The 230,686-nt window shown below is 42.3% G+C and carries 198 protein-coding genes and 1 tRNA gene (2 of these 199 only partly in view); 65 read left to right on the top strand and 134 right to left on the bottom strand.

The window, feature by feature from the left end; all coding sequences use genetic code 11:
• The 6 genes in view from BMX56_RS12160 to BMX56_RS12135 are tightly spaced (at most 27 nt apart) and all read right to left on the bottom strand, a layout consistent with a single transcriptional unit that may run on beyond the window.
• Positions 1 to 357, bottom strand: partial view of a glycoside hydrolase family protein gene (locus BMX56_RS12160; RefSeq protein ID WP_090647216.1) — the start only. 714 nt of this gene lie to the left of the window's left edge; only the first 357 of its 1,071 coding nucleotides appear in the window; it begins with the start codon at positions 355 to 357; its stop codon lies beyond the left edge, outside the window.
• A gap of 27 nt (positions 358 to 384) precedes the next feature.
• A complete protein-coding gene (locus BMX56_RS12155) occupies positions 385 to 1,191 on the bottom strand; it encodes a rhamnogalacturonan acetylesterase (protein WP_090647212.1) in 807 nt (268 codons plus the stop codon).
• 13 nt (positions 1,192 to 1,204) lie between these two features.
• Positions 1,205 to 1,975 carry a rhamnogalacturonan acetylesterase gene (locus BMX56_RS12150; protein WP_090647208.1) on the bottom strand — a complete coding sequence of 257 codons (771 nt, stop codon included), beginning with the start codon at positions 1,973 to 1,975 and terminating at the stop codon, positions 1,205 to 1,207.
• A gap of 7 nt (positions 1,976 to 1,982) precedes the next feature.
• Positions 1,983 to 4,841: a glycosyl hydrolase gene (locus BMX56_RS12145; RefSeq protein ID WP_090647205.1), complete on the bottom strand. Its 2,859-nt coding sequence runs from the start codon at positions 4,839 to 4,841 to the stop codon at positions 1,983 to 1,985.
• Between the two features lie 9 nt (positions 4,842 to 4,850).
• A complete protein-coding gene (locus BMX56_RS12140) occupies positions 4,851 to 6,080 on the bottom strand; it encodes an oligogalacturonate lyase family protein (RefSeq protein WP_255369825.1) in 1,230 nt (409 codons plus the stop codon).
• Positions 6,081 to 6,094: 14 nt separating this feature from the next.
• Positions 6,095 to 7,441, bottom strand: a complete 1,347-nt coding sequence (locus BMX56_RS12135; RefSeq protein WP_090647196.1) for a rhamnogalacturonan acetylesterase — start codon at positions 7,439 to 7,441, stop codon at positions 6,095 to 6,097.
• Between the two features lie 252 nt (positions 7,442 to 7,693).
• Between BMX56_RS12135 and BMX56_RS12130 the strand changes: the two genes are divergently transcribed.
• The gene (locus BMX56_RS12130; RefSeq protein ID WP_090647191.1) at positions 7,694 to 9,139 is read left to right on the top strand and encodes an MFS transporter; all 1,446 of its coding nucleotides are present in this window, start codon (positions 7,694 to 7,696) and stop codon (positions 9,137 to 9,139) included.
• A gap of 32 nt (positions 9,140 to 9,171) precedes the next feature.
• The gene (locus tag BMX56_RS12125) at positions 9,172 to 9,741 is read left to right on the top strand and encodes a Crp/Fnr family transcriptional regulator (protein ID WP_090648007.1); all 570 of its coding nucleotides are present in this window, start codon (positions 9,172 to 9,174) and stop codon (positions 9,739 to 9,741) included.
• Positions 9,742 to 9,843: 102 nt separating this feature from the next.
• On the opposite strand, the gene rhaM is transcribed toward BMX56_RS12125, so the two are convergent.
• Complete coding sequence (gene rhaM / locus BMX56_RS12120; protein WP_090647188.1) at positions 9,844 to 10,158, bottom strand: L-rhamnose mutarotase; 315 nt, start codon at positions 10,156 to 10,158, stop codon at positions 9,844 to 9,846.
• 223 nt (positions 10,159 to 10,381) lie between these two features.
• On the opposite strand from rhaM, the gene BMX56_RS12115 reads away from it, so the two are divergent.
• On the top strand, positions 10,382 to 11,413 hold the full coding sequence (locus BMX56_RS12115) for a GntR family transcriptional regulator (protein WP_090647184.1): 1,032 nt from the start codon (positions 10,382 to 10,384) through the stop codon (positions 11,411 to 11,413).
• A 19-nt stretch (positions 11,414 to 11,432) separates the two neighbouring features.
• Here BMX56_RS12115 and BMX56_RS12110 read toward each other — a convergent pair whose 3' ends face one another.
• Positions 11,433 to 12,440 carry a GntR family transcriptional regulator gene (locus BMX56_RS12110; protein ID WP_090647179.1) on the bottom strand — a complete coding sequence of 336 codons (1,008 nt, stop codon included), beginning with the start codon at positions 12,438 to 12,440 and terminating at the stop codon, positions 11,433 to 11,435.
• Between the two features lie 199 nt (positions 12,441 to 12,639).
• Between BMX56_RS12110 and BMX56_RS12105 the strand changes: the two genes are divergently transcribed.
• The 8 genes from BMX56_RS12105 to BMX56_RS12070 all read left to right on the top strand — a co-directional run bounded on the left by BMX56_RS12105 (position 12,640) and on the right by BMX56_RS12070 (position 19,861).
• A complete protein-coding gene (locus BMX56_RS12105; protein WP_177183788.1) occupies positions 12,640 to 12,903 on the top strand; it encodes a CHC2 zinc finger domain-containing protein in 264 nt (87 codons plus the stop codon).
• Between the two features lie 573 nt (positions 12,904 to 13,476).
• Positions 13,477 to 14,124: an N-acetyltransferase gene (locus BMX56_RS12100; protein ID WP_090647169.1), complete on the top strand. Its 648-nt coding sequence runs from the start codon at positions 13,477 to 13,479 to the stop codon at positions 14,122 to 14,124.
• 69 nt (positions 14,125 to 14,193) lie between these two features.
• Positions 14,194 to 15,420, top strand: a complete 1,227-nt coding sequence (gene argG, locus BMX56_RS12095) for an argininosuccinate synthase (RefSeq protein ID WP_090647165.1) — start codon at positions 14,194 to 14,196, stop codon at positions 15,418 to 15,420.
• Between the two features lie 2 nt (positions 15,421 to 15,422).
• Positions 15,423 to 15,827: a cupin domain-containing protein gene (locus BMX56_RS12090; RefSeq protein ID WP_090647161.1), complete on the top strand. Its 405-nt coding sequence runs from the start codon at positions 15,423 to 15,425 to the stop codon at positions 15,825 to 15,827.
• Positions 15,828 to 15,857: 30 nt separating this feature from the next.
• Complete coding sequence (gene argC / locus BMX56_RS12085; RefSeq protein ID WP_090647156.1) at positions 15,858 to 16,895, top strand: N-acetyl-gamma-glutamyl-phosphate reductase; 1,038 nt, start codon at positions 15,858 to 15,860, stop codon at positions 16,893 to 16,895.
• A gap of 155 nt (positions 16,896 to 17,050) precedes the next feature.
• The gene (locus tag BMX56_RS12080; protein ID WP_090647152.1) at positions 17,051 to 18,178 is read left to right on the top strand and encodes an aspartate aminotransferase family protein; all 1,128 of its coding nucleotides are present in this window, start codon (positions 17,051 to 17,053) and stop codon (positions 18,176 to 18,178) included.
• Between the two features lie 69 nt (positions 18,179 to 18,247).
• On the top strand, positions 18,248 to 19,195 hold the full coding sequence (locus BMX56_RS12075) for an N-acetylornithine carbamoyltransferase (protein WP_090647148.1): 948 nt from the start codon (positions 18,248 to 18,250) through the stop codon (positions 19,193 to 19,195).
• A gap of 57 nt (positions 19,196 to 19,252) precedes the next feature.
• Entirely contained in the window at positions 19,253 to 19,861 is a 609-nt protein-coding gene (locus BMX56_RS12070; RefSeq protein ID WP_090647144.1) for an FMN-binding negative transcriptional regulator, read from the top strand.
• Positions 19,862 to 19,864: 3 nt separating this feature from the next.
• Here BMX56_RS12070 and BMX56_RS12065 read toward each other — a convergent pair whose 3' ends face one another.
• Positions 19,865 to 21,109 (bottom strand): cation:proton antiporter, encoded by a 1,245-nt coding sequence (locus tag BMX56_RS12065; RefSeq protein ID WP_090647141.1) that lies wholly within the window; start codon positions 21,107 to 21,109, stop codon positions 19,865 to 19,867.
• A 549-nt stretch (positions 21,110 to 21,658) separates the two neighbouring features.
• Here BMX56_RS12065 and BMX56_RS12060 point away from each other — a divergent pair.
• Entirely contained in the window at positions 21,659 to 22,375 is a 717-nt protein-coding gene (locus BMX56_RS12060; protein WP_090647138.1) for a hypothetical protein, read from the top strand.
• A gap of 123 nt (positions 22,376 to 22,498) precedes the next feature.
• Here the strand turns inward: BMX56_RS12060 and BMX56_RS12055 are convergent, their stop codons facing one another.
• Positions 22,499 to 23,797, bottom strand: a complete 1,299-nt coding sequence (locus BMX56_RS12055; protein WP_090647134.1) for an NAD(P)/FAD-dependent oxidoreductase — start codon at positions 23,795 to 23,797, stop codon at positions 22,499 to 22,501.
• Positions 23,798 to 24,000: 203 nt separating this feature from the next.
• On the opposite strand from BMX56_RS12055, the gene argB reads away from it, so the two are divergent.
• The 3 genes from argB (at position 24,001) to BMX56_RS12040 (ending at position 27,263) form a co-directional block, all read left to right on the top strand.
• Complete coding sequence (argB, locus tag BMX56_RS12050; RefSeq protein WP_090647129.1) at positions 24,001 to 24,846, top strand: acetylglutamate kinase; 846 nt, start codon at positions 24,001 to 24,003, stop codon at positions 24,844 to 24,846.
• Positions 24,843 to 25,664 carry a pyrroline-5-carboxylate reductase gene (proC, locus tag BMX56_RS12045; protein WP_090647124.1) on the top strand — a complete coding sequence of 274 codons (822 nt, stop codon included), beginning with the start codon at positions 24,843 to 24,845 and terminating at the stop codon, positions 25,662 to 25,664. The genes argB and proC overlap by 4 nt, the downstream gene beginning before the upstream one ends.
• A gap of 222 nt (positions 25,665 to 25,886) precedes the next feature.
• On the top strand, positions 25,887 to 27,263 hold the full coding sequence (locus BMX56_RS12040; RefSeq protein WP_090647120.1) for an aspartate kinase: 1,377 nt from the start codon (positions 25,887 to 25,889) through the stop codon (positions 27,261 to 27,263).
• Positions 27,264 to 27,266: 3 nt separating this feature from the next.
• Here the strand turns inward: BMX56_RS12040 and BMX56_RS12035 are convergent, their stop codons facing one another.
• Positions 27,267 to 27,602 carry a hypothetical protein gene (locus BMX56_RS12035; protein ID WP_143065434.1) on the bottom strand — a complete coding sequence of 112 codons (336 nt, stop codon included), beginning with the start codon at positions 27,600 to 27,602 and terminating at the stop codon, positions 27,267 to 27,269.
• A 386-nt stretch (positions 27,603 to 27,988) separates the two neighbouring features.
• Here BMX56_RS12035 and BMX56_RS12030 point away from each other — a divergent pair, with 386 nt between their 5' ends.
• Entirely contained in the window at positions 27,989 to 30,721 is a 2,733-nt protein-coding gene (locus BMX56_RS12030) for a S9 family peptidase (RefSeq protein WP_255369824.1), read from the top strand.
• A gap of 438 nt (positions 30,722 to 31,159) precedes the next feature.
• On the opposite strand, the gene BMX56_RS12025 is transcribed toward BMX56_RS12030, so the two are convergent.
• Genes BMX56_RS12025 through BMX56_RS12015 form a run of 3 tightly spaced genes read right to left on the bottom strand, consistent with a single transcriptional unit; the run spans position 31,160 to position 36,952 of the window.
• Positions 31,160 to 32,806: a dihydrolipoamide acetyltransferase family protein gene (locus tag BMX56_RS12025; protein WP_090647112.1), complete on the bottom strand. Its 1,647-nt coding sequence runs from the start codon at positions 32,804 to 32,806 to the stop codon at positions 31,160 to 31,162.
• A gap of 43 nt (positions 32,807 to 32,849) precedes the next feature.
• Positions 32,850 to 34,097, bottom strand: a complete 1,248-nt coding sequence (locus BMX56_RS12020; RefSeq protein WP_090647107.1) for a competence/damage-inducible protein A — start codon at positions 34,095 to 34,097, stop codon at positions 32,850 to 32,852.
• A gap of 5 nt (positions 34,098 to 34,102) precedes the next feature.
• On the bottom strand, positions 34,103 to 36,952 hold the full coding sequence (locus BMX56_RS12015) for a putative LPS assembly protein LptD (protein ID WP_090647102.1): 2,850 nt from the start codon (positions 36,950 to 36,952) through the stop codon (positions 34,103 to 34,105).
• Between the two features lie 52 nt (positions 36,953 to 37,004).
• Between BMX56_RS12015 and BMX56_RS12010 the strand changes: the two genes are divergently transcribed.
• A complete protein-coding gene (locus tag BMX56_RS12010; protein ID WP_090647098.1) occupies positions 37,005 to 37,907 on the top strand; it encodes an N-acetylmuramoyl-L-alanine amidase family protein in 903 nt (300 codons plus the stop codon).
• Positions 37,908 to 38,179: 272 nt separating this feature from the next.
• Entirely contained in the window at positions 38,180 to 39,124 is a 945-nt protein-coding gene (locus BMX56_RS12005; protein ID WP_090647093.1) for an MlaD family protein, read from the top strand.
• Between the two features lie 351 nt (positions 39,125 to 39,475).
• Here BMX56_RS12005 and BMX56_RS12000 read toward each other — a convergent pair whose 3' ends face one another.
• The 7 genes from BMX56_RS12000 to BMX56_RS11970 all read right to left on the bottom strand — a co-directional run bounded on the left by BMX56_RS12000 (position 39,476) and on the right by BMX56_RS11970 (position 47,488).
• Entirely contained in the window at positions 39,476 to 40,429 is a 954-nt protein-coding gene (locus BMX56_RS12000) for a D-2-hydroxyacid dehydrogenase (RefSeq protein ID WP_177183787.1), read from the bottom strand.
• 84 nt (positions 40,430 to 40,513) lie between these two features.
• The gene (gene serC, locus BMX56_RS11995) at positions 40,514 to 41,581 is read right to left on the bottom strand and encodes a 3-phosphoserine/phosphohydroxythreonine transaminase (RefSeq protein ID WP_090647089.1); all 1,068 of its coding nucleotides are present in this window, start codon (positions 41,579 to 41,581) and stop codon (positions 40,514 to 40,516) included.
• Positions 41,582 to 41,783: 202 nt separating this feature from the next.
• On the bottom strand, positions 41,784 to 42,434 hold the full coding sequence (gene rpe / locus BMX56_RS11990; RefSeq protein WP_090647085.1) for a ribulose-phosphate 3-epimerase: 651 nt from the start codon (positions 42,432 to 42,434) through the stop codon (positions 41,784 to 41,786).
• Between the two features lie 106 nt (positions 42,435 to 42,540).
• Complete coding sequence (locus tag BMX56_RS11985) at positions 42,541 to 42,813, bottom strand: hypothetical protein (protein ID WP_090647080.1); 273 nt, start codon at positions 42,811 to 42,813, stop codon at positions 42,541 to 42,543.
• A 168-nt stretch (positions 42,814 to 42,981) separates the two neighbouring features.
• A complete protein-coding gene (pnp, locus tag BMX56_RS11980; RefSeq protein ID WP_090647077.1) occupies positions 42,982 to 45,117 on the bottom strand; it encodes a polyribonucleotide nucleotidyltransferase in 2,136 nt (711 codons plus the stop codon).
• A gap of 129 nt (positions 45,118 to 45,246) precedes the next feature.
• Positions 45,247 to 45,525 carry a 30S ribosomal protein S15 gene (gene rpsO / locus BMX56_RS11975; protein WP_090647072.1) on the bottom strand — a complete coding sequence of 93 codons (279 nt, stop codon included), beginning with the start codon at positions 45,523 to 45,525 and terminating at the stop codon, positions 45,247 to 45,249.
• Positions 45,526 to 45,682: 157 nt separating this feature from the next.
• A complete protein-coding gene (locus BMX56_RS11970) occupies positions 45,683 to 47,488 on the bottom strand; it encodes a M61 family metallopeptidase (RefSeq protein WP_090647068.1) in 1,806 nt (601 codons plus the stop codon).
• 170 nt (positions 47,489 to 47,658) lie between these two features.
• On the opposite strand from BMX56_RS11970, the gene BMX56_RS11965 reads away from it, so the two are divergent.
• Positions 47,659 to 48,078, top strand: a complete 420-nt coding sequence (locus BMX56_RS11965; protein ID WP_090647065.1) for an acyl-CoA thioesterase — start codon at positions 47,659 to 47,661, stop codon at positions 48,076 to 48,078.
• A gap of 240 nt (positions 48,079 to 48,318) precedes the next feature.
• Here the strand turns inward: BMX56_RS11965 and xerD are convergent, their stop codons facing one another.
• Positions 48,319 to 49,218: a site-specific tyrosine recombinase XerD gene (xerD, locus tag BMX56_RS11960; protein WP_090647060.1), complete on the bottom strand. Its 900-nt coding sequence runs from the start codon at positions 49,216 to 49,218 to the stop codon at positions 48,319 to 48,321.
• A gap of 192 nt (positions 49,219 to 49,410) precedes the next feature.
• Here xerD and aroQ point away from each other — a divergent pair, with 192 nt between their 5' ends.
• Both aroQ and BMX56_RS11950 read left to right on the top strand, forming a co-directional pair.
• A complete protein-coding gene (gene aroQ / locus BMX56_RS11955) occupies positions 49,411 to 49,830 on the top strand; it encodes a type II 3-dehydroquinate dehydratase (RefSeq protein ID WP_090647054.1) in 420 nt (139 codons plus the stop codon).
• A 51-nt stretch (positions 49,831 to 49,881) separates the two neighbouring features.
• Complete coding sequence (locus BMX56_RS11950; RefSeq protein ID WP_090647051.1) at positions 49,882 to 50,523, top strand: hypothetical protein; 642 nt, start codon at positions 49,882 to 49,884, stop codon at positions 50,521 to 50,523.
• Between the two features lie 201 nt (positions 50,524 to 50,724).
• Here the strand turns inward: BMX56_RS11950 and BMX56_RS11945 are convergent, their stop codons facing one another.
• Together BMX56_RS11945 and BMX56_RS11940 are read right to left on the bottom strand one after the other, a co-directional pair.
• On the bottom strand, positions 50,725 to 51,774 hold the full coding sequence (locus BMX56_RS11945) for a glycosyltransferase family 2 protein (protein ID WP_090647046.1): 1,050 nt from the start codon (positions 51,772 to 51,774) through the stop codon (positions 50,725 to 50,727).
• Positions 51,771 to 52,655, bottom strand: coding sequence for a lysophospholipid acyltransferase family protein (locus tag BMX56_RS11940; protein WP_090647041.1), 885 nt, complete (start codon positions 52,653 to 52,655; stop codon positions 51,771 to 51,773). Before BMX56_RS11940 ends, BMX56_RS11945 begins: the two co-directional genes overlap by 4 nt.
• Positions 52,656 to 52,669: 14 nt before the next feature.
• Between BMX56_RS11940 and BMX56_RS11935 the strand changes: the two genes are divergently transcribed.
• Positions 52,670 to 53,308 (top strand): WbqC family protein, encoded by a 639-nt coding sequence (locus BMX56_RS11935; RefSeq protein ID WP_369829637.1) that lies wholly within the window; start codon positions 52,670 to 52,672, stop codon positions 53,306 to 53,308.
• A complete protein-coding gene (corA, locus tag BMX56_RS11930; protein WP_090647035.1) occupies positions 53,309 to 54,433 on the top strand; it encodes a magnesium/cobalt transporter CorA in 1,125 nt (374 codons plus the stop codon).
• Between the two features lie 546 nt (positions 54,434 to 54,979).
• Here the strand turns inward: corA and msrA are convergent.
• Both msrA and BMX56_RS11920 read right to left on the bottom strand, forming a co-directional pair.
• Positions 54,980 to 55,630, bottom strand: a complete 651-nt coding sequence (msrA, locus tag BMX56_RS11925) for a peptide-methionine (S)-S-oxide reductase MsrA (RefSeq protein WP_090647031.1) — start codon at positions 55,628 to 55,630, stop codon at positions 54,980 to 54,982.
• Between the two features lie 194 nt (positions 55,631 to 55,824).
• Positions 55,825 to 56,088, bottom strand: coding sequence for a DUF3820 family protein (locus tag BMX56_RS11920; RefSeq protein ID WP_090647026.1), 264 nt, complete (start codon positions 56,086 to 56,088; stop codon positions 55,825 to 55,827).
• A gap of 103 nt (positions 56,089 to 56,191) precedes the next feature.
• Here BMX56_RS11920 and BMX56_RS11915 point away from each other — a divergent pair, with 103 nt between their 5' ends.
• The gene (locus BMX56_RS11915; RefSeq protein WP_090647023.1) at positions 56,192 to 56,419 is read left to right on the top strand and encodes a hypothetical protein; all 228 of its coding nucleotides are present in this window, start codon (positions 56,192 to 56,194) and stop codon (positions 56,417 to 56,419) included.
• A gap of 66 nt (positions 56,420 to 56,485) precedes the next feature.
• Here the strand turns inward: BMX56_RS11915 and BMX56_RS11910 are convergent, their stop codons facing one another.
• The 8 genes from BMX56_RS11910 to BMX56_RS11875 all read right to left on the bottom strand — a co-directional run bounded on the left by BMX56_RS11910 (position 56,486) and on the right by BMX56_RS11875 (position 67,486).
• Positions 56,486 to 57,793, bottom strand: a complete 1,308-nt coding sequence (locus tag BMX56_RS11910) for an MFS transporter (protein WP_090647019.1) — start codon at positions 57,791 to 57,793, stop codon at positions 56,486 to 56,488.
• Positions 57,794 to 57,862: 69 nt separating this feature from the next.
• Positions 57,863 to 58,522, bottom strand: a complete 660-nt coding sequence (locus tag BMX56_RS11905) for a bifunctional 4-hydroxy-2-oxoglutarate aldolase/2-dehydro-3-deoxy-phosphogluconate aldolase (protein WP_090647014.1) — start codon at positions 58,520 to 58,522, stop codon at positions 57,863 to 57,865.
• A 116-nt stretch (positions 58,523 to 58,638) separates the two neighbouring features.
• Positions 58,639 to 59,685, bottom strand: a complete 1,047-nt coding sequence (locus BMX56_RS11900) for a sugar kinase (protein WP_090647011.1) — start codon at positions 59,683 to 59,685, stop codon at positions 58,639 to 58,641.
• Entirely contained in the window at positions 59,682 to 61,094 is a 1,413-nt protein-coding gene (gene uxaC / locus BMX56_RS11895; protein WP_090647007.1) for a glucuronate isomerase, read from the bottom strand. Before uxaC ends, BMX56_RS11900 begins: the two co-directional genes overlap by 4 nt.
• Before the next feature lie 10 nt (positions 61,095 to 61,104).
• Entirely contained in the window at positions 61,105 to 62,304 is a 1,200-nt protein-coding gene (gene uxuA / locus BMX56_RS11890) for a mannonate dehydratase (protein ID WP_090647000.1), read from the bottom strand.
• A gap of 494 nt (positions 62,305 to 62,798) precedes the next feature.
• Positions 62,799 to 64,499: a sodium/sugar symporter gene (locus BMX56_RS11885; protein ID WP_369829639.1), complete on the bottom strand. Its 1,701-nt coding sequence runs from the start codon at positions 64,497 to 64,499 to the stop codon at positions 62,799 to 62,801.
• Between the two features lie 52 nt (positions 64,500 to 64,551).
• Positions 64,552 to 65,880, bottom strand: a complete 1,329-nt coding sequence (gene xylA / locus BMX56_RS11880; RefSeq protein WP_090646990.1) for a xylose isomerase — start codon at positions 65,878 to 65,880, stop codon at positions 64,552 to 64,554.
• A 127-nt stretch (positions 65,881 to 66,007) separates the two neighbouring features.
• Complete coding sequence (locus BMX56_RS11875; protein ID WP_090647993.1) at positions 66,008 to 67,486, bottom strand: xylulokinase; 1,479 nt, start codon at positions 67,484 to 67,486, stop codon at positions 66,008 to 66,010.
• Between the two features lie 131 nt (positions 67,487 to 67,617).
• Here BMX56_RS11875 and BMX56_RS11870 point away from each other — a divergent pair, with 131 nt between their 5' ends.
• Positions 67,618 to 68,655 (top strand): LacI family DNA-binding transcriptional regulator, encoded by a 1,038-nt coding sequence (locus BMX56_RS11870; RefSeq protein ID WP_090646986.1) that lies wholly within the window; start codon positions 67,618 to 67,620, stop codon positions 68,653 to 68,655.
• 132 nt (positions 68,656 to 68,787) lie between these two features.
• Complete coding sequence (locus tag BMX56_RS11865; RefSeq protein WP_090646982.1) at positions 68,788 to 69,297, top strand: hypothetical protein; 510 nt, start codon at positions 68,788 to 68,790, stop codon at positions 69,295 to 69,297.
• A 128-nt stretch (positions 69,298 to 69,425) separates the two neighbouring features.
• Here BMX56_RS11865 and BMX56_RS11860 read toward each other — a convergent pair whose 3' ends face one another.
• A complete protein-coding gene (locus tag BMX56_RS11860) occupies positions 69,426 to 69,800 on the bottom strand; it encodes a VOC family protein (protein ID WP_177183786.1) in 375 nt (124 codons plus the stop codon).
• A 250-nt stretch (positions 69,801 to 70,050) separates the two neighbouring features.
• Positions 70,051 to 73,347 (bottom strand): glycosyl hydrolase, encoded by a 3,297-nt coding sequence (locus tag BMX56_RS11855; RefSeq protein ID WP_090646973.1) that lies wholly within the window; start codon positions 73,345 to 73,347, stop codon positions 70,051 to 70,053.
• A 316-nt stretch (positions 73,348 to 73,663) separates the two neighbouring features.
• Between BMX56_RS11855 and BMX56_RS11850 the strand changes: the two genes are divergently transcribed.
• From BMX56_RS11850 to BMX56_RS11840, 3 genes are all read left to right on the top strand, one after another.
• On the top strand, positions 73,664 to 74,971 hold the full coding sequence (locus BMX56_RS11850; protein ID WP_090646969.1) for a cytochrome ubiquinol oxidase subunit I: 1,308 nt from the start codon (positions 73,664 to 73,666) through the stop codon (positions 74,969 to 74,971).
• A gap of 12 nt (positions 74,972 to 74,983) precedes the next feature.
• Positions 74,984 to 75,997 (top strand): cytochrome d ubiquinol oxidase subunit II, encoded by a 1,014-nt coding sequence (locus tag BMX56_RS11845; RefSeq protein ID WP_090646965.1) that lies wholly within the window; start codon positions 74,984 to 74,986, stop codon positions 75,995 to 75,997.
• A gap of 74 nt (positions 75,998 to 76,071) precedes the next feature.
• Positions 76,072 to 77,100: a GntR family transcriptional regulator gene (locus BMX56_RS11840; RefSeq protein ID WP_090646961.1), complete on the top strand. Its 1,029-nt coding sequence runs from the start codon at positions 76,072 to 76,074 to the stop codon at positions 77,098 to 77,100.
• A gap of 88 nt (positions 77,101 to 77,188) precedes the next feature.
• On the opposite strand, the gene prmA is transcribed toward BMX56_RS11840, so the two are convergent.
• From prmA to mce, 6 genes are all read right to left on the bottom strand, one after another.
• Positions 77,189 to 78,025, bottom strand: coding sequence for a 50S ribosomal protein L11 methyltransferase (prmA, locus tag BMX56_RS11835; RefSeq protein ID WP_090646957.1), 837 nt, complete (start codon positions 78,023 to 78,025; stop codon positions 77,189 to 77,191).
• A gap of 235 nt (positions 78,026 to 78,260) precedes the next feature.
• Positions 78,261 to 78,722: a hypothetical protein gene (locus tag BMX56_RS11830; RefSeq protein ID WP_143065433.1), complete on the bottom strand. Its 462-nt coding sequence runs from the start codon at positions 78,720 to 78,722 to the stop codon at positions 78,261 to 78,263.
• A gap of 133 nt (positions 78,723 to 78,855) precedes the next feature.
• A complete protein-coding gene (gene tpiA / locus BMX56_RS11825) occupies positions 78,856 to 79,620 on the bottom strand; it encodes a triose-phosphate isomerase (protein WP_090646949.1) in 765 nt (254 codons plus the stop codon).
• A 203-nt stretch (positions 79,621 to 79,823) separates the two neighbouring features.
• Positions 79,824 to 81,008: a putative sugar nucleotidyl transferase gene (locus BMX56_RS11820; RefSeq protein ID WP_090646944.1), complete on the bottom strand. Its 1,185-nt coding sequence runs from the start codon at positions 81,006 to 81,008 to the stop codon at positions 79,824 to 79,826.
• 66 nt (positions 81,009 to 81,074) lie between these two features.
• Positions 81,075 to 81,323, bottom strand: a complete 249-nt coding sequence (locus BMX56_RS11815) for a type B 50S ribosomal protein L31 (RefSeq protein WP_090646940.1) — start codon at positions 81,321 to 81,323, stop codon at positions 81,075 to 81,077.
• Between the two features lie 228 nt (positions 81,324 to 81,551).
• Positions 81,552 to 82,388, bottom strand: a complete 837-nt coding sequence (mce, locus tag BMX56_RS11810; RefSeq protein ID WP_090646935.1) for a methylmalonyl-CoA epimerase — start codon at positions 82,386 to 82,388, stop codon at positions 81,552 to 81,554.
• 106 nt (positions 82,389 to 82,494) lie between these two features.
• Here mce and BMX56_RS11805 point away from each other — a divergent pair, with 106 nt between their 5' ends.
• The 5 genes from BMX56_RS11805 (at position 82,495) to BMX56_RS11785 (ending at position 86,067) form a co-directional block, all read left to right on the top strand.
• On the top strand, positions 82,495 to 83,706 hold the full coding sequence (locus tag BMX56_RS11805; protein WP_090646931.1) for an IscS subfamily cysteine desulfurase: 1,212 nt from the start codon (positions 82,495 to 82,497) through the stop codon (positions 83,704 to 83,706).
• A gap of 113 nt (positions 83,707 to 83,819) precedes the next feature.
• Positions 83,820 to 84,233, top strand: coding sequence for a Fe-S cluster assembly scaffold IscU (gene iscU / locus BMX56_RS11800; RefSeq protein WP_090646927.1), 414 nt, complete (start codon positions 83,820 to 83,822; stop codon positions 84,231 to 84,233).
• 152 nt (positions 84,234 to 84,385) lie between these two features.
• Positions 84,386 to 84,712: a HesB/IscA family protein gene (locus tag BMX56_RS11795; RefSeq protein ID WP_090646922.1), complete on the top strand. Its 327-nt coding sequence runs from the start codon at positions 84,386 to 84,388 to the stop codon at positions 84,710 to 84,712.
• Between the two features lie 550 nt (positions 84,713 to 85,262).
• On the top strand, positions 85,263 to 85,709 hold the full coding sequence (locus BMX56_RS11790) for a YybH family protein (protein ID WP_090646918.1): 447 nt from the start codon (positions 85,263 to 85,265) through the stop codon (positions 85,707 to 85,709).
• A gap of 1 nt (position 85,710) precedes the next feature.
• Positions 85,711 to 86,067: a hypothetical protein gene (locus tag BMX56_RS11785; protein ID WP_090646913.1), complete on the top strand. Its 357-nt coding sequence runs from the start codon at positions 85,711 to 85,713 to the stop codon at positions 86,065 to 86,067.
• A gap of 157 nt (positions 86,068 to 86,224) precedes the next feature.
• Here the strand turns inward: BMX56_RS11785 and BMX56_RS11780 are convergent, their stop codons facing one another.
• The 4 genes from BMX56_RS11780 to BMX56_RS11765 are packed head-to-tail and all read right to left on the bottom strand — an operon-like array spanning position 86,225 to position 92,004.
• A complete protein-coding gene (locus tag BMX56_RS11780) occupies positions 86,225 to 87,370 on the bottom strand; it encodes a hypothetical protein (RefSeq protein ID WP_090646909.1) in 1,146 nt (381 codons plus the stop codon).
• On the bottom strand, positions 87,351 to 89,300 hold the full coding sequence (locus BMX56_RS11775; RefSeq protein WP_090646905.1) for an AAA family ATPase: 1,950 nt from the start codon (positions 89,298 to 89,300) through the stop codon (positions 87,351 to 87,353). Before BMX56_RS11775 ends, BMX56_RS11780 begins: the two co-directional genes overlap by 20 nt.
• A 56-nt stretch (positions 89,301 to 89,356) precedes the next feature.
• Positions 89,357 to 91,813 carry an AAA family ATPase gene (locus BMX56_RS11770; RefSeq protein ID WP_090646900.1) on the bottom strand — a complete coding sequence of 819 codons (2,457 nt, stop codon included), beginning with the start codon at positions 91,811 to 91,813 and terminating at the stop codon, positions 89,357 to 89,359.
• Positions 91,810 to 92,004, bottom strand: a complete 195-nt coding sequence (locus BMX56_RS11765) for a hypothetical protein (RefSeq protein WP_090646894.1) — start codon at positions 92,002 to 92,004, stop codon at positions 91,810 to 91,812. The genes BMX56_RS11770 and BMX56_RS11765 overlap by 4 nt, the downstream gene beginning before the upstream one ends.
• A gap of 456 nt (positions 92,005 to 92,460) precedes the next feature.
• Between BMX56_RS11765 and BMX56_RS11760 the strand changes: the two genes are divergently transcribed.
• Positions 92,461 to 93,357 (top strand): flavin reductase family protein, encoded by an 897-nt coding sequence (locus BMX56_RS11760; protein ID WP_090646891.1) that lies wholly within the window; start codon positions 92,461 to 92,463, stop codon positions 93,355 to 93,357.
• A gap of 996 nt (positions 93,358 to 94,353) precedes the next feature.
• Here the strand turns inward: BMX56_RS11760 and BMX56_RS11755 are convergent.
• On the bottom strand, positions 94,354 to 95,187 hold the full coding sequence (locus BMX56_RS11755) for a nuclear transport factor 2 family protein (protein ID WP_090646888.1): 834 nt from the start codon (positions 95,185 to 95,187) through the stop codon (positions 94,354 to 94,356).
• Positions 95,188 to 95,431: 244 nt separating this feature from the next.
• Complete coding sequence (locus BMX56_RS11750) at positions 95,432 to 96,895, bottom strand: ATP-dependent DNA helicase (RefSeq protein WP_090646885.1); 1,464 nt, start codon at positions 96,893 to 96,895, stop codon at positions 95,432 to 95,434.
• 36 nt (positions 96,896 to 96,931) lie between these two features.
• Between BMX56_RS11750 and BMX56_RS11745 the strand changes: the two genes are divergently transcribed.
• The 3 genes from BMX56_RS11745 (at position 96,932) to rsmD (ending at position 99,200) form a co-directional block, all read left to right on the top strand.
• A complete protein-coding gene (locus BMX56_RS11745; protein WP_090646882.1) occupies positions 96,932 to 97,402 on the top strand; it encodes a hypothetical protein in 471 nt (156 codons plus the stop codon).
• A 458-nt stretch (positions 97,403 to 97,860) separates the two neighbouring features.
• Positions 97,861 to 98,673 carry a DUF3822 family protein gene (locus BMX56_RS11735; RefSeq protein ID WP_090646877.1) on the top strand — a complete coding sequence of 271 codons (813 nt, stop codon included), beginning with the start codon at positions 97,861 to 97,863 and terminating at the stop codon, positions 98,671 to 98,673.
• Complete coding sequence (gene rsmD, locus BMX56_RS11730) at positions 98,649 to 99,200, top strand: 16S rRNA (guanine(966)-N(2))-methyltransferase RsmD (RefSeq protein WP_090646874.1); 552 nt, start codon at positions 98,649 to 98,651, stop codon at positions 99,198 to 99,200. Before BMX56_RS11735 ends, rsmD begins: the two co-directional genes overlap by 25 nt.
• On the opposite strand, the gene BMX56_RS11725 is transcribed toward rsmD, so the two are convergent.
• Complete coding sequence (locus BMX56_RS11725) at positions 99,197 to 99,946, bottom strand: DeoR/GlpR family DNA-binding transcription regulator (RefSeq protein ID WP_090646872.1); 750 nt, start codon at positions 99,944 to 99,946, stop codon at positions 99,197 to 99,199. The two genes, rsmD and BMX56_RS11725, sit on opposite strands and share 4 nt — an antisense overlap.
• A 58-nt stretch (positions 99,947 to 100,004) precedes the next feature.
• On the opposite strand from BMX56_RS11725, the gene nudK reads away from it, so the two are divergent.
• From nudK to coaD, 3 genes are all read left to right on the top strand, one after another.
• A complete protein-coding gene (gene nudK, locus BMX56_RS11720) occupies positions 100,005 to 100,583 on the top strand; it encodes a GDP-mannose pyrophosphatase NudK (RefSeq protein ID WP_090646867.1) in 579 nt (192 codons plus the stop codon).
• Positions 100,580 to 100,948: a DUF4406 domain-containing protein gene (locus BMX56_RS11715; RefSeq protein WP_090646863.1), complete on the top strand. Its 369-nt coding sequence runs from the start codon at positions 100,580 to 100,582 to the stop codon at positions 100,946 to 100,948. Before nudK ends, BMX56_RS11715 begins: the two co-directional genes overlap by 4 nt.
• A 67-nt stretch (positions 100,949 to 101,015) precedes the next feature.
• A complete protein-coding gene (coaD, locus tag BMX56_RS11710) occupies positions 101,016 to 101,477 on the top strand; it encodes a pantetheine-phosphate adenylyltransferase (RefSeq protein WP_090646857.1) in 462 nt (153 codons plus the stop codon).
• Here coaD and BMX56_RS11705 read toward each other — a convergent pair.
• Positions 101,446 to 102,084 carry an NUDIX hydrolase gene (locus tag BMX56_RS11705; RefSeq protein WP_090646854.1) on the bottom strand — a complete coding sequence of 213 codons (639 nt, stop codon included), beginning with the start codon at positions 102,082 to 102,084 and terminating at the stop codon, positions 101,446 to 101,448. The genes coaD and BMX56_RS11705 overlap by 32 nt on opposite strands.
• Between BMX56_RS11705 and pyrE the strand changes: the two genes are divergently transcribed.
• From pyrE to BMX56_RS11685, 4 genes are all read left to right on the top strand, one after another.
• Complete coding sequence (gene pyrE / locus BMX56_RS11700; protein WP_090646850.1) at positions 102,083 to 102,742, top strand: orotate phosphoribosyltransferase; 660 nt, start codon at positions 102,083 to 102,085, stop codon at positions 102,740 to 102,742. The two genes, BMX56_RS11705 and pyrE, sit on opposite strands and share 2 nt — an antisense overlap.
• Before the next feature lie 88 nt (positions 102,743 to 102,830).
• Positions 102,831 to 103,226, top strand: coding sequence for an SRPBCC family protein (locus BMX56_RS11695; RefSeq protein ID WP_090646845.1), 396 nt, complete (start codon positions 102,831 to 102,833; stop codon positions 103,224 to 103,226).
• A 380-nt stretch (positions 103,227 to 103,606) separates the two neighbouring features.
• The gene (locus BMX56_RS11690; RefSeq protein ID WP_090646838.1) at positions 103,607 to 105,235 is read left to right on the top strand and encodes an ABC-F family ATP-binding cassette domain-containing protein; all 1,629 of its coding nucleotides are present in this window, start codon (positions 103,607 to 103,609) and stop codon (positions 105,233 to 105,235) included.
• 131 nt (positions 105,236 to 105,366) lie between these two features.
• A tRNA-Lys gene (locus BMX56_RS11685) sits at positions 105,367 to 105,439 on the top strand.
• On the opposite strand, the gene BMX56_RS11680 is transcribed toward BMX56_RS11685, so the two are convergent.
• Positions 105,405 to 106,952 carry a recombinase family protein gene (locus BMX56_RS11680; RefSeq protein WP_090647988.1) on the bottom strand — a complete coding sequence of 516 codons (1,548 nt, stop codon included), beginning with the start codon at positions 106,950 to 106,952 and terminating at the stop codon, positions 105,405 to 105,407. The genes BMX56_RS11685 and BMX56_RS11680 overlap by 35 nt on opposite strands.
• Positions 106,949 to 107,110, bottom strand: a complete 162-nt coding sequence (locus BMX56_RS30150) for a hypothetical protein (RefSeq protein ID WP_177183785.1) — start codon at positions 107,108 to 107,110, stop codon at positions 106,949 to 106,951. The genes BMX56_RS11680 and BMX56_RS30150 overlap by 4 nt, the downstream gene beginning before the upstream one ends.
• A 189-nt stretch (positions 107,111 to 107,299) precedes the next feature.
• On the opposite strand from BMX56_RS30150, the gene BMX56_RS11675 reads away from it, so the two are divergent.
• Complete coding sequence (locus BMX56_RS11675) at positions 107,300 to 107,479, top strand: histone H1 (RefSeq protein ID WP_090646834.1); 180 nt, start codon at positions 107,300 to 107,302, stop codon at positions 107,477 to 107,479.
• Positions 107,480 to 107,549: 70 nt separating this feature from the next.
• On the opposite strand, the gene BMX56_RS11670 is transcribed toward BMX56_RS11675, so the two are convergent.
• The 35 genes from BMX56_RS11670 to BMX56_RS11495 form a co-directional block, all read right to left on the bottom strand.
• Positions 107,550 to 107,783 (bottom strand): hypothetical protein, encoded by a 234-nt coding sequence (locus BMX56_RS11670; RefSeq protein ID WP_090646831.1) that lies wholly within the window; start codon positions 107,781 to 107,783, stop codon positions 107,550 to 107,552.
• A 197-nt stretch (positions 107,784 to 107,980) separates the two neighbouring features.
• Positions 107,981 to 108,208 (bottom strand): hypothetical protein, encoded by a 228-nt coding sequence (locus BMX56_RS11665; RefSeq protein WP_090646827.1) that lies wholly within the window; start codon positions 108,206 to 108,208, stop codon positions 107,981 to 107,983.
• A 65-nt stretch (positions 108,209 to 108,273) separates the two neighbouring features.
• Positions 108,274 to 108,744, bottom strand: a complete 471-nt coding sequence (locus tag BMX56_RS11660) for a PH domain-containing protein (RefSeq protein WP_090646823.1) — start codon at positions 108,742 to 108,744, stop codon at positions 108,274 to 108,276.
• 5 nt (positions 108,745 to 108,749) lie between these two features.
• Complete coding sequence (locus tag BMX56_RS11655) at positions 108,750 to 109,361, bottom strand: hypothetical protein (protein WP_143065432.1); 612 nt, start codon at positions 109,359 to 109,361, stop codon at positions 108,750 to 108,752.
• Positions 109,362 to 109,375: 14 nt separating this feature from the next.
• Positions 109,376 to 110,170: a DUF4099 domain-containing protein gene (locus tag BMX56_RS11650; RefSeq protein ID WP_090646814.1), complete on the bottom strand. Its 795-nt coding sequence runs from the start codon at positions 110,168 to 110,170 to the stop codon at positions 109,376 to 109,378.
• A gap of 10 nt (positions 110,171 to 110,180) precedes the next feature.
• Positions 110,181 to 111,383, bottom strand: coding sequence for an ArdC family protein (locus BMX56_RS11645; protein ID WP_090646810.1), 1,203 nt, complete (start codon positions 111,381 to 111,383; stop codon positions 110,181 to 110,183).
• Entirely contained in the window at positions 111,370 to 111,819 is a 450-nt protein-coding gene (locus tag BMX56_RS11640) for a M23 family metallopeptidase (RefSeq protein ID WP_090646805.1), read from the bottom strand. Before BMX56_RS11640 ends, BMX56_RS11645 begins: the two co-directional genes overlap by 14 nt.
• Positions 111,820 to 111,823: 4 nt before the next feature.
• Positions 111,824 to 112,261: a hypothetical protein gene (locus tag BMX56_RS11635; protein ID WP_090646802.1), complete on the bottom strand. Its 438-nt coding sequence runs from the start codon at positions 112,259 to 112,261 to the stop codon at positions 111,824 to 111,826.
• Positions 112,262 to 112,304: 43 nt separating this feature from the next.
• Positions 112,305 to 114,317: a type IV secretion system DNA-binding domain-containing protein gene (locus BMX56_RS11630; RefSeq protein WP_090646798.1), complete on the bottom strand. Its 2,013-nt coding sequence runs from the start codon at positions 114,315 to 114,317 to the stop codon at positions 112,305 to 112,307.
• Positions 114,318 to 114,376: 59 nt separating this feature from the next.
• Complete coding sequence (gene traN / locus BMX56_RS11625) at positions 114,377 to 115,234, bottom strand: conjugative transposon protein TraN (RefSeq protein ID WP_090647984.1); 858 nt, start codon at positions 115,232 to 115,234, stop codon at positions 114,377 to 114,379.
• 4 nt (positions 115,235 to 115,238) lie between these two features.
• Positions 115,239 to 116,432: a conjugative transposon protein TraM gene (traM, locus tag BMX56_RS11620; protein ID WP_090646794.1), complete on the bottom strand. Its 1,194-nt coding sequence runs from the start codon at positions 116,430 to 116,432 to the stop codon at positions 115,239 to 115,241.
• A 3-nt stretch (positions 116,433 to 116,435) separates the two neighbouring features.
• Complete coding sequence (locus BMX56_RS11615; RefSeq protein WP_090646790.1) at positions 116,436 to 116,858, bottom strand: hypothetical protein; 423 nt, start codon at positions 116,856 to 116,858, stop codon at positions 116,436 to 116,438.
• Positions 116,836 to 117,450 carry a conjugative transposon protein TraK gene (traK, locus tag BMX56_RS11610; RefSeq protein WP_090646785.1) on the bottom strand — a complete coding sequence of 205 codons (615 nt, stop codon included), beginning with the start codon at positions 117,448 to 117,450 and terminating at the stop codon, positions 116,836 to 116,838. Before traK ends, BMX56_RS11615 begins: the two co-directional genes overlap by 23 nt.
• 19 nt (positions 117,451 to 117,469) lie before the next feature.
• Entirely contained in the window at positions 117,470 to 118,624 is a 1,155-nt protein-coding gene (locus tag BMX56_RS11605; protein WP_090646781.1) for a plasmid transfer protein, read from the bottom strand.
• A 90-nt stretch (positions 118,625 to 118,714) separates the two neighbouring features.
• Positions 118,715 to 119,008: a type II toxin-antitoxin system RelE/ParE family toxin gene (locus BMX56_RS11600; protein WP_090646778.1), complete on the bottom strand. Its 294-nt coding sequence runs from the start codon at positions 119,006 to 119,008 to the stop codon at positions 118,715 to 118,717.
• Positions 119,008 to 119,214, bottom strand: a complete 207-nt coding sequence (locus BMX56_RS11595) for a DUF2683 family protein (protein WP_143065431.1) — start codon at positions 119,212 to 119,214, stop codon at positions 119,008 to 119,010. Before BMX56_RS11595 ends, BMX56_RS11600 begins: the two co-directional genes overlap by 1 nt.
• A 43-nt stretch (positions 119,215 to 119,257) precedes the next feature.
• Positions 119,258 to 120,043, bottom strand: coding sequence for a hypothetical protein (locus tag BMX56_RS11590; protein WP_090646771.1), 786 nt, complete (start codon positions 120,041 to 120,043; stop codon positions 119,258 to 119,260).
• Complete coding sequence (locus BMX56_RS11585) at positions 120,040 to 120,738, bottom strand: hypothetical protein (RefSeq protein WP_255369823.1); 699 nt, start codon at positions 120,736 to 120,738, stop codon at positions 120,040 to 120,042. The genes BMX56_RS11590 and BMX56_RS11585 overlap by 4 nt, the downstream gene beginning before the upstream one ends.
• Positions 120,735 to 121,409 carry a hypothetical protein gene (locus BMX56_RS11580; RefSeq protein ID WP_090646763.1) on the bottom strand — a complete coding sequence of 225 codons (675 nt, stop codon included), beginning with the start codon at positions 121,407 to 121,409 and terminating at the stop codon, positions 120,735 to 120,737. Before BMX56_RS11580 ends, BMX56_RS11585 begins: the two co-directional genes overlap by 4 nt.
• Positions 121,406 to 122,068: a hypothetical protein gene (locus tag BMX56_RS11575; RefSeq protein ID WP_090646758.1), complete on the bottom strand. Its 663-nt coding sequence runs from the start codon at positions 122,066 to 122,068 to the stop codon at positions 121,406 to 121,408. The genes BMX56_RS11580 and BMX56_RS11575 overlap by 4 nt, the downstream gene beginning before the upstream one ends.
• A gap of 18 nt (positions 122,069 to 122,086) precedes the next feature.
• Positions 122,087 to 124,528 (bottom strand): TraG family conjugative transposon ATPase, encoded by a 2,442-nt coding sequence (locus BMX56_RS11570; RefSeq protein ID WP_090646755.1) that lies wholly within the window; start codon positions 124,526 to 124,528, stop codon positions 122,087 to 122,089.
• Positions 124,506 to 124,802, bottom strand: coding sequence for a plasmid transfer protein (locus BMX56_RS11565; protein ID WP_090646751.1), 297 nt, complete (start codon positions 124,800 to 124,802; stop codon positions 124,506 to 124,508). The genes BMX56_RS11570 and BMX56_RS11565 overlap by 23 nt, the downstream gene beginning before the upstream one ends.
• The gene (locus BMX56_RS11560; RefSeq protein WP_090646747.1) at positions 124,802 to 125,104 is read right to left on the bottom strand and encodes a DUF4134 domain-containing protein; all 303 of its coding nucleotides are present in this window, start codon (positions 125,102 to 125,104) and stop codon (positions 124,802 to 124,804) included. The genes BMX56_RS11565 and BMX56_RS11560 overlap by 1 nt, the downstream gene beginning before the upstream one ends.
• Before the next feature lie 95 nt (positions 125,105 to 125,199).
• Positions 125,200 to 125,496: a DUF4134 family protein gene (locus tag BMX56_RS11555; RefSeq protein WP_090646742.1), complete on the bottom strand. Its 297-nt coding sequence runs from the start codon at positions 125,494 to 125,496 to the stop codon at positions 125,200 to 125,202.
• 2 nt (positions 125,497 to 125,498) lie between these two features.
• On the bottom strand, positions 125,499 to 125,819 hold the full coding sequence (locus BMX56_RS11550; protein ID WP_090646740.1) for a hypothetical protein: 321 nt from the start codon (positions 125,817 to 125,819) through the stop codon (positions 125,499 to 125,501).
• Positions 125,816 to 126,151, bottom strand: coding sequence for a hypothetical protein (locus BMX56_RS11545; protein WP_090646737.1), 336 nt, complete (start codon positions 126,149 to 126,151; stop codon positions 125,816 to 125,818). The genes BMX56_RS11550 and BMX56_RS11545 overlap by 4 nt, the downstream gene beginning before the upstream one ends.
• Positions 126,151 to 126,777: a ParA family protein gene (locus BMX56_RS11540; protein ID WP_090646733.1), complete on the bottom strand. Its 627-nt coding sequence runs from the start codon at positions 126,775 to 126,777 to the stop codon at positions 126,151 to 126,153. Before BMX56_RS11540 ends, BMX56_RS11545 begins: the two co-directional genes overlap by 1 nt.
• 15 nt (positions 126,778 to 126,792) lie before the next feature.
• Positions 126,793 to 128,148, bottom strand: a complete 1,356-nt coding sequence (locus tag BMX56_RS11535) for a relaxase/mobilization nuclease domain-containing protein (protein ID WP_090646728.1) — start codon at positions 128,146 to 128,148, stop codon at positions 126,793 to 126,795.
• Between the two features lie 329 nt (positions 128,149 to 128,477).
• Positions 128,478 to 128,762 (bottom strand): hypothetical protein, encoded by a 285-nt coding sequence (locus tag BMX56_RS11530; RefSeq protein WP_090646725.1) that lies wholly within the window; start codon positions 128,760 to 128,762, stop codon positions 128,478 to 128,480.
• Positions 128,763 to 128,783: 21 nt separating this feature from the next.
• On the bottom strand, positions 128,784 to 129,194 hold the full coding sequence (gene mobC, locus BMX56_RS11525; RefSeq protein WP_090647981.1) for a plasmid mobilization protein: 411 nt from the start codon (positions 129,192 to 129,194) through the stop codon (positions 128,784 to 128,786).
• Positions 129,195 to 129,381: 187 nt separating this feature from the next.
• On the bottom strand, positions 129,382 to 130,302 hold the full coding sequence (locus BMX56_RS11520) for a toprim domain-containing protein (RefSeq protein WP_090646721.1): 921 nt from the start codon (positions 130,300 to 130,302) through the stop codon (positions 129,382 to 129,384).
• Positions 130,303 to 130,601: 299 nt separating this feature from the next.
• Positions 130,602 to 131,678, bottom strand: a complete 1,077-nt coding sequence (locus BMX56_RS11515; protein WP_090646718.1) for a hypothetical protein — start codon at positions 131,676 to 131,678, stop codon at positions 130,602 to 130,604.
• Between the two features lie 570 nt (positions 131,679 to 132,248).
• Positions 132,249 to 133,190, bottom strand: coding sequence for an RteC domain-containing protein (locus tag BMX56_RS11505; RefSeq protein WP_090646711.1), 942 nt, complete (start codon positions 133,188 to 133,190; stop codon positions 132,249 to 132,251).
• Between the two features lie 164 nt (positions 133,191 to 133,354).
• The gene (locus BMX56_RS11500) at positions 133,355 to 134,719 is read right to left on the bottom strand and encodes a cysteine peptidase family C39 domain-containing protein (protein ID WP_090646705.1); all 1,365 of its coding nucleotides are present in this window, start codon (positions 134,717 to 134,719) and stop codon (positions 133,355 to 133,357) included.
• A 52-nt stretch (positions 134,720 to 134,771) separates the two neighbouring features.
• On the bottom strand, positions 134,772 to 135,413 hold the full coding sequence (locus BMX56_RS11495; RefSeq protein WP_090646700.1) for a hypothetical protein: 642 nt from the start codon (positions 135,411 to 135,413) through the stop codon (positions 134,772 to 134,774).
• Positions 135,414 to 135,517: 104 nt separating this feature from the next.
• On the opposite strand from BMX56_RS11495, the gene BMX56_RS11490 reads away from it, so the two are divergent.
• Positions 135,518 to 136,135, top strand: a complete 618-nt coding sequence (locus BMX56_RS11490) for a rhomboid family intramembrane serine protease (protein WP_090646697.1) — start codon at positions 135,518 to 135,520, stop codon at positions 136,133 to 136,135.
• A gap of 25 nt (positions 136,136 to 136,160) precedes the next feature.
• Here BMX56_RS11490 and BMX56_RS30145 read toward each other — a convergent pair whose 3' ends face one another.
• On the bottom strand, positions 136,161 to 136,358 hold the full coding sequence (locus BMX56_RS30145; RefSeq protein ID WP_090646692.1) for a hypothetical protein: 198 nt from the start codon (positions 136,356 to 136,358) through the stop codon (positions 136,161 to 136,163).
• A gap of 107 nt (positions 136,359 to 136,465) precedes the next feature.
• Between BMX56_RS30145 and BMX56_RS11480 the strand changes: the two genes are divergently transcribed.
• From BMX56_RS11480 to BMX56_RS11465, 4 genes are all read left to right on the top strand, one after another.
• The gene (locus tag BMX56_RS11480) at positions 136,466 to 136,792 is read left to right on the top strand and encodes a helix-turn-helix domain-containing protein (RefSeq protein WP_090646687.1); all 327 of its coding nucleotides are present in this window, start codon (positions 136,466 to 136,468) and stop codon (positions 136,790 to 136,792) included.
• An 88-nt stretch (positions 136,793 to 136,880) separates the two neighbouring features.
• Positions 136,881 to 137,087, top strand: a complete 207-nt coding sequence (locus BMX56_RS30675; protein ID WP_090646684.1) for an HTH domain-containing protein — start codon at positions 136,881 to 136,883, stop codon at positions 137,085 to 137,087.
• Positions 137,088 to 137,123: 36 nt separating this feature from the next.
• The gene (locus tag BMX56_RS11470; RefSeq protein ID WP_090646680.1) at positions 137,124 to 137,570 is read left to right on the top strand and encodes a MauE/DoxX family redox-associated membrane protein; all 447 of its coding nucleotides are present in this window, start codon (positions 137,124 to 137,126) and stop codon (positions 137,568 to 137,570) included.
• A gap of 115 nt (positions 137,571 to 137,685) precedes the next feature.
• Positions 137,686 to 137,979 carry a hypothetical protein gene (locus tag BMX56_RS11465; RefSeq protein WP_090646676.1) on the top strand — a complete coding sequence of 98 codons (294 nt, stop codon included), beginning with the start codon at positions 137,686 to 137,688 and terminating at the stop codon, positions 137,977 to 137,979.
• A gap of 45 nt (positions 137,980 to 138,024) precedes the next feature.
• On the opposite strand, the gene BMX56_RS11460 is transcribed toward BMX56_RS11465, so the two are convergent.
• From BMX56_RS11460 to BMX56_RS11450, 3 genes are read right to left on the bottom strand one after another with little or no spacing between them, the layout of a single operon-like run.
• A complete protein-coding gene (locus BMX56_RS11460) occupies positions 138,025 to 139,371 on the bottom strand; it encodes a RagB/SusD family nutrient uptake outer membrane protein (protein WP_090646672.1) in 1,347 nt (448 codons plus the stop codon).
• Between the two features lie 20 nt (positions 139,372 to 139,391).
• On the bottom strand, positions 139,392 to 142,586 hold the full coding sequence (locus BMX56_RS11455) for a SusC/RagA family TonB-linked outer membrane protein (protein WP_090646668.1): 3,195 nt from the start codon (positions 142,584 to 142,586) through the stop codon (positions 139,392 to 139,394).
• Between the two features lie 22 nt (positions 142,587 to 142,608).
• On the bottom strand, positions 142,609 to 144,024 hold the full coding sequence (locus BMX56_RS11450; RefSeq protein ID WP_090646664.1) for a TlpA family protein disulfide reductase: 1,416 nt from the start codon (positions 144,022 to 144,024) through the stop codon (positions 142,609 to 142,611).
• 530 nt (positions 144,025 to 144,554) lie between these two features.
• Here BMX56_RS11450 and BMX56_RS11445 point away from each other — a divergent pair.
• Positions 144,555 to 144,776, top strand: a complete 222-nt coding sequence (locus BMX56_RS11445; protein ID WP_090646661.1) for a helix-turn-helix domain-containing protein — start codon at positions 144,555 to 144,557, stop codon at positions 144,774 to 144,776.
• Positions 144,777 to 144,789: 13 nt separating this feature from the next.
• Here BMX56_RS11445 and BMX56_RS11440 read toward each other — a convergent pair whose 3' ends face one another.
• A complete protein-coding gene (locus BMX56_RS11440; RefSeq protein WP_090646657.1) occupies positions 144,790 to 145,356 on the bottom strand; it encodes a hypothetical protein in 567 nt (188 codons plus the stop codon).
• A gap of 486 nt (positions 145,357 to 145,842) precedes the next feature.
• Here BMX56_RS11440 and BMX56_RS11435 point away from each other — a divergent pair, with 486 nt between their 5' ends.
• The 4 genes from BMX56_RS11435 (at position 145,843) to BMX56_RS11420 (ending at position 155,308) form a co-directional block, all read left to right on the top strand.
• Entirely contained in the window at positions 145,843 to 146,517 is a 675-nt protein-coding gene (locus BMX56_RS11435) for a hypothetical protein (protein ID WP_143065430.1), read from the top strand.
• A gap of 426 nt (positions 146,518 to 146,943) precedes the next feature.
• On the top strand, positions 146,944 to 147,600 hold the full coding sequence (locus tag BMX56_RS11430) for a hypothetical protein (protein ID WP_090646650.1): 657 nt from the start codon (positions 146,944 to 146,946) through the stop codon (positions 147,598 to 147,600).
• Positions 147,601 to 147,674: 74 nt separating this feature from the next.
• Positions 147,675 to 149,429, top strand: coding sequence for a hypothetical protein (locus BMX56_RS11425; protein ID WP_090646646.1), 1,755 nt, complete (start codon positions 147,675 to 147,677; stop codon positions 149,427 to 149,429).
• Positions 149,430 to 149,956: 527 nt separating this feature from the next.
• The gene (locus BMX56_RS11420) at positions 149,957 to 155,308 is read left to right on the top strand and encodes an NACHT domain-containing protein (RefSeq protein WP_090646642.1); all 5,352 of its coding nucleotides are present in this window, start codon (positions 149,957 to 149,959) and stop codon (positions 155,306 to 155,308) included.
• Positions 155,309 to 155,723: 415 nt separating this feature from the next.
• On the opposite strand, the gene BMX56_RS11415 is transcribed toward BMX56_RS11420, so the two are convergent.
• The 15 genes from BMX56_RS11415 to BMX56_RS11335 form a co-directional block, all read right to left on the bottom strand.
• Positions 155,724 to 157,367: a helix-turn-helix domain-containing protein gene (locus tag BMX56_RS11415; protein WP_090646637.1), complete on the bottom strand. Its 1,644-nt coding sequence runs from the start codon at positions 157,365 to 157,367 to the stop codon at positions 155,724 to 155,726.
• Positions 157,368 to 157,391: 24 nt separating this feature from the next.
• Positions 157,392 to 158,615 carry an FAD-dependent oxidoreductase gene (locus BMX56_RS11410; RefSeq protein WP_090646632.1) on the bottom strand — a complete coding sequence of 408 codons (1,224 nt, stop codon included), beginning with the start codon at positions 158,613 to 158,615 and terminating at the stop codon, positions 157,392 to 157,394.
• A 712-nt stretch (positions 158,616 to 159,327) separates the two neighbouring features.
• A complete protein-coding gene (locus BMX56_RS11405) occupies positions 159,328 to 161,688 on the bottom strand; it encodes a hypothetical protein (RefSeq protein WP_090646628.1) in 2,361 nt (786 codons plus the stop codon).
• Between the two features lie 52 nt (positions 161,689 to 161,740).
• A complete protein-coding gene (locus BMX56_RS11400; RefSeq protein ID WP_090646624.1) occupies positions 161,741 to 163,888 on the bottom strand; it encodes a DUF262 domain-containing protein in 2,148 nt (715 codons plus the stop codon).
• Complete coding sequence (locus BMX56_RS11395) at positions 163,885 to 165,693, bottom strand: DUF262 domain-containing protein (protein ID WP_090646620.1); 1,809 nt, start codon at positions 165,691 to 165,693, stop codon at positions 163,885 to 163,887. Before BMX56_RS11395 ends, BMX56_RS11400 begins: the two co-directional genes overlap by 4 nt.
• Positions 165,694 to 166,155: 462 nt before the next feature.
• On the bottom strand, positions 166,156 to 170,499 hold the full coding sequence (locus BMX56_RS11390; protein WP_090646617.1) for a caspase family protein: 4,344 nt from the start codon (positions 170,497 to 170,499) through the stop codon (positions 166,156 to 166,158).
• A gap of 361 nt (positions 170,500 to 170,860) precedes the next feature.
• Positions 170,861 to 171,313 (bottom strand): macro domain-containing protein, encoded by a 453-nt coding sequence (locus BMX56_RS11385; RefSeq protein WP_090646613.1) that lies wholly within the window; start codon positions 171,311 to 171,313, stop codon positions 170,861 to 170,863.
• On the bottom strand, positions 171,310 to 171,501 hold the full coding sequence (locus tag BMX56_RS11380) for a hypothetical protein (protein ID WP_090646609.1): 192 nt from the start codon (positions 171,499 to 171,501) through the stop codon (positions 171,310 to 171,312). The genes BMX56_RS11385 and BMX56_RS11380 overlap by 4 nt, the downstream gene beginning before the upstream one ends.
• 11 nt (positions 171,502 to 171,512) lie before the next feature.
• Positions 171,513 to 172,334 carry a PRTRC system ThiF family protein gene (locus tag BMX56_RS11375; protein ID WP_090646604.1) on the bottom strand — a complete coding sequence of 274 codons (822 nt, stop codon included), beginning with the start codon at positions 172,332 to 172,334 and terminating at the stop codon, positions 171,513 to 171,515.
• Entirely contained in the window at positions 172,331 to 173,080 is a 750-nt protein-coding gene (locus BMX56_RS11370) for a hypothetical protein (RefSeq protein ID WP_090646599.1), read from the bottom strand. Before BMX56_RS11370 ends, BMX56_RS11375 begins: the two co-directional genes overlap by 4 nt.
• Positions 173,055 to 174,173: a hypothetical protein gene (locus BMX56_RS11365; protein WP_143065429.1), complete on the bottom strand. Its 1,119-nt coding sequence runs from the start codon at positions 174,171 to 174,173 to the stop codon at positions 173,055 to 173,057. The genes BMX56_RS11370 and BMX56_RS11365 overlap by 26 nt, the downstream gene beginning before the upstream one ends.
• A gap of 52 nt (positions 174,174 to 174,225) precedes the next feature.
• The gene (locus BMX56_RS11355) at positions 174,226 to 174,441 is read right to left on the bottom strand and encodes a PRTRC system protein C (protein ID WP_090646586.1); all 216 of its coding nucleotides are present in this window, start codon (positions 174,439 to 174,441) and stop codon (positions 174,226 to 174,228) included.
• An 18-nt stretch (positions 174,442 to 174,459) separates the two neighbouring features.
• The gene (locus BMX56_RS11350) at positions 174,460 to 175,071 is read right to left on the bottom strand and encodes a PRTRC system protein E (protein WP_090646583.1); all 612 of its coding nucleotides are present in this window, start codon (positions 175,069 to 175,071) and stop codon (positions 174,460 to 174,462) included.
• Between the two features lie 264 nt (positions 175,072 to 175,335).
• The gene (locus tag BMX56_RS11340) at positions 175,336 to 175,827 is read right to left on the bottom strand and encodes a DUF1281 family ferredoxin-like fold protein (RefSeq protein WP_090646575.1); all 492 of its coding nucleotides are present in this window, start codon (positions 175,825 to 175,827) and stop codon (positions 175,336 to 175,338) included.
• Positions 175,828 to 175,890: 63 nt separating this feature from the next.
• Complete coding sequence (locus BMX56_RS11335; protein WP_090646570.1) at positions 175,891 to 176,295, bottom strand: single-stranded DNA-binding protein; 405 nt, start codon at positions 176,293 to 176,295, stop codon at positions 175,891 to 175,893.
• Between the two features lie 654 nt (positions 176,296 to 176,949).
• Between BMX56_RS11335 and BMX56_RS11330 the strand changes: the two genes are divergently transcribed.
• Positions 176,950 to 178,830, top strand: coding sequence for an SIR2 family NAD-dependent protein deacylase (locus BMX56_RS11330; protein ID WP_090646567.1), 1,881 nt, complete (start codon positions 176,950 to 176,952; stop codon positions 178,828 to 178,830).
• Between the two features lie 149 nt (positions 178,831 to 178,979).
• On the opposite strand, the gene BMX56_RS11325 is transcribed toward BMX56_RS11330, so the two are convergent.
• Positions 178,980 to 179,486 carry a hypothetical protein gene (locus tag BMX56_RS11325; protein ID WP_090646562.1) on the bottom strand — a complete coding sequence of 169 codons (507 nt, stop codon included), beginning with the start codon at positions 179,484 to 179,486 and terminating at the stop codon, positions 178,980 to 178,982.
• 93 nt (positions 179,487 to 179,579) lie between these two features.
• Here BMX56_RS11325 and BMX56_RS11320 point away from each other — a divergent pair, with 93 nt between their 5' ends.
• The gene (locus tag BMX56_RS11320; protein WP_090646555.1) at positions 179,580 to 180,155 is read left to right on the top strand and encodes a GNAT family N-acetyltransferase; all 576 of its coding nucleotides are present in this window, start codon (positions 179,580 to 179,582) and stop codon (positions 180,153 to 180,155) included.
• 216 nt (positions 180,156 to 180,371) lie between these two features.
• On the opposite strand, the gene BMX56_RS11315 is transcribed toward BMX56_RS11320, so the two are convergent.
• The 11 genes from BMX56_RS11315 to BMX56_RS11260 all read right to left on the bottom strand — a co-directional run bounded on the left by BMX56_RS11315 (position 180,372) and on the right by BMX56_RS11260 (position 199,575).
• Complete coding sequence (locus BMX56_RS11315) at positions 180,372 to 181,238, bottom strand: hypothetical protein (RefSeq protein WP_090646550.1); 867 nt, start codon at positions 181,236 to 181,238, stop codon at positions 180,372 to 180,374.
• Between the two features lie 67 nt (positions 181,239 to 181,305).
• Entirely contained in the window at positions 181,306 to 183,210 is a 1,905-nt protein-coding gene (locus BMX56_RS11310; RefSeq protein ID WP_090646546.1) for an alpha amylase C-terminal domain-containing protein, read from the bottom strand.
• Between the two features lie 345 nt (positions 183,211 to 183,555).
• Positions 183,556 to 185,040 carry a glycoside hydrolase family 30 protein gene (locus BMX56_RS11305; RefSeq protein ID WP_090646542.1) on the bottom strand — a complete coding sequence of 495 codons (1,485 nt, stop codon included), beginning with the start codon at positions 185,038 to 185,040 and terminating at the stop codon, positions 183,556 to 183,558.
• A 30-nt stretch (positions 185,041 to 185,070) separates the two neighbouring features.
• Positions 185,071 to 187,521, bottom strand: coding sequence for a glycoside hydrolase family 95 protein (locus tag BMX56_RS11300; RefSeq protein ID WP_177183783.1), 2,451 nt, complete (start codon positions 187,519 to 187,521; stop codon positions 185,071 to 185,073).
• A 383-nt stretch (positions 187,522 to 187,904) separates the two neighbouring features.
• The gene (locus tag BMX56_RS11290; protein ID WP_090646534.1) at positions 187,905 to 189,599 is read right to left on the bottom strand and encodes a RagB/SusD family nutrient uptake outer membrane protein; all 1,695 of its coding nucleotides are present in this window, start codon (positions 189,597 to 189,599) and stop codon (positions 187,905 to 187,907) included.
• A gap of 11 nt (positions 189,600 to 189,610) precedes the next feature.
• Positions 189,611 to 192,937: a TonB-dependent receptor gene (locus BMX56_RS11285; protein WP_090647977.1), complete on the bottom strand. Its 3,327-nt coding sequence runs from the start codon at positions 192,935 to 192,937 to the stop codon at positions 189,611 to 189,613.
• Positions 192,938 to 193,272: 335 nt separating this feature from the next.
• Positions 193,273 to 194,502, bottom strand: coding sequence for a FecR family protein (locus tag BMX56_RS11280; protein ID WP_090646530.1), 1,230 nt, complete (start codon positions 194,500 to 194,502; stop codon positions 193,273 to 193,275).
• Positions 194,503 to 194,878: 376 nt separating this feature from the next.
• Positions 194,879 to 195,469 (bottom strand): RNA polymerase sigma-70 factor, encoded by a 591-nt coding sequence (locus tag BMX56_RS11275; protein ID WP_090646525.1) that lies wholly within the window; start codon positions 195,467 to 195,469, stop codon positions 194,879 to 194,881.
• A 558-nt stretch (positions 195,470 to 196,027) separates the two neighbouring features.
• Positions 196,028 to 197,704 (bottom strand): protein-disulfide reductase DsbD family protein, encoded by a 1,677-nt coding sequence (locus BMX56_RS11270; RefSeq protein ID WP_090646520.1) that lies wholly within the window; start codon positions 197,702 to 197,704, stop codon positions 196,028 to 196,030.
• A gap of 379 nt (positions 197,705 to 198,083) precedes the next feature.
• Positions 198,084 to 198,533: a protein-disulfide reductase DsbD domain-containing protein gene (locus tag BMX56_RS11265; RefSeq protein ID WP_090646516.1), complete on the bottom strand. Its 450-nt coding sequence runs from the start codon at positions 198,531 to 198,533 to the stop codon at positions 198,084 to 198,086.
• Between the two features lie 19 nt (positions 198,534 to 198,552).
• Positions 198,553 to 199,575, bottom strand: a complete 1,023-nt coding sequence (locus tag BMX56_RS11260) for a PLP-dependent cysteine synthase family protein (RefSeq protein WP_369829636.1) — start codon at positions 199,573 to 199,575, stop codon at positions 198,553 to 198,555.
• 214 nt (positions 199,576 to 199,789) lie between these two features.
• Here BMX56_RS11260 and BMX56_RS11255 point away from each other — a divergent pair, with 214 nt between their 5' ends.
• A complete protein-coding gene (locus BMX56_RS11255) occupies positions 199,790 to 200,251 on the top strand; it encodes an Lrp/AsnC family transcriptional regulator (protein ID WP_090646507.1) in 462 nt (153 codons plus the stop codon).
• 105 nt (positions 200,252 to 200,356) lie between these two features.
• On the opposite strand, the gene BMX56_RS11250 is transcribed toward BMX56_RS11255, so the two are convergent.
• The 7 genes from BMX56_RS11250 to BMX56_RS11225 all read right to left on the bottom strand — a co-directional run bounded on the left by BMX56_RS11250 (position 200,357) and on the right by BMX56_RS11225 (position 212,760).
• Positions 200,357 to 203,308: a M16 family metallopeptidase gene (locus BMX56_RS11250; RefSeq protein WP_090647973.1), complete on the bottom strand. Its 2,952-nt coding sequence runs from the start codon at positions 203,306 to 203,308 to the stop codon at positions 200,357 to 200,359.
• 350 nt (positions 203,309 to 203,658) lie between these two features.
• Positions 203,659 to 205,149 carry a TlpA disulfide reductase family protein gene (locus BMX56_RS11245; protein ID WP_177183782.1) on the bottom strand — a complete coding sequence of 497 codons (1,491 nt, stop codon included), beginning with the start codon at positions 205,147 to 205,149 and terminating at the stop codon, positions 203,659 to 203,661.
• A gap of 507 nt (positions 205,150 to 205,656) precedes the next feature.
• The gene (locus BMX56_RS30140; RefSeq protein ID WP_177183781.1) at positions 205,657 to 205,824 is read right to left on the bottom strand and encodes a hypothetical protein; all 168 of its coding nucleotides are present in this window, start codon (positions 205,822 to 205,824) and stop codon (positions 205,657 to 205,659) included.
• A gap of 210 nt (positions 205,825 to 206,034) precedes the next feature.
• The gene (locus BMX56_RS11240; RefSeq protein ID WP_090646497.1) at positions 206,035 to 207,441 is read right to left on the bottom strand and encodes a RagB/SusD family nutrient uptake outer membrane protein; all 1,407 of its coding nucleotides are present in this window, start codon (positions 207,439 to 207,441) and stop codon (positions 206,035 to 206,037) included.
• Positions 207,442 to 207,455: 14 nt separating this feature from the next.
• On the bottom strand, positions 207,456 to 210,797 hold the full coding sequence (locus tag BMX56_RS11235; RefSeq protein ID WP_090646493.1) for a SusC/RagA family TonB-linked outer membrane protein: 3,342 nt from the start codon (positions 210,795 to 210,797) through the stop codon (positions 207,456 to 207,458).
• 130 nt (positions 210,798 to 210,927) lie between these two features.
• Positions 210,928 to 212,025 carry a FecR family protein gene (locus tag BMX56_RS11230; protein ID WP_090646490.1) on the bottom strand — a complete coding sequence of 366 codons (1,098 nt, stop codon included), beginning with the start codon at positions 212,023 to 212,025 and terminating at the stop codon, positions 210,928 to 210,930.
• Between the two features lie 105 nt (positions 212,026 to 212,130).
• Entirely contained in the window at positions 212,131 to 212,760 is a 630-nt protein-coding gene (locus BMX56_RS11225) for an RNA polymerase sigma factor (protein ID WP_090646486.1), read from the bottom strand.
• A gap of 591 nt (positions 212,761 to 213,351) precedes the next feature.
• Here BMX56_RS11225 and BMX56_RS11220 point away from each other — a divergent pair.
• From BMX56_RS11220 to BMX56_RS11195, 6 genes are all read left to right on the top strand, one after another.
• On the top strand, positions 213,352 to 213,915 hold the full coding sequence (locus BMX56_RS11220; RefSeq protein WP_090646480.1) for an ester cyclase: 564 nt from the start codon (positions 213,352 to 213,354) through the stop codon (positions 213,913 to 213,915).
• A gap of 51 nt (positions 213,916 to 213,966) precedes the next feature.
• A complete protein-coding gene (gene ygiD, locus BMX56_RS11215; RefSeq protein WP_090646477.1) occupies positions 213,967 to 214,791 on the top strand; it encodes a 4,5-DOPA-extradiol-dioxygenase in 825 nt (274 codons plus the stop codon).
• Between the two features lie 23 nt (positions 214,792 to 214,814).
• Positions 214,815 to 215,495: an alpha/beta hydrolase gene (locus tag BMX56_RS11210; protein ID WP_177183780.1), complete on the top strand. Its 681-nt coding sequence runs from the start codon at positions 214,815 to 214,817 to the stop codon at positions 215,493 to 215,495.
• 194 nt (positions 215,496 to 215,689) lie between these two features.
• On the top strand, positions 215,690 to 217,303 hold the full coding sequence (locus BMX56_RS11205) for a pyrroloquinoline quinone-dependent dehydrogenase (protein WP_090646468.1): 1,614 nt from the start codon (positions 215,690 to 215,692) through the stop codon (positions 217,301 to 217,303).
• Between the two features lie 117 nt (positions 217,304 to 217,420).
• Entirely contained in the window at positions 217,421 to 219,799 is a 2,379-nt protein-coding gene (locus BMX56_RS11200) for a TonB-dependent receptor (protein ID WP_090646465.1), read from the top strand.
• Between the two features lie 249 nt (positions 219,800 to 220,048).
• Complete coding sequence (locus tag BMX56_RS11195; protein ID WP_090646453.1) at positions 220,049 to 220,627, top strand: Crp/Fnr family transcriptional regulator; 579 nt, start codon at positions 220,049 to 220,051, stop codon at positions 220,625 to 220,627.
• Between the two features lie 29 nt (positions 220,628 to 220,656).
• Here the strand turns inward: BMX56_RS11195 and BMX56_RS11190 are convergent, their stop codons facing one another.
• The 8 genes from BMX56_RS11190 to BMX56_RS11155 all read right to left on the bottom strand — a co-directional run.
• A complete protein-coding gene (locus BMX56_RS11190; RefSeq protein ID WP_090646451.1) occupies positions 220,657 to 221,034 on the bottom strand; it encodes a response regulator in 378 nt (125 codons plus the stop codon).
• 171 nt (positions 221,035 to 221,205) lie between these two features.
• Positions 221,206 to 224,334, bottom strand: coding sequence for an efflux RND transporter permease subunit (locus BMX56_RS11185; protein ID WP_090646450.1), 3,129 nt, complete (start codon positions 224,332 to 224,334; stop codon positions 221,206 to 221,208).
• Positions 224,335 to 224,481: 147 nt separating this feature from the next.
• Positions 224,482 to 225,540, bottom strand: coding sequence for an efflux RND transporter periplasmic adaptor subunit (locus BMX56_RS11180; RefSeq protein WP_090646445.1), 1,059 nt, complete (start codon positions 225,538 to 225,540; stop codon positions 224,482 to 224,484).
• Positions 225,530 to 226,885, bottom strand: a complete 1,356-nt coding sequence (locus BMX56_RS11175; protein ID WP_090646443.1) for a TolC family protein — start codon at positions 226,883 to 226,885, stop codon at positions 225,530 to 225,532. The genes BMX56_RS11180 and BMX56_RS11175 overlap by 11 nt, the downstream gene beginning before the upstream one ends.
• A gap of 44 nt (positions 226,886 to 226,929) precedes the next feature.
• Entirely contained in the window at positions 226,930 to 227,919 is a 990-nt protein-coding gene (locus tag BMX56_RS11170; protein WP_090646442.1) for a DUF6268 family outer membrane beta-barrel protein, read from the bottom strand.
• Between the two features lie 2 nt (positions 227,920 to 227,921).
• Entirely contained in the window at positions 227,922 to 228,374 is a 453-nt protein-coding gene (locus BMX56_RS11165; RefSeq protein WP_090646440.1) for a hypothetical protein, read from the bottom strand.
• Positions 228,375 to 228,845: 471 nt separating this feature from the next.
• Positions 228,846 to 229,640 (bottom strand): DUF4249 domain-containing protein, encoded by a 795-nt coding sequence (locus tag BMX56_RS11160; protein WP_090646439.1) that lies wholly within the window; start codon positions 229,638 to 229,640, stop codon positions 228,846 to 228,848.
• A gap of 21 nt (positions 229,641 to 229,661) precedes the next feature.
• Positions 229,662 to 230,686, bottom strand: the end of a protein-coding gene (locus tag BMX56_RS11155; RefSeq protein WP_090646438.1) for a TonB-dependent receptor. It continues 1,300 nt past the right edge of the window; 1,025 of the gene's 2,325 nt are visible here — the last part of the coding sequence; its start codon lies off the right edge, out of view — the gene reads right to left on this strand; the stop codon is at positions 229,662 to 229,664.

The following is a 230,686-nucleotide window of genomic DNA, read 5'->3' as shown; positions in this document are numbered from 1 at the left end:
GCAGGTGGTTGCATCCCAATACCCCGGGCCGCGCGGGGCAAGGATGGTTCCCGTAAATTTAAATTCGCTTTCGGGTGTGTCGGCTACAGCATGGCATATTTCGGAACCATTGATCCATCCACCCATTTTTTTTGTTGCCGTCCACCTGGAAAAAAACACATGAATTCTGCCGTCCGGCCCTTCAATGGGGCTGTTGCACCAAACGTAATAGCCCTCCATTTCCAGCGCACGACCAACCGGTTTCAGTTTTTTGGCAAAAGAAGAAACATGGCCTTCCGGTGCGCCAAATGCCAGGCCCGGCAATAATGCCATCGCCGAAGCTAAGCCTAAGTGCCCAATAAAATCCCTTCTTTTCATCGCTTAAATCCCACTTTACGAGCGCTGTTACTTTAAATACTTATTAAGGGCCAGTGTATTAAATGACCTTATCCCCTGGATCACAATTTTTGCATTTAACTGAGCGCCCGGCTCAAACGTGTGGGTGGCATCGGTACCAAAATAGGTAGCCTTCACTCTTGCCTCGCCCTCTGCCTCATAATCATCAGCTATCATTTTATTCAAATCGACAAAATAAGTACCGGTTTCCTCGCCTAATTCCCTGGCCCATTGGCCGTAGCTATCCTGGTTCCTGCGGCCGGCAAACTTGCCCTCCTTCCAAAAATTGCGTGGTATTGGCGAACAAATAATTGGCGTTGCGCCCCTGGCCTTTATATCGGCAATGTATTTACGCATGTACCAGCCATAAGTATGTACCACCTCCTGTACTTTCCTAATCGGGTTGTATATTTCCTGCTGTTCGTTACCAATACCTTTAATGGTTCCACGTGCCCGTGCAGTATCATCCAGTGCACCGGCATCGTTATGGCCAAATTGCATAATTACAAAGTCGCCGGGCTTTACTTTCGCCAGTACTTTATCCCATAACCCCAGCGTTTGAAAAGTGCGGCTGCTGGTTCCGCCCAGGGCATCGTTTTCAACTGATATCCGGGTTGTATCAAAATATTGAGCTATAAAGTCGCCCCAGCCCCACAAACCACCATCACCCCTGCCTTTACCATTTTTAACCGTTGAATCGCCGATCACATAAAATGTTGGCTTATCAGCTGGTTTTATCAGCATAAAAGACGATAGCAATATCATGCCTATCAGCATTAAGCTTAAACCTGCATTTTTACACATAATTTTTTTCATAATAGCTTATCAATTAATTTTTTAGATATTTATTTAAAGGATTCTTCGGATTGGCCCGGATGCCTTCGGCAACAGATTCGGCATTTACCGTTGCGCCTGCTTTATTGGTATGGGTATGATCGCCGGGAAAGAATTTTTTTACCGAATCGGCGCCCCATTGGTCATATTTATCAGCGGTAAGCCGGTTCATATCAATGAAAATAGCCCCTTCCTGCTGCGCTACCTCCCGTGCCCATTTGCCATAATCATTATCAGCACGAATCACTTTACCATCACGAAACTCATTACGCGGAATCATCGACAAGACCATTGGCGTAGCGCCTTTAGCTTTGGTTTCCCTTATAAATTTGCGAAAATACCAGCCGTAGGTGTGTACTGTTTCTTTTATCCCATTTGGCCAGGTAAGCTCTACTGTTTCCTCGCCTGTACCTTTTAATACGCCGCGATATCCTTTTTTTGTAGTATCGGGTTGGCTGCCTTCATTATGGCCAAATACCATCATCACATAATCGCCGGGTTTTAACAGGGAATCTACCTTGTTCCACCTGCCCTCTTTTATAAAAGTACGTGTGCTGCGGCCGGCCATTGCATGGTTCTCGATATTGATCTTCGACAGGTTAAAATAGTTTGGAATGATACTGCCCCAACCCCACGTTTCCTTATCGCTGTTGTGGGTTGTAGAGTCCCCGATGAGGTACAATGTTGGTTTTTGCTGATTAACAAACGCCAGGCCTGCGAAAGCTATCATTAACAAGATAAAAAGGGATTTTAATGCTTTTACCATGATATAACTATTTAATTTGCAAATATTTAACCGGCCTAAGGGTAACCGGCCCAACCAAACCAGATGGCTTTGGCTGCCAGTTTATTGCGGTAAAAAGCCCATCCTGGCCTTTGGACCCGGAGCTATGTGACTGAAAATTAGTATTATAGAAGATCCTGTAGGGGATATTCTTTTTATCCATATCTATAATGCGGTTCACCATCAGGTTGGCTACTTTTACCTGTAACTGATTGATCAACCTTAACTGTCCTGAAGAAATGGTAATTATATATGGCGCACCTATCAGCGTTGCCAACTTTTTGCCGTTAAGGTAAACTTCGGCACTTTCATGTACCTTACCTAAATCCAGCTGCCAGGCTACCGCATTTTGTGCAGGTTTTTTGAATGTGATTGAATAACTCCCTGTTCCCGAAAACGCCTTAAATTCATCCCCCCCTAAAGCCGTCCATGATTTAAGGTCACCGGTTTTTACTGGTCGCGGCAAGGTTGGGCCGCCCTGGGTAAATGTGAGCGCCCATATGCCATTTACATTTACCGGTTTACCGGCAAGCTGGTAATATTTATAATTTGCGATATTAACTTTTGAAGGTAACATTTGCAAAATGCAGCTTTGCCCGGGCTGTAGTTGCAGGTAAACACCGGTTTGGCCTTTGCCTTGTTTCCGGTTGCTGGCCAGGCCGTAACTTTTGGTCATCGGATCAAATACCACTACCGACGCTGCACTAACTGATAACCTTACCCAGCCATCAATCGCTTTATCGCTATTATTGGCGATAAAATAGCTGTTGCCGTTTTTGTAGGTTCTGCGTACAAATTGAAGTCCATCATCGGTCATACTTTCCCTGTTAATTCCCGCGGCATCCAGCAAAGGGGGGATATCATCGGCAATTAAAAACCTGCCTTTGCCTATCGTAGCTATTTTAACACCATTGGCCCCCGGGGTAAAGTTTAACCCGGTCAGTAAATCCTTAAATGCTTTTTCCCGCTCATTTAAACGGGCATATCCAGGCACATCTGATGGCAGGTTCTTATACACTACCACTGTTGCTCCTGCCTTTGCCAGATCTATTATTTTATGGAATGTTTCCAGCGGGATATACCTGCAATCGGGCAGCAAAATGGTTTTGTAACTGATTCCACCAGTGGCTATGAGAGCGCCGGTGGCTTGCAGCGCCATTATCTGTTTATCTGATATAAAATCAAAAGTATAACCCTTTTTCAGCATCTCCTGGGTTGAGTTTTCAAAACCGGTACCGCTAAAATCGGGTTTCATGGCATCATAATGCTTAAGCAACCCTTTTTCGCCTGGCTCCGAAAAACTATCAAACAAGGGATAATAAACCAGCACATCATTATCAGGCTTGCCCTGTTGCAAAAACGACTGGCAATTGGTTATGTATTGGTTAAGGGTCGAAAAGTCGTTCCAGAACGGATTGGTCTGGTTAAAATGTACTTCGGCATAAAACAACCAACCCGGCCAGGGGGCATCCTTTGGTGAATAGCTGATACCATGATAAAAAATATGGTTAACACCGCCTACAAAATATTTATCAATAGCCTGTTTAATATCGCCTAATGACGACAAAAAATGATCATTAAGCCAGGTTGCCGACTCGGATGAAGCCAGCGGTTTACCTGTAACGTGTGCCGCCGAGGTAGCAAACTTGAATCGCAAAATATCATTCCCCTCGGTTTCAGGAATATCAATAGCTGCGTACAGATCCAGTATGTTGGATGGCGAACCGTGCGATTGATTACGGATTAAAGCGCCTTTTGATTTACCCCATTCGTGCCAGGGTTTGGTAAAATTATCAAGCAACAAATCGGATATGGTTTCACGGTAATCGCACAATATCCTGTTATCGTTCTCTTTGTCGCCACTGCCGAATAAGGCCGGTAAATGATCCCGAAGATCGTAGCCACAGCGCTTAATAAACTCGTCAAAAAACTGTGGGGTAAAATTTGATTGCCCGCGGGCGTCGTCAACCTCGTACGAGTCGTTAAAAAACGCGCGGATAGCACTTACATCCTGGCCTTTGAATGCCTGGTTAAACTTATCCAGGTAATGATCAAGCGCCGGTTTCGAAAAATGGTCAATCACATAGCCCTCGCCACCCGGGGCGGCCCGCTCCACCATTTTACCGTGCCAACCCATAAAAAGCGCATATAGCTTCCAGTTACCGGCGGGTGCGGTCCAGTTAAGTTTGCCATCGGCCTCAACTTTATCGGTCAGGTTAAGGGCCTGTCCTTTGCCATCATAGGCCATTAAAACGGTGAGTGGTATGCGTTTTTCAAACCGCACCTGGTCAAGCGCCATCAATTGCAGGTTTTTATTAGCGCTGATGGGCTCAACCAGGTCGGTGATCTTTGGCGCCTGGCCGTCTGCGCGTACCAGGGGTTGTTGTACAAACACCACAGGTTCATTTAATTTATCCCCGCCCTTCAGGTCATAATTTTTCCAGAAGAGTTCCTTACTCGCATCCCGATCTGTTACCCAGGGGCCTCCAAAGGGCCAGCCTGTGGCGTTAGCCAGGTCAATACCCATATCCAAACGTTCAGCCTCCTGCAGTGTATATTTCAGCATATCAACCCATTGGGGCGACAAATACGGTATAAACTCACGCTCGTGTCCTTTAACGCCGTAAATGGGTGTTATTTCCATTCCGCCTAAACCGGCGTCATGGTAGCTTTGCATATTCCAGGCCAGGTCCTTTTTATTTACAGCGCTGCCTTGCCACCACCAGCGGGCCCAGGGTTTGGTTTGCCTGGTAATAACAGGCCACGTTACCTGGGCTGTTGCCTCCTCGGCACTTATTAAAAGCACTAAAACGGCAGCTATTTTGAAGTTTTTGTTGAATACCGACATGTAGATTTTTTATTTGTGTTTGGCAATTTCAACCGCATAAACGCCCTCATGACCTTCAAAATTGGCCCGGAAGATAACCCATTTTTCATCGGGCGAAAAATGCACATTAGGTTCCAGGTGATAGTTGTGATTTTTCATATTAACCAGTTTCTCCGATTTAAAACGATCTCCATTGGGTTTAAAAAGGTAAATCCACATGCCATCGGGCGCTTTGGCTACCTGCCCGGCATTACCGCCATCACCTGCAAATGTTTGCTCATCCCTGGTAACGTTGAAATGGATTGACCATTCGTTACGGTCCATCTGGTAAACGCGGTCTTCCTTACCCGTATTCATGTTGATGCCCGCCAGGAAAAATGTTTGCCCTTTAGGTTTTTGCAGATCAAACCACTCGGTATTACCAAGCGGCGAAAAAAACTCATGCCCTGCAATTTCATTTACCATGGTACGCTTATGCAATAGTTTATTTTCGCCGGTTTTTATATTGATGTTCCAAATCCTGTCTACCTTCTCCCATGGCCCTTCATGACAGTACGACAAATTATCGGGATCTGTGGGCGAGAAAAGCAGGTGATTAGTCCATTCGTTCTCCTGGTGTATTTGTTTTAATAATTTGTGCTTAACATCAAGCACATATAGCGTACGCTGGATATGCGCATCATAAATCCGGTTAAAAAAATCATGTTTTTCGGGATATTTGGCCAGTATCTCACGCTCCTGCTCACCGGTGGCTTGAACACAGGCCATAAAAGTTCCATCGGCATTTACGGTTCCTACCCTGCCTTTAAAGTCTGGGGCAAAAGCATAAATAAACCCGGTTTTATGAGTATTTACATTTACGGCAAATATACTGTCGCCGCTTTGGTAAAATGCCTCACGGGTTTTAGCGCAAACCATCTCGCCCGATACCTTTTCGCGGCTGGTTAACTGGTCGGTCTTTAACGTTTTCAGGTTGACGGTAAACAGTTGCTGACCCTTATCCGTTTTGCCGTAAAACACCATCAAATCACCTTCGTTCTTTTCCTGGAGAACAAAGGGATTATTGTTAAAATAAAAACTCCCGTTATCATTTTCGCGGTTTACCAGCCGAACAACCTTATGCCCGGTTTCTTTATCAATCCATTGGGCCGGCATGGGTTTTACGCCCCCTGTTTCTATTAAATCCTGGGCTTTTAGGGTAAAAAAGCTTACCTGTAAAAGGGCAAAAGTCATCAAAGCCAGTTTTTTGCTTATCATCATTATTAAGATTTTAATTAGTTTCCGTCGGGTTTTATGGTGCTGTTTTGGGGGCTGGCTGGCAGGTTGAAAGTATCGGCAGGGTCAGGATGCGATGGATCATAAGGCGGTGCGTCAATAATATACTTCTCAATACCCAGGTGATTGCCCTTGATCCCCTCGATAACACATTTGGCAATTTCATAAGCTCCATAGCTGTTAAAGTGGGTATTATCTGCCAGGTCTTTAGGCTGGTTGGGGAACGAGTTGGCCGGATACCACACAAAAGCCTTTTTAGAACCTTCATTGCCCAACGCCTCATAAAGTTTAGCCGTCATGACATTAAGATCTATCAGCGGTACATTTTGCGCTTTGGCAACTTTCCTTGCAGCATCCGGATAATCGCCCAGCGTATTCACAACTTTACTGCTATCATTAAAAGCGCGGCGACTGGTAGAAGTTACAATAACCGGGATGGCATTTTTATCCCGTATTTTACTAATGAACAGCTTAAGGCGATCTGTATATGATTTATAGGCGCCATCTTCGGGACCTTTTTCTTTCTGATCATTATGCCCAAACTCGATAAAAAGATAATCCCCGGGCTTAATGATACTCAATATTTTATCCAAACGGTGGCTGTTTAAAAAGCTGCCCAGGGTAAGTCCCGATTCGGCATGATCGGCAATGGCTACCCCAGGTTTAAAAAACCTGGTGATCATTTGCCCCCAAGAGCACCAGGGCTCATCATCCTGGTCAACCACGGTGGAGTTTCCAGCCAGGTAAACAGTTACCTGGTCATCCACCTTTTCTATTTCAAGCGCATCAATACATGGCAGGGTATCATTAAATTCAAGGCTGAGTTTATCATCCCAGTCATATTTTCCAAATTCGCGGGGTTTAAGGGATACTTTACCGCCTGTGCCGATATCCGGTTTACGTATATTTACTATGAAGCTTACCCGTTTTATGTTGCCTTTACTGGTTTTAACTTTCTCCAGCATCAGCCTGCGCGATTCTGCACGTACGGTTGTATTGCTGTTACCCTTAATGTCGCCCAATAGCAGTGTTACTTTATAATTGCCTTCGGGTACATTTACCGAAAAATAAAAGGGCTTATCGCTGGTTACGTAATCACCTGTAAGCAATTTCCGGGGATTGCGGACCACTGCTGTTACTTTTGAGTCAAAATCAAACCCATAACCTTTATTGTCATCAAATTGAACATCCGGGCCTATCTTTTGATAGCCATCGGCTGCCTTGCCGCTGCCAAAATCAAATTTAAAACTGGTTTTAGCTGCCTGTGCCAAAAGTGTTGCAGGTAAGGTAAACCACAGCAAAAAACAAAAGCAGGGCAATAAGATCTTGCGAGTCGACTTGATCATGACGAATGTTAATTTACCTGGTTATCTGGTTGCCCAAAATTGGGGCATGGTTTATAATAGATAAAGTTATACCATGGATACACAAACAGCGTCCTGCACTGTCCTGAATGAAGATACTGTTTGTGTAACAAATTCATTGCCTGTTCAAACTCATTAAGAATGATTCAAATGCTTTATGTACCGATTGGATAACCCTTTCATTTTTTAACACACATCAATGCTTATTTATTTTCTGTTGCCCAATTTTGGGGCATGAAAACAGAAACATTAGCGTATTTACCCGGAACTGACGTTGCAGAAAATTATACCGGCAATTTTTCCGAACTAAAAATTGCTATTGCCGGTATTTCTATAAGCCTGTTTATGATGAACCTCGACACAAGTATTGTGAGCGTAGGATTGCCAACAATGATTAAAAGCTTAAAAACCACTTTCGCTTCGGCACAATGGTTTGTGCTGGCTTACCTGCTTGTACTTACCGCTTTAATTACGGCCGCAGGACGGCTTGGCGACATTATAGGTAAAAAGAAATTATACCTGGCGGGTATTGTTATATTTACCGTAGCATCTTTGCTCTGCGGTATATCTAATAGTGCAGCATTATTTATCTTATTCCGAGGGTTACAAGGTTTGGGGGCCGCCTTAATATTGGCTTTGAGTATGGCCATAGCAACGGAACTCACACCTAAAAAAATGTTGGGCAAAACAATGGGGGTTTTATCAACCATAACAGCCCTGGGCATTGCAGGCGGACCAACAATTGGCGGCATATTGCTTTCAACTTTCGGGTGGCAATCTATGTTTTTGGTAAACATACCTTTTGGAATTGTGGCTTATGGATTGGGCTATAAATACATAAACAGCCCTACTATTAAAAAACGTATGCCTATTGATAAGGTTGGAATAATTTTATTGGCAGCAACCTTATCATCCTACTGTTTTGGCATGACCATGATTGAAAAAAGCTATTTTGGCAATCCTATTGTTTTAACGTTATTGGCAGTTACTATTATTGGTTTAGTTGTATTTATTCGGTTTGAGAAAAGAATAGCGCATCCTTTAATAAACGTCGCCATTTTTAAAAACAGGCTTATTAGCAAAAACCTGTTTACTACAGTGCTTGTTTATACCGTAATTATTACAACAGTAATATTGCCACCGTTTTACCTTTTAAAAGCAGCTAATTACAGCCTGGTACAGGTTGGGCTAATTATGTCATTCGGCCCTTTATTAACTGTTGCACTTAGTATTTACGCAGGCAAAATTGCCGACGGGTATGGTGCAAAAAATGTGATGTTTTGCGCAGTAATTACCATAGCCATTGGATGCTTTTGCATGAGCACAATTACCCCGGCCGATAATATTGTAGGTTATCTTTGGCGGATAGGAATTATTGCGCTGGGATTGAATTTTTTTAAAACCCCTAACAACACAGTTGTAATGGAAATAGCACCAGCAGACCAACGCGGGCTACTAAGTGGCTTTTTATCGCTGTCGCGGATTTTAGGGCAAATAACCGGAACAACAGTAATGGGCGTTATCTTCGCGGTTTTGTCGGGAGTGTCCGGCACTTCAAAAATTGGCAGCTCGCCGCAGGCAATAACCTATGGCTTTCATGTAGTGTTTTTGATAAACGCATTTATAGCATCGTTTGCGGCATTATTGATCTATCCGAAGTTCTTGAAACAAAATGCATAATTTTAATAAGTAATAAATTCGATTGAATGTTTATGAAAGAAACCTTAGCCAGGTACATCCAGAAAAAAGTTAAAATTAGTGATGAAGATTTGCAATTTATTCTTTCGCATTTTAAGCCCCGTACGGTTAAAAAGAAAGAAATTTTATTGCATGAAGGAGACTTGTCAAACAGGATGTATTTTGTTGTGAAAGGCTGTCTGCGAATCTATTTTATTAAAGACGTTGGCACAGAAGTTACCCGGAGAATCATATTTGAAAATGATGCATCATCGTCAATGGTGTCTTTTATCACCCAAAATAGATCAAAGGAATACATTGAAGCAGTAATGGACTCCGAACTGTTATATATGGATAGAAAGGATTTTTACCACCTGGTAGAAACTTTGCCTATATGGGAAAAATTTTATCGCCATCAGCTGGAATACGCTTATGTAATTAACACCAACAGGTTAATGAGTTTTATTACTAACGATGCTACCGAACGCTATTTATTATTGCTCAAAGAAAACCCCGAAATAATAAAACGGTTACCCAACAGGCTGGTGGCTAACTATTTGAATATTACACAAGAAGGATTAAGCAGGTTAAAATCAAAATTATAGAATGGCCCGGGCAACAAGCTGGTTAAAAAAGCTACCCTTTCACAGAGCAGTTTACAGCCTTAATGGTACAATCACCAGCCCTATGGTCCTTTATTAAAATAATTATGGCAAATAAAAAACCTCTTTTAGGGGGGTACTTACCGGTGAATTATCGGGATTGCTTTCCATAATATCGCCCATATAAGCCCACCATTTTTGCATAACGGCTTCTGCTGGTAAATTATCCAGTAATTTCTTGTCGGCTACTTTTAAAACGCCAATCAGGCTGTTGGTTTCCTCATCCAGGAAGATAACATAATCGCTTATTCCCGTATCTTTTAACAGCGCCGATAACTCGGGCCATATTGCATCATGCCGTTTTTTGTACTCCTGTTCAAAGCCCGGAAAAAGCTTCATTTTAAATGCTACGCGATCCATAGGTAAATATTAAAAGGTTAAATACGGCAAATGGTTACTGATATTTGATTCGTCCAAAAATCGCATATATATTTAAACGACTCTGTATGTTTTGCCAAAATAACATTTCTTTTCTCAGTGAGCAATCCTGTGGCATCCTGATTATCTTGACAGAATATTTTAACTTTGACCCGGTAAAGCCGCTTTTAAATTTATAACCAGGTACAGGATTTAATAATGAGATATGAAGTCTTCGCGTTTACTGGAATACATATTTATTGACTATTATTCATCCACACCCAAATACATACAATTAGCCAATTGCATTATTAAAAGTGTACGCGAAGGCAAACTGGTTATTAATGAAACACTACCCTCCATTAACGAGCTGAACCTCAATTTTGAAATATCGCGGGATACTGCCGAAAAAGCCTATAAACATTTAAAATCAATTGGCTTGCTTGGCTCCGTACCGGGTAAGGGATATTATATAAAAAACACCGAGGCCGGCCAGCAATACAAAGTGTTTTTAATATTCAATAAGTTAAGCACCCATAAAAAGCTGGTATATGATGCCATTGTTGATGGTCTTGGTCATGAGGCCGCTATCGACTTTTATATATACAATAACGATTTTGAGTTTTTTAAAAAGCTAATCCAAAACAATAGTAATGATTATACGCACTACGTAATTTTACCGCACTTTATGGATGGTGGCGAAAATGTACATGATATCATCAATACCTTACCCAAAGACAAGCTGATAATACTCGACAAACTTGTGCCAGGTGTAAAAGGCGACTTCGCCGCGGTATACGAAAATTTTGAAAAAGATATTTTTCATGCCCTGGAGCAGGCGTTGCCGCAGCTAAGCAAGTACCATACGTTAAAGATCATATTTCCCGAATACACCTATTTTCCGGGTGAGATATTAAAAGGTTTCTTTACCTTCTGTATCCAGTACGCCTTTACCTATAAAGTTGTTCATGATATACATGGAGAGCCTATAAACGAAGGCGAGGTTTTTATAAACCTGATGGAGAATGACCTGGTTGTTTTGATTGAACGGATGCTATCGACAAAATTGCAGATAGGTAAAGATGTTGGTGTGATATCGTATAACGAAACCCCGCTAAAAAAAATTATACTAAACGGCTTAACCACCATATCAACAGATTTTGAAAAAATGGGAGAAATGACTGCCGACATTATAAAAAACGGGTATACAGGCAGGTATGAGGTGCCATTTTATTTAACCTTAAGATCATCATTATAAGCCTGTACCACGACAAGTATTATAATGATTTCCGGATAATGATCTTAAATTCATTTTTGATAACAGCTGCTTTATTTTGGAGCATGAGCTCTGCAGTTTTCCGGCCCATTTCTTCAAAGTCGGTAGATATTACGGTGATATCCAGCAGTTCTTTAAATACAGTTTCGTTGAATGATATAATGCCTATATCTTTCCTTAATTTGTTGCCGGTGATCCTGACAGCCTTAATCAGGTCGGCTAAATCATCCTCGGCAAGTACAATATATACAGTGCCTTTTTTTAGCTCATCCAGTTTAACTGACGAAACAACTTCAAATTTCTTTTGGTTCTCTTCACAAAACTGGGCGATACCATCTTTTATCTCAGGCGGATGGTGGCGGTTGAAAGGGAAAATAACTGCTACTCGTTCATATTTTGCTAAATGATAGGTAACTTCATTTAACGCACCATAAATATCATTTCTGAAGTCCTGGAATACTGCAGAAACATTGTTTAATTGGGGGAGGTACTTATCTACCAATATCAGTTGGCCGGCCGGAATTCTTTTTAAAATATTTAAGTATTCCAGCTCGTTAGCATTGTCAAAAAAGTGCGGCATCACCAGGTAGTAATGGTAATTGCCCAAATTAGCTTCTATACTCTCTTCAAGCAAAGCAGGATTGTAGTGGTGAATATGAAGATCGACCCTGCCTTTGTCGCCCAGGGTTTGCACTATAGCATCATACACGTTTTTTTTATAAGAGCTCAGTTTGTTGAACAACAACAAAACCTTCATCCTTACATCGGGCTTACCAATTACAAAATACCCTTTTCCCGAAACTGAATGGATATATCCCTCCTGTTTTAGAATGATATAGGCTTTTTCAATAGTATCCCTTGATACGCCATATTGTTTGCTATAAATGTTTATGGATAACAGTTGTTCATTTTTTCGGTAAACGCCTTTATCTATATCTTTTTTAATGGAATTGGCCGTTTGTTGCACCAGGGACTTTACCCTATAATTATTTATTTGTTTTGTTCCCATTAGGTTTAGCTGATACCAGGTTAATGATTTACAACAATAGGAAAATTAAATCATACCTCATCACTCCGCGGTAAACCCTATATCGTGGTATTTTCAGGTTAAGGCCATTTGTTGTGATAGTGCAAGGTAAAGCAACGTTTTTTTGTTCACCGCTTTAACCACGCGTATTAATTCTTATTTTCGCCCATCTTATATGTCTATGTCAGAATCTATCTCCACCCCTGTCCAACCCAACCTCGTAGAAATCGTCTCCAAATACATCCTGCTCGAAGTAAGCCGAAAAGCGCTTAAAGGTAAGTGCCCCTTCCACAAAGACCAGGCTACATCATTAATGGTTTACGAAGAAAAAAATATGTTTCAATGTTTCGGCTGTGGCAAAGGCGGCGGCCCGATAGAATTTGTGATGGCAATTGAAAATAAATCGCGCGAAGACGCAATCGGGCTTATCGCCCAGGCAAAATAAAGACGTACGGCACCGGGGGCTATCGTCAAAATCTTCGATTTATCACCAATTGCGTAAACGTGTTAATTAGTTGCACAAAAATTGAAACTAATTGAACTTTTTTGCCGTCTTTTTGACTTAATTTTGAGTGTTTGTGTACCGTTTTCGTGGCAATTTCGTGGCACACCAAAATTAAATGGCGGCAATTTATTTTACCGTCTTTTCACCGGGATAATAACGGGCGGGTTATCTCATTTCCATTTAAATGTTATAATGTAAGTTTTTTCTTGGATAAGTAAAAATTTATGGCCTAATTTGCACCCAAATTAAAAACACAGTAATACCTCAACAAAAATGAATCAACCAAGCTTAAATAAGCCCGCAACAAGAGCAACATTTGCTCCCATTGCCGCTGCTTTGGGTTCGACTGTTTTTTTATCCTGCCCTTCCCGACGAAGGCCCTATATGCCAAGGGTTTGAATTAATTTCCCGTACTAAACCCCGCAAAAGAGTTGTTAAACTTCTTTGTAAAAAAGCCATCTAATTATTAAGGCGATCAAAAGCCAATTAATTTAACGGTAATTATCTATTTAAATGACCATACAAGATTTTGATATTCAGGTTGCTACAGCACAGCATGTAGATTATGCCACAATGATTTGCGATGAAATGGCCGAATCGGCCAAGGCACGCGGAACGGGTATTGCGCAACGGTCGCCAGAATATGTTGCCAACAAAATGCTGGAAGGCAAAGCAGTTATCGCCTTGCATAAAGACGGTACCTGGGCCGGCTTCTGCTACATTGAAACCTGGAGCCATGGCGATTTTGTTGCCAACTCGGGCCTTATCGTCAACCCAAACTTCCGTAAAGTGGGTTTGGCAAAGGCAATTAAACATGCCATTTTCCAGCTTTCGCGTAAAAAGTATCCGGAAGCCAAGATATTCGGACTAACCACTGGTCTGGCGGTAATGAAGATAAACTCAGAAATTGGATACGAACCAGTAACCTACTCTGAGCTTACGCAGGACGAAAACTTTTGGGCAGGCTGCAAAAGCTGCGTTAATTACGACATCCTGATGAGCAAAGGCCGCAAAAACTGCATGTGCACCGCCATGCTGTTCGATCCCGCCGAAAAAATGAAGCAGGACGAAGAAAAAATGAAACGCATTACGCATAAGGCCACATTATTGGAGAGGATAGAAAATGCCATAAAAAAACGCATTGGCCACATAGAAAGTTAAATAATAAAAATCACCCAAATAACACATAAAAGCTTTGAGCCTTCCGCTTTCAGCTTTAAGCCTCAAAAAATGAAAAAGAAAGTAGTATTAGCATACAGCGGCGGATTAGACACCTCATTTTGCTGTATATATTTAACACAGGATCTTGGTTATGAAGTTCATTCGGTAATTGTAAATACCGGCGGTTTTAGCGACGAAGAGTTAAAAGGGGTTGAAGAACGCGCTTATAAAATGGGCGTAACATCGCACCATGTGGTTGATGAAACCAAAAACTTTTACGATACCTGTGTTCGTTTTTTGATTTATGGTAATGTATTGAAAAACAACACTTACCCGCTTTCGGTAAGTGCCGAGCGTGTGAGCCAGGCTACTGCCATTGCTAACTACGCCAAAGAAATTGGCGCCGAGTTTGTTGCCCACGGCAGCACCGGTGCCGGTAATGACCAGGTACGTTTCGATATGATTTTCAATATCCTGGTTCCCGAAGTTAAGATCATCACTCCTATCCGCGATTTAAAATTAAGCCGCGAAGAGGAAATTCAATACCTGAAAGATCATGGAGTGGAAATGAACTTCGAGAAAGCCAAGTATTCAATTAACAAAGGCATTTGGGGAACATCTGTAGGTGGTAAAGAAACTTTAACATCTAACTTAGGTTTACCAGAAGAAGCATGGCCAACCCAGGTAACCGAATCTGAGGTAAAGGATCTTGTTCTTACCTTCGACAAAGGTGAATTAGTTGGTATTAACGATGAAAAATATGATCATCCAACCAAAGCAATCCAGGCTTTGCAGGCCATAGCTCAGCCATATGGCATTGGCAGGGATATTCACGTAGGTGATACCATTATTGGTATTAAAGGCCGGGTAGGCTTTGAGGCTGCAGCACCAATGGTAATTATAAAGGCTCACCATACTTTAGAGAAACACGTGCTAACCAAATGGCAGCTGTCCTGGAAAGATCAGCTTTCTGCTTTCTATGGTAACTGGCTGCATGAAGGCCAGTTCCATGACCCCATTATGCGTAACATGGAGGCCTTTTTAAGTGATACCCAGGCAAACGTAAGCGGTAAAGTATTTGTTCAATTACATCCATACCGTTTCCAGGTTGTAGGTATTGAATCGGATCATGATTTGATGTCGAATAAATTTGGTAGCTATGGCGAAATGAATAACTCCTGGAGCGGCGAAGACGTTAAAGGTTTCTCGAAAATATTTGGTAACCAGGTAATGATCTATCACAAAGTAAATGCCCCCCAGCCCCCTGAAGGGGGAGCGAAAATTGCTCAAGACTAATCATGGGAGATAAAGAAAATACCAACGCTATTCCTACTCCCCCTTTAGGGGGCAGGGGGGCTCCTTTTTCAAAAGGAGAATGCCTGAAGCATTATAACTGGGGAGATGATTGCCACGGCTGGACTTTTATTGATACCGAGGCATTATCTGTAAAACAGGAGCTAATGCCGCCAGACACGGCTGAACAATTACATTACCATGAAAAGGCAACTCAATTGTTCTTTATTTTGAAAGGGCGGGCAACTTTCTCCATTGATGGAGAAACAACCGTTTTAAAGCCGGAACAAGGCATCGAAATATTACCGGGGCAAAAACATTTCATCAGTAATAACGACCGGAGTGACCTGGAGTTTATTTTATATTCATATCCATCAACAAATAATGACAGGATCAATGTTGCCCCCTAACCCCCTGAAGGGGGAATAATAATTGATATTATGACTGATAATTTAAAAGATATAACAAGTAGTTCAACTCCCCCTTCAGGGGGTCGGGGGGCTATACGTGCAGGCATTATTGGCGGCGCGGGATATACCGGCGGCGAAATGCTGCGTATCCTCATTAACCACCCTAACGTTGATATTGCATTTGTACATAGCAACAGCAATGCCGGCAATTATATCTACGAGGTACATACCGATTTGTTTGGCGATTCCGACCTGAAATTCGCAGCGGAGTTTAATACTGATATTGATGTATTATTCCTTTGTGTAGGCCATGGCGATGCTAAAAAGTTTTTGGATGCGAATGAGATTCCAGACGAAGTAAAGATTATTGACCTTAGCCAGGACTTTCGTTTAAATCAAAATTCAAAAGTAAAAAGTAAAAACTTCACATACGGTTTGCCTGAGTTAAACAGGGAAACCATTAAAACGGCAGAAAACATAGCCAACCCGGGTTGTTTTGCTACTTGTTTGCAATTGGGATTATTGCCCCTTGCATCAAAAGGATTGTTAAACAACGAAGTACACATTACCGCAACTACCGGTTCAACAGGCGCAGGCCAAAGCCTGGCTGCCACTTCGCACTTTACGTGGCGGAATGATAACTTATCTGTTTACAAGGTGTTTAATCATCAGCATTTGAATGAGATAGGGCAATCGTTAAAGCAACTACAATCTGGTTTCGATAAAGCCATCAACTTTGTGCCTTACCGCGGCGACTTTACACGTGGTATTATCGCATCGATATACACAGAAAGCGACTTAAGCGAGGATGAAGCTTTAGCGCTATATCAAAACTATTACGATGGTCATCCATTTACCCACGTTACCAACAGGAACATCGATTTAAAGCAAATTGTAAACACCAACAAATGCTTTATTCAGGTACAAAAACATGGCAATAAAATATTCATTGTCAGCATTATGGATAATTTACTCAAGGGTGCCTCGGGCCAGGCAGTACAAAACATGAACCTAATGTTCGGACTGGACGAGCGCGCAGGGCTACGACTTAAGGCGACTGCTTTTTGAGCTTAGGGCTAAAGGCAGTTGCCGACGATAACCAAGATTTGTTTCAGCAAACAAATAAGTCAACTAACAAAGTTAAAGCCATGCTGATTGGCCTTATCAAACGCTAAGAAAATAAAGGCTTTCTGCCTTAAGCTTTTAGCTTTAAGCTTAAAAAAATGAAATTATTCGACGTATATCCTATCAATCCAATAAATATAGTAAGAGGCCAGGGCAGCCTTGTATATGATGCCCAGGACAACGAATACCTTGACATGTACGGCGGTCACGCTGTAATATCTATCGGGCACACACATCCCCACTATGTGAAGCGCTTAGAAGATCAATTGCACAAACTGGGTTTTTATTCCAACTCCATCGAAATCCCTATCCAAAAAGAACTGGCCACCAAATTAGGCAAAGTATCAGGCAAAGAAGATTATCAACTATTCCTTTGCAACTCCGGTGCCGAAGCAAACGAAAATGCTTTAAAGCTGGCATCGTTTTATAATGGCAAAAAGAAGGTTATCGCATTTACCAAGGCATTTCATGGCCGTACATCTTTAGCAGTTGCGGTTACCGATAACCCAAAGATTGTTGCCCCTATTAACGAAACCGACAATGTAATATTTTTACCCTGGGCTGATGAGGCTGCTTTGGCACAGGCTTTTGCCGATAACGAAATATCCTCTGTAATTATCGAGGGCATCCAGGGCGTTGGCGGTATCCAGGTAGCACCAGAAAGTTTTCTGCAAAAAACCCGGTCATTGTGCGATGAGTATAACGCTGTTTTTATAGCTGATTCTGTTCAATGTGGTTATGGGCGTACCGGTAAATTCTTCTCGCAGGATTTTGCAGGAGTTGATGCCGATATATACAGCATGGCCAAAGGAATGGGCAATGGTTTCCCGGTTGGTGGTATCATTATTTCGCCAAAAATACAGCCGGCTTATGGCATGCTGGGCACTACGTTTGGTGGCAACCATTTGGCCTGCGCCGCCGGATTAGCCGTGTTGGAAGTAATGGAACAGGATAACCTGATGCAAAATGCTGCCACAGTTGGCGAGTACCTGATAAAGGAACTTAAAAAACTGGAGCAGGTAAAAGAAGTAAGGGGCCGCGGTTTGATGATCGGGATTGAATTGCCCGAAGAGTTATCTCATGCCCGTAAAGAACTTTTATTTAAACACCATATTTTTACAGGCGAGGCTAAACCTAACGTAGTAAGGTTATTACCTGCTTTGAACTTAACCAGGGCTCATGCGGATAGGTTCCTGGAAGCCTTTGTAGATGTTTTAAATCAATAAGCGGCCCCTCTAAATCTCCCCTAAAGGGGAGACTATAAAAGTATTTGTTATATCTATATTAATAGACTTATGAAACTATTTTCTTCTGTAAACGACGTTACCGATATTGATGCCCTTGTAAAAGAGGCATTGGCGCTTAAGCAAAACCCTTATGCCAACCAGGAATTGGGCAAAAATAAAACCCTTGCATTGGTGTTTTTAAACCCAAGCCTGCGTACACGCATGAGCACGCAAAAAGCGGCCCTTAACCTGGGCATGAATGTGATGGTGCTTAACATCGATAAAGAAGGATGGGCGTTGGAGCTACGCGATGGCGTTGTAATGGACGGCACAACTGTTGAGCATATCCGTGAAGCGGCGGGCGTTATGGGGCAGTATGCCGATATTATTGGCGTACGTTCATTCCCCGGCTTGCGTAACCGCGAGGAAGATTATAGCGAAATGATATTTAACAAGTTTGTAGAGTTTTGCAAAGTACCGGTGGTGAGCCTGGAATCGGCTACCCGCCACCCTTTGCAAAGCCTTGCAGATTTGGTTACCATAACTGAATTAAAAACCACGGCGCGCCCTAAAGTTGTATTAACCTGGGCGCCGCATATTAAGCCGCTGCCACAAGCCGTACCGAATTCATTTTCCGAGTGGATGTGCAAGGCTGACGTTGATTTTACCATCGTACAGCCCAAAGGATATGAGCTTTGTGCCGATTTCATTCAAGGTGCAACTATCAGTTATAACCAGGATGAGGCATTGGCAGGCGCCGATTTTATCTACGTAAAAAACTGGTCGGCCTATGAGCCGTACGGTAACATATTAGGCAAAAATGAGGAATGGATGCTGACCAATGAAAAATTGAAATTAACCAATAATGCTAAGGTGATGCATTGCCTACCTGTTCGCCGTAACTTAGAGTTGTCTGACGAAATTTTGGACGGGCCTAACAGCATTGTTGTACACGAAGCCGGTAACCGCGTTTGGGCGGCCCAGGCAGTGCTAAAGCAAATGCTGGAAAGCTTGTAGTTAGCTTTTATAGATGCACATATTTAGCAAAAACTTAACTCTTGATTCTCGAGAACTATGTACATACCAGCTTTCAATAAGTTTCCCGACCAGCAAGAGGCCGTAAGTTTTATGCAACGCTACAGCTTTGCCACTATAATTACTGCCGATCATGATGTGCCGGTTGCTACCCACCTCCCCTTTTTGATTGAGCAGCATGATGATAAACTGGTGCTGTTATCTCATTTTGCCAAAGCAAACCCACAGGCATCGGCCATAATTAATAAACCTGTATTGGTGATATTTACCGAACCACATGCTTACATATCGCCCAGCAATTACGAAAAGGAAACCAATGTACCTACCTGGAATTACTTAGCTGTACACGCCTACGGAAAAGCAAGTTTATTAGCCGAGGGAAATGAAACTGCCGGTCTGTTAGCCAAAATGATAAACAATTATGAAGCCGGTTATCTGCAACAATGGAACAACCTACCTGATGATTACAAGCAAAGGATGATGAAAGGCATCGTGGCATTTGAAATCGTCGTCGACGATTTGCAAGGCAAACAAAAGCTAAGCCAGAACAGATCAGTACTTGAGCGTGAAAACATCATCAACACGCTAAGTAAAAGCGAAGATTCCGCTGAAAGCGAGATCGCCAAATATATGTCGAAATTAAAATAGCATTTATTCGATATACTTAGATGCCCTGTTTATCATAGCATTAAGTGTAAGTCCCTGAACTATTACCGAGAATATCACTATAAAATAACTTCCAGAGAGAATAAGATGACGGTAAGGCGTATTTGGCAGAGTTAGCGCCAGTGCTATGGAGATACCTCCCCTTAATCCAGCCCAGGTCATCACGTTAATATTGCTGTAATTTACCTTTAATGATCGCCTTAAAAAAGTAAGCGGCAACATAATACTCAGCCAGCGCGCTATCAAGATAAACACAATAGATATGCTCCCGGTAACCCAATAGTTGTTGACGAATGGTAAATTGATAAGCTGTAACCCGATCATTACAAACAAAATAGTATTCAGCATTTCATCAACCAATTGCCAAAATTTTTCCAGCGATTCATGCGACCGCTCTTTATTATCCTGGTTGATGGAATGGCTCCCGGCAAACAGACCTGCGGTCACCACTGCTAACGGTATCGAAAATTCAAAAATGGTGGCCAATACCGATAAGCCCATCACCAATGCCAGCGAGATAAGCACAATGGTTTGAAAATCCTTTACCGATTTCATCAGTCGTTGCGCAAGGTACCCAAAAACAGCTCCTGCTATAATCCCCAGCAAAACTTCCTTTAAAATGAGTACAACTACTTTCGAAGCCTCTATGTTTTTTTCGCCTACATTGGTTATTTCAAGTAAAATCACAAATAACACCAAACCTACGCCATCGTTAAATAGCGATTCGCCCGAAATAATGGTTTCCAGGTGCGCAGGCAATTTTGAATTTTTAACAATTGCCGAAACCGCCACCGGGTCGGTTGGCGATACTAAAGCCCCAAACAGCAGGCAATAAATAAGTGGCATATGAATATGAAAAAATGGAGCCAGGTAATACAACAGCGAGCCGAAAATGGCAGTAGATAATATTACCCCTAAGGTACTTAGCACCAGCACAGGCCGCATTTCTTTTTTAAGTTTTTTTCCATCGAGGTTAAACGCGCTGGAAAACAGCAGGAAACCCAGCATAATATTGAGCACCACCTTCGAGAAATCGATATTCTTGGCAAGGGTTGTTAAATACCCGGCTGTTGCGGGATCCAGTTTATCAACAACTAATATAACAATAGAAACTATGGTGGCTATCAAAACAATACCGATGGTACCCGGAAGTTTTATAAAGCGCGCATTTAGGTAGGAAAAAAATGCGCTTACGATAACCAATAAAGCAATAACAACAAACAGATCCATAGGCGTTTACTTTTTAACTAATAAAATAAACGCCGCAATGTTTTAAAACTAATAGCTTTTTATTTCCACCCAATGCCTGTTATCAGAATGACATACCAAAATTTTCAATTAAAAAGCCATCACGCCATGGCAAAATAATTAATGGCCCGGCTAACACCTATGATGCTTTTACAAACAACGTCAACTAACGAAAACAGGGGCTTTATTTTTCTTTATAATTAATAAAATTCAGGATATCTCCTTCCCTTTACATATAAAATATTTTAATTTAATATATAGCTCACATACCCATAACCGCTTAAGCAGTTTTTCATTTATGCTAATTTATTGCCCAGGTTGAAGTTTTTTTATTAAATATTATTAATTAATATCATACCTGCAATATAATACTAACTTTATATCATTATAAACTTAAAACAATATCAACCATGAGCTAAAACCCTATCACTTAACGCTTCCTTAAGCAAAGTGCCAAAAGAAGTAATTTCCAATTATTTAAAATCTAAAGCAGAACTACTATTTCAATCATCAACTATTAAAAACTTAAACATGAACAAGATAATCAATGTAAAATTATTGTTTGTTGCGATGACGCTTATGGCTATTGTTAGCAGCTGCCAAAAAGATGCAGGCGTCAAATCATTAGCACCATCGACACCAGCTTCGGGAAACAATTTCTCCTCCAGTATAGGTAATATTGCAGAAATCGATGTGTCGCATGGCGATAGTGTTTATTATTGGTCAAAATCAGGCACGGTAAGTTCAGGAACATTTACAAATTCTACAGCATACCGCGGACCTATCGCTTATACATTACCTGCCGGTAAAACACCAAATGATGTGGTTGCAATAGCTATTGCAAGCAACAACCATTGCTATTATTGGTATTCTGATGGAACCGTTTCTGTAGGCTATTCAAATAATGCTACCGCATACAGTGCTCCTGTAAGCTATACTTGCGCACCGGGTCAAACACCGACCACTATTTTGGCTATTTCCATAGCCAAAACTTCCAATAATGTATACACCTGGTATAAAAACGGAACTGCAACTGTGGGCTCGGCAACTAACCTTGCATCAATAAGGTCGGCTTATACTTATACACCGGCTTCGGGCAAATTAATTAGTGACATAGTTGGCATTGGAATAGCCGGAAGTAATGACCATACATGGGCATGGTATAATGACGGAACAACCAAGGCTGTTTCTTCAGGCTATACTAATATTTTGGATGCATATTCAGGTGCCACCGCTGCTTCCTTTTAATTAAATGCTATAAAAAACATTAGAGACCGCTGCCTCGGGCGGTTTCTAATATTAATCCTTGTTAAGTTCACTGCTGGCAAAACCGTTACGGAGTTGTTACTGAAAGCTAAGCAATTTGTTGCCTTACCTGTTTTCCGGATCCGTCATCCGGGTTTCCGTATCAAAATAACGTACAATCAGGCGGTTGTCGCTGTTTTTATTAAAATAATTAATAGCCCAGCTAAAAAATATAATTCCCTTATTGGTAAAACCGGCTAACGACATTAAATGCACAAAGCCCCACAATAACCAGGCAAAAAATCCCTGGAAATGCAGCCTGCCCAAATCGGCCACGGCTTTGTTACGACCTATTGTAGCTAACGATCCTTTGTCTTTATATTTAAACGGAACTGTAGCCTGGTTATTCAATATCCTCACCAGGTTTTTGGCAAGCCACTCTCCCTGCTGAATAGCCGCAGGTGCCACTCCCGGATGCCCATTTGGTGTTTCGGGTGTTATCATGGCCGATACATCGCCAATAGCGAAAATATTACTATAACCGTTTACTTTATTAATTTCATCAACCTGTATGCGGTTGCCCCTGGTAATATTAGTCTCGGGTAAGCCGGCAGGCACCTCGCCTTTTACGCCAGCTGCCCATAAAACATTGCGGGTAAGTATGGTAGTACCGTCATCTATTTTAAGCAAAACGCCATCGTAGCTTTGCACGTGCACACTATTGTAAATGGTGACGTCCATGTCTTCCAAAAACTTTTTTGCTTTTGCCGATGCTGCCTGCGAGAAGGCGCCAAGTACAACATCCTTACCCTCAACCAGGTAAACTTTCATATTATGTTTACGTAAGCCGTGATAATCCTTCATCAGAATTAACTGGCGCATTTCGGCAAGTGCGCCGGATAACTCCACACCGGTTGGCCCTCCGCCTACTACAACAAAAGTCATCAAAGCTGCTTTCTCTTCCGGGTCTTTGGTAACCAACGACATTTCGAGGTTTTGCAATATCAAACTACGCAGGTTTAATGCCTCGGGGATATTCTTCATCGGCATAGCAAAATGCTCAATTTCTTTGTTACCAAAAAAGTTAGTATTCGATCCTGTTGCAATAATCAGGTAATCATAATATACAGTGCCAATATTAGTGGTGAGTGTATTAGTTTCAGGATGTATCTGTTCAACTTCTGCGAGTGCAAACCTGAAATTATCTTGCTTTGTAAAAATCCTCCGTATTGGAAAACCAATAGAATCGGCAGCGATGGAACCGGCAGCTACCTGGTAAAGCAACGGTTGAAATGTATGGTAATTATGTTTATCAAGCAGCAGTACGTCTACCGGTGCATTTTTAAGGTTTTTAGCTAATTCCAGTCCGCCAAAACCGCCGCCAATGATCACTACACGTGGCTTTGTACCTTTCTTTTTATCCATAGGGAAAATTTACAGCAAGTTTAATGCCTTAAACTGAAGTATACTAATTATTTCATAATCAAATTGTAAACTTACAATACTGTAACCAGATAATCATTTTTGAATGATTTTTATAAGAAATAGACTATAATTTCTTATTTTTAACAGATTTTTCTTAAAAACAGAGTCAAATTGATAAGTGCCGTGTTAAATTACTGTGAAGAATGAACAAAAGTGATACAGTTTCTATTAAATCGACTGAAATAGCGGCCAAAAAAAGTCTGCATGTTATCAAAATCGGCGGAAATGTAATAGATAACTCCGAAAACTTATATCATTTCCTGAAAGATTTTGAAACGCTGGATGGCTTTAAAATATTGGTACATGGCGGTGGTAAGGTAGCAACACAAATAGCGGGAGATTTGGGCATTGAAGCAAAGCTTGTTGATGGCCGGCGCATAACCGATATAGAAACGTTAAAAGTGGTTACCATGGTATACGGTGGCCTCATTAATAAAAACATAGTAGCTCAGTTACAACGCTTTGGCAATAACGCCATAGGGCTTACCGGCGCAGACGGTAATTTTATTAAAGCAAAAAAACGCCCGGTAAAAACTATTGATTATGGTTTTGTGGGCGATATAGACGAAAACTCTATCAACCCGGGTAATATAAGCAAATTGATGGAAGCGGGATTTACCCCCGTTTTTTGCGCGATAACGCACGATGGAGAAGGGCAGTTGCTAAATACTAATGCCGATACTATTGCATCGGCGTTAGCGGTGAACCTGGCATCGTTGTATGATACAACCCTGATTTATTGCTTTGAAAAAAAGGGGGTTTTACAAGACATTGATGATGAGGATTCATTAATACGCGAGATAAACCCGGAGCACTACGAAGAATTAAAAAAAGAGAGAATTATACACAGCGGTATGCTGCCTAAACTCGATAATGCATTTACGGCGATAGCCTGCGGCGTAAAAGCAGTAATAATTGGCAAAAGCGACGATTTAGGAAATATAAAGAATAACAAACCATTTGGAACTCGTTTAAGTAAAACCACATGAACGCATCACAGCAAATAGCCATTTTGGGCTCTGGAAACATCGGGCTTTCATTAGCCAAAGGGTTAGTTAAAGCAGGTATTTGCAAACCTCAGCAAATAACACTTACACGCAGAAATGTAGGTGCACTGGCAGATTACGCCGCTTTAGGCTATCATACCACCGATAACAATTTAAAAGCCGTTAAAAAATCGGATATTATAGTTTTGGCAGTTTTGCCACAGCAATTGAATAAGTTACTTGACGAGATAAGGCCTGCGATTAAGCCCGAAAAACAACTCCTAATATCAGTAATATCCGGCGTTAGTTGCAGCGACATTCGCCAGCAGCTGGAATTAAACGTGCAGGTGGTGCGTGCCATGCCTAATACAGCCATAGCAATTGGCCACTCCATGACTTGTATTGCCACCGATAACGGTACCAATAAAAACATCAACCTGGTAAAATCACTTTTTGACACCGTTGGCGTAAGCATCCAGATTAATGAAGAATTAATGACATCGGCTACCGCACTTTGTGCCTGCGGTATTGCTTTCTTTTTACGCTCTATCCGTGCTGCATCGCAAGGCGGCACCGAGATTGGTTTCCACGCCGGCGACGCCTTGAAGATGGCTGCGCAAACGGCCAAAGGCGCTGCCGATTTGTTATTGCAGCTATCATCGCACCCCGAACAGGAAATTGATAAGGTAACATCGCCAAGCGGTTGTACCATTGCCGGGCTTAACGAGATGGAACACAATGGCTTTAGTTCGGCCATGATAAAGGGCATTAAGTTATCTGCCGAAAAGGCCGGCGACCTTTATAAAAAGGAAGAGCATTAATATTGACACACAAATTGTCACAGATTTTTTCTAATTACACGAATTAGATTGGTTCAAGACAATGCTGCAATACACTAATTAGTGCCAGTTTTTTCGAATTTTACGAGTTTGATTGGCGTAAAGGCAGTTATATCATATAAAGTTTTCATATCTAAATAGACAAAAATTTGTTTTTTATTCGTGTAATTCGACAAAATTCGTGTCTATTCGTGTTTTAAAATAATGTTAACAGTAGAAAAAATCGGCGGTACATCCATGACCGCATTAGGTGATGTGATCAAAAACATTATCCTGTTTGAGCGCAGCGGCGACCAGCTTTACAACCGCATCTTTGTAGTATCGGCATTTTCGGGGGTAACCAACCTTTTGCTTGAAAATAAGAAAACCAAGGCCCCTGGTGTTTATCATCGTTTGGCAACTTATAAGGATTTTCATAAGCCACTTAAAGAACTTATTGTTAAACTAAAGCAACTCAATAAAAACTACGAAGGCCTTGGCTTAAACCTTACCCAGGCCGATGCCTTTATTGAGCAACGTCTTAAAGACGCACAAACTTACCTGGAAAATATTGCCAATATACTCGCCTCTGGCTATGTAAATAAAGCTGACGTCTTGCTGGCTGCACGCGAAATCCTGGCATCGATAGGCGAAAGTCATTCGGCGTTTGTATTTGCCAATGTATTGCAAAATATGGGCATCAACGCCACTTTTGTTGATTTGAGCGGCTTCCATGATCACCGTTCGTTAACTATCGATCAACGCATCAGGAAAGATCTGCAGCATATAGATTTTGCCGGCACCATTACTATTGTAACCGGTTACGCCAAAGGCACCGAAGGTATTATGCGCGAGTTTGATCGCGGCTACTCTGAAGTTACTTTTAGTAAAATAGCCGTTGAAGTAAAACCGCAGGAAGCCATCATCCATAAAGAATACCATTTGTGCACTGCCGACCCGCAATTGGTAGGCGTTGAAAATTGTTTCCCGGTAGGCAATACCAACTACGATGTGGCCGACCAATTGGCTGATGTGGGCATGGAAGCTATCCATCCAAAAGCATCCAAACCATTAGAGATCAATGATATTGACCTGAGAATAAAAAATACTTTCCAACCCGAACATCCCGGCACACTAATCACACGCGAGTACATATGTGATAAAAAAAGGGTTGAAGTAATTACCGGTACCGAGCAAGTAATGATGATTGATATATACGACCCATCGATGGTGGGCAACGTAGGTACCGATTTTCATATCATGCAGCTGTTTTATAAATATGGCGTAAGCTATACTTTTAAGGCCACAAGCGCCAACAGTATCTCGATTGTGATATGGGATAAGGATTTCAATAAAAAGCTTATACAGGAGCTTGAAGATGACTATGAGAAAGTAACTGTAGAAAAAATGGCCATGGTATGCCTCATCGGTTCTAATATGGATCAGCCAGGCTTATTAGCCAAATCGGCAACGGCGCTTGCACAAAAAGGTATCAATATTAAAAGCTGTGGCTTTGCCCTGCGCAAGGTAAACATCCAGTTTTTGGTTGCAAGAGAAGATTTTGCCGAAGCTATTAAAGCATTGAATAAGGCGATGATATAGCCATTATATTTTCGCTTGCTGAATTTCAATAGCCCTTATACTAAAATCATCAAGCGTATTTACAAGTTCTTTACGAGTCGACTTAACACAATCTAAGTCAATCCTAAAGGCCTTTTTCTTTTTAGAATAAATGCGGAATCGCTTTATAGCACTTGTTTTTGCTACATAGCCTTGGGGTTGGTACATTGACAAAAGAAGTATATCGTCAATTGCGGTTACTTCCTCAATATCATCCCAACAATATTTCATGTTATTTACCCTATCATAAATGCAGGTCTCATCAACCTCTAAAACTGCCTGTTTGGTTAGTGCAACTTTGATTAAATTATAATTTCTCATAACGATCAAGAATGTCATTATCACCCAAAAGGCACCAATCCATAAATAAAAGTGCCCATGTTCGCTACTTCGCGGCCAAAATACATGAATACAACAGATAGTTAACCAGACTAACACGTTAAACGTGTTGTATTTTAATCTTTTTCCGAATTTAAAATAATATTTCATCCTTCATCAAATCTAGCAAATTGCCCCAAATAACTCTTTTCGGATTAGTTCTCTCTCTTTCCCTTTACATTGTAACTTTCCCGTGGTTAATTTTTATAAGCGGGCTATTTTGAGCATATTTAATGGTTAACAAAGTTGATATGCGTAAACTTTTACTAATAACCCTTTTGTCGGCTATCTACGTCAGCCTATCCGCTCAAACAATCTCAAAAAAACCTTTGGATCACGCTGTTTTTGACGGATGGCAAAGCATAACCGGCCAGCGGATAAGTAATGATGGTAAATGGATTATGTATGTGGTGAAACCGCAGGAGGGCGATGCCCAACTGGTGATAACTGATACAAAAAACACAACCAAAGTTCAGATACCACGTGCCGATACGGCGCGTTTCAGCAGCGATGGTAAATTTGCGGTATTCCAGATCAGGCCGTTTTTTAAAGATACCAGGCAAGCTAAGATCAAGAAGAAAAAACAATCGGAATTCCCAAAAGATACTTTAGGATTTATTTCGCTTTCGACACAAAATATCGTCAAAATACCGTCAGTCAGAAACTTTAAAATAGCCGAGAGCGCCAACGTAATTGCCTATCTGTCTGCTGCTGATACTATAAAAAAACCTTCGCCTGGCGATACCTCCAAAAAAGCTATTAAAGAAACTACCGCACCGTCAACACAAGACGGTGCCGACCTTACGGTAAAACAACTGGCAGGTACAATAACCCATACCTTTAAATACGTCACCGATTACCAGGTAAGCAAAAATGGTAAGCTGGTGGCTTTTGCGGTTACCGCGCCGGCAAAGCAAAAACAATTTACTTCTGGCCTGTACGTTTTTGATGTGGATAAGAACGCAGTAAAAGCTATCAGCAAAGGCCGGGGCAATTACCACAATATTGCCATTGATGACGCCGGCAAGCAAGTTGCTTTTGCTGCTGAGAAAAACCCCGAGAAAGCCCTCGTAAAACCATTTAAGCTTTATTATTACAACCTAACCCGCGACAGTGCTACCGTGATAGCCGCTGAAGGATTAGAAACCATGCCCGATAAATGGGCCGTGAGCGGCGATGGTAAAATATATTTCAGCAAGAGTGGCACAAACTTGTTTTTTGGCACCGCCCCTATCCCCAAACCGGCCGATACGACTATTGTTGATTTTGAAGTAGCCCGGCTTGATATCTGGAACTATAAAGATGATTACTTGCAGCCCCAACAGCTCAAAAACCTGCAAAAGGAACTCAAAAGGAACTATTTGGCTGTAATCAGGCCCGAAGATCCAACGTCTAAACAGGTGCAATTGGGCAGCAAGGCTATTCCCGAAGTTTTTGTGGCCGAGAATAAGGACGCGCGTTATGTTTTGGCACTAACAGATACCGGCGCACGCGTACAATCCCAATGGGAAGGCGACACCAAACAGCAAGCCATTTTAATTGATACTAAAAGCGGCAACAAACGGCTGATAAACCAAGGTGTAAAAGCGAGTTATCGCATCTCGCCGGACGGGCAGTACGTGATATGGTTCAATTTTGCCGATCAGCAGTGGTACAGCTACCAGATCATGACCGGCGCAAAAACCAACCTGACAAAATCAATCGGCACAAAAATGGGCGACGAACTGAATGATGTACCTAACTACGCCCAGGATTACGGCTTAGCAGGCTGGACAAAAGACGATAAGGCCGTATTAATTTACGACCGGTACGATATCTGGAGCATTGATCCCGCAACGGGCGAAGCCACCAACTTTACCAACGGTATAGGGCGCAAAAACAAACGCATTATCAGGTACGACATAACCGATCCCGAACAAAAGTTTATTCCCACAAAACAGCCTATGTGGTTGCTGGCACAGGACGAAGAAACAAAGCAATGGGGATATTTTGTAAAAAAGCCCGAGAGTAAATCCTCGCCTGAAAAGGTAACCTGGGGCAAATACAGCTATGGCGATTTAACCAAGGCAAAAAAGGCAGCAATTTACATTTACACCAAAGCCAATTATGAATCTTCTCCGGATTTATACGTATCAACCGACCTGAAGAAAGAGACCAAACTTAGCAGTATCAACCTTCAACAGGCCCAATACAACTGGGGAACAGCCGAACTGGTGCACTGGACTACGCCTAAAGGCTATAAGTCGACCGGTATTTTATATAAGCCGGAGGATTTCGACGTCAACAAAAAATACCCCATGGTAGTATATTTTTACGAAAAACTATCCGAAGGATTATATAATTACCTGCCCCCCGCGCCTACCCCGTCGCGCCTGCCCATTTCATTTTTTGTAAGTAACGGCTATCTGGTTTTTGCACCTGATATTAGCTATGAAACGGGTCATCCCGGCGCTTCGGCGGTTGAATTCATCAACTCGGGAGTTGAATCATTGAAAAAGAATTCGTGGGTTGACGGCGCTCATATAGGCATCCAGGGACAAAGCTGGGGCGGCTATCAGGTGGCTTACCTGGTTACCCAAACCAATATGTATGCCGCGGCCTGGGCCGGCGCTCCGGTTGCCAACATGACTTCGGCATACGGCGGTATTCGCTGGGAGTCGGGTGTTAACAGGCAGTTTCAATATGAGAAAACGCAAAGCCGCATTGGCGCAACATTATGGGAAAAGCCAGAGTTGTATATCGAGAATTCGCCGTTGTTTCAACTTCCCAAAGTACAAACCCCTGTAATGATCATGAGTAACGATGCTGACGGCGCGGTGCCCTGGTACCAGGGGATAGAAATGTTTACAGCCCTGCGCCGCCTGGGCAAACCGGTTTGGCTGCTGCAATATAACGGCGAAGCACATAACCTGGTTCAGCGGCAAAACCGCAAGGATATTACCATACGCGAGCAACAATATTTTGACCACTTTTTGAAAGGCGCACCAATGCCTGTTTGGATGGCCAAAGGTGTACCCGCTGTGGATAAGGGTAAAGACTGGGGCTTTGAGTTGGTAAAATAGGCGAGCCGCTTTAAATCTCCCCAGGGTAAACGCATCCAAATAGCTAATGGAATGAGTTTATGGCGTCGGTAAGATATAAGCATCAAACTACACTTTGTTTTTATTGGCTGATCCTGGTTAAATGATCCGGCTACCGAAGGGACTTGTATTGGCCAACAACATGCACAAGTATTTGGACGCGCCTAAATTGCGCACTCAGTTTAGTGTTAACCATGATAAAATACAAAATATTGATTATCAAATATTTATAAATATTTTATCTAAAATGTGTTAAGTTATGTTAACCCAATTAGATCGGTTTGCCCTGTAAATCTCCCCTAAGGTGGAGACTTTTTATTTTATCAAACGCCCCTTCCTGTTTCCAAAAAAAGGAAGTTCGGAAACAACAAAGCCGGATTATCAATTAGTCCGGCTTTGTTGTTTTATATGAAGAGTTGTTTATATCTCTCTGTTTGCGTCCCATTTTTCAAGGTAATCGGCTACCCGGCGTACAAACGAGCCCCCTAAGGCGCCATCAACAACCCTGTGGTCATATGACAACGACAGGAACATCATGTGGCGGATGGCTATTACATCTCCCTGCGGGGTTTCAATTACAGCCGGCTTTTTCTTGATGGCGCCAACTGCCAGTATGGCTACCTGTGGCTGATTAATAATTGGCGTGCCCATCACATTGCCAAACGAACCCACGTTAGTTATTGTAAATGTACCATCTCTTACATCGTCAGGTAATAATTTACCGGTACGGGCACGGCTGGCCAGGTCATTAACTGCCTTGGTAATTCCCAGCAGGTTTAACTCATCGGCTTTTTTAATCACCGGCACTATCAGGTTACCACTTGGCAGGGCGGTTGCCATGCTGATATTGATAGCTGCCTTCTTTATAATTTGCGTACCATTAACCGTTACATTGATCATCGGGAAATCTTTGATCGCCTTAACTACGGCCTCAATAAATATCGGGGTAAAGGTTATTTTTTCGTTCTCACGTTTTTCAAAGCTGCCTTTCACCTTTTCGCGCCATAAAACCAGCCCGGTTACATCAGCCTCAACAAATGAGGTAACATGCGGCGAGGTTTGCTTGCTCATCACCATATGATCGGCAATCAGGCGGCGCATCCTGTCCATCTCGATGACCTCATCGACACCAGATACCGAACCCGCAGCTGATGCAGGCTGTGCAGGTGGAACTTCGGCCTGTGGTGCAGACACCCTTTCCGGCCCGGGTACAGGTTGTGGCTCCGGAACCATTGTTGGTTCTTTCACTTGCTCAGGCTCAAACGCAGCCGCCGGCTTCTCGGTTACCGGGCTTTCTACCGGCGCGGCAGCACTTGTTGGCTCAACAGTTTGCGATACTGCAGCAAAGGGCGGTGCAGGTACTGCCTCTTTTTGAGCGGCAACCGGCGAATTTTTATATTGAATATAACTTAACAGATCATCTTTGGTCAAACGGCCTTCAGATCCGGTACCGGGAATACGGTCGAGTTCATCAATGCTGATATTTTCCTGGCTGGCTATATTACGTACCAACGGCGAGTAAAACCGTCCCTCACCTTTAAAATTCTGATCGTAAGGCGATGGCGCCTGGGGTTCAAGCTGTGCAATGCCCGGTATATCTACAGGCGCTACAACATCGGGTTGATATTCTGCAACCTCGTGATTTTCAACTACAGGGGGTTGTGCATCGTACCTAACCTCATTAAACGGGGTGTATTCCTTAAAATCATCCTGATTTTCTTCAACCGGTGCAGATTCTGCTATGTAAGGTACTTCAATGGCAGGAATTGTTGTTTCAACTTCCGGCATAGGCTTAGCCTCAGATCCGGCAGTTGCATGTTCCGGCTCATCGGTTTCAATAATGGCAATTATCGCCCCTACCTGCACTACATCATTCTCCTGGTATAATTGCTCTATTAACCTACCGGCAACGGGTGACGGCACATCTGAATCAACTTTATCAGTCGCAATCTCCATTACTGCTTCGTCGGCATCAACGCGATCTCCTGGATTTTTGTTCCATTTAATTACGGTTGCCTCCGCAACGCTTTCACCCATTTTTGGCAATAATAGTTGATATTTGGCCATAGATACAAATTATGCTTTCGCACAAAATTATACATTTTGCAGCTTAATCTACAACATCTGTTAGTAAAGTATTCAACATGGCTAATGCCGTTACAGCACTCCTTTCGATGTTTTGCTGCCTTTTATTGCCAAATGTGTATTTCTTTACTAACAACTTACCCCTGCCTGCAACGGCAATCCACACAGTACCAACGGGTTTATCATCGGTGGCCCCATCGGGGCCTGCTATCCCCGTTATGGATATGGCAAAATCCGACCTGAAATTTAACAACGCTCCCTCTACCATTTCTTTCACAGTTTGCTCACTTACCGCTCCAAAAGTCAACAAGGTTTCTGGTTTTACCCCAAGAATATGCTCCTTCAACTCGTACGAATACACAATTCCACCTCCAAAAAACACTTTCGATGAGCCGGCATGCTGGGTAAAAAGATGAGAAAGATATCCGCCCGTACAGCTTTCGGCCACTGATAAGGTTAGCCCTTTTTCGGCCATTTTATTAAGTATCGCTTTTTCTAAAGGAATATCTTCGGCAACAACAAAAACACGGCCTATGCGCTCAATTATTTTTCCGGCAAATTCATCAACACCATTTTGCATCAGTGCAATATCATCGCCAAAAGCACTCAGCCGCAACCTAACCTGACCTAGTTTGGGTAAATAAGCCAACTTAATATATGATGGCAATGCATCTTCAATATCCGCTATCCTTTCGGCCAAAAAAGACTCCCCTTCGCCAACCGTTAAAAGTGTTTTGTGAATGATTGAAGGCAATTTCAACGTAGCCTTTAACTTTGGTATTACACCATCTTCCATCATATACATCATCTCGAAGGGAACACCCGGCATCGATACATATATCACCCCATCATGGTTAAACCACATACCAGGCGCGGTACCATTTTTGTTTAATATGATCTCACAGTTTGATGGCACCTGAGCCTGTAGCCGGTTAATTTCAAGCAGAGGGCGGTTATATTTGGCAAAAATACGCTCCACATTTTCCAATGCTTGCTTATTTTCTACCATATCGGCCTTAAAATACTCCGCCAATGTTTTTTTGGTGATGTCATCTTTCGTTGGACCTAATCCTCCGGTAATAAAAATAACTTTAGCCCTGCCTGCGGCCTCAGCCAATGCTTTAAGTATATGTTCCTTATCGTCAGATACCGACGAGATCTGTTTTACTCTTATTCCTATTTTATTAAGCTCCTTAGCCATCCAGGCCGAATTGGTATCAACAATTTGTCCTATCAGTATTTCGTCGCCAATGGTTATGATCTCTGCCAGCATAATAATTAATAAAAAGTCCTGTTACTTGAGTAGTCGTTTCTTTTACTCAGCTTCAAGTCCTGCAAAATAGTAGATTTTACCTTTAATGTAACATTATATGATTTTAAATAACCAAAAGGCACCCATTGAAACGAAAGGTCCCAGCAATGCAAATCGCGATAAATAGAAAAAGAGGTAGCGCTGGCCAGTTTCATGGCCTTAAAATCGTAGTTGGTTGAGTATTGAATTTTCCATTTTTGGGTGATGCTAACATCGCCGCTTATCATAAGGGTATTGCTGGTAGATACCTGGTTAAGATAATTACTGTAGCTATAACTGTAGTTTAAGGATATATTCCAGGGTACGTTAAAATCGACATATGAATTTGGATCGCTGTTTACCAGCGCCAGACGTTGTAATTGCGGGGAACCTGCCCCTTGCAAGGTATTCACATTAGGTGTACCCGGCGCCCTGGCCGAAGTGGAATTTAAGCTGCCACTCATTGATATACTCAACTGGTTGAGCAAAGGAAACTGGCCATTTGACCACCTGAACTTATTGACCCGCTGGCTCACCCTGCGAATGGTATTATCTGATATGGAATCGTGCACAACTGTAACATAAGGATCAAATGAGCCGCTGAAACTAATATTTACTTTTTGCTTAAAAATAGCGGTATGACCCGAAAACTGAATATTGGCCAATTTCATGGAGTCGGCGGCAAAATTGTAAAAACTTGAAAATGATAAGCCCTGTAAAAGGGTAATCTTTCTATCGGTGCCTGATGTATCGGTGCTTTTGGCTTTTAACTTGGCCTCGATTGTGTTATCAAGCGCGAAGCTGATGCCTGCCTGTTTACCCGACGATGGATAGCCGTATACGCCGTTTTCGAAAATTGAATACTTTTGATATGTGTAAGGGTATGGCACGCTTGCCTGGCTTACCGCGGTTTTATAATACCCGTAGCTTGGGTCGCTAAAATCAGGAGTATAACCAAACCCGATAGATGGGGTCATTACGTGCCTTATAGCTTTTAAATTCCCTTTAAAGTTTAAGGTACCATACAATTTAGTTGACAGGCCGGTGCTTAGGCTGTAATTGCCCGCCCGCTTAAAACCTTGCACCGTATCAACCAGTAATTGATCTGAATTGCTAATACTTCCGCGTTCAAAATGTTTGTTTACAGTTTGAAAATACCAGCGCTCGGTATAATTTACGCTGCTGTTAAACTGAAAATATTTAAGCACATTTAAACCGAGGCTAACCGGTATCTGGTGCTGAAAACCATTTTGCAACCGTTTGGTAACTGTGCTTTTAAACAACTCAGACTCGGGAATGTTGTTTACTTTGTTGGTAGCATTCATGTTATAACTCACCGTTATTTTTTGATACCATTTTTGCTCGCCAACCCTGTCTTTCGAGTCAAACGGGTTAATTGACGACATACCAAAAGCAATAGTTGGCAACTCTATAGTGATTGTTTTGTTGGCTATATCCTGGCTGTGGCCAATACCAACACTTAGGTTAAAGGGTGTACCCGCCCACGTTTTTCCATAGGATATACTTGAACGTAAGCTACTTTGCGCCGCGGTAACTACGTTATAATTTGACGTTGACGGATTGCGCGAAAAGTAACCCGACGTACCCGCGTTTACCGATGCACTGAATGTTGATCCCGGATTAGCGCTCGGATCCTGCGAGTGTGTCCAATCTATGTGGATATCTTTTACGGCAGGGTCGCCAGGAAGGCCGTAATTATGCGATCCGTAACTTAAGGACAGGTTGCCGGTATATTTATAACGCACAAGATACCGCGCGGTAGAATTTACTTCATATGACCCCTTGGAGTAGATGGTACCAGTGGTAGTTAAATCCATATAATCGCTTAAGCCCAGGTAATAACCAAAGCCAGACAGTTTAAAGCCCAGTTTTGCATCCTCGCCAAAAGTTGGCAGGATAACTCCGGATGTTCGCGTATTGGGCTTCGGAAAAAAGCCAAACGGGATAGCAAGGGGCAGCGGTATCCCTTCAATTTCCAAATAAGCGGGGCCGGATATGATCCTGTTTTTTTCGCCGATACCTTTGGTAATCACAATACCAAAATGTGTATCCGGATAAGGCAAATCGCAGGTACTAAATATAACATTACGGTAGGCTACTTCGGTTTCGTTAAGTTTTTTTGCCTGTCCTCCTGATATAAAATTACCTTCCTGTTCAGATGCAGGGTTATAAAGCTTTCCTTTTTTGGTGGTGTAATTAAACAACAGCGAGTCGGATGCTATCGGTTTTTCATTTTTTGATTTAGACAAAGGCCGCCCAACATAACGCCTGGTACGCGGATCAATACTCCCGCTGGCGAAAATGAGGTGGTTTTTTTGGTCGACCCTGATATAGTCTGCATCCAGCTCAAAATCCTCGTAAGTTACCCTTGCACGACCGTACAAGTATAAAATATTATGTTCGTTATCAACAATTGTCGAATCTTCGGCCACAGCCTTAACTTCCGATTGGATGCCCTCTTTCTTTTTTGTTGTATCAGTTTCAGGCAATTTGGTTTGGGGCTTACCCGGTATTGTTGGCTTACCCTGGCTGTTTTTGTTTTTATTGGTATCCGCCTTAATAACGGTATCTACAGCAGGAGTGATGTTAAAAGTATTGCTTACACCATGCCCATCTGCATTTAGATTTGGCTTAGTTTGCTTAGATTTCTTAACTTTAAGGAGTTTTCTATCTTTTGCCTTAGTAGTGTCGAGTTTAATAATCGTATCTGCAACGGCCTTGCGGCTATACCTGTTATATGTACCTTTGCTTTCGGCAACCAGTACATTTACCGTTAAAATAATTGCAAGCAGAAAAAAAAGAGTTATGAATTTCAAAATTGATTATGAATAGTATTTTTGCAGATATAGTTAACAGCGTTCAAAAATAATGAAAAATAGGGCATTGAAAAGATTGATTTATAGTTTATCGGTATTGTTGTTACTCCTTTCATCGTTCCCACTTATTTCTTACGGCCTCATCAAAACAGATACGGTTGTTAATTCGGGTTTCAAAATAAAAACTATTATCGTTGATGCTGGTCATGGCGGCAAGCCCACCGGGACGGGGCATTTCTCGCATGGAGCATCAGGAAGTTTTTCTTCGGAAAGAAATGTAACGCTTGCTATTGCTTTAAAATTGCAGGCTGCAATAGAAAAAGATATGGCTGGGGTAAAGGCCGTTTTAACCCGGTCGACAGAAGACGATGTATCATTTGAACGCCGCGCCGAAATAGCAAACGAAAACAAAGGCAATATTTTTGTATCTATACACTGCAACTCACTATCTGACAGGCATGTGCGCGAGCAGGTTGGCACAAAACGCCATAAGCCGGTTTACCGTACGGTAAGTGTACCAGACCGCTCCGGCAAAGGAGTATTATTGTTGGTTTACGGTTTACACCGGTCAAAAGAAGAGGAAAGGACCATCGTTCACAACCAGGTTGAGGAAGATTCGGGAATGGACGCCGGATTAGATCCCGACGATCCCATTACTATTATTTTAACCAACGAGTATAAAAGAAAATTCAGGCAGCAAAGCATCAAACTGGCAACTTTAATTAATAATGAATTTGTTGAAACCGATGGGCGGCCAAGCGAAGGTTTACGGGAACAAGGTATTTACGTACTTTGCCATACCGCAATGCCATCCGTTTTGGTTGAAACAGGCTATATTAATAACCCAAGCGATGAAGCGTACCTAAACTCGGAAGATGGACAAAATGAAATTGTGAGTTCAATTGTGCGTGCGCTGTTAAATTATAAAAACGAAGTGGAGCATGTATCGCAATAATTCACATACGAATTTGTTACTAATTATATCGAATTTCACGAATTATAAAAGTTGAATATAAACATGATAAGAGACACTAATTTTCAATGATTAAAATGAATTGCAAGAATCATAAAATTAATATAGATACGAGCCATTCTTCAATTCGATACAATTTGCGATAATTAGTGTGTATAAAAACTTAATCAGTTGTTCAAACGTATATTGCTTATAACATCACCTGTGCCGCGGGCATTGCCAGCAAAAACATTTAAACATAATCACACTACTTAATGAAAATTTCAAACGAAACAAAAATAGGCGCCCTTACGGTTATTGCTATCACTATACTCGTTTTAGGATACAGCTTTTTAAGGGGTAACGATGTATTTTCGGGATCAAATAAGTTTTACGCCGTATACAACAGTGTTGAAGGCCTGGGCGTATCAAAACCTGTACTGGTAAATGGTTTCCAGATTGGCCGTATTTCAAAAATGGAGCTTCAGCCAGATGGCCGCACCATAGTTGAGTTTAAGATTGAGGAAAAATACGATGTCCCGAACAACACCCTGGCTAAGCTGGAAAGCACCGATCTTTTAGGTAGCAAAGCCATCGTTTTTGAATTAGGCAATAGCAAAATACTTGCTGAAAACAAAGACACTTTGAAGGCCGACATACAGGGAAGCCTGGCCGAAAGCCTGCAGCCGATACAAAAAAAAGCCGAAATGCTAATTACCAAGCTCGACTCATCTTTAGCCGCCATCAACAAGATCCTGAACCCAAACTTTCAGAAGAATGTTGATCGCAGTTTTATGAGCATTGCCAACTCCCTGCAAACACTGGAAGGTGTTACCAAAAAAATAGATAACCTGGTTGGAACCCAAACCAAACACATTGATGTAATACTGTCGAATGCCGAAGTAGTATCATCTAACCTGAAGACGAGCACCGTGCATATAAACGGCATGGCTACTAATTTTGAAAAAATAAGTAACGATATAGCTGCATCGAACATCAAAAACACCTTGGATAACGCCAACAAGGCCATGGCCGATTTACAGGCAACTATCGCCAATATCAATTCGACCAAAGGAACTTTGGGCTTGCTGATGAACGACGATAAGGTTTACAAAAACATGGATGCCGCCACCAACAGCCTAAACAACCTGTTGCTCGATTTAAAAGCTCACCCTAAACGTTACGTGAGCTTCTCGGTATTTGGCGGTAAAAAAGATTAAAAAAAAGAATTAAGAGTTTAAAGCACAAAAGCCGGGTAAATGAAATTTATCCGGCTTTTGTGTGTAGGCAGGTATTTATCACAAACTCGAGAGGCTTTCATAAATTCCGTCGTCCTGTATCGGGTTAGCTGTGACCATCACTATAAGGAACAAAGCAAACGCATGAATGTAAGGCGAATGTGCGTAGTTGGTCATCGCTTTATACCTGGTGACATCGCACCTATTGATCGCACCTATTGTATAAAAAACCAAATGACACGAACTCCTTAGGAATTCGTGCCATTCGTTTTATTCAAAAAATCAGCCTATAATCAAATTCGTGAAAATTGGCTCAATTAGTCAAATTGGTGTTTATGCTTTTTTAAAGTGATCGATGATCAGGTTGGCAAGCTCCACACCTATTCTTTCCTGCGCCTCATTGGTGGCAGCACCAATGTGAGGGGTTAAAGAAATTTTAGGGTGTTTCAGTATCTCTTCGCGGGGTGTTGGCTCGTTATCAAATACGTCTAAAGCTGCAAATGAAACCTGGCCGCTGTTTAACGCGTCAACTAAAGCCAATTCGTCAATTAAACCACCGCGTGAAATATTTACAAAGCCAACACCTTTTTTGGTTAATGCCAATTCTTCGGCACCAAACAGGGCCTTGTCAATAAACGGCGTGTGCAGGGTAATGAAATCGGCTGTTTTGGTTACCTCTTCTAAAGTTGAAGTTTTTACACTTACCTTAACGGTTGTACCACCACCTAAAACAATATCCAACTCGGGGTTAAAAGGGAATAAATCGTAAGCCAAAACTTCCATACCAACGCCAATAGCTATTTTAGCCACCTCTCGGCCGATACGGCCAAAGCCAACAATACCTAAAGTTTTACCGCGCAGTTCGATACCTTTTGCATAAGCCTTCTTCAGGTCGTTAAATTTAGTACCACCTTCAACCGGCATTTTGCGGTTGCTATCTGGCAAAAACCTTACCGCGCCAAATAAACTGGCAAAAACAAGTTCGGCAACTGATAATGAAGATGACGCAGGCGTATTATAAACGCTCAGGCCTTTTTCCCTTGCATATTCTACATCAATGTTATCCATACCAACACCGCCACGGCCAATCACTTTAAGATTTGGGCAGGCATCAATAAGGGCCTTACGTACTTTAGTTGCGCTACGTACAGTAATGGCATCGTACTCTTGTAACCGCACAGGTAATTCATCCTGCGGAATGTTATTGGTATCAACAATAAAACCGGCTTCTTCTAAAAGCTGTTTTCCAATCGGGTCGATACCGTCATTAGCTAATATTTTGATCATCTTATTTTGTCATTAGTCATTGGTCATTAGTCATTGGTCTATCCGCCATCCAAAATGACTAATGACCAATTACTGATGACTAAATTATTTATTTGATTCAGCAAACTCCTGCATTACGTCAATAAGGGCGTAAACGCTGGTTATTGGCAACGCGTTGTAAATTGATGCGCGGAAACCACCAACGCTTCTGTGGCCTTTGATACCTACTATACCTCTTTCGTCGCATAGTTTCAGGAATGGTTTTTCCAGTTCAGGATTTTCCATTACAAAGGTTACATTCATGTGCGAGCGATCTTCTGTAGCGCAAACCGGTTTAAATAACGGGTTGCGTTCAATCTCGTCATATAATACGCGTGCTTTGGTGATGTTTTCCTGCTCGATAACTTCAACGCCGCCTTTGGCTTTTAACCATTGCAGCGTAAGCATCGATACGTAGATAGCAAAACATGGAGGGGTGTTGTACATCGATCCGCCTTCAATTTGTACCTGGTAATTAAGCATCGCCGGTATTTTGCGATCAACTTTACCTAAAATATCGTCTTTAACAATAACTAAGGTAACACCTGCAGGGCCCATGTTTTTTTGAGCGCCGGCATAAATTAAACCAAAGTCGGCAACGTTAATTTTACGGCTGAAAATATCTGACGACATATCGCAAACAACCGGTACCGGCGATTTTGGGAATTCCTGTAACTGTGTACCATAAATGGTATTGTTTGAAGTGATGTGGAAGTAAGCCGCATCAGCAGGAATAGTATAATCTTTAGGGATGTAAGTAAAATTATCGGCTTTTGAAGAGGCAACAATCTCTACTTCGCCAAAAAACTTTGCTTCCTTTAAGGCTTTATTAGCCCAAACACCTGTTTCCAGGTAAGCGGCTTTGCCTGTTGAAGGCAATAAATTGTAGGGGGCCATGGCAAACTGCGTACTGGCGCCGCCTTGTAAAAATAATATCGAATAACCTTCTGGCACATCAAATAATTCTTTTACCAATGCAACAGCTTCATTCAAAACTGCTTCAAATTCTTTCGACCTGTGAGAGATCTCCAGCAATGATAATCCTGTACCATTAAAATCAATAACCGCCTCGGAAGCTTGTTTTAAAACCTCCTGAGGTAAAATGCCTGGTCCGGCACCAAAATTATGTTTCATATAATTAACGAATTGTAGGTTCTGAATACTTGATTAGGAACTTTGTATTTAGTTGGGCCGAAGTTAATCAATTTGACAAAATTCATAGGATTAATTTACGTTTTTTGAAAAAATATACAATTAATCAACAAAAGCCTTTTTGATTGCAAATATCAAATTTATCCTATAAGGTTGGTAGTAATTATTACAATTGTAATAACTTTTAAGGGTGTTTGAGGTTATATATTGCATCGGCCGGTATGGCCGATGAGAACACAGAACTGCCCGCAACAAGCACATTTGCACCTGCTTGCAATAATTCTTTAACATTATTTTGATCTACGCCGCCATCAACCTCGATAAATAAGCCCGGATTTTTCTTTTCACTCAGGGCCTTCAAATCGTTAAGCTTTTTGTAGGTATTGGCAATAAACTTTTGTCCGCCAAAACCAGGATTAACAGACATTATAAGCACCATATCCAGGTCGGCAATAATATCCTCCAATAAAGCTACGGGCGTATGCGGGTTAAGGGCTACTCCTGCCCTGCAGCCAAGCTCTTTAATAGCTTGTACGGTGCGATGTAAATGCGGGCAGGCTTCGTAATGAACAGTGATACCATTGGCACCGGCGTCTTTAAACGCCTTAAGGTACCTATCAGGATCAACAATCATCAGGTGAACATCCAGCGGTTTGGTGGCATGCCTTTTTGTGGCAGCAACAACCGGAAAACCAAAAGAGATATTTGGCACAAACATGCCATCCATAATATCAACATGCACCCAATCAGCATCGCTGTTATTGATCATTTCAATATCGCGTTGCAGGTTGGCAAAGTCGGCTGCTAAAATAGATGGCGCTATCAGGTGGTTCATGTGCAAATATATAAATCCCCAACATTGCAATTGGCAATTATTTGTAAAGTTTTATCTTAAGTAAACATCTGCACATCTAAAATCTGCATATCTGCACATATGCAGCTTAATCGCAGTTTAGCAACAAGTCGTAGTACTTCTTCATCAGTACTGTATCGTAGTTTACAAGCGATTGATAGGCTTCTGATACCAGCTCATTCAAAATTGATGAGCCAAGCTGACCACCTCCATTGGGAATGGAGTCATAATACAGTATTAATTCTTTAACCCGGATGATTTCATATAGCAGCAATTGAACTAAATCGGTTTGTGTAGCCGATTGTATTCCCTGCGGATTGCTATTAAGAAAATCTAAAGGATCATTTGTAGCAGGGGTCATCGTTTTTACAAGCAGGATCGGATTTTATGGTTTATTCAACTATCTATGAACTGATATAAAGTTTAAACATCCCACTTTTGTTTTAATTTTTTCAAAAAAAGTGTAAAAAAAACAAGCAAAAATAACAAAACCCTCATAAAGAGGGTTTTGCACATATAATATTTACAATTATTTTTCGGATTTTGGAGCTTCCGGCCTTGGTAACAGTGCTTTACGCGATAATTTAAGTTTACCTTGTTTATCTACATCAAGCAATTTAACCCTTACCTCGTCGCCAACCTCAAATATACCGTCCATTTTTTCGATCCTGCGGTGGTCTATTTCAGATATGTGTAACAAACCATCTTTACCTGGCATAATCTCAACAAATGCGCCAAATGGCATAATTGATTTTACTTTACCTTCGTATATCTCGCCAACTTCTGGTTTAGAAGCAATGTTGCGGATACGCGATAAAGCCTGATCGATAGATGCCTTATTGTCGGCAAAAATCTGAACGATACCCTGGTTGTCTTTTTCTTCGATAGAAATAGTTGCACCGGTTTCGCGTTGCATTTCCTGGATAATTTTACCACCGGGCCCGATAACTGCGCCAATAAATTCTTTATCAATTTTGATGGTAACAATACGAGGAGCGTGTGGCTTCAGATCAACACGAGGGGCAGTAATGGTTTTAGCCATTTCGCCAAGGATATGTAAACGACCATCTTTAGCCTGATTCAAAGCGTTAGTTAACACTTCGTACGACAGGCCATTAATTTTCAAGTCCATTTGTACAGCAACAATACCGTTGGCGGTACCGGTTACTTTAAAGTCCATATCACCTAAATGATCTTCGTCGCCCAGGATGTCAGATAAGATAGCATATTTAGTACCCATTTCGTTGGTGATCAATCCCATCGCGATACCAGATACCGGCGATTTGATTTTGATACCAGCATCCATCAAAGCCAATGTACCGGCACAAACCGTAGCCATTGACGATGAACCGTTTGATTCAAGAATATCAGAAACAATACGGATGGTATATGGATTTTCATCCTCAGATGGTAGTACTTGTTTTAACGAACGCATAGCCAGGTTACCATGACCAATTTCGCGGCGACCAGCACCCCTGTTAGGACGAACCTCGCCGGTTGAGAAACCCGGGAAATTATAATGCAACAGGAATTTTTGGTAACCATTGATGAACGCGCCATCAATCATTTGCTCATCATCTTTTGCACCTAAAGTAACAGTGGTTAACGATTGTGTTTCGCCACGGGTAAATACGGCAGAACCATGTGCAGACGGCAAATAACCAACTTCGCTCCAGATAGGGCGAATCTGGGTAGTTGAACGGCCATCTAAACGCTTGCCTTCATCTAATACCAGGTTACGGATAGCATCATACTCCACATCATGGTAGTATTTTTTAGCTAAGAATTTAGTAACCTCATCAATTTCGCCTAAAGTAGCGATATAGGTATCACGAACTTCTTTGAATTTTGCTGAGCGCTCGTCTTTTGCAGATGCAGAAGAAGCGATTGCGTAAACCTGGTCATAAGTAGCAGCATAGATTGCTTTTTTCAAATCTTCGTTGCTGTTTTCATGGCAGTAAACACGTTTTTCGGTTTTGCCAACTTCAATAGTTAACTCTTTTTGAGCTAAACATTGAATTTTGATAGCAGTGTGTGCAAATTTAATAGCTTCAACCAATTCAGCTTCCTGGATCTCTTTCGATTCACCTTCAACCATGTTGATATCGTGCTCGCTACCTGCAACAATAAATTCTAAAGTAGCATGCTCAAGCTGGGTTAAAGTTGGGTTAATTACCAACTGACCATCAATTTTTGCAACACGTACTTCAGAGATAGGGCCATTAAAAGGAATATCAGATACAGCTAATGCTGCCGATGCTGCCAAACCGGCAAGGCAATCGGGCATGATATCTTTATCGGCAGAAATTAAAGAGATCATCACTTGTGTATCAGCGTGATAATCTGAAGGGAATAACGGGCGTAAAGCACGGTCAACCAAACGCGAGATTAAAACCTCATAGTCTGACAAACGCGCTTCGCGGCGTAAAAAGCCACCCGGGATACGACCGGTGGCAGCGTATTTTTCCTGGTAATCAACAGAAAGGGGTAAAAAATCAACTCCCTCTTTCGCTTCCGGCGACGATACTACGGTAGCCAATAACATGGTATCACCCATTTTAATAACTACAGACCCATCTGCCTGTTTGGCCAGTTTACCTGTTTCGATCTCAATGGTGCGGCCGTCACCTAAATCAATAACTTTTTTAATTACGTTTAAACTCATCTTCTTTTTGTTGTGGTGCACTTTTCATCTTTCGGAGCGCACCGGTTTTTTATGTGTGTGTATAATTTTTTCAAAAGTAAAAAAGCCATCCACAAAATCGGGATGGCTTTTCAATAAAAAGTATGAGAATTATTTAATGATATCCCTTAGCTGTAAAGCTTTGATGATAGCACGATATCTTTCAATGTCTTTTTTGTACAGGTACGCTAACAATCCGCGGCGTTTACCTACTAATTTTTGCAGTGATAACTGGGTAGAAAAATCGTGTTTGTTTTTCTTAAGGTGACCAGTTAAGTGTGCGATGCGGTGAGTGAATAATGCTACCTGACCTTCGGTTGAACCAGTGTCTGTAGCACCCTTACCGTGTTTTGCAAAGATCTCTGCCTTTGTCTCTTTACCTAAATACATTACGTGAATAATATTAAAGCGTTAAATACTTTTGTTAATTGTGGGTGCAAAGATAGTGATTAAATTCAAAAGTAAAAATTCAAAATTCAAAAGTTGGTGAGTGGTTGATTACTTCTAACCCGCTGATTATCTCAAAAGTTGCAAGTTGTTTTCGACTTTACAAATTCCCTATCCAGCTTTTATAAATAGCCGCCTGTAACGGATCGGGATTAGGTAGCGGACTTATCTTAAAAGTTTTTTCTTTTTTACTGCCCAGTATGATAGTTATGTCGCGTTTCTCGGTTCCTTTTTGTATGGTGAGCGTTAAAGCATCGCCAGTGTTTTTTGCTTCCAGTGTATGGTCTAATAATTTTTGCGTTGCCGGTTGGCCTTCAACGGTTAAAATTTTTGTTCCACCCCTTATGCCTTTGTCCCAGGCAGGCGAATTGGGTTCAACGGTGCCAATCATCAGCGTATCCCGTCGCTGCCTGTAATTAATGCCGGCCCATGAGGTATAGGTAACAGTAGCGTTGGTATCTATCCGTAAACCACCGTAAGCAAAGTATTTTGGGTAATCGGGCGGCTTAACCGTCGAAGCATATTCAAACACTTCGGGCATTGGCGTGCCGGCCATTTTTTCGCACTCGGCCCTAAATTCCTTCTCGGTAAAGCCCCGGTTAAGCTTTTTATAGTATTTGTAGTAAAGCAGCCGCATTACATCATCAAGTGTTTTTTTATTTTGGGTAGCATGCCTGATGTTAAAATCAAGCATTAGGCCAAGCACAGGGCCTTTATCATAATAGGATATGGTTTTATTAATATCCTCATTTACCCGCCCGTTTGGCCCGTCGTTCCAGGTATTATAACTGGCCTGGGTGGCCGACTGGTAAAAATGGCCCGGCTTATTCTCATAGTTTCTAATATTACCGCTAAAATCATCAAGCATATCTTCGGCCGTCATTAAACTGGCGCGCCTTGTTATCATATATTCGTAATAAACCGTAAACCCTTCAGATACCCAAAGCATATTGGTGTGGTTCTCTTTCGAATAATCAAACGGCCCCAATTCAACCGGCCTGATGCGTTTAACATTATAATGGTGAAAATACTCGTGGGCTATAAAGTTGTAAAGCCTCTTTTTAGCCTCAGGCGAATTAAAGCCCTCCCCCCCGCTAAAACTTAACGACGATGAGTTTAAATGTTCGATACCGCCGCCCCCGGCACCTATTGATAAAAAGGTATAGTGCGTATAGGGTATTTCGCCAATGATGTTGCTGCCCGCAACCACAATCTTTTTCAAATCGTCCATAAATGCCTGCCTGTCAAACTCAGGTAACTTATAACCAATAAAATTGTGTGGTTTATTTTTAACCGTAAACGGAGGCAGCACTTCCAGTTCGCCCATTAAAAAGGGGCTATCATACAGCACATCAAAATTATCGGCTTTGTACAGGTGACATTTACCTGCAACCGTATCTAAACCCGTGGCCACCATTGCATTCCATTTGCTATAGGGTTGCATTTTTATGGTAACCGGATGCCGCAGTTCATTATCCAGGTACATGAACAAACCGCCGGGGGTAATATATCCCCGTGTTTCATCAAGGTAAATATTGCCCACAAAGGGCACCGTGGCTTTAACATCATACGAAATTTTTATTGCGCCAGGGCTGTTGTGATAGACGCGCCAGGTATTTTCCGAGGCCTTTTGCCACTTCAGGTTTACGCCTTTGCTATCGGTTACTTTAAAATTTTGTACCGCGGCGGCAAAATCAATAAGCTGGTAGTAGCCTGGAGTCCAGGCACACATGTTAAAATCGAGTGCTTTACCGGGCGTTTTGTTAGTAAGCTCAACATGGTAAAGATGATCAGCTGCCTGCTCCATAGATACAGCGTATTGCATATTTACAGGTTGCTGCTGGGCAAAGGAGTTAGCGCTTAAAAACAGGGCGGCGATCAACCACCCCTTGCATAATATTTTCATGGCAGATAAGAGTTTTCCGAATATAGAAAAACCGCCGCTAACTTTGTAACGCTCAAATATATTTTCATCGGGCTAAGTCCACCCTCTTTATAACTTAAAATACAACCAATCAACTTAATCAACCAATCAACCAATCAACCACTCTCCAACCCAATCATTATATTTGCCCTATGGATACTCCCATCTACTCTACCTTCGAAAGCGAGTTTCGTGTACGCCCGGACGATATCGACATGTTTCAGCACGTACACAACAGCAAATATTTTGATTATGTATTGGCCGCCCGGTACGATCAGATGGAACGTTGCTACGGCATGGCTATGGAAAAATTTATGGAGCGCGGTTTTGGCTGGGTAGTACGCACGGCCCACGTAGATTATAAACGTGCCCTCGCCATGGGCGACTACTTCATTGTAAAAACCGGTATCGAAAGCATCGACGATAAAGGTTGCCGCGTAAAATTCAGCCTAAGCAACAAAGCCACCGGCAAAGTATGCTGCGACGGCTATTTTGATTACGTAATGATTGATATGGCTACCGGAAGAAGTGCCAAGGTCCCTGAGGATGTGATTGCGCAGTATACTATTTAATAACCAGTTGGCAGTTTTGAGTTTGCGGTTGGCAGGATATTTTGCGAAGGAAAGCAAATCCACCTCAGCAGTTTGTCTGAACCCGGATTGAACAGATTTGCCAGATTTTTTCAGATTTTGATTATCTTGACGGCTATTTTACTGACAACTCACAACTCACAACTCACAACTCACTACTCACTACTCACTACTCACTACTCACTACTCACAACTCACAACTCACTACTCACTACTCACTACTCACGACCTCGGGTGAAACTGGCTTATCGTGCTTTTCAGATACTCCCTATCCAGGTGAGTATAAATTTCGGTAGTGGTTATGCTTTCGTGGCCCAGCATTTCCTGTACGGCACGCAGGTCGGCGCCGCCTTCAACCAGGTGGGTGGCAAAGGAGTGGCGGAAGGTGTGCGGGCTGATTGTTTTTTTTAGGCCGATAGTTTGCGCCAGGTCCTGGATCATCAAAAATATCATCTGGCGGCTAAGGCGAGCCCCCCTCCTGTTTAAAAACACAATATCGTCTTCGCCTTTTTTAATGGGGATGTGCACCCGAAGGTTTTCGATATAAATTTTAATGGCTTTGATGGCCTCGGCACCTATGGGTACCAGGCGTTCTTTATTGCCCTTGCCGGTCACTTTTATAAATTCAATATCCAGGTACAGGTTAGATAGCTTTAGCTCGGTTAATTCAGATACCCGCAAGCCGCTGCCGTACAAGGTTTCTAATATCGCTTTGTTGCGCGGGCCTTCGGGTTTGGATAGGTCGATGGCGGCTATCAGTTTATTAATATCCTGGTAGCTGAGTGTATCGGGCAGTTTACGCCGAATTTTGGGCGATTCCAATAACTCCGACGGATCACTTTTTATCAGATCCTCCATCAGCATGTATTTATAAAAAGCCTTGATGCCCGATAGGATGCGTGCCTGCGACGACGGGATCATGCCCAGTTCGGCGGCCCAGGTAATAAACTCCCGCAAATCGGTTAAAGTAATGGTTTCCGGCTTCAGCTTAAATGGCTTGGTTTCGGCAAACTGGTATAGTTTTTCTATATCCCGGCTATAGGCCTCCACAGAATTATCGGCCAGCGATTTCTCTAATTTCAAATAAGCCTGGAAACCTTTTATTGCCGAACGCCAATCCAAATTGATTTTAATTTAATGTATATAAGAAAGAATCAAGATACAAGAATCAAGAAAGCAATATTAGGATATTTTGGTCACCTTCGATGGAAGAATAGATTATAAAGCTATATTTTCACATTATGCTTTTTTGTGCTTATCTTGATTCCTGGCTCTTGATTCTTGATTCGCATTTTTATACTTAAGTTTGGAGCAATGAAGATACAAATTATAAACGGCCCCAATTTAAACCTGCTCGGCGTTCGCGAAAAATCCATTTACGGCGATACCAGCTTTGAGGGTTACCTTGAACAACTGCGTGCGCGTTACCCGGCCGTAGATATAGCCTACTACCAAAGTAATGTTGAAGGCGAAATTATAAATAAACTTCACGAAATTGGCTTTAGTTATGATGGCATTGTGATAAACGCGGGCGCTTACACCCATACCTCTATCGCCATTGCCGATGCTATCGCGGCTATCAATACGCCGGTTATCGAGGTGCATATATCTAACGTATATAAACGCGAAGAGTTCAGGCATCACTCTATGCTGGCTGCAAGCTGCAAGGGCGTTATTGCCGGTTTTGGTATGGACTCATACAGGCTGGGGGTAGAGAATTTTCTGAATAAATAACAAGCCTTTCAATAATAGTCCATAACCGGAGGTACATGATAAACAACCGTCATGATCAAATACACACTAAAAGGACTAACTGCCGAGCAACAGGAACAGCAGCTAAAAAAGCTCCCCAGCCTTTATAAGCGCCTGGAGGGTTTTGTTACTGCTACCGTTGTTGTGTACCTTATTCTTTTTATGGCGCTGCATGTTATTTACAAAAAATTTGGGACGGAACCGGCGGCAACTCAAATTATAGCCTGTTTACTCGTTTTAGCTATTGCCTCGGCCTTAGCGGTATTTATTTGCAATAAGTTTGTAACGCCACTTAGTAACGCCAAAAAGATAAGTGCCATTAAAACCGGGCAGGTTGAAATTATTACTGTTAAAACATCAAGAGCGATAAAAAGAGCTGATTTTGATGATTTTGGGTCGGCTTTTTATATTGACGTTACTGATAAAAACCGAAAGAAAACCTTGTTTTTATGGGGACAGTACTTGGATGAAGGCGATTGCCAAAATAATTTCCCAAACACCGAATTTGAAATCATCCGCCAACCCGGCAGCGATGAGTTTATGAGTTTTAATTTATTGGGCCAACATTTTAAGGAAGACAAAACCTTGCCACCATTTGATAAAAAAATTTGGCAAACCGGGGCATATCCTGTTAATGGTGCTTTACTTGATCAAAGTATTGATGAGATAACTTGAGAGGCTGTCTAAAATTAAAAAAACAAACCGTCATTGAGGTACGAAGCAATCCCAACGATACAAATCGGACCTGCAAAGCTGCCCTGTGAGTAAGGGGATTGCTTCGTACCTCGCAATGACGCGTGGATATGTGCTTCATCAAAATTACGAAAACGTTCATAATTCAAATTAAGACAGCTTCTGACTATTATCCCGTCATCGCTAAACCAACTCCTGCGGTAAATCAGTAAATTTCCGCTTCTTTTTAACAAAAAACTGCCAAACTATGCTGCCCTGGAAAGTACCTTTTGAGTTATGAGTTATGAGTTGTGAATTATATAATCCTTTTGCCTTTTGCCTTTTACCTTTTGCCTTAAATAATCCTAAAACAAAGGCCTGGTGTGCCCTGCTTACGGCCCAGGCATCTTTACGTTTACCTTCCATCATAAACCGGATAAGGGCAAGCAAATCCATTAAAAAGCGGATACTGATAACCCAGAATGCCCTCCGGAAAGGCAGGTTCTTTTTTAACAATAAAAGGTTGTTCCTGAAATTGAGGTAGGTTTTAAAGGGGTTTTCGGTATTGAGCGTACCGCCGCCCACGTGGTAAACGGTAGATTCGGCGCAATACATCACTTTATAGCCCATATTTTTCAGTCGCCAGCACAGGTCAATCTCTTCCATATGGGCAAAAAAGTATTCGTCAAAACCGCCTGCCAGGTCCCAGTATTTCTTTTTGATGAACAACGACGCACCCGAGGCCCAGAAAACCTCGCCCGATTGCTGGTATTGGCCATGGTCTTTTTCAACTTCATAAAACATGCGGCCACGGCAAAAGGGATAACCGTATGCGTCAATAAACCCGCCGGCAGCGCCTGCGTGTTCAAATGTATCTTTATTGGCAAAAGCTAATAGCTTGGGCGCTGCCGCGGCTATCTTTTCGTCGCTTTCCATCAGGCTTATTACCGGTTCAATCCAACCGGGCACCACCTCAACATCGGAGTTTAGCAGGATATAATAATCAGCATCTACCTGTGCCAGCACACGGTTATAGCCGCCGGTAAAGCCATAATTTTCATTATTTTGAATGATCTTTATCGTAGGATAGTTTTCTTTCACAAACGCCACCGAATCGTCTGTGGAGGCGTTATCTCCCAAAACAACGTCAAGCCCGGGCCAGGTTGAAGCCATCACCGAAGGAAGAAATTGTTTAAGATATTTAATACCGTTCCAGTTTAAAATAACTACGGCAACTTTTGGTGCACTGATCATTTATGTTTGTCCTCCGGCTTAAACTTCCACCTCCGGTGACTCCATAGCCAATATTGAGGCTCCTTCCTGATCATCCCTTCCAGGTATTGCACATGCATTTCGGTTAGCTCATGCTCTGCGGTCTGTTTCGGGTTTTCTGTCAGCGGAACCAATGTGTAGGTATAATAACCGCGTTTAACGCGTTTCATGTCATAAAAAACAACAGCGGCATCAATTGTTTTCGAAATTTTTTCGATGCCCAGGAAAACTGCTGTGGGCTGGTTTAAAAAAGTGGTAAAATAGTTTACCTCGTTTACACCGGGGGTTTGATCGCCCACCAATACGCTTACCGTTAATTCTTTACGGTACTCTACCATTTTACGCATAGTTTGTTTCATGGCAATGGGCTGCCCCCCAAACCGCGACCGGATCTGGATAAAAAAATCGTTAAAAATCTCGTTGTTCAAGGGTTTATAAACAATCATGAACCTTTTATCAGTTACGAAGTTAAAGTTCAGCGCAGCCATTTCCCAGTTGCAATAATGGCCTGCTACCGCTATAATACTTTTGCCTTTTGCAAAGTATTCGTGAACTAATTGGGCATTGGTAGCCACTACCCTTTTTTGAATTTGTTTTTCAGATACGGTAATCATTTTTACCGTTTCTACAATCAAATCGGCCAGGTAATGATAGTATTTTCGTTCGATGTCGTGGCGTTCCTTTTCAGTTTTTTCGGGGAAAGCGTTGGCCAGGTTTTGCTGGACCACTGCCCTGCGGTAATGAACAATATGGTAGATAATAACGAATAAAACATCAGATATAAGGTATAAAAACCAAAAGGGCAATAGCGAGGTGAGGTATAAAAATAAAATCCCTAACCTTATAAGCCCCTTTTTTACCATTATTTTAACCAATTTTGACCACAAACATAAAATATATGATTGAAAAAGGTGCTGTATTACCTATGTTTTATCTTCCACCGGTTGAATACTTTGTACAATTAAACACGTACAAGCCTGATATACTGATAGAAAGAGAAGAACATTTCCCCAAACAAACTTACCGTAACCGGGCAAATATCTATTCGCCCGAGGGTATCCTTACATTGGTGGTACCGGTGGTAAAAGGTTCAAAAACACATACCAAAGTTAAAGATGTTAAAATAAGCTACGATTTTGACTGGCAGCGCCTGCACTGGCAAAGCCTGGGCGCATGTTACCGCCGGTCGGCTTATTTTGAATATTACGAAGACGACTTTGCCCGTTTTTATGACCGGCAAAAGCAAGTGCCTTATTTGTTTGATTACAACCAGGAGCTTTTACAAATGCTGCTCAAATTTCTCAAAATAAAAACTGAGCTGCAGTATACACCCGAATATCATCCTGAGTATCCTTCGGTTCCGGACTTTCGTACATCCATCCACCCAAAAAAAGAAACAGAGTTACAACAAAAACCGTATTTTCAGGTTTTTGAAGACCGGCAAGGCTTCCTGCAAAATTTGAGCATTGTCGATTTACTGTTTAACCAGGGCCCGCAGGCCATAAATTATTTGTAGATGAATAATCTGATAAAAAGGGTTAAGTATAATGCCCGCCGCAATGCAGGGAATGTTGGCGACAGCCCCGGGATGATTCGTGTGCCCGAGGGCGCTCTTAAGCCGCATATAGCCATGTTTAGCTATAATAAGGATGAGCTGATAACATCCGAAGGCAAAGACATTAAGGTGATATTAGCGCAGTTAAAAAAATGCGATAATCATACCCACTGGATAAAAATAAACGGCCTTGGTGATGCCCGGCTGATTGAACAAATTGGCGAGCACCTGAAGATAAACCCCTTGGTTTTAGAGGATATTGCCAATATTCATCAACGCCCAAAGTTTGATGAGTACGAAGATTACGCCTTTAGCACCAGCAGGATTGTTCATTTTAATAGCGAAGACGAACTGGTGAACCACCAGTTTTCGGCCATTATAAAAGACAATCTGATCATCAGCTTTGAAGAGGACCATGTGGAGTGCTTCGAGGCTGTGAAAGCCCGCTTAAAGGCTGGCAAGGGAGCCATCCGCACTGCAGGGCCTGGGTATATGTGTTACGCGCTTACAGATACTATAATTGACACCTATTTTATTTTGCTGGCGCAGATAGGCGATAAACTGGACGCCATTGAAGATAAGGTTTATACCGATGCTGATAAAAGCATCATGTTCAATTCGCAGCAAATTAAGCGTACGCTTATCATTATCCGCCGGGCAAGTTGGCCCGAGCGGGATAAGATAAACGACATGATCCGCTCCGACAGTCCATTGATAACACCCGAAGTTAAGCTATTTTTGCGCGATGCCTATGACCATTGCATCCAGGCGATGGATTTGATTGAAAACTACAAAGAGGTAACCTCCAGCATCATCGACCTTTACCTATCTATGGTAAGCAACCGCATGAACGAGATTATGAAGGTGCTGACCATTATTTCGGCAATATTTATTCCCTTAACTTTTATAGCGGGTATTTACGGTATGAACTTTTCCCGTCAGGACGATAAAGGCCACATCATCCCCGACAATATGCCCGAACTTTACTGGCGGCACGGATATGTTTATGCCATAGTTTTTATGTTTTTGATAGCCATTGTGCAGATATACATATTCTGGAAAAAGGGATGGTTTAATAAATTGTAAGCCGGCCCCTCTGAAAAAATGGGAATGGCACGTAAAAAATCCGTCATTGCGAGGTACGAAGCAATCTCCTACATGGTAAGTCCCACATAGTTCGGGATTGCTTCGTACCTTATAATGACATGATTATAATACGTTGATTATCAAATGTATTTTTTATTCCCCTCTCGAGAGGGGGAGCGGTAGGAGGTGCGTTGGCAGGGGTGTGTTTTTCCGCGTTTCATTGCGCGTGCATAACACACCCCTCCGCCCCTCTCAAGAGGGGAATCGCACTTTTCCACCGCTTTTTAAAAGGAAGCGCAAATCTGATGGTACCCAGAATAACCCCATTTGCAACCATGTCATTACTGTTTTTTCCAGCCGAAGCTGATGGATACTCGCAATGACGGTAGTTTACAACATTTGTTTAACTATATCCGTTGCACGTCATAACGATTTTTTTCAGGTTTTACCTGATGGATACTCAATGACGCATTTTTGTAGACAGCCTCTTAGAATTCAATTTTTCAAGTCTCCCCTTCAGGGGAGCTTTAGAGGGGTTTGGGCTTCTTACTTCGCAAACTCCGGCTTCAACTCCGCAGCCATTGCCTTCCTGAATTTCAGCACTTTGGGTGTTGATACCGAGGCAATATAGGGTTGGCTTAAATGAGTTTTGTAATAGCCCTGGTGATAATTTTCGGCGGCGTAAAATACGGTAAACGGCACAACCTGGGTAACTACCGGGTTACTATAATGCTTTGATTCATTTACTTTTTTGATTGTAGCCAGCAGGATATTTTTCTCTTCAGGCGTACGGTAAAAAGCTATCGAGCGGTAATCTGTACCTTCATCAGGCCCCTGGCGGTTTAACGTAGTTGGGTCGTGGGCAAAAAAGAAAGCTTCGGCAATTGTAGCGTAGCTAATCACCTTGGGATCATAATAAATCTGCACTGTTTCGGCATGGTTAGTGGTGCGGGTGCTAACATCTTCATAGGTCGGATTTTTGGTATTTCCACCGGCATATCCCGAAATAACCTTGTTTACTCCTTTAAGTTCAGACATGGCCTCGCTCATACTCCAGAAACATCCGCCGCCAAAGATAGCCAGGGCTTCGCCTGCTTTGGGTTTTGGCAACGGGGCCATCGCATCCTGGTTAGGTTGTCCGTTTGCACAGCCTACAAATAAAAATAGGCCGGCAATATATAACATCAACTTTTTCATAACTATTTATGTTTTTACTGTTAGTCGGATATACGCAGGATACCTTACAGGCGGATGGTCATCAATTGGTCACTTTAAGCTACCGTTATGTTAATAGTGTAATGACGCATAGTCTTTAGTCGAAAGTCTTAAGTTTTAAGTCAAAAAAGAATAATTTTACTTTTGACTTAAGACTTAGTACTATTAACTTAACACTACTTCAATTTCGGGCTAATGCCCTGGCCTTTATTTAGTGATTTGCGCACCATAAACAAAATCTCGCCTAAACCATTGGTCTTTATCTCAAAAACGGTAGATAACATCATCCCAAGCTTATCTTTTGTAAAACCTTTACCGCTCATCCACTCCAGGTAACTGATTGGTATATCGGCAATTATTGTGCCTTTGTATTTACCATAAGGCATTGGTGTTTGTACAATGTCAATCAATACTTTGGGGTCGGGCTGTAAGTTTTTCACGTGTTAAAGATAATGTTTTTTGGGATTGAAGATTTACCCTGATACTAACCCATTTACTGCAAACACAAAGCAATAACGCGTGTTAGTATTAAAATTATAAATTATGGAACAGCAAATTGAAGCCAAATTAACCGGCACCGACAGTACCATTGATGGCACGTTAGAACCCATTGCTTACGGCAATTTTACAAAAGCATATGAATTTAAGTCGGTTGATGGCACACTGCACCTGGTAATAGCGCAGGAAGCCGATGGCGAATGGATAAGGTTAACAGGCACCGAGCCATACCTGTCAAGTTGGATTGACGAACTTGCAGCCCAGGTGAGTTGAATTGCAAATACACAAACAATAACAACAGAGCACCGGCAATAAGCGCCAGTGCTTTGTTGCATGATACTAAAGCTTAATAGGCTTCATTTTAGGAACAAGCGCATGCATAATTAACCATGCCAGTATGTAGGCGCTGCCGCAAACAAAAAACATGATGTAATAGGCAATTTCTATTTTATGAATAGCCCTGTAATGCACAAACAGATTTTTTTGTACCGCCATTGACAAAAACACACCACCTATCGACCCAAACATCCCCCCTATACCGGTAACTGATCCAATAGATTTTTTAGGGAACATATCCGACACTGTTGTAAATATATTGGCGCTCCAGGCCTGATGTGCCGATGCGGCAATGCCTATAACCAATACTGCAAGCCACATGTTGATGCCGCCCAAAACCTGTGCAAAAACAATAGGGATCACAAACAAAGCGTAAATAAACATAGATGTTTTTCTGGCCTTAAAAACCGCCCAGTTGTTCCTGATCAGCCTCATTGGCAGCCAACCGCCAAAAACACTTCCAACTGTCGACATGGTATAAACAGCCGCAACCGGGAATGCCACATCGGTACCCTTTAAACCATATTGGCTTTGTAAAAAATCGGGCAACCAAAACAGGTAAAACCACCAGATAGGATCCGTTAAAAACTTACCGATAACAAATGCCCAGGTTTGTTTAAAAGTGAGCAGTTTACCCCATGATATTTTTTCGCCCTCAATTAGTTTTTCATCGGGCGTTGCAGTTTCCTGGTCGCTGTTGATATAATCAAGTTCTGCTTGTGTTACAAATTTATGTTTAGCAGGAGTTTGGTAAAAAAAGAACCAGAGTACCAGCCAGATAAAACCAATTGAACCGGTAATAACAAATGCCCAGCGCCAGCCCCAAACAACGGCGATATAGGGTACTGTTAAGGGAGCAACAATGGCCCCGATGTTTGATCCGGAATTGAAGATACCCGTTGCAAAAGCCCTTTCTTTTTTAGGGAACCACTCGGCTACAGTTTTGATAGCAGCCGGGAAGTTACCGGCCTCGCTAATACCTAATGCCGAACGAACAACTCCAAAGCCAAATGTACTGGCAACAAAAGCGTGGCACACTGCGGCTACGCTCCAAAAAAAAGTCGACAAAAAATAGCCCAGCTTGGTCCCTACTTTGTCGATAATGCTGCCGGCAGCCAATAAACCTAAGGAGTATGCTATTTTAAATGCAATTTCAATATTGGCGTAATCCCCATCGTTCCATTTGAATTCATCTGTTAGCGGCGACTTTAACAGGCTGATTACAGCCCTGTCAAGGTAATTAATGGTTGTTGCAAAAAAAACAAGTGAACATATCACCCATCTGTAATTTCCAACTTTTGCTTCTCTCATTATATAATTGGTTTATATTTTATTGGTTTGTAAGCGCAAACAAGGGGCAATTCGCGCTAAAATCAAAAGTTACCGGGCAGCTTTTACCATGTCAAGCAATGTTATGGTATCACTGTATAATTGGTCGTACAGTTTGTTTTCCAACACATTTTTGCTGATTAATTTGCTGCCCATACCCACCGCGCAAACGCCGGCCCTAAACCAGCTACTGATGCTGTTGATATTTAAATCGACGCCACCTGTTGGTATAAACAACTGCCCGGCAAACAAATCGCGGATTGACGATACAAACTCCGGCCCTAAAATATTGGCCGGGAAAATTTTTATTAGCGCCGCGCCATGTTGCTGCGCTGTATAAATTTCGGTAGGCGTCATACATCCCGGAATCCATAGCAACTCCTGTTTCGCGGTAAATTCACCCACTTCCGGATTCACAATTGGCGATACGATAAAATCTGCCCCGGCATCAATAAACGCCGTTGCCTCCTCCAGGCTTTTAATGGTGCCTATGCCCAGGTGCAAATCGGGCATTTTGGCCTGTTGAGCCTGTTTTAACACTTTAAAGTTGGCCAGCGCGGCGGCTCCGCGATTGGTATATTCAAATACCCTCACCCCTGCTTTGTACAAAGTGCGGGTAATTTCAAGGCTAACCTCGGCATCGGGATAAAAAAACAGCGGCAAGGTGCCCTGTGTTAATATCGCATCCAGTACTATATCTTTTTTGCTCATCGTTTTGTTAAGTCTTAAGTTTTGAGTCTTGAGTTCTAAGTCCAAAGTCTTTAGTCCAAAGTGTAATTTTGTCACTTTCGACTTAGGGCTTAAGACTTTCGACTCAAGATTATCAGTCAGTTCGCGGCTAACGCGACATTAGTAATTTCTTCAACTGTTTTATTGGTGGCATCGCCCTCAATAAACAGTTTGGTGTATGCTGCGGCAGTTGCAAACTGTAATGTTTGCTGCGGCCCCAGGTTATTATAAAAACCATAAATAAGCCCGGCCATAAAGCAATCGCCGCTGCCAACTTTGTCAACCACTTTATCGGTTTCATACTGGCTGGAGTTGTATAGTTTATCGCCGGTGTATAAAGCGGTATAGTAGTTAATACCCTCGCCGGCGTCAAATCTGAAAGTATTGGCTACAGCCTTGCATTTGGGGTATTGGGCCATGATGGTTTCTGACGTTTTAAGCGCCTCTTTCAGGTAAATGCTTTTTTGTCCCGATTCATGAATATCCGGTGCTACCGGGATGCCGAGCATCAATTCGGCCGCCCAAACATTACCCATTACCAAATCGGCATATTTTACAAGTTGTGGCATTACATCTATAGGCTGTTTGCCGTATTTCCATAATCTTGAACGGTAATTTAAATCAACCGAAATGGTGATGCCTTTTGCCGAAGCAGCTTCCAGCACCTCCAGGCAAACATCGGCCACATCCTGGCTTATGGCTGGACATATAGCGCTGAAATGAAACCAGCTTACACCATCCAAAACCTCGTGCCAATTAACCTGACCGGGCTTTAACATGGCAAATGCCGAGCCGGCACGGTCATAAATAAGGGCATTATTTTTAACATCCTTACCCTGGGTTAAATAATACAACCCTATCCTATCGCCTTGCTTAAGTATGGGCGAAGTATCAACCTTTTTTTCCTCCAGGTGATCAATTATCTGGGCAGACAGCGCATTGTCCGGCAGGGCTGTAAAATATGCCGATGGCAATTGCCAAAGCGCCAGTGCGCCGGCAACGTTCAGTTCGGCACCGCCTATAAAAAACGGCAGTTGGTTATCGTTAAGCCATTGGCCGCCGGCATCGGGGCAAATCCGCAAAAGCAGCTCTCCAAATGAAAGGATGCGGCCTTTTGATCCAGTTATTTCAAATGGTGCATTCATTTGCTCTGATCGAAATTAAAGTAATTCTTCGCGTTGTAATAACAAATGTCCTGCACTATCTTGCCCGTCCACTCTATATCGTTTGGCAACTCGCCGTTTTCGATATCATCGCCAAACAGGTTGCAAACCAGCCTGCGGAAATACTCGTGCCTTGGGAAAGATAAGAAGCTGCGCGAATCGGTAAGCATCCCTACCAGCCTGCTGAGCAACCCTATGTTGGATAACGCATTCATCTGTTTGGTCATTCCGTCCTTTTGATCCAAAAACCACCAGGCCGATCCAAACTGGATTTTACCGGCTACCGAGCCATCGTTAAAATTACCGGTCATGGATGCCATCAATTCGTTATCGGCCGGGTTTAAGTTATACAGGATGGTTTTGCTAAGCTGATTGGTGGTATCCAACCGGTTCAGGAATTTAGACAAAGCCCTGCCCTGCGAAAAATCACCTATCGAATCCCAACCTGTATCCGGCCCAAGCTCGCTTAATCCGCGGGCGTTGTTATTGCGTAAGGCACCCAGGTGCAATTGCATTACCCAGCCTTTTTCGTGGTTCCACAAAGCAAAATTATGCAGCATGGCCGATTTAAATTGCAAAGCTTCGGTTGCATCAAGGGACTGGTTGCTTCTGATCTTGATAAATATATCCGCTATTTCGGCATCGGTATAATCTTCGGCATATACCTGCTCTAAACCATGGTCAGATAACCGGCCTCCGTTTGCTGCAAAATAATCGTGGCGGCCTTTTAAAGCCAATAAATAGGCATCAATAGTATTGATAGCGGTGCCTGCAATCAACTGCAGTTTATCGATGTACAGGTTTAATCCTACCAAATCATCGGCATTCATAGCCTTATCAGGGCGGAAGGTTGGCAACACCTGTACTTCGTAGCCATCGGCTTTTATTTTTTGATGATAAGCCAGGTCGTCAAGCGGGTCGTCGGTAGTACATATTACCTCAACATTTTTGCTTTTGATGATATTGCGGATGCTATACTCCGGAGATTGCAGTTTTTTGCTACTCTCGTCATAAATCTGCCTGGCCGTAACCGGCGATAACAGGTCGTGAATATCAAAATACCGCTGCAGTTCGAGGTGTGTCCAGTGGTAAAGCGGGTTGCGCAGTGTATAGGGTACAGTGGCCGCCCATTGTTCAAATTTTTCCAGGTCGGTTTTCTTCCCGGTAATGTAATCCTCATCAACACCGTTGGCACGCATGGCACGCCATTTATAATGGTCGCCGTTGAGCCATACCTGGGTTATGTTTTCAAAGTTGATATCGCCGGCAATCTGGTCGGGCGGCAAATGGCTGTGGTAATCAATAATAGGCAAATCCGCGGCATATTCATGGTACAGGCGCCGCGCGGTTTCGGTAGTTAATAAAAAGTCTTTATCTAAAAAGTTTTTCATCAATAGTAGGTTATGCTTTATCCAATAAAGAGCGCTTAACGCCCATTTCAAGCCCCCGTAACTCGGCAAGCCCTTTCAGCCTGCCTATGGCCGAGTAGCCATGGTAAGTTTTGTGGTTAAAATCGTCCAGCAGTTTATGTCCATGATCCGGGCGCATGGGTATGGCAATATCATCCCGGCCATCGGCCACACGTTTTTGCTGCTCCAATACAATATTCTTCATTACGGCGTACATATCGGTACTACCACCCAAATGCTCGGCCTCGTAAAAGCTGCCATCAGCTTCCCGCTGCACATTGCGCAGGTGCAGGAAGTGAATGTGTTCGCCTAATCGTTCTACAATTCCCGGTAAATCATTATCAGCCCTTGCCCCTAATGACCCAGTACAAAAAGTGATGCCATTGCTGGGCGAAGGGTAATAGTTAACCAGATCGGCAAGGTCTTGCTCTGTAGATACCACCCTTGGCAGGCCCAATATCGGGAATGGAGGATCGTCCGGGTGAATGCACATTTTAACGCCTGCTTTTTCGGCAGCCGGGATAATTCCACGTAAAAAATAGGCAAGGTTTTCCTTTAAACCAGCGGCATCAATATCCGCGTAGCGCTTTAAGTGCTCTTTAAATTCGGGAATGGTTAATGTTTTGTTGGTGCCTGGTAAACCTGCCATCAGGTTATTGATCAGCTGCGTACGTTCATCGGCGGTAATATTGTCAAGGTATTGTTTGGCAACCTGCTGTTGGGCGGCGCTGTAATCATCGCGGGCGCCCAGGCGCGCCAGGATATACAAATCAAATGCGGCTAAAGCTTTAGCATCGTATCTTAAGGCAGTTGCCTTGTTGGCCAGCAGGTAATCCAGGTCGGTACGTGTCCAATCCAGCACGGGCATAAAGTTGTAGCATACAATGTTGATGCCTGCCTGCGCCAGATTTTGAAGCGTAGCCACATAGTTTTGGATATAAGTATCCCTATCGGCACCGGCAGTTTTTATGCTTTCGTGAATATTCACGCTCTCTACAACCGACCACCGTAAACCGGCTGCCTCAATTATATTTTTACGTTGGATGATTTCATCCAAACTCCAAACCTCGCCAACTGGGATGTGGTAAAGTGCTGTAACAACGCCGGTAGCCCCGGATTGCGAAATTGCTGTTAGTGTAACCGGATCGGCAGGGCCAAACCACCGGAATGTTTCTTCTAAATTATTCACTATAGGTTAATGGTATTGTAGTTTGAACGGGCAAATTACACATCATTAGTTTAGGATGGAAACGATATTTGCAACAATCTACGATAACGATTGCGGAGAAGCCTCGCCCTGCCCTCTCCAAAGGCTACTGTGTGTATACAAGTTTTAAGAAAACTGCAAAAGGGTGAATCTCGATCAAAAAAAGTAGAATAAATGTCTTTACCTGCGGTAAGTAGAAATGGGCATGGAAGAGGCGTTGTAAACTGCATAGATTAAATACAAACTGTGTGTACCGGAATAAGTGAAACAGGATGAAACACCCTGGCACGGGGTGAAACACCCTGACACGGGGTGGTACACCCTGGCACAGGGTGGTACACTACCATCGGTTAATATTTTTAATCCAGGCGATGCGTGGTGTTAAATTCATTGAATTAATCCGGCTGTGAGGCTGTGGGTAAAAAAAAGAGCGACAGGTAAAACCCGCCGCTCTTTAAGTATTTCAACAAAATTGTCTGCTACCAGAAAACAGAGTAAAGTGCAACCACGATACCTGTAATAATTACCGCACCGGCCAAAAAGCCTTTCGAAGTTTTAAACATCGATGCGTCAATTTCAAGGCCATTGGTAACAACACCTTTAGCAGCTTCAATTTTTGATATGATGTACATACCTATAATACAAATAACAAATACAAAGCCCATACGGTCAAGGAAAGGTATTTCGTACAGTTTGGTTACTTTATCATCCTGTAAAGCCAGTTTGGAGAAACCGTATGGCGACAGGAAGCTAAGATCGGCAAAGCGTGGCAAAACTTTAAATACACACGACATGATGAAACCACCAATTGTAGCAAACAAGGCCGCGTTTGATGTAGCTTTTTTCCAGAAAAAACCAAGAATGAACATGGCAAATATACCAGGAGATACAAACCCTGTATATTCCTGGATATACTGGAACCCTTGTTTACCTTCGCCCATCAAAGCGTTGCCGATAAAAAACGATAAAATAACGCCTAATGCCAAAGCAACGAGAACAGATATTTTACCAAGATTTACCAATTTTTTATCAGTAGCGCCGGGATTGATAGCTTTTTTATAGATATCTAATGTAAATATAGTGGCTATACTATTGGCTTTACCTGCTAAAGAAGCTACAATTGCCGCCGTTAGTGCCGCAAACGATAGGCCTTTTAAGCCGGTTGGCAATAAGTTCAATAAAGATGGATAAGCTTTATTAGGATCGGTTACACCTGTTGAGCTCATCATTTCCTGGTGGAACATGCCTTTTTGGTACAATAAATAAGCGGCAATACCCGGTAATACCACAATAACAGGCATTAATAGTTTAAGGAAAGCCGCGAAAAGAATACCACCACGGGCGGTTTTAAGGTTTGCCCCCAAAGCCCTTTGTGTAATATATTGGTTACAGCCCCAATAATTAAGATTGGTGATCCACATACCGCCTATTAAAACTGATAAACCAGGCAAATCCATGTAGTTAGGATTATCCTTCTTGAAGATCATGTGGAAGTGGTCTGAAGCTTCTGAATGTAATATTTTAAATCCATTTAATAAACCTGTAGTGCCCTCCTTCTCACTCAATAAAGTTAGCGCCAGGTAAGAAGCCATCAATCCGCCTAAAATAAGCACAGCAACCTGAATAACATCAGTGTAACCGATAACCTTCATGCCCCCAAGAGTAATAAATGCCGAGAAAACTGCCAGTAATATAATACATAACCAGATGTTGAGGCCAGATATACCACTGATAGCCAATGCACCCAGGTAAAGGATAGACATTAAGTTAACTACGATGTACAGCAACAGCCAAAATATAGCCATGATCATAGCAACCGTGCTGTTATAGCGCTGGTGCAAAAATTGCGGCATGGTGAATATCTTGTTTTTAAGATATACCGGTATAAAAAATACAGCCACAATAATCAGCGTAATTGCCGCCATCCACTCGTAAGTTGATATCGCTAAACCCATCTTGAACGCCGATCCGCTGGTGCCGATAAACTGCTCGGCAGATATATTGGAGGCGATTAATGATGCCCCGATTGCCCACCAGGTAAGCGATCCTTCGGCCAAAAAATAGTCTTTCGAGGTCGCGTCGGCATTATGCTTACGCTTGTATACCCAATAGCCATAGCTGGATACTATAACGAAGTAAATAAAAAACACGACATAATCGCCGTACGAGAGGGTTTTCAGGTTCATTGTTTGGTTAAGTTGGTTTTAATAATGTTAGATTGACAATTATAAGCTATATATAGCGATTTATCAAATTTTCTAAATATTCTTGTCGGCCACTTAATGTTTTTGGCTCGCCATTGGTTATTGCATAGTTACGCAAATCTTCTAATGATAGCTTACCATCCTCAAAATCTTTTCCCGAACCTGCATCAAATGAGGCATATCTGTCGGAACGGATCTTTTTATACTCCGATTTCTGCAAAATATTATCGGCTATAACCAGGGCGCGGGCGAAGATATCCATACCACCAATATGAGCGTAGAATAAGTCGGCCTGATCTGTTGAGTTACGGCGAATTTTGGCATCAAAATTAATACCGCCGCCTTGTAAACCACCTGCTTCCAGGATAATCATCATCGATTCGGTAATTTCGTTGATATCGTTCGGGAACTGGTCGGTATCCCATCCGTTTTGGGTATCGCCACGGTTGGCATCTATCGAACCTAATAAACCAGAATCTGCAGCTACCTGCAACTCGTGCTGGAAAGTATGGCCGGCCAACGTAGCGTGGTTAACTTCCAGGTTCAGTTTAAAGTCATTCAGCAAATCATATTTCTGCAAAAACCCTAAAACAGTAGCCGCATCATAATCATACTGGTGTTTGGTAGGCTCGCAAGGTTTTGGTTCGATAAAGAAGTTTCCTTTAAAGCCTTGTTTGCGTGCGTAATCTTTAGCGGTATGTAAAAATTTAGCAAAATGCTCCTGCTCGCGTTTCATATCGGTATTCAGCAGGCTCATGTAGCCTTCACGACCACCCCAGAAAACATAGTTTTCGCCACCCAAAGCAATGGTAGCATCAATAGCCGCTTTAACCTGGGCGCCTGCATGGGCCAGTACATGAAAATCGGGATTGGTAGCAGCACCGTTCATATACCTGCGGTGGCTAAACAGGTTTGATGTTCCCCAAAGCAATTTAACACCGCTTTCGGCTTGTTTTTGTTTGGCATACTCAACCAAAGCCTGGATGCGGCGATCGTTTTCGTTTACATCATTGGTGTAATCAACCACATCCACATCATGAAAACAGTAGTAAGGGATATTCATTTTGGTAATAAACTCAAACGCTGCATCCATCTTGTCTTTAGCGCGTTCTACAGCGTCGACTTTTTCGTCCCATGCAAAAATGTGGGTTGGCCCGCCAAACGGATCAGCACCGTTACCGTTAAATGAATGCCAGTAAGCGCAGGCAAAACGCAAATGCTCGGCCATAGTTTTGCCGGCCACTACCCTATTGGCATCATACCAGCGAAACGCCAGCGGGTTATCTGATTCCTGCCCTTCGTAAGCTATCTGACCTATTCCTTTGAAAAATTCCTTTTCGCCTGTGATGATTTTCATATTGTTTAATTAGTGAATTATTGAGTTAGTGAATTAGTGATTTTATTAGTTAGTGAATTAGCGAGTTAGTGAATTAGTGATTTTTTGCAGCTGCTCCATTTTTGAATTTCGACTTTTGAATTTTGAATTAACTCAACTGCTTGTTAAGTAACGTATTCCATTCATTATAAATAGGTTCAAAATCAACGGAAAGATCCGGCTCTATTAATTGGATGGCTTTGGTATTGCTGAATGCTTCTGACGGCGATTTGAAGATGCCTGCACCTATTCCGGCGCCTAAGGCCGCGCCTACGCTGCCGTCGTTGTTGTATAGCTCAACGGGGACACCTGTGGCGTTTACAAAGGTTTCGGTAAATAGTTCGCTTAAAAACAGGTTGCTTTTGCCGGCGCGGATAACGGTTGGGTTCATGCCGTTGCTGCGCATGATATCAAAACCATAACGGAACGCGCAGGCAATGCCCTCCTGTACCGCGCGGAAAATATGCGCCTGGGTATGCAGGTTAAGGTCGATATTTTGAAAATGGGCGCCTACCTGTTTATTGTTCAGCATACGCTCGGCGCCGTTGCCAAATGGCAGTACACGCAGGCCATCGCTGCCTAAAGGTGCTTTTTTCGCTTCCTGGTTAAGTTGATTGTAACCTAAGCCTGCGCCAAAATTGTATTTGGCCCAGCGGTATAAGCTGCCCGTTCCGTTAATGCAAAGCAATACGCCTAAACGTTTTTCCTCTTCGGAATAGTTTACGTGGGCAAAGGTGTTGATGCGCGATTGCTGGTCATAAGCCAGTTGATCGCTTACGCCGTATATTACGCCGGATGTGCCTGCCGTTGCAGCTACCTCGCCCGGGTTTAATACATTTAATGATAAGGCGTTATTTGGCTGATCGCCCGATTTATAGGTTACCGGGATGCCGGCTTTAAGGCCAAGTTTTTCGGCTACATCGCTTTTTAACGCGCCATGAGATGAAAAAACCGGGTTGATAACCGGGAACAGGCTTTCATCAAAACCAAAGTAATTGATAACATCTTTAGAGATGCCGTTGGTTTTAAAATCGAAGAATACCCCTTCGGATAAAGCCGATACCGAGGTGGTAATCTCGCCTGTTAGCTTCATGGCGATGTAATCGCCGGGCAGCATGATCTTGTCTATTTTAGCGTAAATCTCCGGCTCGTTCTCTTTTACCCAGGCCAGTTTGGACGCGGTAAAGTTGCCCGGCGAGTTTAACAGGTGCGATAAGCATTTTTCCTGGCCTATGGCGGCAAAGGCTTTATCGCCAATTTCAACGGCGCGGCTATCGCACCAGATAATGCTGTCGCGTAAAACATTCTGGTCTTTATCAACCAAAACTAAGCCGTGCATCTGGTAAGCTATCCCTATGGCGGCAATATCCTGCGGGTTGTAACCACCTTTGGCATGGCAGCGTGCCAGTGCCTGTTGCGCCTGGTCCCACCACATGAGTGGCGACTGCTCGGCCCAGCCGGGATGTACAGCCTTTATCGGCGATTCCTCGTCCGGAAACTGTGCTGATGTTATAATTTGTTGCGTATCAGCGTTAACAACACTAACTTTAACTGAAGAAGTACCTATATCAATCCCTAATAATAACATGGATTTTTCTGGGGTTTTAGCATGAATAGTAAAAACGGGTTTATTTTTGGGCATTTAACTTCACGAAATTAAATAAATATTTAAAATTACAATCGATTGCGTAAAATATTTTTTCCAACTTGCACTTTATAATGAAAAAGGGAAAACGCACCACCATTTATGACATCGCCGCAAAACTGGGCATAACCGCTTCCTCGGTGTCTCGCGCATTGAATAACAGCAACCAGGTAAACGAAAAAACCAAGGAGCTGATCATGAAAACCGCCGACGAACTTAACTACAAGCGTAACATCCTGGCGTCAAACCTGCGCAAGGGGCATTCCAAAACTATTGGTATTGTAGTGCCGCGCATTAACCAAAACTTTTTTGCCAACGTTATTGCGGGTATCGAGGAAGCAACCTATCAAAAAGGCTACAACCTCATCATCTGCCAATCGGGCGAATCGCATGATAAAGAGATACAGTGCGTGAATACCCTGATAAACCAGGATGTGGATTGTATTGTAATATCGGTATCGGCCGATGGCAACGACTACCAGCACCTGCAAAACGTGATTGACCACGGCATCCAGCTTATCCAGTTTGACCGCGTGGCCGAAGAACTGGAAACCCTGAAGGTAATAAACGATAACGAGCAGGCATCGTACGAAGCCGTATCGCACCTGATAGAAAGCGGCTACAAACGCATAGCCCTGCTGGAAGGCCCTCAAAACCTCAGCATTTTTAAACAGCGTAAAACCGGTTACCTGCGGGCCTTAAAAGCCTACAATATTGATGTGATTGACGAACTGATAGTTGAAAATGCCTGGACAAAAGAATTAGGCGCCGAGGGTACCCGCAAACTACTAAGCCTGCCCCAGCCTCCCGATGCCATATTTGCTTCTACATCTGATTTCTCGGCCCTGGGCGTTTTGGAGGTTGCCAACGCGATGAAAATAAAGGTACCATCGGAGTTAGGCGTTTGCGGCTACGCCAACGAAGGTTTCTCGGAAATTACCAGCCCATCCATAACCACGATAGACCAGTTTAGTATTTATATGGGCAATACGGTTGCCAACCTGTACTTCCAGGAAAAAGGCAATACCGATACCACATCCAAACCAAAAATCATCAGCATAAAACCTGAGCTGATTATAAGGGGATCGACGGCGAGAAATGGGAAAGGGTAGAAAGTATATTTATATTATTTTCTAAGTCGACCAAGATGAAGGTGCCAATGATCAAATTGTAACGCTTTCCCCAGGTTTTTGATTATTTACTGTAAATAAATCCTGTTATCTTTATTTAACAGATCATTAGCTATGATTTTCCCATTCAGCGTAAGCTATAACAGGCGATTAAAAGCAACAATAACGCCCGATAACCAACAACAGGTGCTGCAATATATAATGAGTAGTATATTGGAGGATAAAGCCAACAACGTTGTTGGCGATGATATACATGTAACCTATAAAGGTTCGACATCTGCAAGGAGAGGATCTTTATTCGGAAGTGTTGACAATGGTACTTTTAGTTTAATTTATAAAGATGATAGCTGGTGGTTGAATTATCAGATCAATATGCGTGAGCTTTTTGTTTTCGCAACCATAGCCTCAACTATTATGGGCGTATTTATGCTGTTAGGAGGCGGTCCCTGGTGGGTAGGCATTGCTGCATTTTTATGGCTATGCGGCGGCAATTGGATCATCATTTTTATAAGGCATGAGACTGTAGCCACCAGCATTGCTTCGGGAATTGATGACCTGATATGCGGTAAAACGGAACTACCTGAACAGGATAAAATGACGGGTGAACTTAAAAGCTGGTTTTAGTAAACACGTTGCACTTTGGATATTTTAATAATGCCAGCTTACACAAGTGGGAATAGCCTATATGGCATGGCAATTCAAAGCAATTCTCTCCTCTATAACAAATAATACACATACTCAGCAAAACCAGATTATTCTAAAAAACTCAGGATATAACCATCCGGATCAGTAATATAAAATTCCCGTCCGTAGGGCATTTCTCTTAGTGGCTGTATAATATTTATCGGCTGTTTTTTTATCGCTTCAAAAAGGCTGTTAATATCTGCTACCGCAAAACACAGGTCAAGATGTTCATTTTTAGCTTTGCCCGCCTTTTTTTCGATAGCTCCGTAACCTAATTTAAGGTGTATAGTGTAACTACCTTTAATAATCCCGGCATAAAAATCCTCGTAACGGAAATCAATTTCAAATCCCAGTTCGCGGGTATAAAAATCCAGGGAACGCTCAAGGTCGGCTACGACAAACTGCGGACTCATACTTTTGATTTTCAGATAATTTATACTCATTTTGATAAATTTAGAATTGTGCGTTAAGCCTCTCAAAAAACAAAGGGTAACCATCGGTATCCGCTACCTCAAACCCACGTAATCCATCACTATTATTATGGATTGGTTTGTAAAATAATACACTGGCACACATTATAACTAAATCACATTGCAAGCCCCTCTTTCCAGCGAAGCTGAAGAGAGGGTGGCGGGCGCAGCCTCGCCGGGTGAGTCTACGCCAACATTCATAACCGACGTTTTCTTGCCGCCCCTACAACCCCCTCTCCACCACCAACCTCACCGGCCCAATCAATCCACTCTCCCTCAAAGTCGATCCCTTTTCCGGCCCGCTTATCGTCCAGGTTTTTCTTTTATCTTCCGGTAACCCGGCATCATAGGCCAGTCGGTTAAACCATGTACTGGTTACTTCCACTTTAAGCGAATTTTTGCCTGCAACAATAGCATTGGTTAAATCCAGCTGGTAAGGATTGCACCATGCAGTACCGATAAACTTCCCGTTCAGGGTAACTTTGGCAATCATATTTACCGAGCCAAGGTTAACCAAAAAATGCGCACCGGGTTCAATTTTATCAATGGTAAACGTGGTGGCATATGCGGCGGTACCCGAAAACGCTTTTGCCTCGGGCGATAGATCCAGATCTTTCCAGGGTTTTAATTCATTGATCCGGGTTGATTGCGGTGCGCCCCAGCCTTCCGGGAAAGATAGTTCCCAGGGAGCGGTGAGGTTGGTTGTGGCAATTACTTTTGTTTGGACGGGTTTATTTGCGGCGTTTTGTTGCTGGGTATGATTAAAAACCACAAAGCATGAGCCTGCCTGTGGTAAATCAAAAGTTATAGATGTACGGCCTTGTTTTTGTTCGGCAGCTACAGCCCTGGTTGTGCCGTTAAGGGGATCCCACATTTCGGCAGCACCGGTATTGCGGAAATCAAGCATGCCTTTAAATGCTTTGCCTTTTGGCGCGCATATGAAATACCAGTCGGCCCCCTCTGCATTGCGGTGTGTCCAAATGGCGTCTCCGCCGGTAACATCAGGGGTTAATTGCATTTGTTGTAAAGCATCGGCCAGGGAAGTTCCTGATATTAAAGCGCCTTTACCAAACTTGCGTAAGCCTTTTGTTTGTTTATCACCCCAAATATTTTTCACGGCTGTATTAAAACGAACTTGTGATTTATTGCCACCGCTAAGCGTTGCCAGGTATTGTGGGGCGTCGCCAATAATTGTTGCCCCGGCGCGGATCAATGCTTCCAGTTTTTCTAATGTTTGCGGCAGCATGTGGATGGTTGATGGCAACCACAGCACCCTGTAGCTTATCCCTTCGGGCGTTACCAGCATCCCGTTTGCTACAGTAAGCCTGTTCAGCAAAACATCGGGGTTGCAATAATCGTATTTAAAGCCGTCGGGGAAAGGGGCGTTTTGATCGGGCTTGTGGTCTATCTCGTCACCCAGATACCAAAGCACATCTGATACCGGCCTGCCTCGCTCCTGTAAATAACTAATACGCGCAAAATAGCCGTTTAGCTGTGGCATATCGTTCCACCAGGTTTGCTGTCTCAGGAACGGGGTACCTATGCCCGACCCAAATGAGGTACCGGGCTTCAGCGAATCGGCTTTGGGATTATGCGTGTAGGTATGGTATACAAGGTGTGTTACGCCTTCTACAATGTTCACGTTGGCCACTTCCTTTAAATCCTGCCAGTGCTCGTCCCATGTGAGCGCGAAAGATGTAAATGCTTCGGCGCCCAACCGGGGTTTGCCATAAATATGTGCAGCGGAAGCAGCCGGTTTAATGGGTTTAAAATTAAACGAGCCTACGTACCCATTGGTAAAAGGCTGCCAGAATTCGCACATCGGCACATCGGCAAACTTGTAATATTCTAAAATATCAGCCGGAAAAACATCTCCGGCGGCAGTTTCGTACGATACAGCCAGGTTGTTTTGTTTGGCCAGCTGCGCCATGCGCCCATAAAACTTATAGGTATACAGGCTGTTTAAGGTCGACCGCCAATCGCGCAGGAATTTAAACGTGGTTTCCTGGTCTTTCAGCACATAGCCAAACAAAGCAGGGATCCATTTGCGCAGCGGGTAGGCCTCCACGCGGTTAAACTCCTGTTCCATATTTTGTGTCCAGGTTTGGGTTTCGCATTCCCAGCTGTCCATCAGCATGCCTTTCAACAGGCCATCGCCCAGTACGCCATTTGCTCCGGACAGCCTGCCGATATAACCAGCAAAATGCGCATTGGCGCCGGCTTCTGAAAGTTTATTACTCTCCCAGCCGGTCCCCTCTGCCGGGGCGGGGCCATTTTGCTTGCCGCTGTTTACATGGCCTATGCGCAAAACCGTCCATTTACCACGTGGGGCGGCCCATTTTAGGTTGCCTTGTGCATCCATCATGTTGGTGATATCGCGAATTTGGGCCGGATCGATATAGCTTTTAGGCGATTGTCCGTACTTTTTGCCACTGCGGTCGATACTGCGCAAGGTCCACCCGGCCTCTGATTCCCAGCTATTTTTGCGGGCAGCCGAAAAGAAACGGATGAAGCCGAGAGCCATATCGTGTTTGTTTTCGATGTAGAGCTTTATCGTTTTAGCATCTTTTACTTCTGTGCAGGCAAAAGAGAGCGGCTGGGTATCCTGCCAGTTCCCTTCGGGGACATCGGTATTTAAAATATCTGTTACTTTACCGTTGGCCATGATGGCCTGCGCCTTTATTTTTACGCCAGGTTCATAATTCCAGGCGTGCCCCATGCTGTTAACACTCGGAAATTCGATGGTCCGGACGGTCACGGTATCGGCAAAGGTTACTTCAACCCAGTACGGTTCGCCCGTGACTGCTGGTTTAAGCCGCACAGATTCTTTCGCCTGTTTCAGGAAACAATCCTCCCATGATATATTGCTACTGCCCTTAACAGATTGGGCTACAAGCGGCTTGCCGGTATCGCCTAATGGTGTTGGAAATGCAAGTACGGTAATATCCCTGTAATCCCGCCAGGGTTCGCTGCTGGGTTGCGGTTGGTCAAGGTGTATGTTTACTACACCCTCCCCTCCTGCTAAATCGATTCTGCTCCAGGCCAAATGTCGCATGGCATTGGTCGGCGTTATCCATGGCCCGCCAGCCATTGCCCATCCGGGGCAATTTTGCATGGTAAAGCGCAAACCCAGTCGGCGGCATTCCTGCGCAGTATGGCGTATGGCATCTTCCCATAGCGGGCTCAAACATGCAATTTGAGGACTAACTCCCGGCCATGGCCCGCCAAACTGCCCATGAAAAAGCTGGATGCCCGAAATACCCGACCGCGCAATGGCTTCCAGATCGGCCGTGATGCCTTTTTTTGAAACATTCCCCCCTATCAAGTGGAACCAGGTTTCGGGATAGTAAACTTTTGGCGGCGACATAAAGGCTGCTTTATCATATTGGCCAAAACTGCGGTTAAGTTGCTGCGCCGGCGGCAAAATTGGCGCTACCTGGGCCGTTGATGAAAAAAAACTTACCGTCGTCAAGAAAACAGCCAACAACGGCGTGAATAATATGTTTTTTTGGCGCCTCATTTTGTTTTTGCTTATAGGTTATAAAGGGTTGACAGCATCCATTTAAATGCCTGCCAGATTTGGGTAATCTAAACTATCATTAATAATTTCCAAAACTGTCCTGTGCTGTCCCCTTTAAAATATCTGCGCAAACAAAACTTAGGCTGGCCGATATTTTGAAAGTCATTAATTTACAGACTATTTTTTACAAAATCTCATCCATAAATACAATACTCCACCTTAAAATACCTATAATTCATATTCAATATCAATTAACATTTCTGTTACATTTGTGCGATATAGCTTTTAACTTTCAACCATAATTTATATCACAACTATGGATGACTTTATAGCAGCAAGGTCGCAAATGGCCTTATCCTTAGGGTTTCACATCATCTACTCCTGTATCGGTATGGTTATGCCTGTTTTTATGGCCATATCGCATTATAAATGGATAAAAACCAAAGATCCGGTTTACAAAAACGTTACCATTGCCTGGAGTAAAGGCGTTGCTATATTTTTTGCTACCGGGGCAGTATCGGGCACCATGTTGTCGTTTGAGTTGGGGCTGCTTTGGCCTGGCTTTATGAAACATGCCGGGCCCATATTCGGGATGCCATTTTCTTTAGAAGGTACCGCCTTTTTTATTGAAGCGATAGCCCTGGGCTTTTTCCTTTACGGGTGGAACAAACTAAATACCTGGTTTCATTGGGTTACGGGTATTGTGGTGGGTGTAAGCGGGATAGCATCGGGCATATTGGTAGTGGCGGCGAACTCCTGGATGAACAGCCCATCGGGGTTTGATTATGTAAACGGCAAATACCTCAATATTGACCCACTGAAGGCAATGTTCAACGAAGCCTGGTTTTCTGAAGCACTACATATGACGATAGCGGCATTTTCGGCAACGGGTTTCGCAGTAGCCGGCATCCACGCGCTGATGATCTACCGGAAACAGAACGTGGCCTTCCACACCAAATCATTTAAAATAGCCATCGTATTTGGTGCGGCTGCGGCCATTTTACAGCCCTTAAGTGGCGATATATCTGCCAAAGGAGCAGCTAAACGGCAGCCCGCTAAACTGGCCGCTATGGAAGCTTATTTCCATACACAGGAGTATGCGCCACTGGTTATAGGTGGGATCCCGGATACGGCTGCTAAAAAAGTTAATTACGGCCTGGAGATCCCCGGCCTGCTGAGTTTTTTGGTTCATGATGATTTTAAAACGGTTGTCAATGGCCTTGATAAAATCCCGGTTAAAGATCAGCCACCTGTTGCAATAACGCATTATGCTTTCCAGGTGATGGTGGGTATTGGTACTTTGATGATGTTTATCGGTATCCTGTATTTTATAGCGCTGTGGAAGAAGAAAGAATGGTTAAATAAATCGTGGTTTTTAAAGCTGTTTATTATTGCCACGCCAACGGGTTTTATAGCCTTAGAGGCCGGCTGGACAGTAACCGAAGTTGGCCGCCAGCCATGGATTATCCAGGGTGTGATGCGTACCAGCGAGGCGGTTACCAAAATGCCGGGCATCCAGTATACATTTTACCTGTTTACATTTATTTACTTCACCCTGAGCGTATTTGTTATTTTCCTACTGAAAAGACAGATCCAGATGGTGCCTAAATTGTACGACAAATAACCTGCTGACACTATGTTATACATCGTTATATTATTTTTATTTGCATCCATTACCCTATACTTCTTATTGGGCGGGGCCGATTTTGGCGCCGGTATTATCGAGCTTTTTACCTCCGATGATAATAAGCACCGGACACGCAAAACCATGTACCAGGCCATTGGCCCTATTTGGGAAGCCAACCACATGTGGCTTATCATTACGGTGGTAATATTATTTGTAGGTTTCCCCGATATCTATAGCGAGATGTGTACTTACCTGCATATCCCGCTGCTTATTTTGTTATTAGGCATCATTGCGCGTGGTACTGCTTTTACCTTCCGCAATTATGATGCTATTAAAGGTGAAAGAACGCAAACACTTTATAACCACCTGTTTATATACTCGAGTTTTGTTACACCAATGTTCCTGGGTATTATAGCCGGCAGCGCGTTATCCGGCCAGATTGATCCAACAGCCAAAGATTTTGTTCATGCCTATATTTTCAGTTGGTTTAACTGGTTCTCGGTGGCTGTAGGCCTCTTTACCGTAGCACTTTGCGGTTTCCTGGCAGCCATTTACATTGTAGGCGAAACGGAGAATGTCGACGATATTAAACGCTATATCAAAAAAGCAAAGATATTTAACGTGGTAGCCGTTATTTGCGGGGGGCTGGTTTTTATAGCTTCAGAAATTGAGCACGTTGGCTTGTCCAAATGGATCTTCGGCAATGTTATTAGTTTGGTTGCCGTAATAGCTGCCACTTTATCACTCGTACTGCTTTGGTTTATTATCTCCGAACAAAAGAACAGGCAATGGATCAGGCTATTAGCCGCTTTCCAGGTAAGTATGATCCTGATATCAGTAGGATCAACCCGTTTCCCAAGGTTTGTGATATTTAAAGGGGGCAGCTCGATGTCATTGCTCACAGACCATGCAACCGTAAATACCATAGATGATTTGGGGATTGGTTTATTAGTTGGCAGTATGTTTATATTACCCGCGCTGGGGTATTTGTATTATAGCTTTCAGCGGAAAGACAAGCAATAGAGGAAATTATTGAATTATTGAATTAAACAAACTTAATTCGTGAAATTCGATTTAATTCGCTACAATTCGTGTTTATGAAGAACTACCTTAAAATATTATCTATCGACGAGTATTCCATCACTCCGAAATACCTGCAGCTTTCGAACGCCATTATCAGGGCTATCGAAAGTGGCGACATCGTTAAGGATGATATGCTACCATCTATCAATGATTTAAGTTTTGCTTTAGATACCTCGCGCAATACAATAGAAAGAGTTTATAAAGAACTGAAAGACAAAGGGATAGTAAGCTCGGTACCTGGCAAAGGTTTTTTTATATCAAACACAGATTTCCAGAAACCACTGAAAATATTTTTGCTGTTTAACAAGCTAAGCGCGCACAAGAAAATTATTTACGACGCCTTTGTAGCCACCATAGGCGAACTGGCGACCATCGATTTTTATATTTATAACAATGATTTTTATTTTTTTAAAAAGATCATTGCCGAAAGTTTCAACAGCGATTATGCCAAATACATCATCATCCCGCACTTTCTGGATAATGAGACCAAAGCTCACGAAATTATCAACACCATTCCAAAGGATAAACTAATCTTATTGGACAACCTGGTACCAGGAGTAAACGGAAAATTCGCAGCCATTTATGAAAATTTTGCTTCGGATGTATATGAAGCGCTTAAGAAGCTGATAGATAAATTAACTAAATATCACAATATCAAGCTGATATTTCCCGGGAAAACCTATCATTCTAAAGAGATACTGAAAGGTTTTTTGAACTTTTGCCGCCAATATGCTTTTGATTATGAAGTGGTTGATTCGTTGGCAGCAGAAACCATCCAGAAAGATACCGTATACATCAGCCTTACCGAAGATGACCTGGTAGAACTGATCAAAAAAATCATCGCATCTGATTTAAAGGTAGCTAAGGATGTAGGTGTTATATCTTATAACGAGACGGCGCTTAAGGAGATTATCCTGGATGGCATCACCACCATATCAACCGATTTTAAACTCATGGGCAGCAAAACCGCCGAATTTGCGTTAAGCAATTGCCATGAGCATTTCGCAGTACCGTTTAATGTGACGCTAAGGAGTTCGTTGTAAAAGGCCCCCTCAAAACCTTCCCCTGAAGGAGAAGGTTTTGAGGGGGCAGCATTATATTTTGTTTTGAAGTCCCGGTTTTTAAAAGGGCTTATTTTACAAACTTAGCTGCTACCCATTCTTTGTCTTTTTTGTGGGTGATATATTTAAGGCCGTATTTGGCCGCTTCATCAGTAATGATATCCAGGTCGGGCGATTCGTAAAAACCACTAAAATAGATCTCTCCGTCGGGCTTTAACACTTCGGCGTAGCGCTCCATCTGGTCGAGCAGGATATTGCGGTTTATGTTAGCCAATATGGTATCATATTGTTCATTGGGTATAACCTCCTTAGAGCCGCATAGCGGAATAATATTCTCAATATGGTTTAACGCTGCGTTTTCGATAGTACTATCATAACAAACCGGATCATAATCAATAGCGGTAACCTGCGCGGCACCTAATTTAGATGCCATAATAGCCAGGATGCCTGTGCCGCAACCCATATCAAGCACGTTTTTGCCTTCGTATTCGTTTTCCAGCATTAGTGCCAGCATCATTGATGTGGTTTGATGGTGGCCGGTACCAAAAGCCATTTTCGGATCGATAACAATCTCGTACGGAAACTCTGGCTTGGCTGGATGAAAGGTCGCCCTTACATAAATTTTGTCGCCAATCTCAATCGGCTCAAAATTACTTTCCCATACCTCGTTCCAGTTTTGTTGCGGAATAAGTGTTACTTCGTAACTAAAAGTAAACAGCTCTCGATAGGGCGCTAATTGCTCAATCAGCGCCGCTTCATCAAAAGCATCTACCGGGATATAAGCTTTAAAACCAAGTTCCAGTTCTTCAAAAGTATCAAAACCAATCTCGCCCAAAGCATTAATCAGCAAATCCTGCTGGTAATCTTCGGTAGTTATGGTGGTAAAAAGTAATTCGTAGTAATTCATAATCACATATCTAATGGCGATATTTCACTTCGCGAGTGTGGCTAATATGTCATTGCTTAACTCCTCGCAATAACATATCCAATTTCCCTGTCATCCTGAGGTACGAAAGATCTATCAGCTGTGCATGACCGATAGAAAAGTTTGCGAATAGATCCTTCGTACCTCAGGATGACAGTCTTTTTTTTAATGTTATTGCATGCTACGCTCGCAATGACATATTTTTTATTTTGTATTCCTACTCTTCAGCAGCAATAGCTTCGCGCTTGGTCTTCAGCTTAACAGCCTTCCCTGTTACTAAAAACAATATAAAAAAATTAATAGCCCAGTAAGCCAGCTGTATCATTAACATGATGGTTGTTAGCCCAATCAGGTTATCATAGCCCGATTGATCGTCCCATATAAAATAGGCAACCCCGCCGGCGGCAAGCGCACAAACAACAGCCAGAATTATAAAAGTGACTAATGCCCCAACGGCCGACCGCAACACAAAAGCTTCCCAAACCGGCACGATAACAATCCATTGGGTAAGTATGGCGCATATGAAGTATAAAGGCCAGCAGTAATAAAAGCAGGCCATAAATGCATGTACATTACCCTCGCCCATATCCCCTACCTGCATGGCATTGGCGTAAGCGCTTGTGATTACAAACACCGAAAATGCCATAAATGCAATAAGTGGCGGGAGAAAAGTTCTCATGTTTTAGATTTGAGATATTAGATGTGAGATTTGAGATTAACCCCAAATCTCACTATCTAACGTTCGATAGCTATTTCTGTTTGAGATATGATTAAACAGCCTGACAAGTGCAACCCGTCTCAAATCTCATATCTTAATTAAAAGCTTTAATAATATCCACAAAATCGCGAGATTTCAGGGATGCGCCACCTATCAGGCCGCCATCAATATCAGGGCAGGCAAATAGCTCGGCAGCGTTTTTTGGGTTGCAGCTACCGCCATATAAAATGGTGGTACTATCAGCAACTTCCTGGCTGTATTTGGCAGCAATTTCTTTACGGATAAACTCATGAATTTCCTGCGCTTGCGCAGATGACGCAGTTACGCCTGTACCTATAGCCCAAACCGGCTCATAAGCTAAAACAAGTTTACCAAACTGCTCGGCATCTAAATGAAAAACACCTTCAACCAATTGCGATTTGATCACATCAAAATGCTCATTAGCTTCGCGCTCCCGCAAAGTTTCGCCGATGCAGAATATAGGGCGTAAATCGTGCTTTAAAACAGTATCAGTTTTTTTAGCCAAAAGCTCGTTGGTTTCGCCAAAATACTGGCGGCGCTCTGAGTGGCCCAGGATAACGTAAGCCGCGCCGATAGATTTAATCATCCGGGCAGAAATTTCGCCGGTATAGGCGCCGCTTTCGGCCTGGTGGGCGTTTTGAGCACCAACAGATACTTTATTGTAACCTTTTGCTAATTGTACCAGGCTATTGATATGGATAAAAGGGCTGCAAATAACAGCTTCCTGGGCACCGGTAACCTCGTCTTTAACCATGTTAATAATTTCGGTAAATACGCCTAAACCTTCGTTATAGTCAAGGTTCATTTTCCAGTTTCCGGCAACAATTTTTTTTCTCATTGTGTTTATTTTAAGTTGATTGTGTTTTTGTGGTTGATTTGGTTAGAATATATTGATTAAGTAGATTGAGTTAGATTAAGTTGTACTGAGTTGAGTTGGCCTGCATTGCATTAAGCCGGTTTAGTTGGAAGATATTAAAACTTAATCAACCTAATCCAACCTACTCAACCCGATCAACTTAGTCCAACTCAATCAACCACTCACTAAAACCTCCGATATTCCTCTGTTAATTCAAATACCTTAGTTAATATATCCTGTTCTACTTCGTCAAAATTGCGATGGTCGCGGCGGTCAAATACTTTTTGGGCGGTGATAAACATTTTTTTGAGCGAATAAACCTCGAAGCCCTGCGCGCCTCCCCATGAAAAATCGGCAACAAAATTACGCGGGAAACCTGCGCCAAACACATTTGCGCTAACGCCTACCACAGTACCCGTATTAAACATGGTATTGATGGCGCATTTTGAATGATCGGCCATAATCAAGCCGCAAAACTGCAGGCCTGTTTTACGAAAACGCATGGTATTATAATCCCAAAGCTTTACCTCGTCGTAATTATTTTTCAGGTTGGAGTTATTGCTGTCGGCGCCGATGTTGCACCACTCGCCAAGTACCGAGTTACCTAAATAGCCTTCGTGCCCTTTAGATGAATAGCCCCAGATTACGGCATTGTTTAATTCGCCGCCAACCCTTGAGTAAGGGCCAACTGTGGTGGCACCATAAATTTTGGCACCCATTTTAACCTGCGAATGCTCGCAAATGGCAAAAGCGCCCCTAATGTGGGTACCCTCCCAAATCTCGGTATTAGCCGACAGATAAATGGGCCCGTTGGTAGTGTTAAATGTCGAGCATTCGGCAACAGCGCCTTCTTCGGCAAAAAAATCGTTTCCAATAATTACGTTGGTAGCGCTTATAGCGGCGCTGGTACGGCCTTTGGTGAGCAGCTGATAATCTTTCCGCAATTCGATATCATTTTTTCTGAAAATATCTTCGGGATATTTTATCGATACAAAAAGAGTGGTGTAAGCTATAATTTTCCCGAAAACAGCATCGGGGTTAAAACTTTGTGCTTCCGCCTGGTTTAACCTTACAGCCAGTAACTGGTCGTTATATTTTAATGCCTCGCCCGTTTGCAAATTGCCTATAGCTTCCAGTAAACCTTCGTCGGGGCAAACAGCGCCATTGATAAACAGGTTGTCGGCCTCAATTTTCGCGGGGAATTTGGCCTGCAAATAATCGAGCGTATGGAATGACGTGGTTGTATTTAAATGCTTAGCCCATTTTTCGGCAATGGTCATGATACCAATGCGCAAATCGGCAACGGGCCGGGTATAGGTAAGCGGCAGTAAAGTTTGGTGTGCGTTATCGTCGAAAAGAATAAGAGCCATGGCGCAAAAATAAAAAAAGTCCCCCGATACGTCGGGAGACTTATAAATATTTAATTAAACAAGCAATTATTTCTTGTTGTAACGTGTACGGAATTTATCGATACGACCAGCAGTATCAACCAGTTTCATTTTACCGGTATAGAAAGGATGCGATGTGTGCGAAATTTCTAATTTGATCAATGGATACTCGTTACCGTCTTCCCATTTAATGGATTCACGTGTATCGATGCAAGATTTAGTCATAAAGGCATATTCGTTCGACATGTCTTTAAACACAACTAATCTATAGTTTTTTGGATGCAGATCTTTTTTCATTATATATAAACTTATCTTCTGTAGTCTTTAAAAGAGGCGCAAATGTAATAAAATAATTCAAAATTCAAAAGGCAAAAGTAAAAAAGGTTCATGGTTAATGGTTCATAGATCATAGCAGTGCATTTGCATACTTTACTATCACGGTTAAGTACATGATTAATAACACAATAAAAGCCAAAAATAAAACCTTGGGGGGGGGGGGGATGGAACAACGAGCGTTTAGGAACGTTAAATAAGGACATTGCTTATATCATCTTTGTAACGAGCTATAAATTCTTCAAAAGAATTTGCCACTATTTCATAGCTACTACCACAGATCGCGTACACCTCATTTTTGTCACTATCATAACCGTACAACCTTATAGCAAATACCATGAGGTGTATTGAATATTCTGCAAACACAAAGCAATTTTCATGTTCCGGTAAGATATTAACTATTTGCCGGTAGTCTGGAGTTCCGCCATAATTGCCAACTTCATCCTTTACACTTTTAAATTCGGAAAATTTGTAAAACACAAACATGTCTTCATTATAAGAATCGATCTCTTCATCGCTTAGTTTTAAATAAGCGAGCAAATCGGCCGGAATGATTAATTTATTTCGGAATTGAAACAGACAAATTTCGTCCTCCAAAGTTAATTCAGGCCTTTTGGCTTTTTCAGGATAATCATAAGCCTGGCACAGCTCAATCAACATCCCATTAGCACTCTTTGGATGCACAAAACACACTAATTTATTATCTGCCCCCTGCTTAGGCTCATCATTCAGCAGCACAAACCCTTCACTTTTTAACCGGTGCATTTCGGCAACTATATCATCCACCTCAAATGCAATATGATGTATCCCCTCCCCTTTTTTGGCTATAAATTTGGCTATGGGGCTATCCTCGTTCAGGGCCTGCAGCAGTTCTATTTTGTTGGGGCCTGTTTGTAAAAAAGCGGTTAGTACCCCTTCGCTTTTTACGGTCTCGGTTTTATAAACCGGGGTATTTAAAAGCTTTTCATATATGTTGCCTGCAACGGTAATATCGGTTACGGCAATGCCAATATGTTCCACTTTGTTCATGTCCAAATATTGTAAATTAATGGTCAGCTTTGATAATTTACACTTTATTTTGAATGATTTTAAATAAAAACTTACTTATCTTTGTACTGTTAATATTACATAGCACATGAATATCCCCATTTATTTAGATAATAACGCAACAACACCGATGGACCCACGGGTTTTAGAGGCAATGTTACCTTATTTTACCACAAAATTTGGTAACGCAGCCAGCCGTAACCATCCATTTGGCTGGGTAGCCGAAGAAGGTGTTGATTATGCACGCGAGCAAGTGGCCAAACTGATAGGCGCAAACGAAAAAGAAATCATCTTCACTTCGGGCGCTACCGAATCAGATAACCTTGCTATTAAGGGTGTGTTTGAAATGTATAAAGACAAAGGTAACCACATTATAACAACCGTTACCGAACACAAAGCCGTACTTGACGCTTGTAAACACGTTGAAAAACTGGGTGGTAAAGTTACTTACCTGCCGGTTAAAGAAGATGGTTTACTTGACCTTGCCGTATTAGAAGCAGCCATGACCAGCGAAACTATCCTGGTATCGGTAATGCATGGCAACAACGAGATTGGCGTTATCCAACCTATAAAAGAAATATCTGCCATTGCCCACAAATACGGCGCCCTGTTTATGACAGATGCTGTACAGGCAGTTGGTAAAATACCTGTTGATGTTAATGCTGATGGTATCGACCTTTTGGCACTATCGGCACACAAAATATACGGTCCTAAAGGTGTTGGCGCATTATACGTTAGGCGTAAAGGACCACGTGTTAAAGTTACGGCCCAAATGGACGGTGGTGGCCACGAGCGCGGCATGCGTTCAGGTACCTTAAACGTACCGGGCATTGTTGGCCTGGGTAAAGCCTGCGAGCTTTGCGGCCTGGAAATGGAAAGCGAAGCCAAACGTTTATCAGCTTTACGCGATAAACTGGAAGCTGCTTTAACCGTACTGGAAGAAAGCTATGTAAACGGAAACGTTGAGCACCGCTTACCACACGTTGCCAATATATCATTCAAATACGTGGAAGGTGAAGGCTTAATGATGGCGATGAAGGATTTAGCTGTATCATCAGGTTCGGCCTGTACATCAGCTTCGTTAGAGCCATCGTACGTACTGAAAAGCTTAGGCTTATCAGACGACCTGGCACACTCATCAATCCGTTTTGGCCTGGGCCGCTTTACTACCGAAGAAGAAGTTGATTACGCTGTTGAAGTAACCAAAAACTCGGTTACCCACCTGCGCGAACTTTCACCACTTTGGGAAATGTTTAAAGAAGGCATCGACCTTGACTCCATTGAGTGGGCAGAACACTAAATAGATATGCAAATGTGCAGATTTCAAATGTGCAGATGCCTTAACTGATAAAATAATATACGAGTAGAATTTAATCACTAATTCAATAACTCACTAATTCAATAATTAAAAAAATGGCATATTCAGATAAAGTAATCGATCACTACACTAACCCCCGCAATGTGGGCACTTTGGATAAAAGCAGCCACAAAGTAGGTACCGGCTTAGTTGGTGCACCTGAATGCGGCGACGTAATGCGCCTGCAAATTGAGGTGGATGATAACAATGTTATCACCGATGCAAAATTTAAAACCTTTGGTTGCGGTTCGGCAATTGCTTCTTCGTCTTTAGCTACCGAGTGGTTAAAAGGCAAAAGCATCGACGATGCAATGAAAATTGACAACATGGATATTGTTGAAGAACTGGCTTTACCACCGGTAAAAATTCACTGCTCAGTACTGGCAGAAGATGCCATCAAAGCAGCAATCAACGATTTCCGCGTTAAAAACGGCTTGGAAGCAATTGCAAGCGAAAAAGTACACCACTAATTTAGTAGTAAGTATCAAGTAGTAAGTATCAAGATTTTTTTGATGCTTACTACTTGATACCTGACAACTGATTTAATGATACTGAAAGTAGTAACTTGTTTATTAGACAATCAAATCTTACTACTTGATACTTACTACTTGATACTAAGACAATGGTAACTGTAACTGATAAAGCAAAAAGTAAAATAGAACACCTGATGCAGGATGGCGGGCTTGATGCCTCGTATTTTCTGCGTGTTTCTGTACAGGGTGGCGGTTGCTCGGGTTTATCATACAATTTGGATTTTGATAACGAGGAAAAAAAAGGCGACCAGTTTTTTGAAGACCAGGGAATCCGTATGGCTTTGGATATGAAATCGTTCCTGTACCTTGCCGGCACCGAGCTTGATTTTAGCGACGGCCTTAACGGTAAGGGCTTCAATTTCCATAACCCTAACGCCAGCCGTACCTGCGGCTGCGGCGAAAGTTTTTCTGTATAAAATTATATACTTTATATATAAAAGAGGCTCCTGATTGGGGCCTCTTTTTGTTTTGAGGCTTTTTTAAAGTCGTTTAAAAATAGATCAACAATTGGCATTGTTATGTTAAAAGCAGGGGCACTAAAGGAAAGCTGAGTTATAAAATTTCGCAATTTATGAAGGGGTAAATGACGTATATCGCATGGCGGCGACGACTCACCCCGACGAGGCTAACGCCCGTCTGCCCCTCTCTCCGACTGCGTCGCATAGAGGGGCGGAGAAAAAATAAAAAATGAGCTTCACCCTTTGCGGCGAAGCCGGAGAGAGGGTCGGCCAGCGCAGCGTAGACGGGGTGAGTCGTAGCCAGCGTTCAAAGCCAATGTTTCTCAACCCTCTTTGCGGCGCAGCCGGAGAGAGGGTCGGCCAGCGCAGCGTAGCCGGGGTGAGTCGTAGCCGGCGTTCAAAGCCAATGTTTGTCTAAAACCGAACTGCTTCATTAAAGTATAAAAATTAAGCGTTATAACCGGGATAATAACTAACTTGTACCAAACACCTAATAACCATATCCACTATGTCGTTCCTTTTTAAATTACCCTTTCTATTGCTATTAAGCGCACTGTTTGCCTTTAAACAAACAGATTATAAAGCTGATGTAGAAATTATTAAAGCTTCAAGAGCAGCATCTAATAATGCCATTGCCAAACACGATGTAGACGGTATATCCAAATACTGGCTACCCGATTTTGTGCAAACCATAGGCAGGGGAATTACCACTACCGGCAAGGATAGCATAGCCGCAGGCTGGAAACAGCTATTCAAAATCAACAAAACCGTTGCTTATGTACGTACTCCGGTAACCATTACCGTAGGCGACAACGGCATCATGGCCTGGGAAACCGGCAACTGGACAGCCACCAACTCCTACAGCAAAGGCGGCAATTACTCGGCCATGTGGCGTAAAATTGATGGCAGCTGGAAATTACAGGCAGAGTTGTTTGTATCGTTAAGGAAATTATAAAATGGGCTGTATCTGGGAGAGCACCGAAAATACACAAATAAAGCCCGATGCACCTAATGCAACAGTTATCTTCAATCTCATATCTCACATCTCAAATCTATCACAGCGTACGCCGCCGGTAGAAGCGGCGCCAGGCTATCCACTCATACTGCGCGAGGCCTTATTCACAGGCCGGTACCCGTTTCTATCCTTTACGCGAGCTGCGGGTATACAAAAACACCCGGATGAAATTGAACATCCGGGTGTTGCATATTTATTTTGCGAAAATACTGTAGGTATAAACTACAAGCATGGCCGTTCGAAGTCGGAGACATTTGAACAGCGGAAGGTAAGGGACAACCGGGGGTTAAACAGGTAGTCTTCAAATTATTCTGCTGATCCAGTTTTGTGCATTTATTCAAGTCATCATTACCTACCAGAAAACGGATATTAGAATAAAGCTCTAACGCTGCATTTACTTTGTTTATGCAGTCCTGTGCATCATTAAATGATTTCATCTGCTACGATATAAAAAATTATTTTGTAAAAAAATCCGGTAAAACTTGTTTTAAAATATCTTTCGTGAGTTTGGCCATTGGTCGCTTATTAAAATTCTTTTCATCAAAGTAATTGCCGAAGTAGAACCTATAAAACTCCTCTTTGTTTGTGTCAAGCAAGCTAAATACCTTATACAGGGTATCGGCATTATCTTCTCCATAACGAATCGCTTTTAAGTACAATTCACCAACTATATCGGTATGGGAGTTGTAGATGTCCTGTAGCTTAAAGAGCTGGCAATTGCCTTCGCTGTTATCTACGTCGTTACCCCAAACCTTGCGATACTTTGTATTAGTGTCATGAATACCCATTTCCAGCTTGATCTCGAAATTTCGACGATCACTTAGGTCAGGACAAACTTTACTGATATCTGTACGAAAAAAACAATCATCGCCAAAACCAAAAAGGTAAGGATGCAAGTGTGTGCCGGGCGTAATTATTGTTGCCGTTTTCAGACTGGAGTTACAGAAATAACAGGACGGGATCAAATTATAAAAGCTAATCCCCAAAAATGGATGTCTGGAATGCGGGAAAAAGTGGTCAAAGGTTGGCCTGATGATCTGGTTTTTATTTTTATCGATCACGGTATTAATATAATTCCTGTTGCAATAAGGACAGGTATTAATATCCAACTCTGATGCTACTGAATAAGCATGTTTATCAAAAAGGGCATAATCGAGTATATGGTCCAGTAATTTCCACACGCCATGCGCGTTGCCGCCTGGCAACGCGTCTATACCGAGATCCTGTTGCAACTGATGATCTAATCCATACGCATCCGTGGCACTAACTAGTATGATGCTTTTAAGGTTTGCTTCATGTCCGAGATAATCCAATATATCAATTATCGTTTGGCGATTAGGGGTTACCCATGCTTGTAAATTGCCAATATTCACCCTGTCAAATTGCGCCAGTGAACCGACCTTGTTAACTAATAAGCGGTTGGTGCAAGCCATCCGGGAGTTACCATTAAAAGCATAATCCTCTAAGTCTGCAATATTGCCGGTAATCAATACTTCGAAAATCTTTTGGTAGAAACTTATTCTTGCTTGGCAGGAAATCTTGATCTGATTGAAGTAGTCTAAGGCTATACGGTCAATTTCCTCATGCTCTATCTGAATCATTCCTTTTTTTATTTCGTAGATTTCTTAAATAATCCAGTTCTGATGAGCGTTGCTCAAAAATCTGGTCAATGGCAAAAAAATCAGAGCGCTGGGCAATCAGCTCGATAATTTTGCTTTTTAAAAATTGCTCACCTATTATAGCTATGCGGTTCTTATAATAGAACTCGTAACGTTCTAGGCTAATGTTATCCTCCATCTTTATATCTTCGATCAGGTCATTCAGGTACTTGCGGGCATATTCCCCCATTAGGCCATCTGCCAAGAAAAAGGAGTTGGTGAAAAGTTCGTGAATATTGGCCGCAAATGTTTCGGTGTGAATTTCATTGGGCGACACGACACAATGACCAATCGAGTTTTTTTTCAGGAAGATCAGGTTTTGTTTTGGTAAGTCCGAAACAATAAAGGGCGAGTGGGTAGATAAGACCAATTGCACTTTATTATTATGGAAGATGAACGAAATTCCCTCCATCAAATAATGAATGTAATTTTTCTGCCATTGGGGATGAAAATACAAATCGCCTTCATCAATCAACAGTACAAGATTCTGCCTTCCTATTTTTCGCTTTATTTCATATAGTCTTGAAAAATGTGTAAGCAAGGCTTCCTCGCCCGTGCTTAGACCATTGCCCCAGGAATAATCCATAAAATTAATCTCGTCGCCGTAAGTGATATCAAAGATCCTACCGAGCAAATCCCATAAGTGAGTATCAACCTTGAAAGAAAAACTGGTTGGTGATACTTCAACTGTAGGCTCTGGCAGTAGAGTCGCATTTTTAAGTGCAGTATTAAAACCGCGGCCTAAAATACCTCTTATCAGCCTTCGTTCTTTTTCATTTTCGGGTGAAAGATTTAATTCATCAAGCGTTTTTCTAATCGCATTATAAATATCTTTAGGTTCACGAAGGATCATGTTTAGCATACCATCAAGATCGCCTTTTGTAAAGGAATTGAAGTCAAATAGCTTATTACGTATCGCATAATAAAAAGTACATAGATACAGCAGGTCAAAAAAAGCTTCCTTTTTACTTCTACCATTTAGTAAAAGTTCTAAGGCCAAACTGTGTATTTCGATAAGCTTCTCGGCATATCTGAAAGATATATTACGGACGTCGGTATTAGTTAAGTATTGAAAATCGTTAAAGTTGAATTTAATCGTAATGTCTGCGGGTAATTCCGGGAGGTTGCTCGTCTGATGCTTATCAGCGTAGGTAATAAAGCGCACGTTGGATTTCAATTCCGTTTTATAAAAATCCTTTAGATAAGAGGGGTAGGGGTCATTAATCCGGTCCTGATTCTTGTTCTGTGATTGACGGACAGCTATCTTCTCCTGTTGCGGGATGTATTCTTTTAGAAATGCTTCCATCCGTGCATTCGTGGATTGATTTTCAATTCCACGATAAATGTCTTCTCTATGGCTGTCAAAATTTGCGCTCAAATAGGCGCAAGTGGTGTCTACAAAAGGATATTCAAATCCGTTGATCTTGCCACCGTCGCCGGCCCAAGTGGTAAGCGTGTATTTAAGTGCGCGCTTAACGGCGTATAATCTTTTTACCTCTTGATCAGCGTTGACGGAAACATGTAAGGCATGCATATTGGAAAGGCCACCATCGCTGTAATAATAAGTAAATATTGTTTTCTGCTGAGTATCCAGAAAACAAAAGAAAAGTGGGGAAGTAAGTCGCGGTAGTTGCCCGTATAGCATCTTCAGACAATGCATTAAAGATGATTTGCCAGCCCCGTTCCGGCCGACAACCCCCGTTACGGTTAATAGCTGTGAAGGGAAAATATCTACGTAAGATTTATTTAAACTTATCGATAGTCTATAACCATCGGGCTCCACCCTATTTTCAAGGATGAATTTATTATTGAAAGTAAATCCCTGCTGCTTTATTTTCCTAAAGTCTTCTATCCATAAATACAAAAGTTCCATTGTTGAAGGATTATATTTTTATCCGATTATAATAGTTCCTGCCGGGCAGGCAATCTTTATTTCTTCTTTAGATTGATATTAACCGATCCACAAGCACACCTGAGTGTATCTCTTTCGCCTCTCTCGGGTATGAGGTATAAAGCCGATCTGCAACTATCTTCAGAACAACAAAACCCCTCGATGAGGTTTTGATAGGCTTTAACAACCGGTGTAAAGTCCTTTTCTTCAAGATTTGCCCATTCATTATAATGTATGGCAGCATTAGTTTGCCATTGTTCTAACTGCGATTGGGAAATCAGCTCTTTGAACCCAGCACGTTTTTCCTTTAATTTTTCTTCAAGATCCGTTTTTCCCCATGAGTTTGCTGCTTTTATTCCATCCTCCAGTAGCTTTGAAAACTGCGAGGTTGCTGCGGGTAATAAGTCACCTAACATAAACTGGGCATCTCCCCTAAACTCTACTCTTGCGCGTAATTTATGGCTGATGTCGGCGGAAATATATTCAAGGTAATGGCGTAACAGTGCCGCCGCGGCCCGTACATCATTTTTCTTTAGATAATCTGCTATTTCTCCCCAAACATCCTGTTCATTCCACTCGTTAGGGCCATTATCAACATCCCATTTTCTAAATTGTATCGAAGATCCCGATTGTATTAGACCGGCTGTTTTCATGTGTTTCAACCATACGTCGTCATGTGTGGTCAAAATGAATTGAGTGTTTGGGAATTTCTCCTTTAATAATTTGCACACTTCACGTCTGTGACCAGTATCCACAGACATTAAAACATCGTCAAGAACTGCAAATGTAAAGTTGTCGCCGAGAATATGCTTCATCAACGCTAAATAAAGACATAGCCCCATTCCATCCTGATGCCCCTCGCTGTGATATGCCCCTGGTGGGAAATACCCCCGTCCATAAAAATCCACGTTGAAACCAAGTTTTCCTATAGAAGGCGTAAGTTGTGCGGTAAACTCTGATTCGTCATCATCATTAATGAAGCGGTACAATTCAGTAAAATTAGCTTCAACATCTTTATAAAGTTCCTCAAGCGTACTTGTTACCACTTTACCGTAGGTATCAGATACGTTTGAACTGATCGCTTCTTTATCGACTGCCTGTTTATGATTAGCTGATATAACCCTGTAATTGTCCAGCTTTTCCTGAGCAATGATCAGGTAATCACGGGCTGCATCCTGCTGTGATGGCTCAGGAATAGCTTTTACCGCTGTTTCAATCGATGCCACCAATTGATCGACTTCTTTTGGCACCTCACCGTAGGTGGATAAGCTTTCCATTAATTCACTTATAGGTAAAAAAGCTTTTATTTTATTGAGTTTAGTTTGTATCGCCGTAGTAAAAGTATCAAAAGATTTTGTTTCGATGACCGGCTTTAACAAGGTACCATATTCTTTTACAGCACGAACTTCGCTAAGTATTTTTCGTAATGTATCACAATACGGTTCCAGTTCTTTCTCTACGGCAGTTCTCTTTGCGGAAACAGCCTCAAAATTATCCAGCTTCTTTTTCAAGATTGCCTTTAATTCATCAATGCCTAATTCAGTATCGCAAACGGGGCAACAATCATCTTCCACGAATTGGACAGCAGAACGGAGGAAGCCTTCCCGCGTCAGACTGGTCAGTAAGATGGTGTCGATGCTTAAAGCCTCAATTTTCGCCCTTATATCTCTTAAATCATGGGTTTGACCGGAGTTATTATAAGATTTTAAAAGTTCCTTTAAACTATCAATTGCAAGTAATGCATGGGGTTTGGAAATATTGATAGCTTTGTCTGCCGTATGCAAAGTTAATCCGTCGCGAAACGAAGTAGTTGCGGTTAGTTCTGTTAGGGCTGGCAAGCCTAATTGTTTACGCCTACTATTTACGGCCGCCAATATTTTATCCGCAGTAAATTCCGAAATGTCTAACGCAGTAAGTAACTGTTGTTTTGCATCATCTTTTTGTTTCTTTAATGGAACAATATCGCGCTTATCTGCATTTGCAATTTTTTGTAAAACAGCCCTTAAGTTCTCCACTTTTTCGAGCCGTAGAAGCACTTGAACTTCTTTAGCACGATCTCCTGGCGTTGAAATGACATACTTAATAAGTTCACGCCTTGATAATGTGAACTCAGGATGCCTTGCGACTTCGTTAAGAATATCTAAAATCTCGGGTGAAGATGGTTTAATAAGGGGGTTCTGAATATCATTAACACTACGCTCTATGACGACCTCTTTATTTAAGGATGGAATAAATACTGTAATGATGACTTTGGATTTAGCCGGATTACTGCGGCTATCAACGTGTGGAGCATGTTCTTTTAATGAAATTCCACCCGTTCCACTTCCGGCCAATCTCGAAATATCTCCTGTTAATCCAAATTCAAGCGCATCAACAATTCCGCTTTTGCCAGTACCGTTCTTTCCGCAAATTGCAAAGTTTTTCTTTTTAAAGTCAATTGCGAGGTGTCTAATTCCACGAAACTCAAAGACCTCAATCTTTTTAACCAATATCATAATCCGGTATTTGGTAACAAAGCAGCCCTAAGTGTTTGTTCAGTAAAATTCCCTTCTGTCACAATGTTTTTTTCAAGTTGCTCAATTACTGTAATTGGAACTTCAGACTTCTTTAACTCTTCAATTAATTGGGTAAATATTTTTTGAGGAATATCGGAGGTATCTGGTTTAGGTTGGTCGGTGTTATCCATATACAATAATACCTAAAATACATGAGACTACGATAAATAAATTAGGGGTAAATCTCTGATATTCTTGATAATAGCGGACTGCCCCCGCTCTCCGAAGTGTTCCGCTGTTCGAATGTCTCTGACTTCGAACGACTATGCCTGTAGTTTGCAACTACCCGTATGTATAGCAAAAGTAGCTTATAGACTACTTTACATATTGGTTCGAAGTCGGAGACATTCGAACAGCGGGCGTTTTCTCCCCTAAAGCTGGCGCACGCGTCAGCAGTGTTTTTTTCAGAAGCTATATCTTAGCAAAAGCCAACAATGCTTACAAAAATTTCTGTAATTTTATCTCTCAGCACAGGATGTTGGTATTTGTTAATGAATTGTTGTCAATCATTTTGCAGGCAGAAACCATACCCTTTGCTCCCTTTTATATACTTTTCTTATCCCGAACTCGCGTTAATAAAAATTTGAATGAGGTTAAAAACTATTGATGCGTCATCATTAACACCGGCGGAAATGCAGGGTTATTTGCACTATGCCATTGCACCCCGGCCTATATGTTTTGCATCCACCATTAATAAAAACGGCGAGGTTAATTTAAGTCCGTTTAGTTTTTTTAATGTGTTTAGCATCAATCCACCGATATGCGTTTTTTCGCCGGCAAGCAGGGCGCGGGATAACACCACTAAGCATACGCTTGAAAACGTTTTGGAAGTACCTGAATGTGTGATTAATATTGTGAACTATGATATGGTTCAACAAACCTATTTAACCAGTATAGATTATCCGAGAGGAGTAAATGAGTTTTCGAAAGCGGGGTTTACTGAATTGGCTTCGGAGACGGTAAAACCACCCAGGGTAGCGGAATCGGCCGTTCAATTGGAATGTGTAGTGAATGATGTGATATCGTTAGGGAAAAACGGAGGAGCAGGTAATTTGGTTATTGCAGAGGTGAAACGGATTCATATCAATGAAGATATTTTGGATGCTAATGGCCAAATAGACCCTCGTAAAATAGATTTGGTGGCTCGCTTAGGCGGCGATTGGTATTGTAGGGTAACCAGCGATAATTTATTTAAAATTGCCAAACCAATAGATAATGCCGGAATAAGTATCGGCGTAGACGCTTTCCCTGAAGAGGTTAAAAACTCCAGCGTATTAACCGGGAATAATTTGGGGTTATTGGGGCTTGTTAAAACGCTGCCATCCGATGAGGAGGTAGCAGCCTTTAGCAAAACCGATGAAATGAAGGAACTGCTTGATGCTGCCACCGACAGCCACACCCGCACCATACGCCTGCATTTAAAAGCCAGGCATTTGTTAGATAACGGCCGCGTAATGGATGCATGGAAAGTGTTGTTGATGTAGTTTATTTATTTTTCCATTTCCAACGAAAGAGATCTCCCTTAGCGCAAGGTACTGTAGACATTAAGCGATGGCGGACTTGTGATTTTCTTAGTCTGAAAGTTCTGCCTCTATGAAGTGTCTCGTCGTAAAAAAGCTTAAATTTTATCAACACCAACACATAAACCGATTTAGCAATTACTTACCAATAAAGATTTAACATTTCAGAAAAATCGGTTTAGCATACCCGAAGCTTGCGTTAAGGATTGACGTGGAAAGCCCGGAGCACGTGTTGGCTGTGCGGGCATTGGCCTGCGAGGACTTGAAACAGAAAGCCTGACCGCCGCTTCTACCAGCGGGGGAACGCCCGGGAGGAGAGTCAAGAGATTAGAGTCAAGAATCAAGATGGGAGAATGCGCGACGGTTGAAAAATAGCGTGAGATAGCAGGGCGGCAACATCTCCGTACCCTTGTTGGTGTCCCGGCCCGAACTTTATTGGGGTTGTCTCCACAGGGGTGCGGAAGATTTTTGATTCTCTGCTTGGGGAGCAACGCGGCGGGGCAAATGCATCTGAATAGCTAATGGAATAAGCGATATAAGCATCAAACGACACCTTGTTTTTATTGGCTGATCCTGGTTAAATGATCCGGCTACCGAAGGGATTTGTATTGGCCAATAACAGGCACAAATATTAGGATGCGCCTACATCGCGCGGTCAATTTAGTGTTAACCATGATTAATTATAAAATATTGATTATTAGATATTTAAAAATGCTTTATCTGAAATGTGTTAAGTTATGTTAACCCAATTAAATGCATTTTCCCTGAGGGTTGCTGTCGGAAATGAGCGCAAAGGCAGGCAGGGGTTTATACGAGCGACAAGTTACAAAGCGACATGAACGCCTGATTTAACCCCTAACTCCTCTTCCCCAGGGAAAGAATCGCACACACCCTGCCTTTTTTATTTCGTCCAGAACCCATATGGAAAGAAATAAATCCTGGATGACCTGGGCGGATTTTTTAAAACATATCCGCAGCCTCCACACCTTCCGGTACAGCCTGCTCTACGCTCCAGTGTTCGGCTATTTTATCAGCCTCAACCCTGAAGATCTCGTAAAATACAAACCCCTTCCCTCCTCTTTTAAATTGCGATTGAACCATAACAAAATCACCCTCGGCAATAACGCGGTGAATTTTCATTTCGCGGTTATGGTCGTTCAATAGGTATTCGTCCAATGATTTACCGGTGTTGGTAACGGCGGGGTCATGTTCTGTATAATCAGCCTTAAGCAATTCAGCGGGCATCTTTTTATGGAGGATAGCCTGATAAAATGCGTTTACAACCTGCTTACTTTTTTCTGCAGATGCGGCAGCATCAATTTCGGCAGTTCCGTTGGATGCGGTGATGATTAGCCCGGTTTGGTCGGGTATTTCCTGTATGGCATCCCAATGCCCGGCCAGCATCCCGTTTTCGAGTTCGAACAGATCGATAACAACCATCCGTTTGCCCATGAATTGAATATCAAGGTGGGCAACCACCATGTCACCTTCCTGTATGGCCCTTACAATGGGCGATTTGGCCCCTTCAGGCGGCGGAGGCAAGGTTTTAAGGTAATTGATCATCCCGGTAATACCGGCCCTGCCCTGGGGAACTGTTGGATTGTGCTGCTTATAGTTTTCCAGCACAAATTCGGGGATAAGTTCGGCCTTGCGCTGGCCAACAATCAGCTTATAAAATGATAGTACTTTTTGTTTATTGGTTAGGGTATCCATAGGAGTATTTGCTTTGGCAGGGCCAAACGCGCATAAAATAATGCAGCATATGCCCATTGCCGGTAAGTTTGTAATTTTCATTACGAATGATTAGAAATATAAAAATTGAAACGTATTTAACACTTACACTGAGAAATCAGCGCTTCCGGGAACCTGTATGAACAGGCCGGGCATCAGGCTACCCTTTGTTGATATGTAGTTGAAGTAATTATGGAATAAAGATAGTGTTTTGGACAAAGGATGAAAGACTTTTGGATAAAAGATTTTCAGAAAGGAATCAAGGATAAAGCCAATGACTAATGACAACGTAGCGAATGACTAATGACTAAAAAACTTCGGGAACTTTGTAAAACCGGTTATCGAAATTTACCAAAAACAACTCGGTTGTTGCGCGGGTAACGGCTGTATAAAACCAACGGAGAAAATCCATATTGATCATTTCGTCGGTTACGTAACCCTGGTCAACAAAAACGGCGTCCCACTGGCCACCCTGGGCTTTATGGCAGGTAATGGCATAAGCAAATTTGATTTGCAGGGCATTATAATATGGATTTAGCTTTAGCTCATTGTGCATGGCCCGCTTGTTGGTAAGGTGGGCGTAATCTTTCATTACTTCCTCGTAAAACTTTTTTTGGTTTTCCTGCGATAAAGCCGGGGAATCGGCATACAGGGTATCCAGTAATATTTTACAATCCAATACTGGGTCTTCGGCGTAGTCAATAAATTCTATCTGCACATCGGCAAAACGGAAACCGTACATTTCTTCCGTCCGGCGCACTTTACGGATCCGGGCAATATCGCCATTGGCAATAAAATCGGTGCTATTTTCCTCGTTATCCTTGAGCCAGAAATAGTTGTTTTTTACAATCATAATCTGGTCGCCGCCGGTTAGCTCCTCTTCCCGGTACAAAATCCGGTTGCGGATCTGGCCATTGTACAGGTTAGCGTTTTTGTTCGACCGGCAGATGATGAGTGTTCTGTCGTAACCGTATTTCCGGTAGGCGTATTCAAGCCCCTCGGGCAACCGTTCGCCTGTCATCCTGAAAACGTCTTTATAGCCCTTGGTCACAATTTTAGGGGCAACCGCTTCATCTTTCCTGATCAGGTCGCGAATTTCGGTCGCGTTAAATAATATCCCCGAGTCCTTTTGCTGGCGCAATACATCGGTCAGCTCATATTTAAAAATAGTGAGGCCGAACTTATCCTGCATAATTTTTTCGCTCAGGGCCGGGCTGGTATCTGAGCCCACGGGTGGCAACTGGGCAGTATCGCCTACCAGCATTAATTTACAGTTTTTATCGTTGTAAACATACCGCAGCAAATCAAACAACAGCGAAACCCGACCGCCTATGGATTCGTCGCTGATCATGGATGCCTCATCAACAATAAACAACGTATCGCTCGATAGGTTATCGGCAATGGCAAAGCCATCATCAAGCGTTAAGGCAGCCTTTTTACGGTAAATGCGCTTGTGAATAGTGAACGCCTTTTTACCCGAGTAATTGGTAATCACTTTAGCTGCCCGGCCTGTAGGCGCCAGCAGCACCGAGCGATAATTATACTGCTTGAGCGCTTTTACCAATGCCCCCACTATGGTAGTTTTACCGGTACCGGCGTAGCCCCGCAATATAAAACACTCATCACCTTCGCGGCTTTGCAAAAAAGTGTGCAGGCGGTCAAACAGTTCCAGTTGCTGGCCGTTGGGGGTATGCGGAAATGCTTTGCGGATATGATCAATCACTGTCACCCTGCAAAAATGCTGATAAGTAATTGAAAAACCCTTAGCCATATTAAAAAGCTACGCAGATTAGTTATAAATTTGGCCATGGAATTTGAGGAATACAAGCAGGAAGAACAGGGCGAAGAAGACTACGTAGATATTTATTCGCGGAAGGCAATTTTTGGCTTTGCAATTTTCAGCACAATGTACGCAGGTGTGTTATTGATTATCAATTTATGGGTTGCGGGATATAAGCAAATCATAAGCCAGGTAGTTCTTTTTATTTTAGGCTTCTCATTTCTGTCACGTTACCTTGTTCAACTTTTAGGGTTTAAAATAGATGTTGTAGCATTGCAAAAAACAATCGCAGCAAAAAAACAGTTTACTAACGAGCAGATTTTGCAGTTATCATCTATAACTGCCATACAAATAGGACTCAACGTTATTGCAGGCTTGGTGCTTACCCGTTATTTTTTCAAAAAGTACTTTCCTGACGACGACTATTACCCAAGGCCTATTTATAGACCTGTGATCATTTTTATCATCCTTATCCTTTTTTTGGGATTTATATTATAAGCGTCGTGTTTTCTACAAGCATTTATGTTGCCTCCTATATGGTATCTGCTAAAAAATATTATATCAATTCCAAATAAAAAAGTGCTCTCAAATTAAATGAGGGCACTTTTACTTTCTAACGTTATAAATGGAAAAGCGCGCTACAAGAATCGGATTTACGGAAGCATTTCACTAAAAAAATTTAACTTGAGGGCACTTAAATCGCTCATTTTTGCTATGGATTCTACGTTAGGTACTTTGATTGTCGCTGCCCTATTTATCTTTGGTATCTACAAGGGCATAAACTTTTTATTCAGTCTTCTTCCCGATTCATCTTTCCGAACATTTATGTTATCAGCATCAGGAAAAGTTTTAACTGGCTTTATTTCGCCAATAGTCTTTTATGCATTGTTCGTGTTTGTTGCAATAAATATTTTACATATTCACTGCTAAAAAATATTACTTTTGTTTAAACCGGCATGAGCGAATATAACTACAATTACCATGATGATGACTTTAGCCTTGATAAGGCGCAAGGTTATACTTTACTGATACAAATTGATAAAACAACGTTTACCTACGCTGTTACCGATCAAAATAAGCTGATTGCGGTTGCCGACAATCACCCGCTGGATGAATTAAGTAACCCCGAAGAACTACTGGACCTGTTATCGGCAAATTTTAAAAATGTAGTTATTGGTTTGCCTGCAACCGGTTTTTCGCTGCTGCCACAAACTGTTTTTAACCCGGACAAACTTACCGACCTGGCCCGTTTCCTGGATGTGAAAGTCGACGAAAAGGTATTATCGCAACCACTGGACAGCCGCAATGTCATTATTTATAAAACGCCCGAAACTGTATTAAACGCCGCCGATGAATTTGGCTTACGCAACACTGTTTACACATCAAAAGGCTGGTTAAATGCTTTGGCCCGCAACCAACCGGGCGACAGAGACTTGTACGTAAACATTAATGGCGGTACCGTTGAAATTGCCAACTTTAACTTCAGCAAACTACGGTTTTACAACACTTTTGAATTTGATGGCGAAGATGAGCTGGCTTATTTTGTATCATTGGTAACTGATGAGTTAAACCTGCAACCTGCCTACACTTACGTTTACATTAGTGGAGATGTTGATGCAGGCGACAAAAACATTACCCGCCTGGCCGAGTTTTTTGGAAAGGTTGAGGTGAATACCACCAAAATTCTGCAAACCCCGCTTGAAATTGAGGGGCATAAAATACTGTCACTTTCTGCCCTGTCATTATGCGTATCATCGGAGGCACTTTAAGAGGATTAAGGCTTAATCCACCCAAAAACCTTCCCGTGCGCCCTACTACCGATCTGGCCAAGGAAGCACTTTTTAATATCCTTTTAAACCAGATAGAATTTGAAGGCATCAAAGTGCTTGATCTTTTTAGCGGCACCGGCAATATTTCATTGGAATTTGCTTCGAGGGGAGCAGCCGAGGTGATATCTGTAGACAGGAGTATTCATTGCGTTAACTACCTTAAAGATACATCGCGCCAGCACAAGCTTGACCAGGTGAAGGTGTATAAGGAGGATGTTTTTAAATATCTGCAAATGGAAACCGAGCAGTACGACCTTGTTTTTGCCGATCCACCGTATGACCTAAACAAGATCCCCGAGATACCGAAAATAGTTTTTGAACGGAACATACTGTTACCTGGCGCTTTGCTGATTGTGGAGCATCAATCGATGCAAAACATCAGCCAGCACCCGGCATTTGTGGAGCAGCGAAAGTATGGACATTCATCGTTTTCGTTTTTTAGGAACCAAGCCGACGAACAAGCTTAATCAACTCTCAGAATAGTCAAAGCGGTTTCTGCAAAAAGCTGAAGCTTTTCATCATCTGCATTGGTAATTATAGCGTCAACCTGGTTTATATCGGCAAATTTCAAATAAGTCTCATTATTTATTTTAGCGGAATCGCATAATATATAGGTAAAGGCACTTTGGTTGATATAAGCCGATGTTATTTCTGCTTCCAGTTCGCTGTTTGCAAATAAACCGTTTGGGGATATGCCGTCAACGCCTAAAAAAGCCTTGCCGGCTCTGTATCGGCCAATATGCTCGTTTGCTGCTTTGCCATGTACAGCCTGCCTTTTACTGTCAAACTCCCCGCCTATTATATTCAGGGATACCTGGCAGTTCTGTAATTCATAAATTACTGGCAAGGAGTTGGTTATCACTTTTATTTTTTTATTTTTTATAAACAGGCAAAGCCTGAAAACGGTACTGCCGCAATCCATAAAAATAATATCTCCGTCCTGTATATGTTCGGCAGCTTTGCGGCAAATATTGTCTTTAGCACTTGAATTTTGCGCCGCCTTATTTACAAAATCCAGTGGTTTTGCCAGAGGATCAACCTTCATGGCGCCGCCATGGGTACGGTAGAGCAAGCCGTCGCTGGCAAGTTGGTTTAAATCGCGGCGGGCGGTTATCTCCGAGATGGCGAGAGTTGCCGCCAGTTCTTTGATATCAACTTCGCCGGTGCTGTTTAGTTGCTCGAGTATTTTTTGTTTTCTTTTTTGAAAGTTCATTTAAATAACGTTCATTTGTTCAAAAATAATCAAAATAAATCAAAAACAATCAAATAAGATGAATAAAATCAGAATATTACGAACAGAGATTCTCTCCAAGAATTGGTATACACTCAATAATGTAACGTTTGAGGCTATTAGACAAGACGGATCGGTACACCTGCTCACTCGTGAGGCTTATGACAGGGGCAACGGTGCGACTATATTGCTCTACAATACTGATCTTAAAACTGTGATACTTACCCGCCAATTCAGGATGCCTACCTACATTAATGGTAACCACGACGGGATGCTTATTGAGTGCTGCGCGGGGCTGCTGGATGAAAACAACCCGGAAGATTGCATCAGGAAAGAAACAGAAGAAGAAACCGGCTATAAAATAACCAATGTAAAAAAGGTATTTGAGGCTTACATGTCGCCCGGATCGGTAACAGAAATACTTTATTTTTTTGTAGCCGAATACACGCCCGATATGAAAGTAAGCGGCGGCGGCGGCCTTGATGAAGAAAATGAAAACATAGAAGTATTGGAACTCCCTTTTACCCAGTCTTTAAACATGATCAACACCGGCGAAATAAAGGACGCCAAAACAATAATGCTTTTGCAGTACGCGCATTTAAACAACCTGGTATCATGACAAGTAAGCCATTAATCATTTTAATTGCAGGCCCCTATCGCTCTGGCACAAATGACGATCCCGAACTGATGGCCAATAATTTAAGAAAAATGGAAGAAATCGCGCTACCTATTTTCAGGGCAGGGCACATTCCGGTAATAGGCGAATGGCTGGCACTGCCCCTGTTAAAACAAGCAGGATCAACACATCCGGGCGATGAAACTTATCAGGAAATATCTTACCCGGTATCGCGCCGTATACTCGCTAAATGTGATGCCATTTTAAGGATACCCGGCGAATCAAAAGGAGCCGATGGCGATGTACAAATTGCCCTGGAGCAAGGCATTAAGGTTTATTATAACCTGGAAGATATTATTGCGCTTTAAATTCAACCGCGTGCTTAAACTTTAAAAATCATTGCTACTTTTGGTATAGTATTAATACCATTCTACTATGAAGATCGCCCTTTTCCCAGGTTCGTTTGATCCGGTTACCAAAGCACATGTGGATATCGTGAAACGCTCTGTTGGCCTGTTTGATAAGCTTTATATAGGCGTTGGTGCAAATAGCAGTAAACAAGGATTATTGAGTATAGAAACCCGGGAGCAAATGTTACGGGCTGTTTTTAAACACGACGACCGGATACACATTGTGGCTTACGAAGGACTAACCGTAAATTTTTGCAAAAGCATCGGTGCTGCCTATATGATCAGGGGCATCCGTACAGTATCTGACTTTGAGTACGAAAAAGCGATAGCCCAGATGAACCATGCATTAATGCCTGACATCGAAAGCATATTTATAGTAAGCAAGCCGGGCTATTCGTCTATCAGTTCAACCATCGTACGCGAAATTATGCGTCACCATGGCGATGTGGCCCAGTTTATCCCTTCAGAGGCATTAGCTTATTTGTAGCCAGCTTTTCTTTGTGCAATACATCCAATATAGATGGAAAAGTATTGTCAATAATAGGCTCAATGTGTTCTTTTTCAAACCAGCGTACATCGGTAATACCTTCTTCTTTTTGGGGCTTCAGTTTCTCTTTACCCTTGCAATCCATTTTAAACCAGTGTGTTTTTTTCAGCACTATTTCTCCGCGGTTTATATATACGTGGTAGGTTTTACAAATTTTCTCATTAAGCCTGCTTACTTTAATACCACACTCCTCTTCTACCTCGCGCACGGCGGCTTCCTTAACTTTCTCGTCTTTCTCTATTTTCCCTTTGGGCAAATCCCATTTATCATTACGGTAAATAAATAAATAATGGCCCGCGGTATTCTTTACAAGGCCACCTGCGGCCTCAATAACCGTAATGCTTTTTTTAACAGATTTTAAAAATTCTTTAACATTATTACATTTAATGTAGAACAGCTTTTTGGGGTTGGCCAGTATCCAGGTGTAAATTATTTTAAGATCAAAGGACTCTGCATCAAGCTTTTCGTATTTTTCTGATCCATGAGGTTCTGATTCAGTTAGCAGGATAACCTTTTCGTTAATATAAATTCTGTATTTTTGGGCCATGTTTAATAATAATGAGATAGAACAGCAGGTTGCCGAGTTCCTGCTGCAAATTAAAGCAATTAAATTACAACCTAATAATCCTTTTACATGGGCATCAGGATGGAAATCGCCTATTTACTGCGATAATAGGGTAACGCTCTCTCATCCTTCAATCCGCACCTATATCAGGCAACAATTAACTGTTATTATCCAGGAAAAATTTGGCAGTGTTGGTTGTATAGCTGGCGTTGCTACAGCAGGCATTCCACAGGGTGCCCTTGTAGCGCAGGAAATGGGCCTGCCGTTTATATACGTGCGCGCCAAAGCTAAGGAACATGGTACAGGCAGTTTAATTGAAGGCGATGTGCAAACCACTACCGGCAAAAGGGTTGTAGTAATTGAAGACCTGATATCAACCGGAAAAAGCAGCCTGCAAGCTGTCGACGCTTTAAAATCTGCCGGATTTGAAGTTGCGGGCCTTGCCGCCATTTTTAGCTACGGTTTTGATATAGCTACAGAAAACTTTAAAAATGCAGGTTGCCCTTTTGTAACGCTATCAAACTACAACGCATTGATAAAATACGCCGAAGCAAATCAATACATCAGCGAAAAAGATGTGGCCTTATTAGCGCAATGGCGAGAAAACCCATCTGCCTGGGGGCAAATAGCATCAAGCTAAAAATAGTTTTGAGTTATGAGTATTAGGTCGCGAGCTTCATTGTTCCATCTAAAACTTATAACTCTCCACTCAAAACTTAAAACCTCTTATGAGTACATTTACCAGCGCTATAAATATAAACAAGCCGATAAACGAGATTTACAACTACCTGGCCGATTTTAATAATCACCAAAAATTAATGCCGGATAGCATACAGGAGTGGGTTTCTACTACCGATGAAGCCAGTTTCAGCATACCCAATATGGCCAAACTATCATTAAAGATAGATAGCCGCGTGATAAATCAGGAAATTGTAATTAAACCGGCAGCTAAACCACCCTTTGCTTTAGAACTAAAATGGTCGCTATCCCCAAATAACGACCAAACAGATATTGTTTTTACTATTAATGCAGAGTTAAGCATGATGCTGAAGATGCTTGCTTCCGGTCCCCTGCAAAAATTAGCCGACCATGAAACGCAAAGTTTAAAAGGTATATTAGCCTAAATTTGCGCTGGCGTTTAACGGGTATTAATATACCTTGCGTTTTTGTATATTGTTGAAAGCTATTACTACGTTGATAATAATTAAGCTAACTATTAGTGCTCCCATGACTGTTAAAAATTAAATTTTAATTAATATATAATAATATAGTCAAAGGTTGTTCCATAGGTTCATGATCTGGTAAATTATGATATTTAACGTATGAATCAGCCGTTTAGTTTCAAGCACGCAAATATTTTGTGCAATTGCATCCACGGTTGCCAAAAAAAATGGGCAAACAAATTCTTCCCCATTTCCCCAATCCTTTACACAAACATAATATCAGCTTAATTTACCATAAACGAAGTTTTTAGCTTATTTTTGCGCCAAATTACAGGTGCAGCATGATCACGGTATCCAATCTATCTTTACGTTACGGTAAACGTACTTTATTTGAAGACGTTAATCTTAAATTTTCTCAGGGCAATTGTTACGGCATTATTGGTGCTAACGGCGCCGGTAAATCGACATTTTTAAAAATTCTTTCGGGAGATATTGACCCTACCAGCGGTTCGGTAAGTTTTACTCCCGGTGAACGAATGGCAGTATTAAGTCAAAACCATTATGCTTTTGACGAATTTACAGTACTTGAAACCGTAATGATGGGCCACAAGGAAATGTATGCTGTAATGAAAGAAAAAGATGCAATTTACCTTAAAGAAGATTTTACTGATGCCGATGGCGAACGCGCCGGCGAACTGGAAAATCTTTTTGCCGAAATGGACGGTTGGAATGCCGAAAGTAATGCTGCCACCCTTTTAAGCAACCTTGGCATAAAGGAGGAATTCCATTATAACCTTGTAAAAGATCTGGATAATACCCAAAAAGTACGTGTGTTACTGGCACAAGCTCTTTTTGGCAAACCTGACATTTTACTATTGGATGAGCCTACCAACGATCTGGACATTCATACCGTAAGCTGGCTGGAGGATTTTTTAGCTTCATACGAGGCTATCGTTTTGGTAGTATCGCACGACAGGCACTTCCTGGATACCGTGTGTACCCACGTGGTAGACATCGACTTTGCCAAAATGACCATTTATACCGGTAACTATACTTTCTGGTACGAATCGAGCCAGCTTGCGCTGAAACAACGTTCTGACCAGAATAAAAAGACGGAAGAGCGGGTTAAAGAACTGCAGGAGTTTATCCGTAGGTTTAGCGCCAACGCATCAAAATCAAAACAGGCCACCAGTCGGAAAAAAGCGCTGGACAAAATCAATATTGACGAAATTCAACCATCAAACCGTAAATATCCGGGCATCATATTCAACAACCTTGGCCGCGAAGCAGGTGACCAGATATTACAGGTTGAAAACCTGAAGAAATCACTTAACGGCGAGCTACTGTTCAACAATATTAACTTTACCGTTAATAAAGGTGATAAAATTGCCATACTATCACAAAACAGCCTTGCTACAACAGCCCTTTATAACGTATTAACTGGCAGGGACACCGATTTTAAGGGTACATTCAAATGGGGTGTTACTATAAACCCGGCAGATATCCCTATTGATAACGCCGAATACTTTAAAGGCAAAGATGATAACCTGATTGACTGGCTGCGCGAATATTCGCCGGGCGAAAAGGACGACCAGTTTATCCGCGGCTTTTTAGGCCGGATGTTATTTTCGGGCGAAGAGGTATTGAAGAAAAGTAATGTACTATCAGGAGGGGAGAAAATGCGTTGCATGTTTAGCCGCATGATGCTACAACAAGCCAACTTACTGATGTTTGATGAACCAACCAACCACCTCGACCTGGAATCCATCACCGCCCTTAATAACGGCATGAAAGACTTCAGGGGCACCATACTGTTCACCTCACGTGACCATGAGCTGGTTGAAACCGTAGCCAACCGCATCATTGAATTAACACCTGGCGGTTATATTGATAAGCTGATGACCTACGATGAGTACATTAATAGCCCGGTAGTTCAAAAACAACGCGAGGAGCTGTACGCAGCAGTTTAAAAGGCAGAAAGTCAACAAAGACGGAAAGTCAGGATTTAAAAAATGACAAAATTCTTTCGGACTTTCCGACTTCTATATTTTCCGACTCCAATAAAAATTGGCATATTTGCAACCCGGTAAAAAACCGGAACGACTTGGTAGCTCAGCCGGTAGAGCAACTGACTCTTAATCAGTGGGTCGAGAGTTCGATCCTCTCCCAGGTCACCTTTGACCGCAAATCAGATTTAGCACCTGTTTTGCGGTCTTTTTTTTGCTCAAAAACGACCTTTACGCTATCAAAAACGCAGATTGCTTCATTTACCCGAAGTGTTCGATGTTGCTCACCGTCAAAAGTCAATTTTTCGGGGAACATCGAACACACTATATTCCTTTTAGCCTCAGAATCACCGAATTGATACAAAATTGGCAATTTTGCAATATTTTTCATTGCCCTATCAAGTAGCGGACCTATACCCTCTTTTTTACCTGACATTTCAAACAATTTACCTTCGATAATTGACACTTGTCTTTCACAATCACCTTTTATTTTTTTGAAGTCGCTGCCATCAAGATCTCCTTTAATTAAAAGGTCTCTTGCCTTATCAATTTTTATATTGTACTCCATGAGTTGTTTCTTGAGATGAGCAAATAATTTCTTATCATGTCCACTTTCTGTCTCATAGGCCTCAACAATCAATTCTTTATACAGATAACCTGTTCCGGGGTCGATTGAATGTTTTTTAAGAAGATCAAGAAACTTGTCGTTGGTCGTTTTGGCATTAAACCTGACGCCACAAGTAGAATTACAGTGATAATAATGGTAATACTGATTTTTACCTTTTGAGGCGCTACCGGTCAGCATTTGGCCGCATTTATGGCAAATTAGAAAGCCCCTTAAAGGCAATTCCTCCATTGACCGGATTTTTACCGGATGTTTCTTTTTTCTTCCATCAAGGACATCCATAACCTGGTAAAACAAGCTTTCTGAGATCAGTGCTTCATGTTGCCCCGGAACAAAATGAGCATCCTCATCCTTGTATTTCGGTATAAAAATCTTCCCACAGTAAACAGGATTTCGAATAACTCTCCAAAAATTCTTCCTCCCCATTGCAAGTCCCTTGTCTTTTGCTTCACGCCAAATCTGGTCAATAAAATAATCTCCGGTTGCAAGTTGTTCAAAAACCCACCGCATTATTGATGCCTGTGGTTCCAATGGGGTGATATACTTCATCCCTCTTTCGTCAATCCTGTTTGCATATCCAATTAACGCATGCCCCATCCAACGGCCTTCTTTGCGTGCTCTTCGCATTCCAAAAAAGGTATTCAATGCTCTTCGGTCGTTTTCAACCTCAGGCTGAGCAAGATAAATGGCCAGCATTAATTTATTCTCCGGGATTGAAATATCAAGTGGCTGTTCAATTGCCTGAGGCTCCACTCCCAAGTCCGACAACAAGTTAATCATTTGGTAAGCATCGCCTGCATTGCGGCTAAACCGGTCCCATTTAGTAAACAAAATCAAATCAGTTTGTCCGCGCTTCTTTTTTAGCTGTATCAACAATTTTTGCCATTCCGGCCTTTTAAATGACTTTGCAGAATGGTCTTCGAATATGACATTTCTGATTTTTATATCACGAAGTACACAATATTTCGTTAAAACCTCCTCCTGGCTGCGTTGAGAATATCCTTTGTCAGCTTGTTCATCTGTGCTTACCCTAATGTATAAATCTGCAGTCTTCATTTTTTTAAATATCTCTTCACCTCTAATTTAGCTAAAACCGTTAGTAGTTCCAAAATTTCCTTTGCCTGTTTTTTAGTAACATTCATTCCACCTTTGTGTAACAATGTTAGGGCTTTCTCAGGAGTGATCCGGCCTTTTTCAATGCTTTCGTCCTCCATAAGTTAATAATTTAAGATGTGAAATGAGTTACCTTCTCTAAAATCGAAAAGCAGCAGCTTCCTTTACGATTCTTAAAAAAACACAAAATGGCCTTTATAATTTTCACAAAAGAGGAACAGCCGTCCTATCGGCAAAATCTTTTTCCAGAAGATAAATATTAGATTTGCGCCTTTTAATAAATTAATACAATGGAAAAATTCGAGAAATTAAAAGAAGTGATAGCGGCAGCAGAAGCAGATGCTACAAGTTTTTATGACAAAGGCAATAAAGCTGCAGGTACCCGCTTACGTAATGCAATGCAGGAATTAAAGGTATTGGCTACTGATATCCGCAAAGAAGTAACAGAAAAAAGAACACACAATAATTAAAATTAAAAACGTTTTGGGAAAGTCTCTGTCAAAATTGACAGGGACTTTATTGTTTTGGCAAATCCGGGTATTATTTAAGCCTGTAACGCGATGCCAGCGAACGACCAATCGCTTTTAAAAGGGCCTGATTATCTCCAATGGATGTTTCTTCGGCAACCCAATCATTGAGTTGATTACGAATCAGTGTAAACTCTTCGCTAAAAAGACTGATTTTTATTTGTGTGGTTTCCCTATTGATCCCTTTACTTAATACTTTGTAAGTATAATCAATATCGTCAAATGTGATGCGCAAAGGTAAACTCATATTTTGCAAAGATAAAAAGATGGTACAATATCGATCCAATTGAAATATCCAGGATCAGAAATGCTTTTAAATACGAAAGTCCCCTCGCACTCGCTGCCTGGGGACCTTCACCTAAACCTTATCACAAGGTAAGCAGAAATGCTTACCGACTCTCCTAACGCAATGAATTGGCAATTGTTTTTAATTTACTATGAAAATTAACGCTGGTCATTCCTGATCCTATGGCGCATATAATCTTCAAATAATCTTTCCCTGGATCGCCTTTCAGCTTCTTTCTTTGAGCGCCTGTTATAACCCCATACAAATAGTGCCCAGATTCCAAATGCTATAGCGAATGCCGGAAATGGGTTCTTAGCATGCAGGGCTCCTAACAACGCTCCAGTTGAAATAAAGCAGGAAAAAATAAAATAAACAGCGGTTTTCATAACATTTCAATAGTTAAACTTACTAAAAATATTAGTCAAATACAAAAATATTCAACCTCGTTTTTTTAACTTATTTCAAAGATTCTGTTCGCCTTCCTGGCCCCCTGTACGTGGTTGCGAATGACGTCAGTCAGGTCCGATCTCGGTATTCCCCGAAGCCATATGACAGGGTTCTCCGCATCTGTCGTTTTTAATGTAAGGTTCATTAACTGAAATAGCTGAAGTATAAATGGCTGGGTAATGATATAGTCCTTAACCCGGTACATTTCTACGATATCCGTTCTTTTAAAGAAAATACCCCTTTGTATCCTGATCAACTGCGGCTCTACTGTGTACAGTGTTTTCCTGATGTATCTAAAGCGATAGCAAGCGAATAGCATCGTTATTAAACTCAGTAATATGAACGCCGGAAATATTAACCAGGCGATATATAAAAGTGCAAGGGATAATGAAATCAGGGGCAATGTTTTTAAGAAAGCAAATACAGGAGCCGGTTTTATCACCATTTCCTGAATTTTGGTTACGGGTATTTCCATGATGATTAATAATTAAAGGTGTGGTGTTGCAGCTGTTCTATCCAACTGTCAAAGCTTTTAGGTTTGTGAACCGGAATATTAAACCGGTATCCCGTTTTTTTTTCCAGGGCGTTAAGACTAAAACCATCAACAGTAAAGACATGATCTTTCATCCGAAAATTCACAATTACCCTCTCAGCCTGCACAGTAACAGCCGCCGGCATTTTCCGGATACCGGCGGCTAACTTGACTTCTGCTACTCTGCCCAGCAGGTCGTTGCCAAAAATGCTCGTGAAAGACTTACCCGCCAGATTTTTGCTTATCCAATGGGCCTGATCCGTACCCGGCCTTGTCCCGGTCGCCAGAAAAAGCAGATTTCGAATATCGCGGAAGTACGGTAGGTTGAGGGATAAATAAGCCATCGCATCCATGGCAGAGGTGCAGATGATCACCTGGCGAATTGTATGTAAATTCATTCTCCCTACGAGAAAAAGATTTTCAGATGCCGGTATTTTATGGAATGCGATACCATAGTGTTCTATTGCGTCCCCATAGTTAAATACCAGGTCGCCTTTCCTATCAACAGTGTAAAATGGTTGAAAAAAAAACTGGACTTCCGGATTTACGCCAAGTCTCATCAAATAAGGATGCATTACCTGGAATAACCCGATCTGGTATAGGCGCGGATTTGTTCACTTTCATTCCGGCGATTCGCAGGCCTTTCCGTTTCGTTCTTCTTTATCATATCTTCCAGGGCCTGGTAATATCCTTTACTATAAACATCTGCTTTTTGCGGGTCATGCTTTTGACCAAACATCGCGTTTAGTCCTTTATAAAGCAGGTAGGACATGCCGCCATCAACGATGACCGAGGCGATAAGCGCCAGTTTATTGGCGCGTACTCCCCTTGCATCTCCACCGGCGTACTGGAACCGGGTACCGTCGGAGAGTTCTACTTCTTTGCCTTTACGGTATCGTTCCTTTTGTTCGAGAGACAGGTATTCATTATTGACCATATCCGGTACAAGTACCTTTTCTGTATCCGTTATAATAAACTCCCTTGTCTCCTTATCGAACTCGACCAGCACCTCTTTTTTGACACCATGGTCATTAATGATCTTTTCCAGGTTCACCTCCGCTCCCTTTTCCAACGATTCAGCTTCCGAGTCTGTCAGATATTCTGGATAACTGGCCTCTCGGTAAACCGGGTGTACGAGCAAATCCAGGCTTCCCCTATCATTTTGTCTGAGTGATAATTTGGCATCAAGGGAATCAATAGTTGCCCCATCAGCCGTTATATTCTGGAGTTTAAGCATTCCAGTCCTGCTTCCTGACAGCAATGCCTGCAGATCACTTTCATCCAATATCAACCTTCCATTTTCAGCCAGGCCAATCTGACCAAGATCTCCCATTGGCAGATCCTGATCCTTATAAATTTTTTGTACCATTACGATGATTTTATCTTTCTATGGAATAAGTAGTTTCCGTGTGTTTTTCTTCCGCCAGCGCCCGTTCTTCAACTACCGGATGACGTTCAATGGCCTGTTCTGTATTGTTTCTCGCATTGATCAGCGACGTGTACAACGCATCCTTCGGGCCTACCTTAAATTTCTTACCAGATCCCAGGTCTTCCAACTGCGCGGTTTTACCTTTAAGAATAGCCAGCACCTTGTATTCCGTTTCATTGTAGGAAATAACGTCATCCTTGTTTAGTCCTTTAGGATTGGAACTGTGCTGCATGTCCTGTTTAATTTCCTGCTGCCTGTCGATATTAAGGACATAATCAGCAATCTTCTGGGCGTCAGCTGATGCTTTAAACAACTCGGTGGGGTCATCCTGTAAAACCCGGATCCAGCTTTCCACATAAGCGGCATGCTGACCGAAATTATGGCCGATATTCAATTCGCTCCCGATCATTAAAGAAGCGATCTCAGCCCTGAGTTCTTCTTTAGCATAAGCCCCCGTACCGTATTTTCCGCCCATATCCCGGTTAAGCCTGCTTTCATGTCCTGACCAATGGCCCAGTTCATGAAGCAGGGTCGCATAATATTTCGCGGCACTGTCGAATTGTTTTTGTGCTGGCAATTTAATATGGTCTTTGCCAGGGTTATAATAAGCCGCATTGCCACCATGTTTAATAATAGCCTGGCTTGCGGCAACCAGTTGCTCAGCCCTTTCCAAAGGTGACCAGGTCTGCCCGGCCAGCATCTCTTCGCGGGCTGCTTTCCATTCGGGTATGCCATTGATCTGCTCGGCATTGAACACCCATGCGTTGGTGATGACGGTTTTTTCAAGCCTGACCATCTCTGTTTTTGGCTTACCGTTTTCGTTTAAAACAGGCTCGTTCTTTTCATCCAGAACAGGTCTGATGTCCGTATGCTTGACAAAATTGATCAGGGTAGCCTTGGCTCCTTTCTCGACGGTCCAATTATTATAGGAGGCCTGTTTCAGCGTCATCCATCGGGGATCTTCCCTGTTCTGCATGCCGAGCCATAATGCGTTCATTCCGCGATAATTCTTCCCTGTTGTTGGATTTACAGGAACAATGTAACCTGCGGAGTTGTCATCTGTCCAGGGTTTCTGAAAAGGAGACGTACCGGCTTTCAATTCGGCGATCAGCTTTTCTGCGATCTGTTCATGAAGTGGTTTAAAATTGCTCATGATCTGTTGGTTTTAATATGATGGCATATAAAAATGCCAGCGGGTTAATAAAATGATTTTTAAACTGGATGCTGAAATGCAGGTGTTCACCGGTCACCTTTCCGGTAGCACCAGAAATTGCGATCGGCTCGCCTGCTTTCACCGAGTCTCCTGGCAGGACGAACAGCCTGGAAAGATGACCATAGGCACTTTGACACTGCCCATGATCGAGGCGGATATATACTCCTGATAAAGCATGATATCCCTCTTTTTGAACCCTGCCAGCCAGGATGGCAAACACCGTATCATGCCTGGCAGCGAGATCAATACCTTCATGTAGGGCATAGCGACCTGTTAACGGATGATACCGGTAACCAAATCCAGAAGTAAGCTGAATGTGGCGGAGCGGAAGCACAGCCATGCCGATCAGCATTGAAATTCGTGTTAGGAAAGCCATCGGTTTATCGTTCCATTTGAGGCGGGCGAAACTGGCTGAGATCGACACTTTCCGTTTTAACGATGCCCAACTTTTCCTCCAGGCTTACCATTCCGAGCTCGCGCAGCACCGGATTCTGCTGTAACAGTTCCATTGCGTCCTTAAGCTGCCCGGAATGCCCGTATTGTTGCATCAGGTTGGCCTGAAAAAGTGTTTTAAAGTCGGAAGCCTGTAAATTCGGCCGGTTCTCCATCAGTGCTGAATAGACGTCGTTTTCCGATTTCATGACCAGCAGGGCGTCACTGCTATACAAAGCCTGTTCTCCTTTGCCAAAACTGACATATACATCATCTTTAACCAGGTCATAGTCTGTAATAATTCCGATCTGGTTCTGTTTATTGGCCGGGTCTGCGGCCAAATCGGGATGCACCAAAACGAGGGTGCCTGTTAGTTCATCCTTCATGTCAATTGTTTTAATAAAGATTATAGATTATAAAAAACCGCAACTAAGCAGCAGTACCCCGCATGCTCGCTTTGGGCATAGATCGCCTGGGAGTCCTGTTATTTACCTCCCTGATCACCAATTCAACCTCCCGGTTGATCCTCATAAAGTTCTCCCGAAGGACATTTTCTTTTTGATCGCCGAAATCATAATAAACCGGCAGGTCCCGGTACCCCGCTTCTTCCTTTTTAATGCCTTCCATATCCAGGCTGACACGACAATTGATAGCAGATGTTTCGAATTTCCCGCTGAAGGTTTCCTGTACATCAGCCGCGATCAACCCTACCATTTCGCCGGTGTTCAGCGAGGCCATCTTACCAGCGGGGATCAGCGGTTCGAGCTTTTCGTTCAGGGAAGTAGAAGTCTTGTTACGATCTATAGAAAGGCCCTCACCGACCTGTTTATTTTTACCAAACAGACGTTCAAGCCATTCGAGGGTTTCTTTACTTCTTACTGATCCCGCCATCACGTTACCGACGACTGATATGATAGTGGCCGCTGTATCCTTCCCATATTGCTGGTTGAACTGGGGTAACTCCTGTAGCCCCATCAGAATAGCAACCTTGTTGGACCGTGCGGTAGCTATCAGGTTCTCTACTTTATTAATAAACAGGGTCGGTATCTCGTCGATAATTAATGCGGAAGGCAGGTTTCCCTTGCTGTTAACCAGCTTTGTCAACCTGTTCATAACGACAGAATAGCTGGCAGCGTTGATGCTCTGGGTATTGGGATCGTTAGCAAGGATCAACATACCGGGGCTGTCCGGATCCGATATTTTAAGATTGAAATCATCACCTGAAAACACCCAGAAGGTCTCTTTCGTCGCCAGGCGACTAATAAATATCTTCAATGTTCCGATCTGACCTTCCAGTTGCGGATAGGCTTTGGATAGCCAGGCAGACCTGAAAGGGGACAATAAAGGGTGGAGTTCCGGCTCTGTGAACAGGGTATCAAAAATATCGTCATAAGACTGGTTCAGGAAGGCCAGTACGTGCGGGAAACTGGCGTAGCGGCCTTTAGTGTATTTGCTAAAGAAATATACACAGGCCGAAAGAAAGTTAATGGCGGATTGGGTGAAAAACTGATCGCTTCCACCTGACCTGTCCCCCTTCTTCATAGCTTCCACCAGGCCTTCAGCGGCTTCAGCCGCATCTGCCAATGTTTGCAGGTAGTCACTTTTCCAGGGATTGATCCTCCTGCTCTTTTCCACATCGGTGAGGTTGACGACATGAAACTGGTGCGTAAGGCATTTCCCTGCCTGCTTGGCCAAAAGATAATGGTAATAAGCGATCCGGGCCAGGTCGGGAAACTTAAAGTCATAAATACAGGTACAAAAACCCTTGGCGATCATTTGCCTGATAAAAGGGTTGACCACACCAAATGATTTACCAGAGCCTGGCGTTCCGATCAGGATCGTCCCCCTAAAGGGATTGACAATATTGATCCAGCCTTTTCTCACCTTTCCGCTGTAATAAAAACGCATCGGAATATTGACTGAATACGGCGTATCGACCAGGTTGACCGACTGCATAAAACTTTCCCCCTCAACATTCCAGATATCCTTACCCAGGCCCGACCGGATCATTTTGGAAACATTGTCCATAGCCACACTTGTCATCATGGCTCCGATAAAAGAACAGATGATATAGGTCAGATTGAACCAGCTCGTATAATCAAAAGCCAAACCTGATGGGCGATTATAACAGGCAATACTGCCAAAGAATAACAGCAAGCCCAACGCCAAGGGGTACAGGATATGTTTTTTCGGATCGAGGTCCAGCTTCTTTTTGGAAAGGGTTCCGATACTAACCAGGCAGATCAGTAGCAAGGTCGCCAGCTTACTAAAGATTAGCTGCCTGTAAATGACAATAGACGCAATTTTGATTAGCGGAGTGGAGAAAACACTCCAGAAGGGTGCCCCAATGTAAACGAACACAGCCACCTCCAGCGCAATAGACAAATAAATAAGGCATTGCATAAAGCCGTGCAGCTTTTGCATCTCATGTGTTTCTTCCATAAAGATTTGGCATTGAATAGCAGCAATTAAATAGACAATCGTGCTAAGGCGGGTAAAATTTAATTGGATGGTACGACGTCAGCGTCGAGGATGTCCTGATAAGATAGGGCAAGGGCGATCACACGCCCGGATAGCTGTTTTTCACTGAGCTCTATATGCAGTACCTTATTGCCGGGAAAACTCATCTTTTTGAACACGAAGATATTCCGGTAATTCCGTTTAAAACTTCCTGTATTAAACAAAACACATTCCGGCCTGATCTCGAGGGATTGCACATTGGAGGCTTTGGTGATCTTTTTATCATCGACCTTAAAACGAAACTCATCAATAGCATAGCTGAGATTTGTTTTATTCCGGTATCCGAGATCCAGGAATAAGTAATCGCCGAAAGAATACAAGTTATTGACCGTTCCCTTAATGCCGAAAGCTTTGTTGGCCGTGACCGGGTGGCTATTTTCTCTCGTCGCCAGCCTTAGCGCAATAGTCCTGAGCTGATTTTCTGATAAACCTATACCAGAGATATCCAATGGTCTGGTCATGGATGGCAGGATTTCGACATCAGTTACCGCATCCCGCGTTGTAATGGCATCGGCCTTCACTACCCGGTACTGGGCAATAAATTTTTCACCGGTGATCGTTACGATCGCATCATCAAAAGCGCCCTTCTCCCCCGTGGTATCGGAGTTCAAACGAATACGCAGTACGTTTTTTAATGGCAGGTCGCCTGTAATAGCTTTTGCAGATATGTCTACGTATTGGATAGCTTCCGGGGAAATAAAATGCACTGATACATTTACCGGCAGGTAAATAACCGGCAGTTGCGTTTTTTTGACACCATCAGCCAGCTGTGTTTGCTGAGCATGGGTATGCGTTCCCACCAGCAGGCCAGCGAGGAAACAAAAGAATATTTTTTTCATTGGATTAATTTTTAGGCGCGTTTTGCAGCGCATCGTTATCGACTAAATAAAGGCAGGAATTGTATTTCAATTTAGCTTTGTTCTTCCTGATCGCTTCAGCAATCGCCGACGATGTAGACTGGAAGATCTTGCTAGCTGAACTCATCAGGAACTGGTTACCCGATCCTGAACTGCCATCTAAGTTCACTCCCTGCATGGAGTTACCACCCAGATCTTTGGTAAAATCACGAAAGGCTGATTCCGGTACATACAGGCCGGGCATGCCGTCCAGATCGTAAATCTCCAGTTTTACCGGAAGTACCTGGTTGTCCACCATAATGGAAGTAACCAGCAATATTACCCGCTGTCCGGAAAAACCGTTGATCAAGGCATAGAGATAGGTTCCCTTTTTGACCGAAACCTTCCCGGCCATGATATCGTCCAACAGCCTGATCCTGATACGGGAACCGGCATAACCCGTTACGTTTTCATCAATAATCGCTTTGATCGGGTCGTTATGACGCTCGGGAAGAACGGTATTAAACCCAGCGGCAGGTTCGCCGGTTTTACTGACTTTAAGATAATGCTGCGCTGTGTGCAATTGTTCTGCCTTATCCAGAGCTTCCTTTTTTAGCTTTTCCGTCTTAAAGGCTGGGTCATTAGCTTTATTCATACTGTCCATATAGGACATTTGTTGCCTGAACAGGTCCATCGGATCCCCGTCCTTTACTGCATGGCTGTTCTGCCGTTCCTCAGCCAGGTTTTGCTGACGCCTTTGAGTCAAACCGTTGAGGGCCTCAGCCATGGCCCGGTCCCCGGGATCAACATGATGCCGCTCATTGACCACAGGGTTTTGAACTACGTTGGTTGCATATTTTATTTTCATCGCCCGGTCTATAGAATCCAGTTTTCGTTTTTCCGTTTCGCTGTAGCTATTGTCGAAGGTGGCTGTCCCGGCTTGTTCCTTCGGTATCGGTATTACCGCGGTGTAACCGTCTGCCTCTTTGTAAGTATTACGATAAGCATCCAGCTTATCCGACAATTGTTTTTTCTTGACATCGCCGGATACCTCGGCCACAGTAGCATTGAGGCCGGCTACCGGTTGTTTTTGAGTAACCTCTTTTGAAGTGCTGCTTTGGTACACATAAAAGAACAGGCACAAAAATGGCAGCAGCAACAAAGGCGCGATGTACTTGGGCTGTTTAAAATCTATGTTCATGGCTTATTTGCTAAATTGTTTACTGATTTCCCGCAGTTGATCCAGGTCTTTTTCAAGTTGCACGCTGTCTGCAGGGCTTAACGACTTTTGAGCAGCCAGGCTATCTACCTCTGCTTTTAACCTAATGGTCGTTTTCAATGCTGTTCCTGTGTTGATGATCTGATCAAAGCCTGTGTTTAAAGGGACTTTTTTTACAGAAACCATCTTTTCTTCTGACGATGTATCCTTATTCCTGAACACCGTAAAGGAGAGAATAAGCGAAACCGCCATCAGTAAGATCATGAGCCGGAAGAGAAATTCCGGGTAGCGATCTGCAAGTGATTGGCACCATTTTTCGAATTTAACGAAGTAAATACTGAACTCTTTTTTGACTTCGCCGAATACCGTCACACCCGGTGTTCTGTTAGAATGAATTTTTTTGAACATCTTCAAGATCCTTGTTTTCTAAAGTTTTCCAATTGGTGATCAGTACACCATGTGAATTATTATCGCTCCGCCGGATATCCTTGAGGTTCCCTTCGGTAATGAGCGAGCGGACAACGGTTGAGCTCCTGCGGTCGATCTTGATCTTCCCGTAGAACCTGAAATAATGTCGGGGCATGTCCAGGGAGATGGAATCCGTTTGCAGGGTAAGTACCGAACTGCTGGAGAGGATGGAGTTGAAATAACCATTCTCTTTCAGGTTATTGTACTGCTGGACCCCGGATTCGTCAATGAGGTACATCGCCTTTTTCATCTGGTACTCAATGAACTTATCATCCGGTGTCAGGGAAAAGAAGAGGGCGTGGAACAGGTCGATGACCGAGCGGTATTCCGCAGGGCGGTTCATCACCATATCGGTTTGACTGGCTTGTAAGGCGACGTTATTATTCAGTACATAAATACTCTTTTCGGAATTAGCTACCTGTTTGTAGGCGTATGAACAGCAAATCAGTGAAATGACGATGGCCGTCAAAAAGCTACCCGCGGCGACGAAGGTCGCCAGCCGTATCTTGGCTTCGATATTTTTAATGATCATAAATTGAGATTAAAAAATGTTAAAGAAAACTGCCCGACGCCTTTCGGGCAAGACCGGTTACCGTAGCAGCGCCACGGCCAAAACTGGAACTGGCAGAAGTGATACCGGAGGTAGAAATGATCCAGGTAGAAATACTTGGCACGGTGAACATACAGATCGCGCCGATCAGGAAAACGATTACTACAGTACCAAAAGAAAGTATCCCGTTCCCAGCAAACCAGGCCAGTTTTTCCAGGCTGCCACTTGTACCGTCTGTCCCTACCAACTCCTTATACTTACTGATCTCCGAGGTCAGCGCGTATTTCTGCATTAGCGCACAGAGGTACATAATGAGATAGGCGATGCCAGAATACAGGTTAACCGAAATAAAGCGGGCCACCCAGGTACTGAAGCTGTCCCTGAATGCCGGAAGGATACTGGCGGCTACTGCAAAAGGCCCTAGTATGATCAGGATACTGGAATAAATGATCTGGATCATAAAGATAATATAGACCGCGATCCGTAATATCCAGATACCTAATAGCTCTACCAACTGCGTCATGAGCAATTGCATCCCCACCTGCAACCTGTTCTTTAGCTCGAGCAAAGGCGCAACCACAGTAGAAATCCCCTCCTTAACCGTACTGGTTACCGAATCCCATGCTTTACCATACCAGGTATCCGACTCTTTTGCTGCAACCTCGGTTTGGGCCTGATATGTATACAAGGCATTGGCAACTTTAATCATCAGGTCAGCCCTGGTGAACCGCAGGTTATCTACATTGCTCTGTTCACTTTTGAACATGCTCTCTGTTTTGAGTGCAACGAGGGCTGTAGGAAAGGCAACCATTTTGGCGAAAGCTCCCCACCAGATAATTACCATCGCCAGTCCAAAAGGCCGAATAAGTGGCATGATCTCGATGCGTTTATCTCCGACCATCATCTCATAAGATTTGATAGCGAAATAGATGATCATAAAGATAGCAGCCAATGCTTTGGCATCAACGATAAACACGTCAAAATGAGCCCAGATCGAATCTTTCAACCCGGCAAGGAAGACCATCATGCCTTCTTCGTAAACGCCATTGCCCTGTAAATATTCAATTGATTTTTTATAATCCGGATCTGCAACCTGGGCATAACAAAATCCGCTTCCCAAAAACAGCAGGAAGCCCAGCAGCGATATTTTTTTCATAAAGTTTTAATTAATGTGAACCTGCCCGGAAACAAAGGGCAAAAAAAATCCCGGCTGATGGCCAGGACGAATAATTTAAGATAAGGGGCATCAGGATAACAGCAAAGGATCCTGCCGGTTATCCCAAAAACAGATGATAAGCACTGTATGGTCGTAGATCCTGTATAACATGGAACAGTTCTTATGGAGCACACATTTTCTGACTTGTGTCTGCTCCTCCGCAACCGCGTATAAATAAGGTGTAACGGCAAGCGTTTTCAGGGAAGCAGCTACTTTAAACTTAAACTTTTTTACGTAAGCATTGCCCCACCGTGTCCTGAGCTGGGCAACTATACTTTGAAATGTTTCTTCTGCTTCAGGGGTAAACCTGATCTCAAAGTTCATTATTCCGATAAATGTTTTTGCGTAAATTCTTCCAGTGAAATACTTTTCCCGGCCTCAAATTGACTGATCCCACGCCGGATACTTTCTGAAACGTGGGCAGGCAGGGTAACGGGTGCTGATTCAAACTGCACCTTCAATGCCTTCAAAACAGCTTTAACCGTTTTCAATTGCTCCGGGTTTTCGGGATGTATCAGAATACTTTCCATGTAAACAAATATACAAAAATCAGCTACCATCTGATAGCAAAATTCAATATTTCCGGTCACGGAGTACCTGTTTTGCTATCTCTACATCGCTCTGCGTTGTCCAGTTAGCGGGCGTAACCAGACCTCCCCTAACCTTTTGCTGCTGTTTGACCATTTGCATATTGATCGCCGCCGTGGCCGTCCGGATTCCCCAGGTCGCTTCCAGCGTCCGGTATTGTTGAAGCATCCGGTGATAAGCCACGATGCGGGATCCCCTATCCATATCTGTACTTCGCGCCGCGTCAAGGCGTTCCTCCAGCATATCCAGCTCTTTTCTGTACCAGCCCAGCAGGCCTTCTGAAATTACCTCTTGCCGAACAGCATCCGGTAAACCCCTCAAAATCGAAGCGTCTGAATGTTCCAAAACCGGCTCCAGCTCTTTTGCATAGTACAGGAGCCATAAAGGATCTGCAGCCGTAACCAGCCCCGATTGGTTTCCGATATCAGAAACAGCTGAGTTTCTGAGGGTATCTGAATGGAGCTTATAGCTATTGTCTGTACTATTCATGGTAGCAACCAGTGCGATTCGCTGGGTTTGCGGCCCAGATGGCCCCAGCGGACGCAGGTCTGTTTTTTTATAGCTGGGCATCAGGCCCCAGGTTAGCCAGTAGTAGGGATTCAAACCAAGGAACCCGCTGGAGGGCTTGAACTTGCTCTTGTCCCATTGTTTAAACACCATCCGTTCTTCCTGGTAACGGATTGCTTCATCGTTGATAGAAGTTTGTGCGAAGCTTAATTGTTTGGTCAACATAACTGACCATAAGAATAGATATTTGATAAAATTTTTCATGGTTTTAAGTATTTAGCGTTTTTGATAATTTCATTAACCGTATTCCGGTCATTATTAATATAGCCTGCATAAGGGTTGATACTGGCTATGATACCCCGTTCTTTTGCCCAGAACATTGCCTTCCATGCTCCATAGGCCATGCCGTCAATAATCTGCAACTCCTGCCGAACGTGATTAAGAAGTTCATCCCTGCTATTGTAGTCAGCCAGGATGTTACCACCTTCCTTAAGAACAAATTTGGATACGTCACCAACAAGCCGGGTTGCCCTACCCCTGATCTGCCCGGCATAACTTTCAGCGAAAAGCAGGAGATATGGCTGGGACTTAGCTAATTCTATCGCCTGGTTGGTATAGCGAAGGATATCGACTGTAATAACCGCGAGGTCTTTAACGACCAGGCCATTTTTCAATGCTGAATTTATATTGGATAGGCCTTCATAGATGATGGTTTGCGCCAATACAACTAATCCTGTATTCTTGTTAATGGTCTGTAGATTTTTATTGATCTTGTCCAGGTAATTACTGTGGGAGATCTCCGCGGCGGATTGTACAGCGCCGTTCTCTATAACAGCTGCGGTATGCTTATAATCCACAACAATTTCGTACCCCTGGGCAAAAACATCCAAATTAAAGCTAACCAACAGCATCGATAGCGACAATTTCATCACTAAGCAATTGAGAAATAAATATTTCATTGTTTCAAGTATTTAGCATTATTAATAATATCCCTGACAATAACTTTGTCCTGGTCGATATAATTTTGAAATGGGTTTACCGAGCGGATCAGTGAAGCCAGGTTGCCGTAACGAACGCCATTGACCAGATTTCCCGATAAGTCCTGAATGTTACTTAATTCAGATAGGATATAATCAAACAATATCCTGCGGTCAGATGCTTTCATCTGGTTCACATCCCCAATGCTCAGGGAGAGGCCAACGAGATACCGGATCAGCATCTGGGCCTTATCCGCAAATTCAATCTCCGTTTTATAGGCCAGTGCGAGTATGGCTGGATTGTCCCGCGCCAGCGCATACAATTCAGATTGGTTACTGATAATCCTGCTGACCATTGGCTGGGCGTCGATCCCAACATTAGCCGCATTAATAGCAGTACCTAAAGTGCTATACCGTTGTTGAATGGTTCGGTAGGTATTTTTAAGTTTATCAAGCATGGTCTTATTTCCATATTCTTCCGCAGTATTCCTGGACTGCCGGTCCCGGGCGGTCTTCTGTAGTTTGTTTTCTGATTTGGATTCACCAACCAGTTGCCAGATCCCGGGTATGTTTAAAGCTTTCTGCTGCCCGAAAGCAGACGCCGCATTCAGTAATAACCAAATGGGGCAAATAATAAATAATCTTGTGATCATCGTTTTAAATATTTGGCTTCGGTTAACACACTATTGGCGATCTGTACATCCATATTTTGCCATTCGGCCCAGGGATTAAGAGATTTCCAGATACCACGCATTTTTGCCCAGTACATGGCCCGCTGCATACCATAGGCAATCCCCCGTAAAATGCGGAGCTCGTTAACGATATGGTTAAGCAGTTTTGCTCTTTCCCCGGAATCCATCAGGTTAGATTTACCACCTTTCAGTACAAAAGCGCTGACATCCGCAGCAAGCCTGATGGCACGGTTCTCAAAATCCCGTGCGCCGCTTTCAGCGAATAAAAGCAGAATCGGGTCCGACTTTGCAGTTTTAACGGCCAGTTCAACATCACTGACGATATCTACCCCGATTTCAGCCATATCTTTGATCGTGCCAAGGCTATTGATAACTCCCGCAACTTCGCTGAGCCCTTTATAGATTTTGTCCTGCATGTTATTGACGATTATCAGCTGTCCGGTTACAGCCAGTTGTCCGCGCTCAATGGCACTCAGGTTATTATTAGTCGTATTTAGCTGCCCGTCAATAACGAGGCTGTGAGATAACATTGCGGCGGCTGTAACCGGATCAACGTACAGCGATTGGGCATAAGTAGTTCCAGCTGCTGAAAGCAGCAAAATAAACAGGTACTTTTTCATAAAAAACTGATTTGATGGTTAATGGAAGGGTACACCTGCCTGATTGACACGTTTAATAAAATCCCCCAGTTGCAAGCCACTGTGTTGCATGTCTTTGATGAATTCGCCGAGGCCGGATGGATAGGAACCAAAAGCGTTAGTGTAGACCTCCACAGCAGATTTTTCAGGCTTCTCCGTTGTATAGGTCAAATACTGGGATAGGGATACTTCTACACCATACACCTCGCCGACGGAGCCCCTGCGGATATACACCTCTTTGAAACGGCCCCGGTCTTCTTTATTATCCAACTGGTTGATGGTGAATATCTTGCGGCGTTCGGTCTCGTTGATTGACAGTAAAGCGGCGATCTCGTTATAATTATCCTTGAACTTGGTCTGGTCGAGCAAACAGATCGTATCCGAGTTATTGATGATACTATCTTTGACCACTGCATTACCGATGATATCGCCCAACTCCTGCGTTACCACAATGGCTTCGCCCCAGAACTTCCGTACTGTTTTATACAGGTACAAAAGATATCCGGCCATAAGCGGACTGGCGATAGCTTTCCAGGCCTCTTCAACAATCAGGCATTTACGTTGTGCTTTTCTGAAACGCATTTTCTGGATAAATACATCCATAATGATTAGGGTAACAATGGGAAACAAAATTTTCGATTCTTTGATACTGTCAATTTCGAAGACAATAAAACGCTCCGTAAATAATGACTTATCTGCCTCTTTGTTCAGAATTGTCGCGAATTCCCCGCCTTTATAAAACTTCTTTAATACATAACGGAATTCATCCAGATCAAACGGAATATTTTCCTCTGTCCTTATCTCTGGGATCTTTTTGATGGCAAACTCATAAAAAGTATCAAACTTCAGTTCCTCTTTTTCTGAAAAGAACTTACTATAGTAAGCGGATATCACATTAGCGATCACATCACGTTCGACCGGGCTGAACGTCCCCTCAGCCCCCTTCCAGGCAACACCGATCAGCGTACAGAGAAAATCTTTTTTTTCAATATTGTATTCAGATTCGTCGATTTGAAAAGGGTTCATGGTAATCGGCTCCTTTTCGGTGTACGTTATATACTTCCCCTTATAGTAAGAACAAAGCCCGGAATACGAATCACCGGTGTCAACAATGACCATATCCATATTATATAACATGTATTGTTCTGCAAAGCTGTTGACAAAGTAAGATTTACCAGAACCTGAAGGACCTAAAACAAACTTGTTCCTATTGTTGATCCGCCCTGTTCTCATAGGATAGTCAGCCGGGTCAATCCCAACGGGGATACCCTGCCTGTCCGTAAAACGGATCAGGAAATCCGAAGGCTCATCCGCGGGTAGTGATTCCTTGAAAAAGAAGCATACCGCCGCATCGCTGGTAGTCAGGAACCAATCATAATGCTGAATTTCTACTGCATTGCCGGGAAGGGCAGAGCGGAAAAGTTCCAGTTGGTTATAAGCACTTTTACTCGCGAGAATTCCAAGCTGAAAAAGAGAATTTTCAATAAAATTGCAGGCTTTCTGTAGCTGAGTTTCCGGAGCACATACCAGGATATTAAAATGACAATTCACCAGTAACTGACTTTCCCTGGCGACATCTTTCAACAAAAGATCGATATCCTCCACGCAAAGATCGTTTGCCGGGTCAGGAATCCCGGAATGCTGCTTTTTCTTTCTTTCCAGTTTGCGTAAGGTGGCCACCTGGACCGGAATTTCGATCAGCTGGTTGAATATGATCACTTCGTAACCTGGAACCTTAAATAAAAACGATAGAAAATCCACGGGAAAACCCCGCATGGTCTCCTTATCATTCAATTCCACGTACGTACCAACTTCCTGGGGCAGGTCAATGCTGTCCACATCAACGAGGCTGATGCTCCTGCATTGCAAATCCCCCATCCTGATCTCCGAATCATTTGCACTCAGGTTGTTTAATGCGATAGGTTGCTTATTGAAGTTCATACTCAAGACTTGTAAAACAAAAAGGTTGATCTCCTTTTCCTTTAATAATACCGGAGAAGTTTTAGCAGCCGTCAACACATCCAACACTTTATTGATCGTTTGCCGGAATTCTACCAGGGCTTTGGCATTAAATACATAAAACGCGCCTTTTTTTACCTGCCGCGTAATGGTTAGGTAAGTGGTCGTCTTTGCAAAGTGCCGGCCTGCAAAATGTTCGTTATACTTTTTTTGAAGGTATTCTTCGGCGGGCTTATCCGGAAACGCAGAGCGGCTGATGATGTCTTGTTTCTGAAGAATATAGCCATCTCCAAGCATTTTAACTATACTGATGACCAGTGCATGAAACTCGTCATAACCTGAGGGGGATGCCGAGAACCGAACGACAGGATTGATCAGGCTGATGATAACAGAATATTCACCGTTCAGCCCAATCAACAGGTCAAACTCCCCACTGGTATCCACTCCGGCATAGGGTATTTTAAAAACTTTCTTTGCGGCCATAATGGTTGATCTGATTAATAATATAAATTCCGTTGGTGCGAGTCTTCCCGTGTAGACCCTGTTTTTGCCGGCTGGCGGTATAAAGCAGACCACCTACGATACAGCCGATCAAAACCAAAGCACCGAGCCACATATTAATTAGGGACATGACCAAAGCGCCCAGAACCAAACCGGTCAAAAGGGAAGCTAATCCCCAGTAAATAAATTTCCCTTTGAAGCCGCGGAAGATAAGGGGCTTCTGCAGCCCCTTATATACAGCAAATCGCTTCCCCATTACAAACCGAAGAAAGCTTTGATCACCAGTGCGGATACCACCAGGAACACACAGGATCCACCCCATCCCATGAGTTCTTTATTGATATCCTGATCACCGGAATTCCATTTGGAATATACCCGGATGGCACCAACGATGCCGACGATACCACCGATCACCAGTGTGATGTTAGTCACCGGGGCAATATAGGTTTTGAGTGTAGTCGTGGCCGTATTCAGACCATTTACACCATTTTGCGCAAAGGCAGGCACGGACAGGGCAAGCAATAATGCTGAAGCCCAGATTTTTTTTGTTCTGTTCATTTGTTATTGGGTTTGTTAAAAATTATTTGAGATTTTTAGGCATAAAAAAAGCGGCCTCCTGCGTGGAGCCGCTTGTTAAAAGGAGGCAAAAAAGGCTAAATGCCGAATACTGCCTGGAGGAAAGCCCCGGCAATCACCATAAAAAATGAAGCAAAGAACCAGGCGGCCACATCATTGGTTATCCGTTCTTTACCCATCTGCCAGTTATGATAAATCTTCACTGCGCCGACAATGCCGAATAGGCCGGCCAGCACCAGCGAAAAATCTACCGCAGAAAAGAACGAGGATGTAAGGTTTTGCTTTATCTGTTGCATTTCATCAATACCTGGCTGCGCATGAGCGGGAAATGGGATGAAAAGCAAGCTGGCTGGGGTAACCTTCAGATATTTCATAGTTAATAGCTTACCTGGCCTGTATATACGATGGATTCCTTTCGGGCCAGGCTGAATAGCTCCCTGATCAGGACACCACCGGAAGCAATGACCGCTGATCCTCCCTGACTATTTTCTGCCTTCGATCCGGTTATGGGTAATGAAATACTTTGTTCCTCCATGACTATCCGTTGTGGAGACTCAATCTCTGAAAACGTCAGTTCATTTACCCAACCCTGAGCATCAGGTTTATTTCCCGTGCGGAGGAAGTCAGTAAAAATAATGACCAGATAATAAATCGCGTATATGCAAGCGATCCAAAGAAAAAAATGTAACCAGTTCATAATTCCAATTGTTGAATATATTGTTTGATGATTATTTTAAGTTCCGGGTGCTGGTCAAATAGCTGCCGGACCGAATAGGCTACCAGCCTGGTAACTTCCACGCCTGTTGCCATTTTAAAGTAGTGCAGCATTTGGGCCGTTTGTACATCAAACCGGGCGTGCACCATACTTTTGTGACCAGAAATATCATAACCCCGGAGTAACTCAACGATTTCCGGCGCTTCAGCCTTGTTTTGTTTTTTCTTTACGGCGACCGGTTTCGGGGCCAGCTGGGCCTCGGGCTGATTAATTTTTCCACGGATCTGATCCGCCAGGGATTTAATTTCATTCATTAGTTATTTTTTAGGTATTGTTCGTAGATCTGTTTAAATACGGGCAAAATGACCGGATAGACAGAAAGCGGGGTCATCATGGTATTGGTACGTTGGAAATCGATCCGATCAGGTAAGGATTGGGTCAAGCTCCCGAATTTGGCCAACTGCGCGTCGACATCGGCTTGGGTTTCGTATTTGACATTCGCCTTAACCCGGTTTGGAACATAAACGATATTGACCTGCGGGTTAATTTTTGTTAGTACGACTGAGAATAATATGGTGGATTCAAAACTGAATTCATCATATGCAAAGGGGCAAATGACCAGGTCAGCAGATTGAAATACGGGGATCAGTCCATCATCATCCAGCTTACCCGGAAGATCTATTAAAATGATGTCCTGAGAATTACCTGTTAATACTTCCAACAGATCGGGATAATCCTCCAGCGCGGCCGCGATGACCTCGTAAGGCTCCTCATTTTCCAGCAACTTGGCTTTTTCGAATTTCTGGGCGATGGACTGCTGATAATCCATATCGATGACTGTGACTTTACATTTTTTGGCCAGAGTGAGGTAGTTTGCCAGCAATAAGGTAAGCGTGCTTTTCCCTGAGCCACCTTTTTGGTTCCCGATAATTATGATCATAAAATTTTGTTTAGTTTACCTGCTGTTGGTGCGCGCCTTTTTCTTTCGTCTCCGGTTACGACCATGAATGGCTTCATCATCGATATCTTCTGCTATCTGTATTGCTGCGATGGGTCGATTTATATTGATAATAGCGATTTCCGGCTCGGGCCTTAGCCCATAATATCGTTCCATTAACAAAGTGGCAGCCCCGTCTAATAATAAGCTAACCGGTATATACTGGTCAGCCTCCGGATCTGCAAGGTATAGTTCATCGCCATGAGGCATTACCTCAAGGCCTTGGTGACGCAGGCCTTGTTTGAGGTCAGGATAATTATTCAGTGCAGCCGAAAGCAATGCCCTGTAATATTCTCTGTTTGCCGTAAGTTCATAAGTTTCAGGAACGGGGGGCAACAGCTTAGATGGCATTTCCTGATCAACAACGCTCCTATCCTGCTGCATGGCCAGTAGTATTTTCATTGGCAATATGTCACTTCCTTTGTATACACCTTTTTCCGCATGATCTATGATTGAATAGCCGTAAGGTGGCTTGTCATCCTTAAAGTGAAAGATGAGTGCTATGCCATGCTTATCTTGCATGTAAGCAGCAAAATTCGATGTATACCCTTTCAAATTAATTTTATCTCTGCCGGCCGAACTGGAATTAACAGGCATTAATTTGGTATCATGTTCGGCACCATGTTTATAAAAAATGGCTTTTAACTGCTTTATTCTATCTGTATCAGGCTGATTCTGATGGATACGCTCATTGATCAGCATAAGTTTGATTTCATCCTGCAGGATGCCAGATTTGATAATTTGGAGATTTCCACCAGTTTCTTTTAATATATAACCAGCGCTTTCGAGGATCATTTTAAACTGAGCCCGGGTCTTAAACTGGTAGTTTAAGGCTTTTTGCACATCCAGGTTTATCCTTTGTTTTTCGTCTAATCCCAACACCTTGTTGAGATTTTGGATGGCCCGGATATTTTCAAAACCGCTGCTGATCTTTTTGCCATCTTTTCCTATCCTCGTTGAAACCAGGTGCACATGATTATTGCCGGTGTCATTGTGGTAAACGACCAGATAAGGCTGGTCGGCATAGCCCATCTGATGGAGCCATCGGATAGCAATCTCCGTCAGGGATGCTTTATCATAGGCTTTTCCTTTAGCCGAGATAACCGCATGAAACTGCGGTTTGGAAACCCTTTTATTTTGCGCCGAAACCATTTTAAGGTAATTCTTATAGTCCTCAGGCCTCAATGTTTCCAGCCCCTGCAACGGCCCGAATCCGGAGACCTTCATTAATTCCCCGCGCAGCTTTTCAATTTTATTGGTATTATAGCTTACGCCGGCAAAGGAAGCTGAGGAGGATAAGATCCGGACAACCATATATCGAGCGCATTTGGATCGTGATAGAAATAAACCTGATTGGTAATATCCAGATCAAAAGTATCCGGGTCTATCGGAACGGGATACCATCGAACAGGATACTCGATAGTCAGTGATAAAATACCACGCTATAAAATGATCTATGAACTAGATACAGAAGGATAGATGAGCTGGGTACTTTTTACCGAAGTATCAGGATAGCAATGAAACCCGGAACCAGATATAATGATTAATATATCGTGGTATTTCGTATCCAGCTCCTGATTATTCTGATACGACGTATCACGGTGATATGTATCCGGCTATTTCATCTCGTGATATTTAATACACTAACCACACCCCTCATCAATGTCCTCATATCCTTTTACCCACTTTAAAACACTTTTATCTTCACACCGCTGGTCAAGTCCATACCGGACGATCATTTTGGCTTGCCCCTGTTCATATCCCCGCCGCCAGTCCCTCCAGGAACTCCCGGGTAGATTGATCCTGGGCAGGAAAGGGTCCTGGCAGCCGCTGTTATATCGGTTAAAAGTCAGGATAAGATACCTGAGCAGAAAATAGGCAGCAATGGTAATGGCGACCGACGGGCCGGTTAATGTAATGTAAATCATAAGCTTATTTTTAAGAATCAATTATTTGCCTATATACCGGATGATCTTGCGTAAGGCCGCTTCCAATATTGTTTGATTGTCGATGTATTGGGAGAATAGTGTATTAAAGCGCTCTATTACCGCCGGTGACAAAGCAGATTTGAGTTGGAGTATATTAGCGTAGTGCGCCAGCTGGTTGATATTGTTACCAGCCCGCCCGAGTTCAGTACCTATACCATCCAGCAGCCGGATCAGTTCCCTGGCATTAATGATCGTCAGGGGTGCATTTTGCAAAAGCCTTGTCCTGACCAACTCCGTTTTACTGATACCTAATTGCTTTTCCAGTTCCAGGATGACCAGGTATTCATCTTCGCTAAAACGTGCGTCGATCTTCCTGCTTCGCTTCCCTGTTTCCAATTTCGGTCTGCCGGTTAATTTGTGTTTTCCTGGCATAGAGATAACGAGTTGCGAGTTATTGATATCCTTGATCGGTTGAGGTACGAAACGGGCAAGGCAAGATTCCGTTGGACGAGAAAACCGCTGAAGGCGTTTTTGTCGGACAAAAGGACATCTTGCCGCAATAAAAACCAAAATATAACCAGCTATCCGGTTATAAAATAGCTGGCTCAAATACGCCCACCTAGCTGAAGAAAGATTGTTCGGATGCCCGCCGGGGAACAGCAATTAAATAGTCATTATAATCATTATAGCCCCTGTATATTTCCGAGCGGTCGATGGTATGGGGTGAGCTGCGGATAAATTCGGCAGCTGCTTCCTGACCTGTCTTATCATGGTCAAAATAGATGGAAACGTCCTCAAAGTCAGCCGCCTTTTTTATAGCGGCTCTTAATAGCGCCGTCGTATTCAATACCAGGATATTGTCCATCGATGACGGATTGTCCATTTTCCAACTGAGGAAATTAATATAACCTTCAAAGACCTGAAGGTTAGCAGTATCACCAGGTATAAAAGAAATCGCCTTATGTCCAAGGCAACCCTTAAAATATTTATTCCTCACCTCCCAGCTACCTAACTCATTCTGCCAGCCTGCTGCAAAAAAATATTTGCGAACCTTTTTTTCGTCCTCCACAAAATAATAAACCTCTTTCAGGAGTCCATCCGCGGCTTTCAGAATCCCCCTACTTTCCAGATAACGACTTATCGCAGGATTATTACCCAGATCCTTTACAGATTCAACCCTGTAATGAGGAACCTTCAAAGCGTGCCTGCGTGTATTTATCCTGTTTAAATCCGGGTTAACCCGAAGTAAAGGAAGGTCGCAGGTAGATTTGATTTTACTGATGACATCCATGAAAGTCAAACCATTCCAATATAGCAAGGCAAAATCAATGATGTTTCCGCCTTTACCCAAACCGTGGTCATACCATACGCCAAGCGTGTCATTTACCGCGAAAGATGGCTTGGTATCCGAGTCGCGCAGCATACTCAGGTAAATATCCTCTTTTCCTGATTTGCGTATGGGGTGAAAACCAAGCCTGGCCAACAGGTCCACGATAGAGACTTGCTCTTTCAGGTCTTTCACTTCCGAGAGATTATCCATAATTAAATTTTAAATGTTAAATATTTTGTTTCAGTCAGCTGAAACTGCGTTTTCTTTTATAATTAGTATTCTATATACTATTGGCCGAAATAGCCGACATCAGACCTATAAATCCCCGCATACAGGTCATTCCCAATGGCCGAAATAGCCGACATGGAACGGTTTATATCAAAACACCGGACATCGGAGCCAATTAGTTCGACATCAGGGTCGAAAAAGGCGACATTATTACCGAAACACCAGACATCAAAATCTAAAAACCCGACATCCGCTCCGAATTACCCGACATCATTTCCGAACTATCCGACATCTAACAGCGGTTTGAGAAAATTGCCGGATCGTATTAAACTTTGCGCCTGCGTCTGATTGAGGTTGATTTGAAAAGCTATATAATACGAATGAACCAAAACCTGCGATTTTGAAATTAAATCACTTTCCATGTCTGCTAACCAAAATTGGAATGGATCGTCATCTATAATAACGTAGGCTGTTTTTTTGCTATCAAACACCGTCTTTAATCCGGACAATAAACGGTAATAAAAGGAATGTTCCATTTGAAGTTTGTACCTGGATTTGTCTGGTCTAAATTCGAGCCTGACCATGTAATTCGTGTTGAACCTATCCTGGGTAAATTGAAAGTCGAATAAGAATTTCCCGGTTTCCCTGATATAGGCGAGCATCCTGGAGAGGTTTTGCTTTTTATGGGAGGGTTTAATATCAAAGATATCCGCTATCCGGCAAAGCCTGTCCAGCGGAATAAGCGTTTCGTTGTCCGTACCGGTAGAAAGGAGGATATGTTTTAATTTGGACAGGTAGATCAGTAATTGTTTGCGACTGTCGCCGCCCCTCCCTTTTCCGACCAGCCGATAGCTTAATGTATCAATCGTGTAATACCTGCTTAGAAAACCATGGAGCAAATCATCTGAAAGCCGGACATCATAGATCTTTTGTTCTTTGCTGCTCCGGTTAAAATTGAGCTTCAGGTCTTTTAGAATGGAAAAGCTTTGCATTTGGATATTGCCGCTCTCCGCCCTGATTTCATAACCAGACGAAAAGATAATATTACGTTCCATCATAGTATACAAGGCGTAATCAAATACCGTTTTAAATTCATAACCTGCTATCATCGGCGGTAACGATTTCCCGGTAAGAAAGTCAGGGTGTATTACCGCGAGATCCTGGCGGGTTCTTCCGGTTTCCTGGCAAAATTGCTGGAGGGTAAAACGTGTGTAACCAAAGAGATCTGTTTTCAGTTGCCTTGTGATAAAAACTATAAAATCCTGAACTATCCCCGCCTGGCCGCCAAAAGAACGTTTAATGTCTTTCATGTTATCAGCGACTGCCCTGTCAATTCGGCTAATGATCTTTGGATCCATAAAATTGGGTTTACAAAAAAGGGGGCAAAAGCCCCCTTTGAATATTGACCATAGCAGGTCGTCCTATTTAAATTTTTAATTAATCGGGCTTACTCACGTCAGTTTCTACAAACCGGGTCCTCACCTGCCTTTGCGCTTTCAGTTATTGATATCATCTCACCTTCACAAAATTTCCTGTTATACACAGGATAATGCTTTTGCCCACCATGTCAAAGAACCCGTGGAAAGGCAAAGCCCGGCCACCCCTACCCGCGAAAAGCAGGTAAGCATTTAAAAACCAGATAATTAAACCAGGATTTTAATTCATAGCATTAATTCTAAATTGATTGTCAGGCCGGGCGTAACGGAGTGAGTTGAGCGAACTCCCCGGGTATACATGCGGGGTAGAAGAAAGAAAAAACGGTAATACCTGATTTCCGACGTTTTGGCGGCTGGCTTTGGTTTTATATACATCCTCTGTTTCATCGTTTTGACCACTCCACTGCGACATTGCCGGCGGCTGACGAAACAAAGGTTGGCACTTGCGGAATTTTTGTTTCACAAGCACCAACCGGAGCACTAAAGATTTTTTTATTTACCCGTGTTTGGAGCGCGTATACGGGGTACATTTTGGGGTTTGTAGGCATCCCCTTCCTCAATATGCTTCAACAATGCATCCCGCATCTGATCCAAAAATTTTGTCTTGCTGATGGATTTACGGCTCTTAATCTCAGAGAACCGCCGGTAGTACCTGTTAAGGTTAACCTGCAGTGTCTGTTCAAGCCAATCAATAATATCCGATATATCAACATCTCCATTATTGATTTGCATTGTATCATATAAGCCATAGGCCAACTCGACAAGGTTACTCTTATCACCTGTCCATTTGAGTTCTCTTCCTTTTTTGCTCACCGTTATAGCTTGATTTCCTCCGCCAGGCTGACGTAAACGATCCAAAACATAAGCCTGAAGCTTCTCGTAGGCCATAAACTTGGAATAAAGATGGTCGCATGCTGTAGAAAACTGCGGGTCAGGTTCCTGTTGCTCCGTAACAAGTAGTCCTTGCGGCTGACCGCCACGCAAAAAGTATAAATGGTCAAGTTCTGAGGCATCCAGCTGATAATACTGAAACAAAAATCTGTATTGGTAGAAAAAGCGATCAATAAATGCCAGTTCCCTTGTGAAATATTGCTGAATCGCTTCCTCATCGCCTAATGGCACCGCGCTGTCTATGGTATAACGTTCTAAGGCAAAAATCTTTTCAGCGAAAAATTTTGGCTTTTCGTATTTAAAGAACCTAACTTCTTCATCCTGGTCAATAAATGGATTGAGGTGGAGATAATCCTTTAAACCGTCCAATGCAGTTTTAATTACGAATAGAGAACCCTGTAATTTTTTAACCGACAGATCTCCGATCTCGTTAAATAGTTCCAATTCTTCCATCATTTCATGATAGCTTTTTTGAGCAAATTGAATAATCATAGGTGTAGAGATTTTAAATAAATAATTGAGAAACCCGGGAAGTCCGGCCATAAGCCCGTAATAATGGTAGACGGGGCTCTAAAAACCTGAAGCATAGTGGATCGTATCCCGGTATAACTTCGGGACATTCATAAGCAACATTGATTTTAATTAAAATTGATAGTCAAACTTCTATGAGCAGTTAAATCGTGACCATAGAAAAGAGAGTATTATTGCTACCTTATTTGCAATGAACTTACCCCATCGTAACAAGCCTGGTAAGCCTGTATAACCCTTGGTACGATCATGGTATTATAAACGGAAAGGATACTGACTGCAAGAAAAAGCATGCCTTCTTTGTAGGTAGTCAAAAAGTTGTGGATGCTAACACCTAAAACGAGAATAACCAATAAGTTTCCGGTTCCCTGGATAATCAGGTTCATCCGGTTTATTGAATTAGCGTTTGAAACTGAGCTTTGTTCGTAAGAAAGGTAATAGTTTTGATGCTTAATGATCAAATCAGGCTTAAGTTCAGCAACATTTTCCGTGGAGATGTCATCCATTTCAGTTTTGATCTTTTTTACTGCATTGTGAAAGCATTTCTCATTATCCTGTATGGCTAAACTTATTTTCGGAAGCATCAAGCTAGAAAGCAATACGACAATTACGAGGTATAAAAGATTGATCAATGCAACGAGGGGAAAATAATAAAAGAGCATCCCAATAATTATCATCAGTAAAACTCCGTCGGTGAGTACAACTGACAAGAGCGCATTTATTGCTGATTGTAATTTTACAACCTGATTAAAAGCATTATCTATATTGTATACATAACCATGGTTCAATAATCTGTTTAATTTTCTAAACATAAAATACCGGGAGAAATCTGTTAGAAAGCAGGTAAGCAGCCTTTGTCTCAGGAAGCCCAATACCGTCCTGAAAATACTAATTATCAGGAACATCGCGAGGCTGGCCATCATCTCCATTTTAGGAGAGTTTGTTTTACCTGATTCAAAGCACTTTTGTAAAAACAAAGATGTGCCTATTCCAATAAATGAAATTATAATTCCAAGGAGAGGAACGCTCATTAAAAGCGGAACTGATATGGCGTTATCAAGTAGCGCCACACTTTTCAATACCCTTTTTATATGTTTGGCCGGTTTTAGCCCTTCCAAATATAAGGCAGCATTACTTTTCCATATTTCCGACAGATGGGTTTCCGTTATAAACTTCAGGTCATCAGCAGGGTCACCAACCAGGTACTCGTAGCCACTACCTTTTTTCCTGGCACCATAAAATACAATGAAGTGACCTGCATTCTCCCCGTTAATTACGTAAAGTATGCATGGTACGGTAAGTGCCCTTAAATAAGTTACCTCTAATTCTACACATTTGGCCTGAAGACCAAATTCTATAGCGAGATGCTTCAAAGAAAGTAATGAAACTCCTGTTGCGCATAACCGGAGATTTTTCAACCGGTAAATTCCCGATGCGTCCAAGCCAGCATAATAAAGGATAGATTCAAGGCAGGCAATTCCGCAATCATTTTGCCCTTCCTGTTTTACAAAGGTATTTTTAATATAAAAATGGTTAAATTTCATATGGGGGAATTTTATTCATCTAAAAGATCTTGAGAATAGTGGTATGGGAGTTTTAACTCGCCGGAGAAATTGCCACTGTATAAAAGGTAACTAGAACCGTCCAAAATAGGAAAGCCGGCAGGTAACTGGACAAAATGATTTGAAGGTTCCGATCAAAGTTTGTTTTAAGGCAAAACCTGAGAAAAGCTGCCAGCGTAAACCAATACATTATCTCAAAAATATTAAGATTTTGGAACAGGTAAACCCAGGTAGTACCCCGGTAATTCAGGAGTGATAATACAGAACCCGGATAGAAGTAGATCCATTCGGAGAGCTGACCAGTAGGTATACCATTCTGAAAATACCATATCTTGAAAACGGCTGGTATAAAGAACACAAACTCTGCAGAAATCACTGCTTTCAAAACCTGTAGGTAGGCTGCTTTTAACTTAAACAGATAGAAGCCGGTATGGATAATCAAGGCGATAAGGAAGAACTTCGCTATCATATATAAAGTGGTAAACAAGTAAACCCATTTGTGAATTTGCTGGTAAATCAGCAGGTTTTGCTCCGGTAAAGCGCCAAAGGATTGATCGCTTTGCGCATAGAAACCCGGCGTTAAAATTAATTTGTCTGTAATTTTTATTAATATTATTGCAATTAAAATATAACCAGCAAATAAATAAAGAATTGATAGAGAGAATTTTGCTTTCATGATATAAGGATTTATTCAAAAGTCCCCCTATATAAGGCCATATCCTAAAAGCAAAAACTATAAATTATCAGTTATAGTTTTTGTATATTAAGGAAATATTATTTATGGCCAAAGGTTTATTCTTCGCTTATCACGAGATTTTTCGTACCAGTTATCTACTATTTGCAGCAATGCTCATCGTAAGCGTTTTAGCATTGGTTAAAAAAAAACTCATAGCCAACCTTGCCCTTCATCCTTATAGCATTGTTAATGAAAAAGAATATTACCGGCTGTTAACATCAGACCTTGTCCATAATGATTTGCTTCATCTTTTTATTAACAGTTACATGTACCTGGTATTTTGTGTCGCGCTGGAAAACCAGCTGATAGCACAGGGCATTATTGGTGAAATTAAGTTTTTAGCAATATATGGGAGTAGTCTGCTGGCAGGTGGACTGTTTATCACGGTCAGGCATTACCGTGATCTCAGTTATAGTAATGTAGGGGCTTCGGGAACAATTATGGGTTGTATGTTCAGTTGTATGATATTAAACCCTAAAATGACTTTGCTTTTCATTCCAGGGATAGGTGGAATAAACAACATGTACAGCGTTTTGATATATATGGTATTTCTGGCAATGTATAGTAAGCGGACCGGAGCGGTCAACCAGGAGTTACATTTCGCTGGCGCAGTGGGTGGAATATTAGCTACGCTGCTTTTACGCAGCAATTTTTTTAAATAACCGGGGTATAACCCCGGTTATTCGTTTACCAAATGCCAAGACAGGCTGGCCCGGTTGCAGCAACTGCTGCACCGATGACGGCTCCTACCCCGCCGAACAGTCCTCCAAAAGAGGCTGAAAAGCCTATTGATGCTGCACACTGGTTTAGACCGCCCTCCAGTTCGTTGGCTTTTTCGTCTGCTAATTCTTTCATTTCTTGAACCTTAAAATTGTTACTTCCCAATGGCAGGAATTAATCTAAAGGTCATTTTTCAAGATTCAGGAAGCTAAAAGCAGGAATTATAAGTTACAACTATTAATTTTAGGTTAACAAAATAATAATTTTATAACATGGCGCCAATTGGAGAAAATATCAGGATTCAACGCACGATAAAAGGTTATAGTCAGCAATACATGGCGTATGCATTGGATATTTCCCAAGCCGCATACTCTAAAATGGAGCGTAATGAAACAGAGTTAAGCATCAGAAGGGTATTTGCGATCGCCGAAATCTTAGAGATATCACCTTATGTATTGATGCCAAAGCCAAAATTCGGTACCAGCATAGATCTCAGAAACTTCCTTCATACCATTTATAAGATCCGCCGGCTCTGGAATAAAAACATTTCGCGAAAAATTAGTTTGTTACTGGTTACCACAGGGACATTATTAAATTAATAATCTAATAATTTACAACTTGTAGTTATAGCGATTCATTGTTTCATTTAGGAATTTCGCCATCCAATCAAATGCCTAAAGAAACAAAATGGATTACCTGTCCTATGAAAAACGGCTGAACTACGTTTTGGAACTGATCCAGAAAAAAAGATTCAGGTCCGTGGAGGATACTGCCTTAAAATTTGGCTGCAGCACAAGAACCGTCAAAAGGATGCTTTCCCACCTCCGGGAAAAGGGTTATGATGTGCGTTACGACCGGCTTGAAAAAAAATATTATATCTATCTACCAGAGTGACATTTTCTGTCTTAATGACGACGGTACCTTTATATTATGGGTATCAGCAAGAAAATCTACACATATTATTCACTTATCAATAGTTATTTACTTGTAATCCTCTGGACTTATGCGGCTGTAAGTAAGTTGTTTGATTTCCAACGCTACCAGTGGGAGATGCAACACCAGCTATTTTCCAAAGAGCTATCACTTTTGTTGGTGTGGCTGATACCTGCATCGGAGGTACTGGCTGTTCTTTTATTGATGATCCGTCCATTTAACCTTTATGGATTAATACTTTCTGAAATTTTGCTATTAGCATTTACAGCGTATGTTGGGGGGATTACCATGCATTTATTTGAACGGGTGCCCTGCGCATGTGGTGGAATTATCAGCAACGCGAGCTGGGAATTCCACTTTTTGTTAAATATATCTTTTCTAACCCTGACCTCGATATCCCTGTTAATTCACTTTAAAGAAAGGAGGAAAAAAGGCATTAAATGAAAGAAACAATTGCATTTAACGCGGACTTTGGCCCGTTAAAAAATGGAGATCGCCGAAAATCCTAAAAAAGAGTAGGCATGCTTTCAAATTCTATAAAAACGTAATACATACTAAAATGAAAAATTTCAAAATGAATTTCGCAATGCTGGCAATGGTTTTAGGAATAACTGCTGCCGTAGGTTTTAAGGGAACTGCCAAAAGTGTTACAGCCAAACCGGGTACCACCTGGTTTAGCTATAATGGAGCAGGAAGTACAAATCCCTTAAATTACACAAAGGTATCAGCACGCCCGGAGGATTGCAACGGGACAGCGGCCTTGTGTGCCATTCAAGGAGATGAAAATGGTTCAACAGGACATCCTACTCAGGGTACGGTGAACGCTCCTACTGCGACAGCTAAATTCCAGTAATTGTTAAACAACGAACCCATAAATATAATGGGTTCGTTGTTTATATTAGTTTTGCACCAATCCACCCAACTCAATTACTTTAAGGGGAAGCGGATATACGTAACCACCATCCCCTGGGCTTAATTGATAAAGCTGCCCATTAACCTTTCTTATTAATGTCTGCTTATAATCTGCTTCCAGATTATAACGCCGCAAGTCACTCCATCTCAAGTTTCTAAATACCAGCTCTTTGCGTCGTTCCAAAATGATTTGTTTCAAAGCTTCCGACTTATTGGATGCATCAACCGGCACGAACATTCCTAAACGCCATCTTTTGATCAAGAGTTTATTTAAATTTAACATGGCGTTCGCAATATCCTCATTTCGGGCATAACATTCTGCGAGGATCAGGTAAACCTCATCTGTCGCAATACCGGCAAACGGTGAACGTTGGCCGTAGTAACTTCCCCTGAAAGTGATATTTCCTGGCCCTCCATTTTTAAAGAAAATGTTGCGACGAAGATCATTGATATCATAAAGACCATAAAGCTCATCACTTATCCTTGCAAATGACGTTGCAAAGGAAGTTATTGACGAAAGCTTGGCATTAAACGTTACCTCTGCGTTATACATTGGAATTGGATAGCTGACCGCGCCAGAAAGGTCATTATAATCAATAAGAGCGGGGGAAGTGGCCAAATACTGCTGCGCATATGTCATAGCTTGATTGTATTCCCCGGCGGTAAGGTATACCCTGGCCAATAAACCCAGAGCAGCCGCTTTAGTTGGCCTTGTATTGAACTGTACGCTACCGGGCAATAAGGCGAGGGCAAGTTTCAGATCATTGATAACCTGCTCGAAGGACTCTTTTACGCTGGCGCGTTGTACTTTCTCAGTAATGTCTGCCGATAATTTTAACACAATTCCAGGGTCAGTTGCTGCTGAACCTGGCTGATAAGTTTTGGCAAATTCCTGCAATAAATTATAAAAGGTAAACGAACGGAAAAATAAGGCCTCTCCCTTAACCGCATTTTTTTGCGTTACATCAGCACCCTGGACAAGATCTACTGCATCGAGAACGACATTCGCGTTAAAAACACATTGGTAAGAAAGCGTATAATCATTGAAGTCGTTGTCATTGAACAAGTTTTTGCCCCATATATAGAGATTCGCCGCGCTTTCAGAACGCTGTTTAAGATTAAGCCATTGCTGATCGGAAAGTTGGAAGTTGTCCGAACCGACCTCACTTGACGCGGGAACATTGCCGTTCATTGTGTAAGTATCGTCCAGCAAAAGTTGCAGGTTCTCGATGTTATCCTTTGGAAGAACCAGGTGTTCATCCGGCTTGGCATCAAGATATTTCTTGCAGCCGAATGATAATAAGATCGGAAGGAGTAAAAAATATTTTTTCATGATTGTGCTGGTTTTATGAATTAAAAAGATGCTTTAAGTCCAAATGATAATGTTAATGAAGGTGGCAGGTATCCCGAGGCGTAATCCGGATCAAGACCTGCCTTATTCGCTTTCCATAATATGCCAACATTGCGTGCATATGCATATAATTGCAGCCCCCTGATCGGGAATCGTTTCCATCCATTTAACTTTGGTGAGTATGACAGATTAAGATCCTGCAAACGTATATTATCACCCTTTTCAACTAACGCGGAAGAGTAAGAGTAAAAATAATCCCGCTCATATGAATTATTATCAACGCCCGGCATAGACGGAATATGTGTTTTGCTCTCATCTCCCGGATGCTGCCACCTGGCTGCAAAATCACTATGTCCGTTTCCGTTGTGGTACAGATAGTAATAAGAAATTGACGGATGCTGGAAGAAATAGCCAAACCGGTACGCGATATTTACATACAGCGAAAATCCTTTGTAGCTGAAAGTATTAAAGAAATTACCGAAATATGGTGGCGTTGCCGGCCCGTTATACTGCAGGTCTTTGAGTTCCGTCTGATATACAATGGCACTGTAATCTTTGCTGGGTTGTCCGTTGACTATACCCATAGGGTCACCTGTCTGTGAATCAAGACCAGCCCATTTGAAGCTAAAAATACTGCTTACAGGCCGGCCAACAACAGGAGCAATTCCGAGCCCTCCATTTATGAAAAAGCTTCCAATGGTTGAACTATTGTTATACTGCGTCACCTTGTCCTTGTTGTAATTAAATAGCAATCCTGTGGTCCATTTAAATAGCCGGTCAACTATTTTACCATTTAACTGAATATCGATACCATTTGCATTCATGTCCGCCACATTCCTGGTAATAAATCCGTCAGGGATGCCAACAGTCTGGTCAATAGGCTGACGGCCGATCAGGTCAGACGCTTTTTTGTGGTAATACTCGACACTTCCGGTCAGCACATTGTTGCGGCTGCCAAAATCAAACCCGGCGTTAACCACGGCCACCTTTTCCCATCTCAGGTCGGGATTAGGATACGTACTGATGATGGCGAACGGCTGATTGTTGAGATTTCCATTATCCTGCAACAAAGAAGCGACGGCCGTTAAATTTTGAGGGAGGTTCCCATTAAAGCCATAGGTAACACGCATTTTCAGGTAATTGAGCACGCCTCCCGGATAAAATCGCTCGTTCGACAAATTCCAGCTTAATCCGGCAGACCATAAGGGAACCCCTTTATTGTTGGCATTCCCGCCAAAAATATTTGATTCATCCTTTCTGGCGCTTGCGGATAATGTATAACGCTGATCATAGGTATACGCCGCGTTTGCATAGTAAGACCTGTACCTGTTGGTCAGACCGATAAAGTTATTACGATAAGGTATTCCCTGGAAGTTTCCCGGATCATAGTATTGCGGAAACAAAGTAGTATAGTCAACCGGCGTACTGGTAAGGCCACTCGGGTTGTATCCGTAAGTGGTATGGGAATTCCCCGCCTGGCGAATATCCCTGATTTCTGTACCAGCGAGTATAGCAAGGTCATTTTTGTCCCAGGTATTGGAATATTTCAGTTGAAAACGTCCGCTTTGAGACTTCAGCGTGTTATTTGCCGTATAAAGTATCCCGCCTTTAGGAATTGGGAAACTCAGATTTCCCGATCCGTCATCCTGTGTAAACCTGTTGACAAAATCCCTGGTGTAATAAGAAGAACTATCATAAAGATCTGAAAGATCATTGGTTGACCATTCATATTGGTACTGGATCTGGGCGGTTAAGTATTTGCCAAAACCATAGTCCAGGTTCAACCCGGCAAGAAGGTCGTTTCCTGTAGTCTGCGTGTGTCTTTCCTTAAAATCCTGCAGCGGTCTGTAACGCCAGTTCAATAAACCTTTTGATTCCGCAGAATCCGCATAGCCAACCCTATAATCTTTTGTAATCGGTATTGCGTTACCGGACGCATCGGCCAGCTGTGCATAAGGATAAAGCCCCTTGCCGGAGCCCGGTGTTATATCAATATAGGAGGGCCTTCCCCCCTGCTGACTCGTCCGTGCATAGGAAATAACAGGATTTACCTTAAGGTAGCCAATCGTAAAGTTGTTATCCGCGCGGAAACTAAAACGACTGTACCTAGCAGCCAGGTTATTGATGTTATGATCATAGCCCAATGAATAAAAGTAATTGCCGGTAGCCGTTCCTCCATTCAGATTCAGCGCATATTGCTGATTGATACTTTTCTGATAAAGATATTTGTTGAACTGGTCACGTACATCCAATTTGCCAAGGGCATTAAGGCTGGCATTTAACTGATCGTTTGACAACCTGCCGTCCCTGTTGGCAATAAGTTGTTCAACTACAGGACTAAGCGCAGGATGTGCCGGGTCAACTTCCATACTTGCATAGAACCCATTGTTAAATAGAAATTTCTCAACACCGATATAATCAGCGGATGACATCGTATGCAGTGCATAGACATCCGGCTTTTGTTCGACAGAAATATTAGAATTGAAAGAGATTTCCTGTTTGGCATTGAACCGCCCTTTTTTCGTATTGATCACAATCACACCGTTCGCCGCTCTTACACCCCATATTGAAGCCGCCGCGGCATCTTTTAATACGGTTATACTTTCGACATCATTAGGGTTGATGCTGTTTATATCCCCATCATATGGGAAATTATTAAGGACAATGAGAGGTTGTGTGTCACCATTAATCGTACTGATGCCCCGTATATTCAATTTACGTTCGTCAGGAATCCGCTCATCAAAGGAAATACCGTTGGCAACACCCTTCAATCTGGAAATGATATCCGTACTCACGCTAGTATTGAGTGCCTTTTCATTAACCTGTGTAACAGAACCCGTTATTCTTTCCCTGGGTAATTGGTAATAACCTGTTGAAATTACCACATTGTCCACCTGATATAAATGCTCCTCCAATAAAATCAGCAATGGAGCAGCTTTATGGCCTTTAATCGGTATTATCCGTGGGAAATAACTTAAACAGGAAACGATGAGCGTATCATTCTCGACATTGGTACCAAGTGTAAAACTTCCATCATTTTCTGCGACCGTGGAGTACTTAGCCAGTTTGAATTTAATGTTTGCCTGTAAAGGTTGTTTGGTGACAGCATCGATAACTTTGCCCTTAATTATATATTGTGCACGAATAGGCAGGGCATAGCCTATCAGCACCATCATGGTTATGATAATTTTTTTCATCTGGAGAATTGGTGATTAAAGGTTATTCGGCATTTGTTATTTGCGCGTATTGAGATTCTGGCGTAATGATCATCATATCCAGATCACGTTTTTCTTGTTTGATAACAAGGCCATATTTAAAAAGGCTCGCGTTAAGTTCATGGAGATCGGTGAGATCCCGGCATAAGGACAAGTCCACTTTCTCATGATACCCGGTTTCATTCAGCAGCGGAGGAATTGGCAGGTCGTTATTCATCATTTCGGTTAACATTTCGATATAGCCGGCATTTATAAATTTAGGCTGACCATCTTTTATCCGAAGATTATTTTCCGCATACAGCGAGTCTGACCGTAAATTCAGTTTACCTGTTACAACAGATAGCACCCAACAATTGACAGTTTGCTTTTCTATCCACACTTTGAGTCCGAACCAATTGTTTAATTCCTTCAGCATCATTTGGTGTGCATGGGTAGCCGAGGTATCAGCAGAAATTAATTCGTAACAATAAGCGAATTCATTATCCGGGAAATTGATATTGAATTTAAACTTCCTTCGAAAGCTCGTATCGGAGAAGATCATCCGATTCCCAGGAAGGTCTACGCCCGGAACAGCGAGCGCCATTCCATAAAACGATGCCAGATCTTCATTGGCGCCAAAAATCCTGTAATTATTTTCTTTTGTTATAGATTGACCGCAAGAGTTCGGCAGTCCCATTTTTTTTGCAGCGATCAATGATCTGTAAAAATATTGCGGCGCGCCACCGTTGTCATTAACAAAAAGTTGCTTTTGGGTATCGAACTGCATATTGTCAGATTTTGGATACTTAAAAGCCCCGGTTCCAGACGTCAGCATAGATTGGATATTAATTTTATTCAGATCCGCCTTCTCCGTAGCGCCTACATAGATACCATCCTTATTGATCCAAACAAGATGAGGAATAGACCGGTAAGGGAACATTTGCTTTAATTGCTTGTCCCCAACAACCATAGTAAGGCCGAGATTTCTGACCTGGGTGTTACGCTTAAGAAACTGTTGGATCTCTTCACAACTTTGCCCTGTAACAGACATAAATTGAACCCGATCGCCATATATCTTTTTAAGATTAGCGATTTCAGGCATACCAATCAGGCAGCCAGTACACCAGGTTGCCCAAAAATCCAAGATCACGACTTTGCCTTTAAGATCAGACAGTTTTACTATTTTTTGTGGATAGTTAATCAGGTCCTTAATAACCACATCAGGCACCTTTCGCCCGATAGAGACGTTCTTGATCGTCTGTGCATGAGCATTGGAGCAGCTTACAACCAGCCACAAAACAAACCACAGCAGCAATAAACCCAGGCTCCATTTATTGAGCCATGGCTGTTTATCGTTATTCGGATTCAGGTAGGAATTAAATGTATAATGGTGCTTCCGAAAAGGCAATAGCCATCCCGTGAAGCGAAATTTAAGCTTCATAAAAATTGAATAAGAAGTTAGTTGAAAAGAAAAAGCAGGACTAACGAGAAGAAAATATAGAAGGAAAGCGGCAACCAGGAATAGAATTAACTACTAAACTGATCACAGGTTGCCGTGCTCCTGAAAATCATTCAGGAGGGCAAATAACAAGGGAAAAAATGTTTTTAACAACTATCATGGCTTTACCTATTGGATTTAGGCGTAAGATGAGTTGTGCCAAACAAGTAAAGCGTGGAACTCAGCTTACTGTAACTTGGTACATAGGAGAACCGACCACAATAAGTGAGCCCACGCTTATAGCGTGAGCATAACACTTATCATCTCGCGGTCATTGAAATTTCCTATGTTTCAGTTACGAGATTCAAAGCGAATGCTTCATTTTTTACTTGAAGAAACGCAAATATAAAATTGTACTGTATTAATTCTGCTTATTGATCATTAATAAGTTGGCAATTTACGAATAATATTTCAATTGTGGTAGTTCTGCCACAATTATTTTTAAGTTTTTGAGCGACTTTCCCTCTCATAAAATGAAGGAAAAGGATATTAAGATATTAAAACAACTGGGAGAGCTTATTTTTAAAATAAGAACTGAGAAATCAATGAGCCAAGAGGACGTATCTTATCGATGTGATGTAGACAGGGCAAAGATTAGTAAAATTGAAAATGGGGCTGCTAATTGTAATGTTACGACATTGATTGAACTGGCAAAAGGCCTGGGAGTTGAACCGAAGGATTTATTGAATTTTTAATTTGAATAAAAACCTATAACGGGTATTTTTCGGTCACCTTTAATTTCTGATAATCATACGCATTATTGGAGTCCAATTTCGCTAACTCATCATAATACTTATTAGCTAATTCCTTAAAGTTATTAAACTGAGCTTTTCTGATGTTGATTTGCTTGCTATTGTATTTCCAAGATTCATCCCCAGTAAATCTGTAAGTCAATTCCTTATATATCTGAGCGCGTAGGATTTTCAAATTGAAATTCGTCATATTTAAGCTAACCGCCTTCTCCGTCAAGCTTTTTGCGGTTATAAGATTCTCTAATGCCCCTCTTTCCCCTTGATAGGGTTTTGCAAGAAGGCTATTAAAGCTTAGATAAAGTAAAGCCCTATAAAACAGACAAGTGGTATCATTGGGTCGTGTTTTGAGAATTTTTTCCAGGCTGTCCGTCAACACAGCATATTTCTTTTCATCTGGTTTAAACGAGCCATCATTTATAGAAATCATGCCAAAAACAACTTTGTTTGGTAATTGAGCGTGAGCTTTGCCAATGTTAAAAAGTACCACCATAGCGATCATAAAAAGTAGCCCTAATTTTTTCATAGATTAATTTAAAAAATTGTTAACAGATCATGTATTGCTATGCTCCTCCTGGAGAACCAGAACCATACAATTATAGCTTTCTCAAATACTTATTTCCATAACTAAATCGAATAAATTATTACTTGTTCGCATAATATATAAAAAATCAGAAAGTACATTTTGATTGCCTAATGCCTTCATTTACTAGGAAAGGGGAAAGATCTTTGCATTCAGACAGAAGATAGCTCTATACTTTGTTTTAATATCCAATACCAAATGCAGTTGCTCGAGTATCAGGCAGGCTCTTAAAGCTTTGAAATGATCTTTTATTAGTTGTGCTAAGGCAAACATATCAGGAAAATATATTTCCCAGAATAACAGAGCTATTGATAAATCCGGGCAATGGCGGTGTATATTTGCTTTAACCTAAATACGCTTATGATTTATTTGACTTCTATTATTACTGCCCTGGTCTCCATTTTTGTTTGTTGTTTATCCTGGTACCTCGTGCGCGTCAATCAAAACACTGATCTCAAACGTCAGGAAAACCGTAAACTCAACCGACTGATATTTAATTTACTGGAACTAAAATTCTGGATAGATAAGGAAGTTGATATAGATCAGCAATTAGGCAGATTACTGGATGCCTATGAACACGAAATAATTCAGCGCGATATCGATATTACCCCCGAGGGTTTTAAGGAGATTCGGGTTGCCATCACTGAAATACTCAAGCAGCAAATACTCACTCATTCGGAAATTCCGGCGCTGGAGGATAATATTGAAGTTATCATTAGAGACTTGGCAGAAGTTGACCCCGTTTTTGCTTTTGAGCTAACCGGCAAATACCGGATCACTGTCCACATGGCGCGCATACAGGAGATCCTCGACGCAGCCGGCCCGCCACCGGAAAACAGTACTATCCCACAAATTATGGTCAATGACATCCTTCGTCCTAAAATACTTAAAGACCTCCAAAAAGAGCTACACATTCACATCCCTCTGATCGCAAAAAAAACAGATAAAAAAACTTACAATGACCTTAGGCTACTGCCTGAATCAACGACTACCGAGATTGACATCGTAGAGGTAAGCCGTTTCCTTAAGGATTTGGTGCCAAAGTTATTGGAGGCAAACCGATTGGAGAATGAATCAGAGGAAACTAACGCGTTACAGGAATGAAAGGACATTTCGGTACCGGTGTAACTTGCATTTATCTTACCCCGTTCGCCGCGGGTAACTTATTGTACAATGCTCCAAACGAATTTTAGAAAAAAATCAGCTTATTACTGATGGAAAAGTCAAAAAAGAGAAGTGTGATTTGCCCGAGCCCACCGGAGCACTTCATAGAATCTGCCAATGAGAATAAGGACTTGGCACTAAACATGGACATTCGTTTTGCAGACTTGTGAAAGGCTTAGCCTTTCGACCTGAAGTCCGCGTAACCGCCAGTCACATTATATTACAAGTGCTATACTTCATAAAAAATCACCTTATTTTTAACCACGCAGATAGACTGCGCATACAACGGGGTTATTTGTCGTTATATAAGGGTGCGGCATAAGAGCTCTCTTATTAATTAAACTATATTGGTGCCAATAATTAAGAATGGAAGATATTTTCGAGGTGCATTTCAGAGACGAAACCCCTTCCCCTGATAGGGGAATAGTTATAGCCGTAGCCGTAAGAATGGAGGACCTGATCGGCATGTGTTTAGCCAGGTTGCTTGGATTAAAAGACCCGCATTTAACCAGATCATTCGGAAATACATCCAAAGCATTACCCTTTAACGCCAAACTAAATCTATTTTTGGACTTAGAAGGGGTCAGTAAAGAAGAAGCCGAAATTCTGATCAAATTCTCCGAGATCAGGAACAAGTTTGCTCATCGCCAGGAAATCAATTCTATTTATGACTGCCTTGAACCGGAAAAAGATAAAAGCTTAAAAAAATTCTTCGAAAACCGTTATAAAAGTAAAATTGAAAATTACCAGTATAACGAAGAAAATGTCAGGTTGATGTTCCCATTGTTTTTAGACGACCTGGAAATGACCTGCGGGGCTATTTTAATGAGAATGTTTGAAAAAATCACAGACGAGGTTGGTGTATTGACTAAATCAAAAAAACTTCAATTTCTCATAAAGAATTTCACAGATTACAAAGAGTTTACACAAGATGAGCTTTTGTTTGTGAAAAGAATATTGGAGAAAACCAAGCAGCAACACAAAGAATACGATTTTACAGATGAGGTAATCGCATTAATTTGAGCGATTATACTTTCGCAGAAACACCAAACTGTCAGATACATGAAATTAAACTTAACAGTTCGTTATTTTAAAAAGTGAGCCATAAATTAAAACTTAAGGATATTAATAGCACTTACGGTAGCCATCGAAAAATGAGTGACAGGTTGGTCGGTGCGATACCTCGTGAAATTCTCTTGGGAACAGATTATCTCAAAATGGTCTACTTCGCGCTTAAAGAATTCAATTTCGCAGGTTCTTTAGAATTGACCGAAGAAACAATTATAAGACAGCGTGCAGTAAAAATTCTTACTCGTGCTGGTATTTATATTAACTTAAAAATTGATTCTGTGCGGAACGGCGGCTCCCCCATCGACCCGATTCCTCATTTCGTGGCCAACATCATAGGGTTTCGTAAACTGCCGGCAACTATACTCCCTGAAGTAGAACAAAACGTGAGGACAAACTTGCAGGAACTAGATTCGCTTATACTTAAATATGAGAAAAATCCGCATGTGACCAATTTTATCGCTACCGGTCAACGCAGGCCGACCCACGAATCTAAAATCAAAATTGATTTTTACCAGCGCTGCCTTGGTGAAAGAGATTCGATCAACAAATACCTGGTGGAGGAATTGGAGAACAGAGCGCTGCTTAAAGCACTGCTATCCCCTGGTTGGGATGAGCAAACAGGACGTTGGTACGAATCCCGATGGACTAAACCTTATCGGTATTTGCAATACGATAACATTGAGTATTTCGACGACGAAAAGATAGATGTGTGCAGGCACAGGCTGATGGCAGCCTATACAAAAGATATACCGCGAATGGAAGCCACATACGCAAGTGGCAACAAAGCTGCGTTTTATGAGGAACTGAGATCGATGCTACCCCATTCAACTGTGTTTGAGCAGTTATTTAATAAATATGTACCGGCGTTACCCGGAATTGTCCATCGCCTTCCGGCATTCAACGAACTAAAGCAGCTGATGGACGGGGGCTTTTGGATCGCATTCACGGCTTTAGCCTTGACACAGGTTGAAGGTATATTTTCAGATATCCTAAGAATTATAAAACCCAACCAAAATTTCAGTTCGCTTTCAACAAAGGCATTGGCACTGAGACCTCATTTCAATTACGAAACCAGAAATTTTGATTATTTCGAATACCATTTACCCAGGCTCAGAAACAGTTTCCTTCATTCCGGAGCTACGCTGGGACGTGACTTTAAGTATATAGCTTATGATTTGTTATATGATTTGCACTATTTACTGCTTGTTTTCGACGAATTGGAGGACCCCCAACTTAGGCTACAAAATATACTCAGGAATGAGCCTATAGAAAAATTGACTACCCTGAATCATTTTAACTATCTGATAAATTTGGTGGCCAGCTTACGTAACAGGCAAAAAAAGCATCCTGGCGATACCAACCTGCAGCAAATCATGGCGCTCTGGGATCAGTTTGAAAAAAAGCAATTAGCGCCCTCCGGTCGCCTGGAATATTTTTCAGGTATCATTAATTCAACCTTCAGTCCTGCGACTAAGAACATGTTTAAGAAAATCAAATCAGCCGCGAAGGAGACTGGTGAGCATCTGAACATTCAACTGATGTCATTAAAAAAATTAAAAACAGACATAGCGCACATTCAACAGGTGCTTGGCCCAAAAAAATTCCTATTTGAAGAGGACTATAGTGAGCTTTATAAAATGAAGCAATTTGTCGAAACCTATAAAGCCCATATGCCTAATTGCCCGCTGGGAATAAACAAGTCGCTCGATGAATTTAAGGTCAGGGAAAAAGATAACCTAGCAAAGCTATACCTGCTAAAAGAGGTATTTGATGACGACTAATTGCCGGCCCCTTTTATACATTATATAATTTCCCGGATCAAGTTCTCCAGCCATTAATTGAGCTACTGATTAAAGGTCTCCTTTTCCGTTTGCTATCCTATAAGAACCCATCTTTAAAACCTAGCATGTTGTAGTACGGGTCGTCAAATATCTCTTGGTTTCAGGTGAGAAAGAGATGGCAACTTCATGGCTATAAGTCAATTCCTGGTATGTTTTATTCAATAAGAATGTACCACAAATATCTATCTCGTCAGTAGCTTCTCACCTATCCGGCTTACGATGATATCCTTTATAAAATTACGCAGGGGCGGAGAAAAAAGCAATGGCAGCCCGCCTTAACTTCCGATGCCTTTATCACGAATTAAATAGCAGAATTGAAACTATTAAAATTAATAGAAACGTCTTTGTTGAAAATATATTAAACTCGAAAAAACAACCCGTGAATTTATTTAACTGACATTAAACGTCCTGTAATCGCTCTACTTATTTACCATAAATATTAGATAGGACTTTGTATATTCACAGTTATGTCCGGTACCATAGCGATTAAAAGAGAAGCATCTGCACAAATAAAAGGAATAACCCTTCAAAAATTAAGGGCGTTAAAAATCATATTCGAAACGGTGATTAGTAACCCCAATGCGCAGATACACACGGCAATCGAGTTTAACGGCGATGTTTATGTGTACAGCGACAGACAAAAACTCATCGAGGAAGACAAAAGCTATAGTTCAAAGAATTTTTCTTTTTTTAGCAAGCCTGTTCTGAATACCCTAGTCTATTTTCTGGATTACTGGCTCAGCGATACCGTTGGCCAAAGTCCAAATGTTTACTTTAACTTTTACGCAACGAACAGCATCGCTAAAGAGACCGAGTCTGCACGCGTGGAATCTCTTCAAATAACGCTTCCCGCTGATTCCATCATCGAATCCCTTGCCAGGAAAGATTTCTCGGATGACCTGCTTTTGCAGGCAGTGCAATTAATTCTATTGGATGAATATAAGCTACAATACAAGGGGCATAATCACCATTATTTAACATTATCGCAATGGTCGACAGCAGAATGGGAAACTTTCCTGCATAGGATCAGCTGGCAGTTCGATCAGCCTCGTTATCAGCAAATCCAGGACGCAGTTACCGCAGCAATTCAGCAGTACGCGCAACTGAAAGGAATAAACCTGAATGGCAGAGAAGGTTTTGTAAGGGCCTGGTTATTTGAAAAACTGGAGTTTAACCAATACACAGATGATTTGACGCAAAGGTTTCTGACGGACAAAGATATAGAATTGATCTTTTACAAGATTCAGAGCAACCAAATACCGGATAAGGTTTACCAGTTCTTAGAAGAAGATCATTCTTTCCTCCGAAAAAAGGCGGAGTCGTTCGCCTTGTCTTCGATCAAGGTAAAGTATAACGCTCTAGTGCCACACAGGAATCAGCCTATTTTTTTAACGAGAAAAGTTAAACAGCATTCTCGAGAGGTCAGGATCACCACTGGTGAACTTCGCGAAGGCGGTGCCGCGGCCCTAGATAACATGCAGGTACAGGTTGGGGATATTAAATCTTTTATCGATGGCAGCAAACCCACCTTTCTTTTCGGAGAAATCGGCAGCGGCAAAAGCAGTATCATTGCCAGTTATGCTGCCAGTCAGAACCAGGCGGGACATCTGAGCCTGCTAATCCCAGTAACCTTTTTAAAAGGCAGTATCACAATCGATTATACTAGCGCGTTTGAGGCAGTAGAAAAATTTGTGATCCAGAATCTGAATACGGGAAAGGACAGATTCAACTTTGGACAACTGCTGCTTAGCCAGGCCAGCTTCGACATCATCATTGATGGCCTGGATGAATTAGATATTCGGGAAGCACGATTACTGCTGGGTCACTTACAAAAGACCAGTCATGATCATGCAAACATAGCGATCATTGTTACCGGGCGCCCGTTGGAACTCCAGTCAATCATTAATTACAATGAATGGAACTGCCTGACAACCATCGATCTGTCCGAAGCGGAAGTGTATGAAATCCTGAAAAACGAAGCGATGAATGCCGGGCTCAACCTCGATGAAAGCGAAAACGACACCAGAAGCAGGCTACTCTTTCTCAAAACCCGGAAAGATTTGCACAGCATTGCCAAAACGCCGCTGATCATCTGCTTGATCAGGGATTATCTGACTGAGCAGCATGGGGAAGAAACATTAGGTACACTGATGTATAAAATCCTTGTGAAAAGACTGGACTGGGATGTTGCAGACCTGAAGCAAAGCTACCCGCATTTTTTTTTCGGTTACCCACAGGTTTACCAGCGGGAAGCGATCATTGCGGCTGTCGCATTCGAAATCGCCGGATCAGGAAAGCAGCTGATCCATGAAAGAAAGCTGTTTGAAACGATCCAGTTATACGTCGCCGAGGGGCCAAACAAGAATATCGTGGTTACAGAAGCCATAGCTTTTTATAAAAATGTATTCTTGCAGCAGGCCGGGGACTTTTACTCTTTTACGTCGCAGCCGCTGTTCGAAGTTGCTTATGCGATCTCTGTTGCGGAAAAAATAAGAACCCCGCCGTTCAGCTATGAAATAGACGAAACCAACTGGCGTTCGCTTTCATTTGCCATTGCTCTGAACCGCCTAAGAGGTTATACCAGTGAAATGAGGCCATTTTTGAGCCGCTGCATTACTGATATGCTGATCTATGAAGAAAACACTCCGGTGATGGCCAGTATGATCTCAGAATCCAAGGACAGCGAAATAGCAAACTTGTATATACAAAAAATGGATACGCTTGACTTCAGGCCGCTCTATTTCTGGAAAGATGGGCCGGGGCTGTTCGACTCACCGGATTCATTTTCGCCATTTGTAATCGCCGATGTGCTCCACCTGGCCGGAGCGGCGGGATTCGCCTGGTTTTACAAAGAATACCTTGCCCCTTCGCAACCTGTAATTCATGGTGATGAAAGCATTATTTACAATGTCTTAAAGAACTATTTTGCGATTAGGTCTTTCCAGCCAACCGAAACGGAAAGAAACCTGATCAGCGGAATTATTCCTTTTCACCGGGCGGCGATGACATTTTTCTGCGGCAGGATATTTTCCGTTTTTTCATTGGTCGTGCCGGAAATATTTGATGCCGACGAAAAAGGCCGTCTATTTACGGAAGCATTGCAAGACCGGTTGCTGCACAGCAAAGCTACTGCGCTGATCACCGCGGAAATCGAAGCAGGAAACCTTAAATTCATTTCCGACGGCCTGGAGATTGTCTGCGCCAAGGACAGCCGACATAAGAACTCAGTAATCAGCTTATGGTTTAAAATAAATGACGGGGAAATAAGCGACAGTATTTTAAATGCAGCGATCATTGCAATTGCCGAAGGCGATCAGCTTTTATTTCGGCAGCTCAGCTCCAGGATTGGCATCCGGGAACTCAAATCTTACCTAGTCTTTTGTTCGCTCAACATGGAACAAACCGCAGATCACGCTGCCATTATACTGCATGAGTACTTCGGTTTCTCAAATTTCTACCTCATCGCTTTTCCCATTATGCAGAAAACGGCCTGGACGAATTTCAGGTCGCCTAAAAGAAGGGATATTTTAAATGATATCCTTTTCATTAAAATGGATGTGGATTTTGACCTGCTGATGAAAAGGATACCTTTCAGAAAGAATGAAGAAATCTCTGAACTGTTCCTGTTCTATTTCCTAAGATTACTCCTCGGCAGCGATTCCGTTCACAGAAATTATTTTTTATACGTTGTTACCCATTTACCAGAATATGCTTTTCTAAGCAGGTATCCTGAACTTCGCGACGCCTTTAAGGATCTAATCAGGGAAAAGCCTATCTATGGCGAATTTTTAAGACAGGCAACAGCACAGCTCGATTTTCGGTTAAAATTCAATGCCAGCGCGATATTACTGGTTTGCTTCCCGGAAAATGCAACCAAAGACCTGGAAATTACTATCCGGTCAGCACATTCACGGTTAAGAGACGACAGACAATGGTTAAGGTTTTGTATGAAGCTTAATTTCAGCAGAAAGACATTACAGTTTGTAGCTGAACTGCTGCCTGATCTTCCCGCCATATCCAAATATTACGCGCTTTTTATACTTTATCATCAAAATTATCCGCTGTCAGCGGAACAAAGAAATGAGCTACTGGAAGGACTTGTCGGGGAAGGAGGATACCTAGACAATTCCTGGGAGATCTCCGGCTCCGATGGTATCAAAGAACTGAGCCGGGAAGACCAGTTTCTCCCACGCCTTATAGCATCCCTGGAGTCCCCTAACAGGAAAGAAGAAATGGAAGCTGCCAGTATCCTTTTTGCATATCATACAAAAAAGCTCACACCTGGTCAAAAAGCAAAGGTGTTTACATTATATCATGAAGAATATTCCAGGTCGCTTTACAATCAGCGACAATCGATCAAGGAGAACTTCGCAGATGAAGATTTTACGAAAGCTCTTACAGATTATGCTATGGAATTCGAAAAGATCAACCGAAGAAAACCATTGCTTTACCTGTATTACAGCGTTCTTCAAAAAGACTATGATAACTGGCTACCGTTGCTGAAAACCCTGATCTTCGAAGGCAGGCATGCCAGCATATACGACGTTGAATTTGCCTACCGCTGGATAAAATCTTTAAGCAAGCGGAAGGAGTTTACAGAAATCGTAGCTAAAGCTGGTGATGCATGCACGGAGTTTCTCACCTATCCTATCGTTTCGGAAAACAAAAACTCGGTGTATCCGCAGATCGCACTAATGGCGAATGAGTTTGGAACACTTCCCGTTGAAGCACTCAAAGGCGTTCTGGAGTCATATAAGTGCGAAAGGGAAACTGCCTGCTCATTGTTCTACAGGATCAATGACATTATAGAGCAACCTGAAAGTTCCGAACGCATACCCGATTACTACAATTATTTCTCGGCGGCCAAATCAAGCCTAATCAAAAACATTTCGCCGGAACGCACTATAAAAATCCTGCTTGACGGCGATCATATTCCGGCTTCATTTCGTGATTATATCCGGTCAACGCTGGTTTATGGAACCTTTAGCGAGTCCGATCTTGACAAACTCAAAGAATTGGGCAAACTGGGAAGCTTCTTTTTCGCCATGGTTGGCTTTTGTAGGAATGAACAGATAGATTTCTCAATCATACTTAAGGCAAGCGATGAAATCGGCTGGCCATTCTACAAAAGTCCGTCTAACGGAAACTTCAGAGCCGCCTTGTATATGATTAAAGAAATCCAGATTTCGGGCCCGGAAAGTTCAGCATTATACCAGCAGGCAATCGTCAGGAAAATTGAACAGGTAAATGACTATAAAAGGCTTGACCTGATCGATGATTTCAAAGAACTCTTCAACCTGGACTTGCCATTTCCGGCCAGACTGCTGGGCAGACTATTCCAAGAACTGGATGATCGGCAATACAGCCTGAATGACGATTTGCTATATAAAATCTTTGACTACATTGCAACCCATGTAGTCAAAGAGGATTATACCTACCTGAGCAAGCTATCCGAAGATTATATCAAAGGATGGCTCAGCCAAACCAACAAGGAGCGTCGTTTTGCGGAAAACATCATCTTCTTGTGGATGTTTTCACTGATCTCTTTTTTTACAAATGGAGAGGCACATGCTCATGCAGTGCATGGCTACCTGTATGGTCTTCAGCTGATTTTTACATTTGATACGGACAGAATCTATCTGACGCCGGAAAACGAAAAAATTCACTTTAAACCAAGAGACCTGCTGATCCATAGTTCTCCATTATATGAACGGATCGATCCAGAGATATTTAAAAAAGCGGTAGAAACAGGCATCACAGATGGAACGGATGAAATCAAAGCCATCTGCAGGGTGTTCAGTGGATTTGTAAGAAGTTAAGTTTGACCATTTATATTTAATTCGAATCCTCCTATTTTTAAAACATCCGACACAAAAATAAAGGTCAAAACGATAATACCAAATTTATAGATGAGTTCCTCTCCGCATATGGGGCACCTGATCTTTGCTTTGCAGTTTCTTCCACGCGCATTATTTCAAAATCATATCTTTTGCTATTGTCTAATTGATCGATATGAACAGCGGCTTTAGGAACCTGACTGTCTGCCAAGTTCACTGTTACTTAAAAACCTTCGATAATGAAGATATAGGTCTAAGCAAGTAAATTAAAGATATAAAAAAACAAACATGCCTAAACAATCAGGCCGCATTATTTTTATAAGACGGCCTGATTGTGATTTTTGAAGTCATCGACCTCACAGATTAAAAATAGGTGATCAACTGATAGCAAAATAAACTATGCGTACTCTTCAAGAATACGAGTATTCATCGGATTTGCTACCGGCCGCTCAAGTAAATTATTATCATTGTCGATACTTTTACTGACCACGTGTCGGATCGATGTTATTAAAAGACAAATGGCCCCTTCTTTCGTGCCCATATAAGTGTGCGGCGTCTCACTGTTAAAAATGATCACACTTGGAATGATATCTTCGTCAAGTCCAAGTATGGACATTTCTTTTATCTCGGAGGGATTTAAAGAAGAAACCGGGTATTCCGTATCGATTGAATCATCTTCTCTTATCTCTGTCATTAGAATCTTAAAGCTTCCAGATAATGGAATAATGATCTCCGTGCCATAGTGCCGGACTAATTTTAGGTCATTCCTGTTCTTTTCATTATTTTCAAATCTAACGAGTTTCAAGAAAAACATCGATTCTTTTACGTCCGCCCAGTCTTTGAACATATCTTTCAGGTAAACTTCCTGTTTTTGATGATATAGACTATTGTTAAACACCTCATGCTTTTTATTTTTCTTGGGATAAAATGTCTTAAACAAATCTTCCTTAGAAATCGGAATTGGATTGCAGGACCATCTGACTCTTGCCCGGTGATTGTCTAAAATTCTACGTGGGACAAAGTCTGGTATCAAAAGATCTTTAATTACCCGCAAGGGTGAATTGAAATTCTTTATTTTATTTAAATTAATGCCATTCTCATTATAAATTAAAGCAATGCCGTAACCGTCCTCTTCAACAAACATCTTAGAGTTTGAAAAACCAGCCCACCGGTCACCGGTGCGAAGGTTCGGTTTTTTCAGCCAGAGTAGATTATTTTCAATCAGGTCATAAGTTTCATCCTCGCTAAATTGCCATCTCAATTTACCTTTAATTTTAAAAAATATTATTTCCTCTGCAACAATCTCATTAATGCGTGAATTCTGATTTTGTTCCTTGTTAAAATTCCAAAGCAAAACTTCACAACGGTAGTTGCACTTGTTTTCAATGGTATCTATCTTATTCAGACTTTCGAGACAGTATTGATTATGATATTTCACATCGACAGTATGTTCTTTTATATGCATCGGGAGCATGCTTGTTTCAGGATACTCCACTTTACTGGTTCTGTAAATATTTTCTTCAATCGTATCCTGGAGAATCGTCGAAATTTTATTTTTTTCTATTTTTTTCAAAGCGCTTTTTATCGTTAGAATGTCGTTATCGTCTTTGTTTTTTTCACTGAATGATTGAACATGCCTGCAAAAACTGGTGCATAAATAAATAAAATCCTTTTTTAATGGTCCGGGCAAACTGTTTATTTCCATTTGCAGAGGAAACATGTAACCAGCTGCAATGTAATCAGACATGGTTCTTGAGCCTTTTACGCGTTCAGCCAGATTTAACGGCATGATTTCCTTAAGTGGTTTATCCGCAATTTTATAAAATGATGTAACAATTTCCCTTACCTCCTCTGTATCAACACACTCAAGGTGCTGCAGTATTGTTTGAAGGTAATCCGCCCTGGGAATCGTCTTGCCATTCGTCCACTGCGAAATGGCAGAAGGCGAAACTACTAGATAGTTCGCCCACTGATCGCGATTAAATACGCCCGTCTTGTCAATAAGGTCGCTTAAGGCCTCGCCAAAATGATTTTGTTTCATAATTCCATAAATTTAATTGTTTAATTAGCATTCGGACCAGTGAGCGATAAGGCTTAGGTCCTTTATGATTGCGTTCTCTTCGCCCGAATACTTCGTTGAATCTAAACCGGCATTATAAATTAGCTTTTCAGCAACATAAAATGCAAGAGTGGCTTTACCGGCGCCAGCTACGTGCAAGTTTTTATAGGTATTTTCTGTTAGTTCACCCATATTATAGATCCAAGGTAGGTAAGATTGGTTCTCAACTTTATAGCAAACGTTGAAATTTCTTATATCCTTAAAAAATGGCGACAACTTGCGTTCTAACTGCGGGTATTTGTTTTCATCACAGTAGTTGCTGATAAACCTTTGTACTTCTTCGTCAGTGACCTGTCGCTTAAGTTCAATGTTATTAATATCTTCAACCTCCGTATAAAGCCCGTCTCCAAATAAATAAACGTTGTCGCCGTTTTTGTTCTTAACTATATTAATATTGGTATTATTTACCTTATCCATGTAGATAGCTACCTTTAAATCAGTCCGGATATCCGCTTTTAGTAAAACACAACGCCTTGCTGTTACATCAATAAGCCCATCAATCCCTAATGGCATCAATAAATTTGGTGTATTGATGCCTGCAATTACAAAAAGTTTCTTGGTATCATAATCAACACCATTAGCCCGAACTACGTAGCCATTTTTAGTTTTATTACTTGGGTATAGGGCAGCATCAGCCACGATTCTTTCCCTGTGAACACTTGAAGACAGGAAAGCCTCCTCACAGTTTCTTAATAATTCACCCTCTGGAAAAGGCTGGTCTGGAGTCCATATAAACCTAGTTTCATCATTGAAATTTTTTGACTTCGAAAATTCCCCTAACAAATTATGAACCTCTTCCGGTTTTAACATAAAGTCGGGATACTTCATATGGCCAATCTCTTTTAAGAATTGAATTCTTTTGGCAGCTTCTTCTTCATTTTTAACTGCCATGATCCCAGTACCGGATTCAAATTCAAATCGACGGTTAGTTATATCCAATAGTTTTTTGCCATGTTCGATGCAAAGCCTAGCGACTTCCCGTTCTTTTTTTATATCAAAATTATAAAGACAACCACTTTGCAGCCAGGATTGATTGTTTATCGATGCGTTATGAAAATGATCCGAGGTTATAATAAGAATTCTTTTCAAACCCTTTAGTTTTGATAACCTGAGAGCTAAAACCCAGGAAGCGATGCCCCCACCGATAACAATTGCGTCAACTTTTTTCATGGCTCAAATACTTTAAATTTCTACATAACCAAATATAATCAATTAAGTAATTATTAAGCAAATTTAATTTCACTTAATACCTGCTTGATTGATTATTTTAAAAGATGCGCTGGGTTGAAAAAATATAAAACCAAAAAGATGCTTATGCCACTTGGTAACAATTACCACGGATTAAGGTTTATTTTTTACAAACGACAAAAAATGGCTATCAAAACTGTGTATCTCATTGTAAAATAGAATGATGACAACGTGACGCACTATCGAATTGGAAACTGTTCCTTAATCTTTATATTTCTCCCTTGTATTCTTTTATAAACGAAGGGTTAGCTTTTATAGGTTTATATAGGGATTAATAAGACTTACATCTGAAATGTATACCGGTTGCGCCACTCGTGCTTCTATTAATTTAACAATGACTCCTTTTAATGGGGGTATCACCAGCATTTTTCAGAATAATACCGCCTCCATACACTGAAAATAATATAGCAATGCGAATATGGGAATGTAGCCCAAATAAACGATGCGTAGCGCATAGGTTTGGGCAGCTGAAGTAGCTTAGATATTGTAAAAATAATCTCCTTCCGTCAAAATAGTGAGTTTTTAGAAGTTCTGCGGAACTATCTACCATTTTTTTAAGGGGAACGTAATACAATTTGCCTGTGACAGTGAGTGTTTTCTTAAACACCCTTTCAAATAGGGCGGATTGAATTGTTTACAGGAGTATAATATCATTAATCTCCTGCTTTATCCCCTTTGCCAAAGATTCAGTCAACCCTGATATCTCAAAGCCATCGTCTCTAGAGGTCTGCCAATTGGAAACCCGATTATATAAATTATACAAAATACTCATCAGCGTCTGGTCCCCCGTTAAATTCCTTTTCTGATCATTTAGCATTTCTTTACACCTATTGACTAGGTTAATGTACAGCGATGCGGCATCGTTAAAAGGCTTGTCAATATCAATGGCGATGATCTTTTCAAGAATTTTTATGGCCGGTCCCATTTTTGTTAGTGAATCGATTCCAGCCGACGCCCCGATACCTAATAGAGCCGGATCTTTCCAGGCTTCAGTGATATTTAAGATAATCCGCTCGCGAAACTTACGTGAGGGGGTTTTTGCAGGATCTTCCCCCTTTAATAAAGTCAAAATTAATTCCGCCGATTCTTTCTTATCCTTAAGCGGATTGGAATTATACTTTGCCTTATCTAACTTGGGGTTATCTCCCCAAATATCCAATAAACCATCAACGGCGAATTGTAGAGCTGAAAGTTCACGAATATTATACCAATCGTCTTCATGCGATCCGAGATCAGAATTGAGATCAATAGTATCCAGGGGGGCACTTGCATATTCATCAAAAGCAACTTGTCTTATAGAAGCCTTGTCAAGCTGAAATACAGAAGCAAATCCACCATCTGAGCGCCCATCGAGGGTATACTCATTCTTAAATGTCGACGAAACAGTAAAGAAAAGCGCATGATTGGTCTCTTCGAGAGGAAGTTTGGTAAGACCACCTATCACGTCTTTCCAAAGGCCGACCACCAATCCTGTATCGGTAACTACAGCATCAGGCGGAATCACCGACCTATTTGCCATACCTGAAGAGGTAAGTGACAATACAGCTGTGCCCGGGTCATCAGCTAAAATATTGGCATACCGCGCTGACCACCGATTCGGCAACTGAGGTCCGTCGCTTAGTAACGCCATCAGCAATGTTGGCCCAATTCCTTGAATAACTTCGCTAACTGGTTCCTGCCTTGCCAGATCCTCACAAATTAACGTCGTCATGGCCAACCAGCCGTTGGGAGCCAAAATAGTTAACCGTCTCTGCGCTATTGAACTATATTCAAACCAAAGGCGATTAACGTCCAAATGACTTTCCAGCTGATACTGTTCGATCTGGCTTGTGTTCAGCTGCCACCTATGGTGTTTACGTTGAGTTGTCGTATACCATGTCCCCGCAAAAAAGGCCCCCATACGGGCCTCATTATGGAAAGTTTCATCTACACCTGGGTATCCGGTAGTCTTAGAATTCTTCTTCATAATACCCACAACTATAATCGGTAACCGCTTACATTTTTTCTCCTCTTCGAAGGCCTTTACAAATTTTTCCAGCATATTTTGATACTGCTTCTCTGACAAGGCTGTCTCAGGAAGTACAAGAATATCGATATCATTTTGTTCTTTGGCATATTGTACCACCTTCTTCACTAATCGTGAAAGAAAGATATCGTCGTTCCCTTTGCCAAGGATGTTGCCTCTAAAATATCGGACATACTGGTGGTTGTCAGGAACAATTTCAAAATCTGTCGGATCGATATGGTATGGATACGGTACCGCGAGAATATTTAAACTTTGGTTACCTTCCTCCAACTTGGGAAAAGTACGCCATATCACTTCTACCTCTGTTGTATGAAAGGTTAAATGGTGCGTGAGTGACCTGGAAACCATTCCAGATTGAGGTGTACGCATCTTGGGTAGAACAAGCCCATGAAATTTATTGATCGTACTTAACGATCCTGTATTATTAAGGAGTAAATTAGCCACGGACATAAAAATCCGATGTGAAAAATCATCTTTATCCAGTGGCTGGCCCAAAAAGCCCAGTCCGGCGCAGCTCACATCGGCGACGATATAAACGTATAAAAGCGCCTTGGCGAGTTTTTTAGCATCCTCCTGCTCTTGCGTTGGATTTGCCTTATAAAGATTGCTTAATACACGGAAGTGATTAATATCGAATGCCTTTTTTCTATCCCAGTCTTTTTGTATCTCTATAAAATGAGCTTTAAATGGTTCTTTATCTTTTAGGGCTGTATAATCCTTCTTACCTAATAAAAGGTTGCTTGCCGATTTCACCCACAAATTGCTAAGATCGTCAATCACATCGTGCCAATCATCTGTGTTCCACCAATCTGGATCAAGCAGGCACAACTTATAAAGTCCGGTCTTGTTAATAATGGTACCGAATAAAGCAAATGCATCGGGTGGCCATTGAAGCCAATCATCCAAACTCCAATCTTCGTAGATACTCTTTGCTATACTCTTTAAGGTTACCGCGTGAATGCTGCTCATGTGTTTTCTGAATTGTCGAAAAAAAGGTTAAGTTATTGATGTTAGCGGCAGGCTATGCAGTTAGTTTTCCTGGCAATTCAGGCAACATCCCCTTAAGGATGCCAATAATATTGACTTTAGATTTATGAAGTCCGCGACATTTGTCCCATATGTCAACATAATTTGATCCCCCCTTAAAATTGCCTCTGGTATTATAAACTTTATTCAATTCATTTTCAAACAACCGCGGTTTGGTAAGAGGGTCATAAACAGCAATACTGCCCCCTTTTTCCCAAAGGTTCGGCATTAATAGCGAATATACAATAAGGCGGTCAGCCAATGCCATCTCGGGAAGAACACCTTCTGCGTCATTAACTTCATCATAATGTTCTAATAGAAATTTTCGCAAGCACTCTTCATAAATTTCATCTAAAGAAGAGCTTAGAAAAGCTGAGAAGAAGTGTTTGAAGGGCTGACTATCTTTTGCATCATGATCCCTTATAATGCGGTGCCAATTAGAACAGTCATAATTTTCATAATACCATGGACTAACCCGGTGCCAATATGGACCGTAAAACAATAGTACCGTTCTCAACTTATTGAACCTGGAATTTTCCTGATCTTGGTGATTTTCTGGAAAAAGTCTGTAAAACCGCTGTATGATAAGCTGCAGATGTTCTTTTGAAGGTTTGGCAGAGAAATCTACCAAATGGGAAACATTAACAGCCTCCAAACCTTCCCCTTCAAGATTGAAGGGATGATCTTCGATCTGCCAAATAAGTGCCTCGTACTTTTTGGTTTCCTGTTCGGTTAGCGTGGCATAAAATTGGTGTTTAAGTACTTCGTCGTTAGAATTTGTGTTTAAATTATCGCTTAATACACGATGTTGGTTATAAAAATCAATTCTTGATATAATGTTTTTAACCTGCCTATCATAATTGTAGTACCTGACAAAATACAATCGAAGCAGGCGGATTGCCTCCATTTTATCCGGATTTTTATCTTTGAAATAATAGATAATGGACCAGAAATATACCATGCGGCTATGCTCCTGCCCGCGATTGGAATCATCAAGATCTGCGAACCAATTGGTCTTATTATTATTAATAAGGTCCCACCAGTCTTGCTTAAAATTCTCAACCCAGGCATGATAGTCATAATCCAGCTTGCATTGCTCCGCTATTTCTATCACATTTGTAAAGGCTGAAAAATATTCAGCTATAATAGTTAGATCAAGGTATTCCACTAAAGTAGCTGTTTTTATCCCCCCTTCGTCAAACTTAGATTTAGAAATAGTGAGTTTAGCACGAGTTAACTTGTAATTTTCAAAACCTGCAATGGCATTCAAAAATTCATTAAAACCTTTATCAGCATTTTCATTCTCGCCCCGGCCTATCCAAAAGTAATCCTGCCAGTCTTCCCATGTTTTCCCTGCCTCGTCTTTCTGATTGTCATCTTTTATTTTTGCCAAAAGATTGGCTTTCAGGTTTTCGTTACTTTGCATCTGTTCGCCGCGGGCATTCATATAGATATAAAGTTCCTCACCCTGTTCGCTGATATTTGTATCAAAATACCAGAACTCCACATAATCCTGAACATAATCAAAAAGCTCAGACGCCGTTGACACCTGAATATACCGAAAAATGGTTAAATAGTTATTGTAAATAGCGCTGATCGTGGTGTCATTTTCATAATCATCAAGATACCAATTTTGCCTTTTAGTAAGTTCAACATTCTTTCCTTCCAAAGCAAATTCAACAAAACTCGTGAAAAAATCGTGTGCTGACTCACGTACTTTATAATCTAATTTTAATTTTTTACCCGAAAAATAAACCTTTTTAAATTCTTCCGTTCTGCCGGAAAGGATAGAAAGTGCAAGTAATAACAGATACGTTGTCGTTAAACGTTGCTGCCCGTCAATCAAAAAATAGTTGCCGATATAATGAGGATCATCATATGCATATATAAAGCCAATATTGGCAACGTGCTTCTGTTTTTTATAATAATCATAGAAAGCATGTTGCAATTGCTGATCCTCTGTCAACACCTCTATGTGATAATCTGCTTTCCTAAATTTCCGATATTCATCAATGATAGAGCCAAGCAGGCCATTAACCTGATCATTACCCCATACGTAGTCGCGCTGAATTTCAGGAATAAGTATCCGCTCTACATTTCGGTCTTTAAATAATTCTTTTAGCGAGTATTTCCCGGGCTTCATGCGTAGATGTTCTGTTTTAGCTTGTCAATTGTTTTTTTGATATGATCCGCGTGCTCATCGATATTGGTTCTCCCCCAGTTTCTGAGATCTCCTGGATTAGGCAGGATAAGCTTACTGAACACCTCAAAAGTATGTTTTGGCACAAAACTCCCGCCGCGAACCAATTCCAGGATATTGCTTCGTTTTGCATCGAACTGACCGTTGCCGTTTGAACTATTATCTTCACCGGTCAGCAGCGTCATATTTCCGATACTGTTTATGAGATTATGTTTTTGCAATGCTTCGTAATAGATTTCCTTTTCAGCATCCGTTCTTGTTTTTTTGTCGAGAGTTTTTTGAATTTTTTCCGTCATTGAAGCCCCCAAGATATTTATAATACATGTCTTATCGTCGGCTGTCAGTATCTTGCCTTTTCCTTCTGGCCGCTGTGAGAAGATATGTTCAAGCGTCCAGCCGGAACGCTTGAAGGCGAAAAAATCAAATCGAGTTATTTTGCTGGCGTCCGTATTAAAAACATTTATTGCAAGGAGGAGCCTGTGAATTTCATCATTTGGGGACGTGCCATCATACAATAGTTTGTCAAAATCGACCGTTATTAGTTCATTTCTTATTGATGTTAATTTTTCAGAAAAACTGAATTGGTCTCTATCCAGCAAATTGGCGATGAGATTGGTTTTATTCTTTCTATGGCTGCTGCCCTTTGCAAAAAGTACGAACCCCAACAGGTTATATTTTTTATCATTTTCATACCAATCTTTCAGGATCTGATAATATTTCTTGAGCTTATCAAATATCCCTGAGATATTTGACTGCTTGTGAAAATAGTTAAACAAGGGGTGGTGACTGCCCTGATCTACTTTATCGGGATGATAGCCCATTTTCACAGCTACAAGACTAAGTAGGCCCTTCATTCCATCAGTCTCCTCAAAATAAAAGCTTTTGACAGCCTTGTTATTTACCCATCTTGAAATTTCATCCCATGTCCTTCCCATTGATGCACGCAACTCCAGAATCTCCTTAAAATGCCTGCTCTGGTGCCTATTATCTTTTTCTCTTGCCGCTTTTGTTAGTATTAATGCTTTTATCAATTCGGGCTCCGTAAGTGGAACTTTATTGCTGTTCAGGTTACTGAAAACCTGTTCGCTTGACACATATGGTTCTACAGCATTGACAATCAGGAAAACGTTGTTAAGGACGAAATGGTAGAAATTAGGTAGTTCCTCCTCCTGCATTTGCACGGACATGAAATTATCCATCGCTTTAGCGGCTTCCGTTATATAGAATACATCCTGATTATTATATAACCTATGTTTTGCGATACCTTGGTCCTCTTCCGACAAAACAATACCCTTGTCCTTATCCCAATTTGTATTGAGTAATACCGTTAAAGCATTAGCCGGATAAATATGGCGCACAAAAAAATTTTCCCTGATCGCATAGTCCAGTTTATTGATCGCAATATTTACCGTTCCTTTTACTTTCCGACTAAGCACAGATAACAGAATGGATAACGTAGTGAGTCTTTGTTGACCATCGATAACCTCAAGGTGAACGTAATTTGCAGACCGTTTTACCGTAATGTATTGGAGATAATATTCTTTATCCGGATTTTTTTTTGCGGCCTCAAAAGCTTCATAGAGGTCTTTAAGTAGCATGCGCACGGGATCGGTTTCGTGAAGAGATCCCCATTTATAGCCGCGCTGATAAGCTGGTATGTGATAACGATCGGCGCTGTGTTGTTCAAGACAGCCGTCACTGTTTTCAGCATTAAAAATATTGTTGATACTAAATACAAGTTCTGCCATGCAGTAGTAATTGTTTAGGTGTGATTGTTTAGGAGCGATTGAAAATGGCAAACTATTCTGACCTGACTAAGATATAAATATGTGCCAATATTTACAGTTATTTTTTGATTCTTATGTTTCCGTAAAATATATTGTCATATTTTTAACCCACTCCGCCATGACTGTTACGTTATTGACAAATGTTAATTCCTAGCCCACTACCGAAGATTTGTATTTTTCCATAAACGCCTTATCCGATGTTTCAATAAGTTAGGAATCGATTTTCACCGAGACATAAATCAATTACAAATTAATTCTGGGTAGCATCAGAGTAAGAACTTGGTAAAAGAGAGCAAACAACCTAAAAATTTGGATGAGTATATCCTACACGACAATAAACAAAATGACTTAGGTGCTGATTAAATCTTCTATCAACATAAAAATTACTGTGCTGAAATTAATCCGTCAAACTTGGCAACTATTCTAATTTAACGAATTCAACAATTTTACAGCATCTTCCAAGCCAAATTCCCGTGATAACTTAACGTTCAGCTGATCTTCAATCCTGGTAATTGTAAATTCCAGGAAATTGATATGAGGGATTTCATTTTTATAACTTGAAATGAATTGCTGAAGATGATCTTTGACCGCTTTGAAATGTTCTTTCGATTGAATGCCGATGTTAAACAGGGTTTCTAATATTAAAGACTCAAGATCATTAAAGACATCGTTTTTATACTCAGTTTTTTTTGCAAAGAATAACAATTTCATAAGAGTATCCAGCGATGCGGGATCAATGATCTTGGATATATTCCGAAAATTTTCCCTAAAATCAAAATCAGGGGAAGGAGCTTTGAGAAAGGCATCTGCTATAAATTCAAAACCATCTAATATCCCAAGTTTGATCAGGTAATTCGCCCCTGTCAATTTCTCCGGTTCAGAAATTTCCTGTTTACTCAATAGTTCCTGGAAATAAGAAATGAGAAATCCATCAGCTTTTTCCGAATCCAGTAGTAAACGAATCGAGTCCTCTTTCAACGATTGGTTTTCAGTCTCCTTAATTATTTTTATCAACCTGTCAATATCGCCTGTCTTTTCAAACCAAAATTTAAGAAGATCTCTATAGCTGTGCCAGCTTTGGCTTGTTGTTTCGATAAAATCCAGTATGCCATTAAAAGTATCTGTGAGATCATTTCTCAACGCATATCCTGCGTTAGCAGTCCAGACAACAAAATCCAAGTCGCCACTTTTAAGATTTGAACGTACTTTATCTTCAAGTTTATTTTTAGAAACAAAACCGGTTAACAGTTCAATAAAACCGCCTTGCTGTAAATCTCGTTCCTCTGAGGGACTAAAATACCGGGTAAATTCCAGATACCTTTCTTCTGGAAGTGTAAACTTAAACCTCCTGATAAAATACCACGTATAAATATTAGTATCTTCATTTCGCTGCACCCAACTCTGAATATAAGATAACTGCTCTTTATTGATTTCAAGTTCCGGCAGCGCTAAAAGCCTCGATTTGATGGCATCGATCCTAAAATTCTCAAATTGAGAACTTTCATCAATCCATTCTAAAATAGTTGCTTGAGATATGGAAGCATTGCCATAAGTAAAATTTCGAAAAAGTTCAGCGGAAATACTACTGAATTTATCTCTGATATCAACATACTCCCCGTTTTTATAGCGATGAAGGTCGTCATAAGTTACGGTGTCTTTTTCCAAATACTTAAAAACTGCTTTGACTTCGGCTTTTATGTTATCCGGATTGAATAGCAAATCGAACTCTCTCTGAGCATTTTTTTTGAACAGTGCGGCTCTGTCAACTTCTGGTTCCTGAGGGAATATGATATCAGTTGCCCCTTGAAGTGATTTTTTAAAGAGTGACAATCGCTCATCGTAATCGGGCCAGTCGGTCTGCCGCCATTTGAAATTATTAAATATTTGCTGCAACTGTAAACTTTCGATTGTGCCCTTTTTATATTGGGTGATCAACTGTTCAATCGTCTGTTCATTGATTAATGCCGCAGCTGCGGAAGATATCTCATATTCACGAAGCCCTTTGCCATTTAACACAAATTGCAGAGTTTCCCACCTTATTCCATGTGCATCGATCATTTCCAGCAGTGTTGGAACTAACTGGCTTCGCTGCTCCGTAGCATGACGCGCGAAAAATGTTGCAATAAGCGAAAACAGGGATGAATCCTGCTCGTATGCAACAAAAATGTGTTCCAATATGGTCTGCATTTCCTCTTTGAATTCAGCAAAGAATTGATGTACAGAATTAATGTCGACAGTAACCGCTTCAAGCAATTTTCTTATTGACCCGGGTTTATTGAATTGTTTCACCGCAGCCTTTAGCTGTGACAGTTCATCCATCAAGGTAACCGTGTCACGATCTTTACTTTGATAGTTAAAATGATTAAAACGAAGTCCCGTAATAAAAACATCGGCATATTTATCCAGATTCTCAGATCTTCGGATAATCTTATAAAGCCCGGCCCTTAAATATTGGTTTTCCCGGTTAGCATATTTTGAAATCAGATACCCTATTGTATCATCATCGGCGAACCCAAGATCAGCTAGTGAACCGATGAGGCTGTATTGGTCACTTTCATTAAGGTCTTTCCTTTCGAGTAGCCCCAAAATTAAACCACGGATAGATTTCTGATATCCTTTGAATTTTGATATTTCGATTCTTCGGAGAACATGGGCTGTATTGAGCACATCGAATCTGGTTGAATCGTCGTCAGTCAATATTGCTAATAAATAATTCAATGTTTCCTCAGACTGACCAAAGCGCGCAAGTTCCTTATCAGAAAACTTATTGGAGCTGAGCCATATCTGAAGGCTTCGATAATATTCAAATATTTGTTTAAAGATCGCAATACGGGTCGTTTGTGGAAGCCTGTCCGGCTCGAATCGTACTAAAATTTCTGGTTCATTTTTAATGAGCCAATCTAATATTCCTTTTATTTCTTCATCCTGGCCAATACTGATCATGAAGGACAGCGTGTTTACCCAAGTCGGCTTAATTTTAGAAATACCAGAAGAAGTTAGTGTTAACAAATCGACCATTTTGTCGAAATTCTGTTTTTTCAATATTCTTGAGGCCAGGTACTCCTGAATATTATTATGTTCGAAGTACCATTGTTCCGTTTCCTGGTCATATTTGAAAGCCGGCAGATAACGAAGGGAACGGTACTCTTTTTCTTGTGTAATAATCCTACTAATTTCATCGTCGGTAATGAAGTTTTTTCCCAATAACTCCATTACAAATGCTATCCGCTCAGCAAGTGGAACAAGCGCCTCGTTTGGCAGGGGCATATCTGCGTTTTTATATTGCTCCCGGTTAGCCTCGAAGTAATGGTCGAGCGCATCGTTTAAAACATCAGATCGCCGGACATTCAGGTCATTGTTTTTATGAAAGTAATTAAAAAGTATATTCAGAAAGTATGGCTTTTGGACCAGATCAAGGTAGTTATGATCCTGAACTTCTTTAACAAATCTTTCACCATCCAGCCCCATTGCCTGAACGTAATTTTTGATAGCATGAAGATTAATATCATTCAATAAGTAAACCAGGTATCCGCTCAGTGTACCCGAAAAAGATTTTGAAGGCAACTCGTAAAAATTGGTCCGTGAACTGATGACAATAGTGATATCCGGATATCTTTCGCCAAAATCACTTATTTTTCTAAGCGCTGTGTTTACAAATTGAGGTTGTATTTCATCAAGTCCGTCCAGTAAGATGACCAGCCTCTCAACGGGAACCTGTTTCCACGCTGCGGGTAAGTACTGGTCGAGGTCACCATCAGTATAATTGTTAAGCCTCCTAAACAATGGAACTAATCCTTTATCTGAAGCCTTGACCCTTTCCATTGCTTTACTCATTTCGATCGATTTTCCTGAGCCAGCCCCGCCTAATATTACGATCCTTTTTTGAGTATTAATCAGGTCATCCAAAATAACATTTCCCACTTCAGGCTCATAAAAAAAACTTAGTACCGGTCGCTTATCCGAATAGTTCGTCAGTGTTCTGGGTAAATAGGCATTTTGAATTACAACCTCCGGTATTGGAAAATCAGGCACATCTTCTGATTCATCAGAATTTTGAAAAAATATCATTTGCCCTCCCTGATGGATACTGTCTCTCTTGATCGGAGCAGCCCCGGGACTTTGAAATGTGCTTTCCTTCATTATCCTGATGACCTCTTCAAACAGGTCACCAGAAGCCATGCTTGGCTTTGAGTTTCTTTGAAGGACACGGCAAATGGTTTGATTAAATGTACTCCCCTTCCCCGAGACTCCGTCGCCGACGTTTTCCAAGCCACCGGAAACTAAAATCCATCCAGACTTGAGGCTATCCAGATAATCATGATCGGTTTCTGAAGTCCCGGATCGGTCACGGGTTAAAAAAGTACCTGAAAAGCAGGAATCTGAAATTAAAAGAATATGCTGTGCATCTATGCCCTCCAGTAAATCCAGTACTGAAGAATTGTCAATCCGCGTTGATATTTTATGAGGATCAAAGTCGATTGGTTCCCAATAGCCGGCCTCACTTGTAGGGGCCTTATTGCCATGACCCGCAAAGTAGACGATCACATTGTCATTTTTGCCAATAAAATTGCAAAGATTATTTAGCTCGTTTAAGATATTATCTCGAGTGGCATCTCCGTTCAATAGAGGATCACGTAGAGACTTAAATCCGTATTTGTCTTCTAACAAACGCCGAATACGCGTAACATCGCCTACTGCGTTGTTTAACCGCTTATCACCTGGGTATTCATCAATTCCTATTCCCAGGTAATAACTGTCTCTGATCATCTTTTCCGTCACTTTGGATCTTTAAAAATAGGAAATAAAGTTTAGGTTTATGAGATTGGTAAATTGAACTATGTATTAACTGCAGTAATAAATCTTGCAATTGAATTAAGAATTTTCGTTCGGCAAGAAGCCTTGAAGAGCTTGGGTGACTTAATGGTTTATTAATCTACTTACTAATTATAAATCGCAAATTAATAAATTTCCCGCTTTCGCACCCGTCATGAAATGATGACTATCTAATTTATCGAGTTCATATCACACTCCCAAAAAGCGCCGGCTGATTATCAGCCCTCAAAAATCAAAGTAAACAGACGGCGAAAGGGCCACGGCTATGCCGTGGCCGCCGAGCAATTTAAACACCTTAAAGCGGCTCATAAACAAAAAACTCCGTGTCAATATCAGAAAGGTATTCCACGATCATAGGTTTAACTACTTCCCAGTCCAGCCCGCCATTACCACAACCCAAAGCGGGCATGGCCAAACTTTCAACAGGGTTTTCGATCAGGTATATTTGAAGGGCGACTAAACCCGATTCAATGTATTCATAGGTTGATGGCTGCTTCCAGTGCTGTTTGGTAGGGAAGTTTATAATGATCTTTTCACCACGCAGGAGGTCGTTTTCGTGAACCACCAACAACTGGCCTGTTGTCAGCTTGCCATTCTTACAGGCATCCTGGTACAATTTATAATTCAGCGGAAAAGTATTCTTGAATTGGAGGGCTATCCCCTTTCCCATAACACCCACGGTATTTACCGTATTGACCAAAGCCCTGGCATTACTTTTCAATAAATTACCCTGTGTAAAATGTATCATTGTGCGGTTTGTAGCTCCAATAATAATAGCTTTTGATAAATATCACTCCAATAAGTTGCCAACACTTCATCTTTTGCTGCAAAAGCAGGATCAGTGTGGCGGTAGTGCCGGTAATCATCAGCCTGTAAAAGAGACAGTTTCAGGTCGGTCACTTGTATGACCTTGCCGTTCATGTCTATAATTTCCATTGCATTTAAAATTAAGCCACTTTGAGTGGTTGTGTCCTGAAATCTTTTAGATTGAGAAAAAAACCACGATTGAACAACATGCCCTCCCGAAACAAAGACCATAAAAGCGATGCACCGAGATTAGCCAGTGCGGAGTTGATGAACAAATCCTGTTTGGTCAGGGCTTCCGCCAAAGAACATGATGGTGTATTGTCTGCCTGTTCGGAACTAATCAACAGCTCTTTAAATTCCTCGGTAACCAAAGGTAATTTGCCAACAGGGTTGTACTTTTTAGATTCCGGCTGTTTTACTGCGCCCACTGTAGCTATTAAAACCTGCCCGGTATCCCTGCTGTTGCCAAAATCCATCCAATATACCGGCCTGTTGCGGTGATTCGGCATATGACGGTGATAGGTTTCCAATATCTCCGCTATTTCAAAACGGGCGTTCACGGTGTCCACGCAGGAAAGGGTTATAATCGCCACTCCCTTTTCCAAAGAACAATAATCCTTATCATATTTTTCGGCCACCGCTTTCCAGTTCGTGCCGAAGAAACGGTTGATACGGTTAACCAGTGCCACCGATTTATATAACCCTAATTCAGCAGTGGTAAAAAGCTGCCTGCCAAGGTTAGCCCTGTCTACCTTATCATCATCAAATACGGTCACCATCAGGCCGGGATGGTTCAGGGCTATAAGGGCGTGGTTCATGCGTCCGAGGGCGGTCAGTAACTGGCTTCCCGTACCTCCTGCCCCAATCAGGTTAATAGAGACGGGGTTATAAGGTTGTAACAATTCTTTTTCAACGATATGCACGGCAGGTTTAACTGCTATTAGTTTTTTGAGTTTTTTCATCGGATAAGATGGTTTAATGAGGTATTTGATTTGACTAAAACTTCCTGCGGAAAGTCTCTGCCTGTAGCGACCTGCTCCTGCCAAAGCTGAACGATATTTATTTTGGTACTGCTGTCGCTGTGGATGGTATGGCTGAAATAGCTGTTAAAGAAATAGCTTTCCCATTGCGCCATGAAATCTTCAAGGGCGGTGTTGCGGTCGATGTTAATGACAACCGTTCCCATGCATACATTACCGTTATAGTGAATATTGAAGTAAGGTGCATGATAAAGGGCGGTTTTGACTGTCGGCTTACTTTTACCCTTAATGGCAAACACATCGAGCCTGTCTTTGGAGGCTTTCCATACCATAGCCGGGATATGCGCTTTACCTGACGGAATGCCGAGGCTGTCCACAAAAAACAAATTCATTTCTTGCGGTGGAGTATACCATACTGCAAAACCATTGGTCAGCGGGTTGATATATATCACCTTACCGGGCAGTACTCCCCTGCTTTTCAAATAGGCACCTTTCAGTTCCTGCGTACTTTGCAATAATTCGTTCAGGGATTGCATTTCAGGAATGGTGAGCGGGTGCGCGTTGATGGGGTTACCCTGTTTCCCGATATCATAGCTTTCGACGTAAACTTCCTGCCTGTTTTCCCTGTGATGGTAATTACCATCTTCCTCCTGCCCAACCGATTGGTATATCAATAATGCTTTGATAGGCATGTACTGGTCGTTAAACTGTTGGCTCACGTTCTTCATGGTCGTATTGGTGTAAAAGGGTTGATAATTTATTGAGGAGGTCGAACAGCCGGGTCTCGAAGTCAAAATCTTCCGGTACTGTTTCGTTCAGGGTATCGAACATCTGCACTGCTATGGGTTCATCCATGACAGCTATTTCCTGAAAATTCGTATTGATCAAATCATCGAGGGTGTCGGTAAAGCAATCGTTTCCGCTCCAATAGAAAGAAATGTATTCCTCTGCCTGTATACGATCCTCTTCGTCAAGGTGGTAGAGGTCAGGCCGGATGTGGTCAAAAACAGAGCGGTCAGGATACTGCTGATACAATTGCAGAAAATCAATTGCTAAAAGCGCCCATTCCAAATCCTTTTCCGGTAAATCGGCATAGGCTATAACCACACTTTCCATGCGTTCCATCCAATTGGGATCGCTGATTGATCTTAGAATATGAATGCCCGCATTTTGCATGAGGTAGAGCGTATCCAGTTCCAATTCTTTGAACTCTTTTTCATCCTTATCGTCCTCGTCTACCTGCTCGGTTACCCATTCAAATAAGGTATCATACTGGTATTTGAGGTAACTATTATCCTCTGCATAAAAAGGCATTTTGACGATTTGATACAGGTAAGCGAACAGTGCGGTAACCAATTCAGCTATATGCTCTTGTTCAGCCACCTGTCCCCAATGCCATAAGGGTCTTACCGGCACATAGAATAAGGTACTTCCCGTGTTCAATCGTTTCAGGGTTGCCAGTGTTGCTACGTGGTCAACATCCTGCACGATGATACAATCCATTTTTTTATCGATGGCTTTGATTTGTCCGGCTACATTTTCCCATGAACTGAAAATATTCTGCGGAAAAGTAAGAGAAGACACATCAGGTACGTTCAAATCATAGTATGTACAGATATTGGAGAGGGAGCGGAAATATTCCATTTCCGCTCTGCTCCTGTCGCCGTTATAGGTATAAAACGGCAGGAAACGATAATTTAGAAAACCATTCCGGCTATGCCTTGCGGTGCGCTTCGAAGCGGGTTGCGTTGTACCTCCCCTGCGTCCGGCAAGCGGTTTAGTTTGGCGACGAACGCCCCGAATGATTGCTGTATTCTCCATTGATCTGCTTCCTTATCGATTTTAATATTCCGGATTGGTTTTGGATTCCTGTTCATCCTTTCGTTCCCATGGTGGTTTCAAAGCGGTACTGTACCTCATCTTCCTTAATCTCCGGGCCGGTAATTTTGGCGGTGGTCAGGATGGGGTAAGTGTTGGCGTAAAAGTTCAGCACTGCTACTGTACTGAAATCAGCACCGGGGTCGGCCAAACGGACATCCTGCCCGTTATCACTATGCAGGAATATCCTGCTTAATGTATTTACTATCATGTTTGGTAGGTTTAAGTTTTATAAATCCTGGCTGATGGTATCATAGATTTTTTTGCGCTTGGCCAGTTCATCCGCTTTTTCTTTCAGTTCCTTTACTTTTTCGGGGTACTCGTCAACCGATGGAAGTAATGCGATGGCTTCCGCATACTTAAAAGTTTTGGCCAGTTCAGCGATTTGCAGCATGGCCTCATCATAGACTTTTTTCCTATCCGCTTTCTGCTGTTCCTCCGCCTGTTTATTGCTGAACAGGTTTTCGCTATTTGATTCATTATCCTCATCACTTTCCTCGGCCCCTGTTTTGGCCTTGCCATTTTTGTTCTTTTTGTCCTGTTCCTGTTTAGAGGCCAGTTTGGCATCGTCCAGTCCCTTTTGGTAAGCATCCATATTGGCAAATAATTGGAAAGTCTGTTTTAAGGGTGTGCTGACTGCCTCAAAAAAGCCCTCATCCAGTTCCCCGGCGTTTCCCTTTAAAATCATAGGCTGAATAATTTTCCCTGCTTTGTCCGACAGCTTATCATTGGCGACCATCACCGATACCACCAAATTTCCGTTTGCCCCAAAGCTGACTGCTATTTTCAGGTCGGCAGTGATGCCTAAACCTGCGATATGTTCAAAAAAGTTCGTTTTCATGTGATTGCTTGTTTTTCCTGTTCTTATACATTTTTGTTCCCCTGCCCTTTTTATATCGGGTCGTATACCCGTTATTTTCAATGATCGACCTTAAGGTATTTTCCGCTTGCCTTGCTTTCTGTGCATCTTCTGCACTCATCAGCAAAAGGTCGGTATGGTCAAAAAAGCGGAGCGTGTTAGCTAACCCCTTTAAAGCCCGTCTTTCCGTATGATTAGATAATATGCTCATGTGTGTTGTTGGAGGACTTCCCCCTTTGTTAATGATTAATTGATGTTATTTTCTACTTTAAGCAGGGCAACCGCAGTTTTCCTTTCGAGCAGGATATCCAGTATTTCATCGAGAATCTCGTATTCCATCCCCTCGAACAGGTAAGTTTCCGTATCGAAACTGTAGCAGTACTGATCAAAATCCTCGATTTCAAGCACTATATCTGAAAACCTGCCATCATCGAACCTCGCTTCACCATAAATAAGGTTTCCCATTTCGCAATACTGCATGACAAAAGAAGTGTCGGTATAAATAGCGATATGCTTCATCACGCTGATATTCGGCGTCCACCTTGTTTCATAATAAAGGACATCATCCTCCCAGCGGATATCAAACAGGTAACCTGTTTGAGCGGTCACAAAACCCGGAAGCTGCCCCGTATTACTGCTTTTCTCCCTATCCGCCATATCGTTGAACAATTCCGCCAATTCCGATAATTGGGCGATGCTTCCTTTGAACTCCACCCTGTTACTGCACCAGTTTGCCATATTGAATCTGTTTACTGTTAAAAAAAGTGCAGGCTTTGGGCTTAACCTGCTTGCCCATGCGTTTTAGAAAGGTAGGTCATCATCGCCGGAGCCTGTCACATCGGTATCCACCGCTTTGGTTTTCTTAGCAGGTTTACCCGCTTTCTCCTCCCACGCATTACCGGCCTTTCCCAATAAGGTCAGATCGTTCACATGAAAAGTGATGATAGCCTTTGCCTCGTTGTTGGCATTTACCCATGCGTTAACCCCTAACCTGCCATACAGCTGCACCTGTGTACCTTTGGTCAGGAATTTGGCTACCCCTGAATTGAGCCAGTAGGCACAATCCACGTAAGTGGTGTCCTCTGCGGTTTCTCCGTTCCTGCGGTAACGGTAATTGATGGCTAACCTGAAATTGGTTACCTTTTTGTCGTTTTGTAATTCCTTAACCTCTGCATCTGCGGTTAATCTGCCTGTGATGATTTCCATAACCTTTTGTTTTTAATGAAGTATTAATTGTTTAATTTTCCTTTCTTATCCGTTTGTCTGTGTGTGTATTTTTAAAAGAAAAAGGGAAAAAAGAAAGCAATAAATAGTGCCCGTGGCAGGAGGCAAAAGGAAACGGAATAAGTGCCGGAGGCTGAAGACGGGAGGAACGAGCGGCTGAATTATGCCGGAAATCTTTTGACGTATGCCCTGTGGTTTCGGGCACGAACTTAGCTGCGCTTTTTACCCGTTTCGTTTAAAATACGTTCATTAATAAAAATCCCCAACGATAAAACCTAATGGATTGTAGGGTAAATCCTTTGAAAAAGATTGAACAGAGCCCGGGCCGAAAGCAACATCCTATCGGTATCAGCGGATGAACCAATACCCCGGATTGGTAATTAGTTACTATTCGTTACGAAATGTCATTTTTGTATGCATAACTGAAATCGTTTGTGCTCGTACGGTCAGCGGGGTAATTGGGGATACATTGCTGGTTGTCAAGGTTGGGCATCCCTCGCTTAAGTTCAATTTAAGATACGCATGATAAAACCGCCACAATTCTGAATTTTAAATTGTGACTGTAAGAATAAATAAGTAGTATTTAAACAGACAAAAAATAATAACGGCTTTCGTAGATTAGCCTAATATAATATTATGCCGATAAATGACCTTTATGAACTTATCCGCAAGGACCAAGTACTTTTGTGGGTGGGGTCTGGGTTCTCTTTTTATGCGGGGTTCCCTTCTGTAAATGAAATAAAGACTTTACTCAATAACGCTGTTTCTCCAGCAAAACAGAAAGAACTTGACCTTTCAAAGGACCTTATTCACTTTTCAGAAGATTTTGTTGTGCAAAACGGTCGTGCATTTTTGGAAAGAGTTATCCAAGAACGATTTAAAACGCCGCCCATCGCAGAACATGTCCATCAACAACTGGGTCTTGTCTCCCACTTTAAGCGAATCATTACCACAAATTATGATGAGCTACTGGAAAACAATTTCCCTCCGCGTACAGCGGCACTTACCACGGACAACGATGTGATTGGGACATCGCAGGCCAAAGTAAAGATTTACAAGATACATGGTGATATCAAGAATGGTAAAAGTCTGGTAGTAACTGCTACCGATTATTCGAAAATGTATAATCGTAATTTTAAAGACCCTTTTTGGGCTGCTGTTATTCACGAAATTTCCTTGCACCATGTACTCTTCCTGGGTTACGGCTATGAAGACGAAAACATCTGGGCTGACTTCGACCATATTGAAAGCAAGCTGAAAAGCAAGACCAAAAAAAGGTTTATGGTCGGCCCTCCCCTGCCTGCATTGAAGAAAAAAAGGCTAAAGAAGTTAGGCATCGGGCATATTGAACTTTATGGAGAGGATTTTGTAACCGGGTTGATTGCCAACATTAAAGAAAACGTGGTTGCCGACCATAAACAAGGGTTTACAGATACGCAGACCGCCCAGGATTTTATCACTGGATTCGATATGCAGGTTAAAATAGAAGCGACGAAGGAAATGACCGAGATCGTGTCATTGCAGAAGGTATCAGGGCCGACCAAACACACCATAAATTTCGCATCAACCGACACGGCCTTTATTGACAGCTACAAACAATTTTCAAATAGTTATGCATCGCCCGTTTTCAAATTCACCGCGGCACAATTAAATGAATTCTCCTTCCTGATTGAGGATTTCAAATTTATGGGCATCGACGACATCGCACAGTTCAACATCATGCACGAATCCAGGAAAGGAAAGGTTAAAATCGTTTTTCCCGAGGACAAGCTGGCCATTGAAAATGTATGTTACGAAGTTTTCAGCGGCATTCCCGGTAAGCTGCTTATAAAACTCGATTATCAAGGCTTTACCATTGCGTTCGACCTGGAAATACAGGAGGATGGCGGCATAAAAATAGAGTTCAGCACAGAAGAACCAGAACACGCGCCGGCGAAGCAGATCTACATAAACTATTTTCAAGCCATGTATTACCTCTTTTTCGGCAAAAAAATCGAGATACATCAAGCCGGCCATCCTGTGCAGGCTAAACAGTTCCAGTACCACGAGGAGGCCGGCCGTTTCAAAAAATTAATGGAGCGTTACCTCTCACTCGTACAAATCGAAAAAAAATTCAAGGTAAAATTGCCGCCGGTTTCCATTTATGACTTTACGGATGAGGATAAAAAAGCCTTCAATAAACTCTCTGCACTAGTTAAATACGGGTATCACTCAGTTAAGGATCCTGAAGGGTTGACGATAGCTGACCAAATCTATTATTCTAAAATGATTGAGGGATTAAAGGAAATGGAGCCGGGGACTTACCTATCTATTGAATCAAAAATTCCGGTTCCCATTAAGTTATTAAACGAAGAGATTATTCTGGGCCGCGAACAGATATTGTTATTAAACCCACAAATAACAAAAACGGATGAAAAGGCATTTTCCCTGACATTGATCCCTGATAACCAAATTCTCATCTATCATTATGAAAAAACCGGGTTTTTCAATTTTGAAGTCAGTCAAATCTTATTGTAGGCCGCCATTAACACCTCTTTCCCGAATGTTTCATTGCACCCTAAATTACGGCCGGCTTTTGATTTATTTAACACGCAGTCGTCAAAACGGCAAGCAGAATCCCATCGATGACCTTCATGGCCACAGACACCAGCCACTGATCAACTTCCCTATTTCTGAGGTTTCTCCGGCGTGATCACCCCACTGCTGAACTGCTCGGCGTACCTGCGCATGGCAGCATATATTTTCATTACATCTTCTGCGCTTATCGAAGATGTTTCCGGCTCAAATTCAGACCAGACCTGTTCAGGTGATTTTGGAACTCCCAAGCCCAGGTCACTTACAAAGTTCTGAAGCTGATGAACATATTTAATATGCTTGTTAAGTTTCCCTTCATGATAGATATTAACAACCTCATTGTCTAAAAACTCAACAACAACGTTGCCAGACCTGAACATAGTGTAAGCTCCTTCTGTTTTGCTGATGTTTTCCATAAAAAAGGAAACGAGCCTGTTATTGATCAGGATTGGCTCAATTTCATTCAGATAAGAGGTTCTCCATTGATGCAAATAAAAAAGATCATCGGCGACCCCAGTTATCTTCGTGAAAAAATCATCAATCGAGGCCCTCGGGTGGATATAATTACCTACCCTGTATTTATCTGTTACCGATTCCATAGTTGCTAAAGATACCTAAAACGCCGGCCTGTTAATATAACATGATAAACAACAAAATTTGTATAATGGTGTTCAGAATTATATTTTGGCCACATGCTTGATCCTATTTTCCTGCAAAACGAACAGGTCCTTGTCCATGCCTTCAGACCGGAAGAACTGGAACGCTATGAACAGCTTGTAAAAGAAACCTATCAAATCCTTTCCGATAAGGAAACATTAAGATTTATCCCTGAAAAACGTTTGAGATCACTGGCGGATACCGAAACCTGGCTCAAAAACAACATCCTTAATTTTCACTGCGGCCGCAATTTCCTGCATTTCATTACTGAGAGGAAATCAGGGAAGCTTTTAGGAATGGTTGATATCATCTCACCAGCCCTGGCCGGGGAACATTACCAGCTGGACCATTATCCGCATTTTATCGAATTTTACCTTAAAAGTGATGCACGGGGCCAAAAAATCATGACCAACCTTTTGCCATTTATAATGTCAGCGTTAAACTCAAAGGGCATTTTCGATGTCGGTGCCGTTGTCAATAAAATACATTTTGCTGCCCGCAAGGTTTTGCAGCATTCAGGCTTCAAACACCAAAGCAGCTTTGATACAAAGCAGGATCTCTATTATTACACAGCCTTTGCGGAAGATAACCGTCTACGAAGGGTCGGTTAAAGCAATCTTGAACTTTGTATAAAATGCTTTCCCATTGATGGCAATGTCAAAACAGCTTAATTGTCAGCTCCATCCTTTGTAATCATTTTCAATGGTAATAACGAACAGGATTTTCTCTCCCTGTTGAATGACCTTTTGTTTTTAACGATACCGATAATTATCCAACGTAGCTTTAGCGATGCAGACATGGAGCACCTGCATGACATAGTTATTATTTCATCCTCTGTTCGGAGGCTGGTAAAAACGTAAGACGAGGATAATGCCATCATAAATCCTCTTCAAACTTTCAGTTTTCACTTCTTGTTGCAGGGCACTGAGCTCCTCAAAATAAAACAAATAAAGTTTTAGGTTTGCGATGAGCGTCGAAATTAGCATCACCAGGATGAACAGCGCCAGGGCGATATACGACAGGTCCCGGGAAAGAAAGTGGTCGGATGCCAGATCAGGAAGGAGCTTGTTTTGAAGCAGGATAAACAGCGTGCATAAGAGCGGGAAAACATATAAAAGCACCAGGAAGATGATCCAAACGGCGATGTTTAACACCGCCCCGCCTGCCCTGATCGACCAGTTAATCAGCGTATAGGGCAAATAAATGCTAAACTCTATTATGGTTTTCCGGTTTCGTACCGGGGGGATTTCGAATGAGATATGCAGTATCTCGCGCTTTAAAAAGTACTTGACGATCCAGCTGGCAAGCTGGAACTGAATCCCGGCTATCCCCTGAGAATAGATCTCCAGATCACGGTTAAGAAAAGGCCTCGCTTCGCTGTTGATAGTCAGGAGTTCGTCGGAATTCAACTTTAGCTGCTTCACGATCCTGGAAATCTGATTGATGGCATTGTTGACCAGGAAATACGGTACCATGATGATGACAGGCATGAATAACAACCATTCGACCTTAGCCATCTCTATCTCTGCTCCCACCACCCCCCATTTGGTGATCAGCTTAAAGTCAAGCATCAATAAGATCAGCAATAAGGTGTATAGAAAAATGACGTTCTTATTAAGCGCCTTATAATTTTCGGATAGCTTTTCAAGCCATTTGTCTTCCAGTTTTACCAGGTAATCCTCCCGCGTGTTCATCAGCAATAGTTTAGAGTTTAGAATTTAGAGTTAATACAACAGTAACATTAAGCGGTATATCGGATCGCTATTGCCGGGCAAATACCAGAATTCCGTTCGCAGGTATCTGAAGCGTTGCCGAATAAGCGCAACCGTCATAAGAACCGGCATCAGCAGAAATTCCGCCACCATTACCACAGGTATCCGGGTTGACCCAATTTTCGTAAACATCACTGTTAAAAACCTCCTGCCAAAAGCCACCATGAGGAAAACCAACTTTGTAATGATACTGGTTGCTGTTCGCCAGGCACAGTATCACCATAACATCCTTCCCTATACCATCAACCCATCGGTGAAACGCCATTACCCTACTTGAATTATTGGTATGAATGACACTGAATCCCTGAGCACGCAAACCGGGATGTTGCCAGCGGAGCGCGATCAGTTCCCTGGTAAACCGGAGAAAATCGGCCATCTTTTTCTGAAGCGATAACCCTTCCCAATAAATGAACTGGTGAGGCCACCAGGAAAAATCCTCTGACCATTGCTTATCTTCCAGGAATTCCTGTCCCATGAACAACATGGGGATGCCTGGAGCAGTAAGTGTAATACCCATTGCCACGCGGGAGCGACTGGTTGCATACCAGGATCGTGCATCAGAAGGATCGGCCAGATGCGCTATACGCTGTTCCTGTTCGACATGAACAACGTCGTGATTTTCGGGCCCCTGCACGAATTGCCATTCCCTGGAGAAACCCGCCGGCCACATACTTTCGGCCAGTCTATCCATGTTTAACGGCCGGGCATCTGGTTGTGCCGCATTACTGATAATATCGCGAATGGCTATACGCAGACCGTCGGTAAGTGATGTATTAAAACCGATCCCAACCGGTGAATCCTGAACGACCAGGGGGTTGACTCCCCAATATTCTGCATGATATAATTTGTTGGGTGCTATAAATTTGAGCGTCGAGGTAAGATCCTTACAAAATGACCAGCCAAAGGGCTGTCCCCGATGATCAATCGTACTTACCTCGTCAAAGCGAAAACCATCAATCCGGTATTCGTCGAGGAAAAACTTAGCGTTATTGATCAGAAAATCGCGAACTTCCGGCTTAGAATAATCGAATATAAGGCCGCCCACGAAATCCCCCGGAATGAAGTAAAGCGAATTGGAATCCGAGCCTGCCGGTTGGCGATCGAGGAAATAGAGCGACTCTGTGCCGAAGTCTCCCCCTGCGTGGTTATAAACCACATCGAACATCACCCCTAAGCCATAAATATGGCATAGGTCAACGAGCGCTTTTAACTGATTCATTTCCCCCTTTAGGTCCTCGAGCAGGTAGGTCGCCAGGCCTTTTTCGACCAACATGGCATTCACTGCTTCCAGGTACGCCGGCAACTCCATGTCTGGAATGGCAAAATCCATTTCGGGGGAATAGAAATCCACATTATTATACCCCCTGCTGAAACGGCTGGAATACTCCTGAATTGGTAGCAGTTGCAGGACGGTTACGCCGAGATCTTTCAGGTAAGGGATTTTAGCGATCACATCGAGGAAAGCCCCTTTTTCAGGCAATCTGGGCGCATGAAATACCCCGACATGTAGTTGGTAGATCACAAAATCAGCAAACTGCGGCGTTTGATATCCCGTTTCGTGCCAAGGAAAATAGGGGTCGCGAATAACACATTTATCAGGAAAAGGCGAAACCAGTTCCCTCGCGTAAGGATCGCGCTTAGGCCCCTCATCACCGTTACCAATTATATAAAACATATATTGCTGCCTGTCACTTACGCCAGGAACGAAACCGGCCCAATGGCCATTCCCGATCTGGTTCAGTAAATTGCCATCCTCCGGCTTTCCACTGTTAAAATCTCCGGTGATATAGACAGACTTCGCATTCGGGGCCCATACCCGGAATGATGCCCCGTTATGAAGCAAATTTGCTCCCATGGGGGTATCGTTATTTATATGGTCTAAAACTGTTGCCATTTTGATAAGTTTAGGACTTGCGTTATAAATATAATTATTTATCTATCAAATATTTAAGAGCAATTAAAATTGCGTATTAATATGGCATATATCGGAGTCTTATTCATACGTCCGGCATTTCGGGCACGAACTCAGCCTGCTTTTTACCCGTTTCGTTTAAAATACGTTTATCAATAAAAATCCCCAACGAAAACTCCGTTAGGGATAGCAATGGAAATCCTTTGAAAAAGATTGAAATAAATAGCCCTGGCCGTAGGCAACGGCCAGAATTTTCAAACGTGTAGCAGTCGGAAATTTTGACCCGGTTTATCGTTTAATACATTCATTTTATACGGTTAAGTTGCTTTAGCTTTTTTTCGCTTCAAAAGTATTTAGGGAATGAGGATCTAAAGACACATCCAAAACCTTTGAACCAATTTTGATGCGCAACCGCTGCGCGGTATCCTTAAAGTTACCGGCAACTATAACGTATTTGCCTTCCGGTGTCTGGAAAGCCAGTACGGGCTTCTTGTCACTACCAGCCTCTTTAAACGACAACAGCCTGGAACCGGGGGTGATGTAACGGGAGTAATGTTTCACCGCATAATATTCTGGTGTGTAGGCAGCGGTCTGGTTTTGCGAATCTACACGGATAAGCGCGTTTTGTTTCCATCCCCATCCACTTGTACCGCTATCGGTCAAGACAGGGTTCCAAAAGGTATATTCAGTGCAACCATGACCCAAATAACTATTGATGAGATCGAAGGTATGCTCGGCTGATTTCCAGTCAAAAGTCCCCCAACCGCATTCACTTTCTGTTTGCACATACTGATATTGGGGATATTTTTTACGGATAGCAGGTAGAATTTGCCCTCCCTCCCATTGAAACCCGATACCCTGGATCGAGTTTGCCATACGAGGGTCTGAAAGCACCTGATCGACAAGATCGTAACGATTGGTGTTGATCGTTCCAAAAAATAAGGAAACATCAGGGTGTTTAGCTTTCAAGGCAGGTGCCAGATATTCTGTATTGAAACGAATGGCGCCTTCGGGCGTCCAGGCGCAGCCTGGGTAAACAGTGTAACTATAAGCTTCATTCTGATACATCACCATTTTGATTGGAATACCCTGCTCTTTATAAGCGTCAATGAACTTGCAAAAATAGTTAGCATAGGCTTGCAGGTAACGTGGGTCCTGTATCAGATAATCATTTACCGTTACCTGCTTAGGGAAGACATGCTCGTCCTTTTTCTTACTGTTCTCATAAAGCACAACCTCTGAAAGCGGTGATAGCTGATTGTATTTGGCATCACTCAGGACCGCGTAATTGTGGTTGACTTTCATCCACGAAGGTGGAGACCATGGAGATATCCAAAAGGTCATTTTGGGGTTTCTTCTCTGGGCTTCTCTGATATATGGGATAAGAGCCTTTTTGTCCTGGTCAATATTGAAATACTTCAATTGAAAATCACCATCTACCTCATCGCAGCTGTACCAGTTACGGGAGTAATCATTGGCGTTCATTGAAAAACGTCCTATTGTAAAATGCATATCGCCGTCCGGGGAGAAAAGCTCGTTCAGAACTATTTCTTTTTTTTCTTTTGGGAGCAGATTCAACGCATCCCAGCCCAATTCGTTGAAACATGTACCCCATGACTGAAACTTACTGCCACTTTTTTTATCGTCAATTGTAATATCAATAGCTGAACCAGTCTCCTTTTGGAGATTTACGCTTTTAAGTTTCCAAAAAACTGTGTCACTACTTTTAATCCAATTGAAGGACTGAGCCGAAACCTGCAGCGATAATAAAAGGCTGCTTGCTATTAATATAATTATATTAAAAATCCTCATAAATGTTAACCTTTGATGTTTTATTCAATACTATATTATCTTGTATATTTTCCCCGCTGTTGTTTTAAAATCATACAGCCATGTTTTTGGTAACTGTATGCCCAGCTTACTATTATCGGTCCTGATGACTGGCTTTTTAATATCCATTATCGTATAGAAACGGTTTGTGTTTCGCGCAGATGCTTTTTTTAGCAATTTGTTAACCACCAATTGATTTAACCGAAGCCGGCAATTACCACCCAAAGCGGAATGAATAACCAGCTTTGTAATTTTATGATCGTCCCAGGTTATGTCCATCTTAAAACCGCCACGGGCCATTAAGCCGGTTACACTTCCTTTTCTCCAGACATCCGGCAGGGCAGGCAAGACGTAAATGGCACCGTCATGGCTCTGCAACAGCATTTCTGCGATCCCTGAGGTACAACCAAAATTTCCGTCTATTTGAAAGGGCGGGTGCGCATCAAACAGGTTGGGATAAGTACCACCTGACTCATGGCCCTCGTTATTTGCCGGTGAGATCTGATCGGTTAATAATTTATAGGCATGGTTACCATCAAGTAAGCGGGCCCATAAATTAATTTTCCATGCCATTGACCAGCCGGTCGAAAGATCGCCCCGGTAAATCAGTGAGTTTTTGGCAGCAGCAAAAAGCTGCGGATCGCGGAAAGGCGATATTTGATTACCGGGAAATAACCCATACAGGTGCGAAACATGGCGATGACGATCAGTTGGAGAATCCAGATCATCCAGCCATTCCTGTAACTGCCCGTATCTGCCTATTTGCATAGGTGGCAGCTTTGTTCTGTAATTCATTAAACTATCGGCAAAGGCGCTGTCTTCGTTTAAATCGGCGGCAGCATGTGCGACATTGGTAAACAGGCCATAAACCAGTTGATTATCCATTGTGGCCCCGGCAGAAACCGATACCTGAGTTTTGCCATCGATATATTCATGCTCCGGTGATATTGATGGCGACACTACAAGCCAATTGTGCTCAGCTTCCGGTTGCAGAACGTCTTCAAAATATTGAGCTGCACCTTTCATAATGGGATAATATTTTTTCAGGAAGGCTTTGTCGCCGGTAAACAGGTAGTGTTCCCAAAGGTGCTGGCAAAGCCAGGCATTGCCGGTTGGCCAAAGCCCCCAAAAAGGTCCGTCAACAATCCCGGTGATCCTCCATACATCAGTATTATGATGTAAAGACCAACCCCGCGCACCGTACATTACACCGGCGGTTTCCTTTCCGGTCACTGACAGATCGCTTATCATGTTGAAAAGTGGTGTACTTAGCTCGGATAGCTGGGTTACCTCGCTTGGCCAATAGTTCATCTCTGTATTGATATTGATGGTATATTTACTATCCCACGCGCCCTTCAGATCGCCGTTCCAGATACCCTGAAGGTTAGCCGGCTCGGGCGAACCCGGTTGTGAAGATGAAATGAGCAAATACCTGCCGAACTGAAAGTAAAGCTCGGCCAGTTGCGGATCTTCTCCCTTTGCAAAGTTTTTAATACGTATATCAGTAGTAGATTTCCCCGCATCGCCGGAGCCCAAATCCAATTTAACACGGTTATAATATTTCTGGTAGAAAGCTGAATGTGCCCGGAGCAGTGTTGCAAAGTCCTTTTTGTAAGCGTTATTTAAAAATTCTTGCGCACGACTGAAAGGATCGGCGCTGATGTCATGGTAGTTTACAAAATTAGTCGCCATCGATAAGTAAATGATAGCCGTATCTGCATTATTCACCTTGATCCCTGAAGTATCAGCAGTGAGGGAGCCGGCAAAGTTTTTTACACGGGTCATGACGTCAAATTTCACTTTGCCTTTTTGATTTTCATGATCGCTGCTTAATCCTGATAAAACCAAATCACCGTTCGTTACTTCTACGGTTTTCATAAGAGGGCTTTGCAATTTAATATTGCAGGTGATCATTCGCGGTTTATCGGCCGTCAGCCTGACCATTAAAACATTATCAGTAAACGAGGTAAAATATTCCCTTTTATAACGCACCCCGTTGTGTACATAAGTTACGGAGGCCGTGGCATTTTCAATGTTAAGGTCCCTTTTATAGTCTGTTACATTATCGTGACCAGGAAAATTGATGTATAAATTACCTGCCAACTGATACGGCATACCGCCATTCCCTTTCTGAGTCACTTGCTTATTGGCCAAAAGCTGTGCTTCCAGGTACTTTTTTTGCGCTAAGAGGGTTCTGACCTGGTCAATGTAAGGTTTAGCTGCCGAATCGACCGTATTATTAGGTCCTCCGGCCCAAATTGTTGATTCATTCAGCTGCAGGCGTTCAAGTTGTGTAGTGCCGAAAACCATCGCAGCTATATAGCCATTGCCAATCGGCAATGCCTCGTTCCAGTTTGCAGCGGGTTTGTCGTACCATAAATTATTTTTCCCTTGTGCAAAAACGCTGGCATTAAGAAAAAACAGACAGGCAACTACTATAAGTTTTTGATATTTAGGTTTCATATACAGTTATTGAAAAAGGCTAATATTCTTCTTTGACATGGAAAGGTTTTTGGTTGCTGTTATAATTGGCATCATGTTATTTACTTCCATTTTGTTTACCTTATTCCGGGCCGGCCGTGAAGATCTTATGCCCATTTTTATTTTCGGCGCTCAGCTTCAGATCATCTTTTGGATCAGAAGCAAAACACCGGGTATTTTCATTATCGGGCGTTGGTGACAAATCAGCTCTTCAGGCATAGTTTAGGAAACCGCGCCTTAAAACCTTCGTTGCGGGCCTATTTACCCCGGCAATTTCAGAGCTCAAACGATGACACCGATAAAATCAGGAAGCCCGGAGTTGTCATGGCTTCCTGATTGGTTTATTCATCAAAAGGAGCAGGAAATTACCATCCCGCAGACTGCCCCAGATTCTTGTTTCTGCTAAGCTCCGCAGTTGCAACAGGCAGCAAATACATGTTGGGGGTAAACTGTTTTTGTAATTCGACCACCGGCGTATAGGTTTGTTTGCTGGTGGCAGGATCCCGGCTGATATTCATGCCCATAATAGGCCTGTTCTCTATATCCATCGCAATCTTCCACCTGCGCACATCAAAAAAGCGGTGGCCCTCAAAAGCCAGCTCTATTCTACGCTCATTATAAAGCCTTGCTTTTAATGCATCTCCGGTAACCGAGGGAGGTATAGGCGGCATATTCACACTTGGACGTGCCCTGACCAAATTAATATACTGACGGCAGGTTGCTTCATCCCCAAGTGCTAATTTTGCCTCGGCATAATTCAGGTAAATTTCGGCAAGACGGAAAAACGGCCAGGGTGTTGTATAGGTCGTTTGCCAGCTAAGCGGTACAGTGGGGTCATCAGGCATAAATTTCTTTAGTATATATCCGCCTTTTGGATTATCGCTGCTGAAAGTATAGCTGTCCATTCCAAAAGTTTTCCCATCCGGCGCTATCCACATCGCAAACCGATCGCCGCGGAAAATTGTCGAATCATGTATTACGGTTGCATTAAAACGAGGGTCCCGGTTTTCGTAGGGATGCTGAGGGGCATAACCCGATGCGGGATTAATGGTTTTCGCGCCTCCGGCTGCGGTTATAAAAGGAGGTTGACCGTTAGTCATGTCATAGTCGTCCACCAGGTTTTGGGAAGGGCCGTTACTCCCCCACCAACCTCCGTATGCGCCGTAACGGCGGCCCAGGTTATTCATTGGGGTCTGGTGGCCATTGGTAGTGGTAAACTCCCTTGCAAAGATCAATTCGCTGTTCGGCGAACCGCTTGTAAGCATAAATTCCTTTTGGTAATCCGGATAAAGCGAATAGCCGCTGCTCAACAAGGAGGCTGCAGCGTCAGCGGCTTTTTGCCACTTCGTCATATCATTTGAAGTATTAAACAAAGGCGATGCCGCATAAAGCAAAACGCGTGAGCTTAGGGCCTTGCAGGCATCCTGACTGGCACGGCCAAAGTTAGCGTCGGTACTGGCATAACTTACGGGCAGGTCAGTGATGGCTTCGGTGATATCCTTTTCAATAAAGGTTACACAATCATCAAACGAATTTCGTTTAAAGTCTACCTGAGTTCCCAGCGGATACGATTGGGTAACAATAGGGACTCCGCCGAACCTTTCAATCAGGTTAAAATACATGAAGGCACGTAAAAATTTGGCCTCTGCTACCAACCGGGCCTTATTAGGAAGGCTAACGGTAGTAGTGCTCATTTTTTCCAGGAAGAGGTTTACTTTTCTGATATACACATATCCCTGCGTCCAGTAATACATATAACCGCCCCAGAAATCGCCGCTACCAGCCTGGTCGATGTTATCAGGCGTGTAAGTAGTTGGCCCGAAAATGTTGGCCCCGCAGCAAGGTGCGGTATTTACAGCTTCATCGGTGTACTTTGAATACATATGGATATAAAACCCGTGAGGGAGGCCGTTGTACATTTCGTTTTCATAAGCCTGGATAAGATTTGCGTCTGTCCACACAGCAGCATCCGAAACACGGTCGCTGGGTGGGATATCGAGAATGTTTTTCTTACAAGAAAAACATATAGCAATTGCGAAAAACAATAATAGTTTTTTCATAATACTTTTAATTAAAATTTTACGGTAGCGCCAAAATTGATAATACGTTGTTGTGGATAGGTGGTATAACCTCCATTAAGTTCCGGATCGGCCCAGGTGATCTGTTTAGCCCACGTAATGACGTTAAAGCCACTCATAAAGACCCGCAGATTGTTCATTCCTATTTTTGAGACCACATTTTGAGGCAATGTGTACCCTAACTGGACAGTTTTTAACCTGACAAAACTGGCGTTGAACAGATAGAAAGTGCTGTTGCCCGGCTGATATCCATCAGACCTTGGCATTGTTCCGTTTGGATTGCTGACAGTCCAGCGGTTTTGTGCTCTTTCAACAGCGGCGTTGGCAAAGTCGGTTGTACCTAAACTTGCAAATGTATTGTCATAATTCCACGCGGCGGCCTGACCCTGCAGAAATACATTCAGGTCAAAGCTTTTGTACGCAAAATTCATGTTCAAACCAAATGTATACCTGGGTAAAACGCTGCCATCAAAGGTGAACTGATCTTTTGAATCTATCTTGCCGTCATGATTTAAATCAAGCATTTTAACATCCCCCACCCTGGTATTCGGATCATGGGGATAAGCGTCCAGTTCGGCCTGTGTGTGAAAAATACCATCAGCTTTATAATACATTCCCGCTCCAAAAGGATGGCCGGTAAAACCCTGGTATGGCTCCTGTGGCGGAACTTCGTCCTGGTAAATAATTTTGCTTCTGTTATAGTTTAAGTTGGCAGCTATGCTATAGGTTACCTCACCAATTTTACTCCTGGTACTTACGCTTAATTCAAAGCCGTGGTTGTCCATTTTTCCGATATTTTCAGCAGGAAGAGCCGGGAAGCCCAATACCTGGCTAACTGACAGGTTCGGAATAGCCAGGATATTAGATCTTTTTTCCAAATAGTAGGTAAAATCTACCCCCAGCAAACCGTTCCACAATTCAGACTCCAGTCCAAAATCTGTTTTCTTACTTACCTCCCAGTGGATATTGGGGTTGGGCAGCACGTTGGAATAGATACCCGGCGCATCGGTACTTCCGAAAACATAGTTTTGTCCGAAATTATATGCCTGTAAATAGTTGTAGGTCCCCACACGGTCGTTACCTATTTCACCATAGGTAGCCCTCAGTTTCAGCTGGTTTATAAACGGAGCCCGGTCTTTAAGAAACTTCTCTTCAGACAATCGCCACCCAACTGATGCACCCGGGAAGAAACCGTATCTGTTGTTAGAAGGAAAAATGGGGGAACCATCGTAACGGAACAAAAATTCTACAAGGTATTTGGAGTCGAGATCGTAATTAAACCTTCCAAAATAGTTGTTGCGGGCACTTGAACTCGCCGAGCCGCCATTGGCCTGGTCAGCCGGAACGCTGCTGCCATAATTAATCTGCGGGAGGGCCTGGGTCAAAAAATTCTTTCTGTATGCATCTGCGCCCGAAAAAGTATTCTGCTGCTGCTCCTTTCCAACCATGGCTGCCACATGATGGTTGCGGAAATTATGGTCATAGGAAACTCTTATATTACTTAATGTCGTAGTATATTTCGAATAAGTATCGGTTAGTTCAGTTGTCCCTGTTGCTGAACCTTGAATCCGGTCGTAGTTTTTTGTATTTACATTATACTGATAGTAGAAGTACGGTATATTCCAGCGCTTCTCAAATACGTTATCCAGGTCATAGTTATAGGATGCATCGATCTTCAACCCGTCAACATGCGGAACTTTGAAGCTGGCCGTAAAAGTTGAATATAAAGGCGTTTCACTGATATTGTCATAACCGCGCTGGTCAATCAGCAAAGGATTTTCACCCAGCCGGCCCGGGCCGATCAGTCCGTTTGGGTAAATCGCCGTTATCGTTGGGTTTGCCTGCAGTATATTAATAAATTGAACATTTGATGCCACTGTACTATATGCTTTAGTGTCAAGCGTACCGGATAAATTGGCGCCTATATTCAAATATTTGTTAATGTCAACATCAACCTTCGAGCGAAAATTGTACTGCGTGTAATTTTGAGGATCATGAACATAACCACCATCCTGCTTCAGTCTGCCGAATGAAAACAGGTAGTGTACATTATCTGAACCGCCAATAACCTGCATGTTATAGTTTTTTACGAAAGAATGGTTTTTTAAGGTAACGCCTGCCCAATCGGTATTCGGGAAATTAACCGGATCGGAACCGCTTCTGTATGCCTGTATAGCAGCATCTGAATAAAATGGCTGGTAACCTGGTGGCGTTGTGAAGGTGCTACCCGTCGATTGCCGATAAAAATTGCCTTCGTTATATACCTGTGCAAATGTTGCCGCATCCAAAACTTTCGGAACTTTAGTAGGGCTTTGGAGTGCGTAATTGTAACTGAAGCTAAAATCCGGCTTGCCTTTTTTCCCTCTTTTTGTAGTAATCAAAATCACACCGTTTGCGGCGCGCGCGCCATAAATAGCGGCGGAACCATCTTTCAGCACAGAAATACTTTCAATATCATTTGGGTTAAGGCGGCTTATTATCGTACGCTCCACCCCGTCAACGATGATAAGCGGGCCGCTGCCTGAACCTCCATTATAGAAAGTTGCAACTCCGCGTACAATTATACTCGGATCATCGGCCCCCGGCTGCCCTGAACGCTGATTTACGACCAGGCCGGGCAGCTTGCCTGCGAGGGAGCTTACTACGTTGGGGGCAGGGCTTTGGGTTATTTCTTTACCAGATACAGTGGATATTGAACCTGTTAATGTTTCCTTACGCTGTTGACCATAACCAACAACAACTATCTCGCCTAAATCTTTCGGAGCCTCCTTTAAATGGATGTTTAATACATTACGCCCGTTTGTTAAAACCTCCTGCGAGGTAAATCCTATAAAACTGACAATCAATGTGCTATTTGCGTCCGGAACTTCCAGTGTAAATTTACCGTCGGTATCGGTAATTGTACCGGTTGTTGTGCCTTTGAGCTTAATAGTTACACCAGGAAGCGGAGCGCCTTTTTCATCGGTTACAACGCCCTGTATTTTTTGCAATACAAAACTATTGGCAGCCGCGCGGTCAGGCAGGTCAGCTGTTTTTTTCACTAAAATTGTCCGGTTAATAATTTTATAAGTAAAGGCCGTGTTTTTAAAACATTGGTCAAGTGCCTGTTCAACGGAAACATTCGTTAATTCTAAGTCTACATTCCTTGAAGATGACAGATCATTTATTTTGAAAAGAAAATGGTAGCTACTTTGATCTTCAATTAACTGAAGGACCTTTTCTATCGAAATGTTTTTATGATGTATAGTCACCTGCTGACTAAAACTCTTGCCGCTCACTTGTATAAATGCTGCAATCAGGAAAATAGCAGTGAGTTTCATGGTTAATATTATTGAGGTACAATCAGGCCATACCACGGGCATTGCCTTATGATTTAATTTCATACATTTGTAATGTTTGGGTAAGTAATAATGTCAATTTGTCAATTGGTTTAGGCACCCAAATGCTGCCGAAAAGTGCTTCGAACGCTTTTCGGCTTTTTTATATTTAAGATCAAACGATCTGGCTATTAAAATATGGGTACCTTTAAGGGAGTGATTAGATTTGTAATTCTTCTCTCATAAGCTTATTATTTTAGGTTAAAAATCGGGTTACTATAATTTTATTATATTGGTTTCAATTGCATTTATCTGAATGCCAGAAGAATAATTACACTTTAATTTTTTACAGTTAAGTTGTTCCCCTCAAGTGTGTAATTTATTCCCATATACTTTATCATGGCAAGCATTTCAGAAAGATTTACATTTCTGGATATTCTTCCTTTATATAAAACAGGCGCGGGTTTGCCGGTATAAATAACGTTAATGCCATACCACCTGGCTACCTGCCGCATAATTGATGTGATATCAGTGTTATTGAAATCAAAAATCTCATTTTTCCATGCTACAGCTTCTTTTAGATTCACATCTGCAGCAATTTTCATTTCATCGTTTTCATTCAACGATGCCTGATCGCCGGGCTTTAAAATTCCAACTGATTGTTTCCCGTTTATTTTTACCGAACCTTCAAGCAAGGTAGTTTTAGCAAAGGCCTCATCCGGATAATCATTTACGTTAAAATGGGTTCCTAAAACGGTAATTTGGGTTCTGTTTGACTTTACGATAAATGGCTTTGCATGATTCTTGGCTACCTCAAAATAGACCTCGCCGCCAATCTCCACCTGTCTCGTATTACCGCTAAAATTGGTCGGGAACCTCAAATAAGATACCGCGTTTAGCCATACTTTGGTCCCATCGGGTAACATCACCTTATACTGTCCGCCTTTAGGTGTGGTGATTGTATTAAGTTTCGTATTACCCGAGGCAGACTCATCGTTATTGGCTTTATAAACAAGTAATCCTTCAGAAGTTTTAGATACGTTAACATTGCCTTGTTGGCTTAGCAATCCTTTTTTTGCATTATTCAGAATAATTTCAGAACCATCTGCGAGTGTCAATACAGCATTATTCCCCCCCGGGGCAATATCATGTAAGTGTGCCTTCGCTATTTCAGGTGCAATTTTATGGCGGTTAGTGAGCACAGGGTAAAGTAAAAAGCCTATGATCAGTGTGACTGAGGCCACTACAGCAATTTTAGCCCATAAACTATAAGTTTTACGCTCAATGTTTTGCTGCGTTCCGTCAGTCCTTTCCTTTGGCTCCTGACTGTTGACGGAATTAACATTCAGATGTACTATGTTATCGTTATCGCTGTTGTTGATTTCGCTTGTAATTTGTGCGAATAGTTTCTCCTTAACAATAGCCTTCTCATCGTCCGGAAGTCCGACAAGGCTGTCCGGTATATTGTCGTATGATCTGAACCATTGATATACCTCCCTGATCTCATCAGGGGTGCAATTTCCAGACAGATATCTTTCAATCACATCAACTGAAATGTTTTTTTCCATGATAAAGATTTGTAAAAAATGTGTTACTCTTGGTTTATATAAGTGAAGTCAATTAAAATAGCTGTACCCCCTAAATAAATTTTAAAAAAATATTTTATTGTAAATAATTTAAAGTCGCGAGACAATTTGTTGTGCATGGGGGCGTCAACACTGAATAATAAAATCATTGATTTTAGCTTCCGTGAAATCGTTTTTACTGAAGATTGGTTAGCTAAACAAGGACTTTTACTGGTATAGATCCGGAACTATTAGCTCAGCTTACTATGTCCAGCTTGGTTAGGTGAGATTGCCTTCTCACTTTGTGTTCTTAAAATTTATTTAGAATGATCGAGGCCCGATGTATTGGGACAAGGATACTGTGACCAGTAAACCGGGGTTATAGATGATGCCTGAATACCAGAAGGGCAAACAGCAATGAATTTTTTAGATTTATACGGAGATAGCGAATGGCATTAGTGATATGGTTCTCGACGGTTTTTTCAGATATATTTAACACGCGGGCAATTTCCTTATTTGATTTATTACCCTTGCGGCTAAGCTCAAAAACCGAACGGCAACGTACCGGTAGCTTCTCCAGCTCTTTGTCAATAATACTCTGCAGATCATTTAAATGTACGATATCCTCGGTTGAGTTATCCAGTCGGTCTTCAACAGCAATGTAAGATAACTGTAGATACTGATTTTTAAGGGCTTCCTTTTTTAGATGATTGATGATTAAATAACTTATCGATGAAAAAAGGTATGCCCTTAAGGATTCGTCAATTTTAATAGTATTTCTGTTTTGCCAGAATTTAGTAAAAAAATTTTGTACAATTTCCTCGGATGCCTCCTTACACCTGAGTCTTTTATTGGTAAAAACATACATTTTGTACCAATATCTGTTATATATTTCTTCAAACGCTACAAGTTCGTCACTTTGGATTAAACCCGTAAGTTCTTCATCTGAATATTGGAGATGCGCTTTCATTTGGTGTTAGTCGCTTATTTGAAGCGTAGTTACATTAATTGGTCTGTCGAATGTCAGTATTTAATTTTGATATTTAATAACTTCTAAATTAAAATCTGAAATTGACGGGGAAAGAAACCTGTTTATACTAACATTGAATCGACTACAGATCAGCATTATCAACAATAAGACTGACTGTCCGTAGTTTTACTACATTTGGCCTTGGCGCTGATTATAATCGCGTCCTGGCATGAAAGGTCCCTTGATCCTATTATCCAAATATTTTTGTACTATTATGCTTTCGACCGAATGACAGCAGGAACCAGGAAAAAATGTATGGAATACTATTTTTCTTACGTCTTCAAAAAAAGCATCCGCTTCAGGGGATGCTTTTTATTAATTAACTATTAACTGATTAAAGAACGAAATGAAGACTTTTTAACTAAAATAATTTATAACAATCCATCTAACTCATCTTTACCTTTAAACTTGTTCAGCAACATGCGCACGATGAGATAAATGACCATAAAGCCGATGACAACCATTATAACTGTCACAGTATCATCAGCCTGATAATCATCATTTACCATAAGCACTCAAACCGCTATCGAGGTATTTCAAATAGCTAAGCGGATCATAATCTGCCCCCTGGGGCGTTACTAAAGGTTCCTGTGTATCCGGATCCAGCAGCACGTAAAACGGTTGTGAATTGGATACAAATTTTGAAGTTTGCAGATAGCTCCATTTATTGCCAATGGTTTGTATTTTTCTTCCTTCGGGCGTAATGGTTTGCTCTTCTTTACCCAAGTCCGTTTTATCATCCACATACAATTGGACCAATACATAATCCCGGGTAATCCTTTGATATACCTGGTTGTCGGGCCATACGTTCGCCTCCATTTTACGGCAGTTTACGCAGGCATGGCCTGTAAAGTCAATCATCACCGGTTTATGTACCTTTTTTGCATAAGCAAGGCCTTCATCATAATCAAAATAGGGATTAAAACCCTTCGGCTTATCAAACAGGTCGGCATATTTACGCGGCTGGGTATCCGTGGTATTATTGCTGTTGCTTTGATTATTATTACCCATACCCGGATTTGACAAGTCGAAATCCTGTGTTGCCTGTGGTGGAAGAAAGGCGCTGATCGATTTAAGTGGAGCACCCCATAACCCGGGTACCATATACATAGTGAACGCCAAAACAATAATGGCCAGAAAAAGCCGGGGCACCGAAATATATTTCAGGGCACTGTCATGACTGAATTTTAGTTTACCCAACAAATAAAGACCCATCAGGGCAAAAATCACGATCCACAACACGAGGAATATTTCGCGGTCAAACCAGTGCCAGTGATAAGCCAGATCCACATTGCTCAGGAATTTAAAGGATAGCGCCAGCTCCAGAAAGCCCAGCGTCACCTTCACACTGTTAAGCCACCCGCCTGATTTGGGTAACGATTGAAGCCAGCTGGGAAACATAGCAAACAATACAAACGGTATAGCCAAGGCCAACGCAAAACCCAACATACCGATAGCGGGGCCCAGTAAGGCCCCGGTAGTAGCGGCCTGAACCAGCAGTGTACCAATAATGGGACCTGTGCAGCTAAAGGATACCAATGCCAATGTAGCCGCCATAAAGAACAAACCGGCCAGGCCGCCTTTATCTGCGTTCTGGTCCATTTTATTTACCCAGCCCGAAGGCAAAGTAATTTCAAAAGCACCCAGAAAAGATGCTGCGAACGCAACAATTAACAGAAAGAAACCAAAGTTGAAGATCCCGTTGGTTGATAAACTATTTAAGGCATCGGCACCAAAAACTACCGTTACCAGGAGCCCCATGACCACATATATGGCTATTATACTGACACCATAAATAACTGCCTTACCCACCGGACTCCCCTTTTTATCGCCCGATTTGGTGAAATAGCTAACTGTTAACGGCAGCATGGGAAAAATGCAGGGCATTAACAGGGCTGCAAATCCGCCTGCCAAACCGGCTAAAAATATGGCCCATAGGGTTTGTTTGCGCTGCTCTTTGGTAGTTTCTTTTAATGCGGCCTTCCCGCTTTTTTTGTCCAATGCTTTTTCCCGGCTGCCGTCTTTTTTTGTTGCCCCGATGGTTTTTGCAGCCGGGGGTGGATTAATAGGGGTAAATTCTATACCTGAGGTTGAAGCAGTGTCTTGTGCTTTTACCACATTTTGGGCAAATACGATCCCTGTAATTAGTAAAATAAATAATATGATCCGCTTCATTAATCTTTGTTTTTTTAACCCTGATATTTGTTACAATTCCTGTAGAGCCAAGTTCATCACGTAATTCTTGTACCTGGTCAAAGTGATCAAGATGATATTGGAGCAACAGCCCTCTCACCTGATGATAATTATCTGTTAACCGGTTAATGTCATATGGTGCAAAAGCCCGCTGCTATTACCCGATAATCCAAACCCATTGTATTTACCTTTAGCCGTATTTCAACACCCCATAAACATGGGCGGCTGGTAACAATGCTTCCGGCTTAACGGCATTAACCGGAAGTTTTACCACGCAAGACAGCACTAAGTCGGAAAAAATCGGGCAAAGGCATAGCCTGGGGTACCCCAAATTCGCATTGATTCCATAAATTTTAAAGGTTTATTTTACAGGTATGCTAAAGTCTATATCATCCGGAGGTAAACACTTCTGATCGTTACAGGTCATATATTCCAGCTTGCCGCTAACGGTAACCTGCCTGGCCTTCAGCTTAATCTTTTGCTGAAAAATCACGCTGTTTTCAAAAAAACCAACCTCCATTCCAAAAGCTTTCTCCATTCGGATAATAGGCTGTGGCTCAGTTGCTTTACCAACCATAGCAAAAGTATTTGATGGGGTAAAATCAATCGTGGTTTTCACCGGGCCGCCATCTTTAACAAACTGGGAGTATACGTGCCAGCCGGCATCAATAGTTGCTTTAATAAATACCACTGCCTCTGTTGCGCTGGTTTTCTTAGCGGCATAACTCCATTTTACCGGTTGCAAAATTTGCGATTTGCTTTGCAGGGCAAACAAGATCAGCACCGTTATCATCGTTGTAATTTTTTTCATTGTATTTTCTCTTGATTAATTATTGAATAACGGGTTCATTTAGGCGGGAAATGGGTTGATACCCGGTAAAATCTGTATTTGTTGAAATGTATCCCTGTTTAATGGGTTCTTCTTTTACCAGATCGGTACTGAGGTACTTTTTATTGCTGTCACATAGCAGCGTAACCACTACCGCGTCCACTCCCAACTGTTCCTTTAATTTAATGGCGCCGATAACATTGGCACCTGACGATATGCCTACCGCCAACCCCAATTGTTTAGATAACTTTTGCGCCATAATGATAGCGTCACCATCACTGGCCTGCAGGACCTCGTCCATCGTGTCCAGCTTAACAATTGCCGGTATAAACTCATCGGAAATTCCCTGTATACGATGGCTGCCTACCTTGTGCCCGGTTGTTAATGTTGGCGACTCAGCGGGTTCAAGGGGATGGATTTTCACTTCGGGATTCATCAATTTCAGGTATTTGCCCGTTCCCATTACAGTTCCGCCTGTACCTACCCCGGCCACAAATGCATCGGGCTTAAGGCCCAGGCCAGCGAGTTGCTCCCATATTTCGGGCCCGGTGGTCATTTCGTGCGCTTCGGCGTTGTAAAGGTTTTCAAATTGTTTGGGTAAAAAAACGCCGCCATCAGCGGCTAATTCCTTACTTAATTTGATACTGCCTAAAAAACCGCCTTGTTCCTTACTGATCAATAATACATCGGCCCCCATGCTTTTGATGATATCAATCCGCTCTTTACTTAGCCAATTGGGCATAATTATTTTTACGTCGTGACCCAGCGCCCTTCCTATTGCTGCAAAGGCAATACCCGTGTTGCCGCTGGTGGCCTCAATAATGGTATCGTTAGATAATATATTTCCATTTTTGTAAGCCTTGTATAAAATATACAGCGCCATCCTGTCCTTTACGCTGCCTGTAAGGTTATAATGTTCGCATTTTACATAGATCTCTCCAGGCTTTCCCTTGTAGGTATACTGTAATTTTAACATCGGCGTGTTGCCCACCAGATACCATAAGTCCTGAAACTTCTTTTCCATATTTATTGTTAAATCCAATACTGCTACCCTGCCCATCATACTTTATTTTTATTTGTTAAATTTCAGCATATCCTATAATAGTAACAATCATTCTTAAAAAATCCGTAAATTTTATGGATAACTAAAGCTATTGTTGATTTATTTTCAGTTTTTAAACTTGTTTATTCTTATCATTGCATGTTTTTTCAATAGCTTATCTTTTAAACTTTTATAAATGAATGATTTAGACGCAACTGACCTTGAAATTTTAAAGCTTTTACAGCAAAATGCTTCATTAACCAATAAGGAGATATCTTACAAGCTTCATAAATCGATTGCCACTATTCATGAAAGGATCAGACGGTTGAAAGACCAGGGTTACATTAAGCGCATTGTAGCTATTCTTGACAGCAAAAAGATCAACAGAAATCTGATTGCTTTTAGCCATGTTCTTTTAAATGACCATACCGCCAATACGCTAAATAACTTTGAAGCGGAAGTTGCCAAGTTCCCTGAAGTAATGGAATGTTTCCAGATGACCGGGACCTTTGACTTTATCCTGCGTATAGCTACAAGTGATATGGAGGCTTACCATCATTTTTACAGGAACAAGCTGGCAACCCTACCCAATATTACCACCGTGCAAAGTTTCTTTGTTTTGTCTGAAACCAAGAGCGATACGGCATATCCGTTATAAATTTTGCTATTAATCAAACAGGCAACACTTGTAAGGATGTTGCCTGTTTGATGATTTCACTTATCTGAAAGTTTATAGTGATTTATATTGCCGGCTGGTGTTATATCAATAGCCGAAAATCTCTTCTAATGTTAATTTTTTAACATCCCCATACTGTTTTAATATTTCCGGGGTGATCTTCTTTTCCGAACCCAGAACACAGTAGACGTAAGGCTTATCTTTCAGGTTATCATCATGAAATTTTTGAATATCGGCAAAATTAATCTTGTCGGCCGTTTCAAATACCTGTTTTCGATAATCATAATCTAACCCCAGTTTTTGTGCAGCCAGGTAATTGTAAATAATGCCGTCCTGGGTGATCCGTTCCGTTGCAATATCCTGCTTAATACCTTGCCGGGCATTTTGTAACAGGGTATTATTTTCAGGCATATCATTTAACAGCTCATTCATACCGTGTATCGCATCATTCATTTTATCGGCCTGCGTACCTACATAAGCTATCTCTGAATACCTGCCGTCCTTTTTATCCGGCGATACGTATTGCGCAAAGGTTGAATAAGCCAATGCTTTTGATTCCCTTATAGTTTGAAATACTACAGAGCCCATGCCGGCACCAAAATAAGTATTAAACACATTGATGGTCGTGGTATTATCCGGGTTATAGTTACTTGTGTTACGCACCCAGTATACTTCTGATTGTACCATGTCATAATCAGCAAATAATACCTGGTTACTGCTTTGGCTGGTTTTATCAAACACCCTGACTGCCGGGGTTACAGCAAACTCAGCCGGCATGGTATGCAGTTTACCAAGCGTGGCTGCTAAAGATGTTATTGCTGCCGGTCCGTAATAAAGAACAGTGTGTTTATAGTTCATGAAGTTGTGCAGTATGGTGGTAAGCTGCTCTGCAGTTACACTGTTCAACTCCGCTTTACTTAATTGGTAATTGTATGGGTTATTGGGACCATACATGGCATACTGTATCAACCCGCGCATGATAATTGCCTTGTTAAGCTTGTTATTTTCTCTTGCTTTTTCAATACGGCCTTTAAAGGCGGTAAATGCCCCTTCGTCGGCTTTGCAGTCAGTTAACAGGTTTTCAAATAACGATACCGCTTTATCAAAATTTTCCTGTAAACCGGTAATTGTTACCGTGGTTACATCGGTACCTACGGCTATATTGTAGTTGCAGGCAATGTTATAAAATGCTTTAATAATGGCTTCTGCGGATGTTTTATCAGTACCTAAAAACTGAAGGTATTGTGCGGCAAGGGGCAGCGTTTTGTTATTCCAGCTACCCATATCAAAACGGTAAGACAGGGTAAAGAGTGAATTATCCTTATTCTGTACATACAGCATATCGGTTATGCCTACTTTGCTTTTCTGTATATCCTTTTTATAGTCTAACCACTGCGGCTGTACCGGTGTTGCAGGCATGGCAGCAATGGTTTTCAAAAATGGCGACTGCGCTTCCTTATTGATGAATATTGGTGTAATTGCAGGCTTTTCAACCTTTACAATGCTTTTATCTTCGCCAATGCGCTTATAAACCAGTACAAAGTTATTGCCCAGGTATTGATTAGCAAAATCAACCACCTGCTGCTTGTTTACTTTGGCCATTTCATCAAGCAGCCCCACATCATTTTGCCAGTTATTACCTTTATGCTTTATAAAAGCATCCATCAGGTTATTGGCACGGTTGTCATTTTTTTCGAGGTCTTTGATATCTGAAAGGCGAGCGTTGTTCACTATAGCTTTCACCAGAGTGGCATCAAAATCGCCTTTTTTAATTTTTTCTATCTGCGCCTGCAAAAGTTCTTTAACCTCATCAAGACTTTGGCTTTTTTTGGCTTTACCATTTAAAACCAGCATGGCATAGTCCTTAAAGCTTTGGCCGTAAGCTCCAGCCCCCTGTACCTTTTGTTGTTGGTTCAGGTTCAAATCAAGCAAGCCTGCTTTGCCGTTGCTCAGCAATTGACTTACCACCTCCAGCATTACCTGTGCGTGGCTATCCTGTACGCCGGGCATACGGTAGGCAATATTTATGCTTTCTGCATCGGGACCCAATACTTCTTTGACTACAGGAGCTTTGATAGGTGCTTCAGGAGCAGGTGTATATTCATGCAAAGGCTTAGGTTGCATATAAGCAAAATCGGCATCGATCTTTTTGATCAGGTAAGCAGGGTCAAAATCTCCCGACATGATGATGGCCATATTGTTAGGCACATACCAGGTATTGTAAAAATTGCGTATGGCAATTAATGAAGGATTTTTCAAATGCTCTACCGTACCGATAGTGGTTTGCTGTCCATAATTATTGGTTGGGAAAAGGCCGTCTAACATGGCGGCGTACACCTTACGCGGGTCGTTGTCTAATCCCCGGTTTTTTTCTTCATATACCGCTTCCAGCTCGGTATGGAATAAACGGAATACCGGGTAACGGAAACGCTCGGCCTGCACCGCCAGATATTTATCTATTGATGACGATGGAACATCCTCCTGGTAAACTGTTTCTTCAACAAATGTATGGGCATTGGTACCTTGTGCACCCATGCCTGCCATTAGTTTATCGTACTCATTAGCTATAGCATAGTGCGATGCCAGGCCCGATACACTGTCAATGCGGTGGTATATTGTTTTGCGCGATGCTGCGTCACTTGTATGGTTATATTTGTCGTACAATTGCTCAATCTGCTCAATATATGGTTTCTCCTTAGCCCAGTCCAGTGAGCCGTAGTTATCCGTTCCTTTAAAAAGCAGATGCTCCAGATAGTGTGCAAGACCCGTATGATCTTTCGGATCATTGTTACTCCCTGCACGCACACCAATCAGCGTTTGTATACGCGGTTCCTTCTTGTTAACGCTCAGGATAACTGTTAAGCCATTTTTGAGCTTGTAAAACTGTGCGTGCATGGGATCACCGGTTACATAACGATACGTGTAAGCGCCTTCAGTGGCCTGTTTCCATTCATGTTTTACCTGGGCGTTTACCCCAGATATACCTGCAATGATAAACCCAGTAAATGCCAACAGGTATTTTCCTTTTTTGTAGTTCATTTTTGTATGTCTAATATTTTTATATATCTGCTCCTTAAATGTAATAGCGGTTATCTTAATAGTTTCCGGTTTCATTTTAAAAGTTTAACCGGGCCCGACACCTTTAAAATATTCCCTGCATAATCAGAAAGTTCAGTAAAACTCACCATTGTCGCGCATTATAACAATGACTACCATTAAAACCGGAAATTTTACTGGATAACCGTTTTAAACTGTATTTTTTCTGCTTTAGGGGTTCTATTTAATTAATCACCCTGTTTTTTTACACTTCAGCCAGGCTATTACCACAAGATCCATCCCCTTTAAGCACCTTCACAGCGACACATTACAGGATATTTATATACTATCCGCTACGAATTACTTTTGGCCATATCAATCATCATGGACAGTTCATCAACAGCAGCTTCGTTACTGCCATCAAAACCCGTTAATTTAAAGCGGATATTACCATTGGCATCAATCACAAATTTTGCAGGAATACCCAATACCTTATAGCTGCTTACCACTTTATTTTCTTTGGTTTCCGGGTCTTTCAGATCCATCAGCACCTGAAAGCTATATTTCTTTCCCGCTATATAATCACCTGCATCTTTTGTTGCCGTAGCTGTTTTTTCCCAGGTATGAATAAACAGGAATTTAACTTTGGGATCATCCTTGTATTTATCTACCGCCATTTGCATGGCCGGAAAGGAAGCCTTACAAGGGCCGCACCAGGTAGCCCAAAAGTCAAGAATAACAACTTTGCCTTTTAAATCAGCTAAGGAAACCCTATTGCCATCCAGATCTGTCAGGGTAAAGCCGGCAGCAGGTTCTTTAACCATTGCTTTGGTTAAAGTTTTGTTTAGATTCTCCATATAGCTTTTTCTTATCGCAGCCGAATATTCGCTGAAGCCAGCATCACTGCCTTTGACTTTAACATACAGCGACTTAAAGACTTCAGCCATCTCCGGCGTAGCTTTACCGCCTTTAACAACTTCCTCCAGTTTATCATAAGCCTCCTGGTTACGGTTTAGCCCGATCAATATCTGCGCATACCTGTAGTTAAGCTGCGGGTTTAATCCTGTTGAACTTTTATAAGCTAACTCAGAATATTTTAAGGCTTCGTTGTATTTCTTCTCCTCAAATAAAATATTAGCATAGGTACTGGTTAAGCCCGGATAACCTGAGGCCGAAAATTTTGCCGCATTACTGTTCCCCTTTTTACCATCAGTGTACGACTCTGCGTTATCCATCGCCTTTTTGGCATAGATCTCTGCATTAGCCAGGTCTCCGTTTTTATAGAAAACCTGTGACAAACCTCCATAGCCATTACCCTTCCAAAAATCCGCTTCGAGCATGTTGATATAGGTGATCGCTTTTGTGGTATTTTTTTCTTCCGCATATTTCTGCGCAATGGCGGAACGTGCATAATCGTAGATCAGCTTTTCGTCAACATCTCCTGTCAGGAACTTTTCGGGCGGAAATCTCCTGATCCAGGTATGATATGCTCTTTCCATATCTGTAGCTCCCTTTTCGTTAAATACGGCCGCCTGTTCCTTCCTTCGCGCTGCAATTCCTTCGGGAAACCTGGCCAGTTCAACAGTCTGAAGCGAATCAACCGCTCTGGTGTTTTTTAAGCGATAATAAAATTGCTGGGCCAGCAGCAAGTCTTTTTCACTGTTGCTTGCGCCAAGGCTGCTTAGTTTCTTGTCCAGCAAGCTTTTATCCGCCTGATTGGCAGAAACCATCAGTTTATTAAGCAATTGCAGTGTGGTATCAGCAGATGCTGTTTGTGCGTGGGCAATTTTACCTGCACCGATAAGTGCGGCAAAAATCCCTAATGTGGCTATATAGTTTTTCATATTCATTTTAGTTTTTAAAAATGGACTGTAGTTTATTCGATAAAGCTTCTTCACAGGTTCTTGCCTGTTACCTGCCATCTTTATCCGGTAAAAATCCCTGGTACTCCTTTAATATCAAATTCGCAGACGGCAGTGGCCAAACCATAGGCCGCTATAAGCGGACCTATGGCATAAGACAATGTTTTTAACTTTTTTTATGGTTTTAATTGTCGAGTAGACCCGGGGAATTTCACCCCAAGTCCCTCATAGAACCGTACTTGATAGTCTCCCATCATACGGCTCTTATTAACCATTACACCGGAGTCGGTCCTAGACCCCGCGTGTTTTGCTTTCATCCTTTGCTACCTCCTGATCGCTCAGTTTTACGCCGGATATAGAAAGCGTGTTAATACATCCCCTTCGCTCCATTCCCATTACAGGAACTTCATCACTAATACGGGATGTTCCGCCCCCGTGCCATCCATCGGTACTTTCCCTCTTGCCGGTGCACCGACTTGAGGTTTTCCCTTAACATGATGGCGACAGGTTCTCACGTTCCATACAAAAGCCTGTGTTAAGCTCGTGCCATCTATACACCGGATGCCGCATAGCCAGTAAACAGGTAACCGCTTTGCTTATCCCTGGGCCGCTACTGTTGCCCGGTTTTGACATCGTCTCATCCTTTCGATGCCTCATCGATGGTTCACTTGCGTTCACCTTCTTAACACTTACCTGACACCTTTAATGATGCCTTTTCCGCTAACGCTCACTACCAAAGCATTTAACTAAAGCAGCTTAGCGGCGGTTTGGAACCCGCTCCTGTAAGCCGGTTCCGAGGGGCCGTCCCTCATCTTTTGTACAACTCTTGTGTAGTGGTTCTGCGAACCTCTACACAATTCGTGACACTCAATAACCGGGATTTTGGGTAAGCACACTGTTCAGTTGTCTTTGCGCGTCCGGGATCGGGAATAAGACAGACCGGGTAGCATTCCATGTAGCTGGCTTCAATACGCCCAATACCGTGGTTGCCTGACCTGTTCTCAATAAATCCAGCCAGCGGTGACCGTACTCGCCAAACAACTCCACTTTTCTTTCCTGCGCAATGGCTGTAAGTAAAGCAGTTGAAGACGCTGCTGCACTGCTTGATAGATCGGCTAAGCCTGCCCGGGCACGAATAACATTAACATCTGCCGCAGCACCGCTTACATTTCCCTGCTGCGCTCTTGCTTCGGCCCTGATGAGATACTGTTCTGCCAGGCGCAGCACGACATTAAACTCATTGCCGGCACCTGCCGTAACTGCCGTAAAAATTTTGTATTTATTGATACGATAAAATTTCGATCCGCTTACGGTTGAATCCACCCAATTGGTTTTGCGGTTATCGCCTGCCTCAAAACTATTGGCAATGGTACTGGTGAGCACGTAGTTGGGCGGAGCAATATTTGTGGCTGATGTAGATGTACGATAGGATTGTGCAAATGATGAATAGCCATAATAGGTAGCAAACTGCAAAATCGTTTCGGTGCTGGTATTCATAAATACGGATGCGGTTGGCGCCAGGCTGTAGGTTCCTGAACCAATTACCTGTGTTGCCATAGCTTCTGCATTTGCATAATCTTTACGGTATAAATATACCCGGGCCAATAATGCAGTGGCTGCCAGTTGATTTACCCTGGCCTTCAGCGTTCCCACATAAGTACTGGGCAGCAGTCCCTGGGCATCCTTTAGGTCACTGATGACAGAGGCCCATACCTGTTCGGCCGAAGACCGGGGCAGGTACGCATTGGTTAAGGGATCATTACCCGTTAAGGGCACACCGCCATAAAAGTTAACCAGGTAGAAATTCACAAACGCCCTGAAAAACCTGGCTTCGCCCAATAATTGCGATTTTACAGCAGGAGTCAGTGTAGTAGAATTCGTGATACCGGTGACTGCATTATTTGCTGCAAGCAGTTCAGCATAAGCATTTGACCAAAAATTAGTATTCGCAACACTGCCAATTGAAATGGCATTATTTTCAATCTCCGTAATTTCGGGAGTTGCGGTTAAGGTATAATGCAGCTCATCAGCACTTACGCCACCGTAAAAGGCAATACCCTGCTGCCAGGGAACCATAGAACTATATATACCATAATTATACAATGCAATAACAGCCGCGGTAGCTGTAGCATCTGTCTGGTATGCAGTCGAGGCATTGATTTTATTCTGAGGAGCATCCAGTTCCACATATTTTTTGCAGGAAGAAGACATGATCAGTGCAGGAAAAGCCATACCGATCAATAACCATGTTGATAAATTATATCTTAATTTCATGTTGATCCGATTTATTAAAATGTACAGTTAAGACCCATAACCATTGTGCGCAGCTGAGGCATCGCTATATACTGACCGGTACCCAAGCCCGGTGCTGCACCGGAAACGGTAGTTTCCGGATCATAGGTATATTTTTGCTTGGCCCAGGTGACCAGGTTTTCCCCCCTTGCAAACACGGTCAGGTTGGATAAACTGATGGAACGAACCCATGATTTGGGCAAGGTATAGCTTAAATTCACCGTTTTTAACTTGATAAATGAAGCATCGCCCCAGTTCGCATCTGACGAGTTATAATTATAATAAGGGCTGGTGCCGATAGTTGTTGCCCCCGGATAAACCGAGTTGTCACCCGGTGCTGTCCAGCGCTGCAACGCACTTGCATTCTGATTGGTTAAACCGGTACCATAGGGATAGGAAGCGGTGTTATTGACATAACCCATACGGTGATTAAACAAGAAGGACACATCTAACTGTATGCTTCTATAAGTGAAGCTATTCGTCATCCCCCCATAATACGGATGGCCCAATGGTGCTGGTTTACGGTCGGCCGCGTATGTTATGGCTCCGTCGCCATTCAGGTCCTGATAAGCCGGCACTCCGGTTGCCGGGTCGATACCTGTAAAATGATATAATAAGGTTGCGTTAACGGGCTGCCCTACGATATAGCTGGAGCTGTTAAACAGTTGGTTCGGGTTTTCAATTGATAATATTTTATTACGTTGAATAGTTAAATTGAATGCCGTTACCCACTTAAAGTTTTTAAGCTGAATATTGGTCGTATTTAATTCAAATTCGAAGCCCTTGTTTTGAACAACTGCAGGGAAATTTGTAGTATAGCTATTGAAGCCCGCCTGGGTTGGCAATGTTACAGAAACCAACTGATCTGATGAGCGGTTACGGAAGTAATCCGCTTTCAGATAAATCCTGTCTTTAAAGAACCCGAGCTCAATGGCGACATCCAATTTTTTATTGGTCTCCCAATGTAAATCAGGGTTGGGAATAGAGGATGGATAAATAATAGATTGCCCCTGGTAGCTATTGGCGGAACCGGTTGTGTTAAAATAGGCATCATAGAGGTAATTTTGGATCTGATCATTACCGGTTAAGCCATAACTGCCGCGCAATTTACCAAAGCTTAGCCATGGCAGGTTTTTCATAAGGGATTCCTGCGAAAAAACCCAGGCGGCACCCACAGCCCAAAAATTCCCGAAGCGATGGTTCGCGCCGAACCTTGATGAGCCATCCCGGCGGAAAGTACCATCAAACAGGTATTTATCATCCCAGTTATAATTTAACCTGCCAAACAAGGCTGTATATTTATAATCAGAGTTGTTGCTGCCATAATTAATAATTGACGCTGCATTGTTCAGATTGCCGATCAGGGCGTCACTGCTAAATCCGGTTCCCAGTAAATTTAAACCATCGGTAAGCGTACGCTGAAAGGTTGTACCTGCCAATGCCTGCAGATCCCCTTTTAATATTTTTTTCCGGTACTCGACCTGAGGTTCCAGGATGTAGTTGGAGTAAGTATTGTTGGCATACCGTAAGGTATTATTTGGTGCGGATAAAACGACGGTTGCCGGGTTCAGGGAAGTCAATGGTGTTTCCAGCGTTTGTTTAAGACCGGTTGCCGAATACCCTAAATTCGCCTTTACATTCAAGCCCGGCAGTAAATGATAGTATACATTCATATTACTGATGAGGTTGGTGGTGGTATTAGCAGTGGGTCGAAGCAAATAGGCCATCGGATTCGTTACAGAAGTATTCCAGTAAAGGGTCCCGTTCGCATTGTAAGCAGGCAGGTTTGGTGGTAAATTGTATAAGGTAGACAGATCAGTGCCGATTAGATTGTTCTGCATATAGCCGTAGTTCACATTCAGGTTGATGCCAAACTTGTTGTCTTCGCTCCTATGCCCCGCGCTTAAACGGTTTGAAAATGTATTAGCTCCAAAGCTTCCCGGAAAAACGGTTCCTTCATGACGATAATTTGAGCTGAATAAGAAAGTATTCTGCATATTACCGCCGGATACAGCAAGGTCTGCATTGGTTGTATGGGCCGTACCTCCTATTAACTGCTTTTGCCAGTTGGTATTGGTGTTTTGATCCCAAACCAGTAAATCGGGGGCATTCGTTGCTGTTGGTGTAACGCCGGAAGTGGCGAAGGCTGCTTTGCGCATCGCCAGATAATCGGGTGTATTCAGCATATCGATAAAATGCCCGACTTTACCAATGCCCTGGTAAAAGTTTACGTTATATTTTGTTTTCCCGCCTGTGCCCTTTTTGGTGGTTATTAAAACAACACCGTTGGCACCCTTAGATCCATAAATGGCAGTCGCATCAGCGTCCTTTAAAACATCGATCCGCTCAATATCGTCTGGGTTAATCATGCCCAGCGGGCTGATTTCCCCGCCATTGGCACCACCAATGCCATAGGCGTTCAACCCGTCTGTCGCGGGTGTACTTCCATTGAATAGCGTAAACGGAATACCGTCAACTACATATAGCGGAAGCGTACCGCTTGATAGTGAGCCGATGCCCCTGATCTGTACCCTGAAACCGCTACCGGGCAAACCATTGTTTTGGGTGATCTGTACACCTGAGAGTTTACCCTGCATGGCAGCCAGGGGATTAGCAACAGGCTGATTTTCTATATCCTTAGCGGTAATGGAACTTACGGCCCCGGTATTGTTTCTTTTGGTGGTCGTGCTATATCCTAATACCTGCACTTCATTTAGACCGTTTTGAGCCGGTTTAAGCCTGATTTTAATTGATTTTTGCCCTGAAAGAGGCACTTCCTCCGTAATAAAACCAATATAACTCACGATTAAAATGTCGTTTCCGGATGCCACGGCAATGTTGAAATGACCGTTATAATCACTGGCGGCGCTTACTGATCTGTCTCCTTTGACTCTGATGGTAACGCCGGGAAGCGGCAGATCGTTGTCATCAACAACCATACCGGTGATCACCAGAGCGGGAGTTTCCGACTCCAGTTTGACAAGCACGACCAGATTGTTGTTAAGTACTTTATAAGTAAAGCCGGTATGCTGTAATATGGTGTTCAGTATATCAGCAACCGTTACGTCAGTAACCGAAAGGTTGATCCTGGTGTCCGATTTGAACAGGTTGTTATTGTAAACGAATTTATAGGGTGTATTTTTTTCGATTATTCTTATAATCTTACTGATCTCAGCATCCTTGACACTCATAGACATACGCACTTGCTGGGAGTATACCGTTGCTGAAACAGAAAGGCAACTGATAACCATCAGCATAAAAGTTAATTTCATAACAAACAAAATTTTACCAATAGGGGCAATAGGAAAAACGGCACCATTATCTGTGCTTTTTTGCATAATTTTACATGATTTAAAAGTTTGACATTTGAAGCAGGCGACAACGCCAATTGATTAACCTGTCTTCAGTGAGGATTTTAATTCGTGGGGAAATACCAAGGTATTTCCCTTTTTTTACGATGAGAGCATCTTAGTAAATACTGATTACATTACCCTCCTTCCTGTATTTAAAGTTTCCGGATAATTTAAGAGCCTTTAACACCTCCGTGATGTCCTCATGATCAAATGTGGCCGTAAAATGATAACCCTTTACATCGGGGTTAAGGATATCGATCTTTACACCGTACCACCTTTCCATCTGGACCGTTATTTCATCAAAGCGCTGGTCAAAAAATGTGAGTTTATTTTGGGTCCAGTCGGTTTCAACTACGGAATTGCCATCTGTATTCCTGGTAATATTACGCACAGCAAAAGGCGCTTTAACCTTCTTGCTGTCCCCGGCGACATTCAGATCCTTGTTGTTAAGCAAAACCAGTTTATTGTTCGGGGTTAACAAAATTTTGCTTTTAGCTTTATTATTCAGGGTGATTTCTATAGCTCCCTTTATTAAAGAGGCTTCTGTTGTTTTATCAGCAGCATAGGCCTTTACATTAAATATGGTACCAATATCTTTGATATTGATTTTAGCGGTATGGACTGTAAATGTTTTTTGAGCATCATGTACCACGTCAAAGTACCCTTCGCCTTCCAGTATTACATCGCGCCGACTGTCATTATAGTCACCCGCAACCGTTAATTTACTCCCTCCATTCAATATGACCTTTGTTCCATCAGTAAGGGTGATTGTTTTTTTTCTTCCTAAAGGGCTCGAAAAACTAAGTGCCTCGCTTATTATCGGTTCCTTAGCTTTTTTTGACTTAAACAAGTAAACAGCGAATACGATCAGAAAACACGCGGCAATGCCGGTTAAGGCCATCACCAGGTTCATATTTGACCGTTTTAGCGGAATGATCTCCCCCTGAACCGGCGGGCGTGAAATGGAATTAAAACGCTGATGACCAAAAGCCTTCTGAAAAATTCCATAGTCTGCCTGGAAATCTTTGTCAGTAATGTTTCCGTTAAGTACATAATACAGGGTTCTGGCACTATGCACAACACTCGCCTTCTCGGGATGATTTTTCAACCATTCCGTCCAAAAGGCTACTGCCTGTTCATTGTTACCCAAACAATATTCCTGAAACGAAATATCAGATAAGAAATCTTCAATACCAAAATCAGAATAGTTCATTTTTTTTAAAAATTTCCCTATTGATGCTTGGCATTTCAATTTTTACTACAAAAAATTGAAATATTTTTTAACTATTTAACAAAACGAGCGTTTTATTTGAAAAATTCAGGAAATATTAGACCCCATTGCCAATAATAACAAACTTACAGCCGACAATAGGTAATAAGAATCCTCATTACCTTCCTTTTTAAGATCATCTTTCAGCACTTTCAAAGCATCGTACACAATATTATAGGCAGTACGCTTGGATATATTGCAATTAGCTGCTATTTCATCGTAATCAAGATTTTCAAAAAACTTTAACTGTAATAACTCTTTTTGTCTTTCAGTAAGTTTATTTAAGCTTTTAGTTAGTTTATCCTTAATGATTAAATCGGTTTGGATTTTGGTGATATGATCTTCGTAGGATAATTCCTGCTGGTCTGTTAAAGAATGAGCATGACTTTCCTTAACCCCCCTTAATTTATCTGACCTGATGTGTTGCAGCATAACCGTCCGCAAACAGGTTAATAAATAACTTCTTACATTTTCAACCTCTGGTAATTTAGTCCGTTTCTCCCAAAGACCGAGCAGCATTTCAACAACACAATCATTTGAATGCTGCCTGTCCCCGCTAAATTTAATGCCATAATTGATCAGCCCGAGGTAATGTTGCCTGTATAAATTATGCAAAGCCTCTTCGCTCCCGTTTTTAAATTCAATCCAGGTTGTTTTATGTAAGTTAGGGGCTTCCATTGCCCAAATATAAACTTATTGTAAATGAATTAGCTGGTATCTTGTCGAAAGAACGGCCAAATGCTAATTATGAAAGAGCAGACCCTTATCAGGAAAACGCCATTTTAAGCGTGCAAGGGCTAGCAAATCTATAGAATTAGCATAAGGATTATTTTCCCATCCCGCATTGATGGATTAAAATAAAACTCAGGTGTTTGGGCCTATATCCCTGTGGTAAAGCGCCTTGAGGATAGCTGAATATTGCGGAGTCATCATTCCAAAATATCAAACAAGCCATTCCGTAACACTGACAATATTAATTTATTGATTGTTGATGCCAATTCTATGGGTAGCAAACACAATCCGGCGCGCTAAAACGCACAGAATAAACAGGCCAAGCCATCCGAAATATCCATTTAACGGATGGCGTACGACATTCTAACTCAAAGAGCAAGAAGTCATTTCCATTTTGGGAGCACAATCAATCCTCCTAATATCACCCGAAATCTTAACCTATGTTAAGGTTATTTCTTACCATACATCAAATAAGAATGGTGAATTAAAGGCCAGTTTTGTCATGTCCAATAAGACAAAAACTTAAACATCAAAAAAATGAAAAATTTAACAAGAATCGCAGCCATGTTATTATTGATGGTGAGCGCTGGTGCTTTATCCGTAAAGGCACAATCAAAACAGGAAATCGTTAAAATGCAGCAACAGTTAAAACAACTGACAGCAGCCGACAAACTGGTTCAACGACACCTGAAAACATTTGACACATTGGATTATACCGTCTTCAGTGGTCAGCAGTGGGCACGCTTCCACGAAAGCCATGGCGCAAATATCAAAGTATTCTGGCCGGATGGTCATATAACCACAGGCCTGGCCAAACATATCGAAGACATGAAGGCTTTGTTTGTTTATGCGCCTGATACCCGCATCAAGCAGCACCCTATCCGTTTCGGTTCAGGAAACTTTACAGCCGTTACGGGCGTTTTCGAAGGTACTTTTACCAAACCTATGCCTATCGGCAATGGTAAATTCATCCAACCGACCGGTAAAAAATTCAATATCCCAATGGCTACCATCGGAATCTGGAAAGATGGCGTAATGACCGAAGAACATTTGTTTTGGGACAACAAGGCTTACCTTGACCAAATTGGTCTTGGCAAATAATCAGCATACGCCGCAGGCATACCAAATGGTGTGCCTGCTTAAATTAAACATATGAAATTGCAGGAACTGGCAACTATTGCCGGGAATTTCCCATTGAGGGAAAAAACTATGCCCTTGTTATTTATCGGTCATGGTCATCCCATGAATGCCTTATGGGATAATGACTTCACGCGGACACTGACCAAACTTGGTCAAAGCTTAGATAAACCAAGTGCCGTGTTGGTTATATCAGCACATTGGGAAACTGTTGGCACCTATGTAAGTGTTAATCCGGCACCACGGACGATCCATGACTTTGGCGGGTTCCCCGAAGAACTGTTTCGTGTTAAATACGAACCGCAGGGGCACCCTGAATTGGCGCGGGAATTAAAATCACTCGTGTCACTAACCGATGTGATGGAAGATCATGATATGGGCCTTGACCATGGCGCTTGGACAGTATTAAAATTTATCTGGCCGGAGGCTGACGTGCCGGTTTTTGAAATGAGTATGGACTATTCAAAAGATGCGGCCTTCCACTTCCGGTTAGGCGAACAGCTGAAAGCGCTACGGCGCAGGGGTGTACTCATTCTTTGCAGCGGAAATATCGTGCATAACCTCCGAATGATTGATTGGCGGAACATCGATGCCCAACCGTATGATTGGAATTTTGAATTCGATGGATTTGTTAAGGAGCAATTAGAGCATCGAAACTTCGACGCTTTGATTAACTACGATAAAGCAGGTTTAGCAGCGCGCATGTCTATTCCAACCAATGATCACTACCTGCCTTTGATGTATGCTATAGGATTGATCGAAAAAAGTGAACCGATAAAACACATATACGAAGGCTACCAGTTCGGCAGTTTGAGTATGCGCTGTTTTCAGGCAGGATAATTATTATTAAACATACTATGATAATGGAAATTAAAACAGACGCCCTGAAGGGCGAAGAGCTGATGCTGATATATAAGATGCGCGGGGCAGAATTATCAGAAAAAAAGCCAGGGTTGATTCTTTTATTGCACGGAATTGGCAGCAATGAAGAAGACCTTTTCAGGTTAGCAAACCAATTTCCGCCTGATTTTGTAATAGTTTCGGCGAGAGCACCTTATACGATTTCTCCCGGAAAGTATACCTGGTTTGAATTAGGATTCAGCAACGGCGAACGGATAATTAATGCTGAACAGGCTGAAAAAAGCCGTTTGGTCATCAATACATTTATCAGCCAGTTGGTCGACAAATATGATATTGACCCCAAAAAAGTTTTTCTCGGTGGTTTCAGCCAGGGCGGTATCATGTCTTACAGTGTTGGTCTTACTTTCCCTAAAAAATTGGCGGGAATATTCATTTTAAGCAGCCGTCTGTTACCGGAAGTTAAGCCGCTGATCAGGCCGGGTGAAGAATTGCAAAGCTTGCCGATATTCATCGCCCATGGGAAAAACGATCCCGTATTGCCTTTAACCTATGCAACTGATGCACTCGCTTATCTGCAAACTTTAACCAACAACATTACCTACCACGAATATGATATAGTCCATACCATAGGTGAAAAGGAACTTGCTGATCTGGTTGATTGGATATTTGCCAAAAGTCTATAAACTGCGGTATAATTTTCTGCGTGCGTTCGACTCTGCTTTTCAATAACCTGATAAATTCTTTTGATTTGAAAAACGCCGCCTTTAACAAAGCAATCGTTTGATTTCCAGTAAAACATTTACGAAAACAAAACCTAAAAAACGATGATCACAAATATCATCGACTTTAAGAGTATTCTTAATTAAAAAACAATATTATGAAAACAACAAAAAACCTTTTTTCACAGGGCCTGCTTTCAATTGCCTTTGTTGGTGGGCTTTTAAGCAATGTCCATGCACAAACAGCACAATCAGGTGATTGGGCATCTTACAACCGTACATTGGCCGGCGACCGTTACTCACCGCTCAATCAAATTAATGCCACAAACGTAGCAAGCCTGAAACTGGTTGGTTCTTTTGATCTGCAAACAGATATCAATAGCTTCCAAACCGGCCCGCTGGTCGTTAGTGGCATCATGTATTTCACAACAAACAGGTTTACCTACGCAGTTAATGCGGCTACAGGAAACCTGGTTTGGAAAAAAGAACGCTCAAATGCGGCAACTGCAGGTTATGGCGCAAACAGAGGTGTTGCTTACCTTGATGGTAAATTATTTCGTGGCACTTCAGACTCTCATGTTCTGGGAATGAATGCCAAAGATGGTTCAATACTTTGGGACGTTAAATTAGACGTATCCGGTCAGCCCGGCGTAGCAATTCCAATGGCGCCAATTGCTTACAAAGGAATGGTTTTCGTAGGAACAGCAGGTGGTGATTTAGTTGGAGTTACAGGGCACGTTTATGCCTTGGATGCCAGTGATGGTCACGTAATCTGGAAATTCAATACAATTACAAATTACGCCGATAATCCTAAAACTTCTACAGGGATTCCGGTCTCCGGTGGCGGTTATTGGACATCTTTCGGATTGGATGAAGCTACGGGGATTTTATACGTTCCAGCCGGAAATCCTGCACCGGATTTTGACATCGAAGCCAGAGGAGAAGACTTAAAGTACTTTAACCATTTGATTGCTTTGGACATTAAAACAGGAAAAGTTATAGCCTCAAAACAATTGGTAAAAAATGACATTCACGATTGGGATGTTTCTGCTCCTCCCGTAGTTTTCACAACTAAAGAAGGTAGAAAATTAGTAGCTTCTGCAAATAAAAACGGTTTGCTGTCTGTATTGGATATTGCGGGAATTACCAACGACCCAAATGAAACTGAAAAAACTATGCCCTTGATTTATGAAGTACCTACAACTACCCGTGTCAATACAGATGTGGCACTTTCCCGTGAGTTTTTTACATATTTTAAACCAGGCTATTTAGGGGGGAATGAATGGAATGGTCCTGCTTACGATCCACAAACCAACATTATCTATACCGGTGCCGACGACTGGGGGTTGAAAGCGAAATTAGCTCCTTTGGATAGCGTAAAAAATCGAATTCCCGCGCCTGGCTCTAATTGGTTTGGGACTAAAGATTTGGTAACTGATGACCCAAAATTGGCTACGGGGTGGCTAACCGCTTTTGATGCAAAAGATGGTTCTGAAAAGTGGAAATACCATACTACCGGGCCTATCCTGGCAGGTGTTACGCCAACCGCAGGTGGTTTGGTCTTTACTGCTTCAATGAATGGCGAAGTGTATGCGTTTGATGCTGCAACCGGAAAAATCCTTTGGAAAGGTACTACAAACCTCATTAACGGTGGTGGCGTGATTACGTATTCCGTTAACGGTAAACAATATTTGGCAGTAGCTGCTGGTATGAAATCAGACCTTTGGTTTGGCACAGCTAAGAACAGCAAAATATTTATTTACAGTTTGTAATACCAGATAAAGATCCCCCGGGAATATATTTTCCGGGGGATCTTTTTTTATACAGTCATTAAGCAACGACTATAATGCTGCAAAATGAGACAAGAATAGTGCACGGCCAATTACCTTATGATTTTCGCTAAACACATTACCATCACAAACAGCTTCATAAGAAAAACACAATATTTATACTTTATATTGTTGTTTGTCTTATCACCTTTTGTTTCCTTTTCACAAAATCTGGCTGGTAAAATAACCGGCAGAGTATATGATGAGTACGGCTCGCCGCTAAGTTCGGTTACCGTAAAGCTGATTAAATCAAACAAAGTAACAACAACCAATGCAGAGGGTACTTTTTCTTTCTATGCTTTGCCTTTAAAGGCTGATACACTTGAAATTCATTATATACCTGCATTCATTTTTAAAATGCAAGTTCTACCCTTGAATGGAGAAATGCTTAACCTGGGCACATTAACGCTTAAATATAAAACAGAAGAGTTGTCGACAGTGGAAATAAAAGGTCGTGTTCCACTAACGTACAAAAGTGACTATACTTTTTTAGGTACTAAAACACAAACCTCATTAAAGGATGTCCCTCAATCCATATCTACTGTTACAAAAGAACTGATCGCCGATAAGATGCAATATTCATTAAAAGATATTGCTCCTGATATAGCCGGGGTAAACCAATACTCAGGTTTTGATGAATACACCATCCGTGGCTTTCGGGCAGAAAATGCCCGGTCTATCAACGGGCTGCGTGGCTATAACAGTACCTACACAAGTCCGATGCTTGTAAATATAGAAAGAGTGGAGGTGTTGAAAGGACCAGCAGGTACCCTTTATGGTAATAGCGATCCCGGCGGAAGCATTAACTTAGTAACCAAAAAGCCTTTAAAAACTAACCGCGGCGATGTGAGTATTACTGGCGGCACGTGGGATCATTTTCGCGCATTGGCAGATATTACAGGTCCGGTTACTAAAGATGAAAAATTATTGTACCGTTTCAATGGGGGCTATGATAACACCAAATCTTTTCGGAATTCCTTTTTTTCTAAATCCTATGAACTGGCACCATCCATTTCTTATTTTCCAAATGATAAGCTGAAGTTCAATGTTGATTTTTCGCTTTCGCACATCAACTCTTTGCTTGACAGGGGTACGCCAGGATTTGAGGATGATGTAACCTTGAAAACTACACCAATTAGTCTGATGGTAAACCAACCTGGCGATTATTTAAAGGAAACCGATATTGCCACTAATATTTCCGCCTCTTACAAAATAAATAAAAACATCAGCTTTAATAGTGGCTACCTTAATTATATTTCCCGGCAAAAGGTAGCTGAGCACGGCTTTCAAAGCTATATTGCTCCTGATTCAATCAACCTATATTATACAGACTGGACCTACAACACAGCAACTAATAGTTTAACTAACTATTTTAATTTCAACTTTAATACAGGCAAGTTAAAACATCAACTATTGGCAGGTTATGATTATATAAAAAGCACTGTAAACCTCAAACAAAACAACTATGAACTGCCCAATCAGTTTGGATCAGGGAATGGCATAGCAGGCACATTTAGTTTGCGTAATCCTCAATATCCTCAGCCGCAAAAAGGCGACTATCAACTTAGCGATAGTGACGGCGGAGCCAACGAGGTAGATGCCGAAGTTTATGCTACGCAAGGCGTTTATCTGCAGGAGCAACTCACTTACGGTAAATGGAAATTATTGGCGGGGTTAAGGAGAGAATTTTATAAAGGAGGCAGTGATGAATCTGTCTGGTTACCCAAAATAGGTCTTTCTTACGCATTATCGTCTCAGCTAAGCGTTTACGCCACCCACAACAAGGGCTTTGACCCTTTTGAAGCATCTGGAAGTCTGCAAATTTTTGATAAACCGTTTATACCCATTGTCAGCTATTTGCTGGAAGCCGGGGCCAAAATAACCTTATTTAAAGATAGGTTAGCCGCTACTGTAGCCTTATATCAGCTCACGGTGCAAAACGTGGCAACCAATGCCAACATACCCTCCAACCCTAATTTATATGTTCAAAATGGCGAAGATCGCGCAAGAGGTGTAGAAACGGAAATCAACGGAAATATACTGTCTAACTTTTCAATCAGTATGACCTATGCTTATAACGTAACCAAAATCAACAAAAGCGACGTACCTTCTCAAGTAGGTATCATTAAAGATAATGCACCACAACACAGCAGCAACAGCTGGCTTAAGTACACGTTTACTAATGGTACACTTCATAATTTATCCATTTTGATTGGGCATTCGCAAGTGAGCAGCCGCAATACATTGGATGCGGATATTAAGCTGCCCGGTTATATCATTTTCAATGGTGGTTTGCAGTATAAATACAAACATATCGGCTTTTCCATAAACCTGAATAATATTACAAACAAAACGTATTGGGCAAGTGCCTACGGCAACATCAATAAATGGGCCGGCGCACCACAAAACTTTATGACAGGGTTACGGTATTCATTTTGATCAAAAATGATCAACATAACATAGATGATAGTCAACTATTATTAATGACAGCTTGACTCAATACCTTTCCAGCCACAATCATGCAATAGTTGATTTTACGCACATGACGCGTTTGCCTACTGATAACCGCTGACCGATAATAACTTATAAAGAATACGATGTGGTGCACACGGTGGTGACAAAGAACTTGCTGACCTCGTTGATTGGATATTAACCAAAAGTCTATAAATTGCGGTATAATTTTCCTCCATGCGTTCAACTCTCCTTTTCAATAACTTCAATAAATACGCCCCAATAAAGGAGACTGATTTTGAACGGATCGAAAGCATAATGGCAAAAAAGTTCGTCAAGAAAAGAAGGTCTTTATTAACTGGAGGAGACGTAAGCCGCTATATTTATTTTATTGAAAAAGGAGCTCTTCGCTCGTTTACCATTGATAAAGAGGGTACAGAACATGTTATCCAACTTGGACTCGAAGGTCACTGGATAGCAGACCTTTCAAGCTTTATTACACAGGCGCCGGGAAATATCAGCATCGAAGCAATCGAAGACAGCGAGGTCTTGCTTTTGCCACATCGCGAATTGGAATTATTATATAATGAGGTGCCTGCCCTTGAACGGTATTTTCGTCACTTATACCAGCGCGCTTATGTGGGCTTGCAACAGCGGCTGAATACCGCGGTGAGCCTCAATGCAGAGGATCGTTACAGGATGCTGATCCATGATTTCCCCCAGGTCGCAGCTCGTGTACCGCTTATCTATGTCGCATCCTTCCTGGGTATTACCCCGGAAAGTTTAAGCCGGATCAGGAAACAGCTTTTTCATTAGCGGGCCTGATATATATATCCAGCCAAAAATTATTCTTCCTGATTCCTTCCAGGGAGTGCTTTTTTCAATAAACCGGGAAGTTCATTTATTTCAAAAGGTATAGAAATAAAACTATCCGCGTAATGATCAAATGAGTTTTGCGCGGAACGTTTTAAAGTTGAAAATAAGATTATCGGAATAGTTTCTGTTGGCTCATTGCTCTTCAGATAGTTGTATATCATCTCGCTGTCTTCACCCCACAACTGAACATTCAGCAAAAAGACATCAGGCAAATTTAAGGAATCCAATAGAAGCAGGCTTAAAAGCTCGGTACTCCCGTATCCCTCGTAACCTATGCCTTCAAGAAAAACAGACATCAGCTCTATAAACGCGCCGTCATCATGGGCTATATATACTTTTTTCCTCATCGCAGTTTTCAATGTGTGTCTATATAGTTGAAGAATTCTTGTTTGAATTGTCCGGTCCCTTTAATTCCTGACAGCGCAATACGCGCAAATCACGCATAAATAAACGTCGTGGATAGCGGATCCAAACTTAGTCTTTACGGTTAAAATCCGATGCCGGGGAATTGTCCATCATCAATGATCACTCAACTCAATCCGGCTAAGCTCAGCCTGCTCCTTTTTTTTGAATTTCATAGCCAGTTTATCAATGATCAGGTACATTGCCGGAACAACAAACAATGTCAGGATCATAGAGCTGGTCAATCCACCGATGATCACCCAAGCCATCCCGTTTTTAATCTCGGAGCCCGCACCACTGGCAATAGCGATGGGGAGCATACCAAAGATCATAGCCAGCGTGGTCATCAGGATGGGCCTCAAACGCTCTTTACCCGCTTCGATCAATGCTTCCTTAACACTCCGCCCTTCCGCTTTAAGCTGGTTGGTAAAATCAACGATCAGGATAGCATTTTTAGACACCAGGCCCAATAGCATGATCACCCCGATGATCGAAAAGATGTTCAGCGTTTCCATGGCGAGCGCCAGGGCCAGCAAAGTGCCGATCAAAGCCACTGGTATGGAGAATAATACCACAAAGGGATAGATCACACTTTCATAAAGCGCTACCATAATGAGGTAAACCAGGACAATAGCTATAATGAGTGCGAGGCCCAGGCTGCCAAAGGCATCTGCCTGGTTCTTTACATCACCAAGATACTCCACAGCAATCCCTTCGGGAAGCTTGATTTTTGCCGCTTTTATTTTAATCTCACTGGCGACCGTGCCGGTCGGCCTGCCTGCAACATTGGCGTTGACAGTAATGGAACCCATCCGGTCGCTTCGCTGTAAAACACTTTCACCCAGGCCGTCCCTGACTTCAGCAAACTGGCTCAACACAAAAGCCTGTCCGTCATTATTGATGAAGGACAGATTTCTCAGATCGTTAATATTAGACCGGTCATAACGATCCAGACTGATCAGGATGTCATACTCATTGCCAGATTGTTTGAACTTGCTCTTACTGTTGCCACTGAATGCATTCTGTAAAGCACCGCCAACCTGGCTGGCGTTGATGCCCAGCAAAGTCATTTTATCACGGTTCAGCTTTACCTCCACCTGCGGCTTTCTGTCTTTGACCGAAAGCTGTACGAACTTGGTTCCGGGTATGGTAGCCACCATGTTTCGGTACTGCTCGGCCACTCTTCGCACGGCTTCCCGGTCTACTCCTTTGATAGCAATCTGTATAGGTGCGGAACTCGCGTTACCGGTGATGGAGGTTGATGATGCCGTCACTTTAACACCGGCAATTGCAGCGCTCAGTTTTTGCTGTATGATAATACCGAACTCATCGGCGGTCATATTCCGCTCCTTGCGGTCTTTCAGGCTCACTGTTAGCTCAGCCCTGTTCGCGTTATTACCGGTACCTACTACACCGCCGCTCACAAACCCGATACTGGAAAAAACCTTTTCAACCTCAGGCTGTGCCATGATCATCTTTTCTACCTGTTGTGTTACCATGTTGGTCTGATAGATGGACGCTGCCGGTTCGAGTTCAAGATTGATCAGTAATTCGCCCTGGTCACTCGAAGGGATAAATGACGCGCCGATAAAGCCTTTGCCGACCAGCATAAGCGAGCCGATGATGAGTACAATTACGCCAGACAGCAACCAGCGTTTTTTGTGCAGCATCACCTCCAGCATCTTGCCATAGCTTTCTTTCACGATGTCAATCACATGCTCGAAGCCCAGGTTTATACGGCCCCATAGGGTGACTTTCGTCAGGTGCTCCAGCCTGCCGAAGCGGCTGGCCAGCAATGGCGTTACCGTGAATGACACGAATAGGCTCATGAGCGTGGAAATGACCACCACCAGGGAGAACTCCCGCAATATAGAACCGATCATACCGCCCGACAATGCCAGCGGCAGGAACACCACAACGTCCACCAGCGTGATTGCCATCGCTGTAAAACCGATCTCGTTGCGACCATCCAGCGCGGCCTTCCGGCGTTCAGACCCCATCTCCAGGTGCCGGTAAATATTCTCCAGTACAACAATGGAGTCATCGACCAGGATACCTACTACCAGCGACATGGCCATTAGCGTCATCAGGTTGAGGGAGAAACCCAGGAAATACATCGCGATGAAGGTTGGGATGATGGATGAAGGCAGGGCTATCATCACAAACATGGAACTGCGGAAACTGTGCAGAAAGGCTAACATCACCACCCCCACAATCACAACGGCCAGGCCAAGGTCTTCCATTACCGCGTTGGCCGAGCGAAGCGTGTAGGTGGACTGATCGCTCGATACGGTAAAGTGAATGCCCTGGGTCTTATACTGGCTTTCCAGCCGGCTGAACATCGCTTTTACGCCTTTGCTCACATTCACCGCATTGGCATCTGTCTGTTTGATCACCTGTATACCAACGGATGGCAAACCATTGATATGATTGATGGCCGTTACTTTTGCCGTCGCGTCAACCACCTCGGCAATATCCTTCAGATAGATACTGCCACCGCCCGGTTGTTGTTTCACAATGAGGTCGCGGATCTGGCTGACGGAGGCCACATTGGCATCAAACTGAATAGATACCTGCTGATTCTGGGTTTCAATCCTACCCGCAGGGAAGGATTTATTCGCGTTATTGATCGCATCGCTTACCTGGGTAATGCCCAATCCGTAAGCCCTTAACTTTCCCTGATCAATGTTCACCTGTATCTCCCGCTCGTCGCCGCCAATAATGTTGATCTGCCCCACTCCGCTCACATTCTGAAGCATGGGGCGAAAGTCCTGATCTACCAGGTCATATAATGCTTTGGGCGCAAGCGTTGAAGTGACACCCGCACGGATAACGGGTGTTTCCTCTAAATTGATCTTATTGACTATAGGGCGGTCAATATCATCCGGCAGGTCATTTTGCGCCTGGTCTGCCTTGCGCTGAATATCGCGCTCCGCCTGGTCCACATCTGTTCCGCCTTTTAGCTGGACCGCGATCTGTGACACGCCTTCCTGTGAGGTTGAACTGATCTTATCGAGGCCTTCTACTGAAGCAAAAGCATCTTCCAGTTTTTTTGTTACTGAAGTTTCTACCTCGGCAGCCGAGGCACCCGGGTACACTGTACTTACAGAAACGGTGGCTACCTCGATATTGGGCAGAAGTTTATAGTTAAGTTTGGAATAGCTCAATGCGCCGAACAGGAAGAGTACGGTGAAGATGACGATGATAAATAAGGGCCGTTTAACGGCAATCTCTGCTATTGACATGTACCGGTGTTTTAGTTTGTAAAATGGATCGTGCGATCTTTATTTTTAAATAGGTTTGTAAAGCGATCAGCAGCAGCATAATGATGCCAACAATAATAGTCGACCGGGATGGCCTGCCCTGTTGATCATTTACTGTCATACCAGTCGTTATTTGGAAATACTTACCGGCGTGCCATCTTTCAAATTGATCTGGCCGGATGTTACCACCTGATCACCGGCTTTCAGGCCGCCGGTCACCGCGATCATACCGCCCATTTCGGCTCCCGTTTGAATACTTTTCTGCCTGGCAATGCCATTTTCAACCACATAAACCGAGGCATTCTTAATACTTTCCGTCAGTGCCTCACGCGGGATGACCAACACCTGTTGGGATGTCTTTTCAGAGAAATCGGCATAAACAAAAGTTCCGGAACGCAGTATGGCTTTTTGCGAGTTATCGATCTGTATTTCTACCAGGTAATTATGGGTCTGATCCGCCTGCGGACTAATAAATGTTACCGAACCGGCAAAAACCTTACCGGGATAAACGTCGGTGGTTATTTTAACTTTCTGCCTCTGTATAATCTGGTAAACCTCGGCCTCCGTCAGGTTAACCTGCACCTTGGCTTTGGACAGGTTGACGATAGTGGCTATCTCCGCACCTCCGTTTACAAAAACACCTTCTTCAACGGGCCTGGCAGATATAATGCCGCTGGTTGGTGCTTTAATGGAAGCATCAGCCAGGTTCTTGCGCGCCTGACCGGCCTGATTGAGGGCATTTGAATAATCCTGCCGGATATTGTTCACCTGCTCCTGTGTCGCGGCCTTCCCCTGCAACAACTCGGTATAAGTGTTCAGATCGTTACGCAGTTTGGCTACACTGGTTTCCGCCTTTTGTAACTCCAGCTGCTGGGCCCGGGTATCGGTCAGGGCCAGAACCTGTCCTTCGTTCACCTGGTCACCTAATTTAAATCGCACCTGTAATAAGGTACCCCCGGTTTTTGCAAGCGCCTTAGCTTCCTTAAAAGGTGCAAGATTACCGGTTTTCACCATACTGATCTCCAGTAATTGCTCTTTAGCGGTAGCTGCTTTAACCGGGATACGAACCGCGGTGACAGGTGCAGGTCTGTTCTTTTCGTCCAGTTTCTTCTTATTGGATGTAAGCCTGAATACGATCAGCGCTACTATCGCTAAAAGGGCTATAAGTACAATATATTTAGTTTTCATGTGCTGATGATAAGCCGGTGTAAAAGGTTTTTAATGTGCCGCCTGCTTTTTCAAGGTCGATACGGGCCTGGAAGAAGGCATACAGCGAGTTGAGGTAATTATTTTGCGCTTCTTTTAATGAGTTTTGCGCGTTCAGCCAATCGGTAAGATCAGTGGTGCCTTTCTTTAACTGAAGGTCGGTAGTGCTGAATACCGATTGTGCCAATTGTATATTACGGCGGTTATTCTCTACGTTGCTTTGTTCTTTAAGTACTTTGGTCCGTGCGTTCTCATAGTCCAAATGGTATTTGTCCTCATCCAGCTTCAGGTTCTCCTGCGCGTTAAGGCGCTTATATTTGGCCTGGCTATACTGCGCGCTGCGCTTGAAGAAATCAAACAGCGGGATGTTCAGTTTAAGGCCAATTGCTGAATAGGGTGACATGCCGGAAAAGGCAGGCCCAAGCCGGTCGCCGAAACCGATGAAACCATATTGTGCATAAGCAGTCAGTTTAGGAAGGGCACCTGCCTTAATCCGGCTTTCGTCAATCTCCAGTAGTTTGGCATTCACCTGTGAAATACGGTAGTCGGTACGATTATCTGCCGTAAATGCGCTGTTATTGGCAAGGGCCGGGGCAACAGGTATAAACACATCGCTGGCAGCAGTACTGTCAATAGCCAGCGCAGTATTGATTGGGTAACCCATCTCATACTTGAGCTGGTTTTCAGCAAGGGTAAGGTTGCTCTCGGCCACTTGAATCTGCGATTGGGCGTTATTATAGTCAACGGCTACTTTATCCGCGTCCTTTTGCAAGGCTGTACCCTTTTTTACCCGGAGGGAAATAATTTCCATTTGCCCCTTATAGGTTTCCTGATTAGCTTTTAACAGGTTGAGCTGCTCCCGGTAAACGAATATCTGCGAATAAGCCGTACTGATATTATAAATGATGGTTTCGTCATTCTGGCGTTGGTTCAGCTGTGCCTGCTGGACATTATATTTATTGGCTTTTAAACCGGTAAGCAGTGACTGATCATAAATGGTTTGATCAACGCGTGCCAGATGGTTGGTGTTAAACTGCTTGGTAAAAGCAACCCGCAGGTCATTTGGTCCGAAAATCCCGGCAGGGATGACGCTTACCTGAACCTTCAGGTTATCATCAAGCGTGCTGGTGACCCCTATGCTGGGCAGATAAGCGGCCAGGGCCTCTCTCGCTTTGGCATCCGCGATTTTCTTTTCATTGGCGTATACGGTATTGCTCCGGTTATTTTTCAGGCCGTAATCAATGCAGGTTTTAAGCGACCAGGATGATTGGGCTGCTAACCGGAAAGGAAGCAATGCCAATAATAGGAATATGATATTTTTGCTCATGATACAACGGTTTGATAGCAGCCGCTGGCGTTTAAGGGTTGTGATTATCTTCTTTTCTTTGCAAAGGGGTTGAAGGAAATCCCAACGTTGAAATATGCTGAGGGATCAGCTTTTGCCTGAAAAATCGGATCATTATAAGATTTGTTACGGTCGAATATCCGGGGCGACAGACTGGTCTTCAATCCCCCCTTCATGGTCAGGATAAAATAATCCCAAAGCCGGTATTCATAGATCAGCCCGTTATTCAGATCGACCTGGTTAAATTCAAAGGTCCGTCCGGTATTGTCCAGGTGATACAGGTAGAAACTGGTGCGATCCAGTTCAGTACCCAGGGTGATTCTGCCATTTCTAAATACCTGTTTCCGGATAAATATATTCCTGGGCAGGGTAATATCCGCGACAAGTCCGTTGTCAAAGCGATGTTCGTAAGTGAATACCGGAAGTATCGGCAACTGAGCACTTGGGTCAATGTTGACAACAAAACCGATACCCATTTTTGTCCGCGCGTCGGCCTTTAATAACATTGTTGCAGCAAACTGCCCCCGAACCCGCTCAAACTGTTTTTCACTTCCGTCAATACTTACGCTACTGGAGTATATGGTTGTTTTATCAAACAGTTTTGATACGTAAGCCAGGTTTAAGGACGAATTATGGTATTGAAAATTCTCATTCACTGAACTAGTAAGACCTGAAACAGGTTCATTCAGGGCGGCGGTAAGCGAAGTGAAACGATAGGTAAACGTAGTTCCCAGTATCCAGTGTTTCGATTTGATGAAATTGATGTTGGCACTTGCCCTCGCTTGCGTCCAGTTCGTTACCCTGCCTGCGGGTAATGCTTCGCCCCGTAAGGTCGAAGTGAAATTATAGGGTCCGGAACCTGAAAATTCAAAATTGAAGGTTCTGGTTTCAGGAAATTTATTGGCGGCATAAGCCACCACTTTTTTGGTGGTTATACTGTCCTGGTTTTGCGCGAAACCGTTTTTTGACAGGATCAATGCCGCGACGGTGAGCAGGAGCTTGTTCGTGGTTTTCATAATTACTTAATGACTTGGATTATTGATTGAAAAAAATCGAAAAGGAATATCTTATCGAAAGTTGTGGATAGCTGATGTACTTTTACCAGATCAAGAAAAAAGGATTTACGCTTCGTTATATCCCCGGCTACCAAAACCAGCCATAACTCTGCAACATCCCGCGTATCAGAATCGGCTGAATTATTGGAAGCCGGGGCTTCCTGATGCATTGTCAGGTTTAGCGGCAACTGGAGGTCACAAAAAGCGATACCTGTTTTGGTTCCCGCGTCTTCCATAATATACACCGGATGACGCTGCCACCCGGCAATATGCATCGACGGCCGGTAACATTGAACGAAGTGACACAAATAGGCCAGTTCTGTAAGTTTTCCGCATTGGCTGTCCACGGACATACCAGCACCAGATGCTATATTTACGGCTAACTTTTTAAGTGTTTTCAGATCCTTCGTATTCATGATTTAGCGCAAAGAAAGGTGCTGAAACAATGCTGAATTTTGTTTTTATACTAACCCCGCTGCATTTTCTACCAAACCCCGCTTTGTCCGGTTTTTTCGCTTAAGAAATTATGTCCTTAGTGTAAATTCGCGGTCCGGCGGACGGAATTCCCTATTCTTATTCTGCCGGAATACACAGATAAGCAGACCGATACACAGATAGGTGAACAAACAACTGAATTATTGATCAGCAGGTGCTACCCGCTTGAAGGAAAATGTTTATGCCTTAGCGGCTATAGCCAGTCTAAAAATCAAAGACATACTTTTACATTAGTTAAGCCCAAGGATATCTGTCAATATTGTAAGCTGGTTAAGCTGATAGTTTTAAGGAAATTGGAATGACGTCTGTATTCACTTTATAATTGGGGGCATGCCAAATAGGATATTATTGCACATTTGAAATCACAGCGCCTTTTGTAAGCACAATACAAGCTATTTTACAATAATGGTTTTGATTTGTGTCGTATGTGCACTGAAATAGCCCAGGGTGGCCGGGGTTATATTAGTAGGCGGGTTAGAAGGAGCAACTGATCCTTCAGGACCATTACCGGCTTGTTGCATCAACGTCAGCCAATAAGTATAAATGGGTTTGTCAATACATTGCATTTCCACGGTAACGGTGTCTCCTCTATAAATATCAATATCGTCCTCCTGCAGATCATTATTAACATACCTGCCGTCGGTGAAATCGTCATTAAAAGCAAAAATCCATTTGACCTGGATGTTATTTACATACATCACGAAACGATACTGATTGCCTAGCCCGGCCGGGTCTTTGTAATGCACAAGAACATTCTGTTGGCCTTTACTATTATTAAATTCTTTTTTTTGGGTTGTTATAGAATCTAACTGAACAAGTGCCGGCATTGTTGAATTTGCAGAATAAGTTTCGCCGTTAGTTAAAACAGTCATCGTATAGGAAACACCCGTTGTTGTTTTCATCATGTTGGTGGAATAGGTTCCTGCAGCTCCTTCAGTGAACGGATAAATATTACCCTTGTCGTCCCTTACAGAAACTACAGCCCCGCTGACAGGGGGATAAGTGTTGGTATTGGAAAAGGGAACGTTCTGGCTAAGCATGATGGATTGGTGGCTGCCAGTATCTGTAATATTGCCTTCAATAACCAGCTTACCTGTATTATTCCCTAATTTAAGATCAATAACTTTGGTGCAGGATGCAGTTGCCAGCAAAATCAGAATGGCGGTAAGCTGATATTTTATGGTCATTATTTTCATGTAGTCTGATTGTTAAAATTTAAAATTCCAGGTAATTGATGGTATCGGTGTTGCAAAAATGCTGGTCTGTACCGCTTCGGTCGTATTAGGCACGGTCTTGCTATCGCGGAAAGTAATGAGGTATGGATTCCGGTAACCATATAAGTTATAGATCCCGAATGTCCAGCTCGAATGGTATTTTTTATGTTCTTTTCCTTCGAGGGTGGCACCGACATCCAGCCTGTTTGATGCCGGCATACGGTAACCGTTTCGCTGAGAGTAAGAAAAGGTAGTCAGGCCGCCTATATTATATTTGCCGGTCGGATAGCTGACCGCGTTTCCGGTTCCATAAGTAAATGTACCGGAAAATGACCAGCGCTTATTCAACTGGTAGATACCCACTACTGAAAGATCATGCGTCCGGTCTTGCGTGGCGGGGTAATAATGTCCGTTATTAATGGCATTGAACTTTCGTTCGGTACGGGAAAGTGTATATCCAATCCAGCCGTTAAAACGGCCATATTTTTTCTTTAAAAACAGTTCCAGACCATATGCCCTGCCTGCTCCGTACGTCAGTTGGGATTCGACATCCTGGTTGGCGATCAATTGCGCGCCATCTTTATAGTCGATTTGGTGCTGCAGCCATTTGTAATAAACCTCGGCAGAAAACTCATAGGTATTATCTTTAAAATTTTTAAACCAACCCGTTGATACCTGATCAGCTATTTCCGGTTTGATGTTGTTGCTGCTCATGACGTAGAGATCAGTCCGAACACTGCTGCTGGAATTGGTCAATAAATGTATATTTTGCGTATTTCGGTTGTAGGAAGCCTTAACAGAACTTCCGTCATTTAACAGATAGCTTGCAGAAATACGGGGTTCGGGGTTAACATATGACTTTACAAATTGCCCGGAACCGTAAGTCGTTGAAGTTACAGTCTTACCTGCCGCATCATAAGTACTGAAAGTACCGGGACCCAATAAAAACATGCTGCTTAATCTTATCCCGTAGAGTAAGGTTAATTTATCATTTACCCTCCATTCATCACTGATATAAG

Origin of the sequence: Mucilaginibacter sp. OK283 (genome assembly GCF_900110415.1) — a bacterium.
GTDB lineage: Bacteria > Bacteroidota > Bacteroidia > Sphingobacteriales > Sphingobacteriaceae > Mucilaginibacter.
Note: the sequence above shows the minus strand (reverse complement) of the source record. Positions and strands in the feature narration are given on the sequence as shown.

Excerpts from the sequence above, each read along its gene's own strand:
- BMX56_RS11950 (WP_090647051.1), top strand. The coding sequence starts at position 49,882 with ATGATCAAATACACACTAAAAGGACTAACTGCCGAGCAACAGGAACAG.
- BMX56_RS11290 (WP_090646534.1), bottom strand. The coding sequence starts at position 189,599 with ATGAAAAAACTATTATTGTTTTTCGCAATTGCTATATGTTTTTCTTGT.
- BMX56_RS11220 (WP_090646480.1), top strand. The coding sequence starts at position 213,352 with ATGAAAAATTTAACAAGAATCGCAGCCATGTTATTATTGATGGTGAGC.
- BMX56_RS11820 (WP_090646944.1), bottom strand. The coding sequence starts at position 81,008 with ATGGCTCTTATTCTTTTCGACGATAACGCACACCAAACTTTACTGCCG.
- BMX56_RS12060 (WP_090647138.1), top strand. The coding sequence starts at position 21,659 with ATGAACAAGATAATCAATGTAAAATTATTGTTTGTTGCGATGACGCTT.
- BMX56_RS11585 (WP_255369823.1), bottom strand. The coding sequence starts at position 120,738 with ATGAAATATTTATTTCTCAATTGCTTAGTGATGAAATTGTCGCTATCG.
- BMX56_RS11365 (WP_143065429.1), bottom strand. The coding sequence starts at position 174,173 with ATGGAGAATACAGCAATCATTCGGGGCGTTCGTCGCCAAACTAAACCG.
- BMX56_RS12055 (WP_090647134.1), bottom strand. The coding sequence starts at position 23,797 with ATGGATAAAAAGAAAGGTACAAAGCCACGTGTAGTGATCATTGGCGGC.
- BMX56_RS11805 (WP_090646931.1), top strand. The coding sequence starts at position 82,495 with ATGAATATCCCCATTTATTTAGATAATAACGCAACAACACCGATGGAC.
- BMX56_RS11520 (WP_090646721.1), bottom strand. The coding sequence starts at position 130,302 with ATGGATAATCTCTCGGAAGTGAAAGACCTGAAAGAGCAAGTCTCTATC.
- BMX56_RS12130 (WP_090647191.1), top strand. The coding sequence starts at position 7,694 with ATGAAAACAGAAACATTAGCGTATTTACCCGGAACTGACGTTGCAGAA.
- BMX56_RS11855 (WP_090646973.1), bottom strand. The coding sequence starts at position 73,347 with ATGAGGCGCCAAAAAAACATATTATTCACGCCGTTGTTGGCTGTTTTC.
- iscU (WP_090646927.1), top strand. The coding sequence starts at position 83,820 with ATGGCATATTCAGATAAAGTAATCGATCACTACACTAACCCCCGCAAT.
- BMX56_RS11645 (WP_090646810.1), bottom strand. The coding sequence starts at position 111,383 with ATGAGCAATTTTAAACCACTTCATGAACAGATCGCAGAAAAGCTGATC.
- mobC (WP_090647981.1), bottom strand. The coding sequence starts at position 129,194 with ATGCCAGGAAAACACAAATTAACCGGCAGACCGAAATTGGAAACAGGG.
- BMX56_RS11480 (WP_090646687.1), top strand. The coding sequence starts at position 136,466 with ATGGCGCCAATTGGAGAAAATATCAGGATTCAACGCACGATAAAAGGT.
- BMX56_RS12005 (WP_090647093.1), top strand. The coding sequence starts at position 38,180 with ATGAAAATTTCAAACGAAACAAAAATAGGCGCCCTTACGGTTATTGCT.
- BMX56_RS30150 (WP_177183785.1), bottom strand. The coding sequence starts at position 107,110 with ATGGAGGACGAAAGCATTGAAAAAGGCCGGATCACTCCTGAGAAAGCC.
- BMX56_RS11650 (WP_090646814.1), bottom strand. The coding sequence starts at position 110,170 with ATGGTACAAAAAATTTATAAGGATCAGGATCTGCCAATGGGAGATCTT.
- BMX56_RS11515 (WP_090646718.1), bottom strand. The coding sequence starts at position 131,678 with ATGGATCCAAAGATCATTAGCCGAATTGACAGGGCAGTCGCTGATAAC.
- BMX56_RS11415 (WP_090646637.1), bottom strand. The coding sequence starts at position 157,367 with ATGAAACAAAATCATTTTGGCGAGGCCTTAAGCGACCTTATTGACAAG.
- BMX56_RS11530 (WP_090646725.1), bottom strand. The coding sequence starts at position 128,762 with ATGATTTACATTACATTAACCGGCCCGTCGGTCGCCATTACCATTGCT.
- BMX56_RS11175 (WP_090646443.1), bottom strand. The coding sequence starts at position 226,885 with ATGAGCAAAAATATCATATTCCTATTATTGGCATTGCTTCCTTTCCGG.
- BMX56_RS11840 (WP_090646961.1), top strand. The coding sequence starts at position 76,072 with ATGAAGAACTACCTTAAAATATTATCTATCGACGAGTATTCCATCACT.
- BMX56_RS11775 (WP_090646905.1), bottom strand. The coding sequence starts at position 89,300 with ATGGAACTTTTGTATTTATGGATAGAAGACTTTAGGAAAATAAAGCAG.
- BMX56_RS11325 (WP_090646562.1), bottom strand. The coding sequence starts at position 179,486 with ATGGAATCGGTAACAGATAAATACAGGGTAGGTAATTATATCCACCCG.
- BMX56_RS11225 (WP_090646486.1), bottom strand. The coding sequence starts at position 212,760 with ATGGAAGCCCCTAACTTACATAAAACAACCTGGATTGAATTTAAAAAC.
- BMX56_RS11500 (WP_090646705.1), bottom strand. The coding sequence starts at position 134,719 with ATGAAATTTAACCATTTTTATATTAAAAATACCTTTGTAAAACAGGAA.
- BMX56_RS11195 (WP_090646453.1), top strand. The coding sequence starts at position 220,049 with ATGCGTTCAACTCTCCTTTTCAATAACTTCAATAAATACGCCCCAATA.
- BMX56_RS11390 (WP_090646617.1), bottom strand. The coding sequence starts at position 170,499 with ATGATCAGAGACAGTTATTACCTGGGAATAGGAATTGATGAATACCCA.
- BMX56_RS11640 (WP_090646805.1), bottom strand. The coding sequence starts at position 111,819 with ATGGCTTTCCTAACACGAATTTCAATGCTGATCGGCATGGCTGTGCTT.
- BMX56_RS11420 (WP_090646642.1), top strand. The coding sequence starts at position 149,957 with ATGTCCGGTACCATAGCGATTAAAAGAGAAGCATCTGCACAAATAAAA.
- BMX56_RS11605 (WP_090646781.1), bottom strand. The coding sequence starts at position 118,624 with ATGAAAAAAATATCGCTGCTGGGCTTCCTGCTGTTTTTGGGAAGCGGA.
- BMX56_RS11695 (WP_090646845.1), top strand. The coding sequence starts at position 102,831 with ATGAGTACATTTACCAGCGCTATAAATATAAACAAGCCGATAAACGAG.
- BMX56_RS11405 (WP_090646628.1), bottom strand. The coding sequence starts at position 161,688 with ATGAGCAGCATTCACGCGGTAACCTTAAAGAGTATAGCAAAGAGTATC.
- BMX56_RS11555 (WP_090646742.1), bottom strand. The coding sequence starts at position 125,496 with ATGAAATATCTGAAGGTTACCCCAGCCAGCTTGCTTTTCATCCCATTT.
- traK (WP_090646785.1), bottom strand. The coding sequence starts at position 117,450 with ATGATCATTAAAAATATCGAAGCCAAGATACGGCTGGCGACCTTCGTC.
- BMX56_RS11575 (WP_090646758.1), bottom strand. The coding sequence starts at position 122,068 with ATGAAAAAGTACCTGTTTATTTTGCTGCTTTCAGCAGCTGGAACTACT.
- BMX56_RS11350 (WP_090646583.1), bottom strand. The coding sequence starts at position 175,071 with ATGAAAACGAACTTTTTTGAACATATCGCAGGTTTAGGCATCACTGCC.
- BMX56_RS11170 (WP_090646442.1), bottom strand. The coding sequence starts at position 227,919 with ATGAAAACCACGAACAAGCTCCTGCTCACCGTCGCGGCATTGATCCTG.
- BMX56_RS11590 (WP_090646771.1), bottom strand. The coding sequence starts at position 120,043 with ATGAAAAATTTTATCAAATATCTATTCTTATGGTCAGTTATGTTGACC.
- BMX56_RS12080 (WP_090647152.1), top strand. The coding sequence starts at position 17,051 with ATGAAATTATTCGACGTATATCCTATCAATCCAATAAATATAGTAAGA.
- BMX56_RS11410 (WP_090646632.1), bottom strand. The coding sequence starts at position 158,615 with ATGAAAAAAGTTGACGCAATTGTTATCGGTGGGGGCATCGCTTCCTGG.
- BMX56_RS11210 (WP_177183780.1), top strand. The coding sequence starts at position 214,815 with ATGGAAATTAAAACAGACGCCCTGAAGGGCGAAGAGCTGATGCTGATA.
- BMX56_RS11715 (WP_090646863.1), top strand. The coding sequence starts at position 100,580 with ATGACAAGTAAGCCATTAATCATTTTAATTGCAGGCCCCTATCGCTCT.
- BMX56_RS11395 (WP_090646620.1), bottom strand. The coding sequence starts at position 165,693 with ATGGCAGAACTTGTATTTAGTATCAACAATATTTTTAATGCTGAAAAC.
- BMX56_RS12135 (WP_090647196.1), bottom strand. The coding sequence starts at position 7,441 with ATGATCAAGTCGACTCGCAAGATCTTATTGCCCTGCTTTTGTTTTTTG.
- BMX56_RS12115 (WP_090647184.1), top strand. The coding sequence starts at position 10,382 with ATGAAGTCTTCGCGTTTACTGGAATACATATTTATTGACTATTATTCA.
- BMX56_RS12020 (WP_090647107.1), bottom strand. The coding sequence starts at position 34,097 with ATGCTGGCAGAGATCATAACCATTGGCGACGAAATACTGATAGGACAA.
- BMX56_RS11915 (WP_090647023.1), top strand. The coding sequence starts at position 56,192 with ATGGAACAGCAAATTGAAGCCAAATTAACCGGCACCGACAGTACCATT.
- BMX56_RS11760 (WP_090646891.1), top strand. The coding sequence starts at position 92,461 with ATGAGGTTAAAAACTATTGATGCGTCATCATTAACACCGGCGGAAATG.
- BMX56_RS11245 (WP_177183782.1), bottom strand. The coding sequence starts at position 205,149 with ATGAAAAACTATATAGCCACATTAGGGATTTTTGCCGCACTTATCGGT.
- BMX56_RS11165 (WP_090646440.1), bottom strand. The coding sequence starts at position 228,374 with ATGAATACGAAGGATCTGAAAACACTTAAAAAGTTAGCCGTAAATATA.
- BMX56_RS11560 (WP_090646747.1), bottom strand. The coding sequence starts at position 125,104 with ATGAACAGAACAAAAAAAATCTGGGCTTCAGCATTATTGCTTGCCCTG.
- argC (WP_090647156.1), top strand. The coding sequence starts at position 15,858 with ATGACTGATAATTTAAAAGATATAACAAGTAGTTCAACTCCCCCTTCA.
- BMX56_RS11270 (WP_090646520.1), bottom strand. The coding sequence starts at position 197,704 with ATGAAGCGGATCATATTATTTATTTTACTAATTACAGGGATCGTATTT.
- BMX56_RS12110 (WP_090647179.1), bottom strand. The coding sequence starts at position 12,440 with ATGGGAACAAAACAAATAAATAATTATAGGGTAAAGTCCCTGGTGCAA.
- BMX56_RS11470 (WP_090646680.1), top strand. The coding sequence starts at position 137,124 with ATGGGTATCAGCAAGAAAATCTACACATATTATTCACTTATCAATAGT.
- BMX56_RS11205 (WP_090646468.1), top strand. The coding sequence starts at position 215,690 with ATGAAAACAACAAAAAACCTTTTTTCACAGGGCCTGCTTTCAATTGCC.
- BMX56_RS11860 (WP_177183786.1), bottom strand. The coding sequence starts at position 69,800 with ATGAGTATAAATTATCTGAAAATCAAAAGTATGAGTCCGCAGTTTGTC.
- mce (WP_090646935.1), bottom strand. The coding sequence starts at position 82,388 with ATGAACAAAGTGGAACATATTGGCATTGCCGTAACCGATATTACCGTT.
- BMX56_RS11505 (WP_090646711.1), bottom strand. The coding sequence starts at position 133,190 with ATGGCCGGACTTCCCGGGTTTCTCAATTATTTATTTAAAATCTCTACA.
- BMX56_RS11725 (WP_090646872.1), bottom strand. The coding sequence starts at position 99,946 with ATGAACTTTCAAAAAAGAAAACAAAAAATACTCGAGCAACTAAACAGC.
- BMX56_RS11985 (WP_090647080.1), bottom strand. The coding sequence starts at position 42,813 with ATGACCCCTGCTACAAATGATCCTTTAGATTTTCTTAATAGCAATCCG.
- BMX56_RS11300 (WP_177183783.1), bottom strand. The coding sequence starts at position 187,521 with ATGAAACCTAAATATCAAAAACTTATAGTAGTTGCCTGTCTGTTTTTT.
- BMX56_RS11595 (WP_143065431.1), bottom strand. The coding sequence starts at position 119,214 with ATGGAAAGTATTCTGATACATCCCGAAAACCCGGAGCAATTGAAAACG.
- BMX56_RS11680 (WP_090647988.1), bottom strand. The coding sequence starts at position 106,952 with ATGAAGACTGCAGATTTATACATTAGGGTAAGCACAGATGAACAAGCT.
- rpe (WP_090647085.1), bottom strand. The coding sequence starts at position 42,434 with ATGAACCACCTGATAGCGCCATCTATTTTAGCAGCCGACTTTGCCAAC.
- BMX56_RS11600 (WP_090646778.1), bottom strand. The coding sequence starts at position 119,008 with ATGAACTTTGAGATCAGGTTTACCCCTGAAGCAGAAGAAACATTTCAA.
- BMX56_RS11900 (WP_090647011.1), bottom strand. The coding sequence starts at position 59,685 with ATGAATGCACCATTTGAAATAACTGGATCAAAAGGCCGCATCCTTTCA.
- BMX56_RS11750 (WP_090646885.1), bottom strand. The coding sequence starts at position 96,895 with ATGGCTAAGGGTTTTTCAATTACTTATCAGCATTTTTGCAGGGTGACA.
- BMX56_RS12155 (WP_090647212.1), bottom strand. The coding sequence starts at position 1,191 with ATGAAAAAAATTATGTGTAAAAATGCAGGTTTAAGCTTAATGCTGATA.
- BMX56_RS11330 (WP_090646567.1), top strand. The coding sequence starts at position 176,950 with ATGCCGATAAATGACCTTTATGAACTTATCCGCAAGGACCAAGTACTT.
- BMX56_RS11440 (WP_090646657.1), bottom strand. The coding sequence starts at position 145,356 with ATGAAAAAATTAGGGCTACTTTTTATGATCGCTATGGTGGTACTTTTT.
- BMX56_RS11765 (WP_090646894.1), bottom strand. The coding sequence starts at position 92,004 with ATGGATAACACCGACCAACCTAAACCAGATACCTCCGATATTCCTCAA.
- BMX56_RS11580 (WP_090646763.1), bottom strand. The coding sequence starts at position 121,409 with ATGATCACAAGATTATTTATTATTTGCCCCATTTGGTTATTACTGAAT.
- uxaC (WP_090647007.1), bottom strand. The coding sequence starts at position 61,094 with ATGAAAAACTTTTTAGATAAAGACTTTTTATTAACTACCGAAACCGCG.
- BMX56_RS11160 (WP_090646439.1), bottom strand. The coding sequence starts at position 229,640 with ATGACCATAAAATATCAGCTTACCGCCATTCTGATTTTGCTGGCAACT.
- BMX56_RS11275 (WP_090646525.1), bottom strand. The coding sequence starts at position 195,469 with ATGAAAGCGCATCTCCAATATTCAGATGAAGAACTTACGGGTTTAATC.
- BMX56_RS11910 (WP_090647019.1), bottom strand. The coding sequence starts at position 57,793 with ATGAGAGAAGCAAAAGTTGGAAATTACAGATGGGTGATATGTTCACTT.
- BMX56_RS12150 (WP_090647208.1), bottom strand. The coding sequence starts at position 1,975 with ATGGTAAAAGCATTAAAATCCCTTTTTATCTTGTTAATGATAGCTTTC.
- BMX56_RS11265 (WP_090646516.1), bottom strand. The coding sequence starts at position 198,533 with ATGAAAAAAATTACAACGATGATAACGGTGCTGATCTTGTTTGCCCTG.
- BMX56_RS12025 (WP_090647112.1), bottom strand. The coding sequence starts at position 32,806 with ATGGCCAAATATCAACTATTATTGCCAAAAATGGGTGAAAGCGTTGCG.
- BMX56_RS11240 (WP_090646497.1), bottom strand. The coding sequence starts at position 207,441 with ATGAAATTAAGATATAATTTATCAACATGGTTATTGATCGGTATGGCT.
- BMX56_RS11790 (WP_090646918.1), top strand. The coding sequence starts at position 85,263 with ATGTCGTTCCTTTTTAAATTACCCTTTCTATTGCTATTAAGCGCACTG.
- BMX56_RS11230 (WP_090646490.1), bottom strand. The coding sequence starts at position 212,025 with ATGAACTATTCTGATTTTGGTATTGAAGATTTCTTATCTGATATTTCG.
- BMX56_RS30675 (WP_090646684.1), top strand. The coding sequence starts at position 136,881 with ATGGATTACCTGTCCTATGAAAAACGGCTGAACTACGTTTTGGAACTG.
- pyrE (WP_090646850.1), top strand. The coding sequence starts at position 102,083 with ATGTTTAATAATAATGAGATAGAACAGCAGGTTGCCGAGTTCCTGCTG.
- BMX56_RS11815 (WP_090646940.1), bottom strand. The coding sequence starts at position 81,323 with ATGAAAAAAGATCTGCATCCAAAAAACTATAGATTAGTTGTGTTTAAA.
- argG (WP_090647165.1), top strand. The coding sequence starts at position 14,194 with ATGAAAAAGAAAGTAGTATTAGCATACAGCGGCGGATTAGACACCTCA.
- BMX56_RS11905 (WP_090647014.1), bottom strand. The coding sequence starts at position 58,522 with ATGAGCAAAAAAGATATAGTACTGGATGCGATATTAACACAGGGCACC.
- coaD (WP_090646857.1), top strand. The coding sequence starts at position 101,016 with ATGAAGATCGCCCTTTTCCCAGGTTCGTTTGATCCGGTTACCAAAGCA.
- BMX56_RS11830 (WP_143065433.1), bottom strand. The coding sequence starts at position 78,722 with ATGAGAACTTTTCTCCCGCCACTTATTGCATTTATGGCATTTTCGGTG.
- BMX56_RS11785 (WP_090646913.1), top strand. The coding sequence starts at position 85,711 with ATGGGCTGTATCTGGGAGAGCACCGAAAATACACAAATAAAGCCCGAT.
- BMX56_RS11675 (WP_090646834.1), top strand. The coding sequence starts at position 107,300 with ATGGAAAAATTCGAGAAATTAAAAGAAGTGATAGCGGCAGCAGAAGCA.
- BMX56_RS11255 (WP_090646507.1), top strand. The coding sequence starts at position 199,790 with ATGAATGATTTAGACGCAACTGACCTTGAAATTTTAAAGCTTTTACAG.
- BMX56_RS11285 (WP_090647977.1), bottom strand. The coding sequence starts at position 192,937 with ATGAAACTCACTGCTATTTTCCTGATTGCAGCATTTATACAAGTGAGC.
- serC (WP_090647089.1), bottom strand. The coding sequence starts at position 41,581 with ATGAAACATAATTTTGGTGCCGGACCAGGCATTTTACCTCAGGAGGTT.
- BMX56_RS11495 (WP_090646700.1), bottom strand. The coding sequence starts at position 135,413 with ATGAAAGCAAAATTCTCTCTATCAATTCTTTATTTATTTGCTGGTTAT.
- BMX56_RS12065 (WP_090647141.1), bottom strand. The coding sequence starts at position 21,109 with ATGGATCTGTTTGTTGTTATTGCTTTATTGGTTATCGTAAGCGCATTT.
- BMX56_RS12140 (WP_255369825.1), bottom strand. The coding sequence starts at position 6,080 with ATGATGATAAGCAAAAAACTGGCTTTGATGACTTTTGCCCTTTTACAG.
- BMX56_RS11545 (WP_090646737.1), bottom strand. The coding sequence starts at position 126,151 with ATGAATGAAATTAAATCCCTGGCGGATCAGATCCGTGGAAAAATTAAT.
- corA (WP_090647035.1), top strand. The coding sequence starts at position 53,309 with ATGAATAATCTGATAAAAAGGGTTAAGTATAATGCCCGCCGCAATGCA.
- BMX56_RS11460 (WP_090646672.1), bottom strand. The coding sequence starts at position 139,371 with ATGAAAAAATATTTTTTACTCCTTCCGATCTTATTATCATTCGGCTGC.
- BMX56_RS12010 (WP_090647098.1), top strand. The coding sequence starts at position 37,005 with ATGAAAAATAGGGCATTGAAAAGATTGATTTATAGTTTATCGGTATTG.
- proC (WP_090647124.1), top strand. The coding sequence starts at position 24,843 with ATGAACGCATCACAGCAAATAGCCATTTTGGGCTCTGGAAACATCGGG.
- argB (WP_090647129.1), top strand. The coding sequence starts at position 24,001 with ATGAACAAAAGTGATACAGTTTCTATTAAATCGACTGAAATAGCGGCC.
- BMX56_RS11340 (WP_090646575.1), bottom strand. The coding sequence starts at position 175,827 with ATGGCAAACTGGTGCAGTAACAGGGTGGAGTTCAAAGGAAGCATCGCC.
- BMX56_RS12145 (WP_090647205.1), bottom strand. The coding sequence starts at position 4,841 with ATGTCGGTATTCAACAAAAACTTCAAAATAGCTGCCGTTTTAGTGCTT.
- BMX56_RS11455 (WP_090646668.1), bottom strand. The coding sequence starts at position 142,586 with ATGAAAAAAATTATCATAACCATGATGGTGCTGATAGGCTATGCCCTG.
- rsmD (WP_090646874.1), top strand. The coding sequence starts at position 98,649 with ATGCGTATCATCGGAGGCACTTTAAGAGGATTAAGGCTTAATCCACCC.
- xylA (WP_090646990.1), bottom strand. The coding sequence starts at position 65,880 with ATGAAAATCATCACAGGCGAAAAGGAATTTTTCAAAGGAATAGGTCAG.
- prmA (WP_090646957.1), bottom strand. The coding sequence starts at position 78,025 with ATGAATTACTACGAATTACTTTTTACCACCATAACTACCGAAGATTAC.
- BMX56_RS11260 (WP_369829636.1), bottom strand. The coding sequence starts at position 199,575 with ATGGAAAAGAAGTTTCAGGACTTATGGTATCTGGTGGGCAACACGCCG.
- BMX56_RS11445 (WP_090646661.1), top strand. The coding sequence starts at position 144,555 with ATGAAGGAAAAGGATATTAAGATATTAAAACAACTGGGAGAGCTTATT.
- BMX56_RS11235 (WP_090646493.1), bottom strand. The coding sequence starts at position 210,797 with ATGCAAAAAAGCACAGATAATGGTGCCGTTTTTCCTATTGCCCCTATT.
- BMX56_RS11315 (WP_090646550.1), bottom strand. The coding sequence starts at position 181,238 with ATGAACACGCGGGAGGATTACCTGGTAAAACTGGAAGACAAATGGCTT.
- BMX56_RS11250 (WP_090647973.1), bottom strand. The coding sequence starts at position 203,308 with ATGAACTACAAAAAAGGAAAATACCTGTTGGCATTTACTGGGTTTATC.
- BMX56_RS11430 (WP_090646650.1), top strand. The coding sequence starts at position 146,944 with ATGGAAGATATTTTCGAGGTGCATTTCAGAGACGAAACCCCTTCCCCT.
- BMX56_RS11490 (WP_090646697.1), top strand. The coding sequence starts at position 135,518 with ATGGCCAAAGGTTTATTCTTCGCTTATCACGAGATTTTTCGTACCAGT.
- BMX56_RS11705 (WP_090646854.1), bottom strand. The coding sequence starts at position 102,084 with ATGGCCCAAAAATACAGAATTTATATTAACGAAAAGGTTATCCTGCTA.
- BMX56_RS11450 (WP_090646664.1), bottom strand. The coding sequence starts at position 144,024 with ATGAAGCTTAAATTTCGCTTCACGGGATGGCTATTGCCTTTTCGGAAG.
- BMX56_RS11770 (WP_090646900.1), bottom strand. The coding sequence starts at position 91,813 with ATGATATTGGTTAAAAAGATTGAGGTCTTTGAGTTTCGTGGAATTAGA.
- ygiD (WP_090646477.1), top strand. The coding sequence starts at position 213,967 with ATGAAATTGCAGGAACTGGCAACTATTGCCGGGAATTTCCCATTGAGG.
- BMX56_RS12070 (WP_090647144.1), top strand. The coding sequence starts at position 19,253 with ATGTACATACCAGCTTTCAATAAGTTTCCCGACCAGCAAGAGGCCGTA.
- BMX56_RS12105 (WP_177183788.1), top strand. The coding sequence starts at position 12,640 with ATGTCAGAATCTATCTCCACCCCTGTCCAACCCAACCTCGTAGAAATC.
- BMX56_RS11845 (WP_090646965.1), top strand. The coding sequence starts at position 74,984 with ATGTTATACATCGTTATATTATTTTTATTTGCATCCATTACCCTATAC.
- BMX56_RS12090 (WP_090647161.1), top strand. The coding sequence starts at position 15,423 with ATGGGAGATAAAGAAAATACCAACGCTATTCCTACTCCCCCTTTAGGG.
- BMX56_RS11745 (WP_090646882.1), top strand. The coding sequence starts at position 96,932 with ATGGAATTTGAGGAATACAAGCAGGAAGAACAGGGCGAAGAAGACTAC.
- BMX56_RS11320 (WP_090646555.1), top strand. The coding sequence starts at position 179,580 with ATGCTTGATCCTATTTTCCTGCAAAACGAACAGGTCCTTGTCCATGCC.
- BMX56_RS11380 (WP_090646609.1), bottom strand. The coding sequence starts at position 171,501 with ATGGAAATTATAGACATGAACGGCAAGGTCATACAAGTGACCGACCTG.
- BMX56_RS11375 (WP_090646604.1), bottom strand. The coding sequence starts at position 172,334 with ATGAAAAAACTCAAAAAACTAATAGCAGTTAAACCTGCCGTGCATATC.
- BMX56_RS12040 (WP_090647120.1), top strand. The coding sequence starts at position 25,887 with ATGTTAACAGTAGAAAAAATCGGCGGTACATCCATGACCGCATTAGGT.
- BMX56_RS11965 (WP_090647065.1), top strand. The coding sequence starts at position 47,659 with ATGGATACTCCCATCTACTCTACCTTCGAAAGCGAGTTTCGTGTACGC.
- BMX56_RS12000 (WP_177183787.1), bottom strand. The coding sequence starts at position 40,429 with ATGATCAAAATATTAGCTAATGACGGTATCGACCCGATTGGAAAACAG.
- BMX56_RS12125 (WP_090648007.1), top strand. The coding sequence starts at position 9,172 with ATGAAAGAAACCTTAGCCAGGTACATCCAGAAAAAAGTTAAAATTAGT.
- BMX56_RS12100 (WP_090647169.1), top strand. The coding sequence starts at position 13,477 with ATGACCATACAAGATTTTGATATTCAGGTTGCTACAGCACAGCATGTA.
- BMX56_RS11875 (WP_090647993.1), bottom strand. The coding sequence starts at position 67,486 with ATGTTATTATTAGGGATTGATATAGGTACTTCTTCAGTTAAAGTTAGT.
- BMX56_RS11690 (WP_090646838.1), top strand. The coding sequence starts at position 103,607 with ATGATCACGGTATCCAATCTATCTTTACGTTACGGTAAACGTACTTTA.
- rhaM (WP_090647188.1), bottom strand. The coding sequence starts at position 10,158 with ATGGATCGCGTAGCATTTAAAATGAAGCTTTTTCCGGGCTTTGAACAG.
- BMX56_RS11180 (WP_090646445.1), bottom strand. The coding sequence starts at position 225,540 with ATGAAAACTAAATATATTGTACTTATAGCCCTTTTAGCGATAGTAGCG.
- BMX56_RS11355 (WP_090646586.1), bottom strand. The coding sequence starts at position 174,441 with ATGATAGTAAATACATTAAGCAGGATATTCCTGCATAGTGATAACGGG.
- BMX56_RS11615 (WP_090646790.1), bottom strand. The coding sequence starts at position 116,858 with ATGTTCAAAAAAATTCATTCTAACAGAACACCGGGTGTGACGGTATTC.
- BMX56_RS11305 (WP_090646542.1), bottom strand. The coding sequence starts at position 185,040 with ATGAGGATTTTTAATATAATTATATTAATAGCAAGCAGCCTTTTATTA.
- aroQ (WP_090647054.1), top strand. The coding sequence starts at position 49,411 with ATGAAGATACAAATTATAAACGGCCCCAATTTAAACCTGCTCGGCGTT.
- BMX56_RS11970 (WP_090647068.1), bottom strand. The coding sequence starts at position 47,488 with ATGAAAATATTATGCAAGGGGTGGTTGATCGCCGCCCTGTTTTTAAGC.
- BMX56_RS11190 (WP_090646451.1), bottom strand. The coding sequence starts at position 221,034 with ATGAGGAAAAAAGTATATATAGCCCATGATGACGGCGCGTTTATAGAG.
- BMX56_RS11795 (WP_090646922.1), top strand. The coding sequence starts at position 84,386 with ATGGTAACTGTAACTGATAAAGCAAAAAGTAAAATAGAACACCTGATG.
- BMX56_RS11335 (WP_090646570.1), bottom strand. The coding sequence starts at position 176,295 with ATGGAAATCATCACAGGCAGATTAACCGCAGATGCAGAGGTTAAGGAA.
- BMX56_RS11780 (WP_090646909.1), bottom strand. The coding sequence starts at position 87,370 with ATGATTCAGATAGAGCATGAGGAAATTGACCGTATAGCCTTAGACTAC.
- BMX56_RS11630 (WP_090646798.1), bottom strand. The coding sequence starts at position 114,317 with ATGGAAGAAACACATGAGATGCAAAAGCTGCACGGCTTTATGCAATGC.
- BMX56_RS11465 (WP_090646676.1), top strand. The coding sequence starts at position 137,686 with ATGAAAAATTTCAAAATGAATTTCGCAATGCTGGCAATGGTTTTAGGA.
- BMX56_RS11940 (WP_090647041.1), bottom strand. The coding sequence starts at position 52,655 with ATGGTAAAAAAGGGGCTTATAAGGTTAGGGATTTTATTTTTATACCTC.
- BMX56_RS11850 (WP_090646969.1), top strand. The coding sequence starts at position 73,664 with ATGGATGACTTTATAGCAGCAAGGTCGCAAATGGCCTTATCCTTAGGG.
- BMX56_RS11400 (WP_090646624.1), bottom strand. The coding sequence starts at position 163,888 with ATGAAGCCCGGGAAATACTCGCTAAAAGAATTATTTAAAGACCGAAAT.
- BMX56_RS11200 (WP_090646465.1), top strand. The coding sequence starts at position 217,421 with ATGATTTTCGCTAAACACATTACCATCACAAACAGCTTCATAAGAAAA.
- msrA (WP_090647031.1), bottom strand. The coding sequence starts at position 55,630 with ATGAAAAAGTTGATGTTATATATTGCCGGCCTATTTTTATTTGTAGGC.
- BMX56_RS11945 (WP_090647046.1), bottom strand. The coding sequence starts at position 51,774 with ATGATCAGTGCACCAAAAGTTGCCGTAGTTATTTTAAACTGGAACGGT.
- BMX56_RS30140 (WP_177183781.1), bottom strand. The coding sequence starts at position 205,824 with ATGAGGCATCGAAAGGATGAGACGATGTCAAAACCGGGCAACAGTAGC.
- BMX56_RS11670 (WP_090646831.1), bottom strand. The coding sequence starts at position 107,783 with ATGAGTTTACCTTTGCGCATCACATTTGACGATATTGATTATACTTAC.
- pnp (WP_090647077.1), bottom strand. The coding sequence starts at position 45,117 with ATGAGTTTAAACGTAATTAAAAAAGTTATTGATTTAGGTGACGGCCGC.
- BMX56_RS11550 (WP_090646740.1), bottom strand. The coding sequence starts at position 125,819 with ATGAACTGGTTACATTTTTTTCTTTGGATCGCTTGCATATACGCGATT.
- BMX56_RS11870 (WP_090646986.1), top strand. The coding sequence starts at position 67,618 with ATGAAAAAGGGAAAACGCACCACCATTTATGACATCGCCGCAAAACTG.
- traM (WP_090646794.1), bottom strand. The coding sequence starts at position 116,432 with ATGAACATAGATTTTAAACAGCCCAAGTACATCGCGCCTTTGTTGCTG.
- BMX56_RS11655 (WP_143065432.1), bottom strand. The coding sequence starts at position 109,361 with ATGAGACTTGGCGTAAATCCGGAAGTCCAGTTTTTTTTTCAACCATTT.
- traN (WP_090647984.1), bottom strand. The coding sequence starts at position 115,234 with ATGAAAAAAATATTCTTTTGTTTCCTCGCTGGCCTGCTGGTGGGAACG.
- rpsO (WP_090647072.1), bottom strand. The coding sequence starts at position 45,525 with ATGTATTTAGGTAAAGAGACAAAGGCAGAGATCTTTGCAAAACACGGT.
- BMX56_RS11660 (WP_090646823.1), bottom strand. The coding sequence starts at position 108,744 with ATGGAAATACCCGTAACCAAAATTCAGGAAATGGTGATAAAACCGGCT.
- BMX56_RS11540 (WP_090646733.1), bottom strand. The coding sequence starts at position 126,777 with ATGATCATAATTATCGGGAACCAAAAAGGTGGCTCAGGGAAAAGCACG.
- BMX56_RS11280 (WP_090646530.1), bottom strand. The coding sequence starts at position 194,502 with ATGGAAAAAAACATTTCAGTTGATGTGATTGAAAGATATCTGTCTGGA.
- BMX56_RS11565 (WP_090646751.1), bottom strand. The coding sequence starts at position 124,802 with ATGGGGAAGCGATTTGCTGTATATAAGGGGCTGCAGAAGCCCCTTATC.
- BMX56_RS11570 (WP_090646755.1), bottom strand. The coding sequence starts at position 124,528 with ATGGCCGCAAAGAAAGTTTTTAAAATACCCTATGCCGGAGTGGATACC.
- BMX56_RS11635 (WP_090646802.1), bottom strand. The coding sequence starts at position 112,261 with ATGAAGGATGAACTAACAGGCACCCTCGTTTTGGTGCATCCCGATTTG.
- BMX56_RS11370 (WP_090646599.1), bottom strand. The coding sequence starts at position 173,080 with ATGAAGAACGTGAGCCAACAGTTTAACGACCAGTACATGCCTATCAAA.
- BMX56_RS11310 (WP_090646546.1), bottom strand. The coding sequence starts at position 183,210 with ATGGCAACAGTTTTAGACCATATAAATAACGATACCCCCATGGGAGCA.
- BMX56_RS12075 (WP_090647148.1), top strand. The coding sequence starts at position 18,248 with ATGAAACTATTTTCTTCTGTAAACGACGTTACCGATATTGATGCCCTT.
- BMX56_RS12035 (WP_143065434.1), bottom strand. The coding sequence starts at position 27,602 with ATGAGAAATTATAATTTAATCAAAGTTGCACTAACCAAACAGGCAGTT.
- BMX56_RS11865 (WP_090646982.1), top strand. The coding sequence starts at position 68,788 with ATGATTTTCCCATTCAGCGTAAGCTATAACAGGCGATTAAAAGCAACA.
- BMX56_RS11665 (WP_090646827.1), bottom strand. The coding sequence starts at position 108,208 with ATGAAAACCGCTGTTTATTTTATTTTTTCCTGCTTTATTTCAACTGGA.
- tpiA (WP_090646949.1), bottom strand. The coding sequence starts at position 79,620 with ATGAGAAAAAAAATTGTTGCCGGAAACTGGAAAATGAACCTTGACTAT.
- BMX56_RS11535 (WP_090646728.1), bottom strand. The coding sequence starts at position 128,148 with ATGGTTGTCCGGATCTTATCCTCCTCAGCTTCCTTTGCCGGCGTAAGC.
- BMX56_RS11735 (WP_090646877.1), top strand. The coding sequence starts at position 97,861 with ATGAGCGAATATAACTACAATTACCATGATGATGACTTTAGCCTTGAT.
- nudK (WP_090646867.1), top strand. The coding sequence starts at position 100,005 with ATGAATAAAATCAGAATATTACGAACAGAGATTCTCTCCAAGAATTGG.
- BMX56_RS11385 (WP_090646613.1), bottom strand. The coding sequence starts at position 171,313 with ATGATACATTTTACACAGGGTAATTTATTGAAAAGTAATGCCAGGGCT.
- BMX56_RS11185 (WP_090646450.1), bottom strand. The coding sequence starts at position 224,334 with ATGTCAATAGCAGAGATTGCCGTTAAACGGCCCTTATTTATCATCGTC.
- BMX56_RS11755 (WP_090646888.1), bottom strand. The coding sequence starts at position 95,187 with ATGAAAATTACAAACTTACCGGCAATGGGCATATGCTGCATTATTTTA.